Origin of the sequence: Paraburkholderia yinzeri, assembly GCF_046581065.1 — a bacterium.
Lineage (GTDB): Bacteria > Pseudomonadota > Gammaproteobacteria > Burkholderiales > Burkholderiaceae > Paraburkholderia.
The window spans coordinates 1-230,686 of the sequence record NZ_JBFOCJ010000001.1; the positions used below are offsets into that span (position 1 = coordinate 1).

The following is a 230,686-nucleotide window of genomic DNA, read 5'->3' on the forward strand; positions in this document are numbered from 1 at the left end:
TGGGTCAGAGATGGCCGGTGTCGCCGTCCCGCTTCGCCTTGCATAGATCGATGAACCGCTGCACCGGTTGCGACAAGGTCGCGCCTCGCCGTGTCGCGATGCCATAAGGGGCACCGCGTCGCTCGATCCGCAACGGCAGGATCCCAACAAGGCCGTACTCCGCAAAATATTGTGCGACCTTGAGCGGCATCAGGCCCACTGTGCCGGCCCCCGACCGTAGCAGCGAGACCGTTGCGAAGGTCGACGACGTCTCGATCGCATAGCGGGGAAACGGCAGTTGCGCGTCGTCGAAGAGCTGCTCGAGCAGCGAGCGCATCGGCAGCATTGCCTGCGGCACGATCCAGGGGTTGCCCGCGAGATCGGCGAGCTTCGCCGGTGGCTTGCGCATGAGCGGATCCCGACCTTCAACGATGAGACAGACCTCTTCGATTTCGAGCGGTACGAAATCATAGGCATCGGGATGCACGCTGACGCTCGGCCGCCCGATCACCAGATCGAGCAAACGCTGATCGAGCATCGACAGAAGCCTCGCGCTATTGTCCTCCCATATCTCGACGGAAACGTCGGGCTGCACCTCGCGCAGGCTCTTGAGGACGGGTGTGAGCCACACCGGCATCGACCCCATCACGGCGCCGACCGCCAGCGTGCCGCCACCGCCGCGCATGATCGCGGCGAGCTCGTCGCGCAGGGCGCTGATCTCCGAACGCAGCGCCCGCGCATGACGGATTACGCAGCGCCCCAGCTCGTTCGCCACGATCCCGCGCGGCGAACGCGAGAATAGTTCGGCACCGAACAACGCCTCGATTTCGCGCAACGACTTCGTCGTCGCGGGTTGCGACAGCGACACCTGTTGCGCCGCCTTGCGCAGCGAACCGTGATCGTCGAGGGCGATCAGCAGCGCGATGTGGTTCCCCCGTAGTCTTCTCAGAATCGCATCGATACTGGTTATCACCGATATAACTCCAGCGTCTCACCTGATCCGAAGGTTTCATTATCTGCGCGCCTGGGCCCACATCTACACTCGACGTGTCGTACCCGCCATGCCTACGGCGCGGTCATGACCCGAAGCGCGCGTCGATCATAGCCAAAACCGCGTGATCGTGTCCGTCGCGGCACATCGGTAGCCGGGCGCGAATGTTCGCCCGGCGTATCCAACGCGTATGACATGCGCTGACATCCCGAACATGGAGACAGGCTAATTGAAAAGAATCGGTATCGACGTCGGCGGCACGTTCACCGACGTCGTGATGGTGGATGACGAAACCGGCCGCATCTGGTCGACCAAAGTGCCGACCACCCCGCAGGACCGGGTGATCGGCACGATCGAAGGCTTCAGCCGGATCGTCCAGCTTTCCGGCACGCACGCCGCAGAGGTGGGGTTTCTCGGTCACGGCACGACGATGGCGACCAACATGGTTGTCGAGGGCACGGGCGCGAAGACGGCGCTCGTCACCACGCGCGGCTTTCGCGACATCCTGGAGCTGCGGCGCGTATCGCGCCACGATCGCGCCGACCTCTACGACCTGCTGTTCGACAATCCTCGACCGCTCGTCGAGCGCCGCTGGCGGCTCGAGATAACCGAGCGCATGCGTCATGACGGCGTGGCAGAGACTGCGCCCGAGCAGGCGGAAATCGCGCGCATCGCCGCGCAGATCCGCGACTCCGACGTTGAAGCCGTGGCGGTGTGCCTGTTGCACGCGCACGTGAACCCGCGACACGAGCGCGAAGTCGCGGACGCATTGCGCCGACTGCTGCCGGACCGCTTCATTTGCGCGTCGCACGAAGTCAACCCGGAAGCGATGGAGTACGAGCGCACCAGTTCCACCGTGATCAATGCGATGCTGGGCCCGGTGTGCGGCCGCTATATCGGCCGCCTCGTGGAGGCGCTGGCGCAACGCGGCTTTGCGGGCAAGTTCCTGTTCATGCAGTCCAACGGCGGTCTGGCCAGTCCCGCGATGGTCGCGGACCGGCCGATCGTACTGCTCGAATCCGGTCCCGCCGGCGGCGTGAGCGCGGCGATCCGCAACTGCGAGAAGAGCCAGTTGCGCAATGCGATTCTCGGCGACATGGGCGGCACGACCTTCGATGTCTCGCTGATCCGAGAATTCCGACCGGAGTTGCGCAACAAGAGCTTGCTGCACACCTATACGGTGCGTTCGCCGAGCATCGATATCGACTCGGTGGGCGCGGGCGGCGGCTCGATCGTCTGGATCGATGCGGGCGGCGGCGTGCGCATCGGGCCGGAGAGCGCGGGCGCCGACCCCGGACCCGCGTGCTATGGCCGGGGCGGTACGCGGCCGACGGTCACCGACTGCAATCTCGTGCTCGGCTATATCGACCCGGATAACTTCCTCGGCGGCGAATTCCGTCTCGATGCGAAGGCCGCATGGCGGGTCGTCGAGGAATCGATCGCGAAGCCGCTCGGCCTCTCCGTGCCCGATGCGGCCCAGGTGGTGCGTTCGGTCGCGAATGCGCTGATGGCGCAGGCGATCCGCATCATGACCGTCGAGCGCGGCTACGACCCGCGCGAGTTCTCCTATATCTGTTATGGCGGCGCGGGGCCCGTGCACGCGGTCGATCTCGCGCAGGAAATGGGCATCCGCCGCGTCGTGATTCCACCGCTGCCGGGGCTGTTCAGCGCGTTCGGCATGACGGTCGCGGATCAGCAGTACGACTACCAGAGTCCGCTCGAAACCGATCTCGCGAACATCGACGACGCGACCCTGGCGCAGGCGCTGGACGACCTGCTGGAACAGGGCAACGACGAGCTGCGGCGTCATGGTGCCGAACTGGGCAACGTCAAGGTCGTGCGTCTCGCGGACTGCCGCTACGCGGGGCAGCCCGACGTGATCACGATCGAGGTGCAGGACGCGCGCGACGGTTGCCGCGCGGCACTCGCCACGGCCTTCGAGGCGGCGCACCGCCGGCAATGGAATTTCATCAGCGAGGACAAGCCGATCATCGTCGCCAACGTGCGTCTCCAACTGATAGCGACGACCGGCTGGCGCGGCGGCGTCGCCGGCACCGACGCTCTCGATACGCCGAAATCTTCCCATACGCGCACCGTGTACATCGACGGCAGCATGCGCACGCTGCCGGTCTTCGCCCGCACCGCCATTCCGGTCGGCGCAGCGATCGAAGGGCCGGCCGTGATCGAAGAACATAGCAGTTGCGCGGTGCTAAAGGATTCGCACATCGCGCGCGTCGACTCCGACCTGAACCTCGTCATCGAACTGGCGGCCTGAGTTATGGACATCGTTACCTACGAAATCATTCGCAGCAGTCTCTTCGCGATCGCGCGGGAAATGAAGATCGCCATGATGCGCACCGCGGGCAGCCCATTGATGCATGCCAGCGGCGACTCGTCGGCCGCGATCTTCGATGCCGACATGCAGCTCATCGCACAGGGCAACGACATCCCGACCATGCTCGGCTCCGCGGTCATCTCGACGCGCGTCTCGGTCGAGGCAGTCGGCCGGGAGAACCTGCGCCCCGGCGACGTGATCGTCAGCAACGACGCTTACGTGGGCGGAGGCAATCACCAACCCGACGTGCAGTTCACCCGGCCGGTGTTCGTCGACGGCCAGATTGTCGCCTTCGTGATGACGCGCGGCCACTGGACCGACATCGGCGGGCAGTCGCCCGGCAGCTATACCGTCACCACCTGGGACGTGTTCGCGGAAGGCATCCGCATCCCGCCGGTGCTGCTCTATCGCAACGACGAGCCGGTGCGCGACATGCTCGAACTGTTGACACGCAACAGCCGCAACGCCCACGAGCTGCGGCTCGACATCCAGGCGCAGTATGCCGGCACGTATGTCGGTGACCGGCGCATTGCGGATCTCGTCGCGAAGCACGGCGCACAAGCGCTGCGCGACGTGATGAGCCAGAGCCTGGATCATTCGGAGAAGCTGATCCGCGCGGAAATCGCCCGCATTCCGGACGGCATCTACGAGGCCGAAGAGTATCTCGATCCGATCGAGGCACCGGGCTGGAAGCAGGAGCGGCCGCTGCTGAAGGTGAAGATCACCGTCGAGGGCGACCACATCACCTTCGATTACACCGGCACCGGTGCGCAGGTGCGCGGCGGCATCAACTGCCCGTTGTCCGTCACCTGCAACAGCACGTGGTTCACAGTGAAAGCGCTGACCGATCCGGGCATCCCGATCAATCAGGGCTGCTATCGGCCCGTGACAATCATCGCGCCCGAAGGCAGCGTGCTCAACTGCCGCTATCCGGCTTCGGTCGTGTCCGGCAACACCGAGACCTCGCCGCGCGTAATCGACCTGCTGCTGAAGGCACTCGCCCCCGCGGTGCCCGAGCGCATCACCGGGCAAAGCAATTGCGCGTCGTGCGCCGGTATCTTCAGTGGCCGCGACACCGATGCGCGACGTGTCGAAGCGACCGGGCAGGAGTTCGTGACGATGCACGACGTGCACGCGGGCGGGATGGGCGCGCGAGCCGACAAGGACGGCGTGAGCGGCATCCGCGTATATGTCGGCAACGCCGGCAGCCAGTCGATCGAGATGATCGAGCGGACCTCGCCGTTGCTCGTCGAGGAGTGGTCGCTCGTCACCGACAGCGGCGGCGCAGGACGGCGACGGGACGGCCTGACCTCTCGCCGCGTGTACCGCATCGAATATGACGAAGCGACCTTCACCGTATCGGGCGAACGTGGCCGCTCGGCGCCCGAAGGCCAGTTGGGCGGACTGCCGGGCTCACGCTTTCTGTGCAGCGTGCGCCGTGCTGACGGCAGCGAGCAGAGCGTCGCCGCCAAGGGCGGCCAGACCGTCGTGTATCGCGGCGACCGGGTCGTCGTGCAGCCGGCCGGCAGCGGCGGCTATGGCGATCCGCGCAAGCGCGAGCCGGAGCGGGTGGCGGCGGACGTCGTCGACGGCTACGTCAGCGAGGATGCCGCGCGACGCCTGTACGGTCACGGCGCGCACGAGGTCGCCGGGCACGAAGCGCCCGCCGATGCTGCTATCGCGCTGGCAGCCGAATGAACGGAAACGAACCGATGACGAACCCTCTACCGCTCGATGGCGTGTGCGTCGTCGAGATCGGCCACAGTCTGGCGGCACCCTATGCCGGCATGATCCTGGGATCGCTCGGCGCCGACGTGATCAAGATCGAGAGCACCGGCGGCGGCGACTATGCGCGCGACTGGGGGCCCCCCTTCATCGACGGCGCTGCTGCGCTGTTCCATGCAGTCAATCACGGCAAGTCGAGCATCGCGATGTCGTTGTCGAATCCCGAGGAGGCGGCGCTGCTGCGCGAGCTGATAGAGCGACGGGCCGACGTCGTGCTGCAGAACCTGAAGGCGGGTGGCGTCGACAAATACGGACTCGGCGCGCAACGGATGCGCGAGTTGAAGCCGTCGCTCGTCTATTGCGATCTCGGCGCATTCGGCACAAGCGGCCCGTGGCGAGAGAAGCCGGGCTACGATCCGCTCGCCCAGGCGCTGGCCGGACTGATGAGTTTCCTCGGCACCCCGGGCGAGCCTTTGAGCCGCATTCCGGTCTCGGTGAACGACATGGGTACCGGGCTGTGGGCTGCGATCGGCGTACTGGCCGCGCTGTTCAGGCGGCAGGCGACCGGCGTCGGCGAAACCGTGTCCGTGTCGCTCTACGAAACCGCGCTGAGCTGGGCCGGCATGCAGATCGCCGACTATCTCGCGTCCGGCGAGCTGCCCGGCCGCTGGGGCTCGGGGACCGCCGCGATCGTGCCGCATCAGGCGTTCGCCTGCGCGGACAGCACGATCATGGTGGCCGCGGGCAACGACCGGCTGTTCCGGCGCCTGTGCGAGGTCCTCGAATTGCGCGCGCTTGCGGACGACCCCCGCTTCGCGACCAACGGCGCGCGCGTGGCAAATCGCGTCGCGCTGATCGAACGGCTGCAGGATGCGTTCGGACAACGCGACAGCGCAAGCTGGCTCGCCGTGCTGGATCAGGCCGGCATCCCGTGCGGACCGATCCAGACCATCGATCAGGTGGTCGCGCACCCGCAAACCCAGGCGCTCGACATCCTGCGCACGACGGAAGACCACGCCGCCAGCTTCGTCGGCCTGCCGGTGTCGTTCGGCGGCGTGCGGCCGGCACGCGCCGGCCGCACGCCGAAGCTCGGCGAACACAATCATCTGCTGACGAAAGCCCCTCTGGAGACATCTTGAAGCTCGCAACCTGTCTGGATTCTGCCCCGCTCACCACACTGCAACTCGAAGAGATCGATGGACAGATTCTCGTCGTCACGCTGAATCGACCCAACGTCTCGAATGCGATCAGCACGACCACCGGCCACGAACTGATCCGTGTGTTCGGCTCGCTCGAAGCAGAGCCGTCCGCTTATCGCTGCGTGATTCTCACCGGCGCGGGCCAGCGCGCTTTCTGCGGCGGCGCCGATCTCAAGCAGCGCGAAGGCATGACCGACGAGCAGTTCGGCGAGCAGCACTACCTGTTCGAGCGAATGAATCGCGCGCTCACCTTCTGCCCGGTCCCGTTGATTTGCGCAGCCAACGGCTCGGCCGTCGCGGGTGGACTCGAATTGCTGCTGGCCTGCGATTTCGCGTATGCGTCGAAGCAGGCGGTATTCGGCTTTACCGAGGTGAAGCGCGGCATCATGCCAGGCGGCGGCGGCACCCAGCAGTTGCCCCGCACGATCGGCGTGCGCCGCGCCAAGGAATTGATTTTCCGCGGCGCCCGCTTCAGCGCCGAGGAAGCGCTCGCGTGGGGCGTCGTCAACCGGCTGTGCGAACCGGGGCGAGTGCTCGCCGATGCGATCGAGGCGGCACGCGACATCTGCAACAGCGCGCCGTTGTCGGTCAGCCAGGCGAAGAAAGCGATCGACCTCGGCATGCAGGGCGATCTGCGTACTGGGCTCTACGTGGAAATCGAAGCATATAACCGCCTGATCCCGACCGCCGACCGGCTGGAAGGAATCAGCGCGTATAACGAAAAGCGTCAACCGGTATTCAAGGGCCGTTAGCGCGGCGGTCTTCGCAATCCGCGCAGCACAGGACCGGCAGGCACGAACCTGCCGGCTTGACCACCGGCATACCCGGAGGAGACAGGCATGACACCCACGACCGGCAGTTCGCAACACGCTCACGGGGACCAGACCTACGGCAAGATTACCCGACGTCTGATCCCGTTTCTGTTCCTGTGCTATGTCTTCGCGTTTCTCGACCGGATCAACATCGGCATCGCGCAACTCGACATGAAGCACGATGTCGGCTTCAACGATCTCACCTACAGCATCGGCGCCGGCATCTTCTTCCTCGGCTACGTGCTGATGGAAGTGCCGAGCAATCTATTGCTCGCGCGCATCGGCGTGAAGCGCACGTTCTCGCGGATCATGATCCTGTGGGGCATCGTCGCCGCGGCGACCGCCTTCGTGAAGCTGCCGGCTCACCTCTACGCGGTGCGATTCCTGCTCGGACTCGCGGAAGCCGGCCTGTACCCGGGGGTGATCTTCTATCTGACGCGCTGGTACCCCGTCGAGCGGCGCGCCAAGGTCATCGCACTCTTTACGTGCGCGACCGGCATTGCGGGGCTGTTCGGCGGTCCGCTGTCCGGCGCGTTGATGACGTATGCCAATGGTTCGTTCGGACTGCACGGCTGGCAATGGATGTTCATTGCGCAGGGGCTGCCCGCGAGCGTGCTCGGCATCGTCGCGTTCTTCTATCTGGATGACGGTCCGCAGCAGGCGGCGTGGCTGAACGACAGCGAAAAGGCGGTAGTGCTGAACGATCTGCAGCGCAGTTCGAGCGTCAGCGCCACGCATGCGGAACACACCTTCGGCCGTGCACTCGTCGACTTTCGCGTGTACGTGATGGGCTTCGTCTGGTTCACGCAGATCGCGGGCGTGTTCGCAATCGGCTTCTGGCTGCCGACATTGATCAAGGAATCGGGCGTCAACAGCCCGTTGTATGTCGGGTGCTACTCGGCGATCCCGTACTTCGTGAGCTGGGTCGCACTCGTGATGCTCAACCGCAATTCCGACCGCACGATGGAGCGCCGCTGGCACTGCGCGATTGCAATGCTGTTCGGCGCCGCCGGCCTCGTGGCGGCGGGCTTTACCGGCGGCAATCTGGCGCTGTCGCTGGTAGCGTTGTCGATCGCGACAGCCGGCATTCTCGCGCCCAATCCGCTGATCTGGGCCATCTCCACCGATTACATCCGCGGCAGCGGCGCGGCCGGCGGCGTGGCGATCGTTAACTGCATCGGACTGCTCGGCGGCTTCTTCAGCCCGATGATCATCGGCTCGATCAAGACGCTGACGCACAGCATGTCCGGCGGCCTCGCCGCCATCGCCGTGCTGATGACGCTCGGCGCTGTCGCGGCGATCGTCTTCGCGCCGCAGACCTCGGCGGCCACCGACGCGCATCGTCAGGCGGACGAAAGCCAGCCCGAGGGTGGGCAGCCGGTGGCCGATGCGACGCCGTGAAGAACGCCATGCAGCGTGACGTCACGCAAACCCGCCTTTAAGGAGCAAAGGACCATGGATAACAGGGAAACGGCGCAGGTTCGGGAAGTCGGCCTGCGCGATGGGCTGCAGATGGTCGGCACGATCCTCAGCACCGCCCGCAAGCTGGATTGGTGCGCGCGCATGGTGGATGCCGGCGTGACCGAGATCGAAGTCACCTCGTTCGTGCCGCCGAAAGTCGTGCCGCAGTTCGCGGATGCGGTCGAGGTCGCGACAGGCGCGCTTGCCATCGACGGCCTGCATGCGGCCGCGCTGGTGCCGAATATGAAGGGTGCGCAACGTGCCTTCGACGTCGGTCTGCGCAAGGTGCACTACGTGCTCTCGGCGAGCAACGAACACAATCTGAAAAACGTGCGGCGCAGCACCACGGAATCGGTTGACGATTTCGCGCGGATCGTCGCGGAGCGCGATGCCAGCCCGCTGCCCGGGGTGCGCGACGTCGTGCTCGGCGCGGGTGTCGCGACCGCTTTTGGCTGCACGATCGCCGGCAAGGTGGACGAAGCCACCGTGCTCGGTCTCGTCGATACGTTGCTCGAAGCCGGTGCCGACGAGATCACGATCGCGGATACGGTCGGCTACGCGAATCCTGGACAGGTGCGTGCGCTGTTGCGCAAGGTCTGCGCGCTGGCGGGCACAGTGCCGGTGGCGTGCCACTTCCACGATACACGCGGGCTGGGTCTGGCCAACGTGATCGCCGCACTCGATGCCGGCGTGCGCCGCTTCGACGCGTCGCTCGGCGGTCTTGGCGGCTGTCCGTTTGCGCCTAATGCGACGGGCAACATCAATAGCGAAGACACCGTATTCCTGCTCGAATCCGAAGGGTTCGATACCGGCATCGACATCGGCCGGCTGCTGGCGATCCGGGAAACGATCGCCGCGTGGCTGCCGGGCGAGCCATTCACCGGCGCGATCGCACGGGCTGGTTTGCCGAAAACCTTCGTACCTTCGCAAGCCGTGACGGCATGAGGCTTCACCCAGGTTGGCCGTCATTCACCGGATGACATGAATCGACCTGCCGTCACCTCGCGCTATCGTGGCGTCTTTCCCGTCGTCACGCCATCCTTCACCTGTCGGGCACGTCAATGGTCATGGTGATGCCCGCCGCGCTGCTGGCCCGCGCGGCGACGGAAGTCGGCCATATCGTACTTCGAGAGCCCTGCCGGGGCCGCTGACGCCGCTCAAGCGGCCCGGCCAGCCAGCCGTTCGAGCAGATCGACGAGCAGGTCGGGGGCCAGCACCATCGCATCGTGTCCCGTGTCGAGCGTTTCCCAGCCCCAGCCGTCGCTGGCGCGAATCCGTTCGCGTACCAGCGCGAGCGTGTCGTACGACGGGTTCGCGCAATGCACATAGGTGCGCGGCAGACCGTTGCCCAACGCATGGCGCAACGTGAGCCGCGACTGATACGTCGCGAGCGGATGCGGCGTCAAACGGCGGCGCACCCACGCGGCGAGCGGATGGTCGTCGGGAATGCCAGTACCGGCAAGACCGTTCACCGGCATTCCAAGCCTTTGCCCGCTTCCCTCGACCGCCGCGAGGCGTTCGGCGACGACGCTGCCCGGCAACACGTCCATAGCCGATTCGCCGCTTTCGACCAGCAGGCTGTCAAGACACACCAGAGCACGAATGGATTCGCGCCGCCGGTCCGCAACGCCGGAGGCCACGAGGCCGCCGAAGCTATGCCCGACCAGCACCACGTCTTCCAGTTCTTCCGCCTCGAAAAGGCGTTCGATGTCGGAGATCGATACGTCGAGCGACGTCACCGCTTCCAGCAGGTGGCGCCGCTCGCCGAGCCCGGTGAGCGTCGGTGCGAAGGCACGGTGCCCTCGCGCAAGCAGGCGCTCCATCACGAACCGCCAGCACCAGCCGCCGTGCCAGGCGCCATGGACGAGAACGAACGTATATCCCTGCTGGTGCCCCGCCTGATCGGCAGCCGATACGGTTGATGTTGCTTGATGCATGCGAGTGCCTCCATCGGCAACCCTGATAGTGGATCCATCGTCAGCGCTTCTCGAAGACTGCGATGACGCGCCCGCTCCGGTCTCTCCGCAGCAGAATCGTTGTGCGAACCGTGACGACCAGCGCCCATCTCCCAGCGTTGCGCAGGACGACCAGACAGCCGCTCCGCCATCTCGGCGACCATTGTCTGGTCGTCGCCACTGAGCCTGGCAAGCAGCGGCCTCACATACTTCCGCTGATCGCGTGAGCATCGCGTCGATGGGTGATCGTCGAATTTCGCGTCGGTGATTTTTGTTCTGGATAACGACGCATTGGAAAAAATTCCGGTGTTTCTACGCCCACTCGACAACAACCGACAACTCCCGCAAGCGTCCTACTCTTGTCCTTCGGCCTCGGTCTTCTCCAGCATTCGCATGGCGGCCTTCTCGGCATTCGCCACATGCAGACGCGCGGCTTCCTGGGCCGCGTCGGCATTGCGCGCCTTGAGCGCCTTGTAAAGCCGGTCGATTTCGCGCAGGCTGCTGGGCAGGCGATCGCGGTGCATCAGCGAGGTCGCCCGCAGCAGATTCACGCGCGAATAGAGACTCGTCAGTATCTCCTTGATAAGCGCGTTACCGCAGTTATCGAGCAGCACGTCATACAGCGCGGCCTTTGCCTTCAGCACGCCAGCCTGGTCTTGCGCCGCGGCCTGCGCGCGCAATTCCTTCGCCGCCTCACCGAACCGGGCGATTGCCGCATCGGCTGCCAGCCGCGCAAATTCGTGCGCGGCGAAGCCTTCGAGCAATCCGCGCAACGCATACAGTTCCGCCGCTTCCTGTCGTGACATGACCGCGACGACCGGCCCTTTGTGCGGCACGCTGCGGACCAGCTTCTCCGCTTCCAGCCGGCGCAGCGCTTCACGCACCGAGGTCCGGCTCACACCGAGCGTCTCGCACAGTTCACGCTCGATCAGTCGCGCGCCGGGTGCGAAGCGCCCGCTCATGATCGCCTGCCGTAATACGTTCTCGACCTGGTGGCGCAGTGTCTCAGGCCTTACAACGGCAATCTCGATCGACATAATGTACTCCCGTCCGACAATTCAAACCGTTCGCATCATACATGGAATGTCTTCGAATTATCCAGGATTGCGCCTCTCAACAGCGCCACGCCGGTCAAAAATCCGCAGCCAGATCGACGTTCTTCGTCTCCTTCAGGAACAGCAGCGCGATGACGAACGAACCGACGATCCACGCCACCGGATACCACAGCCCGAAATAGATGTTGCCCTGTTGCGCGGACAACGCGAACGAGATTGTCGGCAGCAGGCCACCAATCCAGCCGCTCGCGAAATGATACGGAAACGACATCGACGTATAGCGGATTCGCGTGGGGAACATCTCGACGAGCGCGGGCGCGGTCGGCGTCAACGCGAGCGTCATGAGCGCGAGCAGCACGACCAGCAGCAGAAACACCATCGGCTTGTTAAAGCGTTCCGGCGAGGCCTTGCGCGGGAAGCCAGCGGAGTCGAGCGCCTGCCTCAAGCGCGCGGCAAATGCCGTCGACTTCGCCTTCGCTTCGCCCGCCGCGAGACTTGATATGTCGTAGGCCTCGACGGCATCGCCGCCGATATGCACTGTCGCCGGTTGGCCCGCCGGCGCGTCGTGGGTTTCATAGCTGACGCCCGCTTCGGTCAGCGCTTCGCGTGCGATGTCACACGAACTCGTGAAATGCCGCGAGCCGAGCGGGTTGAACATGAACGAGCAGGATTGCGCGTCGGCGCCGACCCATACGGGCACGTTCGCCTGCGCCTCGGCAAGCGCGGGATTCGCGTAGCGCGTCATCGCGTGGAAAATCGGGAACAGCGTGAGCGCGGTCAGCACGAAGCTGATCAGCAGGATCGGCTTGCGTCCGAAACGGTCGCACAGCCAGCCCGATACCAGAAAAAGCGGCGTGCAGACAAGCGTTGCCAGCGTGACGACGACGTTGGCCGCGGTCGCGTCAACCTTCAGCGTATGGGTCAGGAAAAAGGTCGGATACAGTACGGCGGTGTAGTACACGCAGGTCATGCCGCCGCAGATCGCGAAGAGCGCGACCAACAGCCGCTTCAGATTCGCCAGATCGAAGAACGTGTCCTTCAGCGGCGAGCGCGACAGCCGGTTCTCGTTCTTCAACGCCTGAAACGCCGGAGACTCTTCCATCTTCATCCGGATAAGTACCGAGACCACGAGCAGCAGGATCGAAAAGATGAACGGAACGCGCCAGCCCCAGGTGTCGAATTGCTCGCCGGTCAGCGCGCGCGTGGCAAGCACGACCGCGAACGACATCAGCAGGCCGACGGTGCCGGTCGCCGAGATCCACGAGGTATTGAATCCGCGCCGGTTCTTCGGCGAATGCTCGGCGACGTAGGTCGCGGCGCCGCCGTATTCGCCGCCCAGGGCGAGCCCCTGCAGCATGCGCAGCCCGATCAGAATCACCGGCGCGGCAATGCCGATGGACGCATAACCCGGCAACAAGCCGACGCCAACCGTGGACAAGCCCATGATCGCGATCGTCACGATGAAAGTGCGCTTGCGGCCGATCCGGTCGCCGATCCGGCCGAACACCACCGCCCCCACCGGCCGCATGATGAAACCGACCCCAAAGGTCAGCAGTGCAAATATAAATCCCGTCACCGGATTCACGCCGGCGAAGAAGCGGCTCGCAATTACCGTTGCGAGCGAACCGTACAGCGTGAAGTCGTACCACTCGAACACCGTGCCGATAGAGGCAGCCGCAATGACCCGCACCGTCGAGGTGCTCATGCCTTCCGATACCTGCGTGCCATTGCGAGCGCTTGCCACGTCCGAACCCATCATTTTCTCTGTCTCCTGCCTGTCGTGTCTGGAAAGTACCGCGCGTGCGGGCCACGCGGACATCTCGCGCCTCGCGCCGGCCCGTGCCGCTACATCGTCACGATCTGCCGGACCGCCCTGCCATCGCGCAAACGGTCCATTCCGGTGTTGATCTCGTCAAGCGGCAAACGATGCGTGACGAGCCGGTCCACCGGCAAACGGCCGCGCCGGTACAGATCGAGGTAGCGCGGCACGTCGCGCGACGGCACGCTACTGCCCATATAGCTGCCGCGAATCGATTTCTCGTCGGCGACCAGCGAGACGGGGGGAATCGAGAAAAGTGTCGATGGCGGCGGCAAACCCGCCGTCACCAGTTCGCCGCCGCGCCGTGCGATCGCGTAGCCGAGTTCCAGCGCGGCGCCCGCGCCGGCCGTCTCGATCACCACCTCGACGCCACCGCCCGTCGCATCGCGCACCGCTTCGACGACGTGCCCGGACTTCGCGTCGAATGTCTCGGTCGCGCCGAGTGCGCGCGCCAGTTCCAGCTTGTCCGGGTTCACGTCGATCGCCACGACACGCGACGCGCCGGCCGCGAGCGCACCCAGTAGCGCGGCGAGACCGACTCCGCCCAACCCGATCACCGCCACCTGCGAACCCGGTGCGATACGCGCGGCGTTCACCGCCGAGCCGACGCCGGTCAATACCGCGCAGCCGAAAAGCGCGGCTTCTTCGAGCGCGATCTCCGGGTCCACCTTCACGAGCGAATACCTCGATACGGTTGCGTACTCGGCGAACGCCGAAATGCCCGAGTGATGGTTCAGCGGCTCGCCATTGCGCGACAGCCGACGGCCGCCGCCAAGCAACGAGCCAGCCGCGCCGGCAATCGCGCCGGGCTCGCACAGCGCCGGGCGGCCGCTCGCGCAGGGATTGCAATGGCCACATGCGGCGACAAACACGGACACGACGTGATCGCCCGGCTTCAGATCGGTCACATGAGGTCCGATCTCCTCGACCACGCCGGCGGCCTCGTGGCCGATCACCATCGGCAACGGCCTGGGTCGCACGCCCTCGACCACCGACAGGTCCGAATGGCAAATACCCGCCGCGACGATGCGGATCAGCACCTCGCCCGGACCCGGCGGCGCGAGCTCGACCGTTTCAATGGAGAGCGGCCGCGTCTCGGCGTAGGGCGCCGGGAGGCCAGACCGGTCGAGCACTGCAGCGCGTATCTTCATCATATGGTCTCCTTAATTAATTGAAAGGACAGCGGGACCGGTGCGAGTCCATCGCGCTCACCGGGCCGGCTGTTCCCCGGCAAGACCTGCGGGATAAGCGTTCACGGAAGCCGCTTATCCCTGGTCCGCTGTCAGTTCCGCCTCGTATGCGCGGATCGCCTCGCTTGCAATCCGGAACGCGGCCAGCGCGAGCGGCACGCCGCAATACACGCTGGCCTGCATGAGCACCGCACGGATCTCGTCTTTCGTCACGCCGTTGCGCAGTGCGCCACGAACGTGGACCGCCAGTTCGTGGTGCTGGCTCATCGCGGTGAGCATGCCCAGATTGAGCAGACTGCGAATCTTGAACGGCAAGGTATCGTCGCCCCATATCTCGCCCCAGCAGTATTCGGTGACGAGCTTCTGCATCGGCCGGTTGAAGTCGTCCGCGTTGGCCCATGACTTCTCCACGTGCGCGGCTCCCAGGACCGTCTTGCGGTTCTCGAAACCCCTCTTGAAACATTCGTCGCGTTCCATTGCATTTTTCCTTTGTGGTTCATGACGGGCGATCAGCGGTCGGGCAAGGCGCCATGCTGCATGGTTTTCCCGACCCGTTGCCCGGCAATGAATCCGGTGAATTTTCCCGGTAATCAATGCGGCTCGTAGCCGACCAGCGCCTTCGTCTCCAGATACTCCCGCAGTCCGGCCTCGCCCCACTCGCGGCCGTTGCCCGAGCGCTTGTAGCCACCGAACGGAGCCTGAAAGTCGACCGGCGGGTAATTCAGGTGTACGCCGCCCGCGTGTATCGCACGCCCGACTTTGCGCGCGCGCGCGAGGCTGCCCGACTGCACGTACGCGGCCAGGCCGTAATCGGTATCGTTGGCAATCGCGATCGCCTCGTCTTCGGTGTCGTAGGGCATCATCGACAAAACCGGCCCGAAGATCTCCTCGCGCGCAATGGTCATCCGGGGCGTCACGTCGGCAAAGATGGTTGGTTTGACGAAGTAACCGCGCTCGATGCCCTCGGGCCTGCCAATCCCCCCCGTGACGAGCCGTGCGCCTTCGTCGATGCCGGTCTGGATCAAGGTCTGAACCCGCGTGAACTGATTGCGGTTCACCAACGGTCCTAGTTGCGTCGCGGGATCGTCGGTCGGGCCGGTGCGATAGCATTCGGCCGCCTGCTTCGCGATCCGCGCGGCATCGTCCATCAGTGCGCGCGGCACCAGCATGCGCGTCGGAATCGAACATGACTGGCCCGAATTCGTGAAACACGCGCCCACGCCGCGCTTCACCGCCTCGGTGAGATCGACATCGTCGAGCAGGATGTTGGGCGACTTGCCGCCCAGTTCCTGCGCAACACGCTTCACGTTGTCCGCGGCCATCTTCGCGACGAGAACGCCGGCCCGAGTCGAGCCGGTGAACGACACCATGTCGATGCCGGGATGCGATGCGATCGCCGCGCCGACACCCGGGCCATCGCCGTGCACGAGATTGAACACGCCCGGCGGCACGCCCGCCTCGTCCAGCACCTCGGCAAACAGCCACGCGCTGACCGGCGAGTACTCGCTCGGCTTGAGCACCATCGTGCAGCCCGCGGCCAGTGCGGGGGCGATCTTCACGACGATCTGATTGACCGGCCAGTTCCACGGCGTGATGAGTCCGCAAACGCCGATCGGCTCCAGCACGACACGCGTGCTGCCGCGCTGCGTTTCGAACTCGAAACGCTGCAGTACGTCGATCAGCGCGCGCAGGTGCGCCACTCCGCGAACCGCCTGGCCGCCGCGCGCGAACGCGATAGGCGAACCCATTTCAATGCGCATCGCCTCGGCGAATTCGTCGATGCGGCGCTCGTAGATATTCAGGACGCGCTCGAGCAACACGACGCGTTGCTCGACGCTCGTTGCGGCATAGCCGGGAAATGCACGACGCGCGGCATTCACGGCGCGCTCGACATCGTCCGCGTTGCCCATTGCGAGCTTTCCGAACGGCGTCTCGGTTGCGGGATCGACCAGTTCGAACCACGCGGGCGCCGAGGGCTCCACCCATTTTCCGTCGATGTAGAACTGCGTTCCTCGTTGCATTGCAAAACTCCTGATTGGCGGCCGCTCAGGCCTCGTCGGCGAGCAGGCGGTACATCTCGGTGTGATCGGTCGCGGGCGTGGAAAGCGCCGCTGCGTCGCTCCACAGGCCGACGCAGGTCACGCCGAGTTTCATCGGATAGCGGACTGCCTCGGAGAGCGCGCGGGCGATCTTCAGATCCTTGTTCATCAGTTGCAGCGCGAAGCCGGATGCGAACGTGCCGCTCAGCATGAACTGCCGCACCTTGTTTTCCGATGTGTTGCTGCGCCCCGTCGACGCATTCAGCACGTCGTTCATGACAGCCGGATCGATGCCGAAGCGCTCGGCGACATGAAGGGCTTCGACCGTCGCTACGAGCCCCGCCGCGGAGACGTAGTTGTTCAGCGCCTTGGCCGCATGTCCGGCGCCGGCTGCGCCGATGTGCAGCACGCTCTTGCCCATTGCGTCGAGCACGGAACGGCAGCGCTCCAGCACGGCCGCGTCGCCGCCCACGAGGATCGCGAGTGTGCCGTCGGTTGCGCGCTTCACGCCACCGGACACGGGAGCATCGAGATAGTCGAGACCGGACTCCGCGAGCGTCTTGCCGAGGCGGCGGGAGCGCTCCGGCTCCGCCGAACTCATGTCGATCACGACGCTGCCTTTTTGCAACCGCGCCGCCCAGCCCGCCACGCCGCCGTCGCCCGACAGGACCCGCTCCACGATCTCCGAATTGGGCAACATCGTGATCAGCACGTCGAGCGACGCGGCACTCCCGGGGGTCAGCCGCGCAATGTTGGGCAGCTCAGCCAGCGTGTTCACGCGCGCTTCGTCGACGTCGTCGATGAACAGCTCGAAGCCCGCGCCCACAAGACATTTCACCATCGGCGCGCCCATCATGCCGAGTCCGATAAAGCCGATTTTTTTCGGTCGTTTCATGATTCTTTCCTGCCAAGCGATAAGGAATACGTAATGTTTCCGAGTTTCAACGCAGCGCCGAATAAGTGGTCGGCGTCAGAAAAATATTCTCTATGCGTTCGACGATGGGCTTGTCCGCTTCGCTCGCGGCACGCTTCTCGATCCATTCGGGATCCGCCTGGAATGCGTTCCACCTGGCCTCGCGCTGTACAAGACTTTCCCATTTCAGCAGATACGTCAGCGAGTGATTGCTCGGTCCGATCAGCGTGGTCCAGAAGCCTATCTGCTCGATTCCGTACTTGTCGAAAAAGCCAAGCGTGGTGCTGGTGAAACGCTCGTGTAGCGCCGGTAGCCGGCCCGGCGCGCAGTGATAGATCCGCATTTCGACAATCATTGGTTTCTCGCTGGCTCACTATGAACAAGGGATAACAGCGGCGCGCACCGCAAACTACGTACGGCTTTCGCGGTCGGAAAGCAGGCTGGACGATGACCGCGCGTTGCGCCGGAACGCGTGAAAAACCGGGTCGATCGGGCGTGCATGCCGGTCTGTCTCCATCCTGATGCCGAAGGCCAGCACTCCCGTAAAGTGGGCCGGCTCGTGTCGTTTCTATTTTCGTGATTATATTCTTGTCGGACAATCGGTCAAGAATATAAATGTACTTTTTCGCGCCGGCCGGACGACGGCTTGGCCGTGCCGCGCAAAAAAAAGGCCGCCGGGCAATCCCGGCAGCCTTTTCCAGCGCTGCGGCCTCATTCCGGACAAGCCGTTACATATCGGACGGAATCGCTAACCCCGCTTCTTCGCGGTGGCGAAGATGTCGACCCGATGCGACTCGCGATACAAGAACAACGTCACGACGATGGCCAACGCCGTCCAGAACAGCGGATACCATAGCCCCGCATAGATATTTCCGCGCGCGGCTGCAATCGCGAACGAAAGCGCCGGCAGCAGCCCGCCGATCCAGCCGCTTGCAACGTGAAACGGAATCGACATCGACGTATAGCGCAATTCCGTTGGGAACATTTCCACGAGAATCGCCGCGATGGGCGCATAAGTCAGGCTCATCACGAACACGAGGTAAAGCACGAGCAGGAGCACGGGCAGGAAACGGAACTGCTGCGGGTCGGCCTTCAGCGGATAACCGGCCTTCACGAGCGCGGCGCCGATCGCCTTGTTGAATCCTTCGGCCTGCGTTTTCAACCCGACGGCGTTCAGGCCTGTGGCGTCGAAGCCCGCAACCACCGTGTCGCCGATCGTCACGGTCGTTTTCGCGCCAGGCGCCGCCGGCGCCACCGAATAGTTGGCCGACGCGCCGCCCAGCGTCTTGCGCGCGACGTCGCAAGCATTGCTGAACGTGCGCACGCCGACCGGATCGAACATGAACGCGCACTGCCGCGGGTCGGCATGAATCACAGCGGGACTCGCGGCCTGCGCCTCGGCAAGCGCGGGGTTGGCGTAGTGCGTGATGGTGCGGAACACCGGGAAAAGCGTCAGCGCGGCCAGCAGATAGCCGGCCAGCAAGACGGGCTTGCGGCCGAAGCGGTCCGACAACGCGCCGCAGCCGTAGAGCATTGGCACGGCGGCGATCATTGCGATCGCGACGATCAGGTTCGACGTGGTCGCGTCGACCCGCAATACGCGCGTCAAGAAAAACATCGGATAGATGACGACGACGTACCAGACCACCGTCATTCCTCCGCAGACGCCGAACAGCGCGATCAGCACCTGGCGCAGGTTGCGCCCGCGCAGCGCGTCGCGCACGGGCGCGCGGGAGAGCTCGCCAGCCTTGCGAGCCTTCTCGAATGCCGGCGACTCGTCCATGCGCCGGCGCAGCAGCAGCGACACGACGAGCAGCACGATCGACAGCGAGAACGGCACGCGCCAGCCCCACACGAAGAAGTTCGCGCCGGTCGCAACGCGTGTCACGATCGTCACGATCAATGCGCCAAGCAGGCCCGTCGATGCGGTCGCCTGGATCAGCGCCGTATTGCGGCCGCGATGCCGCTGCGGCGAATGCTCGGCCACGTAGGTCGCCGCGCCGCCGAACTCGCCGCCCACCGCGAAGCCCTGCAGGAGCCGCGCGAGAATCAGGATCACCGGCGCGGCGATGCCGATCGACGCGTAACCCGGCGTCAACGCCACCGCGCAGGTCGAAAGTCCCATCAGCGACACGGTGGTCATGAAGGTCTTCTTGCGTCCGATCATGTCGCCGAGCCGGCCGAACACCACGGCGCCGAGCGGCCGCACAACGAAGCCGACCGAGAACGTCATCATCGCGAAGATGAACGCCGTGCCCGAATCGATGCCGGTGAAGAAGTTCGCGGCAATCACGTCCGCGAGCGAACCGTAAAGCACGAAGTCATACCATTCGAACACGGTTCCCGCCACCGCGCCCGCCATGGCCCGCTTGTCCTTGCGCGACAGCTCGAGGCTGCCCCGCACCATACCGACATCCATCGCTGTCTCCTGTGTCGACCGCCGCTCGCGCCCTGCCGCCCGCGCCGGTCTCATGCACGACCATTGCCGCGGCGGTCTTCGCGCTGCCTGCCGCCTTACGTGCGTCTCATGATGGGCGAGTTATCAAACGAATCCTACCTGTACCTTGCCCAGCACCCCGAAGTCCACCACCATCGAGTTGCCGGCGGCGACTGCCATCGGCGCGACACAGGCCCCGGTCGTCACAATGTGGCCCGCCTGCAGGCCCTCGCCGATGCCGTTCAGTTCGTTCGCGAGCCACGTCATGGCGATGCGCGGATCGCCGAGCACGTTCGCCCCGCTGCCTTCGCCCGCCAGCGTGCCGTCGCGATACGCGCGCACGCCGTGGCCGACCAGGTCGATCGATCGCCAGTCGGCCGGCGTCGCTCCGCTCACGACGAGCCACGACGCGCAGGCGCCGTCGGCGATCAGCTGCAACGCGCCCACGCTCGCGAAGTCGCGGTAGCGCGAGTCCGGTACCTCGATCGCGAGATGCAGCGTATCCACCGCGTCCATCACTTCCTCGCTGCGATATGGCTCGGCGCGCGGCGGCAGCGCTCGCTTCATGCGAAACGCGAATTCCGCCTCGGCGACATTCATCACGTTCGATCCCATCGGAATCGCGAGGCCGTCCGCGATCACGCGCTCGGACAGAAGCCGCGCGGCAATCGGCCCGTCCACGCCGATGTGCTTCTGCCCCGCTGCGCTGGTCGCGGCGATCTTCCAGCCGGCAACCTGCCGCCCCGACAAGCGTGCCACCTCGCGCTGCACCGCGTAGGCGTCGGCACGGTTGTCGGGCCGGCACGCAGCCGGCAATGCGTCGAAGCGCGTTGCGTGGTCGAAATGTGCCCACAGCGCGCGGGCCGCTTCATTCAGATGTTGCTGGTTCACGTTGGCTCCCGTCTCGATCAGTCAATGCATACCGCCCAAATAAGCCGCCCGCACCGCCTCGTTGTCGTGCAGGCTCGCGGCCGGCCCTTCGATCGTGATCCGGCCGTTCTCGAGCACATAGCCGTAATCGCTTACCTGCAATGCCGCCGCCGCGAACTGCTCGACGACGAGCATCGTCACGCCCTGTTCGCGCAGGCGCTCAATCGTTCTGAAAACTTCCTCGACGAGCAGCGGCGCCAGTCCCATGGACGGTTCGTCGAGCAGCACGACCTCGGGATTGAGCATGATCGCGCGCGCCATCGCGAGCATCTGCTGCTCGCCGCCGGACAGGGTGCCCGCCAGTTGCGCGGCGCGCCGGCGCAATACCGGGAAGAGGTCCATCGCGCGCTCCAGGTCCTCGCCGATATCGCCCTTGCTGCGTGCGCCGATGAAGCGCGAGAACGCACCCAGCTCGAGGTTGTCGCGCACCGAAAGCGTCGGGAACACGCGCCGACCCTCCGGACTGTGTGCAAGGCCCAGTCGTGCGATACGGTGCGCGTCGAGGCCGGTAATGTCGGTGCCGTTCAACACCACGCGCCCGGCCCGGGCATGCACCATTCCGGAAATCATCCGCATCGTCGTCGTCTTGCCGGCGCCGTTCGAGCCGATCAGGCTCACAACGCTTCCCCCCGCGACGACCAGCGAAATGCCGTGCAGCACCTCGGTGGAACCATAACCAGCATAAGCGCCGTCAACGATGAGCATACGGGTCTCCTATGCCGCGCCGCCGACCAGCGGCGTGGCGGCGGATGCGCCGAGGTAGGCCTCGATCACGCGCCGGTCGTTCGAGATCTTCGTCGGCGGCCCTTCCGCGATCTTCTGGCCGAAATCGAGCACCGACACCTGATCGCAGATCGCCATCACCAGGTCCATGTGATGCTCGATCAGGACTACTGTGATACCGTGCTCGCGGATCTTCTCGATCATTTTCCGCAGCTCCGGCAGATCGTTCGGACGCAAGCCGGCGGCCGGCTCGTCTAGCAGCAGCAGCGACGGCTCAGTGCCGAGCGCGCGGGCAATCTCCAGCATCCGCTGGCGGCCGTACGGCAGATCGCGCGCGCGAGTCGGCGCGAACTCCTGCATGCCGACGAAGCCGAGCAGAGCCGCCGCGCGCGCACGCGCCGCCCGTTCCTCTCGCCGGAAGCGCGGCGTACGGAAGATCACGTCGATCAGGTTAGAACGGAACATCTGGTGCAGCCCGACCAGCACGTTGTCGAGCGCGCTCATTTCTCCGAAGAGTTGCACATTCTGGAAGGTGCGCGCCATGCCGCGCTGCGCGATGCGAGCCGGCTTGAGTCCATCGCAGCGCTCACCATTGAACTGGATGTCGCCGCTCGTCGCCGCGTAGACGCCGGTGAGCACGTTCATCATCGTGCTCTTGCCGGAACCGTTCGGGCCGATCAGCCCGTGAACCGAGCCGCGCTTGACTTGCAGCGTGACGTCGTTGAGCGCGCGCAGGCCGCCGAACTGCATCACGACCGACGCGAGGTCGAGCACGCACTCCGGCTGGGCCGCCGCCGCCGCGTCGCGCGCCGAACGCGCCAAGGTCCACGCGCCGACCGGGACGGCGACGGCGGGCGTCTGCGCATCGACCCGCTTCGCACCGCGCCAGTTGGCGGCGAAGTCCCGCACGTAGCCGGCAATGCCATCGGGCAGGTAGTAAACCACGCCGAGAATCATCAGCCCGAAGATCGTGAGGCGCTGGCTCACGATGTCGGTAAGCGTGAAAGCGAACGCGACGAACGCGGCCATCACGAGCACCGGCGCGAGCAGCGTTTTCCATGCGGCGCGGCGCGTGCGCCACGCGTGCACGACGAGCAGCGCGACCAGCACGGCGAGCACGACGGTCAACCAGCGAAACAACACGATGTCCGACAGCAGGTTCGGCAACACGACGATCGTGGTCGAGCCGATCAGCGTGCCGACCCGCGAGCGGCGCCCGCCCAGCGTGACGGCCAGCAGGAACAGCGTGGAGAGCTCCATCGAGAACGTGTTCGGCGCGATGTATTCCTCCGAGATCCCGTAGAGCGAGCCCGCCAGCCCTGCGAACGCCGCGCTGATGACGAACGCGATCACCTTGTAGCGATACACGGACACGCCCATGCAGTCCGCCGCGACGGGACTTCCGCGCAGTGCGAGAAACGCGCGGCCATAATGCGAGGAGAGGATGCGCGTGACGACCAGCATCGCCAGCGTCGTGACCGCGAGCACGACATAGTAGAAGTCGGTGGCGCTCACCAGATGCCCGGCGACTACGGGCTTGTTAATGGCGAGACCTTGCGCGCCGTTGGTGAGAAAGTCCATTTCGTTCAGCAGGATCTGGACGATGGTGCCGAATGCGAGCGTGACCATTGCGAGGTACGGTCCCGTCAGCCGCAGCGACGGCACGGCCAGCACCGCGCCGAACAGCGAGGTCACCACGAGCGCCGCAGGCACGGCGATCCACACGGACAGCCCGGCGCTCGTCATCAGGATGCCCGTCGTGTAGGCACCGATGCCGAAGAGTCCCGCATGCCCGATCGACACCTCGCCCGTATACCCCACCACGATGTCGAGCCCGAAGATCAGCACCGCATAGATGCCGATGATAACCAGCAGGTGCGTGTAGTACGGATTGCTGCTCACCAGCGGGAAGACTGCAAGGGCCGCGAAGAGCAGCCAGCCCGCGAACGTTTTCGAGCGGTTCATCGCTACACCTTCCTGATCGAGGTCCGGCCGAACAGGCCCGCCGGCTTCACGGCCAGCACGGCGAGCAGCAGCAGCAGACCGGGCACGTCCTTGTAGCCGCTCGACACGTAGTAGCCGGTGAACGTTTCGACTACGCCTAGAATGAGCCCGCCCGCGATGATCCCGAAGCCCGAGGTCAGCCCGCCGATGATCGCAACGGCGAATGCCTTCAGCCCGAGCGTCGCGCCCATGTCCGCTCCCGCCACGGTCAACGGCGCGATCAGGATGCCCGCGAACGCGGCGCTCATGCACGACAACGCATAGGAAAACGTCACGACCAACCGCGTGTTGATGCCCATCAGCGCAGCCGCGTCGGCGTCGCTGGCGGTCGCGACCACCGCCTTGCCGTAGATGGTCTTGCGGTTGAAAAGCTCAACCGCCGCCATCAGCGCGAGCGCGCCGACGATCACGAGTATTTCCATCGGCAGGATGTTCGCGCCCGCCACCGTGATGCGCGTGTCGGGCAGCGGCGATGGAAATTTCAGGTCGTCGGTTCCCCAGATGTTCTCGGCCACGTTGGTCATGATGATGCCGAGCGCGATCGTCGCCATGATCCAGCCTTCGCTTTTCGCCGCTATCGCGCGCCGCACGCTGATGCGCTCCGTGATCACGCCGACGGCCGCCCCCACGATCAGCACGAGCGGGATCATCAGCCAGTAGCTACCCACGAACTCCATGATGGTGAGGCCGGACAGCGCGCCGATCGCGAGCGCCTGCCCCTGCGCGAAATTCATGGTGCCGGAGGTGGCGAAAGTGAGCTGATAGCCGAACGCGGTGACCGAATAGATCATGCCGACCGCGCATCCGCTCACGATGATCTGCAGGATGACGTTCATGTGAGTCTTCCCGTGCCGGTTCAGCGCGCCGCCTGCGCCTGGGTCTCGTCCATCTTCACGACGCGCCCGCCCTTGATCTCGGCCATCACCGCGACCGAGCCGTCGCGAATCGCGTCGTGGTCGGTCTTCGAGAACGGATGGTCGTAGGTCATGATGAGGCCGTCGATCTTCTGGTTCAGGTTCTCGAGCGCATCGCGCACCTTCGGGCCGTCCGTCGTGCCTGCCTGCTTCATCGCCGCCGCCATCAGATACACCACGTCATAACCTTGCGCCGCCCATACCGCGCCCGGAATGTAATTCGTGTGGTACGCCTTCGCATATTTCTCGATGAACGCCTGGCGGCGCGGCGAGCCGTCGGCCACGAAGGTCTGCGGAAAACGCGTGCCCTCCGCGTTGGGGCCCGCGAGCTGGATGTAGTTCGGCATCGATAGCGTCCAGCTGCCGATCATCGGCACCTTCCAGCCGAGCTTCGCCATCTCGTTGGCGATCTGCGCGAGTTCCGGCCCCTCGCCATAGGTGAGCAACGCCTGAGCGCCGGCCGCCTTTGCCCGCAGCACCTGCGAGGTCATGTCCACGTCGCCCTGGTTCCACTTCTCGACGTCCACCGGAGTGATGCCCAGCCTGGCGAGCGCTGCCGTCATGTCCTCGCGCCCGAGCTGGCCGTAGTTCGACGAATCGGCGAATACGGCAACCTTCGTGAGGTGCTCGCGATTGATGGCCTCGTTCGCGATCATGCCGGCCTGGATGCGGTCGACCAGCGACACGCGGAACACATAGCTCTTCGGATAGGCCGGCGTCATGAACACCTTCGTGACCTGAGTGCCGCTCGGCCCCGGTGTCAGGAGCGGAATCTGCGCGTCCTGGTAGACTTTCTGGCTTGCGAGAATTACGCCGGTAGAAATGATCCCGACGCTCGCCGCCACGTGCTCCTTGTACACCAGCTCCTGGGCGATCTGCAGACCGCGGGCGTTGTTCGCCTGATCATCGCGCTCGACCATCACGAGCGGGCGGCCCAGGACGCCGCCTGACGCGTTGATCTCGTCGATCGCAAGCTTGATGCCGTTGCGCATGGAGATGCCCATCGGCGCGGAGCCGCCCGTGAACGGACCCGACACGCCCAGTTTGATGGGATCGGCGGCATGCGCGGCGATCGTTACGCAGGCCGCTGCCACGGCAATTACCCAGCGCAGATTTCTTTTACTCGACATGACTGTCTCCTTCGTTGACCGGAGTGCGCACACTGTCATGGACTCCGGTCACGTGAATGTTATTGACTGGTGCTTAAGCGCTTACTCCGTACCCGTACAAGTCGTTTATGGCGCCGCATCGTATGCGGCTTCATATGCGAACAGCAGAAAAGCTCAGTGGATGTGGTACCCGCCGTTTACGTCGAGCACGACGCCCGTTACGTACGCGGACAGATCGGAGGCAAGGAACAGGCACACGTTCGCCACGTCCTGCGCGGTGCCGAGACGGCCGAGCGGCGTGCTGGCCGCCACGCTGGCCTTGCCTTCGTCGGTGATCTTGCCGATCAGCAGATCCGTGTCGATCAGCCCCGGGGCGATCGCGTTCGCACGAATGCCGTCGGGCGCCAGTTCGCGCGCCATCGACTTCGCGAGCGCCTGCACCGCGCCCTTCGCGGCCGCATAGTGCGGGCCGCCCAGCACGCCGCCGCCGCGCTGCGCCGCAAGCGAGCCCATACAGACGATCGTGCCGCTGCGACGGCCGCGAAAATGCGGCGTCATCGCGCGGGACATGTTGAACGTGCCGCGCAGACTGACGTCGAGCACGAGGTCGTAATCGTCCATCGAGCTGTCCATCAGGCGGTTCGCCTGACTCACACCCGCGTTGTTCACGAGGATGTCGACCGCGCCGAACGTCTCGACAATGTCCTTCACGACCTGCTCGCAGCGCCCGGCATCGCGCACGTCGCACGCGTAGCCCCGATGCGCGTCGCCGATCGCCGCAGCGGCTGCGCGCGCGTCCTCCTCGCGCAGGTCGATCAGCGCGACACGCGCGCCGTGCTGCGCGAAAAGCCGCGCCGTTGCCCAGCCAATGCCCTTCCGCGATGCGCATCCCGTCACGATCGCCGTCTTGCCGTCCAGTAACATCGCTTGGTCTCCTGCCTGTGTTGGTGATGAATTCCGTGGGCGCCTAGGCGATCAACACGACCGAGCCGAGCGTGCGGCCCGCCACGATGTCGCGATGCGCCTGTGCGGCGTCGCGCAGCGGATAACTGTTGCCGACCTTGACCTTCAGCACGTTGTCGCGCACCAGGCCGAACAGCGCGGTCGCCCCCGTGCGGAAATCGCTCGCGTCCGCCGTGTATTGCGTCACCGTGGGACGCGTGATGAACAGCGATCCCTTGCTGCGCAGATGCATCAGCGAGACCGGCCCCGGATCGCCCGACGGCCAGCCGAACGAAACGATCAATCCAAAACGCCGCGCGCTGTCGAGCGAGCCCTCGAAGGTCGCGCGCCCGATGCTTTCGTAGACGACCGCGACGCCCTTGCCGCCGGTCACCTCCTTGACCTTGGCGACGAAGTCCTGCTCGGGAATCACGACCGCGTGCGCACAGCCGAACTCGCGCGCCGTATCGGCCTTCAGCAGCGTGTCGACCGTGCCGATCACCGTCGCTCCCAGATGCGTGAGCCACTGCGTGAGCATCAGTCCGACGCCGCCGGCCGCCGCGTGCACGAGCACCGTGTCGCCGCGCTCGATCGGACGCAGGCGCGTGGACAGGTACCACGCGGTCAGGCCGCGAAAGAGCGCGCCAGCCGCGAGATCGGGCGCGAGTGTCTGGTCGGGCAGCGCGATCACGCGCTCCGCCGGTACTACCCGCTCCTCGGCATAACTGCCGGGCGTGAAGTACATGTAGGCGACCCGCTGCCCCTCTTTCACGTGCTGCACGTTCGCGCCCACTTCCGTCGCCGTGCCCACCGCCGCAAAGCCGATTCCGGTGGGCAGCGCGGCCGGCATCTCCCCGGCGCGGATCTGCGTATCGATGTAATCGACACCGATCGCCTCGTGCTTCACCCGAATATCGTCCGGGCCGGCCGGCTTCACCGGCTCCTCGACCCATGTCATGACTTCCGGTCCCCCGGTTTGCTCGACAACGAGACGTCCTGTAGTTCTGCTCATCGATTCACTCCAGACGGACTACTGCTGTAGTCGGGTTGATCGTATTGGTTCATGGACCCGTGCTCACCGGTTCGCGCTCATTGCGCGGTCCAGCCGCCATCCACCAGCAGCGAGGTGCCGGTCACCATCGAGGCCGCCGGCGAGCACAGGTAGACGGCCGCCGCCGCGATGTCGCGCACATGCGCCATGTGCCCGAGCGGGATCTTCGAGACGAGAAAATCGTACTTCTCCTCGGTATCGACGATGCTGCGCACGAGCGCCGTGTCGACGAACGTCGGCGCAATGCAGTTCACGCGGATGCGCTGCGGTGCAAGCTCGATCGCCATGGCTTTCGTGAGCCCTTCCACCGCGTGCTTGGTCATGCAGTAGACGGTACGATTCGGCGAGCCGATGTGCCCCATCTGCGACGAGATGTTGAGCACCACGCCGCCGCGCGCCGCCCGCTGCGGGTCGGCGAGCATCTTGCGCACGGCCGCCTGCGCGACCACGAAACACGCCCGCACGTTCAGGTCGAGTACCGTATCGAGATGGGCATCCGGGACATCGACGAACGGTTCCGGAATATTGGTGCCCGCATTGTTGACGACGATGTCGAGCTGCGCGAGATCGTCGATCACCGCGCGAATGGCCGCGCTGTCGGTCACGTCGCACACGGCCACGCGCGCGCTGCCGCCGCGCCGCTCGATCTGCGCTGCGACGGCTTCCAGTTCGGCGCGCGTGCGCGAGACCAGCACGACCTGCGCGCCCGCGTCGGCCAGCGCGCGCGCAATGGCCGCGCCGATGCCCCGCCCCGCGCCCGTCACGAGCGCGACCTGGTTGTCGATGCGAAACGGCAACACGGGAGCAAGGTCTTCGTTGTGGTTTGGGGCGCTCGTCGGAAACATGGCGGTCTATCGGCTCGCAAATAAATGAGTGAAGAAGGGTCGATCGCGTGCTCAACGGATCACGAACGGATCGGCTGTCTCCTGGGCGGTGCTGATCCAGACGCTCTTCGTCTGCAGGTATTCGCGAATCGCGTCCATGCCGTTCTCGCGGCCGATTCCCGAACGCTTGTAGCCGCCGAACGGCGACATATAGCTCACGGCGCGATACATGTTGACCCACACGATGCCGACCTTCAGCCGCTTCGGCAGTTCGATCGCGCGGCGCAGGTCGCTCGTCCATACGCCCGCGGCGAGACCGTACAGGCTGTCGTTGGCGATCTCGACCGCCTCGTCGTCGTCGCGAAAACGGATGCAGCTGAGCACCGGGCCGAACACTTCCTCCTGCGCGATGCGCATGTCGTTGCGCACGTCGGCGAAAATGGTGGGCTCGACGAACTGGCCCGAGCCGCATTCGGGGCGGTGCGCGGGCGAACCGCCCAGCACGCAGCGCGCACCTTCCTTTTTCGCTATGTCGATATAGCTCAGGATCTTTTCGTATTGCGGCGGCGTGGTCACGGGGCCCACCTGGGTCGTCGTTTCCTGCGGATCGCCCATGCGCGCCGCGCGCGCGAACGCGACCAGCCGTTCGACGAACTCGTCGTACACGCTCTCCTGCACGAGCACGCGCGAGCCGGCCACGCAAGTCTGCCCGGTCGCGGCGAAAATGCCGGAAATCGCACCCTTCACCGCATTGTCGAGATTCGCATCGGCGAACACGATGTTCGCGGACTTGCCGCCCAGCTCGAGCGTCACGTGCTTGAAGTCGCGCGCCGCCGCCTCGTAGATCTTCTGGCCGCCGGTCTCGCTGCCGGTGAAGCCGATCTTCGCGACGCGGCGGTCCGCAACGAGCGGCGCGCCCACTTCGGCGCCATAGCCGGTCACGACGTTGAGCACGCCCGGCGGAAAACCGGCTTCCTCGAATAGCCTCGCGAGTTCGAGCGCAGACGCCGACGTGAACTCCGAAGGCTTCAGCACGAACGTATTGCCGGCGGCCAGCCCCGGCGCCAGTTTGTTGACGGCGAGCAGAAGCGGCGAATTCCACGCCGTGATCGCGACGCAGACGCCAAGCGGCTCGTGACACGTGTAGTTGAACGTATCGGCCTTGTCGATCGGCAGTACCGCGCCTTCGATCTTGTCTGCGAGACCGCCGAAATACCGGAAGTATTCCGGCAGGTACGCCATTTGTGCGCGCATCTCGTTGATGAGCTTGCCGTTGTCGCGCACCTCGACGCGTGCGAGGCGCTCCGCATCGCGCGCGATCAGGTCGGCGAGACGGTGCAGCAGCAGCCCGCGCGCACTCGCCTTCAACTTCGCCCACGCACCGCCCTCGAACGCCCGGCTGGCCGCATCGACCGCGCGCGCCGCATCGAGCTTGCCGGCGCGCGGCAACACCGCCCACGGTTTCTGCGTATAGGGGTCGATGGTTTCGAAGGTCGCGCCGTCGGCGGCGTCGACCCATTCTCCGCCGATATACATCCGGTACTGCTGCAAATCGCTCGTCATCGGGATAGCGCTCCTTCCGGATCCATGGTTCAGATCACGCCGGCTTCGGCCAGCGCGCGCAGGTCCGCGTCACCGAGTCCCAGCCAGCTTGTATAGACTTCGCTGTTGTCGGCGCCCAGCGCGCGGCCCGCGTGGCGAAACTGCGCCGGCGTCGCGGACATTCTCGGCACCGGCGCCGGCACCACCAGTTTGCCGACGCGCGGATCGTCGATATGCAGGAGATTGCCGCGTGCCTCGTATTGCGGGTCCTCGAATATTTCGCGGATCGAATAAATCTGCGCGCACGGCACACCGCCGTCGCGCGTGCTCTCGAGCACCTCCGGTAGCGTGCGGCTGCCTATCCAGCCGGCAACGAGTGCGTTCACGCGGTCGCGGTTCGCCACGCGGATGGCGCTGGTGCGAAACTGCTCGACGAGTTCCGGCTGCCCTATCACGAGCGCGAGGCGCTCGAACATCTTGTCGTTGGTGCATGCGAGCGCGACCCATTCGCCGCTCGCGGTCTGGTAGTGGCTGTGCGGCACAACGTTGACCGTGTCGGCGCCCATACGCTCGCGCACGTTGCCGTACTTCGCATAGGCCGGCGCGATTTCGTCGAGCAACCGGAACACCGACTCGTACAGGCCGATGTCGATGAATTGTCCGCGCCCGCTCACCGCGCGCGCCTGCAACGCGGTCAGCACGCCAATCGCGCCCCACATGCCCGACACGTAGTCGGCCATCGACGTGGAGCCCGGCACAACCGGCGGTCCATCGCGTTCGCCCGCAAGCCAGGAGAGTCCCGCGAACGCATGCGCGATACGCGCGAAGCCGGGCTCGTCGCGCTTCGGCCCGGTCTGCCCGTATGCGCTGATGCGCAGCATGATGAGACGCGGGTTGATTTCGCTAAGTGCGTCGAAGCCGAGGCCCCAGCGTTCGAGCGTGCCGGGGCGGAAGTTTTCGAGCACGACGTCTGACTGTGCGACGAGCTTGCGAAACACCTCCGCGCCCGCGGGCTTGCGCAAGTCGAGCGTCACCGTCTTTTTGTTGCGCGACTCGCTAAGCCATACGAGGCTGTCACCGCACTCGGTCACCGTGCCAAACTGGCGCAGCGAATCGCCGGTTTTGGGCTGCTCGATCTTGATGACCTGCGCACCGAAGTCCGCGAGTATCGTGCCGCAAAACGGCGCGGCCACGAATGTCGCGATATCGAGCACCTTGAGATCCGCGAGTGCGCCCGGCTTGAGGTCGCCCAGCACGGTCTCTGCTTCATCCGATGTTTCCAATGCCATCATCGATTCCTGTTCGTTATCCGCGTCGCGCCAAGGCGCATCCGATGAAGCGAACTTTACGATTCAGGCATGGAACCAACAAACGCATTTATCTTTTGAATTGTGCAATCTGTTGGCACAATCGGCTGCGCCCGGCGCCGCGGGGAAACCCTGAGCAACAAGCAATGGCGGGGCTTGCGCGCGGGTCCGCTGACATCTCGCCGACGCCTGCCGACCCGCCGCACCCGGCGCGGGTGACGCATGGGTACCTTGCGCGAGCGTCGTCTAAGGGAAAATCATTAGGCGCGGTCATGGCGCGGACAAACCGGCCAATCCGGCCTATTATCCGGTTCAGTCGATTACTTGCGAGCCCAGCATGGCGTCTCCAACCCGATCGCTGGCCAACATCAATCTGAAACTGCTGCAAACGTTCATCCTCATTGGCGAGCACGGCAGTTTTCGCGTCGCGGCCGAAAAATCGTTCAAGTCGCAGTCCGCGATCAGTTCGCAGATAAGGCAGCTCGAACTGCAATTGGGCGTCGATCTCTTTCACCGCACCACGCGCAGTGTGCGGCTCACCGACGAAGGTACCGAACTGCTGCAATGCGCGAGACGCGCACTGCTCGAAGTCGAGTCGGGCCTGCGGCGAATACACGAACTCGCGGACATCCGGCGCGGCCGCGTGTCGCTATCGTGCTCGCCGACCATCGCGGAAACGCGGCTCGCCAAGGTGCTCGCCGAGTTCGAGCGCGAGTATCCCGGCGTCGAGGTATTCGTGCAGGAGGTCACGTCTGAGGCCCTCTTCGACAGCATCCGCAAGCGCGAGGTCGATTTCGGCGTGGGGCCGGTGGTCAATCACCCGGAGTTCCGTTTCGAGCCGATCCTGACCGACCCGTTCTACGCCATCGTGCCCAAGCGCTTCATCACCACGAGCCGCAAGACCATCGATCTCGCGACGCTCACCAACATGCCGCTGCTCGTGCTCAACCGTGCCACCGCGCTGCGCGCGATGCTCGAGGAGGTCATGAATACACAGCATCTGTCCTATACGACGCGATACCAGTTCGCGCAGGCGCAGACGCTGATCTCGATGGCCAACGCCGAACTCGGAGCGGCGATCCTGCCCGAGATCGCCCTACCGTCACGCACCGATCCGTCAACATGGGTGCTGCGCATCGTCAATCCGCCGCTATCGCGGCAGATCGCCGTCATCACGATGCGCGGCCAGAACCTGTCGCCCGCCTCGACACGGCTCGTGCAGTTGCTCAAGCAACTGATCGGAGGCCCGGTCACCAACCGACCCGCGCTCGCACACGATTGATTGAGCGAAGAACACGCATAATCGACGCAATAATGTCAATTGTCAGCCGGATGGCAGACCTATTAAAGTGGGCCGGAAGAAACCTTGCGTCCCCACGAGCCATTCGACGATATGACGAACAAAGGCACTTCCGCCGCCAAGCATCGCCCGGGCCGATTCTTCGAGGATTTCCGTCTCGGCCAGGTCATCCGCCACGGCACGCCGCGCACCGTCACCGACGGCGACGCTTCGGTCTACATAGCACTTACGGGCAGCCGCCACGTGACCCATTCGTCGGTGATGGTCGCGCGCGAGCTGGGCTTCGAAAGCCGGCCCATCGACGATCTGCTGCTGTTCAACATGGCCTTCGGCAAGACGGTTCCCGAAGTCTCGCTCAACGCGGTCGCGAACCTCGGCTACGCGGAAGCACGCTTCCTGAGCCCGGTGTTCGCCGGCAGCACGCTGCATTGCGAAAGCGTCGTGATCGGCCTGAGGGAGAATTCGAACGGCCGCAGCGGCATTGTCTACGTGCGCTCCACGTGTTACCGGGAAGACAGCCACGCGGTATTGAGCTGGGTGCGCTGGGTGATGGTTCACAAGTCGTCGCCGGGCGCAACGACGCGCGAACAGCATGTGCCCGACCTGCAGGATCATGTTGCGCCCGGCCAGCTGGTGGTGCAGGCACGCCTGCGCTCGACCGAGGCACTCGAGGATCTGCGCGAAGCCACGGGGTCCGCCGACGTTTGGGATGACTACACAATCGGCGAACGGATCGATCATCCCGGCGGCGCGACGATCGAGGAAGCCGAGCACATGATGGCCACGCGCCTCTATCAGAACAACGCACGGCCGCACTTCGACGCGCTCGCCATGCAGCGCGCGCCGACCGGCCGGCGGCTCGTGTATGGCGGCCATGCGATGTCGGTTTGCCGTTCGCTCGCCTACGACGGGCTAGAAAACGTGCTCGGCATGCTGGCCATCAACGGCGGCACGCACGTCGCGCCCACTGTCGGCGGCGACACGCTCTATGCGTATTCGGAGGTGCTCGACAAGTGGAAATTGCCGGGCCGCGCCGATGTCGGCGCATTGCGGCTGCGTCTTGTCGGGGTGAAGAATCTCGCACCCGCCGAAGTGCGCAACGCCAGGATCCGGCACGACAACGGCGCGATGGGCTGGCATCCGGCGGTCGTGCTCGATCTCGACTATACGGTGGCGATGCCGCGGCGGTCGAACGGACGCGCACGCGCCGAATGACGACTGGATGACCGACGGCGGACCCCAGGCTATTGGACCGTCCACCCGCCATCCACCGGCATGGCCGCGCCGCGAATCTGGCCAGCCGGCTCCGAGCAGAGGAACACCACCAGCGCGCCGATCTGCTCCGCGGTCTGGAACTGACCGGTCGGGATCTTCTCGGCGATCATCAGCGCCTGGGCCTGCTGTTTCGTAATGCCGTCGCGTTCGGCCCAGTCGTCGATCTGCTTCTGGACGAGCGGCGTCAGGATCATCCCCGGGCAGATTGCATTGCATGTCACGCCGCTCTTCGCCGTCTCCAGCGCGACAACCTTTGTCAGGCCGATCACGCCATGTTTCGCCGCGGCATAGGCCGACTTCGTCACCGAGGCGACGAGCGCATGCGCAGACGCGATGTTGACGATGCGTCCCCAGTCGCGCGCGCGCATTTGCGGCAACACGGCCTTGATCGCATGAAAGTTCGACGAGAGATTGGTGGCGATGATCGCGTCCCAGCGGTCCTCCGGGAACTCGTCGATCGGACAGGTATATTGAATGCCCGCGTTGTTCACGAGGATGTCGACGGCACCGAGACGCTCCGTGCACTGCTGCACCAACGCGCGCACTTCAGCCGGTTTCGTCACGTCAGCCGCGCCATGCACGACGCGCCCGCCGGACAGTTCCGCGAGTTCCCGGCACTGCGCGTCGATCTTCAACGCATCGCCGAAACCGTGGATCATCAGGTCCGCGCCTGCCAGCGCCAGGCAGCGGGCGATACCAAGCCCGATGCCGCTCGTCGAGCCAGTCACGAGCGCAATCTTGCCGTTCAGCGTATTCATGAGGTTTCCCGTTGGACGTGGCCGCGTGGTCAGGCTGCCGTTTGCGCGCGCGCGGCTTTGCTCGCGTCCACCAGCATCTGCAGGCGCGGAACGAAGAACGGTGCCGGCTTCAGGATTCGCGACTGCTGGTCGACGATCAGCGGCATCAGCTTTTTCAGATAGTCCTGCCAGTCCGGGTCGGCAACCATCTGCTCGCGCAGCTTCACGCGCTGATTGATGTCGTCGAAGGCCCACAGATGAACGATCAGGTTCAACGTGCCGATTTCCGACGAGTAGTAACCCACCATATACGGCAAATGCCTCGCCTGAATCACCATGCCCTCCTCCTCGTACAGCTTGAGGAAATCGGGCGCCTTGCCGGGCTGGACCGTATAAATGCGTTCTTCCACGAACATGATTTGCTCTCCTTATCGATATGAAGATTCGACTGCCCAAAAACGGCGCTGCGGCGCCGTCGCTCAGTTGCGCGCGTCTTCCAGGATCATCTGCGACGCTTTTTCCGCGATCATGATAGTCGGCGCGTTGGTATTGCCCGAGGTGATGGCCGGCATCACGGAAGCGTCCACCACGCGCAGATTGCCGACGTCGTGCACGCGCAGACGCGCATCCACCACCGCCATGCCGTCGCAGCCCATCTTGCAGCTACCCACCGGGTGATACATCGGCTGCGCGTTGGCGCGCAGGTACGCAAGCAGCTCGTCGTCCGAGCCCACGCCGGGCCCGGGCACCGTCTCCTTCACAACGTGCTCCACGAAAGGCGGCGCGGCGAACATCCGGCGCATCCAGCGCACGCCGGACATCAGCACGCGGCAATCCTCGCTGTCGGTCAGATAGTTGAACAGAATTTGCGGCGAGGCGAACGGATCGGCGGCTGCGAGCGAGAGCCGACCACGCGATCTCGGCCTGCTCTGACTGCACGACGCGGTCACGGCCGGAACGTTCTCGGCCGTAATGCGGCCGTCCTTGCGCACGAGAATGCTGAAAGGCCGGAACTGCAACTGCAGATCGGGCCTCGTCAGGTCGGGCCGCGAGCGCAGATACGCGCCGACCTGCGCGGCCGCGCTGGTCAGCAGCCCGCTGCGGGTCAGCACGTAACGCAGCACGTGCGGCAGCACGCGCAGGTTCGACGAAATCTTCCGGTTGATCGAAAACTCCGGCGACACCTGCGCAAGATAATGCACATAGGTGTGATCGTGCAGGTTTTCGCCGACACCCGGCAGGTCGTGCACGACGTCGATCCCGAACGAACGCAGTTGCTGCGCCGGACCAATTCCCGACAACATCAGCAACTGCGGCGAATTGATCGCACCACCCGAAAGGATCACCTCCCGCGCAAGCGCCCGATGTTCGACGCCTGCCTGCCGATACACGACACCCGTCGCGACGCGCCCCTGCATGAGCACCTTCAGCACGTGCGCGTTGACACGCACGTCGAGATTCGGGCGACGCCTCGCGGGCGCGAGAAATGCGCTCGATGCGGACTCGCGCGCGCCCTGGCGCAGATTGAGTTGCAGATAACCGATGCCTTCGTGCGTCTCGCCGCCGAAGTCCGTATTGAGCGGCACGCCGATCCCTCGGCCTGCCTCGACGAATGCCCGCGACGCGACATGCGGCGCCTTCAGGTTCTCGACGCTCAGTTCGCCATCGGCGCCGTGATAAGCGGTGCTGCCGCCTTCGTAGCACTCGCTGCGCCGATAGAACGGCAACACGTCGTCCCACCCCCAGCCGCGATTGCCCAGGTCGCGCCAATGGTTGTAGTCGTCCGGATGTCCGCGCATGTAGACAAGACCATTAATCGAGCTCGATCCGCCGAGCGTCTTGCCGCGCGGACACGCCAGCATGCGGCCATTCAATCCCGGCTCGCTGCTCGTCGTATAGCGCCAGTTCACGCCGGGGTCGGAAATGAGGCGCGTCATGCCGGCTGGAATTCTGATCCAGAGCTTGTTGTCGGGCGGCCCCGCTTCGAGCAGCAGCACGCGGGTGCGCGCGTCCTTTGACAACCGGTTCGCCAGCACGCAGCCCGCGGAACCCGCGCCCACGATGACGTAATCGTATTGCGTCGTGTCCATCTGGTGTGTCTCGCTCCTCATGGCAGGCCGCGATGCGGGCTACCTTATGTTGTGACGCTACTTTACGGGCGCCGTGCCGGCCTGACCAGCGCAATAATGTGAGCCATTCTGCAATTTGGCCGATCAATCGGGCCGTTCGGCGCGAGGGCTCATTGTGCTGTCCATCCGCCGTCCACGCGGATGCAGGTGCCGGTCGTCATCGCCGCCGCCGGCGACGCCAGATAGATGGCCGCGCCCGCCACGTCTTCGATCTGCCCGAGGCGGCCGAGCGGAATCTTCTCCACCATCTCGCGCTGCTTCGCGGACGTATCGACGATACGGCGAATCAGCGGCGTATCGATAAAGGTCGGCGCGATGCTGTTCACGCGAATCCGCTGTGGCGCCAGTTCCACCGCCATCGCTTTCGTCAGCCCTTCCACCGCATGCTTGGTCATGCAGTAAGGACCGCGCAGCGGCGCGCCCACGTGTCCCATCTGCGAGCTCACGTTGATCACGCACGCATCCGTCGCGCGCGGACCCGCCGCGAGCATGCGCCTCACCGCGGCCTGCGCGACGACGAAATACGAACGGACATTGAGTCCCAGCATCACGTCGAGCTCCGCCTCGGACACGTCGACGAACGGACCCGGAAAATTGGTGCCCGCATTGTTGACGACGATGTCGAGCGCATCCAGACCGCCGATGATCGCGCGCATGGCGTCGCTGCACGTGACGTCGGCGGGAGCGATGTTCAGGCGCCCGGCGCCAGCCGCGCGAGCGCGCCGGGCAAGCAGTTCGAGTTTCGCGGCCGTGCGCGCAACCAGCACGAGATCCGCCCCCTCGCGGGCAAACGCAAGCGCGATCGCCGCGCCGATGCCTTCGCTCGCGCCCGTAATGAGCGCCGTCCTGCCCGCCAGCAACGCGCGTCCGTGAGCCCCCGCGCGCGGCATCTCAATGCTTGCTCCGGCCATGTCTGACACCGTCCTCTCTATCGATCCCTATCGGAGAGCCGCGTCGTCCCGGCGGCCCGATGCCTCGCCGCGCCTCGCGCGCGCAAGGATCCGCTGCGCGCGCGCGATCACTGGCGCGTCGACCATCTGTCCGTCAACCGTGAACACCCCGTCACCGTGGCGAGCGCCCTCGACAATCCGCTCGGCCCAAGCGCACTCCTCTTCTCCCGGCGTGAAGGCGCGATTGACCACCGGCACCTGCGCCGGGTGAATGCACAGCTTGCCGCCAAAACCGAGGCGGCGCGCGTGTTCGCTCGCCCGCCGCATGGCGTGAGCGTCGCGAAATTCGAGCGACGGACCATCGAGCGGCGCACCGATACCCGCCACGCGCGAGGCCAGCACGAGCCGCGAACGAAAGTACAAGAGCGCTTCCTCGTCGCCCTGCAGGTCGAGGTCGGCGGCGAAATCGACGGTGCCGAACATCAGCCGCGCGACGCCGGGCCATGCCGCGATCCGCTCGACGTTCGCCATGCCGGACGCCGACTCGATCAGCGGGAAAAATGGCCTGGGCTCGCGCAAGCGGTTCGACGCCTGCGCCAGATCGTCCGGCTCGCCGACTTTCGGCAACACGATGCCGAGCACGCCGGGCCGGTCGCATAGCGCCATGTCGTCGTCGAACCACGCGCTGCCGGGCGCATTGACTCGCACGAGCGCGCGCGCGCCGGCGTCGGTCCATGCGCGCACCGCCTCGCGCGCCTCGGCTTTCGCAGACGGCGCAACGGCATCCTCCAGGTCGACGATGACGCCATCCGCGCCGCTGCGCAGCGCCTTGCCGAAGCGTTCGGGATGGGTAGCCGGCACGAACAGGCAGGAGCGCAGATCAACGGGATTCGTCATGGCAAGCCTTCGGAGATGGAACGCTCAGACGCACACGGTGGGATCGGCCTCGGGGCCGGCCACCACGCAGGCCTCATGCAGCTGCGAACGCGCGGACGCATCGAGGCCAAGCACTCCGGCGAGCACCTCGTCGGTATGTTCGCCGAGCATCGCTGCCGGCCGCTGCGCGCCGCGCAGCCGGTCCGGCGCGCGTACCGGCGTACCGGCCGCCCAGTGCGTGCCGATGCCGGCCGTGCTCACGCGCTCGTAGAGCGGATTCGACCCGCCTACGCGGAGATCGTCCGCAAGCAGTTCGCGAACGCTGCGGTAGGGTCCCCAACACACGCGGCGAGCATCGAAAAGCGTGGCGATCTCGTCGTATGAGCGCGTCGCGAACCACGGCTCGAACACGGCAGCGATCGCGTTGCGTGCCGCGTAACGGTCCGCCTCGCGGGCGAAGTCGCCGCCGACGCGCGTCTCCAGTTCCGCGAACTCGCGCGCGAGTCCGCATGCGTCGACGAGCGCGCGCCACTGCCCGGCTGAGATGCCCGCGATCATCAGCCTCCGGCCGTCGCGCGTGACGAAATCGCGGCCGAACGCGCCATATATGTGATTGCCGATCGCTTCGCGCTGCGTGCCGAGTACTTCCACTTCCGTCATCACGCCCAGATGCGACAGCATCGAAAACGCGACGTCCGACAATGCGAGCCGCAACTGCGTGCCCGCCCCCGTCTGCCGGCGCGACATCACCGCGCACGCGATCGCCATCGCCGCCTGGTAGGCGCAGCACGCATCCCAGGCGGGAAACGGGTTGTTGACGGGCGCGTCGCCCGCGCCTGTGACGAACGGATAGCCGCTCGCGCAATTGACCGTGTAATCGACGGCCGTGGAGCCGTCGAAATTGCCTTCGATCGTGCAGGTGATCATGTCCGCGCGCCGCGCGGCGAGGAGCGCGTGATCGAGCCACGGCACGCCGATATTGGTCAGCAATATGCCGCCCTCCGGGCCGGGTGCGGTGGCGAGACGCTGGACGAGTTCGCGGCCCGCGGCGCTGCGCAGGTCGATCGCGATGGACTTCTTGCCCTTGTTCAGGCCGGTCCAGTAGAGGCTGCGCCCGGACGGCGCGACCGGCATGCGGTTGTAGTCGATGCCGCCGCCGATCATGTCGACGCGTATCACCTCCGCGCCGAACTGGGCCAACGTGAGCCCCGCGAGCGGCGCCGCGATGAACGCCGAGCTTTCGATCACGCGCACGCCGCGCAAGAAATCGTAGCTCACAATTTCTCCCCGAAAGCCGCGTGCGCTTCCATGGTCACGCAGCCTTGCGCGTCGCGGGTCCAGAGATCCGCTGCCGCGCCGTCCGCGCACGGCGCCCCGCACAGCGAGAAAGCGTGAGGGCCGGCAAGCGGGCGAACGCCGCGAAACGAAAAGCTCGCAAGGCGGCGGCCCGTCGCGCTGACGGCCAGATGCGCGAGCAACGTGGCGAGCAGCGGACCCTGCACGACGAGACCCGCGTGCCCCTCGGCATGCATCGCGTAGTCGCGATCGTAGTGAATGCGATGTGAGTTGAAGGTCAGGGCGGAATAGCGGAACAGCAGCGCCGGATCGGGCCGCATGCTCCGCTCCCACCGGGCGTCGCCCCGCGCGGGCTTGCCGGGCACGGGCACGCCGCCGCCGCTCGCAGCCGGACCGCGATAGACCAGATCCTGCTCTTCGTCGACAAGCAGTTCGGCGCCGCGGCTGTACCGGTGACGCAGCGTGACGAACAGGAGTCTGCCCGAGCGCCCGGCCGTCTCGCGTATGCCCGCGACCGACGACGCGCGTGTCAACGTATCGCCAACGCGCAAAGGCGCATGAAGCGTCAGGCGGCCGCCGGCCCACATGCGGCGCGGCAGGTCGGCCGGCGGCGGGAAGATACCGCGCGTGGAGTGACCATCCTCTCCGAGTTCGCGGGCAAGCGCTGGCGTCACGCAGTACATCCAGTGCCAAAGCGGCGGCAACGGGCCGCCTGCGCGAGGTGCGTCGTCGGCCAGCGTCGCCGCCGCCGCCGATGCGCGAAAGTGATCGACGCACTCAGTCCGGGTTTCGATGCGGTCGACCCAGTCGTGCGCAATGTCGTTTTCCATGCTTCGCGTCGGCCCGCCTGTCGATATGGTGCGGACAAGGTTAGGGAAACTCGACGGGCCTGACAAACAAAATTATTGCACCGACTATGCGAATTGATCGATCAATTCACCTGTTCCGCGGCGGATGGAAATGGCGATGTTCATGCGCTTGACCCACTGGGTCGGGCGACCCGCCGCGGACTTCGTGCGGATGCGGCCGCAGTAGGCCCCCCTCCCGGCTGTAGCCTTGCTCGCCACCTAGAAGCATGGAAGACGGACTTCCGCAGCCAATCCACCTTCCGGCCGGATTGAAAGTTCGAGCTTGCCATGATGTTGCCGCGCGATCCTCTCCGCGATCGCAAGACCCAGTCCGGTACCCGCAGCCCGGTCAGCGCTCTCCACGCGCCTGAACGGTTGCCGGATTACCGTCAGCAACTCCTCGGGGACACCCGGTCCAGCGTCCTCGACGACGAGCACGACGCATCCTCCATCGCAGTATGTTCGGACTGCCAATCCAACTTTTCCGTGAACCACCGCGTTGTGCATCAGGTTCATCAGTAGCCGTTGCATGCCGACGGCGCGATAAGGAATCTCCGGCAACGGCGCCAGATCGAGCTCAAACACGTGCCCGAGCCCCGCGTAATCAGCGGCAAGCTGTTCCACCAGGGCATTGAGATCACCCGGCACGCGCGGCTCGTCATCCCAGCCGCGGGCGAAATCGATGAACTGGGCGACGATCGTATCGATCTCGGAGACGAAGCGCTCCGCGTTCGCGAGCGGCGCATCGAACGACTCCGGTGCGGTAATCGCCATACGCAACTTCGTCAACGGCGTGCGGATATCGTGCGAAATGCCGGCCAGCATTTCCGTGCGCGTTGCCTCCACGCCGGCAAGCGCTTCCACCATCCGGTTGAAGGCCTCGGCCACTCTCGCCAGCTCCGTGGGCCCTTTCGCGGGAACGGGCTCCGGCCAGCTGCCGCGCTCGATCGTCGCGGCAGCATTCGCGAGTCGTCGCAGTGGGCCGGCCGTGTGACGCTGGATCAACCACGCGCCGAGCGCGGGCAGCATGGCGAGTGTCAGCGCGATACCCATCGCACCGAGCGACAGCGACTGCCCGATCGCCGCGGCCACGGGCAATGCGACCCAGTAGTACCGGCCGTCGATCACGAGGCGCACCCAGAAGCGATGTTGGCCGCCAGCTTCCCCATACGCCTGCGCCCCGGGAGGAAGACGCTCGCTCAACACGCGAAGAAATCGGCGGACCGTATAAGCATGTGGCAGCAATCTGTGCGTATCGACCGGGGGCGTACCCGAAACGCCGCCGTTCATCGCCGTCAGCTCCCGGCTCCGCTCAGGCTCAGGCAAGGCCACCAGCAAACGCTCCATCATGGCGGTTTGCGAGGCGACCAGCGAAGCCGCTTCGTCTATGCGCGGTTTCTGGACAAAAATGAAGATCGACAGGAACGTCGAAACCTGGCTCGTGATGACAACCAGCACGAGCAGCACGAGGTTGCGTCCGAGCAGCGAAGCGGGCAATAAGCGGGTCATCCTTCGAGCTCTGCCATCAGCATGTATCCCACACCCCAAACGGTACGAATAAAGCGAGGCTTCGAAGCATCCGCTTCGATGATCTGCCGCAGGCGCAGAACCTGCACGTCGACGCTGCGCGCATTCGCGTCGTAGTCGCGGCCATGCGAGCGTTCGATCAGATTCAGCCGGCTCACTGGCCGGTTGGGCGTCTGCGCGAGCGCGCAGAGCAGACGCAGTTCCGCCTGACCAAGTTCGACCTCCTGTCCGTCATGGGCCGTCAGCTCATGAAGCAGCAGATCAAGGTGGAAGTCGCCGAATTTCAGTCTGACCGCTTCGTCGTCGAACCGGATGCCATCCCGCGAAACGCGCCTTTTCAGCGCCAGTTCCTGACGGCGCAATATGGCGCGAATGCGCGCGAGCAACTCGCTCGGCAGGAAGGGCTTCGCCAGGTAATCGTCGGCGCCATGCTCGAGTCCGACCACGCGATCGACTGGCTCGCCGCGCGCCGTGAGCATGAGAATGGGAATGATCTGTCCTTGCGCCCGCAGGCGACGGCAAACGGAGAAGCCGTCTTCGCCCGGCATCATGATGTCGAGAATCAGCAGGTCGTACGGCTCGCGCTCGAGAAACATGTCCATCTGCTGGCTGTTCTTCGCCGTACGCACGTCAAAGCCGTGCGCCGCCAGATAGCGCTGCAACATGTTGCGGATTTCCGCTTCGTCGTCCAGTACGATGATGCGGGCAGCCCGCCTGTCGCCGGGAGCCGGAATGGTAGTCAACATGGCGATCTGCGGTCCTCCCCTATCGACGGGCAAAACCATTGTTGCGCACAGGGCACGCTTACTGGCGATGCTGCGCCGCGTAGCGCTCGATGTCGTCCAGCGTCACGTAACCCTTGTGGTCCGCGTCGATCTGGTCGAAATTCTTCGCCACTCTCGGCATGCCGGCCTGCGCTTCCGCCAGCGTCAGCTTGCCGTCGTGGTTCGTGTCGGCCGCATCGAATCGGGCCTGGAGCTTTTGCAACGCTGCGCCTTGCGCATAAGCCGTCGAAGTTGCCAAGGCAGCGATCAGAATCAGACAGGTACGTTTCATTTTTCTCTCCATGAAAAAGACAAGCTGGCTGCTTGAAACTCGTCTGGAAAACGAGTGTAAGAAAACCCGCTGCAATACAGGTTTCGAATGTGTAAAAATAAATGTCAGCCTATGTCACGCCCCAGTGCCGGCCGGTGCCGCCCGTCGTCCGGAAATGAAGCGTAAACATCGGAGGCCGGCCGACGCGGACATGGCAATCGTGTAACGGGAAAATTGACGGCACCGGGTACCGTCGGGAATTCAGCACTTGCCGTCCCTATTCCCCGGCGGCGCGCTGGCGCCGCAGCAACGCCGCCCGACTTCGCAGTTCCTCCGTCGTCTCGCCATCACCGTCCGCGCGCCAGCCTGGCGGACGAAACAAGTGTCCCAACACCGTGGCCAGGTTCCGCGCGGCAGTCAGGTCGCGAGCGAGACTTGCCCAGTGCCCGAATTCCACGACGAACGGATTCTGCGATCGCGTAGGCGTGACGAGACCGTAGCGACAGGGAAGCTCGTCGCGCTCGGCCACATACGTGCCGAACAGACGATCGAAAATAATCAGCGCACCGCCATAGTTGGCATCGAGGTACTCGACATTCGACGCATGGTGGACACGATGTGCGGATGGCGTATTGAAAACGTACTCCAGCCAGCCAAGCCGTGGAATCCAGGTGTTGTGAATCCAGAACTGGTAGAGCAGATTGATGGACAACGACGCCAGGACGACATGGGGATTCACACCCAGCCAGATGAGCGGGGTGAAGAAAAGCCCGCTTCCCGTCAGCTTGCCGGTCCAGCCGAGACGGTAAGCCGTGGACAGCGTCAACTGGTTCGGCGAATGATGGACCGCATGCGAGGCCCAGAAGAACCGGATACGATGTGCCGCGCGGTGATACCAGTAGTAAAAAAACTCCTGCCCGACGAACACCAGCAACAACGTCGGTATGCCGTGCAGCGGAACGGTGTAGATCCGGTACTGCCAGGCAAGGGCGAAAACCGGCGCAGCGAACGAGAGCGGCAGGCGGTCAATGACGCGGCGCCCCGCCATGTCGACGAGCGAAATCCCCATCTCGTACCATGCGAACAGCGCACCTCCGCGACGCGCCCGCCAGGAAAGCACGACGGCCTCGACCAACGACAGGCCGATCAATACAGACGAAACGACAAAAGCAGATCTGAGTGTGTGAGCCATGCCTGGGAAACCGGTAAGCACGGGACGACCGTTCGGGTGCCAGGCATCACTTGGAATGCCAACGCCAGGTAGTCCGAAATGGTGCCGTAGACATCGAACATTTCAATAAGGCGCGTAGTAGTAGTACACCGGACGCGTATATACGACGGGTGGCGCCACAACGACGGGCGCGGGCGGCATGACGATCGTGTCGCCCTTCGCAGTAATGCACTGGGCGTAGGCGTTGTCATACTGCCGCTGCAATGCGGCTTCCGTCTGTCCGCGCTGGTTCGCACCCGCAGCCGAACCCAGCAGGAGACCGACGCCCGCGCCTATTGCGGCACCCGCACCTGCGTTACCCGCTCCCGCGCCGATCAGGGCGCCCGCAGCCGCGCCGCCGGCGGTACCGAGCACGGGCGCCGCCGCGCCCGATTGCGCCGTTGAATGACTCGAAGCCATCGGGTTCACAAGCTGAGACGCGTACGTGCGACAACTAAAATCGTCTTGCTGGAATGCGTTGAGTGTCTTCCCCGGAGCGGGGAGCGCAGATACGGTCGGGTAGCTGGGCGGCACCACCGCGCAAGCGCAAAGGGCAAGCAGCGTGCAAACCAGGAGCACAAGGTAGCCCGGACGGAAAATATTCATGATGTGCAGAAACAGTCGTTGCGAGGAGTGAGTGCCCGCGTAGTCCTAAAACCGGTACGCGAGCCCGAGGGAACCGAAGACGCTTGCCCGCCGCTCGACGATCGGACTGGCGGCCGCGTCGCCGACCAACGTGCCGACACCGGCGGCAGCGCGCAGCGACCAGCGCGCGTCGAGGCGATGATCGAGCGCGACCTTCAGATCGACGCGCGAAAATCCCGCCGACGGTGAATACACCGGCAGATGTGCGGCACTATCGATCGACTGCTCGCTGTCGATGCCAAAGTAGGTCTGCTCGGCCGGGCCGTTCGACCAGACCGTATCGGCCGAAACCGTCACCTTGTCCTGCGGCATCTCGAGCGCAACGTAAGACACGCCCAGCGTCGCGTGATTGCCGTAGCCGGCGTGCGCCGACTGAAGGAACTTCAGGTTCACGGCCATCCGGCCCATTTCCCAGCGAACGAACGCGCCATACACGAGCGAATCGTCGATATTGCCCGTTCCGTTGAGGATCGTTGCGTAGTCCTGGTCACGACCTAGACCGACACCGATGAGCGGACCGGCGCTCAGATGTGTACCGATCGGCCAGGCCACCCCGCCGTCGAGCCCCTCGGCAAAGAACCGCATCCCCGAAGCCGTCTGGCTCGAGAGCGCAATGACGGGTAATGGCAACACACGATAAGCGGTTGCCCCCTGATAGCGCGGCAACGCCGTGATATCGAGACCTATGCTGCCGTCTGGCGAGGACTGCGCAAAGGCACAAGTCCCGTACACCCATGTGCATACGATGAGCGTAAGAGACACTACGCTTCGGTGACTACGGCCTGCGCGGCCGTTCGGCGACGTGAGATCGGGAAAAAATTCGGACATGGGCGATCAAGCGGATGGGTAGCGGGAGGGAAGGACGCTCGAAGCACGCAGCGTTGGTCAGGACCAGTGGCCAGGCACCCAGACGTTACCGACCCAATGGGCCCCTACCCAGACGCGTGGCGGAACCACCACCATAGGCGCCGGCGCGACCACGACGGGCGCTGGAGCGACGGCAACGGCCACTGGCGCAGCAGCCGGCACCATCACGGCAGACGGCGCAGCAACCACCGGAGGCACGACCGCAACGACCGCGGCCGGCGGAGGCGCTGCCACGGCGACGCCGGGCGCCGGAGCGACGACCGCAACGTGGGGGGCTCCCGTTATGACTACGCCGCCGGTGGTGACCGTGCCGCCATGCGGACCGGTCACGCTGCCCGATGTCGCCACGACTCCCGGCGCCACATGCACGGCCGTCGTCGTATGAGAGACGGTTTCGCCCGCCGGACCCGTGACGCTCGCCGTCCGCGTACAGACACCGCCCGCGCAACGGGTCGAACCCGAATGCGAGTAAGTTCCGTTCGGTCCGCTGAGGGTCCCCGAAGACGAGAACTGCCCCGGCCCGGTTCTCGTCACGCTATCCGACGTGCTGACCGTGTGGCCATTGGGACCGGTCACGCTGCCGTCGTGCGTGCAGGTTCCGCCTGCACAACTGGTCGATCCGCTGTGCGTGTAGCGACCGCCGTCAGGACCGGTCGCAGTGCCCGCATTCGTGAATTGCCCCGGGGCCGTACGCGTGACCGTGCCGTGATTCGTCGCGAGACCTCCGTACGGCCCCACGACACCGCCGCTATGCGTACAGGCGTTGCCGCCGCACGAGCCGTAACGCACGAGATGCGCATCGGCACCCTGGCAGAGTAGCGCCAGCAGTACCGACGCCGTAGCCGGAACAACGTTTCTCATGAATGCCCTCTTGCGGAAAAGACGAATCAACGCCGCCAATGTAGAAAAACGCGAGGGCAATAGCTGTTAGCAATTCATGTCAAACGATGTCGGCGAACATTAGAGCGCACCGGGAGAAGGCGAAGAAAGGTCGAAACGCGATGACATATTTTCAGAACAGATTTTCATTGGCACGCCGATTACGCTTGCATTCGTGGCCGGCACCCGTCGGTCTTTCAACCCTGCCTCACCAAGGATCTGCGATGAAACTGCGTTATCTGATCGCCTCTGCAAATGGGCTGGCATTCGCGCTGCTGGCGCAGTCCGCAATGGCCGGCGTGGCCATTGGCATCACGGTTCCAGTCGCACCCGTCGTGCCGGTCGTACCGACTTACGCCCCCGTAATCATCCCGGCTGCACCGGTCGTCGTCGCCGCGGCTCCGGTGGTGGTTCCCCCTCCTCCGGTCATCGTCGCACCGGTGCCCGTAGCCGTCCGGCCTGTTTATGCCGCTCCGTACTACCCGGCCGTCACCGTGCATACCGGGTACTGGGCGCGCGGTGTCGTCGTCGTTCACTAGTCCCCGCCCCGTGCCGCCGTGTGAGCCACAGCGGCATTCCGCCCCGTTCCTCAGCAGTGGCGTTCGAGGCGGCGGAGAGGCCCCGTCTCTCCCCGCTTCCTTTTTCCTCCGACCGCGCGTTACAGGTAAGTCCCTCTTTGCTTCCGGCCGGAAGTCTTCAGTCACGAACGGTCCCGCTGAACCAGACGTCACCCCTGGGTAGAGGATGTAACGCTGCTTGCAGCCACGGGAGCGCTGGCCGGCGGAGTGTCCGCCGGTTGGGTGCTGTTCGTTGCGTTATGCCTCGTCAATGCTCCAGACAGCGACGGTGCGCCGGGAATCAGGACACAACCGCTCACGGTGAGCGCCGGCATGGCAAAGGCGGTGAATAATCGGAGCGAGTTGAGTTTGAAAGCATCGAACGATGCGTACGACTGAGTATGTCCGCAAGTCTCCTAGCCCAAAGGTCTCCAGAGGTGCCCCCCTGGAGACTCTGCAACCGGATTGAGTGTCTCGCGCTCCCAGGCAAGACGTTTATAAAAATTCCCGATTGCGGGATTTGCCCGGGATCGGGATTTTCAACGCGTGTTTCGTATGGCTTACTTCGTGCCCACGGTCTGCGACGGCACCCACTTGCCGTCGACGACCTTGTACACCGTTACGCCACCATACTTCAGGTCTCCATACTGATCGTAGGCCAGCTCGTTAGTGGTCACGCCCTTCATGTTCGTGGCCTTCAGCGCGGCGAGATAGACGTGCGGATCGGTCGAGTTCGCTTTCTTCATCGCGTTGAACACCGCCATCGTGCCGTCGTAGGCATAAGGCGCGTACAGTTCCACCGGCTGGTTAAAGCGCTTCATGTAGTGATCCGAAAATTCCTTGCCGCTCGGCATCTGGGCAAGCGGGCTGCCCTCCGAAGCGGCCAGCGTGCCCTCGGACGCCGCGCCCGCGATCTTGATCAGGTTGTCGGACTGCACCATGTCCGGGCCGATCAGCGGCGCCTTGATGGCAAGCGAGCGCATCTGCTTGAGCATCGGCGCAGCCTGCGTATCGGCGCCGCCGTAGAACACCGCGTCGACATCCGACGCCTTGATCTTCGTAAGGATCGCGCGGAAGTCCACGGCCTTGTCGTTCGTATAGTCCTGATCGACCACGGTGGCGCCTGCCGCCTTCACGGCCTTCGTGAACTCCTCCGCCACGCCCTGCCCGTAGGCGGTGCGGTCGTCGACGATCGCGAAGCGCTTGAACTTGAGATCTTTCGCGGCGTACTCGCCAAGGACGCTGCCCAGTTGCGTGTCGGAAGTCAGCAGGCGGAAAGTGGTGGGCAGGCCGAGGCGCGTATAGGTGGGCGCCGTGGCCATGGCAATTTCGGGAATGCCCGCTCTCGCATAAATCGGCGCAGCCGGGATGCTGGTGCCCGAGTTGTAGTGTCCGATCACCGCGACCACGCCATCGTCCACGAGCTTTTGCGCAACCGTCGTGCCGGTCCGGGGGTCCGCCTGGTCATCCTGCGCATCGAGCACGAAGTGCACCGGCTTGCCGCCGATCACCGGATGGGTCGCGTTCATGTCCTCGATCGCCAGCTCCACGCCGCTCTTGAAGTCGGCGCCGTAATGCGCCTGGCCGCCGGTGAGCGGCGCGGCGAAACCGATCTTGACGTCGTCGGTCTGAGCGAAGGCCGCGGTGCTGCCCAGTGCAGCGGCAGTGCAGGCGAGCGCGGCAATGGCGGTGGCCATGGCGCTCGCGCGCAACGGCAGACGATATTCGGAATGGTTCATCGGGTCTATTTCCTCACACTTTCACGTTGTTCATGGACGCCGCCTTATCGTTCATAACACGCTCGCGGCGTGTGGCATTCCTCCGCAACAGCAAACGCCACACGAACGGCGAATAGCGTCGCGGCTCGCGACGAGCCGCCTCGTGTGTTGCAAGGTTGTGCCGACTGGATCAGCGATGAAAACAAGTATGGCTACGCGCGGCACCGGCGGCTTGGGGGCTTTTATGCGTCAGGATGACGAAATCGGCATAGTGCCGCGCGGGCGCCCTTCGGCGCCCCGGGGAAACCCTCGGATCCCGCGCGGCGGACGGATCGGCGCCGGAATGGCGACCGGGGACGTCAGGTCCCGCTCCGCCCGTTGATATCCAGCACGAGCCACCTGCCGATATAACGCGAGCCGTCCGAAGAAAGATGGTCCCGGTCGGCGTACAGGAACTCGCCTCCCTGCCGCGCATAGCAGCTCCGCGCGTCGCACAGGAGCGGCATGGGATTGAACACCTTCACGCCGGGGAATTGCTCCAGCACCGCGAGGATGCGCGCCTGGGTGCCCGCCAGCCTGCGCTCGACCTTCGCGCGCGAGACCGAGCACGACGAGCGTATCGAGATTTGCACGGGGCGACGCACGCAGGTGTCCGGATCGAAATCGAGCTCGGGCGTGTCGAGCACGAACACCACGTTCTTGCCGGCCGCGGTGAGCTTGCGCAAGGTCTGCGCGAGCCCCGCGAGGTAAACGTCCAGATTGGACTCGCCGTCCTGCCCGCCGGCATGTTGGCCGGCAGGCACGAGCCGGATATAGCTGCCCTCGTCGTAGTCGAAGCCTCCCTTGATCGACGAGATCGCGTAGCTCGACAGAATCACCGAATGGATATCGGGCGACTTCGTCACGTAATCGAGCACATCGTCGAACAGCGCCGCGCAATGTTTGACATAGCCCCCCAGGTGAATGTCGATACCGTAGAACGGCGGACAATTGCCGCTGCCGACCGCGAGGATCCCCGTGCCGGAGGCCGAGAGCGCCGACTGAAGCCCTTCGTAGTAGTGATTGGCGTGGCTGTCGCCGAGCAGCGCCACGACAGGACGGCCGTTGGACTCGGGCATCATGCAGAAGTCGGATCTGGGGAAAGTTTTCTTGCATTCACGCGTGAATGCCCAGCCCTCCTGATGCCCGCCGAAGTTCGCGTCGGGAAAGCGGTCGGGGAAGCCGTTGTCGCGCGAAATGGCATAGCTGGATAATCCGACACCCATCATCGCCACGAAGAGCCCGGTGGCGACGCGCGCCGGATAGCGCCGCGCCTGACGGCTGAATCGCGCGGGCGCTTCGACGAAGCTGAACGTCATGCAAGACAGTACGACGGCAGCCCCGATGGCGGCGACCAGCATCGGGGTTGTCGGCGCACCGCCGCTCAGGAGGCGGAGGAAGGCCAGTATCGGCCAGTGCCAGAGATAGAGCGGATAGCTGATCAGCCCGATATAAGCAAACGGTTTGAGCGAAAGCACGCGGCGATTGAGCCAGGCCGCCGGCCCGGCGGCGATGATAAGCGTGGCGCCCCCCGCCGGCAACGCTGCACGCCAGCCTGGAAACAGCGTTTTCGGATCGAACAGCACGAGGCTCGCGACGACGAGCGCGAGCCCCGCGAACGAGACGAAGTCGTGCAGCGCCTGCCTCGTGCCGCTCGCTTGCGTCGCCCGGTATTCGCCCGAAGCAGGCCCGCGCGTGCGTAGAAATTCCGTCCACGCCAGCGTGGAGCCGAACAGCAGCTCCCAGAAACGCGTGACCGGCAGATAGAACGCCGCGGTCGCGTGGGTCCCGCTCAGCCAGATGCTGCTGGCAAGCGAGAGCAGAATGGCCGCGGCGATGACGAGCGTCGCCACGCGCCGGCTCGTGAATCTCCAGAGCCCATACAGCGCGACCGGCCAGACGATGTAGTACTGCTCCTCGACGCCAAGCGACCACAGATGCAGGAGCACGCTGGACGAAGCGCCCTGCGAGAAGTAGTCCTCGGTCATATAAAAATAGATGTTCGCCACGAACGCGACACTGGCCAGCGCGTCGCGCGCGAGACGCGCGAGCTCGCCGGACGCCATCAGCGCGAGGCCCGCCGAGAGGCTGGCGACCAGCACGACGACGAGTGCCGGATAGATACGCTTGATGCGCCGCACGTAGAAGTCGACGAGGCTGAAGCGCCCCTGATCGAGCGTCTCGATGATGTGCTGGGAAATCAGGTAGCCGGAGATGGCGAAGAAAATATCCACGCCGACGAAGCCGCCCGTCAGCGCGCGAGGGCAGGCATGAAAGATGACGACCGAAACGACCGCGACCGCGCGCAATCCATCGATGTCCGGCCGATAGCCCTGTGCGGGCTTGCGTGATGTAGCGCTCACTGTGGTCTCATCCCGAATGTCCGTGTGGCTGCGGGTCTCACCAACGGCCGGTGCGCGCGAATACGACGCGCCGCAGGGCGCACTGTGCTGGTTGCCTGCCACATGGTATCGGCGCGGTGAATGCGGACTGTTGCCCACCTCACGCAAACGCACGCATCGCGCGCATCCGGCTACGGGCGGCGTGCGTCATGCCTCGGACAAGACCATTAAAGCAGGCGCTCCGACGCGCCACCGTGGTTGAGCGCACAGTCCGATGGCGCCGATCGCGCGGACAATGAGATCCAGCCTGTCGCCAGCGGCGGCGGCGCGCCGCTCTTCGCCCGCGCGCTCCGCAGCCCGCACGCCTCCCGGAGCCAGCCTTATGCCCCTTCTGTCGACCGCGCTCGAACGCGAGCGCAACAACTTCGATCTGGTCCGCCTGCTCGCCGCCGTGGCGGTCGTCTACGGCCACTCATTCGTGCTTCAGCAACCCGACGGCCGCGTCGACCTCGTCACGGCATTCCTCGGCTTCGACTATTCCGGCAGCCTGGGCGTGTTTGCGTTCTTTCTGCTAAGCGGCATGCTCGTGACCGCCAGCTTCGACCGGCAGCGTTCGGCGCCGCGTTTTCTTGTGTTGCGCATATCGCGAATCTGGCCCGCCGTTGCCGTGGGCGCCCTCTTCGTCATGTTCGTCATTGGCCCGTTCTTCACTACGCTGCCGTTGCGCCAGTACTTCACGTCGGGCACCACGTGGAGCAATCTCGACACCTTCTCCACGATCGTGCTCGGCAAGCACATTGCGGTTGCAGGTGTCTTCGAGCATGACCTCTACTCGATCTGCGCGCCCCTCTGGACGCTGCCCATCGAGGTGCGATACTACTTCGTCGTGCTCGTCACCGGCATGATGGGCTTGCTCAAGACGCGCCGCGGCATGATGCTCGCCATCCTCATCGGCATGGTGCCGTTTCTCGTGCACCCGCATCTGGACCCGCATGTCTACATCACGCTGCGCCATCTCGACAAAAAGCCCGGCGGCTATGCCTTCTTCCCGGAACCCGTATTCATGGCGGGCATGCTGCTCTATGCCTTTCGCAAAAGCGTGAATATCAACGGCTGGGCGGCTGCGACCCTGTTCGCCGCCTATCTTGCCCTGCGCGGCACGCCGCTGGCGCAGCCGGTTTTCTACCTGGCGTTTGCGTATGGCGTGCTGTGGTTCGGCACGACGCCGTTGCTGCACCGCTTCGTACCGCGCAGCGATTATTCGTTCGGGATCTATGTCTATGGATTCCCGATCCAGCAATGCGTTGCGCACCTCTGGCCGAATCTGGATCCCCTCATCTCGTTGCTGATCGCCGGACCGGTCATCTTCGCCTGCGCATTCGCCTCATGGCATTGCATCGAGCGCCCCGCGATCCGGTGGACGCGCAGACGTCTCGCGAAAACGCGCGGCGCGGCAAGACAACCCGCACCCATGGCCGAAGCGGCGACGCGCTGAGCGTTCGCGTCGGCCCGAGGCGCGAAGGGACCGGTTCCGCAGCGGCCCGCTATGTGCGCGCGCCCACAGACAAAAATGTAAGCCATTCGTATTGTTTGGGTATCGACGTTTTGTCGGGGGCCGGTGGACCGCGAGACTGGCCCCGTCAAACAATGGGAACGGCAGGGTGAATCGTAAGGGGGTGGCCATGACGCTATCGCGCATACGCGAACACGAGGGTATGGGGTTGCCCGCGCGCACGAGACCCTCTGGCACGCGACCCGCGCCATCCCGGCCGCTGGAGTCGGCAAGGCAGGCGCCCGCCGTCAGGATGACCAACCTATCGTTTTCGATCGTCATCGCCAACTACAACTACGAGCGCTTCGTCGGCGAGGCGATTGAAAGCGCGCTGACGCAGGACTGGCCGCAAGTCGAAGTGATCGTCGTGGACGACGGATCGACGGACCACTCCGCCGCGATCATCCGGTCGTTCGGCGACAAGATCATCGCCGTATTCAAGGAAAACGGCGGCCAGCGCGACGCCAATAACGTGGGATTCCAGCACAGCACGGGCGACGTGATCATTTTTCTCGACGCCGATGACATATTGCGCCCGCACGCCTTGCGAGCCATTGCCGCCGCCTGGCGACCGGGACTGAGCAAGGTCCAGGTGCAGATGCAACGCGTGGATGCCCTAAGGCGTCCCATACGAAACGTCATCCCGAAGATTCCCGCGGCGTTATCGCCGCAGACCATTCGCCGCTGGGCCTATGCGACATCGGAATATCCGTCTCCGCCAGGCTCGGGGAACGCCTGGTCCCGTCGCTTTCTCGATCAGATCTTTCCGCTGGACGAGAGCCACGATTCGTTTACCGACTCCACCTGCATCGCCATGGCACCGTACATCGGCGACGTCGAAACCATTGCCAGCCCGCTCGTGCTGTACCGGATGCATGGCGGCAACGACAGCGCCATGGGCGCAAAGGACTCGAACTTCCGCAGGGAAGTCGCGCGCGCGCTCAAACGACATGCGGCGGCATGCAAAGCGTGCGAGATGATCGGCACCTCGCCGCCACCGCAAGCCGCGCTGTTTCGGGGGCCGCACCTGCTGCAGCTCAGGATCGCTTCGTTGCGCCTGACGCCGGAGCAGCATCCGCTTGCCCGCGACAGCCGGTTACGCGCGCTTTTCGACGCCGTCGTCCTGCCCTTTCGCTCGAACTTCGAGCAGCCGACCTTCCGCATCCTCGTGTCCGGCTGGAGCATCCTCACCCTGCTCGCCCCGCGCAAGATCGCGGGCATGTTGATACGCAAGCGATTCGTTTGACGAGTTGCCGGTCGCGTTCCCGTCCGTCACCGGGAGCGTTGGGCCGCCCACAGACATGGCCGGGCCGGGCGAAAACAATGACCTCTCCCGAAATGCAACCGGGCGCGCCGCCAAAGCGCTCCCGGACCCGAGAAGCAGGAAGATAGTCATGAACGCGCTCAACCTGGTCTTCGAACGGGTGATCAGTCATCGATTCGTGTCGGGCAACGTGCGAAAGCTCTTTGCCCCGATGCCTCGTTTGCACGATCTAATGACGTACCGCGTTGCAGAGCATAACGAACTGATTTCCTTCGACGCGTTCGACACACTGATTACGCGGCCTCTGCAGCGGCCTGCCGATTTGTTCCTGCTGTGCGGATACAAGCTGAAAGCGAGCTTCGATTCGCCCGTCGAGCCGGAGGAATGGCTGAAGATCCGGCAGAGCGCAGAGAGCCGGGCGCGCAAGTCGGCTGTCGAGCACGAAGTGACGCTGCTCCAGATTTACGGGGAGATCGCGGCATCGGCAGACTTATCCGCGGCGCTCCTGGAGACGGCGCAGGAAATCGAGGTCGGCCTCGAAAAGCTCCTGTCACGGCCCATCGCAGCGATGGTCGAGGCCTTCAATGCCTGCGCCACCCAGGGACGGACGGCGATCATCTCCGATATCTATCTCTCCCGGCCCGACCTCGATGCGATGCTGCAACGCTGCGGCGTGCACGTCAAACCGGCCGATCTGTACATATCGTGCGAGAGCGGCCAAACGAAGCGGACGAGCTCGCTCTTCGCGGTAGCAAAAGGGGCAAGCAAAAGGCATTTACATGTCGGCGACAATGTCTTCTCGGATCTGTTCCAGGTCTGGTTGTCCCGCGGACGCGCCGCACCGTTTTTCAAGGCGTCGCCCACTCGCCTTGAACGAGCACTCGGCAATGACCGGATCGAACCACCCCTGCTCCGCTCCGCGCTCTCGGGAAGCGCGCGCACGGCGCGTCTGCGCGTGGGCTGCCGCGCGCCGCACGAGCAATCTCTCGCGGAGGTATCGGCTGGCTTTACGGCGCCGCTGCTCCTGACGTTCGTTGTCTGGATTCTGAAACAGGCGGAACGCAAGCAGATCGAGAGGCTGTTTTTCCTGGCGCGTGACGGCCAGATTCTCCTTTCCATGGCGAGGAAGATCGCCAGGGCTTACCACCTTCCGGTCACGCTCGACTACCTGTACGTATCCAGGCAATCGCTGCATTTGCCCGCGCTCTCCAGTGTGGCTGCCGACGATTTGACCAGCTTCGGCTTCCGGCCGGGTCAATCGCTGGCCGACGTCCTCAGGAAATTCGGCATCGACGTCGCGCACCCGGCCGTTGTCCGCTTTCTGCAGCGCCACGATATCCACTCGCCACGAGCGCCGATGAACGCGCTCGAACTGGACGCGATACTCGCCGGCATACGGTGCGACGCAGAGCTTACGCAGTTGATCGACGCGACCGCCGCGTCGGCGCGGGAATTGCTCCTCGACTATCTGCGGCAGAAAGGATTCTGCTGTGCCGGCAACGTCGGCCTGGTCGATATCGGATGGCGCGGCAATCTGCAGCGCTCGCTCGCGCAGGTGGCGCGCAGTGGCGACGCCGGATTCAACGATCGGTTGTCCGGCTTCTATTTCGGGCTTTACCATCGCCCCGCGAACTGCGGCAGCCTGGACGACTTCCTGGGTGCGTCGGTGGCCGCGCCGATCAGGCCTTACGTCCGCGGCTCGATGTTCGAAGCGCTTTGCGCCGCCGATCACGGCACGACAACCGGCTACGAGCGAACGAACGACGGCACCGTCGTGCCGAAGCTCCTCACGGCGGATAATCCGGAGGCAACGGCATGGGGCCTGAAGATTCAGCACGACGTGGTCAATGCCTATGTCGACGACGTGCTGGCCGTGCTGACCGAGGCTGGCCTGAACCTCCTGGACTGCCTCGACGGTCTCTCGCAAGGTGCCGCAACCGTGACCCGAATGGTGGTGGGTTCGCCGTCTCGCGGTGAGGCGAATGCACTGGGTTCCTTCCCGCACGCCAGCGATCAGCTACATCGCGTCTTTGAAGAAGTCGCGCCCCCGCTATCGCTCGACGCACGTGCATGGTGGTCAAAGCTGCGGGATCGGGGCGACGCCCCCCTCATTTCCTACTGGCCCGAGGCGAGTGTGGTTCGTGCGATGCCATCGCTCGGAGCGAGCATGATGCTGGGCGGCCTTGGCCTTGGAAGAAAGCTGCGCGCGCGTCGCTAACGCAGCCGCTCGAATGATCAGACGGAGTCCGGATACCGGCCCAGCCGCGCCTGCACTTCGAAAGGCGCATCGGCATGAACCTTCCCCGCGTTCGACCTCGCCGCCGCCACGCGGGCGCGCTCCGGCTCCGGCGCGCGGCGCCATGCCCGCGCGCTCAACCCGCCCGCCGCCGCCGCGAGCACGTAGAAGCACACGCCCAGATCGAAGATCGAGGCCGACACCGACGCCACGATGAGCGCCGCGTACATGCCATGCCGGGAGGCGTAACACACGGCGCGCTCGGTGAGCGGATAGTCGCGGGGAATCGGCGTCAGCGTGCTCTTCGCGAGAAAGATCGTGTAGCAAAGCGTACCGACCACGCCAAGACAGGCAAGTACCACCATCACGAAGCTCGACACCCGCACACTGCCAAGCCCCACCCCAATGCCGTAGGTGTCGAGGAAATTCGTGAACGCCTGGGCGTTGAAACTCGAACGCTCGACGCCCGAATCGCTGTCTGCCTTGCTGAGCACCGTCGCGTCGATAAAATCGCCTAGCGCTCTCGCCACCCCCGGCATGAACAGCACGATGTATAACGCCAACAGCACGCCGAGGCACGCCATGAGCGCCCACATGCGCGCCTTGCGCGCGTTGGCCGTGCGCGAGATGCGTCCGGGCCGGCTCACGAGCAGCACCATCAGATAACCTGCGAGACCCACATAGGCGCTGCCCGAGGTCGAAAGCAGCAGCAGCGCGCCGCTGGCTGCGGCAAGTGCGCCCGACGTCTTCGGCCGATAACCCACGAGCCAGAGATTGACGCAGACGGCGAAGAGCTGGAGCGTGAAATACGCGAATGCCGAGGCCTCGCTGAACGTCCCGCTGATACGCAGCAGGCCGCCGAGTTCCGAGCCGTTGAAATAGGCAAAGTCGGCTGTCTTCACGAATGCGAGCGCATCGACGCCCGCCAGATGCGAGGCGATGTCCACCGCGGCCGCGAGCACGTCGAGCGCCGTGAGCGCGAGCACCGCCTTCGCGAGCACATCATAGGCTCCGCGGCAGCGTAGAAATACGTACATGGAGCAGAACACCACGAGATCCCCCACACAGTAGACCGCCTGTGAGAGATTCCCCGAGACCGGCCCGAGCGCCTGCAGCAGCCCTGCCGAGTTGGGATCGGCATTGCGGTCGATGGTGAACACGAGCGTCGAGCCGGCCAGCGCGCGCGGCAGCACGATCGCACCGAACACGCCCCACGCGCACGTGCACAGCAACCAGAACCCCGGCTTGCCGATGGAAATCGACTCGCACAGCATCTTGCCGCCGCCGAGGTTGAAAGCGCGGATCGCGAAGAACACCATGAACAGATTGGCCGGCATGATGCCAACGCCGCCAGGCAGCACGAGCGCAACCGCGCACGCGAGCAGGCTGAGCACCACCAGTCCGTAAACCGCCCATCGATACGACGCGTTCAGCGCCAGGAGGCCAGCGAGAAACACGATGACCCCGTATGCGGAAAGTCCCACCTCAGCCTCCCGCCCTGAATGTCGGTACGCCAGTGCGTATGCAACGCTTCATGTCGCGCTCCCTTCTCATGCTCAGAGTTCGAGGATGCGCTGCGGATGAATGACGCCTTTCACGATGTCGAGGAATGCGAGCACGTTCCCCTTGAGCCGCCCGCGATAATCGAACACCGGATGGCCACGCAAGCTGTGATAGAGATTCGAGCACAGATGGCGCGAGATGAAACTGCAGGCGCGCCGCGCCCGCATGGTGCGCTTGCGGGTGAGGTAGATCGGATTGGCGATCTGGGAGTAGCCCAGCCGCACGCCCGAGGTCCGGCCGCTGCTCACGCCCAGATGCACGCCGAGACACGACGGCTCGTACACCATCGTGCCGTGCGTGCGCGCACGCGCCGTGAAGTCGTAGTCCTCCTGCCAGCCGTAGAGCGGCAGCGCTTCGTCAAAGCGGCACTGGCGTATCACGCGGCCGGCAAATGCCATGTTGCAGCCATACGCGCAGCCAATTTCGCGGCGTTCGAAACCCGACGCCCAGTGGTCTTCGGGCGCTCGCTCGCCCGAGAGGAAAGCGAGCGCATCGGCTTCCTTCAGACCGCCGACCTTCACACCGTCGGCAAGCACTTGCCCCGTCACACCGGCCACGTGGGGGTCCGCCTCGAAGAGCGCCTCGCACTCGCGCAACCACGCGCGATGCGGACGGAAATCGTCGTCGAAGAAACTGACGAACCAGCGGTCTGCGTCCGCCGCACTGCCCCGCGCATCGCCCATGTCCGCAAGCAGCGCCTCGATGCCCGCGTTGCGCTGCGTCGTGAGGCCGGGGGCCTTCGCAATCAGCAGCTTCACATCGGCCGATGCGCAGAGCGGATGCTCCAAAACCCGCGGCAAATCGCCTTCGCCGGCCCCGACGATATAGACGCCGTGAGGCCGCGCGTCCTGCCCGTGCAGGAAGTCGAGCAGCGTCGCCGTCTCGGCCGGCCGGCCCTTGGTCGCCACGATGACATATCTCTTCATGCCGTTCCCCGAATCTCTCGTATGACTGATGGGTCCTCGCCGACGTCTCACGCCGAGCGCCAGCGCCTGGTGACGACGGGCGGCTCGGCCGTGCCCCGGCACGTTTGCACCGCGCGCTCGATCATGCTCATGAATTCGCGCTGGAAACGCTCGGCGGCAAAGCGTTGTGCATTGCGCCGACACGCTTCGGGATTGAAGGGTGCATGCGCCTCGAAGCGTGCAAGCGCATCGACGATGGAGGCCACGCTCTGCTCCTCGAAGAAGAGTCCGGTGGCGTACTCGGGATCCTGCGAGTCGATCACCGTTTCTCGCGCACCGCCGCGGCCAAAGGCGATCACGGGCGTACCGCACGCCTGCGCCTCGACAACGGAAATTCCGAAGTCCTCTTCGGCGGCGAACACGAACGCGCGCGCGCGCTGCATGTAATCGACCAGCACGCTGTCCGGCTGGTAACCGAGCAGTGTGACGTTGGACGTGGCCTGTGCCCGTGCGCGCGCAAAGTCCGGTCCGTCTCCGATCACCACGAGGCGCTTCTCCGGCATGGCCGCGAACGCCTCTACGATGAGCGGAATGCGCTTGTACGGCACCATGCGCGAGGCGATCAGATAGAAATCCTCATGGTGCTGGCCGATCCCGAAACGCTCGACGTCGACGGGCGGATGGATCACCGTCGCCTCGCAGCCGTACACCTTTCGAATGCGCCGTGCAATGAACGCCGAGTTGGCGGCAAATGCATCCACGCCGTGCGCGGTCCGCAGATCCCAGATTCGCATGTAGTGCAACAGGCCGCGCGCGAGCCAGCTCTTGAAGCCGTGCTCGATGCCCGCTTCGGCGAGATACTGATGCTGCAGGTCCCACGCGTAGCGGATCGGCGAATGCACGTAGCTCACATGCACCTGGTTGGGGCCCGTGAGCACGCCCTTGGCCACGGCGTGGCTCGACGAGATCACGAGGTCGTAGGACGAAAGGTCGAACTGTTCGACCGCGAGCGGCATGAGCGGCAGATAGGAGCGATACGAGGACTTTGCACGCGGCATGTGCTGGATGAACGAGGTGCTCGCATGCTTGCCGCCCAGCGCACTGCGATGCTGCTCGGGAAAGAAGTCGACGATGCTGTAAAGGTCGGCGCTCGGGAACATCTGGATGATCTGCTCCAGGACCTTCTCCGACCCCGCATACGAGACGAGCCAGTCGTGGACGATCGCCACCTTGCCGAAGCGGCGCGGGTCGTTCGCACCGCTCGCTGCCGGATTGGTATGCACTACATGAGCCACGGCGAGATCTCCTCGATCAGTTTGACGGCGGTCGCGCGCCACGTGAGCGCGGCAGTACGCTCGCGGCCGCGCTCACGCAGCGTTTCGCGCAACGCGGCGTCGGCGGTCACGCGTTCGAGCAGCGCGGCGAGTTGCGCGGGATCGTCGGGCGAGGTGTAGAGCACCGCGTCGCCGCACGCTTCGACTACCGATGGCAGGCGTGAGGCGATCACCGGGCAGCCGAGCGCGAGGGCCTCGACAGGCGGCAGGCCGAATCCCTCGTAACGCGACGGGTAGACGAAGCACGCCGCGCGCCGGTACAGCGAGACGAGTTCCTCGTCGCTGACATAACCGAGATGCTTGACGAAATCGGGCAGTGCGTCGCCGGACGCGCCATAAACGCGTGGGTCGCCGCCGCCCACGACCACGATGTCGAACCGCGCATCGCGGATTTGCCGCGCGGCCTCGGCGACGAGCCGGAAATTCTTGTGGCGGTTCAGACTGCCGACCGCCAGCACGAACGGCCTGGCGTGCTCGCCGGCGCCGACAGGAAAGCCGGAGATCCCTGCCGCATCCGGCGTCTGCGTGGCCTCGCGCATGCGCAGCATATGCTCGCCACTTTCCTGAACCACGCCGATCTTGGCGAACGGAATGCGATACGCCTCGCACAACTCGCGCCGCGAAAATTCGGAAACGGTGATGACGCGGCGCGCGATGCGTCCGATGCTGGGCGCCATGAGGCGATACCACGCGACGAAAGAGCGGCTATAACTGTCCGGCACGCGCGCAGGCGCAGCATCGTGCAGCACGGTCACCTGACTCCGGTAGAGCAGCGGCCCCGAATTGCACAGGTTCAGTAGCAGTCCGCCTCGCACGGCCCTCGGCAATGCGAGCTGCTCCCAGCGCAAGCCGCCGCCCTGCCCGCTCGCGCGCAGCCGCACGTGCGCGAACGGGTTCGACATGCCGCCCAGCGCGGCGGGCACGACGATCTCCGCGCGCAAACCTGCCACAACGGGGTCGCGCGTCTCGATCAGTGCGTCGATGGCGCGCACCGTCTCGAAGGCGAAGCGGTCGACACCGGTCGCGCGGCGGCCGAGAAAGCGGCCGTTGATGACCAGCGAACGGGTTTGCGGAGTGTTCATCGGCGTGGTCCGGATGTGGTTTTCCCGTCGCCCCTCAGACGCGGGCCGCGGCAGAGTCGCCGCGAGAGGCGGAACGACAAGCGGGATTCGCTATGTATCGCAGTGCGAACTGATTGAGCTGACGGGAAGGAAGCAGGCACAGCAGCGTAAGACCGAGTGCGCCGAGCTTCTTGCCGGCACTCCAATACGGATTACGTACGAGCGAGGCGAAATAGCGATCCGATTCGAACATCAGCCGGCGCCAGCGCTCGGCGGTCGGCGCTTCGTAGAGCCGCACGCACAACCGGTTCTTCTCGTAGGAAAAGTCGATGAAATGTACCGGCAGATCTTCCCCGAGACGGGCACGGATCATCTGGCGCAACGTCTCCCAACGCCATGGGAACGAACGTTCCACCTCGCTCACGTCCTCGTAGTTGCCGACCAGAATACCCGCCTGACCGACCGTCGCGCTGCGCCTCTCGCCGGCCTTGCGGTGCACGCGATAGCCGCCCAGTGCGCCATCGAGCGCGCAAATCGAACCGATGAGCGCGATTCCGTAGATCGCGAAGAAGTCCGCGGTCTTGCTATGCTGCTTCGATACAGGAATGGGAAAAACCGCGCGCAGCGCGCTCACGCGATAAGCGTTGCCGGAGGCCGGCGGCGAGGGATAGAGCCAGCCGCGGCGCAGGAGCGCGCCGCAGTCGCGCGGGGGCGTCGAATTCGGCACGCGCACGCCGGTCCGCACACCATCTTCGCGGACCACGTCGAGCCGGAACTGCACCTTGACGTAGTCGCCCGTTTCGAATGCGCGCAGCACTTCAGCGATGGCGTTTGGGTACAGGATATCGTCGGAATCGAGAAACAGCACGTATTCCGTCTGCACGAGCGAGAGCCCGAGGTTGTAAACCGACGATTGTCCCTGGTTCTCCTTGAACACCGGGGCCACGCGCGCACCGAAGCTTTCGATAATCGCGCGCGAGCCGTCGGTGGATCCATCGTCGATTACCAGCACGCATACGCGGGCTTGCACGCCGACACCCGCGAGCGCGTCAACGTTCGCAAGCGCCGACTCGATCGCCTCGCGCAAAAAGCGCGCGTAGTTGTAGTTGCCGATAACGACGGTGATGTCCTTCATGAATTCAGCTCCGGGTGGCGGCGCCGTCTTGCGGGTCGCCGTAGCTCGAGTAGCCGTAGGCCGCGTATTCGCTCCCGTACTTGCCCGGCCGCGTGGTCATGTCGTTGAAGATCACGCCGCGGACCGGGACCCCGATCTGCTCGAACCGGCGCACGGACTCGCGCAGCTCCGAGACGCTCGTCACGCCGTGGCGCGCAATCAGGAACACCGTCCCCGCGAGATTGGCCACGATGCCCGAGTCGGCCACCGGCAGAATGGGCGGCGCATCGATCAGCACGACGTCATACACGCCGTCGGCCCACTGCGCGAAGCGCTGAAAGCTGCCGCTCTTGAGCAGTTCGCTCGCATTCGTCACGTAGCCGCCGTTGGCGACAAAATCGACGCTGGGCATGACCTGCCGATGCAGCGCGTCTTCATATGCGCCATCCCACTCCACGACGTCGATGATGCCGGGGCTGGCCGGCACGCCCACATGGCGGTTGAGCGAGCCGCGCCGCAGATCGGCGTCCACCAGCAGCACGCGCTTGCCCGACGCGCCGAGCAGCGCCGCGAGGTTCACCGAGACGAACGACTTGCCCACGACAGGCGTTGGCCCCGCGAGCAGCACGATATGGTTGGCGGCCTCCTCCAGGGAAAACTCGAGCGCGCTGCGAAAGCTGCGCAGACTCTCGATGGCCGCGTCGAACGCCGCGGTGCGCGCGAGGACCGTGGTCGTGCCCGGCGAGTTCGCCGGCAGGCGCCGCGTCAGTTCGTGCTGCACGCGGCTGCGCGGCACGGCGGCATAGACCGTCAGGCCCGTGCCCACTTCGATGTCGTCGACAACCGTAATGCCGCTATTGAACTTGCGCTTGAGCAGCGCGAACGCCACGCTTGCGAACAGGCCGGTGAGCAGCGCGGCCAGCACGACAAAGGCGCGCTTGGGTCGGATCGGGCTCTCGGGAGTCTCCGCACTGTCGATCAGGCGTACGTTGGAGACTTTGCCGGCCTTGAGCAGGCGCAGTTGCTCCTTGTTGTTCAACAGGTTCGTATAGATGTTGGTATCCACCTGCACCTCGCGCTGCAGCCGCAGCACGCCCTGCTCGAGCGGCGGCAGCGCGCGCGTCTGACTGGCCAGCAGAGCGAGCGACTTCTGCGCTTCGTCCAGTTGCCCGTCGACCGCGACCAGCGCAGGGTTGTCCGGAGTAAAGCGGGCCAGCAACTGCGCGCGCTGCTGGCGCAGGTCGGCAATGCGCGTTTGCGCCTGGGCCGAACTCTGCAACAGCGCGGCGGCTTCCGCACTCAGGTCCACGGCGCCGTGCTCCGAACGAAACGCATTGAACTCGCTTTCCGCTTTTTCGAGCTGAGCCTTGAGTTCGGGCAACTGCTGATCGAGGAACGCAATCTGCTTTTCGGCTTCCTCCTGGGTGTGCTGCACGTTCTGCCGCACGTACTCGTTGCCGATGGCGTTGAGAATCTCGGCCGTCTTGGCGGGATTCGCGCCTTCCAGCGCGACGCCTATCACGTCGGACTCCTTACCCTTCTCCGAGATCATCAGGCCAGCCTGCAGCATCTGGATCGCGGCCAGCTCCGAATTGCGCACGATCTGGAAGGTCACGCCGGGATGCGCATCGATCGAATTCACGAGCAGATCGATCGCGCCGCCCGGCACCTCGGCGTGCAGGGGTACGCCGAGCCGCCCCTTCAGCTCCACGCCGTCGTGACGCAGCGTATAAGCGCCGCCGTTCTGCGCGGTAATAATGAAGGGCGCGCCGTGCAGGCGGTCGGGCACGTCGAAATGCCCGACGTCGATGGCCTCGTTGCCCCACGCGTAGCCGCCCCAGCCCGACCAGTCCGAGACCGACAGATGCCGCGCGATCCACTTGCCGACGACCGGGAAGTAGCGCGGCGCAGCGTCCAGATAGAGATGAGTCACGTCCACGGCGCGCGAAACGATCATGCGCGAACGCAGCACCTCGATCTCCGCGGAAGCCGCGGTCTTCACCGCGAACATCGACGAGAGATCGGCGAGCGCGCTCTTCGTGGAGCTCTCGTTCTCCTCCACCTGAACGAGGATATCGGCCTGATAAACCGGCTGTGCGAGCAGCGCATACGCGCCGCCCACCACCGTGAAGATCGCCGTGACGATCGCGATCATCTTGCGGCTCTGGTACAGGGTGTCGAGCACGCCGCCTAAATGGCCGCCCTCGGGCGGCGCCGGCAGGCCGGGTTCGAGCAGGTAATCACGCTGGTTCATCCGTTCTCTCCATCCGTGTGCCCGCGGTCTCGCAGGACGCACGCGCAAGCCATACTGGCAATCGGGTCAAGGGCCCACGGCGCGACTCGCCGCGGCAGCCTCGGTGGCCGGCAAAATCAGACCGATAACGCGGGCCCACTTGACGAGCGGGGAGGCGTCGACGAATACGACATCGTTAGGCTTGAGATCGAACGCATCGGCCGTGGCCATCGCAGCCGCCGACGAAGCATTGAGGTGGTAGACCACCGGCTTCGCAGTGTCGCGGCCGCGCACGACATACACCTGAGACGCATCGCCCGACACCTGGCTGATGCCGCCCGCGTCGCCGAGCGCCTGGTTCAACGACATTCGGCCGTTGTTGAACTCCACTCCGCCGGGTCGTTGCACTTCGCCGACCACGAACACCTTGCTGTCCGCCTGCGCGTACACGCGCACGAGATCGCCGTCGCGCAGAATGATGCGGTCGGGGTTCACCCCCTTGCGGATCATGTCCGGCATGTCCACGACCACGGTTTCGTCGCCGCGCGTCACCGCCACGCGAGAGCGGTCCGAGAGGCTCGTGAAGCCGCCCGCGCGGTTGATCGCCTCGGGCAGCGTCATCGGCACGTCGTTGAGCGCCTGCACGCCGGGCGTCTTGACTTCGCCGTCCAGATAGACGCGCTTGCTGCGGTAGGTCTGAATGCGCACCGTCACCTGCGGTTGGCGCACGTAGCGCGCGAGCTTCTCCGCGAGCGCGTCGCGCACGCCCATTTCCGTGAGGCCGGCAACTTTCAGCGGACCAATATAGGCATACTGAATGAAGCCGTTCGTGTCGACGGTGTAACCCTCCGAAACCGAGCTGGCGCCGGAGGTATCGCTCCCGCCGCCCGAGCCCGCCGTGCCCGGCATGTTGAGCTCGGGGTGATCCCACACCACGATGCTCAGAATGTCGCCCGGTCCGACTTCGTAGGGTCTGGCTGTCGCGAACAGCTTCGTCACGCCTTCGGGTACCCCTTTGGGCTGTTCCGCCCGCTCCTTGTCGACCAGATCGCGTGTGATCTCGACCAGCGAGCCTGCGGGCGCACCGTCCGCGCCCTGCGTCGCGAGCGCGGTCGCAGCCGGGCCCGTACCGTCCGGCGTGGCGGCGCCGCCCGAATTCGCCGGCGTACCGCTATACGTCATGCCCGGCGAAAATGCGCAGCCGGCCAGCGCCGCGACCGCGACCGCCGATGCCAGTCCCCTCAGTCCCGCGGACCGTGTGCGCTCGTACGCACGCGCACAGCCGGACGGCACATCGTCCCGGCACAGGCGAGCCATTTTCCGCCACCCGCGCATACGCGCAGCGTGCGCATATTTCATCCAGGCCCTGCAAACATTGCTGATCGACATCGTCCCACCCCCAATCTTGCATGTGGCCGCCCCGTGACGTCATGTGCGCCGCGAATTCCAGCCTGTCCACCTCAGTCCGTGCTACGGTCCCACTCCCTGCCCGGCGGCGCCGGGCGTCGGGTGCCGCCTCCGGTTCGCCCTCCTCCCGAGCGCACCGCGTCGGCCTTCCCGTCCTGTCGTTGCCTTCTATCCCGAAGCCGACCCGTAGCGCCGGCTTCAGTACGCGCCCGTCCCCTTGATCACCACGAAGAAGGTCTTGAAAAGAATCCCGATATCCCGATGCAGAGACCAGTTCTGCACGTAGCTCACGTCAAGCGAGACACGCGTCGCGTAATCGGTCTCGCAGCGTCCGCTGACCTGCCAGAGCCCTGTAATGCCGGGCGTCGCCATCAGGTAATACTTGCTGCTCGCTCCGTAGCGCTCGAGCTCCTGATCGATGATGGGCCGCGGACCCACGAGGCTCATCTCGCCGCGCACGACGTTCCAGAGTTGCGGCAGTTCGTCGAGACTGGTACGTCGCAAGAAATGGCCGATGCGCGTGATACGCACGTCGTGCCTGAGCTTGAACTCGCGCTCCCATTCGACCCGCGCTTCGGGGTCGGTGTCGAGCAGTTGCTTGAGCACCTCATCCGCATTCACCACCATCGAGCGAAACTTCAGACAACGAAATTTTCTGCCGTTGCGTCCCACCCGGGTGTGGCCGTACAACGCAGGACCGCCATCGCTCTTCACGATGAGCACCAGTCCGACGAGCACCGGCAGCAGCAGCGCGATCAGCACGATGCCCACCACGACGTCGAACACGCGTTTCATCGCGTGCCTGAACGCGGTCGACCACGACGGGATTTCGGGCGCTTCCCGCACTACCTTGCCGCGGCGCAGCCACGCACCCGCCTGACGCGCCACGCCGAAGCCGGTGACGAACACGGTGTGCGAAGCGAGCAACGAGATGCCCGTGGTCAAGGTCCAGTAGATGAACCACGGCATGGAAATCAGATTGTCGCGATGCAAACCGTAGAGCAAAGCCAGGGCGCAAAGCTGCACGGCGAGCCAGGCAAAGGCCGTGCGGCTCGCTACGCTGACGACCGAACGGGTGCCCCGCGATGCGTAGGTCCCGCACGCGGGAAACACCGACAAGGCCAGGGCCGCCACGAACGCCACCAGCGTGGGATCGGGATGATGCGGCGGGCCCATGTCGGGCAGATGCAGATTGAAGTGCAGCGCGCCGAACGCGCCCAGAACGATAAGCGCAATATCGATCGCGCGGTGAATTAGCGCAGACATATCCCCACCCCGAAACATAGCGTGTATGGTCAACGTTCCCGCCCCCGCCCCACACGTTGCTGTCGTCTCCGTCGCAGCGGCCATTAGGCCGCTGCGACGAAGGGGATGCGCCTCCGCGCGAGCTAACGCTCGCAGACTGGTCTCACCACGCAGCACGATTGTTTTGCCGGACCCGCATGCCACGCAGGCCCGTTCCCGCTCTTCCATATCGACACGGTACGGGGAATGCGGCTGCGATTCCGTGCGCAATCCCACCAACGGTTTGTGATCGCCGATGCCTTGCGAGGCACGCCGTGCGAATCAACGCGGTCCGCCGCGAGCGGGCCTCATGCATTACCGCTGTGTCCGGTTGAACAAGAAGCTGGTCTCGAAGCCGATCGCGCGCAGCGGCAGGCGTCCTTCGGACATGAGCAGAACGCTGGCGAACTCGTCGGGGCGGCTAGCGAAGAGCTCGTGCTGCGAGGCGCCCGGCCCTGCTCCAGCCAGCGCCGCGTCCGAGGTCAGGCGCGCGCCGTTGGCCACAAGCCCGAGCGCGCAAAGCGCGAGCACGGGCGCGGAATACGCGAGCCACTTCACGATGCGAGACTCGCTCCAGCTCACGAGTGCGAACAGCACTGCCGGATAGAGCATGCGCTCGCCCGGATTCACCACATCCGCCATCACCGCCGGCATCGCGACGAACAGGGCGAGCAGCACGGCGACAGCCAGCGTCACATCGGCCACCTGTGCCCGCACCCCCGGCCGCGCAAGCGCACGCCAGAGCGCAAGGCAGAGCAGACAGAGGAGCCCCGCCGCCACAGCGAAATTGACTGCGCAGCCCGCGTAGTGGCCCACTGCCTCGATAGGGCTGCTCGCACCATCCGCATAGAGGAAGTCGTGATACGGCCCGAGCTTCGCGACCGTATAAAGCTTGTAGCCCGCCGCATGCAGCAGCCCTGCCTGCTGCAATGGCTCGGGCACCGTGGACGCGGGCTTGCGCGCGACATACCACGCGAACAGCCCGAGAGACACGAGGGCAGGCAGATATGGCGTGAACACGCGGCGCCTGAGGGCATCGATCGTCATCGTCAGGAGAATCGCCGCCCAGATCGCTGCGTGCGTGAAGAATGCTCCGAGCGTGAACACCAGCACCCACAGGGGCTTCGCTCGCGTCTTCGGATCCAGCAAGAGCCATGCGGAAAGCAGCAGAATGCCGATCTGATAGTTGATGTAGCCGTTCCAGAAGGGCGTATTGAAATAGACGCACACGAGGAGCACGAAGAAATAGCCGATCTGCTGCGCCGGCGACGTCTTCTCCGCAATCCGCCACGCAAGCGTGATCGCCGCGATCACGTAGAGACTCGCGACGACGCGTGCGGCCAGAAGCGGCGACACCACGAAATTCAGCAGGCAGAGGAGTGCCTGCGCCGCGCTGTTGGGCACCGGGAACGTGGCGAACACGAACTGGCTGGTCAAATGTCCCCGCAGCAGTTGCTCGGCGACGAAGCCCTGATAGACCCATTCGTTGTAGTCCTGCAGCGGCACGTAAGGCGGCGCGTTCACCGCCAGCAACAGAACGAATAGCGCGGGCAGCGCCACAAGGACTTTCGTACTGCGCACGGAGATAGCCGTATTCATCTCGATAGAGCCCGTTGCGTTTCGATCGCGCCCAGGCACGGCCTGGTGGAGCGTCGCATGAAGGGATGCGGAAACTGCGTAGTTTGGGGAGCGTTACCGGCTCGGTCTGTGGGATGCCGCACGGACCTCCGCCCGCGCGCCGCACGCATGCAACGCGCTCCGTCTGTGGTCTTGCCAACGGTCGGCGCCGCGCCGCCCTGCCAGGATTAGGGAGATTCGAAACGGCATCTCCATCCATGAGCGCATCCAAGCTGCAATCGTGGGGACGCTATCCCTATGCGCCCCAGTCGGGAGAACCGATCGCCTGGCGCGACGCTATCGGCGCGCGGCTTACCCGTGCCTGCGCGCATCCGGGCACCACCCTCGCGTTCGGCAACGGCCGCAGCTACGGCGACAGCTGCCTCGCGGACACCGGCCACGTGCTGCCGATGCGCGGCCTCGCACGCTTCATCGGCGCGGACTGGCGGAGCGGCGTCGTGCGCGCCGAGGCGGGCATGACGCTTGGCGAATTGCTCGCCGTCGCCCTGCCGCGCGGCTGGATGCTGCCGGTCACGCCCGGCACGCAGTTCGCGACGCTCGGCGGCGCCGTGGCGAACGACGTGCACGGCAAAAACCATCACGTACGCGGCACATTCGGGCGTCACGTGCGCCGCTTTTCGCTACTGCGCTCGGACCGCCCGGCCGCGGAATGCTCGCCCGGCGAGGAAGCCGCGCTCTTTCGCGCGACGATCGGCGGCCTTGGCCTCACCGGCGTACTCGAATGGGTGGAAATTCAGCTCATGCCGGTGCGTTCCAGTCATATTGCCGTCTCGCGCATGCGCTACGCCAACCTCGAGGAATTCCTCGCTCTTTCGCGCGGCCATGAAACGTCGCACGAATACGGCGTGGCGTGGGTGGACTGCCTCGCGCGCGGCAAGGCGCTTGGGCGCGGCATCTACACGAGCGGCGACCACGCGAGCGACGGCGACCTTTCGCTGCCCGCGAAGCCCACCCGCAGCGTGCCGTTCGTGCTCCCGCTCTCGCCCGTGAACCGCGCGACGGTGCAGGCGTTCAATGCGCTCTATTACCGACGCCAGAAGCGCGGCATCGAACTCGCGCGCATGGACCCCGCCAGCTTCTTCTATCCGCTCGACAACATCCGCAACTGGAATCGCATCTACGGGCGGCGCGGCTTCCAGCAGCACCAGTGCGTGATACCCGAGGCAAGTGCCCACGACGCGCTGCGCGCAATCCTTCACACGATCTCGACGAGCGGCGGCGGTTCGTTTCTCGCCGTGCTCAAACGCTGCGGCTCGCTAGCCTCGCCCGGCCTGATTTCGTTTCCCATGGCCGGTGTCTCGCTCGCGCTCGATTTCCCGCAGGACGAACGGCGCAATACGGATCTCTTCGCGCGGCTGGACGCGATCGTGGCCGAAGCGGGCGGGCGCCAGTACCCCGCGAAAGACGCACACATGAGCGGCGAGCATTTCCGCGCTGCCTACCCCGCCTGGCAAGAACTCGAGCGGCATCGCGATCCCGCGTTGATGTCGCGCTTCTGGAAAAGGACTACGCAATCGTGAAGAACATTCTGATCATTGGCGGCTCTTCCGCCATCGCCGCCGCATGCGCGCGGCGATGGGCCGCGGGCGGGGCACGCCTGTTCCTCGCGGGCCGCCACGGGCTGCGGCTCGACGCCGTCGCGCAAGACCTTCGCGTGCGTGGCGCGCGAGACGTCGAGACGCACGTGCTCGACCTGAACGACCCCGCACAGCACGCGGCCATGCTCGATGCCTGCCGCGCGACCCTCGGTTCCATCGACATCGTGCTGATCGCCCACGGCACGCTGGCCGACCAGTCGCTTTGCGAGCGCGACGTGGATGCAGCGCTGCTCGAATTTTCGACCAACGCCCTCTCGACGATCGCGCTCCTCACCCGCCTCGCCAATGTGTTCGAGACGCAGCGCGCGGGCACCATCGCGGTGATCTCGTCGGTGGCGGGCGAACGCGGGCGCGCATCGAACTACGTCTATGGCGCCGCGAAGGCCGCCGTCACGACCTTCTGCGAAGGCTTGCGTGCGCGACTGTTCAAGTCGAACGTGCGCGTTCTCACGATCAAACCCGGCTTCGTCGATACGCCGATGACGGCGGGCCTCGCCCTGCCCGGTCCGCTTCTGGCCACGCCCGAGCGCGTAGGCGCGGACATCGTGCGGGCCGTCTCGCTAGGCAAGGACACGCTCTATACGCCGTGGTTCTGGAGCGCGATCATGCTGGTGATCCGCTCGCTGCCGCGCTCCGTATTCAAGCGCGTGTCGCTGTGAGCATGGTCGCCGCGAGCCGCGCCTCGCTCGCCACGTGGTACGCAATTTTCGCGCTGCTCTCGATGGCGGCGAACCTCGGCAGCCAGAAAATCGTCTGGCGTCTCTACGAAGGGCCGTTTGCGATAGCGCTCGCGGTGTGCATCGGCACGGGCACGGGGCTCATCGTCAAATATGCGCTCGACAAGGCGTGGATCTTCCGCTACGAGCACCGCAGCGTCACGCACGGCATCCAGACCTTCTCGCGCTACGTCGCCATGGGGCTCGCGACCACGGCGATCTTCTGGGCCATGGAGTTCGGCAGCGACGCGCTCTTTCACTCGGAAACGGCGCGCCTCGCCGGCGGAGCACTCGGCCTCGTGCTCGGCTACTTCGCGAAGTACCAGCTCGACAAACGCTTCGTGTTCGCCTGAGCGGGCGGCGTGCGCTGGCGAACAGAACCGCGCGCGGCCGTTCCCTACGATCAGCCTGTGAATCCAGCATGGCGCGCAGCAGCGCCGCCGAAGAGCTCGACGAGGCATAGATATGTCAAATCCGACGATCCCGCTGTGCGTGGACCTGGACGGCACGCTCGCACAGACCGACTTCTTGTTGGAGAGCTTCTTGGTGCTGCTCAAGCAGCGACCGCTTTCGATATTCCTTTGCCTCTTCTGGCTGCTGCGCGGCAAGGCCTATCTGAAAGACCAGATTGCGCTACGCGTCACGCTCGACGTTGGCGTGCTGCCCTATAACCGGCAACTGGTCGACTATCTGCGCGAGGCGCGCTCGGCGGGCCGGCCGGTCTATCTGTGCACGGCGTCCAACCAGCGCTTCGCAAGCCAGGTGGCGGCACACTTCGGACTCTTTAGCGGCGTACTCGCAAGCAATGCGTGCATGAACCTGCGCGGCAAGAACAAGGCCGCTGCGCTCGTCGAGCAGTTCGGCGAACACGGCTTCGACTATTGCGGCGACGCGCGCGCGGACGTGCCCGTATGGCGACGCGCACGCCAGGCGATCGTGGTCGGCAACCGGCAGATCGCCAAGGCCGCACGCAAAGTCAACACCGAAATCGTCTTCTTCGAAGACCGGCGCCGCCTGATCCCGCTCGTGCTCAAGGAAATGCGCGTGCATCAGTGGGTCAAGAACGTGCTGATCTTCGTGCCGCTCCTCACCGCGCACCGCTTCGGCGACCTGCATGCGGTGCTCGCCGCCTGCCTCGCATTCGCTTCGTTCAGCCTGAGCGCGTCGTCGGTCTACCTGCTCAACGACATGCTGGATCTGGATGCCGACCGGCGCCACACGCGCAAGCGCAGCCGCCCGTTCGCCTCGGGCAACCTGCCGCTCTCGCTAGGCATCGTGCTGACGATCGCATTGCTCGGGGCAGGTCTCGCACTCGCCTCGCTGCTTCCCTGGAAGTTCGGCGCCGTACTGGTCGCCTACATGGCCGCCACCGTTGCCTATTCGTTCGTCCTCAAGCGGCTCACGCTCATCGATGTCTTTACGCTCGCCTGTCTCTACACCGTGCGCGTGATCGCGGGCGGCGCGTGCAACGATATTCCCCTGTCTTACTGGCTGATTCTCTTCAGCGTGCCGCTCTTCCTGAGTCTCGCAATGCTCAAGCGCTACATCGAGCTCGATGCGATGAACCAGCAAGGCAAGACCGAGGCGGCCGGGCGGGGCTACGTCGCGCAGGATATGTCGATCCTGCGCTCGTTCGGCACCTCGGCGGCCTATCTCGCGGTGCTGGTGTTCGCGCTCTATCTGAATTCGCCCGAGCTGCAGCTGCTGTATCGGCATCCGAAGATGCTGTGGGCCGTATTCGCCCTCACGCTCTACTGGGTAAGCCGCATCTGGATGCTGGCGTTTCGCGGACAGATGCACGACGACCCGATCGTCGCCACGTTCAAGGACCGCACGAGCTGCGCCGTGATCGGACTGTGCGGTGTCTTCATGGTGCTGGCGATCTAGGGAAAGAGGCCACTGCGCTGCCGGAACGCACAGGGTTCCGGCGCCGGGTTCTCCCCCGGCAATCTCCGCCATGAACCTCTGCACAAGCCACAAGCCGCGCGTTCAGCGCCCCTGCGCGACGCCCGCATAGCGGCCGCCGAAAAACACGAGCGGCGCGCGATCGTCGAGCGAAAATGCCAGCACCTCTCCCACGAACAGCGTGTGATCGCCGCAGGCGTGGCGGTCGCTCATCCGCAGGGCGAAGCGGGCTACCGCGCGCTCCAGCAGCATGACGCCGTCAAGGCCATCCGCTTGCGTAAATTGCGGCGCGAGCCGGCCTTGCGGTTCGCCCGCGAAATGACGGCTGTGCGGCTCCTGCTCGTCGGAGAGGACGCTCACGCCGAAGTTGCTGGCACTCATGAGGTGCTCGTGCATACGCGCGCGATGCCCGACCGACACTACGAGGAGCGGCGGCCTGAGCGAGCCCGACATGAAGGCATTTGCCGTCATCGCGTGCAGCGTGTCGCCGCTGCCCGTCGAGATCACCACGACACCCGTGGCGAAACGCCCGAGCGCGTCGCGCAGACGCCGCTCGTCGAAACGCGGCGGCGTGCTGTCCTCACAGGCCGGCCGCAACGTTTGCGCCGCCACGCCCGCTACCACGCCCGCTACCGCGTCCGCGCCTTCGCGCGCGTCCTGAAACGCGTGCGCCTCGCGCGCGGCCGCTGCGCTCGTGGCAATCCCGTATGCGTTCATGGCCCGTCTCCTCGTCGTTGGCTTGCTGCGGGCACGGCATCGCGACCGGCATGCAAACGCCCACACGACGCATGGTAGTACCGCAGCACGCTTGCCGGACCACGGCATCGGCGGCATCTGTACGCCTGCACACACACGCCTCGCGGGTTCACGCGCAATCTGCAACGTCACGGCAAGGTCCGCTTGCCAAAGCGCGTCTGAGTGCGCTGCCGCACCGACGCCGGCAGGCCGCTGTCCGTTAAATACGGTCAATACCGCGCAGCCCATAGCGCAAACGCACACCCATATCGAAGCGCCATTCACCGGAGGGGGTACTTTTCCATGAAAATCGCACTGCGACGCATTCTTTCCGAATCCGCCCGTCTCGATGTGCCGGCCGAAACGCTGGCCGACGACGCAGATCTCTACGCCGCGGGCCTGTCTTCGCTCGCGACCGTGCACCTGATGCTCGCCATCGAAGACGAGTTCGACATCGAGATTCCGGACCGCATGCTCACGCGGCGCCTCTTTTCGAGCATCGACTCGCTTGCTGCCGCGGTCACCGAACTGCAACAGGCGAAGGCGGCCGCATGAACGCCCCGCACACCGATGCGGCCGTCGAACCGGAACGGCACACCCTCGCCGGCGCGGCGGATCATGCGAACGCCCCTGCGGCGAATCCGGCGGACGGTTGGCGCGAAGCCGCGCGCCGCGCGGCCCAGATCGCCGCGCAGCATGCCGACCACGTGGACCGTGAGGCACGCTTTCCCGTAGAAGCATTTGATGCGCTCAAGTCGGAACGCCTGCTTTCGGCGATGGTTCCCGCGCGCTTCGGCGGAATTGGCCTCTCGCTGGCCGAAATCGCGGCCATCTGCGAAACGCTCGCGCACGGCTGCGCCTCGACCGCAATGATCTATGCGATGCACCAGATTCAGGTGGCGTGCATCATGGAGCACGGCGCGCACCTGCCATGGCACCAGAACGTGCTCGCGCAACTCGTCGGGCAGCAATGGCTGCTCGCGTCGGCGACGTCGGAGGAGAACATCGGCGGTAGCATGCGCACGAGCGCCTGCGCCGCCGAAGTGGCCGATGGGCGCTTTCACATCGAGAAGATGGCGCCCACCATCTCCTACGGCGCACACGCCGACGGCATTCTCGTCACTGCACGGCGCACGGCAGAATCGCCCGCCTCCGACCAGGTGCTGATCGTTTCCCTGCACGCCGATCTCGAACTCGAAAAGCGCGGCAAGTGGGACTCGATGGGGATGCGCGGCACCTGCAGCGAAGGCTTTCGCCTCGTGGCGCAGGGCGGCGCTGAGCAGATCCTCCCCACGCCCTTCGCCGAGATCGCCGACCAAACCATGCTGCCCGTCTCGCACACGCTATGGGCTGCGGTGTGGACCGGCGTCGCCGCCGACGCCGTCAACCGCGCACAAGCATTCTTCCGCGCCCAGGCGCGCGCGAAGCCCGGCTCCGTGCCGCCCGCCGGGATGCGTCTCGCGCAGGCCGTAGGACTCCTGCAGATGATGCAGGCACGCCTCGCGGTCGCGCTCGATGCCGCGCGCACGGCGAAAGAAGGCCGCCTCGCCAGCAACGACGCCGACGCCCCGCTTGCGGCGCAGCTCCACTACGCCTCGGACATGAACACGCTGAAGACGAGCATTTCCGCCACGGCGCTCGACGTCGTGCAGGAAGTGTTGATGATCTGCGGCATGGCCGGCTACAAGAACGGCACCGAATACAGCGTGGGCCGCCATTTGCGCGATCTGTACTCGGCGCCGCTCATGATCAACAACGACCGCATTGCCCAAAACACCGCAAGCCTGCTGCTCGCACAGCGGCCAGCCACCCCGGGGAGAGTCTGAGATGAACACGATGACCGAAACCGCCGCGCTGCAAGCCGCAGCCAATGCCGAGCCGCAAGCGGCGCCATCCTTGCGCGACGAGCTGATCGCGAGCGGCCTCCTCATCGACACCGGCGAAGATGGCCTCTATGGCCGCAGCCAGGTGTTCGAGGATGTGGTCGACCGCCTGAACGTGGCGATCACGCATCTGGGCGCCGATCAGCACCCCGAAGTGATGCGCTTTCCGCCCGCCATGCGCCGTGCCGACTTCGAGGACAGCGAGTACCTGAAGAACTTCCCCCAACTCGCCGGCACGATTCATTCCTTCTGCGGCAACGACGCGGGGCATATGCGCCTGCTGCGCTGTCTCGACGACGCCATGCAACGCAGCGACGACGACCGTGATCCCGAATGGATGGAACAGCAAAAGCCCACGCGTGTCGTGCTGACGCCCGCGGCCTGCTATCCGCTCTATCCGGTCGTGGCGCGGCGCGGCGCGCTGCCCGCCAACGGCAGCACCGTAGACGTGCTTTCGTACTGCTTCCGCCATGAGCCTTCGCTCGATCCCGCACGCATGCAGATGTTCCGCCAGCGCGAGTACGTGCGCCTCGGGCATCCGGATCAGGTGCAGGCATTCCGCCAGATGTGGATCGACCGCGGCTCGCTGCTGGTCTCGCTGCTCAAGCTGCCGGTAGAGGTCGATCTCGCCAACGACCCGTTCTTCGGGCGCGGCGGCAAGATCGTCGCGGACAGCCAGCGTACCCAGGCGCTCAAGTTCGAGTTGCTGATCCCGGTGGCGAACCCGGACAGCAAGACGGCATGCCTCTCGTTCAACTATCACATGGATCATTTCGGGGCGATCTGGAAAATCGCATGCGAAGACGGCTCGACCGCGCACACGGGCTGCGTCGGCTTCGGCATGGAACGCATCACGCTTGCGCTCTTCCGGCATCACGGTCTCAACACGAACGCCTGGCCCGACGAAGTGCGGGCATTGCTGTGGGGCGACACGAAGGCGCACATCGAGCACGGCCTCGCGGAGTTGAGCGCATGAACGCGCCCTCCCCGACCGCCGCCACGCTCGCAACCGAAAGCACCGTGCGGCCCGGCATGCGCAAACACGTCTCGCACGCGCTGCACCAGGGCGAGCGCGTGTGGGTGGAGACCAACTGCTACATCGACTTGTGGATCGAGTTGCTGCACGGCATGGGTTTCGATCCGCGCGCGGCGCTCGCCTTCACGGTGGCGCAGGACTTCGAAGGCGACCAGTTCACGTTTTTCAAGTTCCCGCTCGAAGACATCGAGCGCCTGTACGGCACGCAGGTAACCGAGCTCGCGATCTACGATTCGCTCGAAGACCGCGTGCTCGCACAGACACGTCGCGGCCACACGGTGCTTGTGGAGGTGGACGGCTTCTATCTGCCCAACACGCGCGCCACCTCGTACCGGCGCGAGCATCCGAAGACGACCGTGGGCATCGATTTCATCGACCCGGCGGCGAAACGCCTTGGCTACTTCCACAATACGGCCTATCACAGCCTCGACGGAGAAGACTACGACGGCGTGTTCCGCAAGCTGCCGCAGTTTGCCGGGCAGGCGGACCTGCTGTTTCCCTATGTGGAGTTTGCCAAGCAGGTGCGGGCACCGCTCGAAGGCGCGGCGCTCGCCCAGGCCTCCGCGGAGCGGCTGCGCGAACACCTCGCGCGGCGCCCGCGGCGCAATCCGGTAACGGAGTGGCGCACGGTCTTTCCGGCACAGCTCGATATGCTCCTTGAGCGCGGCGAGGGGTATTTCCACCCCTATTCGTTCAACCTGATGAGGCAGCTCGGCGCAAATTTCGAACTCCTCTCCAGGTATCTGCAGTGGCTGAACGCAAACGGCGTGGCAATTCCGGAAGCCATTTCGGCATCGGCGCAAAAGGTGGCATCCGACGCCATGGTGATGCAGTTCAGGCTGGTCCGCGCGATGGCGCGCAAGCGTCGGGACACCTGTGACGATTGCCTCGACGTGCTGGAAGCGGGCTACGCAAGCACGCTCGAACCGCTCGCCGCGCTGATGGCGTGATAGGGTGCCGCGAGATCGAGCCGCCCAGGGGGGTGACACGTGCGTGAATTGCCGACCGACATGAACGAGCGGGCCGCCGGCGCGCCGCAAGCCCCGCATGGCGCCGATGACGACAACCTCTGGCCGGTCCCGCTCAGCGCAGGCTGGCGATGCGTCTCGACGCCTGCCGGGGCATGCGCTTCGCCAGCCGGGCTGGAGGCCGCCACGCGCGCCGAAGACTGGCTCGACGCCGAAGTGCCGGGCACGATCGCCTCGGCGCTGCGCGCGGCGCGCAGGCTCGACGCCGGACAGGCTGAAACGCTCGCGTCGCACGACCACTGGTATCGCCTCGCGCTGACAGGTCACGGCGTGCGCCGCCTGCGCCTGCACGGTCTCGCTTCGATCGCGGAAGTGTGGCTGGACGAACGCCTGCTGCTCAGTTCGGATTCGATGTTCGTCGCGCACGACGTCGAGCTCGAACTGCGCGGCGCGGCCACGCTCGCGCTCTGCTTCCGTTCGCTCGAACCCGCGCTCGCCGCGAGGCGCGGGCGCCCGCGCTGGCGTCCGCGCCTCGTCACGCCCGCCTCGTTGCGCAACGTCCGCGCGACGCTGCTCGGGCACATGCCCGGTTGGTGCCCCTCCCTGCGAGCAGCCGGGCCGTGGCGGCCCATCGAACTGCTCTCGGACGCGCGCGAGGCATTGCACGACGTCGACCTGGGAACGTCGATGGAAGGCGACGACGGCATCGTGGCCCTCACCGTGCGCTTCGTGCACGACCATGACAGCACGGTCCCGGCCACGCTCCATTGCTCGGACGCGCAAACCGCGCTGGAATGGCGCGACGCGCGTACGCTATGCGGCACGCTGCGCGTGGCGCACCCCGAACGCTGGTGGCCGCATACGCACGGCGCGCCCACGCGCCATGCCGTCACGTTGCGCCTCGCGGGCCGCGCGATCGCACTCGGCGAAGTGGGCTTTCGCACCATCGAGGTGGAGCGCGGGGGCGATAGCGCGGGCTTCGCCCTGCGCATCAACGGCGTGCCGGTATTCTGCCGCGGCGCATGCTGGACCAGCGCCGACCTTGCGACGCTCACGGGCACCGCCGCGCAACTCGAACACACGTTCGCGCTCGCCCGTCACGCGGGTATGAACATGATCCGCGTGGGCGGTACGATGGTCTACGAGTCGGACGCGTTCTATCGGCTGGCCGACGCCTCGGGCATCCTCGTCTGGCAGGACTTCGCGTTTGCCAACTTCGATTACCCCACCGACCCGGCCTTCGGCGCCGCCGTCGAGACCGAAGCGCGGCAATTTCTTGCACGCACGCGCCGCTACGCCGCGCTCGCCGTGCTGTGCGGCGGCAGCGAGGCCGACCAGCAAGGTGCGATGTTCGGCTTGCCGCCCGAGATGCGCGAACAAGCGCTCTTCACGCAACTTTTGCCGGCCATCGTCACGCGCGAGCGTCCCGACGTATCCTACGTGAGCAATTCGCCTTCGGGAGGCACCTGGCCGTTCTCGACGCGCACGGGCGTCACGCACTACTATGGCGTGAGCGCGTATCAGCGCCCGCTCGACGACGTGCGCCGCTCCGCGGTTCGCTTCGCTTCGGAGTGCCTCGCATTCGCGAATGTACCCGATGACGCCACGCTGCACGACGCGCTCGGCACGATCCACACGCACGACCCGCGCTGGAAGGCGGCGGTGCCGCGCGATCCCGGTGCCGGCTGGGATTTCGACGACGTGCGCGATCACTACGTGCGAACGCTCTTCGGCGTCGAGCCCTCGCAGGTGCGCTACGAAGATCCGCAGCGCTATCTGGATCTCGCGCGCGCGGTCGTGGCTGAACTCATGACCGACGTGTTCGCAGAATGGCGCCGGGCCGGCTCGTCGTGTGGCGGCGGGCTCGTCTGGCAGTTGCAGGACCTGCGCGCGGGTGCCGGCTGGGGCGTCATCGACGCATGCGGCAGGCCCAAGAGCGCGTGGCATGGGCTCGCGCAGGCGCTTCAGCCGGTGCAGATCGTCATCACCGATGAGGGCTTGAACGGCCTCGACATGCACCTGATCAACGAGCGCGACAAGGCGCTGGTGTTGCAGCTCGAACTCGTTTGTCTGCACCATGGCGCGGTGACGGTCGCGCAGGCTTCGCGCGCGGTCGAGCTCGCACCGCGCAGCACGCAACGCGTGTGTGCGGCGGACCTGCTAGGTCGCTTTTTCGATTTTACGCATGCGTATCGCTTCGGGCCGCGCGCGCACGACGTAACGATTGCGACGCTGCGCGATCCGGCGAGCGGCGCGGTCGTCTCCGAGGCATTCCACCTTCCCGACCGGCGCGCACTCGAACGGCACGAGAGCGGTATCGTCGCCACGCCGCGGCGCTCTGAGCGGGGTTGGCAACTCGTGATCGAGGCGCGCCGCTTCGCGCGCAGCGTCCATGTCGCCGACGCGCATTACCGCGCGCAGCGCGACTGGTTCCATCTGCCGCCGAACCGGCCGGTCGCGGTCGATCTGATACCGCTCGACGCCAGCGCAAGCGGCACCACACCCGACGGCGAGGTCCGCGCGATCAATGCGATTGCGCCGGTGTTCTATCGCTGCACAGGCGCATCGTCCGCATAGCCGGTCAGCGGACAATCGCGCCTCGCGCCGCAACGCAGGCCGACGCCACGGTGCTGCCGCTCAACTGCGCGCAGGCGAACCGATGCAAGCCCCGGTACCCGGAAGCGCCCCCGCAACGGAGCCTGCGGCAGGTTCAGCGGCGAAGGCGTGCCCCTCGGCACTCGCGCATTCGCTCACCTGCCCTGAGCACACCCATGCCTCAAAATCGGCCAGTACGGCGTCACGCGCCTCGCGCGTAAAAAGCGCGTGGTCGAGGCCAGGCAGCGTCCCGACATGCACGTTCGTCAGGGGACGCAGCGCGGCGAACGAAGCGCCCAGATGAATACGCGCCTCTTCAAGGCCAAGATCGAACTCACCGTAGACGAGCCGCAGTTGCACGTGCTTCGCGTCGATGCCACGCAGGAGCGCTCGCGCCGCGTTGGCTGCCACGGGCCACCCCGTCTTGCGCTCGATCGCATGCGTGAGCACGGACTGCGCATGGCGCAGGCTGCGCTTCGCCAGCAAGACCGCAATACGCAGCGGATTATTCTTGCTCTGGCCGCGCAGCACACGCTTCCACCGCTCGAGGCTCAACGCAACGCTCAGATAGGTCTTCGACGAAACGGTGCTCTGCTCGCCCTGCGCGCGTGCGGCGGTGTCCCACGTAAACTTTTGCAGATTCACGCCGTATGCCGCAACCACGTTCGGATGCAGCGCGCACAGATACAGACTCACGAACGCACCGCCACACACGCCGAAGGCAGCCACGCGCGCATGACCGCGCCGCACGAGCCAATCGGCGCCGGTCGCGGCGTCATCGCGCCTCTCCATCGAATAGAGCATGTCGAGTGTCACTTCGGGCGCTGCCGGCAAGGCGTCGCCCAGTCCGCCGACGTCCATGCGCAGCGACGCCACACCGCGCTCGGCGAGCCGCCGCGCGAGCAGCACGGCGAATCGCCCGTCTCCGATACGATGCGCCGACCCTGTGTTGAGGAGCAGCACGGCTGGCGCGCCGGCCCGTGGTACATCGGGCTCGCAATAGATGCCGAAGCAGTGGCCAAAGCGTACCGGCTGTTCGGTTGCGCGATGACGCTCGAGGCGCAGCGCGGGCCGACCTTCGACCGGCGCCGGGCAAGCGCGCGGGCCGAACGCCACCGCCCCTTCCGTAGCGGCCGAGGCTTGCGCAACCAGCCACGCGCTCACACGCGCAAATGCCTCGACGGGTTCCTCGCTGTAGAGCGTCTCGCGCAGAAAACGGTCGGACTCCTCAAAGCCGCCGAGCTCGACCTGCGCCCCATGACTCGTGTAATGCGCGGCAAGCGATGCGGCGAGAGTCGCGCCGCTTGAATCGAGCAGCAGCACCCGCGGCGCGGGCGCCTGTGTGTCGCGCATCAGATCGACGGCGGAAAGCGCGGCGATATCCTCGCCGTGCAGGCCAAAGCCGAAGGCTTCCACATAGTCCGGCGTCTCGCCGGCAGACGCCGCGCCGGGGTCCGCCGACGTGCTCATCCAGCTCCGCCGGTGCGCGTGCAGTTCGCGGATATGGCGCCGTCCCGTGACGGTTGGCGCAAGCAGCACAAGCGCGTCCACACCGGGCGCATTCACCGTTCCAAGGCGCTGCGCCGTGAGTGCGGCAAGCGTGGCGCCAAGGCGCAGGCCCACTAGCGCCACATGCGTCACGCCGGTCCACATCCGCAGATGCCGTACGGCGGACTCCACGCTCGCGAGCCATGCCTGAACGCGGCCCGGGTCGTCTTCCATGCCGGTGGCGTCGCCCGTGCCCGGGTAGTCGAACCGCAACACGGGCAACCCGGCCGCCGCGATCCGCTCGGCCAGCTTGCGCCATCCGCGGTACGTGCACAGCGCGTCGTAGCCGAACGGATTGCACAACACGACACCCATGCTGCCGCCTGCCGGATGCAACCAGCCAAACGCGCCGTCGAACACGACAGGATCCATGGAATGCCTCCTTATTCAAGGGTCTGCTCTCTCCGTGTAAGGCAAATATAAAATTCAGCGGCCCCGCGGCTCCGTGCGCCTACGCACAAACGCGCGCGCCTGCCTCGGCCAGAATGGGTGGGACGTGCACCGGACCCTTCCATGACCGCCAAGCCCAGTCTGAAACGCAGCGCCACGCTGAACTTTGCCGGCAGCATCCTGCCGATGTTCGTCGCGCTCGTCACGACACCCATCTATCTCGAACATATCGGCGCGGCACGCTACGGCGTGCTTGCCATCGTCTGGATGGTGCAGGGGTATTTCGGCTTTCTCGATCTGGGGCTGTCCTCGGCTACGTCCAACCGCATCGCGCAACTCGCGGATGCACCCCACCACGAGCGCGAAGCGGTACTGTGGACGGCGGCAATCCTGAATGCCTTGCTGGGGCTCGTGGGCGGTCTCGTGCTCTATGCACTCATGCACACGCTGCTCGCTTACTTCGACATAGGCGGGGGGTTGCGCGCCGAACTGGTGCCGGCACTGCCCTGGGTGGCCTGTCTTGTGCCGCTTTCGAATCTGATCTTCGTGTTCAACGGCGCGCTCACCGGGCGCGAGCGCTTCGGCACGGTCAACGCGGTGCAGCTCCCGGTCACGCTGGGGTATCAGCTCATTCCGCTAGGCGCGGCGCTCGTCTTCGGACCGAGCCTGCGCTATCTCGTGTACGGTACGCTCGTGGCCGGCGTCGCCTCGCTGACGCTCCATGTGTTCGCGGCCTGGCAGGTCTTTCCACTGAAACTTGCCAGCGGCCCGCGTCGCGAACTGGTTCCCAAACTCTTTTCCTATGGCGCGTGGATCAGCGTCACGAGCCTCGCCCAGCCGCTGCTGGAAACCGCCGACCGGCTCATGATCGGCCACGCGCTCGGGCCGCAGGCCGTTACCTATTATCAGGTGCCGTTCAATCTCGGCGCGCGCATGCGGCTCTTTCCGGCAGTCATCGCGCGCACGCTGTTTCCACGACTCTCTGCGCTCGACGCCGCGAACGCCGCAGCGCTCTCCTCAAGCGCGATCCGCGGCCTTGCCGCCATGCTCACGCCCATGACGGTTTTCGGCATGTTCCTCATGCATCCGTTTCTCGCGCTGTGGGTCGGGAAGTCGTTTGCCGCTCAGGCAATGTCGGTCGGCGAGACGATCCTCGTCGGCATCTGGATCAACGCGCTCGCCCTGATCGCGACCTGTCACCTGCAGGCAACCGGCCGGCCCGACGTCGTCGCACGTTTTCAGGTCTACGAAGTGTTGCCATTCTTCGCCATGCTGTGGTGGGCCCTGCACACCTTCGGGGTGTTCGGAGCGGCGCTCGCATGGAGCGCGCGCGCCGTGCTCGACGCCGTGCTGCTCTTTCGCGCGGCAAGGTTCGACTGGACCCCGGTGCGGATGCTGACCCCTCCCGCGCTGCTCGTCCTCGCCGCCTATGGGGCGACGCTCGTCTTCGCCCCGCTCAGTTGGCCGCACATCACGCTCTGGATTGGCCTGACCGGTGTCGCGCTGGTCTGGACCGCGCGCACGGAGCCCACCGTCTGCGCCCGCGCGCTCGACCGCATCGCATCGCTGCGCTACGCGGTGCTACGGTGGGCACATGGCCAGAAGCCCGCTGCGGAGCCAGCCGATGAGGCGGGCTGATTCCTGCACGGGCCTCTCCGGCAGCGCCGCAAATGCGGTTGCGCTGGCACTCGCGCTGCTGCTCTCGTGCACGGCATGGCCCGCAGCGACGCCCACGCCCGCGGAGCCGCGCGTCCCTACGATAAGCGCCGCCGCATTCCTCGATTCGCTCGCCGTGAACACCCACATCAACTACCGGGACGGTGCCTACGCGAACGTGCGCAACGTGGCCGACGACCTCGCGTGGCTGGGCGTGCATCACATCCGCGAAGGCACGCCCGACGGCTCGGCGCCGTTCGAGAGCTATGTGTATCTCGCGCAGCATGGCGTGCGCTTCGACTATGTCATCCGGCCCAACGTGGCCGAATCGCTGCAGCAACTGGATGCGTTCAACGCGGCCGCGCCGGGCAGCGTTGCCGCCGTGGAAGGCTTCAACGAAATCGACAACTTCCCGGTCCAATACGACGGACTCAAGGGCGATGCAGCCGGGCTCGGCGCGCAGCGGACGATCTACCGTCACGTCAAGGGCGACCCCGCGCTCGCGGGCGTCGCGGTCTACGACCTCACCGGCTACGACATCAAGCCGGTCGCCACCCGCGCAGAGGCCGCCGATCATGCGAATGCCCACATGTATCCTCAGAACGGCGAGCAGCCAGGCTACAACGCCAATGGCGACCACTGGTTGGCATGGGCCACCGACGGCCGGAAAAAATTCGGACTCCCCATTGTTATCACCGAGTTCGGCTATTTCTCGATACCTCAGGCAGGCTGGTACATGCTGGGAGTGGACGAGCCGACCCAGGCCAAAGGCGTGCTCAACGGCTACTTCGATGCCGCCGCGGCGGGCGTGGTACGCACCTACGTCTATGAGCTGCTCGACGAAAAACCCGATCCGCAAAGCAAGAACGGCGAGATGCACTTCGGTCTTTTTCGCAACGACAATAGTCCGAAGCCGGTTGCGACGGCGATTCACAACCTCACTTCGATCCTGAGCGCGCCGCTCGCGCGCGCGCGCGACTCGTCGACTCGCGGCATGCCCGCCGTAACGCTCGCGGGACTACCGGTATCGGGCAACAGCCTGCTGTTGCAGAAGGCGGACGGCCGCGTCGTGCTGGCGCTGTGGAACGAAGTGCCGATCTGGAACCGCGCCACCGGCACGCCCGTCTCCCATCCTCCTGCGAGGGTGGAAGTCGACTTCGGCGAAACAGCGAGCGAGATTGCGCTCTACGATCCGACCGTGTCAAGCGAGCCGCTCGCGCGCCGTAGCAATACGCGCCGGTTCGTCGTCGACGTGCCCGACCATCCCGTGCTGATCGAAGTGACGTCCGCCGCAGCGGAGCACAGCTGAACGCTCGCAAAGACCCGACTCAGAATCCGGCCGTGCCCACGGCGATTTCTCCTTGCGCAAGCACCGCCTCCCCACCCACCGCCCGGGCAATCGCCGCATCCGCCTCGGCAATCGCCATCCCCTGCGCCGCATACCAGGCGTCGTCATAGTAGGTGGTCCGATACCGCTCCCCGCTATCGCACAGCAGGCTCACGATCGCTCCCTGCTCGCCCTGCGCCTTCATCCGCTCCGCAAGCAGCAGCACACCCACGAAGTTGGTGCCTGTCGACCCGCCCACGCGCCGGCCCAGCCACGCGGCCAGATAGCGCATCGCCGCGAACGAAAGCGGATCTGGCACCTTCACCATCGCGTCGATGCACGTGGGAATGAACGAGCGCTCCACGCGCGGCCGGCCGATCCCCTCGATGCGCGAGCCGACGTCGAGCGTGAGGCTGTCGTCGGGCTGCCCCGCCAGCACGCTTTTGAAGTAATCGAAGAACACCGAATTCTCGGGGTCGGCGCACAGCACGCGCGTCGGGTGCCGCCGGTAGGCCACATAGCGCCCGAGCGTCGCGATCGTGCCGCCGGTGCCGCCGCTCGACACGAGCCACGCCGGCACCGGATGCTCTTCGGCGGCCATCTGCTTGAAGATCGACTCGGCGATGTTGTTGTTCGCGCGCCAGTCGGTCGCGCGCTCGGCGTAGGTAAACTGGTCCATGAAATGACCACCCAGTTCGCGCGCGATGCGATGCGATTCGGCGTAAATCTCCGACGCTTTCGCGACGAGGTGACAGCGCCCGCCGTAGAACTCGATCTCCGCGATCTTCATGCGCGAGGTGCTGGCCGGAATCACCGCGACGAACGGCAGACCCAGAAGCCGCGCAAAATAGGCCTCGGAAATCGCCGTCGATCCGCTCGACGCCTCGACCACCGTGCTCTTTTCGTCGAGCCAGCCGTTGCACAGCGCGTAGAGAAAAAGCGAGCGCGCAAGCCGGTGCTTGAGGCTGCCGGTCGGGTGGCTCGATTCGTCCTTGAAGTAGAAGCGCAGGTCCGGATAGCCGGGCAGGTCGAGCGGAATCAGATGCGTGTCGGCGGAGCGGTTGAAATCGGCTTCGATCTTGCGGATCGCTTCGCGGACCCAGGCGGAATGGGGCATGGCGGACCTCGGCTCGGCAACGTGACAGGGGACCGGAACGACGCAGGCACACCGGCTACGCGGCGTGACGCGCAGCCATCATGGCACAAGGCCGCGCAACGCTACGCCAGACTGCCGCAAAGCCTGCCCCGCCGGCTTTGTATAATCCCGCATCCACACCTCTCGTGCCGCTTTCATGCTTAGTTTTGCGCTCGGTTTCCTCGTCTCCTTGCTGGTCACGCTGCTGATCGTGCGCTATGCGCACCTGCACGAGCGGTTCTCCGTGGACTCCGATCTCGCGGGCGTGCAGAAATTCCACGCGAGGCCGGTGCCGCGCATTGGCGGCACCGGGATCCTGGCCGGCCTCGTCGTTGCGGCCGCGCAGCTCCATCACGCCTGGCCGGCCGTCTCGGGCGGCATCCTCGGCATCGTCGCGTGCGGCATCCCGGCGTTCGCCTCCGGCCTCGTCGAGGACCTCACGAAGCGCGTCTCGCCGCTCGCGCGGCTCCTTTGCACGATGGCGGCGGCAGCGCTCGCCTACTTCATCCTCGGCATCGCCGTCACGCGCATCAGCGTGCCGCCGCTCGATTTCCTGCTTTCGTATGCGGCGATTTCGTGCGCCATCACGGTGCTGGCCGTCGCGGCGCTCGCCAACGCGATCAACATCATCGACGGTTTCAACGGCCTCGCCTCGATGGTCGCGTTCATGATGTTCGCCTCGCTCGCCTACGTCGCCTTCCAGGTGCACGATGCGGTGGTGCTCTCGGCGTCGCTCATCATGATGGGCGCCGTGATGGGCTTCTTTATCTGGAATTTCCCCGCCGGGCTGATCTTTCTCGGCGACGGCGGCGCGTACTTCATCGGCTTCATGCTCGCCGAGCTGGCGATCCTGCTCGTGATGCGCAATCGCGACGTTTCGGCGTGGTATCCGGTGCTGCTTTTCATGTACCCGATCTTCGAGACCTGCTTCTCGATCTACCGGAAGAAGTTCGTGCGCGGCATGTCGCCGGGCATTCCCGACGGCGTGCACCTGCACATGCTCGTCTACAAGCGGCTCATGCGCTGGGCCGTGGGCGCCCGCACGGCGCACGAGCTCACGCGCCGCAACTCGCTCACCTCGCCCTACCTCTGGCTGCTGTGCCTGATCGCCGTGATTCCCGCCACGCTGTTCTGGCGCCACACGCTGCATCTGTTCTGCTTCGTGGTGGTCTTTGCGCTGACCTACGTGTGGCTCTACGTGAGCATCGTGCGCTTCCGCTCGCCGAAGTGGCTCGTGGTACGCAAATCCCACCGGCGCACCTGAGCCCCCGGGGACAGGCCCCGCACCCGGCACGCGGCTCGCCGCACGCGTACAATCCTTTCAGCAACTGGCGCCCGTAGCAAACCGCGCACCCGCCTGTCACGCGCGGCGCGCAATGCGACCCGCGGCGCACCGCACCGTCTCTGGGGATTTCACCAAAAGGAGAGCCGACATGAGCCGTTACCTTGCCGTTGCCCTTGCACTTTTCGCCGTCACGCTCGCCGCGTGCAACACCATCGCCGGCGCTGGCGAAGACATCTCCAAGGGCGGTCAGGCCATCACGAACGAGGCGGACAAGGCCAAGTAGTCCAACCTCGCTGCATCACCCTGCGGCAAGGTCCGACAGCCCGCCGTTCGCCGCGCCGGCCCTGGCGCCCGCCGGCGCATCCGGCGGCGCCCGGCGCCTTCAGCCGCACCGCATCCTCTCCGAATCCACGCGCGCGCGCACCACGTACATCTCGCCACCCGCCCTCGCGGCGATCGCGCTACCCTAGGCATTCGCGCCGCACAGCTTCGCTTACCGCTCCGGCAAGGCCTGCGCCACGTCGCGACGCGTCGCCGGGGCCCTGAGCCTGACCCGGGAGGGAAACATGTCGAAAACGATCTGGATTGTCGTCGCCAACCGCGTGACCGCGCGCATTTTCGCGGCCGAAAGCCCGCTTGGCGCCATCGACGAGGTCGAGACGCTGCTGCATCCGGAAGGACGCGTGCCGGAGCAAAGCCTCGTGAGCGACAAACCCGGCCGCACCTACGACCGCGCCGGTCCCGGCCGCCACGCCACCAACCCCGACACCACCCAGCACGAGCATGAAGCCACGCTGTTCGCCGCACAGATCGCCACGGCGCTCGCGAAGGCGCGGACCGAGGACCGCTACGGCACGCTGATCATCACGGCGCCTCCGGCGTTTCTAGGCGCGCTGCGCAAGGCTCTCGACACGCAGACACAAAACGTCGTCACGCAGGAACTCGACAAGGACCTGGCGCACCTGGATGCGCGGGCGCTGCGCGCGTATCTGCCCGAACGGCTGGTGCGCGTGCCGACGTAGGCGCACGCGCCGCTTGCCCCGCCGCCAGCGCACGAGGCAGGTGACGCCCGCGGCGGCGGCCCGGCGCGCTCGCCGCGGCACCTCAGAGCGCGTCGAGCGGAATCTTCAGATAGCGCACGCCGTTGTCCTCCGGCTCGGGCATGCGGCCCGCGCGGATGTTCACCTGGATCGAAGGCAGGATCAGGTTCGGCATCGCCAGCGTGCGGTCGCGCGCGGTGCGCATGGCGACGAAGGCGTCTTCGCTCACGCCGTCGTGCAGGTGGATGTTCTCGCGCCGCTGCTCGGCTACGGTGGTGTGAAAGCGCGGCCCGCGCGAGCCGGGCGGGTAGTCGTGGCACATGAAGAGGCGCGTTTCGCCGGGCAGGTCGAGCAGCCGGCGCGCCGAATGGTAGAGCGTATGCGCGTCGCCACCGGGGAAATCGCAGCGCGCGGAGCCGACGTCGGGCATGAACATCGTGTCGCCGACGAACACGGCGTCGCCGATCCGGTACGCGAGATCGGCGGGCGTGTGGCCCGGCACGTGCAGCGCACGCGCCGCGAGCGGCCCGACCTCGAAGATCTCCCCGTCCTTGAAGAGATGATCGAATTCGCTGCCGTCGCCGTTCACTGCCGCGCCGAGATTGAATACCTTGCCGAACACGCCCTGCACCGTGCGGATGTGCTCGCCAATGGCGATGCGCCCGCCCAGTTGCGACTTCAGATACGGCGCGGAGGAAAGGTGGTCCGCGTGCGCGTGGGTTTCGAGCAGCCATTGCACCGTGAGCCCGTACTCGCGCACGAACGCGATCACGCGGTCGGCCGACTCGGTGGAAGTGCGGCCCGACTTCGGGTCGTAGTCGAGCACCGGGTCGACGATCGCGCACGCCGAGCCGCGCCCCGTATGGACGACATAGGTCACGGTGGCGGTGACGGGATCGAAGAACGGCTCGACGAGCGCGGACGAAACGTTGGCGGAGAGAGGGGTATGGGCGGACATGCTGGGCTCCAGGCGATGCGCCTGATTGTCTATTGAAACACATATTATTAATGCATATAATGTTTGTCAATAAATTGACTGATGGCAACCCCGCCCACTGGTGCGACAAATGAACTCGCCGCTCACTCCCGAAGCCCTCGCCGCCCTGCGCGAATCCGCCGAAAAATGCTGCGCGCTGCTCAAGGCGCTCGCGCATGAAGACCGCCTGCTGCTGCTGTGCCAGCTCACCGAAGGCGAGCGCAACGTCGGCGAGCTGGAGGCGCTGGTCGGCGTGCATCAGCCGAGTCTTTCGCAGCACCTCGGCGTGTTGCGCGAAGAGGGGCTCGTGGCCACGCGCCGCGAGGGCAAGTACATCTACTACAGCCTCGCGAGCCACGAAGTCATCCAGGTCATGCAGACGCTCTCGAGCCTCTACTGCGGCCGTCTCAAGGCGAGGCCGGCGTGAGCCCCGCCATCGATTTCGCACACTTCACGCCGCTTGCCTCGCTCGCGGGCGGCCTCCTGATCGGCGCGGCCGCCGCGCTCTTCGTGCTCGGCAACGGGCGCGTCGCCGGGATCAGCGGCGTCGTGGGCGGGCTCTTCGGCACCTCGCGCGGCGAGCGCGCCTGGCGTCTCGCCTTTCTGGCGGGCCTCTTCGCCGCGCCCTGGCTGTGGCGCATCGCCGCACCCCTCCCTGCTCCCGTCATCGCCGCCTCGCCTGTCACGCTCGTCTGCGCCGGTCTGCTCGTGGGCATCGGCACGCGCTACGCCTCGGGCTGCACGAGCGGTCACGGCGTCTGCGGCATCGCGCGCGGCTCACTACGGTCTTTCGTCGCCACCGGCGCCTTCATGGCGACCGGTTTCGCCACGGTCTACGTGGCGCGGCACCTTGCCGGAGCCTGAATATGCGGATCGTCAACGCGTTTGTCTGCGGCCTCGTGTTCGGCATCGGCCTGATTCTCTCGGGCATGGCCAACCCCGCCAAGGTGCTGGGCTTCCTCGACCTGGCCGGCCGCTGGGATCCCTCGCTCGCGTTTGTCATGGCCGGCGCCGTCGCACTGGCCGCCGTCGGCTTTCGCCTCTCCCGCTCGCGCGGCACGAGCGTCCTGGGCGCACCGATGCAGTTGCCCACAGCCCGCCGCGTCGATGCCCGGCTCGTGGCCGGCAGCCTCGTGTTCGGCGTGGGCTGGGGACTCGCGGGCTTCTGCCCCGGTCCCGCGCTCGTGAGCGCGGGCAGCGGTCAGCCGCGCGCCTGGCTCTTCGTCGCCGCCATGCTCGCCGGCATGACGCTCTACACCGCCCTCGAACGCCGCCGCAACCGGCCCGGCCATCCTTGATCAGGAGTCTTCCCCCATGCAAATTGTCCCGCTCGACGAACGCTTCGCCAGCGCCGACCAGATCTCGCCCGACGACCTCCCCGCTCTCGCGGCGGCCGGCTATCGCTCGATCGTCTGCAACCGTCCCGATGGCGAAGGCGGCGCAACCCAGCCCGCCTCGCAGGACATCCGGGCCGCCGCCGCGCAGCTCGGCCTGCAGTTCGCCTATCTGCCCGTGAAACCCGGCCAGATCACGACCGACGACGCCCGACGTTTCGCGCAGCTGCTCGACGACATGCCCGGCCCGGTGCTGGCCTATTGCCGCAGCGGCAACCGCGCAACGAGCCTTTATCAGCTCGCGCGCTCGCCGGCGCTTGCGCAGGCCGAGCCTGCCCCGGCGGTGGTGCCCGCCTGCGAATGGAACGAGGCGAACGGATCGGACGGTGTGACCTGGGACGTCGTCGTGATCGGCGGCGGTCTCGCGGGCATCACCGTGACGTCGAGCCTGCTGCGCCGCCAGCGCAACCTGAAAATCGCAATCGTCGAGCCGAGCGACGAGCACTTCTATCAGCCGGCCTGGACCCTGGTGGGCGGCGGCGCCTTCGACGCGGAGAAAACGCGCCGGGCGACGGCGAGCGTGATCCCCGCCGGCGTGAAGTGGATCCGCGCGGCCGCCACGCGCGTCGAGCCGCACAACAACCTCGTCCGCCTGAACAACGGCGAAACCATCGCGTATCGCGATCTGATCGTCGCGCCCGGCCTGCGGCTCGCGTGGGAGCGCATCGAGGGCCTCGAAGCGACGCTCGGCAAGAACGGCGTCACCTCGAACTACCGCTACGACCTCGCGCCCTACACGTGGCAGCTCGTGCAGCAGATGCAGGCCGGCACCGCGCTCTTCACGCAACCCGCCATGCCGATCAAATGCGCGGGGGCGCCGCAAAAAGCGATGTACCTGTCGTGCGATCACTGGCACAAGCGTGGCGTGCTCCCGAAGATCAAGGTCGAGTTCGATCTCGCGGGCGCCGTGCTGTTCGGCGTCGCGACCTTCGTGCCGCCGCTCATGGAATATGTGAAGCGCTACAACGCGGACCTCGCCTTCTCTTCGAATCTCGTCGCCGTCGACGGGCCGTCGCGCACCGCCACGTTCGAAATAAAGGACGCCGAAGGCCAGGTCACGCGCGAGCAGAAGCGCTTCGACATGCTTCACGTCGTGCCGCCGCAGGTGGCGCCCGACTTCATCCGCGACAGCCAGCTTGCCGACACCGCCGGCTGGTGCGAAGTCGACCACGCGACGCTGCAGCATCCGCGCTACCCGAACGTGTTCTCGCTCGGCGACGTCTGCTCCGCGCCCAATGCGAAAACCGGTGCGGCCGCGCGCAAGCAGGCCGTGATCGTCGCGGAAAATCTGCTCGCCGCGCGCGCCGGCAAGCCGCTCGTGTACCGCTACGACGGTTACGGCTCGTGCCCGCTCACGGTCGAGCGCGGCAAGGTCGTGCTCGCCGAGTTCGGCTATGGCGGCAAGCTGCTGCCCACCTTCCCGCTCGACCCGACACGGCCGCGCCGCCTCATGTGGTTCCTCAAGGCAACGGTGCTGCCGAGCTTCTACTGGTGGGGCATGCTCAAGGGCCGCGAGTGGTTCACGCGCGCTTCGCAGAGCTGATCGAACGCCCGGGAGCCACACCATGCCCACCGCCATGCTCGTCAGCGCCGCGCTCGGTTCCATCGTCGGGATCATCCTCGCGTTGACCGGCGCGGGCGGCGCGATCCTCGCCGTGCCGCTGCTCGTGTTCGGACTCGGGCTCGAAGTGGCGCAGGCCGCGCCGATCGGGCTGCTCGCGGTCGGCCTCTCGGCGGGGCTTGGCGCGCTGCTCGCGCTGCGCGAGGGGCAGGTGCGCTACAAGGCCGCCGCGCTGATGGCCGCCTGCGGCGCGCTGATCTCGCCCCTCGGCTTGTGGGTCGCGCACCGCGTGCCCGACGCGCCGCTCACGCTCGTGTTCGCGGGCGTGCTGGCGATGGTCGCCGTGCGCATGTTCCGCCAGAAGAGCGGCGCGACCCACGGCGGCCCCGAACTCGCACCCTCGAACCTGCCGTGCCGCCTGAACGCCGAACGCGGCAAGCTCGACTGGACCGCGCCGTGCGCGCGCTCGCTCGCGCTCTCGGGCGTGCTGTCCGGTTTTCTTTCAGGACTCCTCGGCGTGGGCGGCGGCTTCGTCATCGTGCCCGCGCTCAGGCGTGCCTCCGATATTCCCATGCGGGGCATCGTCGCCACCTCGCTTGCGGTGATCGCGCTCGTTTCTTCGGCGGGCGTAGCCGCCTCGGCGGCGTCGGGACACATGCTCTGGCCCGAGGCGTTGCCGTTCGCGGCCGGCGCGCTCGCGGGCATGCTGGGCGGGCGCAGCATCGCGCATCACGTGAGCGGCGCACGCTTGCAGCAGTCGTTCGCGGCGTTTGCGGGCTGCGTGGCGATCGGCATGGCCGTGAAGGCCGTGCTCGCCATGCACATCATGGGCGGGTTTTAAAGCGCAGCATCGGCCCTCGTAGTTAAGCTCTCGAAGCTCAGCCCTCGACGTTCAGCCCTCGAAGTCGAGCCCCCCGAGCAGCACCTCCGGCTCGCCCTGGGTGCGCGAGGCGAAATCAACGGGACGTGCCGTTTCCCACGACGCCATCTTGCGCACCATCGCCGCCAGATAGTGCTCGAAACGCGCCTCGCCGCCTGGCTCCATCAGCCGCTCGATCTCGTCGACGTCCCACGTGAGCGACACGTTGAGCGGATAGACATACGGATGCCGGTATTCGCTCGCCGCGCCAATGAGGCGCACGCGCGTGGGATGCCCGTGCCCCTCGCGAGGCACGACTTCCACATGCACGGCCGGGCCGAACTGGCTTGCCAGTTGCGCCGCGATGCGCGGCGCGAACGCTTCCTCGAAGCGATGGGCGGCCTCGATACTCATGCGTGTCTCACTCCTTTATCGTTCCACGAACCGTCGGGTTCGCGCCGGCGTGCATCGACCCAGGCGGCGCGCGATCGGGAACCATCCTACCGCGTGCGGCGAACGCGGACCAGCACGCTACGCCCGGCGCGCCTCGCGGACGGACACCGTATTGCGCAGCCCCTCGAACGAGTAGAGCGCGAGCGCCATCCAGATCGCACCGTAGCCCATGGCGCGTACCGCGCCAAACGACTCGTGATACACGAACACGCCCGTCAGCAGTTGCAGCGTGGGCGTGACGTACTGAACGAGGCCTAGCGTCGAGAGCGGAATGCGCCGCGCGGCGGCACCGAACAGCAGCAAGGGAATCGCCGTCACGGGCCCGGAGCAGGCGAGCAGCAACTGGAGCGGCAGCGGCGCGTGGCCGAAGTGGCTCGCGCCGACGAGGCTCAGCATCGCGAGATAGACGATCGCCACGGGAAAGAGCAGCAGCGTCTCCAGCGCGAGTCCTTCCAGCGCGCCGAGTTGCGCGGTCTTGCGCAAGAGGCCATAGCCGCCGAAGGTAAACGCAAGTGCGAGGCTGATCCACGGCGGCGCGCCGTTCTGCCAGGTCAGCCACACGACGCCCGCCGCGGCCACGCCCACGGCGCACCATTGCAGCGGCCGCAGCCGCTCGCCGAGAAACGCATAGCCGAACAGCACGTTGATGAGCGGATTGATGAAGTAGCCGAGGCTCGCTTCGACGATATGCCCGGCGTTCACGGCCCAGATGTAGATGCCCCAGTTCGCCGAGAGCAGCACGGCGCTGGCCGCGAAGCGGCCGACGAGGCGCCGGTTGCGCAGCACGGGACCGAGCCAGCGCCAGTGGTGCCGCACGAGAAGCACGGCGAGCACGAAGACGAGCGACCAGGCCATGCGGTGCGCGAGCATTTCGAGGGCCGGGATCTGGTGCAGCGTCTTGAAGTAGACGGGGAAGAGACCCCACATCACGAAGGCGAGAAAGGCGTAGAGGATGCCGGGATTCATGGTTGTCTGTGAAGTAGCGCGTGCGGGGCAATACCTGACAAAATTGGGGCCGCCCTGCGCCGGATCGCCGGTTTTGCGACAATAGCGGATTTTCGCCGCCAGGCTTTGCCGCTGTCCAGCCTGACGCGCCGCTTACGGCGCGCCCGGACAGTCAGCCATCCGTCATGGCGGCCACGTACCCTGAACCGGCCCCCGAACCTGTCCCGACCGCGATGCATCTACCTCATATCGATCTGCTGTATTCGCTGTCCGGCCTGGGCGTCGGGTTCCTCGTCGGCCTGACCGGCGTGGGCGGCGGTTCGCTGATGACGCCTATCCTCGTGCTGCTGTTCAAGGTCCACCCGGCAACGGCCGTGGGCACGGACCTGCTGTACGCCGCCGCAACCAAGTCGGCGGGCACGCTGGTCCATGGGCTCAAGGGTTCGGTGGACTGGCGCGTGACGCTGCGCCTCGCGGCCGGCAGCGTGCCCGCGGCCACGGTCACGCTGATCCTGTTGCATCGCTATGGAATGGACACGCCGCGCGCCGGCCATCTGATCCAGGCCGTGCTGGGCGCCGCGCTCCTGATCACGGCCGTCGCCCTGATCTTCCGGCCGCAGCTTGCCGCCTTCGCCGCGCGTCACCGCCGCGGGCCGGGCGAGGCCGGTACGCTGGCGCTCACGATGCTCACGGGAGCGGTGCTGGGCGTGCTGGTGTCGCTCACCTCGGTGGGAGCGGGCGCGATCGGTGTGACCGTGCTGCTCCTGCTCTATCCGGCGTTGCCGACCGTGCGCATCGTCGGCTCCGACGTCGCGCACGCCGTGCCGCTCACCTTGCTGGCCGGCGCGGGGCACTGGCTGCTCGGCTCGATCAACTGGCCGATGCTGCTTTCGCTGCTGTGCGGGTCGCTGCCCGGCATCGCGATCGGCAGCCTGCTGTCGTCGCGCGCGCCCGAGCGCCTTCTGCGCATCCTGCTGGCCGCGACCCTCACGCTCGTGGGCGTGCGGCTCGTGCTGGCCTAGGGCCTCCGCCCGGCGCGGCCGGGCAGGCGGCCGCGCCGCTCAGGCGTGCGGCGCGAACTGGAAGAAGCGGCCGTTCAGATCGGCCTCGAACTGGCGCAGCCATTGCCCGCGCGCGTCGATGCGATAGGCCTGGGCCCAGGCGCCGCGCCGCACGATCACGAGTTCGCCGTGAGCCGGGTCGTCCGGATCGGCCGCACCGCTGATATCGAAATGGATCGGCGCGAAGCCGTGACGCGCGCACGCGAGCTCGAAGGCGGCGCGATCGACGAGCGGGAGATCGGTGTAAGTGTGGATAGTCATGGCAGTGTCCTGCGATGAGGCCGCACACGGCCCCGGGTTCCTGCACCTACGGTATACGCTGTTTTTGACGATGCCTGTGTGTCAGGCCACACTCCACGTGCGCCGGCCGCCCCCCGCCTGAAAGCGCCGCATCGTCGAATCTCATGTACCATCGGCGGGCAGATCCGGCGCCTGACGTGCCGTCGGCGTCGCTTCGACATCCGATAGACGCCCCCGAGGCGCAGGCTGACGACCTCCCCCAATTACCCCACGGAACCCGAGGCCCGCACTCCCCCGATGAAGTCTCCCACCGGCCGCAAATCTGCCCCTCGTCTCGTCGCGCGTTTCGTGGCGATTTCATGGCGCGACCTGGCAGTCTCGTTCGGGCCGATCCTGCTCGTGAGCGCCGCCGCCATCTGGCTCGCGGTGCGGCTCATCCAGCCCGCGCCGCCCAGCACGCTCACGATGAGCACCGGCCCCAAGGGCAGCACGTTCTGGAACGCGGCGCAGAAGTACAAGGCGATCCTCGCGCGCAACGGCATCACGCTGAACGTGCTCGAGTCGGAAGGCTCGGTGCAGAACCTCCAGCGCCTCGCCGACCCCAAGTCCGGCGTCGACGTGGCATTCGTGCAGGACGGCCTCGCAAGCAAGGTGCCCGACGGGCTCGTTTCGCTCGGCAGCGTCGCCTATGTGCCGCTCGCCGTGTTCTACCACGGGCCCGTGGCCACGCGCCTCTCGCAGTTCGAAGGCGAGCGGCTCGCCATCGGCGCGCAGGGCAGCGGCGCGCGCGAGCTGGCGCTGGCCCTGCTGAAGGCGAACGGCATCGAGCCGGGCGGCACGACGCAACTGCTGCCGCTGTCGGGCGACGACGCGGCGCGCGCGCTCGTGGCGGGCAAGGTGGATGCCGTGTTCCTCTCGGGCGACTCGGCGCAGCCGCCGGTCATGGGACGCCTGTTGCGCATGCCCGGCGTGCGGTTCTTCGACTTCACCCAGGCCGACGCGTACGCGCGCCGCTTCCCCTACCTCACGGCGGTCACGATCCCGATGGGCGCCTTCGATTTTGGCCACAACCTGCCGCCGAAGCCGATGTACATGGTCGCGCCGACCGCCGAGCTGGTCGCGCGCGACTCGTTGCACCCGGCGCTCTCGGACCTGCTGATCGAGGCGGCGAAGACGGTGCATGGGCGCGCGACGCTCATGCAGAACGCCGGCGAATTCCCCGCGCCGCGCGCCCAGGACTTCCCGATCAGCGACGACGCCGCGCGCTACTACAAGTCGGGCAAGAGCTTCCTCTACCGCGTGCTGCCGTTCTGGCTCGCGAGCCTCGCCGACCGGCTGATCGTGCTGCTCGTGCCGATCATCGTCGTGCTGATCCCGGGGCTGCGCCTCGTGCCGTCGCTGTATGCGTGGCGGGTGAAATCGCGGATCTACCGCTGGTACGGCGCGCTGATCGCGCTCGAACGCGCCTCGATGGCGGACACCTCGCCCGCCGAGCGCCGCGCGCTCGTGCGCCAGCTCGACACGATCGAGGAGTCGGTCAACGGCATGAAGATGCCGCTCGCCTATGCGGAACAGTTCTACGTGCTGCGCGAACACATTGGCTTCGTGCGCGCGCGCCTCTCGCATATCGCGGCGCGCCCGCCCGCGGAGCACGCGGCCGACGGCGACAACGGCGACGCCGACGACAGCGGCAACGACAGCGACGACATGGCGGAGCCCGGCACGGCCGATGAGACGGCGCAAGAGGGACAGGACACGGCGCGACCCGACCCAGCGCGCCCGGAATGACACCGATAGCGCGCGTGGCCGCGGGCACGCAAGATCGTGGTGCAGCGCGCAACATCGCAATCCATAACGAAACCGAAACGACGGACCGCGCTTCGGGCGGTCCGCATGAAGCGCATAGCGGAGGAACAGCATGATCAGCGGCATCGATCTCAGCGGCATCGACGTCAACCAGCCCACGTGGTTCTACGACTTCGTCTCGCCGTTCTCGTACCTGCTGCTGGAGCAGCAACAAAAGTGGCCGACCTTCGACTTCGTGCCGTGCCCCGTGCTGCTGACCGACCTGTACCGTCACTGGGGCCAGGCGGGGGGCCTCGCGATCCCGGCCAAACGCATCTACACGTACCGCCACGCGCTCTTTCGCGCGGACCAGCTCGGCATTCCCTTCAAAATGCCGCCCGCGCACCCGTTCGACTCGGTCAAACCGATGCTGCTGGCCATCGCCGCGGGCGGCGAGTTCGCCTGCGTGCGCGAGATCTTCCGCTTCATCTGGCGCGAGGGCCGCGACCCGTCGAGCGAAGAAGGTTTCGAACAGCTTTGCGAGCGCGTGGGCATCCCGCACGGCGAAGCGCTGATCGAGCAGGAAAACGTGCGCGCCCAGTTGCGCCGCAACACGAGCGACGCAATCGCGCTGGGCGTGTTCGGCGTGCCGACGTTCTGGATGAACAAGCAGTTGTTCTGGGGCGAGGACGCGCTGCCGATGGTGCTCTACTGCGCCCGTTCGCCGAACTGGCTCGATTCGCGCGAGGTGAAGCGCATCAGCACGCTACCTTCCGGGCTCGCGAAAGCCACTGCGGAATAAGGGGCCGTTGAGGGTTGCCGAAGGTCCAGGGGGCCGCGCGCCCGGCCGGCGAAGCGTCCTGATGCCGGCCATACCGCGCAGGCTATGGCGCCGGCGGGCGCGCCGGCCTATGGTTATGGCTGAGCCGGTACGCGCGCGCAGACGAGTGCCCGGCTCCCTGCGCGCGTCCCGCGCGCCTCATCGACACCCCTTTACATGGACGACATCGCCCTTACCCTCGACATCTGGCTCGTGCGCGTGCTGCGCACGCTGCTGATCGAGCGCAGCGTCACGCAAACGGCGCTGCGGCTGAACCAGACCCAGCCCGCGATCAGCACGGCGCTGCGGCGCCTGCGCGAGATCCTGGGCGATCCGATCCTGGTGCGCGGCAAGGCCGGCATGGTGCCCACCGAATACGGCGAGTCGCTGCTGCAGCACGCGCAGCGCGTGCTGCGCGACGTCGATTTCGTCTCCACGCCGCATGGCGACTTCGATCCGGCGCGCTCGAAGCGCACTTTCCGGCTCGCGGCGCCCGACTACCTGAACGACTTCTTCATGCCGACGCTGATCGCGCACTTCCGCGAGGCGGCGCCCACGGCGCGGCTGGAGATCCTCTCGCTTTCGCCGACGCTCGACCATCATGCGGCGCTCGACGCGGGCGAGCTCGACATCGTGATCGGCAACTGGCCGAAGCCCGACGCGCGTTTTCATCGCAGCGACCTGTTCGCCGACAAGGTGGTCTGCATGATGCGCGCCGATCACCCGCTCACGCGCGCGCCGCTCACGCGCGAGGCCTATCTGGGCGCCGCGCATCTCGCGCCGACGCCCTATACGGGTTCGAATGCGAACGCCATCGACATCGGTTTCGCGAAAGCGCGCGCCGAACGGCGCATCGTCACGCGGCTGCCCTACTTCGGACTCGTGCCGCAGGTGCTGCTGCAGTCGGACCTCGTGTTCACGACCACGCGGCGTTTTGCGCTGCATTACGCGAGCCTGCTGCCGATCGCCGTGGTCGAGCCGCCGCTCGCGTTTCCGCGCATCCGCTGCTATCAGATGTGGCATCCGCACCCGGACCGGCCGAGCGACGTGGACTGGCTGCGGGGGCTCGTGGATGAGGTGTCGCGCAAACTCACCGCGCGCAGCCGGCCGGAAGCGAAGCGCGCACCGCGCGCCGCGGCGCCGCTTACCTCGACACAACCATCTTCAGGCCTGGCGAGCCATCCAGAACAAACGAACCGTCGTCCTGCTTGACGACCGCGCGGCACCAATCCGTAACGCCTTTGCGCCATTGGATATGGGCGCAGAACTTGCCGTCGCCGGATATTTTCCAGGTGCCTGTCCCGTTGCCGTTATAGGCGTGCTTGCTGGTCGGGTCGCCCGATAGCCAGTGCGCGTCGACCGAGCCATCCGCGGCGTTTGTCCACGTGCTCTTGCTGTTGTCCGGATTGGTGATCTCGACCTTCGCGCCAGGCAGCAGTTGCTGCAATTCGTCCTGCGAAAGCGGCTGTCCCCCGTCGGCCATGGCAATGCCCGACACGAACGACGCCGCGACTACCGCCGAAATTGCGAGAATGATTTTCATGGGAGGCCTCACGCGCACAGGAATGGCGAGGCACCGGGCGTTCGTTTGCAGCACGGCTGCTGCCGCCCATTCGCACCCCGTTGCGAGCATTAAAGGCCTCGGGGCGCGCGGGATGCAATAGTGCAAATGCATCCCCCTGACGTGCGCGGCGGCGGTGCGGCCACCGCGCGCCACCTTATGTACGACGAATTATTGCGCGAGAACGCCAACCCGCTCCAGTGTCCCATTCGGCACGCGCAACTGCATCAATTGAGCCGCCACCGCCACCGCGATCGACGAAGGCGCCTTGTCGACGATGCCCGTCACACCGATCGGGCACACCATTTCCTCAAGCCGCTCGGCCGGCACGCCGCGATCGAGCAGGCGCCGCTCGAACTTCACGCGCTTGGTCTTCGAGCCGATCAACCCGAACCACGCGAAATCGCGCCGCCGCATGATGCGCTCGGTCAGCTCGAAGTCGAGCGCGTGGTTGTGCGTCATCACGATGAACCAGGCGCCCGGCGGCGCTTCGTCCACGATCGCGGCGGGCGTGTCGGTCGCTTCGATCTGCACGTTGGCCGGCACTTCGTCCGGGAACAGCTCGTCGCGCTCGTCCACCCACTGCACGACGCACGGCAGCATGCCGAGCAGATGCACGAGCGCATGGCCCACGTGCCCGGCGCCAAACAGCACGACGTGCATCGGCCCGTACTGCGGCACCGGCGTGCTGCGGCGGCCGATGAGCACCCGGCCCGTCGTATCGACGCTTACGCAATGATTCGGATGACGATTCATCTCGGCATGCTCCCTCGAAATGCCTGGCTCAGCCTGTCAGCCACGCATGGCGGTACGTACCGCGCGCACGGCCTTGAGGATTTCCTCTGCCGTGGCGGGCGCATTCATCGGCGGATTGAAGCGGTAGTCGCCCACGCTCGCCACCGCGTCGCGGATCGCGAAGAACACCGAGAACGGCAGCAGGAGCGGCGGCTCGCCCACGGCCTTCGAGCGATGGATGCTGTCCTCCGCATTGCGGTTCTTGTAGAGGCGCACGTCGAAGTGCAGCGGCGTGTCGTTGACGGTCGGGATCTTGTAGGTGGACGGCGCATGCGTCATCAGCTTGCCGTCCGGCTTCCACCAGAGTTCCTCGGTGGTGAGCCAGCCCATGCCCTGAATGAAGCCGCCTTCCACCTGGCCCACGTCGAGCGCCGGATTCAGCGAGGCCCCCACGTCGTGCAGCGCGTCGGCGCGCAGCACGCGCATTTCGCCCGTCAGCGTGTCAATCACCACTTCCGAAACGGCTGCGCCGTACGAGTAGTAGTAGAACGGCCGGCCTTGCAGTTTGGCCTGATCCCAGTACAGCTTCGGCGTGGCATAGAAGCCGTCCGACCAGAGCTGCACGCGCGCGAGGTACGCCTTCGAAACCAGCGTTTCGAACGACACGATCTCGCCGCCGACGATCACGTGATCGTTCGCGAAACGCACATCGCCGGCGCTGACCCCATCCTGCCCGTAGAGCTTCGCCGCGAGCGCCGCCAGCCGCTCGCGCAGCTGGCGCGCGGCATCCTGCGCGGCCTTGCCGTTGAGGTCCGAGCCCGTCGAGGCAGCCGTCGCCGAGGTGTTGGCGACCTTGCTCGTATCGGTGGCCGTCACGCGCACGCGCGCGAAGTCGATGCCGAGCTCGTGCGCCACCACTTGCGCGACCTTCGTGTTGAGGCCTTGGCCCATTTCGGTGCCGCCGTGGTTCACGAGCACCGAACCGTCCGTATAGATGTGGACGAGCGCGCCGGCCTGGTTGAAGTGCGTCACGTTGAAGGCGATGCCGAACTTCACGGGTGTAATCGCGATGCCCTTCTTGAGCACCTCGTTGTTCGCGTTGAACTCGCGGATTTCCGCACGGCGTGCGCGGTAGTCGCTCGTCGTCACGAGCTCGTCGAGCAGTTCGGCAATGACGTTGTCCTCGATCTCCTGGCCGTACGGCGTGACGTTGTTCTGCGTCTTGCCATAGAGATTGCGCAGGCGCACGTCGAGCGGGTCGAGGCGGAGCGCGCGCGCGACGTCGTCCATGATGTACTCGATCGCGAACGCGCCCTGCGGGCCGCCGAAGCCGCGAAACGCGGTATTCGACTGCGTGTTGGTCTTGCCGCAGAAGCCGGCGATGGAAACGTCGGGCAGCCAGTAAGCGTTATCGAAATGGCAGACGGCGCGCGTCATCACGGGACCCGAGAGGTCGGCGGAAAAGCCGCAGCGCGAGGTCATGTCCACCGAGACGCCTTCGATCACGCCTGCGTCGTCATAGCCCACTTCATAGGTGTAGTGGAAATCGTGGCGCTTGCCGGTGACCATCATGTCGTCGTCGCGGTCCGGGCGCAGCTTCACGGGGCACAGCAGCTTCCACGCTGCGAGCGCCGCGCAGCAGGCGAAGAGGCCCGACTGCGATTCCTTGCCGCCGAAGCCGCCGCCCATGCGGCGGCACTCCACGAGCACGTTGTGCGAATGCACGCCCAGCACGTGAGCGACGAGGTGCTGCATTTCGCTCGGGTGCTGCGTCGAACACCACACATGCATGCCGTCGTCGTCCTTCGGCACCGCGTAGCTGATCTGGCCTTCGAGGTAGAACTGCTCCTGGCCGCCCAGCAGCATCTCGCCTTCGTGGCGATGCGCGGCGCGTGCGGCGCGCGTGGAGGCGTCGCCGCGCGCGAGCTTCATCGGCGGCAGCACGAACTGGTTCGCGGCGCGCGCCTGCTGCGCCGTGAGCACCGCGGGCAGTTCTTCATAGACCACCTCGCCGCGGCGCGCGGCCTGGCGCGCGATATCGTGCGACGTGGCCACGACGATGAACATCGGCTGGCCGACGTACTGCACCACGCCATCGGCCAGCACTGGATCGTCGTGGATGATCGGGCCGCAGTCGTTCACGCCCGGAATGTCCCCGGCGGTCAGCACCGCGACGACGCCCGGCGTCGCGCGCACCTTGTCGAGATTCATCGAGACGATGCGCGCGTGAGCCTTCTGCGAAAGCCCGAGCGCCGCGTGCAGCGTGCCGGCCACGACCGGAATGTCGTCGGTGTAGGTCGCGCGCCCGCTCACGTGCAGATGCGCCGACTCGTGCGGACGCGACACGTGGACCTGGGTGAAATTCTCTAGGGCCTGCGCATCCTTCAGGAACGGTTCGGCTTGCTGATTCATTATGTTCTCCTTCTCGTTTCCTGAAGTCTCAGACTGACGCTGCGGCCTCGGCGGCGCCGGCGGGCAACACGGCGCGCACGTTCACGGCCTGCTGCGCGAGCGGGTTGTTCGGGCGCGTCTCCAGCCAGAAGCGATACAGCGTGTTCTTCGCCGCCTCGATGCGGTATTCGTCGGTGGCGCGCATATCCGAGAGCGGCGCGTAGTCCTTGCCGAGCGCGATCATCGCCGCCTGCGCCGTGGCCTCGTGCCAGTGCGCGTCGGCGAGCACGCCTTCCGCGTGCGTTGCGCGCCTGGGCGTGGCGGCCATGCCGCCGAATGCGATGCGCGGCTCGCGGATCGTTTCGCCGTCCGCGATGAACGCGTAGGCCGCGCACACGGCCGAGATGTCGGAATCGAAGCGCTTCGAGACCTTGTAGGTGCGGAACTTCAGGTTCTTGCGTATGCCGGTGCGCGTCGGCACCTTCAGCGCGAGCACGAATTCGTCCTCGGCCATGTCCTTCTTCTGGTACGCGAGGTAGAGGTCTTCGAGCGGCAGTTCGCGCGACGCTTCCGCGCCGCGCAGCACCACGTGCGCGCCAAGGGCGATCAGGCCCGGCATCGAGTCGCCGATCGGCGAGCCGTTCGCGACGTTGCCGCCGATCGTGCCGGCGTTGCGGATGGGCAGCGAAGCGAAGCGCTGCCACATCTCGGTGAGTTCGGGATAGTGCTTCGCGAGCTCGGCATAGGCGCGCTCCACGCTCACGCCCGCGCCGATCTCGATCCAGTCGTTGCCCACCTCGATCCGGCGCATGGCCTCCACCTGCCCCACGTAGACGATATCGCCCAGATCGCGCATCTGCTTCGTGACCCACAGGCCGATGTCGGTGCTGCCCGCGAGAATGCGCGTGTTCGGGCGCGCGGCCTTGATGGCGGCGAGCGCTTCGACCGTGCGCGGCGCGTCGTACTGCTGGCCCTTGTGCTCGTAATGGAAGGTGTCCTTGCGTTCGAGCGTCGAGAGCGTACGGGCGAGCGCCTCGACGTCGACGGGCCGCTTCGGCGCGCCGGCCTCGAACATGCGCTCGGCGGCGTCGAGGATCGGGCGATAGCCGGTGCAGCGGCACAGGTTGCCGGTGAGCGCGTTGGCGATCTCGTCGCGCGAAGGCACGCTGCAGGCGCCCTTGCCCGCGCAGCCGCCGGCCGCCGGGGCGGTGCCCGCGTGCTCGTGCCCATGCTTCTCGTAGAGCGCCCACATCGACATCACGAAACCCGGCGTGCAGAAGCCGCACTGCGAACCGTGGCAGTCGACCATGGCCTGCTGCACCGGATGCAGCGCGCCATCCGGCTGGCGCAGGTCTTCCACCGTGAACAGGGCCTTGCCGTCGAGCGTCGGCAGGAACTGGATGCAGGCATTGACGGCCTTGAAGCTCACGCCGCCCGCCTCGTTGCGCTCGCCGACCACGACCGTACAGGCGCCGCAGTCGCCTTCCGCGCACCCTTCCTTGGTGCCGGTGCAGTGCGCGTCCTCGCGCAGGTACTGGAGAACGGTGCGGGTGACGCCTGCGTCGCTGACTTCGCGAATCGCGTTGCGGTGGTAGAAGCGGATCGGCTGACTCATGATTTCTGGCTCGTCTGATTGTGCGGCCCGGCTGGGGAGGCGAGGCACGCTTCTGTGGACGGTTCGAACGCTATCACCACCAATATTTGCAACCCATAGGCAGAGGTACATGGGGGATATATCGTTGAATCGATAAATCGAGGGATCCCGGTGCCGGACTGCTTATGTGGAGATGGCCAAGTTGCGACATTTCTCTTCAAATTATCTCAATATCGCCACTCTGGAGCGGATGGCACGACCCTGCCGCCACGCCTCACGCATCTCCTGATGGCCAAAATCTCTTTTCTGCAACTGCAGAAGAACCGGTTCCATGGGAGAATCACGCCTTTCCAGCGTCTTCCATCCGCATTTTCCCCATGTCCGCTGACACGGCGCCTGAGCGCAGTTCGTTTGCGACGACCTTGCAGATCATTCCGGTCGTCTTTTTCACGTTCCTCTGCTATCTGACCATCGGCATTCCGCTCGCCGTCCTGCCGGGGTACGTCCATAACGACCTGGGTTTCAGCACGGTCCTGGCAGGGGGCGCGATCAGCGTACAGTACTTCGCCACGCTCGCCTCGCGCGCGCTCGCGGGCCGCTCGGCGGACACGCTCGGCCCCAAGCGCACGGTCGGCATCGGCCTGATCTGCTGCGGCGCGAGCGGCGTGCTGCTCCTGCTCGCCGCGCTCGTCGCGCATTGGCCCGAACTCTCGCTCACGCTCATCGTGGCAAGCCGCCTGCTGCTCGGTTGCGGCGAAAGTCTTTGCGGCACCGGCGCGATCCTCTGGGGCATCGGCCGCGTGGGCACCGCCAACAACGCGCGCGTGATCTCCTGGAACGGTATCGCCACCTACGGCGCGCTCGCCATCGGCGCGCCGCTGGGCGTGGAACTCACGCATTACCTCGGTTTCTGGACGCTCGGCGCGATGGTCATCGCGCTCGCCGCGCTCGGCCACTGGCTCGCGCGCCCCGTCGCCCCCGTGCCGCTCGTCCACGGCGAGCGCATGTCCTATCGCAGCGTGTTCCTGCGCGTGCTCCCGCACGGCCTCGCGCTCGCGCTCGGCTCGGCCGGCTTCGGCTCGATCGCCACGTTCATCACGCTTTTCTATGCCGCGCGCCACTGGCCCGATGCCGCGCTCACGCTGACCGTGTTCGGCCTCATGTTCATCGGCTCGCGCCTCCTGTTCGCCAACACGATCCGGCGCTTCGGCGGCTTTCGCGTCGCCATCGCGTCGTTCTCGTGCGAATGCGTAGGCCTCGTCCTGCTGTGGCTCGCGCCCGTGCCGCATGTCGCGCTAGCGGGTGCCGCGCTCACGGGCTTCGGTTTCGCGCTCGTGTTCCCGGCGCTCGGCGTGGAGGCCGTGGGCCTCGTGCCGGCCGCGAGCCGCGGCGCAGCCCTCTCCGCGTACTCGCTGTTCGTCGATCTCTCGCTCGGCATCACCGGGCCGCTCGCGGGCTATGTCGCGAATCTGTTCGGGTATGGATCGGTCTTCCTCTTTGCTGCGATCGCCGTAGCCGCGGCGATTGCGCTTTCGGTGTCGCTGCACCGCCGCAGCGTGCGAGCCGCCCAGGTTCAGCTCCAGACCTGATTTCAAGGCCTGAATGAAGCGGATACGCAGCGCAGCAAACCCCCCATCCTTTCTATTTATTTTCAATTTCTTTCGGATATTTTTCGCTTACCTTCATTGCCAGCGAGTGGAGTTCGCATTACGAACCTTCTCGTTTTCCTCAGGCATTGGGGTGAGCTATGACAATCCAAACGAAAGTCTCCATTTGTCTGCCAACGTGTAACCGGCCGGATCTGTTGCGAGCGTGCATCGACTCGTGTCTCATGCAAACGCATGCGAACGTCGAGATCGTGATTGGAGACGACTCTCGCGACGACAGCACGGCAAAGCTGATCGCGTCGCACTACGCTGGCGAGCCGTGCATCCGCTACCGGCGCAACGTGCCGGCGCTCGGCCAGGCGCGCAATGTGGCGAGCCTCTTCGAGCGCGCGAGCGGCGACAAGATCCTGCTGATCCACGACGACGATTTCCTGCTGCCGAACTGCGTCGAGCGGCTCCTCGCGCAATGGGAACGCCATCCCGATCTGGACGTGGCATTCGGCAAGCAGTACGAAACGGATCCTCGCGGATGCATCGACTATGCCGCGAGCCGCCGGCTCAATGTCGCCTGCCACCGCACGGCCGCGGCGGCCGGGTTGCAGGTGCCGCCCGGCCGGGCGGGTATCCTGCAGATGTTCCCGAACAACGGCTGGCTCGCGAATGCGGCGCTCGTCAAGCGCATAGGCTATCCAAACCAGTACGGAACATGTTGCGACTTCGTGTTCGGCACGCAGCTCTGCCTCGCCGCGCAGCAGGTGTGCTACGTGGACGAGTACGTCTCGTGCTATCGCAAGAGCGACGTTTCGATCTCCCAGGCGACACGCCGCACGCCGCATGCGTCGTCGCTGGCCGCCTGGCGCTTCCTCACGGCGCTCCCGCTGCCGCTCGAACTCGAAGCCGCACGGCGGCTGTCTCTGCGCCGGCTCGTGCCGATCGTCGTCTCGCTGCACGCGTGCAATCGCGAGTTCTCGGCGGGGCTGCATCTCGCCTTCGGCAACCTGCACGCCTACCGCTATGGCTTCAGCCCGAGGCTCTACTACCACCTGCTGAAGATCTGGAGAGCCGCGCGCCGGGCGCGCCGTGTTCCGCTCGCGCTGCCGGGCGGCCTTGGCGAACCCCGGTCCGACACGCCGGACGCCCAAAAGGACGCAGCCCGACAAGCGTGAGCCAGTCGGGCTGCGCGGTCGAACCGATCGTCGGCGGCACGGGCACGCGCGGTCCGCGCGCGCGCCGCCGCGGCTGCGCCCTTACTTCTTCACCGTCTTCACGGCAGCCGGATCGAGCTTCTTTCCGGTCGCCTCGTTGTACTTCTGCACCCATTCCTCGGTGAGCTTGCGCACCGCGCGGCCAATCTTGCGGTAGTCCGACTCGTTGAGGTTCGCCAGCGACACGCGGCCCGACGGATGCGGCGTGCCGAAGCCCATGCCCGGCAGCAGCACGACGCGCGCGTCGCTGGCAAGGCGGAACAGCAGCTCGTTCGGCTTGACCTGCTTGAGCAGCCAGTCCACGAAATCGCGGCCGAACAGCTTCTCGCCCATGTACTCCATGTCGAGGATCGTGTAGTAGTCCACCTGGTTCGGGTCGGTCTCGTCGTAGGTGATGCCCATTTCCTCGAAGAGCGCACGCTTGCGGCTGCGGATCAGGCGCTTGAGCGCGTTCTTGTACGCGTCCGGCGTATCCATCAGCGAGAACAGCGAGAAGAGGACCATTTGCACCTGCTGCGGCGTCGAGAGGCCCGCCGTGTGGTTCAGCGCCACCGTGCGGCTGTCCGCGACGAGGCGGTCGATGAACTTGAGGCTGTCCGGGTCGGTCGTGATCGACTCATAGCGCTTGTGCAGGATCTTCTTCTCCTCCTTCGGCAGTTTCGCGATCAGGTGGTCGAGCACGTTGTCGCGGTGCGTCGCGACCGTGCCCAGACGCCAGCCCGTCGCGCCGAAGTATTTCGAGTAGGAGTACACGAGAATCGTGTTCTTCGGCGCGAGCGCGAAGAGCGAGACGAAGTTGTCGGCGAAAGTCCCGTACACGTCGTCGGTCAGGAGGATGAGGTCCGGGCGTTCCTTGACGATCTCGGCGATGTATTCGAGGCTTTCGTCGTTGATCCGCACCGACGGCGGATTGCTCGGGTTCACGAGGAAGAACGCCTTGACCTTCGGGTCGCGCAACTTGTCGAGCTCCTTCTTCGAATACTGCCACTCGTTCTCGACCTTGGCTTCCACGTGCACGACGTTGAGCTCGTAGTCGTTGAGCTCGGGAATCTCGATGTACGGCGTGAAGATCGGCATGCCGAGCGCAATGGTGTCGCCCGCCTTGATGAGGAAGTTCTCCTTCATCGTATTGAAGATGTACGTCATCGCCGCCGTGCCGCCTTCCACCGCGTAGATGTCGAACTCGCCGACGAACGGATGCTTGCCGATCATTTCGCGGCGCAGGTACTGGCCGACGATGATTTCGGACAGCTTGAGCATGCGGTCCGGCACCGGGTAGTTGCACGCCAGAATGCCTTCGCACATCTCATAGAGGAAGTCGCCGGCCGAGAGGCCGAGCTGATCGCGCACATACGAAACGGCGCCGCCGATGAAGTCGATGCCGGCCTGGCCCTTGTTCTCGCGCAGGAACTGGTCGAAACGCTCGACGATGCCGGCACGCTGCGGGAAGCCGCCCACGCCCTCCGGCATGTATGAGAACGAGCGCTCCGACTCGCGCATCGCGAAGAGGCCCAATTGCCAGAAACCGTGACGCGGAATCGTGGCGAGGAAGTTCGGATTGCCGCGGCCGGCGTTGAGCATCGAAAAATTGGCCGGACGCTCGGCCGCGCCGCCGCCCGCTGCCTTGATCAGCTCGTCCTTCAGTTCGAATGGACTCAGCGCGTCGAGAGCCGATTTTTCCTTCGATTCTTTACCCTTTGCCATGGTGCTTTCTCCAGTGGAAGATGGTGCGCGTGCGGCCGCACGCGTGTGCAGGCCGTATCCGGCACGAAAGCCAGTAACAGGTTGAACCGGCGGGCGGGCGCAGCGGCGCCGCCCACACGGATGGCCTCCGCGTTTCCTTCGTGTTATGCGAGACCGACCACGAGCGGCCCGAGCAGCGTGAGCAGCACGTTGGCGATCGCATAGGTGATGGCGAACGGCACGGTCGGCACCGCGCTCTCGGCCTTGTCGAGAATGCCGCCGAACGCCGGGTTCGCACTGCGTGCGCCGGACAGCGCGCCCGCGAGAATCGCCGCGTTGTTGTACTTCAGCACGTAGCGGCCGAAGAGCATCGTGAGGATCAGCGGAACCATCGTCACGACCACGCCGAGCAGGAAGATCGTGATGCCGCTCTGCTTGATCGTCACCACGGCCTGCAGGCCGGAGTTCAGGCCCACCACCGCCACGAACGCCGCGAGGCCGAAGTCCTTGAGCAGTTGCGAAGCGGCCGGCGGCATCACGCCATACATCGGGTGCTTGCCGCGCATCCAGCCGAACAGCAGACCCGACAGCAGGCAGCCGCCGCCCGAGCCGAGCGTGAGCGGAATCCCGGCCACGTTCACGACGATCAGGCCGATCAGCAGACCGAGCACAAGGCCGACGCCCATGTAGATGAAGTCGGTCTTGTTGCTGTACGCCAGCTCGTAGCCGGCCTCCTGCACCGCGCGCTTCGTGTCGGTCGCGGTGCCGTAGACCGTGATCACGTCGCCGTGTTCGAGCTTCGTTTGCGGCAGGACCGGCACGGGCTGGCCCACGCGCTCGATCTTCTCGATGTACACGCCGTGGCGCATATCGCGGTCCACGTTCTTGCGCACCTCGGCAATCGTCGTGTGGTTCATGCCCTTCTTCGTGAACACGAGCTGGCGCGTCTGCATGACGAGGCTCATGCCGCCGGAATCCGGCACTTCCGGCCCGATCAGCGCGCCCACCTCGACCATCTGCTCGCGGCGCCCCACCACGAGCACGACGTCGTCGCGGCTCAGCACGAAATCGGGGGTGGCGTCGATCGCCTTGCCCGCGCGGCGCACCTTCTCGACCGCGACCAGATCCTTCTCGGCCGTTTCGAGCTGCTTGACCGTCTTGCCCGCGGCCGTTTCCACGCGGAACACGCGGCCGAACAGCTCGGGCAGCGCGGTGACCTGGCCCGGCCCCGTCGAGCCGCCGCCGCCGGACATCTCCTTCTCGGCTTCGATCGAAGCCTCCCGGAGTCCCTGGCCCATGAACTTCGGCAGGATGTTCACGCAGACGATGATCGCGCCCAGCGAGCCGAACACGTAGGTCACGGCATAGCCGATGGCGACGTCGGCCTGCATGGCCTTCACCTGATCGGGCGACAGACCGAGACGCGCGATCGCGTCGCCCGCCGTACCGATGATCGCCGACTGCGTCATCCCGCCAGCGGCAAGACCCGCCGCGAGGCCCTTGTTGAGATGAAAGAGCTTCGCGCAGACGATCACCGTGAAGAGTCCCGCGAGCGCCATGAACACGGCCATGGCGATTTCGCGCAGCGTCTTGCGGTTGAGCGAGTTGAAGAAGCCCGGCCCGGAGTCGTAGCCCACGGCGTAGATGAACACGGCGAACATCACCGCCTTCACGCCGTTGTCCACCGTCACGCCCACCTGACTGATGACGACGGCCGCCAGCAGCGAACCGCCCACGCCGCCCAGCTGGAATTTGCCGAAGTTGATCTGGCCGACCCAATAGCCGACGGCCAGCGAGAGGAACAACGCGATTTCCGGAGACTTATGAAAGATGTCGTGTAGCCATTCCATCATGCCCTCGCATTTGAAGTGACTGCCTGCTGTTGTTGAAGTGAGCCGCCGAAGTGAGCCGGTTTGGAGGCCGGATCCGGTGCCTGAGTTGCCCACGAATCGGCCGCGAGCGGCCTCTCAACCGAACTTCGCCGCCAACCCGACCACGACGGGGCCCATCAGCGGCAACAGAATGTTCGACAACGCATACGTGATCGTGTAGCCGATCACTGGAGTCGAGTTCCCCGCTACGCCAACGAGCGCACTGATCGCCGGCGTGCTGCACTGCTGACCCGCAATTGCGCCGAGCAGCATCGGCACTTCGAGCTTGAGAAACATGCGCCCGATCCAGAGCGACAGCAGACCGGGAATCGCCACCAGCAGGATGCCCGCGAGCGGCAGCGCAACGCCGTACTCGCGCACGAGCCGGATGGCGTCGGGTCCGGCCGAGAGCCCCACTGCCGCAATGAAGGTGGCGAGGCCGAAATCCTTGAGCACCTGGGCCGCGGCCGACGGCAGCGACCCCACCACCGGGAAGTGCGAACGCAACCATCCGAAGAAGAGCCCCGAGAGCAGGCAACCGCCGCCGGTGCCGAGCACGAGCGTCACGCCGCCGATCGTTGCGCCAAGGCGGCCGATGGCCATGCCCATCAGCACGCCGAGGCCAAGGTATACGAAGTCGGTTTTTTGCGTCCGCTGGATGACGTAGCCAAGACGCTTCGCACCACGCGCGACGTCCGTGGGCGCGCCCACGAGCGTGAGCACGTCGCCGCGCTGGACCACGGTGCCGGGAAACGCGGGCACCGTGGTGTCCGCGCGCGTGAGCGCGGCCACGTAGATGCCGCGCCCCGCTTCGGGGGCTGCGCGCTCGCGCATCTGCGCGAGCGAAAGACCGTTGACGTCGCGGCGCGTGACCAGCACGTCGGTACGCTGGGCGAGCAGATGCGTGAAGCGCTCGCCCGAGACCTCCTCGCCGAACGCCTGCGAAGCCTCGACGATCGCTTCGCGCCGCCCCGCGACGAACACCGTGTCACCTGCCTGCAGGACGAACTGCGCATCGACTTCGAGTTGCTTGCCTGCGCGCAGCACGCGCTCGATCGTCACGTTGTTGCCGTAGCGCGCCTCGATCGCCGACACGACACCGCCAGCCGCCGGTCCGGCGAGAAAGGCGCGGCCGACGAGCGGCGGCAAGGCGAGCCGCTGCCCTTCGTCGAGCACGCCGTCGCCGCCCAGCTTGCGAAAAAGCCGCGCCGCCTCGTCGCGCAAGTTGATGCGCAAGAGAAGCGGTGCGATCTGGCTCGTGAACAGGACGATGGTGATCAGGCCGAACAGGTAGCTCACGCTATAGGCCGTCGCGATGTTCGACTGAAGCATCGTCACCTGGGCGCTCGACATGCCAAGCTTCGAGACGGCCTCGGACGCCGTGCCGATCACCGCCGACTCGGTCGCCGCGCCGGCGAGCAGGCCCGCCGCGGTTCCCGGGTCGAGCTTCATCGTAACGACTGCAATCATCACGAGCGTCATCACCGAAACGATCTCGACGATCGAGAGGAGCCCGTAGCGCCAGCCGCGCAACGCGTTGGCGAAGAACTGCGGGCCGCCTGTGAAGCCGAGCGCGAAGATGAAGAGTGCGAAGGCGACGTTCTTGAGGTCGGGGTCGAGGCGCGCGCCCGTTTGCCCCAGCACGAGCGCGACGATCAGCGTGCCGCATACGCCGCCCAGCGAGATCGGCCCGAATTTGATGGACCCAATCAGATAACCCAGCGCCAGACTGAGGAAAAGCGCAATCTCGGGTTGCGATTTCAGCAATTCGACGATCATGAGTGTCCGCTAAGCCGAATTACGTTCCGGCGTTAAAAAAGCGCATAAAAAAACGTGCCCTTTGTCACACAAAGTCACGCACGTCCTGTTTGCACCGCAGCAGATCCGTACCGGCATCCGTAATCAGACAATCGCCGCAATTATTGGCCGCTTATGTTACGGCTGTGAATACCTTATAAACGATTTCAGACAATACACATGATCGTCAGCAGGCTATGTCAAAAAGGCTCTTGCAATCTGACAGACATTGCCATCCGATCTGACAGACGCCACCCTCGATAGGCAGGCAACAGCCGGTAAGCGGCGATCCATAACGCAAAGCGCGATTCAATTACGCATAGGATCATCATGCATTCGTCATTCAATTCCCATGCCAGACAGATATTGAATACTTTACGCACGCGCAATACTGCTTCCTTTTGAGATAAATATTGTAATTTTCATAAAGTGTCAATATGATTTTCGTTCAAGTACGGCCAATGCAAGGCTGCCGCGCCCCAGTCCTTATCGACGCTGTCAGAGATCGCTTTACCCGGTCCATGCATCCAGCATACGAGGCGAATATCCATGAACCAGATACACGCCATGCGCGTTTTCGTCAGGGTTGCTGAAACACAAAGTTTCCGTCGCGCCGCACAGCAACTCGACGTTTCCAACGCACTCGTCACCCGGTCGGTCGCGATGCTGGAGGCGCATCTGCATACCCGTCTCATCAACCGCACCACGCGCAACCTTGCGCTCACCGAAGCGGGGCTGCGCTATCTGGAAGGCTGCCGCAGCCTGCTCGAAGAACTCGATCACCTCGAACACAGCGTCGCCCATACCGAACGCGAACCGGGCGGCACCCTGCGCGTGGTCGCGGCGGGCGCGCTCTCGCTCGCCACGCTCACGCCGCTCATCGACGGCTACCGGCGCCTCTACCCAAGCGTCAACGTGCGGCTCACGCTGGCCGAGCGGCGCATCGATCTGATCGAAGATGGTTTCGACTGCGGCATCGTCGCTGCCGCGACGGCCCGCAGCAGCGATCTCGTCGAGCGTTCGCTCGGCACGACGACCTTCGTGCCCTGTGCGGCGCCCGCGTGGCTCGCGGAGCACGGCGAACCGCGCACGCCCGCGCAGCTTGCGCGGCATGCCGCGGTCACGCTGCCGCCCGAGGAACGCAGCGCGACGTGGCAGTTCGCCCGGCCCGGCGAGCACGCCGAGCCGGTGACGCTGCAGCCGGCCTATGCGGTCAACAACATGCTGATGGTGCGGCTTGCGGCGCTCGCGGGCATGGGCGTGGCGATCGTGCCGGCTTCGCTCGTCGCCGACGACCTCACGGCAGGGACGCTGCGGCGTCTATTGCCCGACTATGAAATCGACGACCCCGAAGCGCAGATGTCGATCGTCTATCCGAGCCGCCAGTATCTGCCCGCGAGGACGCGCCGCTTCGTCGACTATGCCGTGGAGCACTTCGAGAATCCGCACGCGGCCACGAGCGCAGCCGTGCGACCGCTCAATGCCGCGAAAAGCGGCGCGGCGCTGCTGGCCGTGCCGGAACTCTGAGCGCCGCGCCCGCGCCGGGGCGGCCGCTCGACGCTTCGTCAGGGCGCGGGCACCCCTGCGTCACTCGCCGTAGGCGTTCTGCACCGCCGCGCCGTTGCCGGCGTCGCTGGCGCCACACAGCTCGCGCAACAGCGACGCCTCGCGCTCGTGCACCTCGACGGGCAGCCACAGGGCGCCGGCCCAGGCGAGATAACGCGCCCGGTGCTGGCCGTTGCGAAACCCCACCACGCCTTCGCGCGCTATCCCGAGCCAGCCCGCCACTCCCGGCGCGCGGCGCGTCGAGATCGTGACATAGGGCATCTGCGGTACGCGTTCGCTGCCCGGGTTGAGAAAGTCGCGGATGCCGCGCACCTTGCCGGCATGCCAATCGTCCACCGGACGCAGAACGTAGTCGGTGTCGTCGCGGTCGGCGCAGAGGAGCAGCTTGTGAAGGTCGACGATCACCACTTCATGGCGCGTGCCGTCGGTCGTGAACACGCGCGTGAGGCGCACGTGGTCGTAGGCGGGATGCCCGGACAGCGGCACGATCCAGAGCGGCGCTATGGCGGAAGCAGACGAGGGAGAGCTTGAGTCAGGCGTAGACATGAACGACGGCAGCATGCGAGAGAACAGCGATTCTTTTGACTAAAAGCGGTCTAAGCTACGAGTCGTTCGTGACGTTCTCGTGACCTATGCGCGGGGCATGCACGCAGCGGAGACAACCATGCAAATCGAAACCTTCGGCGAGCACGTGCGCATCGAGGCCAGCGACTTCGTGGCGACCATCGTGCTCGAACGTCCCGCGTGCCGCAACGCCATCGACCGCCCCACGGCGAATGCGTTAGCCGACGCCTTCGTTCGTTTCGAAACGAATCCGCGCTGGCACGCGGCCGTGCTGTTCGGCGCGGGCGGGACCTTCTGCGCGGGTGCCGATCTCACGGCGCTCGCCGACGAAAGCCGCCGCAACGAACTCCATGCCGACGGCGGCGGCCCGGGACCGCTCGGCCCGACGCGCATGCAACTCGCCAAACCCACGGTCGCCGCTATTACAGGATACGCCGTTGCCGGCGGCCTGGAACTGGCATTGTTGTGCGATCTTCGCGTCATGGAGGAGGACGCGGTGCTGGGCGTGTTCTGCCGCCGCGTGGGCGTGCCGCTGATCGACGGCGGGACGGTGCGGCTGCCGCGCCTGATCGGCCTCTCCCGCGCGCTCGACCTGATCCTCACGGGCCGTGCCGTCGAGGCGCACGAAGCACTGGCATTCGGCCTCGCGAACCGCGTGGTTCCCCATGGCGAAGCGCGGGCGGCGGCGGAAGCGCTCGCCGCGCAGATCGCGGCATTCCCCCAGGCCGCGCTACTCGCCGACCGCTGGTCCGCCGTCGAGAACAGTGCGCTCGACAGCCTGGCCGAAGCACTGCGCCGCGAAGGCGCGGGCGGCTATCGCGCGGTGCTCGACGAGGGGTTCGCGGGCGCAACACGCTTTGCGGCAGGTGCGGGGCGTCACGGCGATCCGCTCCCGGGCTGACCGGCCCTGGCGCCAGCCTGCTGCGCCACGCGGGAAACGCCGGACCGGCAAGGTGTTGGGCGTATGGCACAACGAAAAGCGGGCCGCATGCGAACTTTCAGGATTAAGAGACGGTTTCATAAAGGCTGTTGAGTTCGCTGAAGAGTGTTCCAGCAGATCAGGCAACAACCGAGTTTGAGGAACGCGTCGTGAATGTCCGCACGGCGTTCGAAGCGAATACGCAAACGGCGGAAGTTATGCAACCAGGCATGGGTACGTTCGACGACCCAACGAACTTTTCCAAGGCCGCTACCGTGCGGGTGACCGCGCCGTGCGATGCGGGTGGGGATGTTGCGCACGTGCAGGAGGCGCCGGTACTTGTCATGATCGTAACCACGATCGGCGTAGACACGGCCAGGACGACTCAGCGGCCTGCCGCGCACCCCGCTAATCGGCACGATGGCCTCGATCAACGGGATCAGCTGGGTAACGTCGTGACGATTGGCGCCGGTCAGGATTGCCGCGATCGGCGTGCCGTTAGCGTCGGTGGCGATGTGGTGTTTGGAACCAGGTCGTGCTCGATCGGTGGGGTTCGGGCCAGTTTTTCGCCCGCCCCAACCGCGCGAATCGACGATGAGTCGACGACGACGCGGGAGAAGTCGATCTTCCCGGCCGCTCGCAGTTTCGCCAGCAGCAGTGCGTGCAGTCGATCCCACACGCCGGCTTGCTGCCAATCGCGCAGCCTGCGCCAGCAACTGACGCCGGAGCCGCATCCCATCTCCGCTGGCAGATCTCGCCAGCGGATGCCGGTCTTCAGCACAAACAAGATGCCGGTCAGCGCAGCCCGATCCGGTACCGGCTTGCGACCCGGATACTTGAAGCGGCGTGGCTTCGCTGGTGGTAGCAGTGGCTCGATCAGTGCCCACAGTTCGTCGTCGATGATTGGTTTGCCCATCTCCTCGATCCTGTTGTCACAACAATCGAGGTTAACAGGTTGCGTTACGGGTTAACAGCCCCTACGAACTCTTTTTGAAACCGTTTCTAAGTACAATTCCGTGTTGACTTAATTGCAGCTTCCCGGGCGCGGCGCGTCCCGGCCGCCGCGCCACCACGATTCACCCTCCCATGCCCCTGCCCCTGCCCCTTCTTGCTCTCGCCGTTGCCGCATTTGGAATCGGTACCACGGAATTCGTCATCATGGGGCTGCTGCCCGACGTGGCGCGCGACCTCGCCGTCTCGATCCCGGCGGCGGGCATGCTGGTCTCGGCCTACGCGCTCGGCGTCACCATCGGCGCGCCGATCGTCGCCATCGCCATCGCCAACGTGCCGCGCAAAGCGGCGCTCATGCGGCTCATCGGCGTCTTCATCGTCGGCAACCTGCTTTGCGCGCTCGCGCCGAACTACACGATCCTGATGGCCGCGCGCATCGTCACCGCGTTCTGCCACGGCGCTTTCTTCGGCATCGGATCGGTGGTGGCCGCCGGCCTCGTCGCGCCCAACCGCCGCGCCCAGGCCATCGCACTCATGTTCACCGGCCTCACGCTCGCGAACGTGCTCGGCGTGCCGCTCGGCACGGCGCTCGGCCAGATCGCGGGCTGGCGCGCCACCTTCTGGGCCGTCACGGGGATCGGCGTGCTCGCCGCCCTCGCGTTGTGGATCTGCCTGCCCGCGAAGATCGAAATGCAGAAGGCAAGCCTCGTGCACGAGTTCACGGTGCTGAAGAATCCGCAGGTGCTGATGGTGCTCGGCATCAGCGTGCTCGCGTCCACCAGTCTTTTCGCCGTGTTCACCTACATCACCCCGATCCTCGAGGACGTGACCGGCTTCAGCCCGCACGAAGTGACCTTCGTGCTGCTGGTGTTCGGCCTCGGCCTCACCGTGGGCAGCACGCTGGGCGGCAAGCTCGCCGACTGGAAGCTGATGCGCTCGCTGCTCGTCTTCCTCGGCTCGATCGGCATCGTGCTCGCCGTGTTCGCGGCCACCATGCACGATGCGCTCGCGGCCACGGCAACCCTCTTCGTCTGGGGCATCCTCGCGTTCGCGATCGTGCCACCGCTGCAGATCCTGATCGTCAATCGCGCCAGCGAGGCGCCCAATCTGGCGTCCACGCTCAACCAGGGCGCCTTCAACCTCGGCAACGCAAGCGGCGCGTGGCTCGGCGGCGTGGCGATCAGCGCGGGCGCTCCGCTCACGTCGCTGCCGTGGCTCGGCATGGCGATGGCCTTCACCGCGCTCGCGCTCACGCTGATCTCGGCGCAGCTCGACCGCCGCGCGCGCCGCCGCGTGGCCGTGGCGGGGCCGGGCTCCTGCGCCTGAGGGTCCACGGCACGCGACTCGCGCGCCTTGCCCCGGCACCTCCGCCGCAGCGCACCATCCGCCGCCGCGCGAACGCGCTGCCGTAGTAGCATCTCGCCCGATGAAAACCGTCCTCACCCGCGATTTCCTCGCGCTGATCCTGAGCGTCGCCGTGGTCGGCATCGGATACGGCGCCACGCTGCCGCTCACGACCCTCGCGCTCGCGGAGGCCGGCCACGGCAGCGCGGTCATCGGCCTCCTGACCGCCGCGCAGGCGTTCGGCGGACTCGCCGTGGCGCCGCTCGCCGCCTGGGTTTCGCGGCGCCTTTCCAAACGCCAGGTGATCGTCGGCGCCGTGCTCATCGTCGCCTTCGCTACTGCGTCGATGCAGGCCGCCATGGGCCTCTGGGCGTGGGCGCTGCTGCGCATGGTTTGCGGCGCGGCGCTCATGCTGCTCTTCACGATCGGCGAAGCCTGGGTCAACGAACTCGCCGACGACGCGAGCCGCGGCCGCGTCGTCGCGCTCTACGCGACCACGTTCACGCTGTTCCAGATGACCGGGCCCGTGCTCGTGAGCCAGATTGCCGGCTACACGGCATGGCGCTTTGCGATCTGCGGCGCGATCTTCCTCGTCGCGCTGCCGATGCTCGCTGCGATGCGCTCGCAGGACGAGTCTGCCGCCGCGCACGAGCTGCACGGCAGCTGGCGCGACGTGCTGCCGCAAATGCCCGCCCTCGTGCTCGCCACCGGCTTTTTCGCGCTGTTCGACACGCTCGCGCTCTCGCTGCTGCCGCTCTTCGCCATCGGACATGGTGTGGGCAAAGAGATGGCGCTGCTGTTCGCGTCCGTCGCCCTCTTCGGCGACACGACCATGCAGATTCCCGTCGGCTGGCTCGCCGACAAGCTCGGCCGCGAACGCGTGCACGTGCTCGCGGGCGTCGTCGTCGCGGTGCTGTTGCCGCTGCTGCCCTTCGCCGTGAGCACGCCGTGGCTCTGCTGGCCGCTGCTGTTCGTGCTCGGCGCGGCGGCGGGTGCGATTTACACGCTGGCGATCGTCGCCTGCGGCGAGCGCTTCGAAGGCGTCGCGCTCGTCTCGGCGAGCGCGATCGTAAGCGCCTCGTGGAGCGCCGCGAGCTTCGCGGGCCCCATTGTCACCGGCGTGCTGATGGAGCACGCCGGATCCGATGCGATGCTCTGGGTGCTGTTCGCCGCCGTACTCGTCTTTCTAGGCGCGCTGCGCTGGGAGCGGACACGCGCTCTCGTGCAGGCCTGAAGCGCGCCTTTGGCTATCAGGACTCCAGCGCGGGCAGGATCTTGCCGGCGCAGGTGCCGAAGCCCACGCGATAGCCGTCGCCCTGGCACCAGCCCGCGAGCGTGAGCTCGTCGCCGTCCTCGATGAAGCCGCGCGTGCCGCCCTTCTCGAGTTCGAGCGGATTCTTCGCGTTCCACGTGAGTTCGAGCAGGCTGCCGAACGAGTCGGGCGTCGGCCCCGAGATCGTGCCCGAACCCATCAGGTCGCCCACGCGCGTGTTGCAGCCGGCCACCGTGTGATGCGCGAGCTGCTGCGCCATCGACCAGTACATGTAGCGGAAATTCGTGCGCGCGATGGTGCTCGCCTCGCCAGCGCCTTCCGGGCGCAGCCGTACTTCGAGCGCGATATCGAACGCATGATCGCCCGCGTGGCGCAGATATTCGAGCGGCTGCGGCTCCTGCTGCGGCTGCGCCACGCGGAACGGCTCCAGCGCGTCGAGCGTCACCACCCACGGCGAGATCGTGGTCGCGAAGCCTTTCGCGTTGAACGGCCCGAGCGGCACGTATTCCCACTGCTGGATATCGCGCGCGCTCCAATCGTTGAGCAGCACCATGCCGAAGATGTGATCCTCGGCGTCCGGGCAGGCGATCGGCTCGCCCAGCGCGTTGCCGCGGCCGACGATGAAGCCGGTTTCGAGTTCGATGTCGAGCTTGCGGCACGCGCCGAACACGGGGCGCTCCTGATCGGGCAGCTTGAGCTGGCCGCGCGGGCGACGCACCGGCGTACCGCTCACCACCACCGACGAGGCGCGCCCGTTATAGCCGATCGGCATTTCCGTCCAGTTCGGCAACAGCGCATTCTTCGGATCGCGAAACATGCTGCCCACGTTCGTCGCGTGTTCCTTCGACGAATAGAAGTCCGTGTAGCCGGGAATCTCCACGGGCAGATGCAGCGCGGCGTCGGCCTGGCGCACGAAGGCGCGCGCCTTGAGCGCCGCGTCGTCGCGCAGCGTCGCGCTTTCGCGCGCCAGCAGTGCGGAGAGCTGCACGCGTACGCTGCGCCATGCCTCGCGGCCCAGCGCGATGAACCCGTTCAGCGCGCCGCGCGCGAACACGTCCTGCGGAGCGCCTGCGGGCAGCCGCAGCAAGCCCGCATCGTGCAGCACCGCGAGGTCAGCGATCAGGTCGCCGATCGCGACGCCCACACGCGGTGCCGCGTTCTTCGCGTCGCTGAACACGCCGAACGGCAGGTTCTGGATCGGGAAGTCACAGTGCGGATCGTTGGCGCTGTCGATCCAGCTCTTGCGCGCGGGGTCGAGCGTCGCCTGAAGCTCGTTCGTCAGATGGCTGCTCATTGCTTCTCCGGATTGAAATGTTTCGCGAGGCCTTGCCAGCACTCGTAGTAGTTGGCCTGCAACTGCGCCGATTCGAGCGCGTGGCGCGTCGGACGAATCAGCGTGCGGGTTTCGAACATGAACGCCATCGTGTCGCCGACCTTGTGCGGCTTCGAGGTATCGGCGTTCGAGGCCTTTTCGAAGGTCTCGGCATCCGGGCCGTGGCCCGACATGCAGTTGTGCAGGCTCGCGCCGCCCGGCACGAAACCTTCGGCCTTGGCGTCGTACACGCCGTGCACGAGGCCCATGAACTCGCTCGCGATGTTGCGGTGGTACCAGGGCGGACGGAACGTGTTCTCCGCTGCAAGCCAGCGCGGCGGGAAGATCACGAAGTCGATGGAGTCGACGCCCGGCGTATCGGTAGGCGATTGCAGCACGAGGAAGATCGACGGATCCGGGTGGTCGTAGCTGATCGAGCCGATCGTGTTGTAGCGGCGCAGGTCGTATTTGTAGGGCGCGTAGTTGCCGTGCCATGCCACGACGTCGAGCGGCGAATGGCCAATGTCCGCGCGCCACAGCTCGCCGTTCAGCTTCGTGACGAGTTCGAAGCGGCCTTCGCGATCCTCGTAGGCCGCATGCGGCGTGAGGAAGTCGCGCGGGTTCGCGAGGCCGTTCGAGCCGATCACGCCGAGGTCGGGCAAGCGCAGCAGCGCGCCGAAGTTTTCGCAGATGTAGCCGCGCGCTTCGCCGTCGGGCAGATCGACCGTAAAGCGCACGCCGCGCGGAATCACGACGATCTCGAACGGCTCGACGTCGAGCTTGCCCATCTCGGTCGAAATCGCGAGGCGGCCGTGCTGCGGGACGATCAGCAACTCGCCGTCCGAGTTGTAGAAAAAGCGGTCCGTCATCGGACGGTTCGCGGCGTACAGATGGATCGCGCAGCCGCTCATCGAGGCTGCCGAGCCGTTGCCCGCCATCGTCACCCAGCCGTCGACGAAGTCGGTGGGCTCGGTCGGCATCGGCAGCGGGTCCCAGCGCAGCTGGTTCGGCGGCGTGGGCGGCACGGCGCCGAAGTCTGCGCAAAGGCGCGGCGCGCCATGCAGCGCGCGCGCGGCGAGCGGCGTGAACGGCTGATGCACGGCGCCGGGGCGGATGCGATAGAGCCACGAACGGCGGTTGTGCGAGCGCGGCGCAGTAAAGGCCGTGCCCGAAATCTGCTCGGCGTAGAGGCCGTAGGCCACGCGCTGCGGCGAATTCCGACCCTCGGGCAGCGCGCCGGGCAGCGCTTCGGTCGCGAATTCGTTGGCGAAGCCGCTCATGTAGCCGCGTTGGGCCTGGTCGGCCCCGGCGGGGTGTCGCAAGGGTGCGTTCATGCTGATGTCTCCACGTGCTCCGGGCCGGCGGCGAGCCGCCCGGCTCGATCCGGGTCAAATCGAAAAGGATGCGACGGTGCGTCGCGCGATTTACGAATAGTAAAACGGATTATGAATAGTGAAATATGGTGTAAACCCTGGTCACGGACGGGCCGTATGGAATTGGGAGCGGAATTCGAGCCGTCCGGCGGCGCGGCATCGATAACGTTATAAGCAAGAAGTCGAATCGCCAGGCCCGGCGACTGCTACCATCCAGTCATGCGGCCCCGGCGCACGCGCGACGCGCGGCGCCTTACCCGGGGCCAGCGCCGCCAACCACATCGACATGAGAGCTCTCACCGTTCCCGAGCTTGTCGCCCGCGCCGCCGATCACCCATTTCTCGGCGAGCATCTTGCGATGGGCACGGGTCCCCACCATGGCCAAGCCGTCGCGAGGCGACGCGGCATGGAACTGTTGTCGGCCTACGAGCCGATCTACGACATCAGCGTGCATAGCGGCGTGCAATCGCTCGTGGCCGACCTGGGCAGCGCATCCCGCTTTGGCGACGAACTGGGCTTTCAGGCCGTGACGCTGCGCGAGCAGGACGGCCAGGCCGCGCCGTGCGATCCGTTCGTCGATTCGCTCGACGACCCCGAACTGGTCGCGCTCGATCGCATGGTCCGGGCGCTGCACACCATCAATTTTCTCGGCTCGCAGCAGCATGGGCTGCTGTTCCTGCGCGTGCACGAACGGCTGTTGAAAAGCGTGAAGTACGACCACGGAAGGCATTTTTCGAACGTGCTGCTGTCGTTCGGACTGAATCCCGGACGCGTCGTGATCGAGCTGCCGGCGGCGGCGGTGGCGCACCGGACCTTCGTCGGCTATCTGACGAAGAGCTATCAGCGTCACGGATTCAAGGTGGCGGGCAATCTGCCGAACGCCGGACAGATCCTTTCGGTGTCCGATATGGCGCGGCTCGATTTCGTGAAGATGGATGCGACTTCGGCGCTGCGCGATTCGATGGTCAAGCCGCTCGTGAGCTATGCCGCGCGGCTACGCATGCCGCTCATATTCAATCGCGTCGCGGACGCTGCCCAGTTCGAGCAGCTGCAGCAGTACGACGTGCGATTCGTGCAAGGCCCCGTATTCGCGGGCCAGGACAAGGTCGTCTGACGTAAGATGACCTGACGCGGTCGTCACCGGCACGCCCGACGGCCATGTTGCGTCCAGGCAGGTTTAGAGAGGCTTAGAGGCTCACGGGCTCTTGTTCGAGCAGGACGCCGAAACGCGCCTCGACGTCGCGCCGGATGGCCTGCGCGAGTTCAAGGATATCGGCACCCGTCGCGCCGCCGCGATTCACGAGCACCAGCGCCTGGCGGTCGTGCACGGCCGCCGTGCGCAGCGCACGGCCTTTCCAGCCGCACCGGTCGATGAGCCAGCCCGCCGCCAGCTTTACGCGTCCATCGGCCTGGCGATAGGAGACGATCTGCGGCTCGCGCTCGAGCAACACGTCGAACTGCGCAGCGTCGATCACCGGATTCTTGAAGAAGCTGCCCGCGTTGCCGAGCAACTGCGGATCGGGCAGCTTCGCACGCCGCACGGCCACAACCGCGTCGAACACCGCGCGCGCATCGGGCGCTTCCGCCCGGCCACTCTCGGCCAGCGCCCGAGCGAGATCGGTGTAAGCGGCGTTCGGCCGCCATTGCTTCGGCAAGCGGAACGTCACCGCCGTGATCACGTAGCGGTCCCGCCCTTCGCGTTTGAAAAAGCTGTCGCGATAGCCGAACGCGCATTGCGCCGCGTCGAACTCGACCACCGCGCCTGACGCCATCTCGATCATGCGCACCGACACGCACCGCTCGGCCATTTCGAGCCCGTATGCGCCGATGTTCTGGATCGGCGCCGCGCCCACCGTGCCGGGAATGAGCGCGAGGTTTTCGAGCCCGGGCATGCCCGCTTCGAGCGTCCAGGCCACAAAATCGTGCCAGTTCTCGCCGGCCGCCGCCTCGACATACCAGGCCTCTTCGTCCTCGCGCACGACGCGGCGCCCGCGCAGCGCCACGAGCAGCACGAGGCCGTCGAAATCGCGCGTAAGCACGATATTGCTGCCGCCGCCCAGCACGAGCGTGGCGAGCCCGGCCGCACGCGGGTCGCGCGCGGCTTCAGTCAGGGCAGCTTCGGTGTCGATGCGACAGGCAAGGCGCGCGCGTACGTCGAAGCCGAACGTGTTGTGCGCACGCAGCGGATAGCCGGCGGCAAACCACGCGGGGGGCGAATCGACGGCGGTCGAATGAAGAGCGGACATCGGGGCCAACGGAAAAAAACAAGGTGAAACCAGCGCAACGGGCAAGACCCTCGCAAACGGCACGCGCCGTGCGCAAAGCGCCTGCGCGCGGTCTGCCGGCCGCTACGTCCACCCTGCACGGCATGGCTGTGCGGCCTTGGGCAAACGCGCGAGGCGCCGGTAGAATGGCGTCGGTCCGTGATTATAGCGAGTGCGCGGCCCGCCGCCGGATTCGGCGGCCGTGGCCCGTGGATGCGCCGCTCGCACTACTGGGAGAATGCAATGCCATCGTTTGACGTCGTCAGCGAAGCCAATATGATCGAAGTCAAGAACGCCATCGAGCAATCCAACAAGGAGATCTCGACGCGCTTCGACTTCAAGGGTTCGGACGCGCGCGTCGAGCAAAAGGAGCGCGAGCTGACCGCGTTCGCCGACGACGATTTCAAGCTCGACCAGGTGAAGGATGTGTTGCTCTCGAAGATGGCCAAGCGCAACGTGGACGTGCGCTTTCTCGACTACGGCAAGATCGAGAAGATCGGCGGCGACAAGGTCAAGCAGGTCATCACCGTGAAGAAAGGCGTTTCGGGCGACCTCGCGAAGAAGATCGTCAGGCTCGTGAAGGACAGCAAGATCAAGGTGCAAGCCAGCATCCAGGGCGACGCCGTGCGCGTGACGGGCGCCAAGCGCGACGACCTGCAAAGCGTGATCGCCATGCTGCGCAAGGACGTCACCGACACGCCGCTCGACTTCAACAACTTCCGCGACTGAGCTGCACCCGCGCGGTGTGCCCGCCCGGGTGCGCCGCCCTCGTTCTTCGCCCGCCGCATTCCCCCCGATTGAGCCTGCGGCACCCTCATGCCGCCGACCTCGCCGCTGGTTCGACCGCTTCGCTGGAAGAATCGCGCTCCTTGCGAGGACGGCCGCCCTTGCGCCCGTTGGCGCGGGCGGCTGCGGCCTTCGCGGGCGAGGTGACAGAGCCCATGGCGCGCGCCAGTTCGCGCATCCAGGCACGCGAGCCAAACACGCCTTGCAGCAAGCCCGGCGCCCACAGCGAAAGATCCAGTCGCGGAAAATAAACCGATTGCCCGCCACCCCAGATTTCGACTTCGGAAAGCTGCGCGGCAGTGGGCGGCGAACTGAGTGTCTGCAGTTCCTCAATGAGCACGACGGGCACCGCAAGGTAGACGCCGTTGGCGAAACCGATCTCGAGCCGCGCATGCGTGCCGTTGTAACCCGCCGATACGACAACGGGACTCTGCGCGCCGGCTTCGCGCGCTGCTTCGATCTGCTCGTTGCTAATGTTGACCATGGATCCTCCACCAAGCCCTGCATAGCGGAAAAATTTCCAGCTCGAGCACGCGCACAAGGCGTACGACCTGCTGCGCCGCAAGCACATAGAGCTCGCGCACTTCGAGCGGACCGTCAGGGCAATTCAGGTTGAACACACACGACCCTTGCGGGCTTTCGACGTGGACATGAGCGGGGCGATGGTCGTTCGGATAGATCACCACGCGATAACCGGGCACGCGAAGGACAGTGGGCATAATTCGCATCGTAACCTAACGTTGGGTTTATGGGTTAGCTGTGTGCCTGCTTTCTCCCTGAGCGTTCACAACGTTTGCTTTGGCGCAAGAAGGGAGGTCACGCGTTATCAGCGTAATGGCGGCACGCCCCGATGAAACCTCGTCCGGACGGCCAATGCGCTTCCGAACCCGCCCCGGCATCGGGCCGCTGCCACCCCCAAAAAAGAAGGGCGGCGCCGTAGCGCCGCCCTCTCGCGAACCCTTCTGCCCGCCTCTCCCCGTCAGTCCAGCCTGAACTGCCCCACCGCCACCGCGAGGTTCGTCGCCTGACCGCGCAGCGCCGCGGCGGCCGCCGTCGATTCCTCGACGAGCGCCGCGTTCTGCTGGACCATTTCGTCGAGCTGGCTCACGGCGCGATTCACTTCCTGAATGCCGCGCGTCTGTTCGCTCGCCGCATTCGTGACTTCGGAAATGATGGTCGTGACGTTCCCCACGTTCTGCACGATTTCGTCCATCGTTTCGCCCGCGCGGCGCACCTGCTGCGAGCCCGACGTGACGCTCGCCACCGTCGACTCGATCAGGTCTTTGATCTCGCGCGCCGCCTGCGCGCTGCGCTGCGCGAGGCTGCGCACCTCGCCCGCCACCACCGCGAAGCCGCGGCCCTGCTCGCCCGCGCGCGCGGCCTCCACGGCTGCGTTCAGCGCAAGGATGTTGGTCTGGAATGCGATACCGTCGATCACGCCGATGATGTCCGCAATCTTCACCGAGGCCTCTTCGATCGACCCCATCGTGCGCACCACGTCGTTGATGACGGCGCCGCCGCGCGAGGCCACCTGCGAGGCCGAGGCCGCCGTCACGTCGGCCTGCTGCGCCGCGTTGGCCGACTGCGCGACCGTCGCCGTGATCTGCTCCATCGAAGCCGCCGTCTGCTGCAGGCTCGCCGCCGCCGATTCGGTGCGGCCCGACAGGTCAACGTTGCCGGCGGCGATCTCGTCGCTCGCGGTGCGCACCGATTCGCTGGTATCGCGGATATGGCGCATCACGTCGCGCAGCTTGTCCATGAAGGCATTGAACGAGCGCGCGATCTGCGCGACCTCGTCGGTGCCCTCGGCCGGCAGGCGCTGCGTGAGGTCGCCCTCACCCGCGCTGATGGCGTCCATGGCGTCGCGCACCTTCGAAAGGCGCTGGAACGACACGGCCGTTGCCGCCGCCATGATCAGGGCGGCCGCTACCGCGATCACCACGAGTGCGATCAGCGAGGCGGTCAGCAGCGAGCGCATGCCCGCCGTCGCATCCGCACGATCGAGCGCGACGATCACATGCCAGTCCGTGCCCGCGATCGGCTCGGCGCGCATCAGCTTGATGCTGCTGCCCACGTCCACGGACATCGGGTCCGTGGAGGCGAACAGGACGGCGAGACGGTCGCCGGCCAGGTCGGGCGCCAGTTCCGAAACGGGCTTGAGCGTGAGCTTCGCGTCGGGATGCGCGACGATCTGGCCGCTGCTGTCCACCAGCATGCCGAAGCTCGCGGGCGTCGGCTGGATCGAGCGGACGTTGGCGATCACGCTGTCCATCGAGACATCGCCTGAAACCACGGCTTTCACTACGCCGTCACGGATTACGGGCGTCGCGAACGCCACGACCAGCTTGCCGCTGCCGGCATCCACGTAAGGTGGCGTCACCACGCCCTTGCCCGCCGCGACGGCCTGTTTGTACCAGGGGCGGCCGGTGGGATCGTAGTCGGGCGGGATGCCGGTGGGATCGGAGAATTTTGCGGTCTTGTCCGCGTAGCCGACGTAGACGTTGGTGAATCCGCCCGCCGTCGCGACCTGCTTGAGCGCCGGAACCGGATCCGCCGGATCGATCACCACGTCCTGCAGCGAGTTGATCATCTGCGCGTGCGAGGCGATCCAGTCGTTGATGCCCGCAGCGTGGCTGTCTTCGACAGCCGTGAGCGTGCTGTTCACCGACTCGGTGTTGTGCGAGTTAGCAACGAAATAATCGAGCGCCGTATTGGCGCCAAGCGCCACGACGACGATGACGACAGCGAGCGCGACGATGCGCGCGCGAATGGTGGAGAACATGAAGGGCGTCGGGTGCGGGGAATGAAACGGTTGGCCGGCAAACACTATTTGGGACTTCACCGGCGTTTACGGCGACCGCGACGCGGGACTTGAGCCCCATTAATTGGGGCTTGATCATAATCGAGGGGACTCGATCGTGCTGGGTGGTATTACTGGCCGGCTTCGGCGGCCGGTTTCTTCTTGTCGCCGATGCGGCTTTCCTTGCCCGCCATCAGCTTCGAGATGTTCGAGCGGTGGCGCCAGAACAGCAGCACGCTCATCGCGAGAACGGCGAGCGCGATGACGTGCGGGCCGAACAGAAAGACGTAAAAGATCGGTGCGAACACGGCGGCGGCGAGCGCCGCGAGCGACGAGTAGCGGAAGAAGAACGCGACGATGAGCCAGGTGAGCAGCGTGGCGAGGCCCAGCACCGGATGGATCGCGAGCAGGACGCCCGCGGCCGTCGCCACGCCCTTGCCGCCCTGGAAGCGGAAGAACACGGGATACAGATGGCCGAGGAACACGGCGATCGCGGCAAGCGCAATGGCGTCGTCGCCGAGCCCGAAGTGCGGGCCGAAATGCGCGGCGAGCCACACGGCCAGCCAGCCCTTGAACGCGTCGCCGATCAGCGTGAGGATCGCGGCCTTCTTGTTGCCGCTGCGCAGAACATTGGTCGCGCCGGGATTGCCGGAACCGTAGGAGCGCGGATCGGCGAGCCCCATCGCGGCGCTCACGATCACGGCGAACGATACCGAGCCGATCAGATAGGCAAGAACGGCGACGATCAGGTTGTACATGCGCGAAACCCGGTAATTGGTGAAGGAGGCGCGCGGCGCGGCCGTCGAGGCCGGGCGGGGGCGCGCGAAGGCGCCCATTCTACCGAAGCGCGGGCGCCGGGTGAGCGCGAATCAGGGAACGTACGGAGGCGCGGCCCGCGCCGGATGGGGCGCATCCCGCGCATACGGGAAGCGGCCGCCGTCACTCCACGCTGGCGCACTGCACCGGCTTCGCGTCCAGCAGCGAGACGAGCACCGCCGGCGCGAGACTCACCAGGTAGCCGCGGCGGCCGCCGTTGAGCCAGATTTCGTCGAGTTCGAGCACCGTCGATTCCACGTAGACGGGCATGGTCTTCTTCGTGCCGAACGGCGACGTGCCGCCCACGAGATAGCCCGAATGCCGGTTCGCGACCTCGGGCTTGCAGGGCTCGACGCGCTTCGCGCCGATCTGGCGCGCGAGGTTCTTCGTGGAGACCTTGCGGTCCCCGTGCATCAGCACGATCAGCGGCTTCGCGCGCTCATCCTCCATCACGAGCGTCTTCACGACGCGATGTTCGTCCACGCCGAGCTGACGCGCGGATTCCTCCGTGCCGCCATGCTCGACATATTCGTAGGGATGCTCGCCGAACGCGATGCCCGCGCGGCGCAGCATCTGCGTGGCGGGCGTTTCGGAGACGTGTTTCGATTTGCTCATCGGCGCATTGTAATGGGCAAACGCAGGGCAAACGCGGGACAAAGGCGGCACCGGGCCGCGCCGCTCGCGCCTACCCTCGCGGATGATGCTTCGCGTGCAGCAGCCTGAGGCGCTCGCGTGCGACGTGGGTATAGATCTGCGTCGTGGAGATGTCGCTGTGGCCGAGCAGCAGCTGCACTACGCGCAGGTCGGCGCCGTGATTGAGCAGGTGCGTCGCGAACGCGTGCCGCAGCGTGTGCGGCGACAGCGGCGCGTGCACGTCGGCCGCGGCCGCATGGCGCTTGATGATGTGCCAGAACTGCTGGCGCGTCATGCCCTCGGCGCGGGCCGTGACGAACAGCGCGTCGGTCGTGCGCGGGCCAAGCAGCGCGGGCCGCGACTCGCGCAGATACCGCTCGATCCAGGCGTGCGCCTCCTCGCCGAACGGAATCAGCCGCTCCTTCGCGCCCTTGCCCAGCACGCGCACGACCCCTTCGTTCAGCCCCACCTCCACGGTCTTGAGCGTCACGAGCTCGGTCACGCGCAGGCCGCTCGCATACATCAGTTCGAGCATCGTGCGATCGCGCAGGCCGAGCGACGTGCTCACGTCCGGTGCGCCGAGGAGCGCCTCCACCTGTGCTTCGGTAAGCGTCGTGGGAAAACGCGGTGGCTGCTTCGCCGAACGCACCCGCACGGTGGGATCGGTCACCACGCGCCGCTCGCGCAGCGCCCAGCCGTAGTAGCGGCGAAACACCGAAAGACGCCGGTTCGCCGAGGTCGACTTGTCCGCCTTGCGGCTCGCGCTGTAGGCAAAGAGATCGCCCTCGTGCGTCGTGTCGAGCGTCCCCGAGCGCGCGCTCGCGAGCCACGCCGAAAAGAGCTTCAGATCGCGCCGGTAAGCATCGAGCGTGTTGCGCGACAGGCCGTGTTCGAGCCACATCGCGTCGCAGAAGGTGTCGATGGCGAGCAGGCTCTGCGCCAGCGCCGACGCGGCTTCGGGGGGCAAGCTTTCGGCGTCGTCGAAGGCAGGCGCCGCTGCGCTGTCGCCGTCGTTGGCCTCGTGCGCGGCGAGCGCATCGTCGGCTGCGGTCGTGGCGGGCGCCACGGGCGCCACGGGCTTCACGGGCGTTACGGCGTTCGTCATCGGAAGGCGACACCCTCGTGGGCGAGCAGCCAGCGCTTCACGTCACGGAAAAAGCCCTCGCCGCCGTGGTGCGCAAAGCCCCCGATTCCGCTTGCCGAAACCACGCGATGGCACGGAATCACGAGCGGAAAGGGATTCGAGCCGCACGCCTGGCCGACCGCGCGCGCCGAGTCGCTGCCAATGCGCTTCGCGAGCTCGCCGTAGGTCAGCACACCGCCCGCGACAATCGCGCTGATGCCGTGCCAGACGCGCTGCTGGAACGGCGTGCCGCGCGCGGCGAGCGGCAGGTCGAAACCCACCGACGCGTCGTCGAAATAACGCGCGATCTGCTCTGCCGCGCGCGCCGCGAGCACGCAGTCCGGCTCGACGCTGGCCGTCGTTCGATTCAGATAGACGATCTCGCGCACGGCTTCGCCGCCGGTGCGAATGCCGACCTTGCCGAACGGCGCGTCGATCACTGCATTGAACATGATTGCCTCCGTCTGCGCGGCAAGCGCATTCGCCGCCGCGCTTACCCTCTCGCTTTCTGCCAGATTCTGCACTTTACGCCGCTTCGAGCGCCCAGCGCACGTGTTCGCGAACCAGCTCCGAGTCGTCGTCCCCGCGCGCATGCAGCGCCGCGACGATCGCCTCGCGAGCGCCCTCCTCCAGCGCGGGACGCGCGCGCAGCGCATTGCCCATCGCCACCGCGATGTTGCGCGACCACCGCTCGTAGCCGATACGGCGAATCGCGCTGCCCTGCATGCGCGCGTCGAAATCTTTCGCGCTCCAGTCGAACAGCTCGACGAGCGTCGCGCGATCGAGCCCATGGCGCACGTCGAAATCGGCGACGGGCGCCGCCTGCGCGAACTTGTTCCAGGGGCACACGAGCTGGCAGTCGTCGCACCCATACACGCGATTGCCGATCAGCTCGCGCATGTCGAGCGGAATGCTGCCCTTCAGCTCGATCGTCAGATACGAGATGCAGCGCCGCGCGTCCACGCGATACGGCCCGGTGATCGCGCCGGTCGGGCACGCACCGATGCAGCGCGTGCAGCTGCCGCAGTGCGCGCCGGCCGTTTCAGGCACGGCCGGCGCTCGCGCGGCGGGGGAATCGGCCACGATGGACCCCGCGGTTTCGGCATCCGTCGGCAACGGCAGATCGACGTAGATCTCGCCGAGGAAGAAGAGCGATCCGGCGTCGCGCTGCAGCAGCAGCGTATGCTTGCCGCGCCAGCCGATGCCGGCCTTCTGCGCAAGCTCCACTTCGAGCACCGGCGCCGAATCGGTGAACACGCGATGGCCGAACGCGCCGATCTCGGCTTCGATGCGGTCCGCGAGTTGCTGCAAGCGCGCACGCAACACCTTGTGATAGTCGCGACCGCGCGCGTAGATCGACACGACCGCCGCCTGCGGATCGGCGAGACGCGCGTGCTCGCGCTCGCGCCATCCGCCCTGCGCGTACTCGCGCGGCGCCTCCTGCAAGCGTGCGGGCTGCCCGTCGCGCGCCGCATCTTGCGAAGCACTTTCGGCCGTCTTTCCCGGCCCATTCAACGCCGCCGGCGCCAGCGTCGCGGCCGGCAAATAGGCCATGCGCACGGAAATCACGCGTCGCGTACCGGCCACAAGCTCTGCGGGCCGCGCACGTTTCATATCATGTTTGGCCATATAATCCATCTCGCCGTGGCAGCCGGCTTCGAGCCATGCGGCGAGGCCCGCTTCGGCATGCGAGAGGTCGGTATCGCTGATGCCGATCGCACCGAACCCCAGTTCGCGTCCCCATGTCCGGATGCGCGCCGCGAGGGCGGCAAGCGCCGCCGCATCGAGCGACGGCCCCGACGGCGCGCGAGGCGCTGCCGGCTCGCACGACGCGGCGGCAGGCATCGCGACGGGCGCGCAGCCCTCCGCGTCCGTCGTGGCGTACGCGAGGCTTGAAGAGGAAGGCGAGGGACTGCGGTTCATCACGTTATTTTACGAGAATGCCCCTGAAGCCCGACATGCCCGGCCCCGATCACGCGCTGCATGCGCCGCAAACGCCGGCCCCGGTCCTGCTCGAACGGCGCTTCGACCTGCCGGACGAAGCGGCCACCGACGCGTTCGGCACGCGCCTCGCCCTCGCGCTCGAAGCGCAGCGTGCCGGGGCAGCCGCGCGCTTCGACGGCCTGCAGGTCCAGCTGCTGGGCGACCTCGGCGCGGGCAAGACCTCGCTCGTGCGCGCCACGCTGCGCGCGCTGGGTCACACGGGCCGCGTGCGCAGCCCCACCTATACGCTCGTCGAACCGTACACGGTCGCGACGCCGAACGGGGAACTCCCGCTCTATCACTTCGATCTGTACCGTTTCAGCGATCCGGCTGAATGGGCCGACGCCGGCTTTCGCGAATATTTCGCAGCCGGCGCGGTGTGTCTCGTCGAGTGGCCGCAACGCGCGCAAGGCCTGCTCGGCGTGCCGGACCTCGTATTTTCGCTGGAACCCGGAGAACAAGGCGAAGGCCGCGTGCTGACCGCCTACGCATACAGCGCATCAGGAAAGGCATGTCTAGAAAGATGTTAATCAAACCGTTCCGCTCGATCGAATCCGCGGCCACCGCCACGCACAACTGGCGGCGCCGGCAGATCCTGAAGGCGGGCGCGTCCACGCTCGTGCTCGGCCTCTCCGTGGCCGCGCCGCGGCTTGCGTGGGCGACCTCGGTGCTCGGCGTGCGCGTGTGGCCCGCGCGCGACTACACGCGCGTCACGATCGAATCGGACCAGCCGCTCGCCACCTCGCAGCAAATGCTGCAGAGCCCGGACCGGCTCGTCGTCGATATCAGCGGTCTCGACCTCGACGACGCCCTGAAGAACCTCGTCTCCAAGATCACGCCGAACGATCCGCAGATCCAGGCGGTGCGCGTGGGACAATACCAGCCGCACGTCGTGCGCATGGTGTTCGACCTGAAGGGCTCGGTGAAGCCGCAGGTGTTCACGCTGGAGCCGGTGGGCTCCTACAAATACCGGCTGGTGTTCGATCTCTACCCGGCCATCGCGCCCGATCCGATGATGGATCTGCTCGCGCAGACCGACAAAAAGCAGGAGCAGCTCGACGCGCGCGAGGCGATGCGGCACGACGTTCCGCCCTCGACGCTCGCGGGGCCTGCCGCGCCACCCGCTCCGCCGCCGGGCGCCCAGTCCGGCGACAACAGCGACGCGTTCTTCCAGCACTATGCGCAGAACGACGCGGCCGATGCGGGGAATGCGCCATCCGCGCACCCTGCCGCGCCGCGCCCGGCGCCACCGGTGCCGCCTGCCGTCATCGTGCAGCGCACGCCCAAACCCGCGCCGGACACCGCCGCGCTCGCGCAGAACGACGACAGCGACAGCAGCAACGGCGACGACTATGGTTTCGTCACGCCGAAGTCGGGCAAGGGCGGCACGATACGCCTCCTCACGGTCGCCGTCGACCCGGGCCACGGCGGCGAGGACCCGGGCGCCATCGGCAGCGCAGGCACGTACGAAAAGCACATCGCGCTCGACATCGCGAAGAAGCTGCGCGCCAAGATCGACGCCCAGCCCAATATGCGCGCGATGATGACGCGCGACGCCGACTTCTTCGTGCCGCTGAACGTGCGCGTGCAAAAGGCCCGGCGCGTGGGCGCGGACCTCTTCGTCTCGGTCCATGCCGATGCCTTCACGACGCCGCTCGCGCGCGGTTCGTCGGTGTTCGCGCTCTCGGAACATGGGGCGTCGAGCGCCGCGGCGCGCTGGATGGCGAACAAGGAGAACGCGTCGGACCAGATCGGCGGGATCAACGTGCAGACCGCCGACGCCGCAGTGAATCGCGCGCTCTTCGACATGTCCACCACGGCGCAGATTCGCGACTCGATGCGTTACGGCGGCTTCGTTCTCGACGAGATCGGCGACATCAACAAGCTGCACAAGGGCTCGGTCGAGCAGGCGGGTTTCGCGGTGCTCAAGGCGCCCGACATCCCGTCGATCCTTGTAGAGACCGCGTTCATCAGCAACCCGGAAGAAGAGGTCAAGCTCAACGACGACGCCTACCGCGACAAGATGGCGGACGCCATTCTCAAGGGCATCAAGCGCTACTTCGCGGCGAATCCGCCGCTCGCGAAGAATCGCATGACCTGAAGCGCGTCAATCCTCTCCCCCCGCCGCGACGCCGCGCAGCCCATGGGCGCGCGGCGTTTTCTTTTACGGGCGCAAGCGCCGCCGGCTGGCGTGCGGCTAACGCGCCGTGGCGAGCCGCTGCCGCACCCAGCCCCCGAACACGTTGACGACGAGCCCGCCCATGACAAGCGCAGCGCCGCCGATCTGCGCAACGGTCAAACGCTCGCCGAGCAGCACCGACGCCGAGGCGAGCCCGACGATCGGCACGAGCAGCGAGAACGGCGCCACCTGGCTTGCGGGATACTTCGAGAGCAGGCGGCTCCAGAGGCTGTAGCCGAGCAGCGTCGCGATGAACGAGAGATAAACGATCGCGAGCACCGACGACATTCCGATCCCTTCGAGCGCGCCCACGATGCGCTGCGGACCTTCGAAGCAGTACGACAGCACGAGGAACGGCAGCGGCGGAATCAGGCTCGCCCAGACGACGAGCCCGACCAGATCGATCCTGCCCACCTTCTTCGTGACGATGTTGCCGAGCGCCCACATCACGGCCGCGCAAAGCGTGAGCCCGAAGCCGGCGAGCGTCATCGCCTGCGCGCCCCCGCCCGCGCCCGACTGCAGCCCGATCAGCGCGAGGCCGCCCGCCGCGATCAGCAAGCCGATCACATTCTGCGCATGGAAGCGTTCGCTCAGAAAGAACGCCGCGAAGGCGAGCGTGAAGAACGCCTGCGCCTGCAGCACGACCGAGGCGAGCCCGGCCGGCATGCCCACGTACATGGCGGAGAACAGGAATGCGAACTGCCCGAACGAGATCGTCGAGCCGTAGGCCAGGAGCCACTTCCAGGGCAGGTTCGGCCGCTTCACGAACAGCACCGCCGGAAACGCCGCCAGCAGGAAACGCAACGCGCCCAGCAGCATCGGCGGCACGCCGTGCAGACCCACCTTGATCACCACGAAATTCACGCCCCACGCCAGCACCACCACCAGCGCGAACAGCAGATCCTTCGGCGACATCGCCTCCTCCGCTTCATTTCTGTCGAACTGGCGAGTGTACCGCGCCGTCATCCCCGTCACGCAGCATGGCGCGACAGCGGGCGTTAGAATGAGCGCCTGCCCGCGAGCGAAGCCGCGGCGCCTCGCATCGAGCCGCCCATCCTGCTCTAACGTGTCCACACCGATCCATCAAGGAAGCGCCATGTCCTCATCGATCAAAGCGGTCCTCAAGCCCCATACGCGCGACATCGGCAATCTGCTCGTGCGGCGCGTGCTGCCCGCGCTCGCCGCGCGTCTCGTCGGCCCCTTCATCTTCTTCGACCATATGGGCCCGGCCACGCTCGAACCGGGCGCGGGCGTCGACGTGCGCCCGCACCCGCACATCGGCCTCGCCACCGTCACCTACCTGTTCGACGGGGCGCTCATGCACCGCGACAGCATCGGCTCCAGCCAGAAGATCGTTCCCGGCGACGTCAACTGGATGACCGCGGGCCGCGGCATCGTCCACTCGGAGCGCACGCCCGACGAAGATCGCGCGAGAAGCATGACCATGCACGGCATCCAGACCTGGGTGGCGCTGCCGCTCGATCACGAGGACACCGAGCCGTCGTTCTTCCATCACGCCGCCGATACGCTGCCGGAGATCGAGCGCAACGGCGTCGCGCTGCGCGTAATCGCGGGCACGGCGTTCGGCGCGACCTCGCCCGTCGGGACCTTCTCGGGCACGCTCTACGTGGCGGGCGACTTCGCGCCGGGCGGCGCGATCGCGCTCGACGCGGAGCACGAGGAACGCGGCGTGTATCTCGTCGAAGGCGATCTGTCGATCGACGGCACGCCGCTCGAACCCGCCACGATGGCCGTGCTCGTGCCGGGCGAAACCGTCACGCTCGCGAGCACCGGCGGGGCGCGCGTGATGCTGCTGGGCGGCGAGAAGCTCGAAGGCGAGCGCTTCATCGAATGGAACTTCGTGGCCAGCTCGCGCGAGAAAATCGAGGCCGCCAAAGCCGCGTGGACGCGCCAGGAAATGGGGCATGTCCCCGGCGAAACCGAATGGATTCCGTTGCCGGAAAAGAAGCCGCATTGAGCCGGCGCTGGATGGACGACGAGCCGCGGCGATTGAATCCGCCGCGTATCGTCCCCATCTGGGCGCATGACTGACCGAACTCAACTGAGCGAACCGAACGAGGACGCAATGGATACCACCCTGGCCACTTTTGAAAAGGACGTGATCGAAGCATCGGCGCTCGCGCCCGTGCTGATCGACTTCTGGGCGCCGTGGTGCGGCCCGTGCAAAACGCTCGGCCCGATGCTCGAAAAGCTCGAAGCCGAATACGGCGGCAAGTGGAAGCTCGCGAAGGTCAACGTCGACGAAAACCAGGAGCTCGCCGCGCACTTCCAGGTGCGCAGCATTCCTCATGTCGTCGCGTTCGCGGACGGCCGGCCTGTCGACCAGTTCATCGGCGTGCTGCCCGAAGGCCAGCTGCGCCAGTTCATCGACGGCCTGATCCCCGACCCCGCGGCCACCGAGCGCCAGGCCGCCCAGGAAGCGCTGGCCGAAGGCCGCCGCGAGGAGGCCTACGATGCGCTCCAGGCCGCGCTGGCCTACGACCCGGGCTTCGACGACGCGCGCATGGACCTGATCGAGCTGCTGCTCGCCGATAACCGCGCCGACGAGGCCCACAAGGAAGCCGAGCTGCTCTCGCCGAAAACGACGCAGGGCATCGATCCGCGCTACAACGCGATCAAGACGCGTCTCGACGCGCTCGACGCCGCCGCCGACCTGCCGCCCACCGATGCGCTCGAAGCGCAGGTGGCTGCCCATCCTGAGGATCTGGAGGCGCGCTTCGATCTCGCCAACGCACTGATCGCGCGGCGCAAGTACCCGGGCGCGCTGGAGCAGTTGCTCGAGATCGTCCGGCGCGACCGCACCTTCCGCGACGACATCGGCCGCAAGACCATGCTCTCGGTGTTCGATCTCGCGGCGCACCAGCCGCAGCTCGTGAGCGAGTGGCGGCGCAAGCTGAGCGCCATGCTCAACTGAGCGGCACAGCGACCGCAGCATAGAAGCGAAAAAACGCACGGCGCCTGCCAGGGCCGTGCGTTTTCTTTTGCGGGTTCGTGGATTTGCGGATTCCGCAAGCGGCGCCGGAGCGGCTTAGCGCGCGACTGCCCCATGCGCAATCGCGCGCAGCACGTGCGCGGCCGCCGCGAAACCGAAGCTCGCCGTCACGCAGACGCTCGACCCGAAGCCCGCGCAATTGAGGCCGACCGGAGCGTGATGGCCCGGCGACGTGGTGACGTGCTCGGCCTCGGGGTCCACGTCGCCCACCGCGGCTTCGGGATAGATGAGCGGTTCGTCCGAGTACACGGCGCTCACCTTGAACTTCGCCTTCGGTCCGCGCGGAAAGCCGTGGTGCTTGCGCAACTGGCCGCGCACCTTGGAGAGCAGCGGGTCCTGGATCGTCAGCGCGAGGTCGTCGATGCGAATGCGCGTGGGGTCGAGCTGCCCGCCCGCGCCGCCCACCGTGATGAGCGGCTGCCGGTGCTCCACGCACCACGCGATCAGCGCCGTCTTCGTGCGCACGCTGTCGATGGCGTCGATCACGTAGTCGAAGCCGCCGCCAAGCAGCGCATCGAAATTCGACGGCTCCACGAAATCCTCCACAAGCCGCACGTCGCAGGCCGGGTCGATCAGCCGGATGCGCTCCGCCATGGCCTCGACCTTCGGCTTGCCATAGTTGCCGTCGAGCGCGTGGATCTGGCGGTTGGTGTTGCTTTCCGCCACGTTGTCGAGATCGATCAGCGTGAGCCTGCCGATCGCGTTGCGCGCGAGCGCCTCCGCCACCCACGACCCCACGCCGCCAATGCCGATCACCGCGACATGCGCACGCTCGAACGCCGCGAGCACCGGTGCGCCGTAAAGCCGCGCCACGCCGCCAAAGCGGCGGGCCCTGTCGGCTTCATCGGTCACGGGGGGCGCGGTAAGATCGGTTTGCGGCGAAATCGGGGTACTGGACATGGCGACGGAGCTTCAGAAAGGCGCGAAAGCGAACCGGACGAGCTGGTCGCCGATCCACGCGAGACCCGTATTTTGCCTGATCGGACGAGATCGTTCCGTGGCCGCCGGCGGTCCGCACCTCAGGAAAAACGCCGGGTTGAGCGCGCACGGCGATTTTCGTCCTTCGCTATACTTGTCCGTATTGAAGTGTCCGCATAAAACATGACAACCCTCGCCGACCTCCGCAAGAACTACTCGCTCGGCTCGCTTGATGCCGCCGACGTCGACCGCGATCCCATCCGCCAGTTCCAGACCTGGTTCTCCCAGGCGCTCGACGCGAAGCTGCCCGAACCCAACGCCATGACGGTCGCCACCGTCGACGCCACGGGCCGTCCGGCGGCGCGCATCCTGCTCATCAAGGGCGTCGACGAGCGCGGCTTCGTATTCTTCACGAACTACGAGAGCCGCAAGGGCCGCGAGCTCGCGGCAAATCCGCATGCGAGCCTGCTCTTTCACTGGATCGAACTGGAGCGCCAGGTGCGCATCGAGGGCAAGGTCGAGAAGACCAGCGCCGAGGAAAGCGACGGCTACTTCCATTCGCGCCCGCTCGGCTCGCGCATCGGCGCCTGGGCTTCCGAGCAGAGCACCGTGATCGGCAACCGCGCGGAACTCGAAGCGCGCGAGCGCGAGATCAGCGCGAAGTACGGCGAGAACCCGCCGCGCCCGCCGCACTGGGGCGGCTACCGCCTCGTGCCGGACGCGATCGAGTTCTGGCAGGGCCGTCCGTCGCGCCTGCACGACCGCATCCGCTATACGCGTGACGGCGCCGGCTGGCAGATCGAGCGTCTCGCGCCGTAGGCCACCGCCAGCGCCGCCCGGCCATGCGCGTCCGGCCCGCCCGCAGTCCGCCGCGGTTGAGGTTTGCCGGCAGTTCACTCGCAGTTCGTTTGAGTCATTCGTTTTGCACTTTTGTCTTGAGGCTTCATCGTTATCAGACCGCCACAAACCCGCATGGGACCGGAGTAAAGCGCTAAAGCGCCAACTCCGGATCGACACGGAGAAAAACGCATGTTCTGGGAGAAAAAACTCGCACAGTGGGTAGACGAGGTGCGCAACCAGGCCAACCTGCCGGCGCGCCTCGTGCTCTGGAGCGGCCAGCAGTACGACTTCGGCCACTTCGCCGCGCCGCAGGTCACGCTGAAGGTGAACAGCGCGTCCGCGCTGCCGCTACTGCTCGAACCGAGCCTCGACAATCTCGGCGAAGCCTACGTGAAGGGCAAGATCGACATCGAGGGCAAGCTCGCCGACATCATCAACATCGGCTACTCGCTTGCCCGCAGCACGGTCACGAGCGCCAGCAAGCTCGCGCGCGTGCGGCGCTACTTCACGCACTCGAAAACCACCGACAAGAAAGCGATCCAGTATCACTACGACGTCTCGAACGAGTTCTACCGGCTCTGGCTCGACGAGAACATGGTCTATTCCTGCGCCTACTTCGAGAACGGCGACGAAGACCTCGCCACCGCGCAGCTAAAGAAGATCGACCACATCCTCACCAAGATCCAGTTGCAGCCGGGGCAGCGCCTGCTCGACATCGGCTGCGGGTGGGGCGCGCTCGTGCTGCGCGCGGCGCAGAAGTTCGGCGCGCGCTGCGTGGGCGTCACGCTCTCGCAGAACCAGTTCGACCTCGCCACGGCGCGCGTGAAAGCCGCCGGGCTCGAAGACCGCATCGAAATCCGCCTGCAGGACTATCGCGAGATCGACGGCCAGTTCGACCGCATCACGAGCGTCGGCATGTTCGAGCACGTCGGGCGCAAGAATCTGCCGGGCTATTTCCGCAAGGTGCACGACCTGCTCGTGGACGACGGCGTCGCCATGAACCACGGCATCACCTCCTCGGACGCCGACTCGGGCGAGACGGCACTGGGCGGCGGCGAGTTCATCGACCGTTATGTGTTCCCGGACGGCGAGCTGCCGCACATCGGCCTCGCGCTCGAAGCGGCGCAGCGCGGCGGGCTGGAGGCGGTTGACGTGGAGAGCCTGCGCCGTCACTATGCGCACACGCTCGACATCTGGTCGGAGAACTTCGAGGCGCACGCGGAAGAGGCGAAAAAGCTCGTCGACGACGAGAAATTCCGCATCTGGCGCGTGTATCTCGCGGGCTGCGCTTACGCGTTCGAGCACGACGACGTCTCGATCTTCCAGATCGTCTGCCGCAAGGCCGGCCGCAGCGCAACCACGCTGCCGTGGTCGCGCCGCTACCTGTACGAAAAGCCGCTGTGATGGGAATCGCGGCGCGGCGCCGGTAACGGCGCCGCGACCGTTGCGCGCGCGGCCTGCCTGACCGAAACCGTACGACCGCACACGCATGAACGACCGCAATGCCCCGGATGCCGGGGATTCCACCGACGCACGCAACGAGCCCCACGCAGCCGGCGCGCAAGCCGATACACGGGCGGACACGCAGGCCGACCTGTTCGGCTTCGTCGCACCGGAGCCACAAGCGTTGCCCGCTGCGACCAGAGCGCCGCGGGCGAGAAGCGCCAGCGCCCCGGTCGACGCCGCCGCCGAATCCGCACCCGCGACAGGCGAGCTGGCCGGCTTCGAAGCCCCTCCTACGACCGAGGCGGCTCCGGCGGGCCCTGCGCCCGCTCCGAAGCGCCGCGCGCGCGGCGTGCTGCCGATGGTGGCCGACGAAGCCACGCTCGACCTCGGCGCCCGCCTGCCGCCGCAGGTGCGGCTCGGCACGTCGTCATGGTCGTTTCCGGGCTGGCGCGGCATTGTCTACGGCGACGACTACAGCAACGCCAGGCTCGCGCGCGACGGCCTTTCGGCCTACGGGGCCCATCCGCTGCTGCGATCGGTGAGCATCGACCGCTCCTTCTATGCGCCGCTCTCCATCGCCGATTACCTGCGCTACGCGCAGCAGGTGCCCGACCACTTCCGCTTCATCGTGAAGGCCCCCGCCTCGATCACCGACGCCAGCGTGCGCGGCGATCGCGGCGAGCCGATTGCGGCCAACCCCTGCTTCCTGAACGCGCAGTTGGCGGCAAGCGATTTCGTCGAACCCTGCCTCGCGGGCCTCGGCCCGAAGGCCGGCGCGCTGGTGTTCCAGTTTCCGCCACTGCCCGATCCACTGCTCGCCGACCCGGCGGCACTCGTCGAGCGGCTGTACGCGTTCCTGATGGCGCTGCCGCCGCTGCCGGCCACGCCCGACGGCCCTTGCTACGCCGTCGAGATCCGCGACGCAATCCTGCTCACGCCGCGCTTCGTGCGCATGCTGCGCGCGGCGGGTGTGCGTTACTGCGTGGGACTGCACGCGCGCATGCCCGACCCGCTGCGCCAGGCCACGGCGCTCGCGCTGATGGACGGCGAAACGCCCGCTGGACCGTTGATCGTGCGCTGGAGCCTGCATAGCGGTTTTCGCTACGAACAGGCGAAGGCGCGCTACGAACCGTTCGACAAGCTCGTCGACGAAGACCCGCACACCCGCGAGGCGCTCGCCGAACTGGCCGCGCGCTACGCGCTGGCCGGCCAGCCCGTGCTGATCACGACGAACAACAAGGCGGAGGGATCCGCGCCGCTCTCGTGCGCGAAGCTCGCGCGGGCGATCGCGGACGCATTCCTGCGGTTGAAGGGCGAGACGGCGCCGGAAGAGGGCGTCGAAGAAGGAGAGTCCGGAGAAGCTTGAGCGGCAACGGCGCGCGCGGCCTATGCGGACTGCGTGCGCGCTAAAAGATCACTGCGAAATCACCGCGAGGTCACTCTGCCTTGAGCCGGTGCGCGAACTTCTGCCGGAACTTCGCCACCTTCGGCGCGACGACGAACGCGCAATAGCCCTGATTCGGATGCTGCGCGAAGTAGTTCTGATGGTAAGCCTCGGCGGGATAGTAGTTGCCGTCGAGCGGTAGCACCTGGGTGACGATCTGGCCGTCGTAGACACCTTCGGCCGCCAGTTCCCGGATGGCTTGCAGCGCCGTTTCGCGTTGCGCCTCGGAGTGCGTGAAGATCACCGACCGGTACTGCGTGCCGACGTCGTTGCCCTGGCGGTTGAGCTGGGTCGGGTCGTGAATCGCGAAGAAGATGTCCAGAACCTCGCGATAGCCGATCTTCGCCGGGTCGAACGTCACGTTGACGACCTCGGCGTGCCCCGTGTCGCCGTCGCAAACCTGCTCGTAGCTCGGGTTCGCGACCTGGCCACCCGCATAGCCCGACTCGACCGACACCACACCATCCACACGCAGATACACCGCTTCGAGACACCAGAAACATCCGCCGCCCAAGGTGGCGACTTCGACTGTCTGACTCATGCTGCTCACTCCTTGAACTGGACCCGCAGCCCGCAACTTGTGGCCGCCAGCAACCTTGAAAGCAATAAGTGCAACCCGGACTGCCTCCCGGCGCATCCGTTAAAATTGTGACAATACGCCGGTTTTCCAGATGACACCGATCCCGACACTCACTTTCCTCGCGCCTCGCCGGCTCTTGCCGGGCGGGGCCTCCTGCCGATGACGCGCCGCGCCACCCCACCCAATTTCGACGACGCCGCCTTCCGCCAAGCCCTCGGCCAGTTCGCGACCGGCGTCACCGTCATCACGACGCGCGCGCCGGATGGCCAGCTGATCGGCATTACCGCCAGCTCGTTCAATTCCGTGTCGCTGAATCCGCCGCTCGTGCTGTGGAGCCTGGCTACGCGTTCGGCCTCGATGCCCGTGTTCCGCACGAACAGTCATTACGTCGTGAACGTGCTCGCGGCGTCGCAGCTCGACCTGTGCAAACGCTTCGCCACGGTGAAAGGCGACCGCTTCGAAGGCGTCTCGCACGCGGCCGGGAACACGGGCATGCCCGTGCTGGACGGTGCGATCGCCTGGTTCGAGTGCCACAACCGCAGCCGCTACGACGAAGGGGACCACGTCATCTTCGTCGGCGAAGTGGAACGCTGCGGCGTGCGCGAGGATGTGACCGGCGCGGCGCCGCTCGTCTTCCATGCCGGCGCCTTCCATCAGCTGCAATCGCTCTGAGGCTCCGAGGCACTGAGCAGCGCCGCCGTCAGGCCACGACGCTTCTGGCTTCCTTCTGCTGGATCAGATCGACGGGAACGCCCGCCTCGATCTTGAGCGTCGTGAGCACGATGTTCGAGCGGATGTCCATCACGCCCGGCGCCTTGTAGAGCTTGTTGAGCACGAAGTCCGAGTAGTGCTTGAGGTTGTGCGCGAGCACGCGCAGCAGATAATGCGTCTCGCCCGTCACGACGTACGCACCCACCACCTCCGGCCAGTCGCGCAGCGCCGCCACAAAACGCTCGTGCCAGCTTTCCTGGTCATTGCGCATCGACACCTGCACGAAGGCCTCCATCTCGAACCCCAGCAGTTCGCGATTCAGGCACGCGCGATAGCGATCCACCACCCCCTGCTCTTCCAGCAGCCGCAGCCGGCGCAGACACGCCGAAGGCGAGAGCGAAATGCGCTCCGCCAGATCGAGATTACTGATCCGCCCCTCGTTTTGCAGCACGGCGAGAATACGGCAATCGGTGGCGTCCAACGAGATTGCATTCATATTTGGTCTCCATTCCCGTCCTGTCGTAAATTATGTGCCAGGAACCCCGGTCCGCGGCGTTTTTTTCGCAAGCACATTTCACTCTAGCTTGCCTATCATTCGAAGCACAAGCAGCGAATGCGGATCAAAAACATGAACGACCTCTGGGACATCTCTCCCCCCATCCATCCCGGGACGCCCGTCTGGCCAGGCGACACGCCGGTTAGCGTCGAGCGCGTCTGGCGCATGGAGGCCGGCTCGCCCGTGAACGTGGCGCGCCTGACGCTCTCGCCGCACACGGGCGCGCACACCGACGCCCCGCTCCACTACGACGAGCACGGCGCGCCGATCGGCGCGGTGCCGCTCGACGCCTATCTCGGTACGTGCCGCGTGATTCACTGCATCGGCGCGGCGCCGCTCGTGCGGCCGGCGCACGTGGAGCATGCAATCGACGGGGTGCCGCAACGCGTCCTGCTGCGCACCTATGAACAGGCCCCCGTGGAGCGTTGGGACAGCACGTTCTGTGCCGTCGCGCCGGAAACGATCGATCTGTTCGCCGCACGTGGCGTGCGCCTGATCGGCATCGACACGCCCTCGCTCGACCCGCAGGAGTCGAAAACGATGGACGCGCATCACCGCATTCGCGCGCACCGCATGGCGATCCTCGAAGGCATCGTGCTCGACGCCGTCGCGCCCGGCGACTACGAACTGATCGCGCTGCCGCTCAAGTTCGCGACGCTCGACGCAAGCCCCGTGCGGGCCGTGCTGCGCGCGCTGCCGCGCACGGCCTGAGCGCCTGACCCGCGACCCGACCTCGCACGACACCGATTCAACCCGGATACCGAAGCCCCCACTCCCATGACCTCCATGAACCACCGTAACGACGCCCAGGCAGCCGACCGCGCCGACCCGCTCGCGGCGCTGCGCGACCAGTTCGCGCTCGCCCGCGACACCATTTACCTCGACGGCAACTCGCTCGGCGTGCCGCCGCGCGCCGCCGCTGCGCGCGCGCAGGCCGTGATCGGCGGCGAATGGGGCGACGGCCTGATCCGCAGCTGGAACACCGCGGGCTGGTTCGCGCTGCCGCGCCGCCTCGGCAACAAGCTCGCCCCGCTGATCGGCGCGGCCGAGGACGAGGTAGTCGTCACCGACACGATCTCGGTGAACCTGTTCAAGGCGCTTTCGGCCGCGCTGCGCTTGCAGAACGAACGCGATCCGAAGCGCCGCGTGATCGTCTCCGAGCGCTCGAACTTCCCCACCGACCTCTACATCGCACAGGGTCTGATCGAGCAGCTCGACCGCGGCTACGAGCTGCGTCTCGTGGACGACCCGGCCGAACTCCCCGCCGCCCTCACCGACGACGTGGCCATTGCGATGATCACGCACGTGAACTACCGCACGGGCTACATGCACGACATGCGAGCGCTCACGGAACTGATCCACGCGCGCGGCGCGCTCGCGCTGTGGGACCTCGCGCACTCGGCCGGCGCCGTGCCCGTGGACCTGAACGGCGTGAACGCCGACTACGCGGTGGGCTGCACGTACAAGTACCTCAACGGCGGCCCCGGCTCGCCCGCCTTCATCTGGGTGCCGAAGCATCATCAAAATGCGTTCTCGCAGCCGCTCTCGGGCTGGTGGGGCCACAAGAAGCCGTTCGAGATGAGCCCCGACTACCGCCCGGACGACGGCATCGGCCGCTTCCTGTGCGGCACGCAGCCGATCGTTTCGATGGCGCTCGTCGAAAACGGACTCGACGTGTTCCTGCAGACCGACATGCAGGCCATCCGCCGCAAGTCGCTCGCGCTCACCGACCTCTTCATCGAGCTCGTCGAAACGCGCTGCGCGGGCCTCGATCTCACGCTCGTCACGCCGCGCGAGCATGCGCAACGCGGCTCGCATGTGAGCTTCGAGCATCCGCATGGCTACGAGGTGATGCAGGCGCTGATCGCGCGCGGCGTGATCGGCGACTACCGCGAACCGCGCGTGCTGCGCTTCGGCTTCACGCCGCTCTACGTGCGTTACGTCGATGTGTGGGACGCCGTCGAGACGCTGCGCGACGTCCTCGCCGGCGAGCACTGGCGTGCGCCCGAATTTGCCGCACGCGGCGCGGTGACCTGAGGAGACGGAAATGACCGATCACATGCAGGTTCCCGGCATGCCCGAGACGGGCGTCACCCCCAGCGCGCCGCGCGGCGGCTGTCCTTTCGGCGGCACGGCGGCCGCTTCACAGTCCGCTTCACAGCCTGCGTCTCAGCCCGCTTCGGCGCCGGCTCCCGGTGGGGCGGCAGAATCCGGCGAAGGCTGGCACGACGCCCAGCTCGACTTCTCGAAGTCGATGAGCTACGGCGACTACCTGGCGCTCGACGCCGTGCTCAACGCGCAGCATCCGCTCTCGCCGGACCACAACGAGATGCTGTTCATCGTGCAGCATCAGACGAGCGAACTCTGGATGAAGCTCGCGCTCTACGAGCTGCGCGCGGCGCTCGCGAACGTGCATCGCGATGCACTGCCGCCCGCGTTCAAGCAGCTCGCGCGCGTGTCGCGGATCCTGGAGCAGCTCGTGCAGGCGTGGAGCGTTCTCTCGACGCTCACGCCCTCCGAGTACACGGCCATGCGTCCCTACCTCGGCAGTTCGTCGGGATTCCAGTCGTACCAGTATCGGCAGATCGAGTTCCTGCTCGGCAACAAGAACGTGCAGATGCTCAAGCCGCACGAGCACCGGCCCGAAATTCTCGCGCAAGTGAAGGCGACGCTCGAAGCGCCGTCGTTCTACGACGAAGTGATTCGCCTGCTCGCCCGGCGCGGGTTCGCGATCGCGCCCGAGCGGCTCGCACGCGACTGGACGCTGCAGACGGAACATGACGCCACCGTCGAAGCCGCCTGGCTCGAGGTCTATCGCAATCCTTCGCAGTACTGGGATCTGTACGAGATGGCCGAGGAGCTCGTGGATCTCGAAGACGCCTTCCGCCAGTGGCGCTTCCGGCACGTCACGACAGTCGAGCGCATCATCGGATTCAAGCAGGGCACCGGCGGAACCAACGGGGCGCCTTACCTGCGCAAGATGCTCGACGTCGTGCTGTTCCCCGAGCTCTGGCACGTGCGGACGGTGCTGTAACGCGATCTACGCACAAAGACAGCGCAAAGGAAAACGGCCAGCATCGCGCTGGCCGTATTTTTGTGGCGTTCCGCGAACGCCGTGGCGGCTCGCGCGAACGCAAGCCGCACGCGACCGGTCAGATCACGACCGTCTGCGCTTCCCCTGCCTTGCTCTCGCGCACGATGCCGATCTTCCAGACCTGCTCGCCCGCTGCCGACAGCAGCCCGACGGCCTGGTCGGCCTGGTCGGCCGACACGATCACGGCCATGCCGATGCCGCAGTTGAACACGCGGTGCATTTCCGAATCGGCCACGCCGCCATGCTTCTGCAGCCACGTGAACAACGGCGGCAGCGGCCAGGCGCGATGGTCGAGCTCGGCCGTGAGGCCCTCGCGCAGCACGCGCGGAATGTTCTCGACGAGGCCGCCGCCCGTGATGTGCGCCATACCCTTCACCTTGACCTGCTCCATCAGCGCGAGCAGCGGCTTCACGTAGATGCGCGTAGGTGCCATGAGCGCGTCGGCCAGCGTGCGGCCGTCGAAGTCGGCATTCAGGTCCGGCTGCGCGCGCTCGATGATCTTGCGCACGAGCGAGAAGCCGTTCGAGTGGATGCCGCTCGACGCGAGGCCCAGCACCACGTCGCCCGAGGCAATCGTGCTGCCGTCGATGATCCTGCTCTTCTCGACCGCGCCCACCGCGAAACCGGCGAGGTCGTATTCGCCGTCCGGGTACATGCCCGGCATTTCCGCCGTCTCGCCGCCGATCAGCGCGCAGCCCGACAGCTCGCAGCCGTAGGCGATGCCCTTCACGACCGTCGCCGCCGTATCGACGTCGAGCTTGCCGCACGCGAAGTAGTCGAGGAAGAAGAGCGGCTCGGCGCCCTGCACGAGGATGTCGTTCACGCTCATGGCGACGAGATCCTGGCCCACCGTGTCGTGCTTGTTCAGATGAAAGGCAAGGCGCAGCTTGGTGCCCACGCCGTCGGTGCCCGAAACGAGCACCGGCTCCTTATACTTCTTCGACACTTCGAAGAGCGCACCGAATCCGCCGATCCCGCCCAGCACGCCTTCGCGCAGCGTCTTCTTCGCAAAGGGCTTGATGCGGTCGATGAGCGCGTCGCCTGCGTCGATGTCCACGCCGGCGTCGCGGTACGAGAGGCCCTGGGCGCCTGCGCCCTGGTCGGATTTCGGTTGATTCATGGGGAAGTGCCAGAAGGTCGGTAAAATGCGATTTTAACCGATTGACGGCGCCCCACCGCCGTGGCCAGGTCGAGAAATCTGCCAACCAAGGTGACAACTGCGGTGGCAACCGCGGTGCCCAATACGGCACCCGGCACGGACCGCGGGCCGCCCAACGACCGGAAACCCTCGTTTGTCGCCGAGTTTTGTCACCGCGTTTTGTCGTCGGATACACCGACTTTCACGCTGTCTCCGCGCGCGGTCCCGGGTGGGAACGCGCCTGGGCTCCCGAGCCGGGCAAGGCCGCGCCAGTGAACTGAATTACGCCTGAAACCACCGTGCAGCGACAGTTAACGCTCGATCTCGGCACCCCGCCGCCTTCGACCTTCGACAACTTCCACACCGCCGCCAACGCGGAGCTGGTCGCGCGCCTGCGCGGGCTCGATGCCGCGCTCGCCGGCGGCCCGGTCGCGGATCGCACGTTCTATATCTGGGGCGAGCCCGGCAACGGGCGCAGCCATCTGCTGCACGCGCTCGTGCACGAAGCGCCGCCCGGCCACGCGCGCTATCTCGGGCCGCAAAGCGCGCTCGCGGCGTTCGGCTTCGACCCGCGCGTCGCGATCTACGCCGTGGACGACTGCGATGCGCTCTCGGGCGCCCAGCAGATCGCGCTCTTCAACCTCTTCAACGAGGTGCGCGCGCATCCCACCAGCGCGCTCGTGGCGACCGGCAACACGGCGCCGATGGGGCTCGCGGTGCGCGAGGACCTGCGCACGCGGCTCGGCTGGGGGCTCGTGTTCCACCTCGCGCCACTCTCCGACGAGGGCAAATCCGCCGTGCTCAAGCGCGCGGCGCGCGAGCGCGGCATTGCGCTCGCCGACGACGTGCCCGCCTACCTGCTCACGCACTTTCGCCGCGACATGCCGAGCCTGATGGCACTGCTCGACGCCCTCGACCGCTTCTCGCTCGAACAGAAGCGTGCGGTGACGCTGCCGCTCCTGCGCACGATGCTGGCCGCGGGCGTGCCGTCGCAGGAGGATGCGGCGGCGACGGCGGAGCTTGCGGGCGAACCCGTCGGCGGCGCGAGCGATGCCGGCGACGCATTCGACTTCGGCGACGGCGGCGAGCCCGGTGCGCCTGATCTGCCGGATCCGGCGCCGCCGGTCTCCGCCGACGACGCCGGCGAGCCGGCGCACGATGCGCCGTCTGCCGAAAACCCGGAGCAAGCCGCGGCCCCGTACGAACCGCCGCGCCCGCCCGCGGCGCACGCGCGCGCGCCGCAACCGGTTCCCTTCGTGACGCCCACCGACAACGTCGACGGCGAGTTGGGCGCTCCGTTTCGCGACGTCGTCGACCGAGAACTGGGCGGCGCCTTGACCGGCGAGGTCGAGGCCGACGTCAGCGGCGAGCTGAACGGCGAACTCAGCGGCGACCTCGAAGCCGCCGCGCCCGGTAGCGTGCCGGACGCCGGCGCCGCCGGTGCGCAGGCCCCCGGTATGACGCCCGATGGTGCGGCCGCCTCCTCCGACGCCGCCGCCACGAACACAGCGCCGCCACGCCCCGAGGCCGGGGACACCGCGCCCCCCGAAACCGCGAGCAGCCCCGCTCCGGCTCCTGAACCGCACCACCCGCCCTCCGAAGCCGGCACCGGCAACGGGTTGACCCGCTTCAAGTAAAATGAGCGCCCATGGCTAATCTTGCACTTTTCGATCTCGATCACACGCTGATCCCCACCGACAGCGACCACGAATGGGGCCGCTTCATGGTGAAACTCGGCATTGTCGACGCCGAGAGCTTCGCGAAGCAGAACGACCGCTTCTTCGCCGACTACAAGGCCGGCGTGCTGGACATCCACGCCTATCTCGTCGCCATGCTCACGCCGCTCGCGAAGTACCCGCGCGCGCAGCTCAAGGCATGGCACGACCAGTACATGCACGAAGTCATCCGGCCGGCGATCGTGCCGGCGGCCATGGAGCTCGTGCGCAAGCACCGGGACGCGGGCGACCTCTGCTGCATGGTCACGGCGACCAACGAGTTCATCACGGGCCCGATCGCCGAGGTGTTCGGCGTGGACAAGCTGATTGCCTGCGAGGTCGAAACAGTGGACGGCCACCCCGACTCCGCCTACACGGGCCGCCCGACGGGCACGCCCAGCTACCGCGAGGGCAAGATCGTGCGCACCGAAGCCTGGCTCGCCTCGCTCGGCAAAACCTGGTCGGACTTCGAGCACAGCTACTTCTACAGCGACTCGCACAACGACATTCCGTTGCTCGAAAAGGTCACCGACCCGATCGCGACGAACCCCGACGCCACCCTGCGCGCGCACGCGCAAACGGCTGGCTGGCCCATTCTCGATTTGTTCCAGGCCTCGTGATCAAGAAATTCATCCGCAAGCTGTTCGGCCAGGACAGCGCCCCCGAAACCGCCGCCGAAACGCCGGGCGTCGATACACCGGGCGCCGTGGCCGAAAATGCCGCCCCCGCCCGCGCTTCCACCCGAACGGCCCGCAAGCCGGCCGCCGGCACCGACGACAAGACGATTCGCGGGCCAAAGTCCCGCAGCGCGAAAGGCGCCGGCAAGGGCAGTTCCGGCCAGAGCGCCGATCCGGCCACGCCGGTCATCCTCTCGGCCGACATCCACGGCATCGATCCCTCGCTCATCTCGAAGAACGCGGTGCGCGTGACCGACGGTCTGCAGCAGGCGGGCTTCCGGGCGTTCATCGTGGGCGGCGCCGTGCGCGACCTGCTGCTGGGCATCGCGCCGAAGGACTTCGACGTCGCCACCGACGCCACGCCCGACCAGGTGCAGAAGCTGTTCCGCCGCGCGCGCATCATCGGCCGGCGCTTCCAGATCGTGCACGTGCAGTTCGGCCAGGAAATCATCGAAGTCTCGACGTTCCGCGCGCTGGTGGACGCCCCGCCGGCCGCCGAGCCCGCGCCGGACGGATTGGGCGCTCCGGGCGGCAGTCCGGGTAACAGGCGCCTGCGCCGCGACGAACTCGACCGCAAGACCCACGCGGTGGACGCGAGCGGCCGCGTGCTGCGCGACAACGTCTGGGGCGAGCAGCACGAAGACGCCACGCGCCGCGACTTCACGATCAACGCGATGTACTACGACCCGGCCACGCAGACCGTGCTCGACTATCACAACGGGATGGCCGACATGCGCGCGCGCCTGTTGCGGATGATCGGCGACCCGGCCACGCGGTTCCGCGAAGATCCGGTGCGCATGATGCGCGTGGTGCGCTTCGCCGCGAAGCTCGACTTCGAGATCGAGGAGCGGACGCGCGAGCCGATCAAGGAACTCGCCGACCTCATCAACAACGTCCCGGCCGCGCGTCTCTTCGACGAGATGCTCAAGCTGCTGCTCTCGGGCCACGCGCTCGAATGCCTCAAGTGGCTGCGCAAGGAAGGCCTGCATCACGGACTGTTGCCGCTCCTCGACGTGATTCTGGAAGAGCCGCAGGGCGAGCGCTTCATCTCGCTCGCGCTCTCGAGCACCGACGCGCGCGTGCGCGCCGGCAAGCCGGTTTCGCCGGGCTTCCTGTTCGCGACGCTCTTGTGGCACGACGTCCAGCAGCGCTGGCAGCAGTACACGGCCGCGGGCGAGTACCCGGTGCCGGCCATCCACCGCGCGATGGACGACGTGATCGACGTCCAGACGGAGAAGCTCGCGATCCATCGCCGCTACTCGTCGGACATGCGCGAGATCTGGGGGCTGCAGCAGCGCCTCGAAAAGCGCGGCCGCAGCGCGATCAAGCTGCTGGAACACCCGCGTTTCAGAGCGGGGTATGATTTCCTCCTGTTGCGCTGCGAGTCGGGCGAGCTCGACGAGGAAATCGGGCAATGGTGGACCGATTTCATCGACGGCGATTTCGCCGCGCGCGAAGCGCTCCTCTCCCAGGGCGGCAAGGAACGTGCGCCGCGCAAGCGCCGCCGCCGTGGCGGAGCGAAGAACCGCAAGACGGCCGAGGGCGCAGCAGGCGGTGAAGAAAGTGGCGAAGGCGCGGAAGCGCCGGCGCGCGCGGACCACGACGGTCCCTTCGAGGACTGACTGCGGGAGCGCCGCATGCCGCCGGACCATGGTGCAATGGACGAACCGGAAACGACAGTCGCAGGAAGTGAAGCCATGACGGTTGCCTGGCTGGGAATTGGCGCGAATCTGGGGGATGCGCGCCAGACCCTCAAAGACGCGGTGGTGTGTCTTGCACAGCAGCACACCCTCGCCGTGCTCGCGAAGTCGAATCTTTACCGCACCGCGCCCGTCGACGCGGGCGGCGACGACTATTTCAACTGCGTCGTGAAGCTCGAAACGCGCCTTGGCGTGCGCGAACTGCTGGCCCTGTGCCAGCGCATCGAACACCACTTCGGCCGCGAGCGCCCGTTTCGCAACGCGCCGCGCACGCTCGACATCGACATCCTGCTTTACGGCGACGCCGTAATCGACGAACCCGACCTGACCGTGCCGCACCCGCGCATGACGGGCCGTGCGTTCGTGCTCGTGCCGGCCGTCGAGATCGACCCGAACCTCGCGATTCCCGGCCACGGCCCCGCGAGCGCATGGCTCCCGGCCGTCGCCGACCAGCGCATCGAGAAAGTCAAACCACCGTGCCAGTGCATGGGCGCCGCACCGGCCGCCGCCCCCGCCGACATCGTGGCGGATACGTCGCCGAACGCCCCCGCGCCGGGCCGCACCTGCCCATGATGAACACGCCGCCACTCGCCCCGGTCACACGCGCGGCCCGCCCAGCGCTCGCGCACATCGCCATCGAAGGACCGATCGGCGCGGGCAAGACGGCGCTGGCCACGCGCCTCGCCGACCGCTGGTCGATGCAGACGCTCTTCGAATCGAACGCGAGCAACCCGTTTCTCGAGCGCTTCTACCGCGACCCGTCGCGGCACGGACTCGCCGCGCAACTGCATTTCGCGCTGCAGCGCGAGCGGCTCGCGCGCGACGTCGCAGCCCTGCGCGCCGCGGGCAAACCCTTCGTGACGAACTTCGTCGCGGGGCGCGACGACCTGTTCGCACGCCTCACGCTCGCCGAAGACGAGTTGCCGCTCTACCGCGCGCTCGCCGCGCGGCTCGTCGCGAACGCGCCGCCGCCGGACCTCGTGGTCTATCTGCAGGCGAGCCCCGAAGTGCTCTACGCGCGCATCCAGAAGCGAGCGAACCCCGCCGAGCTGCCGATCTCGGACGCCTTCCTGCGGGCCCTCTGCGACAGCTACAACGAATTTTTCTATCATTACGACCATGCGCCGGTGCTGACCGTCGGCGCCGAACACCTGAACCCGCTCGACTCCGATGCGGACCTTGCGCTTGTCGCCGAGAGGATCGAGACGATGCGCGGGCGCAAGGAGTCCTTCGTCAAGGGCATGCCGCGCTGACGTCGACGCAAGGTCGACTCTGCCAGGTCGACGCCAAAGCAGCGGCCCCTTCCCGTTTTCCTTTCCAGACGGATTCCCTCATGACTTACCTGCAGGAAACGAGCCGCAGCGCCGTGACCGTGCCCAAACTCCAGGCCATGCGCGACGCCGGCGAAAAGATCGCCATGCTCACGTGCTACGACGCGAGCTTCTCGTCGCTATGCGACCGCGCGGGCGTCGACGTGCTGCTGATCGGCGACTCGCTCGGCAACGTGCTGCAAGGCCAGACGACGACGCTGCCCGTCTCGCTGGACGAAATCGCCTATCACACGGCTTGCGTCGCGCGCGCGCAGCCGTCCGCGCTGATCGTCGCCGACCTGCCGTTCGGCACCTTCGGCACGCCCGAAGACGCGTTCGCCAGCTCGGTCAAGCTGATGCGCGCAGGCGCGCAGATGGTGAAGATCGAAGGCGGCGAATGGCTTGCACCCACGGTGAAGATGCTGGTCGAACGCGCCGTGCCCGTGTGCGCCCATATCGGCCTCACGCCGCAGTCGGTGCATGCCTTTGGCGGTTTCAAGGTGCAGGGCAAGACCGAGAGCGGCGCGGCGCAGATGGTGCGCGACGCGCAGGCGCTGGAGGCGGCGGGCGCGCAGCTCGTGGTGATCGAGGCCGTGCCTTCGGCGCTCGGCGCGACGGTCACGAAGCAGTTGCGCATTCCGACGATCGGCATCGGCGCCGGCGTGGACTGCTCGGGCCAGGTGCTCGTGCTGCACGACATGCTCGGCATCTTCCCCGGCAAGCGGCCGAAATTCGTGAAAGATTTCATGCAGGGCCAGCCGAGCATCGAAGCCGCCGTTGGCGCGTATGTGAAAGCGGTGAAAGACGGCTCGTTCCCGGGGCCCGAGCACGCGTTTCAGTAACAGCAGGCGACCCTGAAGACGAAGGGCGCGGGCCATGCGGCGCCGCGCCCTTCTTTCATGGTGACGCCTGCATCGGCGTCAGATCAGCCGCGCGGGAAGCGCGCCACGCAGCGCGTTCGTCAGCAGCAGCGCTTCGGCCCGCAGCACGTCTTCGCGGATCAATACGCGCTCTTTCGCACCGAACGTTTCGTCGTCGAGCAAAACGCCGCGCATCACGCCCGGCAATACGCCCGCGGAAAGCGGCGGCGTCCACCACGTTCCGTCCCGCTTCACGAACACGTTCGAGCGCCCGCCTTCGGTCAGCTCGCCACGCTCGTTGAAGAACAGCATGTCGAAGCCTCCCTGCGCCTCGGCCTCGCGCCACGCACGGTCGAACCCGGCGCGGCGCGTGGTCTTGCGCAGCAGAAACGCATCGGCGGAAGCCACCGGCGCGAAGCCGCGGTCGGGCGCGAGCATCACGCCCACGGGCCCTTCCGGCAGCGGCGCAAGCGGCGCGCCGGTCAGCTGCACCGCGCCGTCCTTGCCAAGGGCGGCGCGCAGGCGGTGCGCGACGCCATCGGGGAACGCGGCGCAGGTCTCGGCCAAGCGCGCGCGCAAGTCGTCGGTATCGCACGCGAAGCCTAGCCACGCAGCGCCCGCCGCCAGCCGGGCGAGATGACGCTCCAGATGGCGCACGCCCTCCGCACGCGTCGCGTACATCGTTTCGAACAGTTCGAGGCCGGGGTCGGCGCCGGTCAGGAAGCGGGCTTTCAAACGTGTCTCCTCGTATTCGTCGGCGGCGACGCTGTCGAGCACGATGCCCGCGCCCACGCCCATCTCGCCGCGCCGCAGCCCGGCCGGCACCGCGGGCGCATCGAGCGTCAAGGTGCGGATCACGACCGAAAGGCAGAAGTCGCCGCAGGCGTCGTCGCCCTTCGCTGCGTCAAGCCAGCCGATCGTCCCGGTATAGAGGCCGCGTGGACCATGCTCGATCGCGTCGATCAGCTCCATCGTACGGTGCTTGGGCGCGCCCGTGATCGAGCCGCAGGGAAAGAGCGCGCGCATGATCCCAGCAAACGACGTGCGCTCGCGCACCTTCGCCTCGACCGTCGAAGTCATCTGCCAGACCGACGCGTAAGACTCCACGCTGAAGAGCGCGGGCACGCGCACCGAACCGGTCTGCGCGACACGCGAGAGATCGTTGCGCAGCAGATCGACGATCATCACGTTTTCGGCGCGATTCTTGGGGTCGTTGGCGAGAAACTGCGCAGCGGCCAGGTCATCGACCGGATCCGGCGAGCGCGCCGCCGTGCCCTTCATGGGGCGCGCGCGCAGCGTATCGCCCCGTTTCTCGACGAACAATTCGGGCGAGCAGGACAACACCCAGCGGTCGCCCGGCAACGCGATCAATGCGCCGAACGGAACGCGCTGCCGCTCGCGCAGGCGCCGATAGAGCGCGACCGGCGGCCCGAATGCCTCGAATTGCAGCCGGTACGTGTAGTTGATCTGATAGGAATCGCCCGCACGCAGCGCCGCGTGCACGGCCTCGATGCCGCGTTCGAACTGGTCGCGGTCGACGCCGGGCACGACGCCCGCGATGCCGGCTGGCGCCGGGGTCTCGGCACCTTCGCGCGCCGCCAGCCAGGCACCGGCTTCGTCGCGCGAAAACCGCTCGCAACGCTCGAACAATAAAAAACGCAGCGCGGCCTGGCCGTGCTGCGTTCCCAAAGTATCGTCAGAGGCGCCGCTCGCCTGCTTCGCGAACTGCAGATCGCGCCCGAAATCGTAATCGCCGAGCACGACAGCATGCAGCCCCGCGCGCAGGTCGCCTTCCACCGTGCGGCATACCGCGTCGAGATCCTGCGCCCGGCTGCACACGCGCTCGCGCGCGAACCCCGTATAGAGGCGACTCGTGCGGCGCGCGGGCGTCGAATCGCCATCGTCGAGCAGCGCGAACACCGCGCCGCCGTCATTCACTGCCATAAACGCTACCTGCTGCAAGGCCGGCGGCGCGTACGTTACTTACCCGCCACCGGCGTATCACCCGCTCAGTCGAAGAAGCTCTTCACGCGGTCGAACCAGCTCTTGCTCTGCGGGCTGTGGCGCGAACCACCCTCCACGAGCGACTTCTCGAACTGCTGGAGCAGATCGCGCTGCTGGTCGGTGAGCTTGACCGGCGTTTCGACCTGCACGTGCACGTACAGATCGCCGGCGATGCTCGAACGCAGCCCCTTGATGCCCTTGCCGCGCAGGCGGAACGTCTTGCCCGACTGCGTGCCCTCGGGCACCGGGAAGGTCGCGCGGCCCGCGAGCGTCGGCACTTCGATCTCGCCGCCCAGCGCCGCCGTGGTGAACGGAATCGGCATCTGGCAGTGCAGGTCGTCGCCGTCGCGCTCGAACACCGGGTGCGACTTGATATGGATCTCGACGTAGAGATCGCCCGCCGGTCCGCCGTTGATACCCGGCTCGCCATTGCCGGCCGAGCGGATGCGCATGCCGTCGTCGATGCCCGCCGGGATCTTCACTTCGAGCGTCTTGGTTTCCTTCACCTTGCCCGCGCCGTGGCAGTTCGTGCAGGGCTCGGGAATGTACGACCCCGTGCCGTGGCACTTCGGGCAGGTCTGCTGAATGCTGAAGAAGCCCTGCGACATGCGCACCGAACCCGAGCCGTGGCAGGTCGGGCAGCTTTCCGCTTTGGTGCCGGGCTTCGCGCCCGAGCCGTGGCAGACCTCGCAACTGCTCCAGCCCGGCACGCGAATCTGCGTCTCGTAGCCGTGCGCGGCCTGCTCCAGCGTGATTTCCATGCTGTAGCGCAGATCCGCGCCGCGATACACCTGCGGGCCGCTGCGCGCGCCGCCGCGGGCGCCTGCCGTCTGGCCGAAGATGTCGCCGAAAATATCGCCGAATGCGTCCGCGAAACCGCCGAAGCCCTGCGCACCCGCGCCGCCCATGTTCGGATCGACGCCCGCGTGCCCGTACTGGTCGTAGGCCGCACGCTTTTGCGAGTCCGACAGCATTTCATAGGCTTCCTTCACCTCTTTGAAATGCTCTTCCGCATCCTTGTTGTCCGGATTGCGGTCGGGGTGGTACTTCATCGCCAGCTTGCGATACGCCTTCTTGATTTCGTCGTCGCTCGCGTTCTTCGCGACGCCCAGAACCTCGTAGTAATCCCGTTTCGCCATATCGGTTCAACGCCGGTCCCGCACGCGCTCGTGCGGCCGGCTCCTCATGAATGCTGGATCTCGTGACCCGTTTGCCGTCCCGTTCACCACCGGAAACGCCGTTGCACCCTGCTGCGACGCGTCCAGCGGCCCCTGTCGGGAACGGCCTCCATAAAACAAATGTGCCCGGAGAGCCAAAAAGGCTCGCCAGGCGTTAAGCAATGCTGCCCGCATCGTAACCGATGCGGCCATCCTGCGCCGAACATTCCCGCCGCGGCGCGGACCTCGTGCGAGGCCCCGGTTCGCCGCCGCGACCCGCCCGGCGCGGGTACGGACCGAACAACTTAGTCCTTCTTGACTTCCTTGAACTCGGCGTCGACCACGTCGTCGGCGCTGTTCTGCGCACTGGCCTGCTCCGCGCCTGCGCCCGCGGCGCCTGCTGCCGCGCCTGCCTGCTGCGCCTGCATGTCGGCGTACATCTTTTCGCCGAGTTTCTGCGAAGCGGTGGACAGCGCCTCGACCTTCGCCTCGATCGTCGCCTTGTCGGCCGACGAGCTCTTCAGCGTTTCTTCGAGGTCCTTCAGCGCGGCTTCGATCGCTTCCTTCTCGCTGGCTTCGATCTTGTCGCCGTATTCGGCCACGGCCTTCTTCGTGCTGTGAACGAGGGCATCGCCCTGGTTGCGCGCATCGGCCAGCTCACGCAGACGGTGATCTTCTTCCGCGTTCGCTTCGGCGTCCTTCACCATCTTCTCGATTTCGGCTTCCGAAAGACCCGAGTTCGCCTTGATGGTGATCTTGTTTTCCTTGCCGGTGGCCTTGTCCTTCGCGCCCACGTGCAGGATGCCGTTCGCGTCGATGTCGAAGGTCACTTCGATCTGCGGCACGCCGCGCGGTGCGGGCGGAATGCCTTCCAGGTTGAACTCGCCCAGCAGCTTGTTGCCCGCTGCCATTTCGCGCTCGCCCTGGAACACCTTGATCGTCACGGCCGACTGGCTGTCGTCCGCCGTCGAGTACACCTGAGCGTGCTTCGTCGGGATCGTGGTGTTCTTGTTGATCATCTTCGTCATCACGCCGCCGAGCGTCTCGATACCGAGCGAGAGCGGGGTGACGTCGAGCAGCAGCACGTCCTTGCGGTCGCCCGACAGAACCTGGCCTTGAATCGCGGCGCCAACGGCCACGGCTTCGTCCGGGTTCACGTCGCGGCGCGGGTCCTTGCCGAAGAACTCCTTCACCTTCTCCTGCACCTTCGGCATACGCGTCTGGCCGCCGACGAGAATCACGTCGTCGATGTCGCTGACCTTCACGCCCGCGTCCTTGATGGCCACGCGGCACGGCTCGATGGTGCGCTCGATCAGGTCTTCCACGAGCGCTTCCAGCTTGGCGCGCGTGATCTTCAGGTTCAAGTGCTTCGGACCCGAGGCGTCCGCCGTGATGTACGGCAGGTTGATTTCGGTCTGCTGGCCCGACGACAGTTCGATCTTGGCCTTTTCAGCGGCTTCCTTCAGGCGTTGCAGCGCGAGCACGTCCTTCGAAAGGTCGACGCCCTGCTCCTTCTTGAACTCGCCAATGATGTAGTCGATGATGCGTTGGTCGAAGTCTTCGCCGCCGAGGAACGTGTCGCCGTTCGTCGAGAGCACTTCGAACTGCATTTCGCCGTCAACGTCCGCGATTTCGATGATCGAGATGTCGAACGTGCCGCCGCCCAGGTCGAACACGGCGATCTTGCGGTCGCCCTTTTCGGCCTTGTCGAGGCCGAAAGCCAGTGCGGCTGCCGTCGGTTCGTTGATGATGCGCTTGACTTCCAGACCGGCGATGCGGCCGGCGTCCTTGGTGGCCTGACGCTGGCTGTCGTTGAAGTACGCGGGAACCGTGATCACGGCTTCGGTGACCGGCTCGCCGAGGTAGTCTTCAGCGGTCTTCTTCATCTTGCGCAGCACTTCGGCCGAAACCTGCGACGGCGCGAGCTTCGTGCCGTGGGCTTCGACCCACGCGTCGCCGTTGTCGTGCTTGACGATCTTGTAGGGCATCAGGCCGATGTCCTTCTGCACTTCCTTTTCTTCGAAGCGGCGGCCGATCAGGCGCTTGACGGCGTACAGCGTGTTCTTCGGGTTGGTGACCGACTGGCGCTTGGCCGGCGCGCCGACCAGCACTTCGTTGTCGTCCATGTAGGCGATGATCGACGGCGTCGTACGGGCGCCTTCCGAGTTTTCGATCACCTTGACCTGGTTGCCTTCCATCAGCGCCACGCACGAGTTCGTGGTGCCGAGGTCGATGCCGATGATTTTGCCCATTTAGCTAATCTCCAATAATTGGTCGCTGTGCGAACGGCGCCTGCGCTTTGCGCTGCCCGTTCGCTTTAATCCGGAACTGCTGCCCAAATAAGTGCCACTGAGGCGTTTTCAAGACCCTGGGCGCTATCCGGTTATTAATTTTTTTCAATCGCCACGCCGCAACCGGGACGGTTCGGCGTGAACACTTTCATCTCGCTTACTTCGGCTGGGAGACCGTGACGAGCGCCGGACGCAGCACGCGGTCGGCAATCACGTAGCCCTTCTGCAGCACGGCGACGACAGTGTTCGCCTCCTGCTCCGACGGCACCATCGAAATGGCCTGGTGGCGATGCGGGTCGAACTTCTCGCCCACCGGGTTGATAGCCAGCACCTTGCCTTTTTCGAGGGCGCCGGCGAGTTGCCGCAGCGTCAGTTCGACGCCCTCGCGCACCTTCGCGAGGTCGTCCGAGCTATGCGTGACGGCCGCTTCGAGGCTGTCCACGACCGGCAGCAGGTGCTCGGCGAAACTCTCGATGGCAAACTTGTGTGCCTTCTGGACATCTTCCTGGCCGCGACGGCGCACGTTCTCGGTTTCCGCCTTCGCGCGGACGAACGCATCCTGCAACTCGGCGATCTTCGCCTGCGCTTCGGCCAGCGCAGCGTCCACGCCGCCCTGCGCCGACTCTGCAGCAGCCGCTTCGGGCTGCGCCGGCGCGCCGGTTTGCGACGCCTCGTCCGCGGGCGTGGGATTCTGGCTCGTCGGGTTCTCTTGCGTGTTTTCCATGTCGCTGAACGTGGTTGGATAATCAAAAAAGGAGCAAAGCCCCGGGCACCCTGCCCGGTAGTTCGCACCATGTTGCTCCGGCACGACACCCGCTTTGCATGTTGCGACTGCACTTGGGTGCCGGATTGCCGATTTCAAGGGTTTTTTGCGGCTTTTTTACAATTTTTCAGACTTGGGAAACTGGCCGTTACAACCATTACTGCGGCGCCGCAAAAATGAAATTGAGTGCGCCGCTCGCCTGACCTACACTCAGGAACAGGTACTGCTCGGACCACGTTTACCCTGACCCTGCAAGTGCGTCTGAGACCCGTACCCAACACCGAGCTGGCCGTTTTCGCCGTGCATTTCTCCCGGGGGAGTACCGTGAAACTGACCTTTGCAATATCGGTGGTCGCGCTGGTACTCATTGCCGGAACCACCACCATCTGCATGTCGGGCGCCGTAACCGACAACACGACCGAATATGGCGGCGTTCATGCCGCCATGGAAGCGCTGTTCAACCCTCACGCCCAAGTTTGTCGATAGTGCGTCGGTCGCGCTTCGTCGGCCGTCCGTGCAGCACCGCCGCGGGCTCGCGAAAGAGCCGCCTGCGCTCCTGCTCCGCTGTGCGCCGCTCGCGCCCTGCCTGCGTTTCCGCGTAGAGGGTTTGCGCGACGCTAGCCGGGCCGCGCACGTCGCACAAACCCAGCACCTCGACCTCCCAGAGCACATGGTCGATCTCGATTTCGACGAGTTCGCCCACGCGCGCCTCTTTCGACGCCTTCACCACCGCGCCGCCGATGCGCACGTGCCCCTTGCCGACGGCGTCCGCCGCGAGCGAGCGGGTCTTGAAGAACCGGGCGGCCCATAGCCACTTGTCGATGCGCAGGCGCGCGGACGGGTCGGTCGAGATCTTGTAGTTCATACGATGAAGATGAAGAGCGTCCGAGCCGGATTCAGGCGAGCGCGCCGGCCGGGGACGCGGCCCGCACCGGCCAGCCCTGCAGGTTCTGGGCGACGATTTCGCCGAGAGCGGCGATCCACGCCGGCGACGAGTTCAGACAGGGAATGCGGTGAAACGCCTTGCCGCCCCCATGCAAAAATTCGTCGCGCACTTCCATGCCGATTTCCTCGATCGTTTCGAGGCAGTCTGCCGTAAAACCGGGACAGAACACGTCGGCGCGCCGCACGCCGCCCTGCCCGAGTTCGCGCAGCGTCGGCGCCGTGTAGGGCTGCAGCCACTGCGCCCGGCCAAAGCGCGACTGGAACGTGACGCGGCATTCCACCGGCGTCAGTTCGAGCGCGTGCATGAGGAGCGATGCCGTCTGCTGGCATTGGTCGTGATACGGATCGCCAAGGTCGAGCGTGCGGCTAGGCACACCGTGAAAGCTCAGCACGAGGCGGTCGCCCGCGGCGAAGTCGGGCCGGCCGTGCGCCTGCCAGTACTGCTGGACCTGCGCCGCGAGCGCCGCGATGTAGGCCGGATGGTCGTGATACGCGCGCACCGTGCGGATTTCCGGCTGGTTGCGCATGCGGCCGAGCGCGGCGAACGCGGCGTCGAATGCCGTAGCCGTGGTCGAGGCGGAGTACTGCGGATACATCGGCACGAGCAGAATGCGCTCTGCGCCCGACAGCTTGAGCTGCCGGAGCACCGAGAGCATGTCGGGCGTGCCGTAGCGCATGGCGTAATCGACGATGACCGCATAGTCGTTCGCATGCAGCAGGTGGCGCAGGCCGTCGGTCTGCTTTTGCGTGTGCACGCGCAGCGGCGAGCCTTCGGGCGTCCAGACCGCCGCATACTTCTTCGCCGACGAGCGTCCGCGCAGCGGCAGGATCAGCGTGCGCAGGATGACCTGCCAGACGGGCGCAGGAATCTCGACCACGCGCGGGTCGGAAAGAAACTGCGCCAGATAGCGACGCACCGCGCGCGGCGTGGGCGCGTCGGGCGTGCCCAGATTGATCAGCAGCACGGCGACGCGATGCGCGCCGGCGGACTGCAGCGGCCGCTCCAGATCGAAACGCATAGGCGAAGACTTGCGCCGCGCCTCAAGTCCATCGAGCGCAGCAACGGTTGCACAAGGGAACCATTATAGCGGCCGGGTCGTGCGCGCCCAGCCGGCCATTCGGCCAATGGCGCGCCGCGCGCGTTTGCTCCATGATGAAAACGTGAGCGGCTCAGTTCTGGCTGAGCGTGAGCGAAAGGAGGCGCGCGGTAATGTCGACGATGGGAATCACGCGGTTGTACGCCATGCGCGTCGGGCCGATCACGCCGAGCGTGCCCACGATCTTGCCGTTGACCTCGTACGGCGCGGTCACGACGCTCATTTCCTCGATCGGCACCAGATTCGACTCGCCGCCAATGAAGATCTGCACGCCCTGTGCGTGGCTCGATACGTCGAGCAGTTGCAGGAGGCTCGTCTTCTGGTCGAACACGTCGAAGAGCTTGCGCAGCCGCGCCATGTCCGACGAAAGGTCGGCCACTTCGAGCAAATTGCGCTCGCCCGAAATGAGCACGGTTTCACCGACGTCGGACTCGTCGGTGCTCGCCGTCACGGCGGCGTGCATCAGCGTGGTCATGTCGCCGCGCAGCGCGTCGATTTCGTCGCGCAGCCGCTGGCGCACCTCGTCGAACGAGAGGCCTGCGAAATGCGCGTTGATGTAATTGGAGGCTTCGATGAGCTCGGAGGGCGAGAAATCGCGCTGCGTCGCCATGATGCGATTCTGCACGTCGCCTTCGGGCGTCACGATGATGAGCAGGATTCGCCTGGCGGAAAGGCGCATGAACTCGATCTGCTTGAACACGTGGCTGCGGCGCGGCGTCAGCACCACCCCCGCGAACTGCGTGAGATTGGACAGCACGCTGGCGGCCGCGGCCACCACTTTCTGCGTCTCGCCGGGGCGCAGGGTGGTCTTGACCGCCTGCGTGACCGCTTCTTCGTCGGCGGCGGACTCGACGGTAAGCATCGTGTCCACGAAGAGGCGATAGCCGCGCGGGGTGGGCACGCGTCCCGCCGAGGTGTGCGGGCTGGATACGAGTCCCAGCTCCTCCAGATCCGACATGACGTTGCGGATCGTCGCCGGGCTCAGTTCCAGACCGGAATAGCGCGACAGCGTGCGCGAGCCGACCGGCTGGCCTTCGGCGATGTAGCGCTCGATCAGCGTCTTGAGGAGGGTTTGTGCGCGGGGATCTAGCATGACTGAAAATTCTAGCCTAATGGCCGCCGGGCCGCGAGTGCGCTCCGCTCGCGCGAAACGGAGCTCCGAGGCTTTTGCGGCATCCGCGCGCGGCGCGCGGCGTTGTCATCACCGCGTCACCGATTCTATCGGGAAATGCGCAAAGCACCGCCGTCCGGCCTTCCCGGGGACCGCCAGGTTCTTTTCACGATCTGACTATGGTGTAATGCCGGCATGCGAATCCAGAAGATCCAGAGCCAGTTCAAGACCGTCGCGCTAGTCGGCCGGAGCAACACGCAAGGTATCGGCGAGCCGCTGATGTCGCTCGCGCAGACCATCTCGAAGCTGGGCTTCGACGTGGTGTTCGAGGCTCAGACGGCCCACGAGATCGGCGCCGCCGGCTACCCCGCGCTCCAGGCCGCCGAGATCGGCGCGCGCGCGGACGTCGCGGTCGTGCTCGGCGGCGACGGCACGATGCTCGGCATCGGACGCCAGCTCGCACCCTACCGCACGCCGCTGATCGGCATCAACCACGGGCGGCTCGGGTTCATCACCGACATCCCGTTCTCGGACATGCAGGAGATCGTGCCGCAACTGCTCGCCGGCTCGTTCGAGCGCGAGGAGCGCACGCTGCTGGAATCGCGCATCACCCGCGACGGCGACCCGATCTATCACGCGCTCGCCTTCAACGACGTGGTCGTGAACCGCAGCGGCTTCTCCGGCATGGCCGAGCTGCGCGTGCACGTGGACGGCCGCTTCATGTACAACCAGCGCTCCGACGGGCTGATCGTCGCAACGCCCACGGGCTCGACCGCCTACGCGCTCTCCTCGCAGGGGCCGATCCTGCATCCGCAACTGCAGGGCCTCGTGCTCGTGCCGATCGCGCCGCACGCGCTCTCGAACCGCCCGATCGTGCTGCCCGACGATTGCAAGGTCAGCATTCAGATCGTGGCGGGCCGCGACGTCAACGTGAACTTCGACATGCAGTCGTTCACCTCGCTCGAACTCGGCGACGTGATCGAAGTGCGCCGCTCGCGCCATACCGTGCCCTTCCTGCATCCGGTCGGCTACAGCTATTACGCGACGCTGCGCAAGAAGCTGCACTGGAACGAGCATCCGTCGATCCCTCAGGACGATCCCGAAGGCTGACCGCGCCGCGCGCCCGCTCATCTTTCCGACCGCACGCCAACCGCAGGCAGCCAAACTCCATGCTCCGCCATCTCTCGATTCGCGACTTCGTGATCGTCGCGGCGCTCGACCTCGAATTCGACAACGGCTTTTCCGTTTTCTCCGGCGAGACCGGTGCGGGCAAGTCGATCCTGATCGACGCGCTCGCGCTGACGCTCGGCGCCCGCGCCGACGCAGGCGTCGTGCGCACCGGCGAGACCCGTGCCGACATCACCGCCGAATTCGATGTCCCGCCGCACGTCGCCTCATGGCTCGACGACCAGGCGCTCGCGAGCCCCGACGGCGAAAACACCGTGATGCTGCGCCGCGTGGTGGATGGCGGCGGCCGCTCGCGCGCGTTCATCAACGGCACGCCGGCCACGCTCACGCAGCTGCGCGAGGTTGGCGAGATGCTCGTGGACATCCACGGCCAGCACGCGCATCAGCTACTGATGCGTCCCGACGCCCAGCGCGAGCTCTTCGACACGCATGCGGGCCTGACCGAGCTCGCCGCCGCCGTCACCCGCGCGTGGCGCACGGTGCGCGACGCCCGCCAGGCCGTGGAAACCGCCCAGTCGCGCGACCGCGAACTGCAGCTCGAACGCGAGCGCCTCGCGTGGCAGCTCGCGGAGCTCGACAAGCTCGCGCCGCAGCCGGGCGAGTGGGAAGAGATCAACACGGAACACCGGCGCCTCACGCATTCGGCGAACCTGATCGACGGCGTGCAGGGCGCGCTTACCGCACTCTCCGAATCCGACGAGGCGATGCTTTCGCATCTGAACAGCATCGTCTCGAAGCTGCGCGACCTGGCGGAAATCGACCCGGCGCTAGGCGACGCGCTCGCCGCGCTCGAACCGGCGGCGATCCAGCTTCAGGAAGCGGCGTACTCGCTGTCGCACTACGCGCAGCGGCTCGAACTCGATCCCGACCGGCTCGCCCAGGTGGAAAAGCGTCTCGACGCGCTGCATTCGACGGCCCGCAAGTTCCGCCTGCAGCCCGGGACGATGCCCGAAGAACACGCGGCGCGGCGCGCGCAACTCGCCACGCTCGACGCCGCCGCGGACCTCGACAGCCTGCGCGCCGCCGCCGACCGCGCCTACGAGGCGTATCTCGCCGAAGCGAAGCAGCTTTCCAAGGCCCGCGCAAAAGCGGCGAAGGCGCTTGGGGTGGCGGTCACGCAGGGGATGCAGGAGCTTTCGATGGCGGGCGGCAGCTTCGAAGTCGCGCTCGTGCCGCTTGCGGAAGGTGGCGCGCACGGGCTGGAGCAGATCGAATTCCGCGTCGCGGGTCATGCGGGCGTGCCGTTGCGGCCGCTCGCGAAGATCGCTTCGGGCGGCGAGCTCGCGCGCATCAGCCTCGCGCTCGCCGTGATCGCGAGCGCCGCGAGCCCAACACCCACGCTGATCTTCGACGAAGTCGACACCGGCATAGGCGGCGGCGTGGCGGAAGTGGTGGGCCGGCTGCTGCATCAGCTCGGCGGCGAGCGCCAGGTGCTGTGCGTCACGCACCTGCCGCAGGTGGCGGCACGCGGCGATCATCACTTCCAGGTTTCGAAGGCGAGCGACGGCAACGGCGGCACGCTTTCGGCCGTCACCCCGCTGGACAAGCCCGGCCGCATCGAGGAAGTGGCCCGCATGCTGGGCGGGCTCGAAATCACGGCCACCACCCGCAGGCATGCGAAGGAGATGCTGGCGGCGTGAGCATGCCGCGACGCTAAACGGGTAGCCAGCACCACCTCGCCGCCAGCCTCACCCCCGCTCAAACACCCGCCGCCACAGCGCCAGCACCGCTTCGCGCTGCGCCGCCACCCGCTCGGGCGCCACGCGCGCCGTCTCCATCCCGTCCAGCCGCAACTGGTGCTGCAGCTTGCGATAGAGCCGGTACGCCGAGCCGATCGTATCGGCCTCCTCCTCGCTCATGAGGCCGAAGCGCGACACCTCGCGCAGGAGCGCGATGTTCCCTGTGTTGCGGATCAGTTCGGGGTCCTCGGCCGCATGCAGCAGCACCCAGTACTGCACGAGAAACTCGATATCGACCATGCCGCCGCGGTCGTGCTTGAGGTCGAAGAGTTCGGTCCGGTTGGGATGGCCGTCCTCCACGCGCTGGCGCATCTCGACGATCTCCTTCGCGAGCGGCGCAGCATCGCGCGGCGTAGTGAGCACCTGCACGCGGATCGCCTCGAAGGCGTTGCCGATCGCCGCATCGCCCGCCGAAAAGCGCGCGCGCGTGAGCGCCTGGTGCTCCCAGACCCACGCCGTGTTCGCCGCGTCGCCCTCGCGCAGCTGGTAGCGGCGGAACGAGTCGAGATCGGTGACTAGCAGCCCCGACTCGCCGTTCGGCCGCAGGCGCAGATCGACGTCGAACAGCGTGCCCGCGCCCGTGGCCGTCGTGAGCCACGTGATGAGGCGCCGCGCGAACGTCGCGTAGATCTCGGCGGCGCTTTCGTCCTCGTCGTCGTACAGAAAGATCAGGTCCAGGTCCGAGGCGTAGCCGAGTTCCTTGCCGCCCAGCTTGCCGTAGGCAATCGCCGCGAAGCGCGGCACCTCGCGGTGGCGCTTCGCGAATTGCTTCCAGACCGTTTCGATGGTCACGTCGAGCACGGCGTCCGCGAGCTCGGAGAGCCGGTCGCTCACATGTTCGACCGAGAGGCGGCCCGCCAGGTCGTTGAGCAGAATGCGGAACACTTCGGCCTGATGCGCGTGGCGCAGCAGGTCCATCTGCTGCTCCATATCGGCCGCGGCCGCCAGGCGCGCGCGCAACAGGCGCGAGAACTCGGGCCAGTCGAACGGCGTGGCGATGGCCTCGTCGTCGAGCAGTTCGTCGAGCAGTTGCGGATGGCGGATCAAATAGCCCGCCGCCCAGCGCGACGTGCCCAGCACCTTCAGCACGCGATCGAGCGCGTCCGGATACTCGCAGAGCAGCGCGAGATAGGCGCCGCGCCGGATCACCGCTTCGAGCAGGTCGAACATGCGCGCGAGCGTGTCGCCGCGGTGCGCGCGCGTCTCCAGCGTGCGCGCGGCCTCCAGCGCGCGCTGCGCCACGCTGTCGAAGCGCTGGCGGCTCTTTTCGGGCAACCCCGTATAGCGCGAGGACTGCCACAGCCCGCGCAGGCGCGCGAGCAGCGGCCCCGGGTCGTCGATGCCCAGGTCGTGCAGGCGCGCGAGCAGTTCGTCGTCGGCGCCCTCCTCCGCCAGCGCGGTGCTCCACACCCACGCAGCCGCGCCGTCTTCGCGCGCCGCACAACCGCCGTCGCCGTTGACCTTGTCGGCGAAGATCTGGTCGAACTGGCGCTCCACCTTGTCGCGGTGCGCGTCGAGCGTCTTCATCAGCGCGGCATAGTCGGCGAAACCCATCGCGCCCGCCAGCGCCACGCGCTCGGCCGGATCGACCGGCATCGCGTGGGTCTGCGCGTCGTCGCGATACTGCAGGCAATGCTCGAGTTCGCGCAGGAATTGATAGGCGCGCGTCAGGTCCGTGCAGACCTCCGGCGCGATCAGCCCGCGCGCCGCCGCATAGCCGAGCACCGAGAGCGTCGGCCGCACGCGAAAGCCCGCGTCCTGGCCGCCGCGAATCAACTGGAACACCTGCGCGCTGAATTCGATCTCGCGGATGCCGCCGCGCCCGAGCTTGATGTCGTCGGCCTTGTCGGGGCGCATGTGGGCGCGGCGCTGCGCTTCCTGGCGGATCTGCACGTGCAGCGAGCGGATCGCGGCGATCACGCCGAAGTCGAGATAGCGCCGGTAGACGAACGGCTTCACGAGCGCGTCGAGCTGCGAGGCAAGCCGCCGCGCGCTCTCGCTATCGGACTCCGAAACGAGCCGCCCCTTGATCCACGCATAGCGCTCCCATTCGCGGCCCTGCACGTAGAAATATTCTTCGAGCATGCCGAGGCTGCCCACGAGCGGCCCCGAGTCGCCGTTCGGGCGCAGCCGCATGTCCACGCGGAAGACGAAACCGTCGGCGGTCACGTCGCTCAAGGCGCCGATCAGCCGCTTGCCCACGCGCGTGAAGAAGTCCTGCGTCGCGATGGGCGAGCGCTGGCCGCCCGCGGTCTCGCCGTCGTCCTCGTAGACGAAGATCAGATCGATGTCCGATGAAACGTTGAGCTCGCGCCCCCCGAGCTTGCCCATGCCCACCACGCCGAGCGTGAGGCGTTCGCCGCTCGGGCCGCGCGGCTCGCCGAAGAGTGCTTCGAGGTCGGCCGTGACCACCGCCAGCGCGCGCTGGATCGCGACTTCGGCGAGATCGGTCATCGTGCCGGTGACTTCGGCCACGTCGGCCACGCGCGCAAGATCGCGCTCCATGACCGCGCAGATCACCTCCACGCGCAGCTGGCGCAACGCCTTCTTCAACTGATCGTCGGTAAGCGCCGCACCGCCCGCCTGGGCACAGAGCGCCTCCAGCCGGGCGGCGATACGCTCGCGCGTGACCGGTCCGGCGGCGAGCGCCTCGACCTGCGCCGGGAGGTCCGGGCGGGCCGCGTAAGCGCGCGCGGCATAACGAGAGTAGCGGGAACTGAGGAGGGGAATGTCGTCGATCATGAAGGCCTGGCTCGCTGGGGTGCAGCACCGGCGGCATGCATTTTGCGGGCCATCGAGGCTTCTCCGGATGGCCGATGCCGCGCCCCCATGTGATACATTTCGTGGTCAGAACGCAACGCTACCATACCCCACCCGCAGCAGCATGTCCGAGCGAAACGATCCCGCCGGCCCGCATCAAACCGGACATGCCAGCCGGGCGACCCCGGATGCGCCCGAGCACCACCACCCGGTGCTGCGCCACACGTTGCGCGTGCTCGCGGCCTTCGCGCTCGTCCTCTACTTCATCGTCGCCGCGCTCACCTTCGGGCTGCGCTACATCGTGCTGCCCTATGTCAACGACGTCCGGCCGCGCATCGAAGCCCTCGTCTCCAGCAAGATCCACGCGGAATTCCGCATCGGCAAGCTCACGCCGCACTGGCTAGGCTTCCAGCCCGGCATCGACGTCACCGATCTCACGATCCGCGACCGCCACGGCGCGATCGCGCTGAACGTGCCGCGTGCCACGGTGACCGTCTCCTGGCGCTCGCTCGTTTCCTTCGAGCTGCTGCTTTCGAGCGTCGAGGTCGAGCGCCCCGACGTCTCGATCGCCCGCGAAGACGACGGCACGCTCACCGTGGCCGGCGTGCCGGTGCCCACAGCCCATACGGGCAACGCCACGTTCACGACCTGGCTCATGCGCCAAGAGGCCATCGTGCTGCGCGGCGGCACGCTGCGCTGGCACGACGCCACGCGCAACGTGCCCGATCTCGCGCTGCACGATATCCGCCTTGCGATCCTCAACGACGGCTACGACCATCGCGTCGCGCTGCAGGCGCCAAGCGAGGGCACCGTATTGGACGGCCCGCTCGACTTCCGCGCGCACTTCCGCCACTCGCGCTTCTCCCAAGGGGGCAAACCCGTCGACTGGACCGGCAACGCCTATCTCTCCACCGGCCCCGTCGATCTGCCCACGCTCGCCCGCTACGTCAAGATCCCGATCGCCACTTATGCAGGCCGCATCGACAACACCATCTGGGCGCACTTCGCCGCGGGCCACCTGCTCTCGGCGAACGGTGTGGTCGACGGCACCGCCGTTTCGCTGCAGGTACGTCCCACCCAGCCGCGCCTCGACCTGCCCGTCGCGCACTTCCAGTGGCGCGTGGGCGTGCAGCCCGGCGACTACACGGTGCAGTTGCGCGACTTTCGCGCCGAGCTCGGCCAGCCGCCGCTCGACGACGGCACGCCGCTCGTGCGCACGCTCGATCTCACGATGCTCGACGCGCGCCTGAGACAGCAGTCGCTGCAGCACGGCCAGCTCTTCAGCGTGGCGGGCGACCGCATCGACCTCGGCATCCTCGGCGAGTTCATGCGCGCGCTGCCGCTGCCGGGCCGCGTGGAAAACGCCCTGATCCGTTTCAATCCGCAGGGGCTCGTCGCGAACTACGACCTCGCACTGGAGCGCGCCGCGCCGGAGTCGGGCGAGGCCGCCACCGAGCAACGCGGGACGAGCGCCGAGCCGATCATCCACTACCGGCTCAAGGCCGACCTGCAGGGCATCAGCGTGGACGCGCAGGAGCCGGGGCCGGGTCTCACGCCGCGCGGCCACCCGCGCGCGGGCCTGCCCGGCTTCGAGAACCTCTGGGGCCGCATCGACTCCGACGAGACGCACGGCACCATCCGCTTCGACACCACCAAGGCCGCCGTCACGCTGCCGGGCGTGTTCGACAACCCGCGCCTCACGTTCGACCGGCTTTACGGCGCGGGCAAGTGGACCGTGGCGCCGAAGCGCGAACCGGGCGACACGCACAAGGCCTTCGAGGTGGACGTCTCGGAACTGGGTGTCGCGAACGAGGATGCGCGCGCGAAGATGACCGCGCACTACACGAACCCCGGCCACGGACGCGGCGCGCTCGACCTGAAAGCGGACTTCGAGACGGCCCAGGTCAAGGCCATCCCGCGCTACCTGCCGACGAGCCTCTCCGAAAAGGTGCGCACCTACCTCGGCCACGGCCTGCAGGCCGGCGTCTCGAAGGGCGCCACGCTGGAGATCCACGGCGACCTCACGCTGTTCCCCTACTCGCGCGCGCCCGATGCCGGCCAGTTCCGCATCGTCGCGCCGTTCGCGGGCGGCCGCTTCGACCCGTCGCCGTTCCCGCCGAAGAAGCTCAGGAACGGCGCGCCCAACGTGTGGCCCGCGTTCGACGGCATCGACGGCGTGTTCACGCTTGCCGAGAACAAGCTGCGCTTCGACGTGGCGCGCGGCCACTATCGCGGCTTCGTCCTGCACGACGTGAGCGGCCGCATCGACGACCTCGGCACGAAGGGATCCGATCTTTTCATCAGCGGCGCCGGTCGCGGCCCGCTTGCCGATCTGCTCGACTACGCGGACAACAGCTCGATCGGCTACGTGTCGAAACACGCCACCGCGAAGGTGCGCGCGCAAGGACCGGCAACGCTTGCGCTCAAGCTCACGATCCCGCGCGTGCCCAAGCCCAAGGTCAAGCTGGCGGGCACGATAGGCTTTGAAAACGACCAGCTCACGGCCGACAACGTGCCGCCGGTTTCGAATCTCACGGGCAAGGTCCGCTTCAGCAACCACAGCGCGCAGGTCGAAGCGCTGAACGCGCGTTTCCTCGGCGGCGCCCTGCATGCCAACGGCGGGCTGAGCGAAGACGGCCGCTATGCGCTCGACGTATCGGGCAACGTCGCCGTCGATGCGGCGCGCGGCCTGAACCTGCGCGGCACGGCGGCCGCCGTGCTGGGCCGCCTGAGCGGGCAGGCGCCGTATGCGCTCAGCGTGAGCGGCACGAAGGGCCATCTGCCCGACGTGAAGGCCTCGTCGGACCTGACCGATCTTGCGCTCGATCTGCCCGCGCCATTCGGCAAGACCGCCGGAACGCCGATGCCGCTGCGCTTCGAACTGCAGCCGGGCGCGGGCGACGGCAGCGACGCCGGCAATCCCGCCGCGTTCCAGCATGCGGATGTGACGCTCGGGCCGTTCGCCGCGAAGTATGTGCTGCGGCGCGTGCCTGGCCACGTGCCCGACGTGGTGCGCGGCGCGATCTCGATGAACCGGCCCGTCGATCTGCCGACGGACGGCGTGACCGCCAACGTCGACATGCCCGCCTTCGATGCCGACGCGTGGCGCGGCGTCGTGCAGCAGATTCGCGGCACGGCGGCCGCGAGTGCGGCTGCCGCGACTCCGGCGAGCAGCACGCAGACGGTTGCGGCGAATGCCCCCGGTAGCGCGGCCAGTGGCGCTTCGGCCGCCGCCAGCGGCGCCAGCCCGGCGCAGGTCGCCTCTCCGCCAGCCACCGCCCCAGCGCAGACCGCCGCCTCTCCGGCCGCCCCCCCCCCGGCACAAGCCGCCTCGTCGCCGGCCGCCGCCCCGCCCATGCCCGGCGGCGCCTTCGCCCAGTTCCTGCCGTCGCGCTTCGCGGTACACGTCGGCACGCTCACGCTGCTCAAGCGCCACTGGGAGAACGTCGTGGTCGGCGCGACGCGCACCGGCCGTGACTGGCAGGCCAACCTCGCCTCGAACCAGGTTTCCGGGCATCTCTCCTGGAAGCCCGGCGCCGTCCCTGGCTCGCCGGGCACGCTCGAGGCGCGTCTCGCGCGCCTCGTCGTGCCCGCCGCGACCGAAAACGACCTGCTCGGCCAGGCCATTTCGCAGCCCGCCCAGAACATGCCCTCCATCGACCTGGTCGTGAACCAGTTGATCGTGCGAGGCCGCGATTTCGGCCGGCTGCAGGTCAACGCGCGCAATATCGACGAGAACGGCGTGCCGGTCTGGCAGCTCGACACGCTCGATCTCAACAACCCCGACGCGCATCTCGCCGCGACGGGCAACTGGCGCTCGATCGGCGACGTCGGCCCCGACCTCGAATCGGCGACGCCGCGCCGCACCGCGCTCGAATTCCGCCTCGACATCAAGGATGCCGGCGCCCTGCTCGCACGCGCGGGCAAGCCGCGCACGCTCAAGGCCGGCGAAGGCACGTTGTCCGGCAAGCTGGACTGGCGCGGCGGCCCGACGAAGATCGATTACCCGTCGCTCGAAGGCAGTGTTGCCGTCGATCTGCGCCACGGCCAGATCCTCAAGGTCGATCCGGGCGTGGCCAGACTGCTCGGCGTGCTGAGCCTGCAAAGCCTCGCGCGCTACGCGAGCACGGACTTCCGCGACGTGATCGGCGAGGGCCTGCCCTTCACGAGCGTCACGGGCACGGGCGTGATCGAAAACGGCGTCGGCCGCACGAACGATTTCAAGCTCATCACCGCACCGGCCCGCGCCCAGATGAGCGGCAGCGTCGACCTCGCCCACGAGACCCAGGACCTGCGCGTACACGTGGAGCCGACCGTCAGCCTGGGCGCCGGCGTGATCGCCGCGGCGGTCATCAATCCGCTCATCGGCCTTGGCGCGCTCGTCGCCGACTTCGCGCTCTCGCACACCGTCGAGTCGGCGTTCGCGATCGACTACGCAATCACGGGCTCCTGGGCCAAACCGCACGTCGAGCGGCTGCACGGCGATCAGGGTAAGATGAACGCGCAGTCGCCGGCCACGGCGCATTGAACATGCGCTCCTGCGCCGTGCGCGCCGTACCGGCCAGCCGCCCTGTTTGTCGCACCAGGTCACGCCGGGCGCCGCACCGGGCGGCGACCTTCATGAGCCACTTCGCGAGCCAATTCACACGCCGCCGATGAGCGATTCCCCCCCTACCCCGTTCCGCGTCGCCGCGCTGCAGATGATCAGCACGCCCGAGCGCGAACGCAATCTGGCCGACGCCGGGCGCCTGATCGCCGAAGCGGCCGCGGCCGGCGCGCGCCTCGTGTTACTGCCCGAATATTTCTGCTTCATGGGCCACAAGGACAGCGACAAGCTCGCGGTCCGCGAGCCCTACGGCGATGGGCCAATCCAGCGGTTTCTCGCCGAGGCCGCGCTGAAAAACAAGGTGTGGATCATCGGCGGCACGCTGCCCTTGCTCGTGCCCGACCCGGCGCCGGAGGAAAACCGCGTGCTGAACACGACGCTCGTGTTCGACACGCGCGGCGAGGAAGTCGCGCGCTACGACAAGATTCACCTGTTCAACTTCGAGAAAGACGCGGAGTCGTTCGACGAGGCCCGCACGATCCGGCCCGGCGCCGAGGTGCGCACCTTCGAGGCCCCGTTTGGCCGCGTCGGCCTGTCGGTCTGCTACGATCTGCGCTTTCCCGAGCTGTACCGCCGCATGGGCGACTGCGCGCTGATGGTCGTGCCGTCCGCCTTCACGTACACCACGGGACGCGCGCACTGGCAAACGCTGCTGCGCGCCCGCGCCATCGAAAACCAGTGCTACGTGCTGGCCGCCGCGCAAGGCGGGCAGCACGAGAACGGCCGCCGCACCTGGGGCCACAGCATGCTGATCGACCCATGGGGCGAAGTGCTGGACGTGCTCGACGAGGGTCCCGGCATCGTGGCCGGCGACATCGACCTCGAGCGCATCGCCGCCGTGCGTGCGAGTTTGCCCGCATGGCGGCATCGCGTCCTCGACTGCAACTGAGCGCAACCGGGCAGCGCAACGGCTTGATAAAACCGCTCGCCGCCCGAATTTACCGAAACAGATCCTCCCTATTGCACGCATGAACATCATCGAACCCGGCATCCGCAATCTGGCGACCGCGAAGGACGTGCTCCTCACGCCCTACGGCCTCGACGAGGCAGTGCTCACGCGCACGCTCGGCGAGATCTTCACCCACCGCGTCGATTACGCCGACCTCTACTTCCAGGCCACGCGCAGCGAAGCCTGGAGCCTCGAAGAAGGCATCGTCAAATCGGGCAGCTTCAGCATCGACCAGGGTGTCGGCGTGCGCGCCGTCTCCGGCGAGCGCACGGCGTTCGCGTACTCGGACGATCTCTCGCCCGAAGCGATCCGCCAGGCGGCCCTCGCCACGCGCTCGATCGCGAAGGCAGGCGGCGGCAAGCAGAAGATCAAGGTGGCCGGCGCTTTCAAGGGCATCGCAGGCCGCGACCTGTACCTGCCGTCCGATCCGCTGGGCTCGCTCGACGCCACCGAAAAGGTCAAGCTGCTCGAGCGCATCGAGCAGATGGCCAAGGGCCGCGACCCGCGCATTACCCAGGTGATGGCGGCGCTCGCCGGTGAATACGACGTCGTGCTCGTGGCGCGCAGCGACGGCGCCCTCGCGGCGGATATCCGCCCGCTCGTGCGCGTTTCCGTCACGGTGATCGCCGAGCAGAACGGCCGCCGCGAAATCGGCAACGGCGGCGGCGGCGGACGCTACGACTACGGCTACTTCACCGACGACATCCTCTCCAAGTACGTCGACGACGCCGTGCATAGCGCGCTCGTCAATCTGGAGGCGCGCCCGGCTCCGGCCGGCGCGATGACCGTGGTGCTCGGGCCGGGCTGGCCCGGCGTGCTGCTGCACGAAGCGATCGGCCATGGGCTGGAAGGCGACTTCAACCGCAAGGGTTCGTCGGCGTTCGCGGGGCGCATTGGCGAGCAGGTGGCCGCGAAGGGTGTCACGGTCGTGGACGACGGTACGCTGCCCAATCGCCGCGGGTCGCTCAACATCGACGACGAAGGCAACGCCACGCAGTGCACGACGCTGATCGAGGACGGCATTCTCAAGGGCTACATTCAGGACTCGCTCAACGCGCGCCTCATGAAGATGCCGGTAACCGGCAATGCGCGCCGCGAGTCCTATGCCGCCCTGCCGATGCCGCGCATGACCAACACCTACATGCTGAACGGCGACAAGGATCCGCGGGAGATCATCGCTTCGGTGAAGAACGGTCTCTACGCCGTCAACTTCGGCGGCGGCCAGGTCGACATCACGAACGGCAAGTTCGTGTTCTCGGCCTCCGAGGCCTACATGATCGAGAACGGCAAGATCACGTATCCGGTCAAGGGCGCCACGCTGATCGGCAGCGGCCCAGAGTCGCTCAAGTACGTGAACATGATCGGCAACGACATGAGGCTCGACTCCGGAGTGGGCGTATGCGGGAAAGAGGGGCAGAGCGTGCCGGTGGGCGTCGGCCAGCCTACGCTGCGCATCGACCGGATGACGGTGGGCGGCACGGTCTGATTTCACGCGCGCCGATGCGGAAATCCCGCACCGGCGCGCAGGATTTCTGCGCTTGATCGAGATATTGCGCGGATGTTGCGCATTTTTGCAGCGCAGCGCTTGCCAGCGCGAGCTTGCCCGGGTTATAAAGGCAATCACCCTTTTCGACGAACTTCACGTTCCAGAACGCATTTCACTGTCGCTTTCGCCATGACCGCCACGAAGTTTTACTTTTACTTCTTTTGGTATCTCAGACCGCTGGCGGATCGAGAGGGTTGACAGTACGCGCAGAACCCCGAATACACGAGAAACCGCCAGCAAGCCTGGCGGTTTTTTTTCGTCCTTTCGCCCCACACCCACGAGCCGCAATTTTCATCTAACCGCTTTTTGAGGCACCGTCCGCGCCGCCACCGTTGATCGACGCCGACACGCTACACACAGGATCAGGAGAAAACGACCATGCCCCCGCACAACACCGACGATGTCCGCATCCGGGAACTGAAAGAACTCACGCCGCCCGCACACCTGATCCGCGAATTCCCGTGCTCCGAGGCCGCCTCGACCCTGATCTACGAAACGCGCCAGTCGCTGCACCGCATCCTGCACGGCATGGACGACCGCCTGATCGTGATCATCGGCCCGTGCTCGATCCACGACACCAAGGCAGCCGTCGAGTACGCGCAGAAGCTCCAGCCGATGCGCCAACGCTTCGCCGGCGAACTCGAAATCGTGATGCGCGTGTACTTCGAAAAACCGCGCACGACAGTGGGCTGGAAGGGCCTCATCAACGACCCGTACCTCGACAACAGCTTCATGATCAACGACGGTCTGCGCACCGCGCGAGAACTGCTCGTCGCTATCAACGAACTGGGCCTGCCCGCGGGCAGCGAATACCTCGACATGATCAGCCCGCAGTACATCGCCGACCTGATCTCGTGGGGTGCGATCGGCGCGCGCACGACCGAGTCGCAGGTGCACCGCGAGCTGGCCTCGGGCCTCTCGTGCCCGGTGGGCTTCAAGAACGGCACGGACGGCAACGTCAAGATCGCCGTCGACGCGATCAAGGCCGCATCGCAGCCGCACCATTTCCTCTCGGTGACGAAGGGCGGCCATTCGGCCATCGTCTCGACGGCCGGCAATGAGGACTGCCACGTGATCCTGCGCGGCGGCAAGGTGCCGAACTACGACGCGGACAGCGTGAATGCAGCGTGCGCCGACATCGGCAAAGCAGGCCTCGCCGCGCGCCTCATGATCGACGCGAGCCATGCGAACAGCTCGAAGAAGCACGAGAACCAGATTCCCGTGTGCGCCGATATCGGCCGCCAGATCGCCGCGGGCGACGAGCGCATCATCGGCGTGATGGTCGAGTCGCATCTCGTGGCGGGCCGCCAGGACCTCAAGGAAGGTTGCGCGCTCACCTACGGGCAGAGCATCACCGATGCCTGTATCGGTTGGGACGAAAGCGTGGGCGTGCTCGAAGGGCTGGCGGAAAGCGTCAAGCAGCGGCGCGTCGCGCGCGGCAGCGGTAACTGAGCGACAACTGGGCCGCATCGTTCGCGAATGCGGCAACCCCGGCGTCGCGCCGGGGTCTTGCTCCAGCTCGCCCGGCCATTGCGGCCGGGCGTTTCTACGTGGCGCTCAGTCGAGCATGCCCGAACCGAAGATCTCCGTGCGGATACGCTGCGGATCGACACCGCGTGCGACGAGCGCCTCGCGCTGCGCGCGCATGAATCCCACGGGGCCGCACAGGTAGTAGTCGGCGTCAGTTGGCAGCGCGGCGTCTTCGATGCGTCCAAGGTCCATGCGTCCCGCGTAGTCGTAATCGACGCCCGCACGATCGCTCGCCCCGACCTCCTCATAGAACACGGCGCTGCGCACGTTCGCGTGATCGCGGGCGACATCGCGCAGCCAGTCGCGAAACGCATGCACGCGTCCATTGCGGCACGCATGCACGAACGTCACGGGACGCGCGCTGCCCTCGGCCACGAGGGTTGCGAGCATCGACGCCATCGGCGTGATGCCGACGCCGCCGCTCATGAGCACGACAGGCGCTGCCGCCTTGCGGTCGAGCGTGAATTCGCCCATCGGCGCGCTCACGTGGACGATCGCGCCTTCCTCGACACCGTCGTGCATCAGGTTCGACACGTGGCCCGGGTCCACCTGCTCGCGGCCCGCCTCGCGCTTGACCGAGATGCGCAGCCAGCGGCCATGGGGAGCGTCCGAGAGGCTGTACTGGCGCGGCTGATCGACGCCAAGGCGATCGACGAAGCGCGTCACGCTCACGTACTGGCCCGGTTCGAAACCGCCGGCGGAAGCGCCATCGGCGGGCGCGAGATAGAACGACGTGATCTCGTCGCTCTCGATCTGCTTGCGAACCACCTTGAACGGCCGGAAGCCGCTCCAGGATGCGCCTTCGTACAGCGTCGCCTCCGCGCCGATCATGATCTGCGCGAGCTGGCCATAGGCTGCGGTCCATGCGTCGAGCGTCGGCTGATCGACAGCATCGCCGAGCACGTCGACCACGGCGCCGAGCAGATGGCGCCCCACGATCGGATAGTGCTCCGGGCGAATGTTCAGGCTCGCATGCTTGTGGGCGATGTGCGTGACTGCGCCGCCGAGCGCGCCCAGATTGTCGATATTCGCCGCGTACGCATACACCGCGCGGGCCAGCGTTTCGGGCTGGCTGCCGCTTTGCTGGTGCGTCTGGTTGAAGAGATTCTTCAGTTCGGGATGCGCATGGAACATCCGCTTGTAGAAGTGCTTCGTGATGGTGGCGCCATGTTCGGCAAAGACGGGGGCCGTGGCCTTGACGAGGGCCATCTGGTCGGCGGTAAGCACAGTCATTCGGGTTCTCCGGCTTAAAGATGCATCTACAATACATGTTTAAGTTCGAGTATACCCTGGTCATTTTGCCGCATGGGAATTCGCCGGCCATCCGGCTACTGGCGGCGACTTCCGACCGCGCGCGGCGACGCCCCTCAATCCGCCGAACTACCCCGGTCGGGACGCCAGTAAACGTCGTCGCCGCCATGCGCGCGATTGAGTACGCGCGCCAGCACGAAAAGCAGGTCAGACAACCGGTTCACATAGCGGCGCGGTGTCTGGGCCAGCGTTTCGCCCGCCGGTAACGAGGTTCCGAGGGCGACCACGGTCCGTTCCGCGCGCCTGCAAACGGTGCGGCACACATGCGCGAGCGCCGCCGCGCGCGAGCCGCCGGGCAGGATGAACTCCTTGAGCGGCGGCAGCGCGGCGTTGTAGTGAGTGAGCCAGCCGTCGAGCCGTGCCAGATGCGCATCCGTCACGACCGTGTGTCCCGGCATGCAGAGCTCGCCGCCCAGGTCGAAGAGGTCATGCTGGATCTCCGTGAGCGCGGCGCGCACATCGTCGGGCAGCGTCTCGCAAAGCAGCACGCCGATTTGCGAGTTCAGTTCGTCGACGTCGCCGATGGCCGCAATCCGCAAGTCGTCCTTGCGTACGCGGCTGCCGTCGCCTAGCCCTGTCGTGCCGTCGTCGCCAGTGCGCGTGACGATTTTGCTGAGCCGATTGCCCATGATGTGTTCTCCGAAAGCGAGTCCGCGCGCACCGCACGCGCCTTGCCGGCATTATAGATTTGACGCGGCGCAGCAAACCCGGCATGCCGGCAGGGGCACCATCGTTCAGCGTAAAATGAACCGCAGAAGCAACGTACAGGCAAGACATGCCTCGATGAAGGAGACGCCATTGAATCACCCCGCGCCGCCGGCCACCGCACGCCGCCCGTTCCCCGCCGATCTCCTCGACCAGTTGCGCAGTGCGTTCGGCGACCGTGTTTCCACGTCCGAAGCCGTGCGCGCCCATCATGGCCGCGACGAGTCGCGCTTCGACCCGCAATTGCCTGACGCCGTCGTGTTCGCGCAAAGCACCGGGGAAGTCCAGGCCATCGTGAAGCTGTGCGCGCAATACGGCGTGCCGATCATTCCGTACGGCAATGGATCGTCGCTCGAAGGCCATCTGCTGGCCGTGCAGGGCGGCGTTTCGATCGACCTCTCGCAGATGAACCGCGTGCTGTCGATCAACGCGGAAGACCTCACCGTCACCGTCGAACCCGGCATCTCGCGCAAGGCGCTGAACGAGGCGCTGCGCGACACGGGCCTCTTCTTCCCGATCGATCCGGGCGCGGACGCGAGCATCGGCGGCATGTCGGCAACGCGCGCCTCCGGCACCAACGCCGTGCGCTACGGCACGATGCGCGAGAACGTGCTCGGGCTTACCGCCGTGCTGGCCGACGGACGCGTCATCAAGACCGGTACGCGCGCACGCAAGTCGTCGGCGGGCTACGACCTCACGCGCCTCTTCGTGGGGTCCGAAGGTACGCTCGGCGTCATTACCGGAATCACCTTGCGCCTCTATCCCCAGCCGGAAGCGGTATCGGCCGCGGTCTGCGCGTTTCCTTCGATGGTCGAGGCCGTGCGCACCGTGATCGAGACGATCCAGGTAGGTGTGCCGATCGCGCGCGTGGAGTTCATCGATTCGCTCGCCGTGCGCGCCATCAACCGCCATTCGAACCTCACGCTGCGCGAGGCGCCCACGCTCTTCTTCGAATTCCATGGCACGCCCGCGAGCGTCGAGGAACAGGCGCAGCTCGTGCAGGAACTCGCCGCGCAGAACGGCGGCGAAGGCTTCGAATGGGCAACGCGCCCCGAAGACCGCAGCCGTCTGTGGAACGCGCGTCACAGCGCGTACTTCGCCATGCTGCAACTGCGGCCTGGCTGCCGCGCGGTGACGACCGACGTCTGCGTGCCCATTTCGCGGCTTGCCGAGTGCGTGGTGGAAACGGAAACCGACCTGAAGGCGTCGCCGCTGCCCTGCCCGATCGTCGGCCACGTGGGCGACGGCAACTTCCACGTCGCGATGCTGATCGACGCGGACAATCCCGAGGAAATCGAAGAAGCGGAGCGCCTGAACCGCCGCATCGTCGAGCGCGCGCTCGCGATGGACGGCACCTGTACGGGCGAACACGGCGTGGGACTGCACAAAATGGGCTTCCTCGTGGACGAGCACGGCGCCGATACCGTCGACACGATGCGCGCGATCAAGCACGCGCTCGATCCGCACAACCTGATGAATCCGGGCAAAATCTTTTCGTGGGCGGCCTGAGCGCCCCGCGAACGCCACGCAGCGACAAGGCTTGCCCCTGAGAGGCGCCCCACGGCGCCAACGGAACAGCGCGAACCAACGGGAGGACACATGAATGCACCGGCCGAGGTGTCGCCGGAAGTGCTCGCGCAACGCCAGCGAGAAGTCGTGCAGGCCTTGATGGCGGTGCTGCCCGCGCATTGCCTGCTGCATCGGGAAGAAGACACCGTCGCCTATGAGTGCGACGGGCTTGCCGCCTACCGTCGCCTGCCGCTCGCGGTCGCGCTGCCGGAAACCGAGTCGCAGGTGCAGCGCATCGTGCAGATCTGCCGCCGCCTCGACGTGCCCATCGTGCCGCGCGGCGCGGGGACGGGCCTTTCCGGCGGCGCCATGCCGATCCGGCACGGCATCGTGCTTTCGCTTGCGCGGTTTCGCCGGATACTCGAAGTCGACCCCTACGCGCGCACGGCGACCGTTCAGCCCGGCGTGCGCAATCTCGCGGTCTCCGAAGCCGCCGCACCTTACGGCCTCTACTACGCCCCCGACCCCTCCTCGCAGATCGCCTGCACGATCGGCGGCAACGTTTCCGAGAACTCGGGCGGCGTGCATTGCCTCAAGTACGGCCTCACCGTGCATAACGTCCTGCGCGTGCGCGCGGTCACGATGGACGGCGAGATCGTCGAATTCGGCTCGCTCGCGCCCGATGCGCCGGGTCTGGACCTGCTCGCCGTCATGATCGGCAGCGAGGGCATGTTCGCGATCGTGACCGAGGTCACCGTCAAGCTGATCCCGCGGCCGCAGACCGCACAGGTCATCATGGCGAGCTTCGACGACGTCGTGAAGGGCGGCGACGCCGTAGCCGGCATCGTCGCGGCGGGCATCATTCCGGCCGGCCTCGAAATGATGGACAAGCCGGCCACGCGAGCCGTGGAAGAGTTCGTGAAAGCGGGCTACGACATCGACGCCGCCGCGATCCTGCTGTGCGAATCCGACGGCACACCCGAGGAAGTGGCCGACGAAATCGCACGCACCGTACTCGTGCTGCGCGAGCATGGCGCCACACGCATCCAGATCTCGCGCAGCGAGGAAGAGCGGCTTCGCTTCTGGTCCGGGCGCAAGAACGCGTTTCCGGCAGCGGGCCGTATCTCTCCCGACTACTACTGCATGGACGGCACCGTGCCGCGCCGCAGCATTGGCCCGCTGCTGGCGCGCATCCACGACATGGAAGCGCAGTACCGCTTGCGCTGCATTAACGTGTTCCACGCCGGAGACGGCAACATGCACCCGCTCATTCTCTTCAACGGCAACGACCTCGACGAGTGGCACCGCGCCGAGGCCTTCGGCGCCGACATTCTCGAAACCTGCGTCGAGTTGGGCGGCACCGTGACCGGAGAACACGGCGTAGGCATCGAGAAGATCAACTCGATGTGCGTGCAGTTCTCGCCGCAGGAGCGCGACGCGTTCCACGCGGTCAAGCGCGCGTTCGATCCGTCCGGCCTGCTCAACCCCGACAAGGGCATCCCCACCCGGGCCCGCTGTGCGGAGTACGGCAGGATGCACGTGCGCGGGAACCTGTTGCCGCATCCCGAGCTGCCGCGCTTCTAGGCCCGCTTCGAGGTCCACGCACGATGCGGGTCCGCTCCGGGTTGCCAGCACGGGACCGGCCGGTACAATCGAACGAACGACAACGACAATCACGCCATGGAAGAGGACGACATCGTCGCCGTCTGGTCGGACCGCGTACGCGCGGCGAGTGCCGATGGCCGCCCACTGCGCATACGCGGCGGCGGCACGAAGGACTGGTACGGACAGACACTCGAGGGAGCCATTCTCGATACCCGTGTGCACCGGGGCATCGTCGCCTATGACCCGGCCGAGCTCGTGATCACGGCGCGCGCCGGTACGCCGCTCACGGAAATCGAAGCGGCCCTCGCGGCGCACGACCAGATGCTGCCTTTCGAGCCGCCCCACTTCGGTACCCAGGCCACGCTCGGCGGGTGCATCGCGGCGGGCATCGCCGGACCGCGTCGGGCGTTCGCGGGCGCGGCGCGCGACTTCGTGCTGGGCGCGGTCATCATGAACGGGCATGGCGAAGTGCTGCACTTCGGCGGCCAGGTCGTGAAGAACGTGGCTGGCTATGACGTCTCGCGCCTGCTCGCGGGTTCGCTCGGCACGCTCGGGCTGATCCTCGAACTCTCGATCAAGGTCCTGCCGGCGCCGCAGTCCGAAACAACGCTCAAGTTCGACATGAACGGCACCGACGCCGTGCGCAAGCTCAACGAATGGGGCGGCCGTCCGCTCCCCATGACGGCGAGCGCGTGGCGCAACGGCACGCTCGCCGTGCGGCTCGCGGGCGCGGAAGCCGCCGTGAAAGCCGCGCGCGCGGCACTGGGCGGCGAAGTGGTCGACGCGGTGGAGGCCGAACGCTTCTGGGCCGGCCTGCGCGAGCAGACCGATCCGTTCTTCGCGGCCATCGCACCGGATGCCGCGCTCTGGCGCCTCGCCCTGCCCTCGATCGCCGAACCGCTGCAATTGCCCGGCGTGCAGTTGATGGAATGGGGCGGCTCCCAGCGCTGGTGGATCACCGAAACCGACGCGCAAACCGTGCGCATCACGGCCAAGCAGGCGGGCGGCCACGCAACAATGTTCCGCACGGGCCACGCGTACGACCGCAGCGCTGGCGTGTTCACGCCGTTGCCGGCGCCGCTCATGAAGATCCACCGCGGCCTGAAGGCCGCGTTCGACCCGGCCCGCATCTTCAATCGCGGCCGCCTGTACTCCGATTTTTGATATCACCGGCACGCGGCAATGCAGACGAATCTCGCGGATTTCATCCGGAACACGGCGGACGGCGACGAGGCCGACGCGATCCTGCGCAAATGCGTGCACTGCGGCTTCTGCACGGCGACCTGCCCAACCTACCAGTTGCTCGGCGACGAACTGGACGGCCCGCGCGGGCGCATCTATCTGATCAAGCAGATGGTGGAAGGCGCGGCCGTGACGAAGAGCACGCTCACGCATCTGGATCGCTGCCTTACCTGCCGCAGTTGCGAAACGACCTGCCCCTCGGGCGTACAGTACGGACGGCTCGTCGAGATCGGCCGCAAGCATGCCGAAGAGACGGTGCCGCGGCCGCTGCGCCAACGGATCGTGCGGCGCCTCCTCGCCAGCTTTCTGCCGCGGCGCGCGCTGTTTTCGCCGGCCATGCGCATTGGCCAGCAGATCCGCCCGCTTCTGCCGCGCCGCCTGCGCGACAAGGTGCCGGTACGCCAGCGCGTGCTCGCCTGGCCGACCGCGAAGCATGCGCGCAAGATGCTGATGCTCGCGGGCTGCGTGCAGCCTTCGATGATGCCGAACATCAACGTGGCCACGGCGCGCGTGCTCGACGCGCTCGGCATCGAAACCGTGGTCGCGCCGCAGGCCGGCTGCTGTGGCGCGATCCGTTTGCACATGGGCTACGTGGAAGAGGCGCTCGACGACGTGCGCGCCAACGTGGACGCCTGGTGGCCCTACGTCGAAGCGGGTGTGGAAGCGATCGTGATGAACGCCTCGGGATGCGGCGCGACGGTGAAAGAGTACGCGCACCTGCTGCGCAACGATCCCGCCTACGCCGACAAGGCGCGGCGCATCGCCGAGCTGACGCGCGACCTCTCTGAGATCCTGCCCGAGTTCGAAGAGGAACTCGTGGCAGCCGCGCGCCGGCGCGGCATCCAGACCGTGGCGTGGCATCCGCCCTGCACGCTCCAGCACGGCCAGCAACTGCGCGGCGGCGTGGAAAAGGTGCTGGGCGCGCTGGGCCTCGACGTGCGCGTGCCTGCGGACAGCCATCTGTGCTGCGGCTCGGCCGGCACGTATTCGATCACGCAGCCGCGCCTTTCCTACGCGCTGCGCAACCAGAAGGTCGACCGCCTGAAGGCGCTCGAACCGCAACTCATCGTCTCGGCGAACATCGGCTGCATTGCGCACCTGCAGAGCGGCACGACGATTCCGGTCACACACTGGATCGAGCTGGTGGAGCATATGCTGGCGGCGAACTGAGCGCAGGGAATCGAACACGGTCCGAGCGTAGCGCGTCGCGCAGCACGCAAAAAGCCGGCCGTTCGGCCTATATTTCGCGTCTGGCCCAGTCCGTATAATTGCCCACATTCATTGCCTGGTTCGCTCTGGTTCGTTTCAACGGCCGCCGCGCCAACAAGGTGGCCGCCCCAATCCGATGACCGATCTCACTCACAACCTCGAAGCCGTCCGCCAGCGTATCGCCGCCGCCGCCCGCAACGCCGGGCGCGAGCCGGATTCGGTCGAGCTGCTCGCAGTCTCGAAGACATTCCCCGCGGAAGACGTGCGAGCCGCGCATACGGCCGGCCAGCGTGCATTCGGCGAAAACTACGTGCAGGAAGCGGTGGACAAGATCGCGGCGCTGGCCGACCTGCGCGCCGGGCTCGAATGGCATTTCATCGGGCCTCTGCAATCGAACAAAACGCGCCTTGTGGCGGAACGCTTCGACTGGGTGCATTCGGTGGATCGCCTGAAGATCGCGCAGCGCCTCTCGGAGCAGCGGCCCGCTGGCATGGCGCCGCTCAACGTCTGCCTGCAGGTGAACGTGAGCAGCGAAGCCACCAAGAGCGGCGTCGCGCCACAAGAGGCAGCGCAGGTCGCTCACGCGATCGCCGCGCTGCCCAATCTGCGGCTGCGGGGCTTGATGTCGATCCCGGAACCCGAACCCACGCTTGAAGCGCAGCGCGCGCCGCACCGGCAACTACGCGAACTGTTCGATGCGCTGCGCGCCGACGGGCTTGCGCTGGACACCTTGTCGATGGGCATGTCGGCCGACCTGGAAGCCGCCGTGCTCGAAGGCGCGACCATCGTGCGGATCGGTACCGCGGTCTTCGGCGCGCGCGATTACTCTCACTGATCACTTTCCATCATCATGAAAATTGCCTTTATCGGCGGCGGCAACATGGCTGCCGCACTCATCGGCGGTCTGATCCGCAAGGGCGTGCCCGCCGCCAATCTGTACGCGATCGATCCGAACGAAGACGTCCGCAAGCGCAATACCGCGCAATTCGGCGTGCTCACCGGCGCGGCAGCCGACGCGACGCTCGCGCAGTACGACGCCGTGCTGCTCGCGGTCAAGCCGCAGATCGCCAAGACCGTGGCCGAGGGGCTCGCGCCGCATCTCGCGCCGCATCAGGTGGCGATCACCATCATGGCCGGGATCCGTATCGAAGACCTCTCGCGCTGGCTGGGCGGCCATGCGCGCATCGTCCGCACGATGCCCAACACGCCGGCGCTGATCGGCATGGGCGCAACCGGTCTCGTCGCGAGCGGCGGCGTCGACGCGGCAGGCCGCCAGCTCGCCTCCGACGTGCTCGGCGCGGTAGGGCAAACGGTGTGGTTCGACGACGAGTCGAAGATCGACGCGGTCACGGGCATCTCCGGCAGCGGCCCGGCCTACGTGTTCTATTTCATCGAGGCGCTGGAAGAGGCCGCGCGGCAGCTCGGCATGGACGAAAAGCAGGGGCGCGCGCTCGCCATCGCCACGTTCACCGGCGCGGCGCAGCTCGCGCTGCAATCGGAGGAACCGCCTTCGGTGCTGCGCGAGCGCGTGACCTCGAAGGGCGGCACGACGGCCGCCGCGCTGGCCTCGTTCGATGCGTCGGGGATCAAGGACGCGATCGTGCGCGGCGCGCTGGCCGCCGACGCACGTGCGAAGGAAATGGGCGAAGAATTCGGCAAGCAGTAAACAGGCCGACCCGGGCCGGCCGCGCGCCTCAAGTTCCCGCGAATGCGTAGTGCGCGGCAATCCCCGCGAACAGCACGCCGCCCAGCCAGTTGTTATGGCGAAACGCGGCGAAGCACGGCATCCGTTCGCGGCCCTTGATGAGGGTGTAGTGATAGACGGCGCAGCCCGCCGCCGCGGCCCAGCCGATCCAGTAGAGCAGCCCGAAGCCGAGCGCGATGCCGATCCAGACGTAGATGCCGAGCGTCACGGCGTAACAGAGCATGATGGCGAGCACGTCGAAGCGGCCGAACGTCAGGGCGGAGGTGCGAATGCCGATCTTGATGTCGTCGTCGCGGTCGACCATCGCGTACTCGGTGTCGTAGGCCACCGACCAGAACACGTTCGCCAGCAGCATGATCCAGCCGAGAGTCGGTACGTGATCCTGCACGGCGGCGAAAGCCATCGGAATACCGAAGCCGAACGCGATGCCCAGGTAGGCCTGGGGAATGGCGAAAAACCGCTTCGTGAACGGATACGACGCGGCCACGAACAGCGCCACGACCGAAAGCTGCTTTGTCAGCGTATTGAGCGGCAGGATGAGCAGGAACGAGACGAACGCGAGCCCGACTGCGATCACCACCGCTTCCCATGCGTGTATGCGGCCCGAAGTGATCGGCCGCTCCGCGGTGCGCTTCACGTAGCGGTCGAAATCGCGGTCCGCGTAGTCGTTCATCGCGCAGCCCGCCGAGCGCATCAGCACGGTGCCCACCGCGAAGATCAGGATCAGCGGAAGCGGCGGACGACCGTTCGAGGCAATCCAGAGCGCGTTGAGCGTGGGCCACAGCAGCAGCAGGCTGCCGATCGGCTTGTCCATGCGGACAAGCCGCAGATAGAGCGGGAGTCGGGCGAACATGATCGTGGCGGGAAAAACGATGCCGCTATTGTAGGTCAGCGCGGCCGCCCGCCGTCGCCTCGCGCACGAACCCGCGCCCGCGCGAATGCTGCCTGAGCCCTTAAGCCAGCATCGAGCGCAGCATCCACGCCGTCTTTTCGTGTGTCTGCATGCGCTGCGTGAGCAGGTCGGCGGTCGGCTCGTCGTGGGCCGCCTCGGTCGCCGGGAAAATGGCGCGCGCAGTACGCACCACGGCTTCCTGGCCTTCCACGAGCTGGCGGATCATCTCTTCGGCCGTCGGCACGCCGTCCGCTTCCGGGATCGACGAGAGCTTCGCGAACTCCTTGTAGCTACCCGGCGCGGCCACGCCCAGCGCGCGAATGCGCTCGGCGATCGCATCGACCGCGGTGGCCAGTTCGGTGTACTGCGTCTCGAACATCAGGTGGAGCGTGTTGAACATCGGCCCCGTGACGTTCCAGTGGAAATTGTGGGTCTTCAGGTAGAGCGTGTAAGTGTCCGCGAGCAGGCGCGACAGGCCTTCCGCGATCTTCTTGCGATCCTTGTCGCTGATACCGATATTCACGTGCTGCACGATTGCTTTCCTGGCCATGACGACTCCTTGTTGGTAGTGTGACGAACCTTGGGAACCCTTCCGGTCGCGCCTGCCCGGCGGCGACCCGCGTAGGGTCGAACGGACGTCGGTTTATCGTTGAATACAGCCAGATAGAGACACCCATCTGGCCCTCTCTGTCGGACAAGGGAACCGCAGCGCGCGTTCCCGCCAGATCAGCCGCCGTGCAGGCGTACGATCGCCTCCACGATCAGCACGGCCACACCGCCCGCAAAAATCGCGAGGCCGGCGCCCCGGCGCAGCATGAAGGTCGCGCGCTCCAACATCTCGCGGGCATCGTCCGCGCGGCCAAAACCGGCCGCGTGGAGCGTCATTGTCATCACTCGGGTCATGATCGTTTCTCCTGTTTTATGCAAGGCTGTCGCTGCGGGAAAGTTCGGCTGTCGTGCAAAGGTGGACGGCGGCTCAAGCCGTCACGCGCTCAATGCACGGTCGACGAGCAACGAGAACGCGACGGTGCGCAGGCCGGTAAAGACAGGGGACGCAGGGGTCGGCTGCGCGGCGGGAACTGAAACGCTGGGGACGTTGCTTTGCATGACTTCCTCCTGGTGGACACGATTGGGTATCGGTGAAGAGGAGTTTAGCAACGGCTATCTATTAACTTAATTTGATTTATTTTATAAATCAGATAGCCGCAGACTTTCGGGGCCAATTCCCGTTTGAGTGGTCCGGGCGCCAGCCACGCAGATCACGCGTCAGGCAACCTCGGCAGGCGCCTCAATCTTCTTCACGCCGGGCAGCTCGCATGCGTGAATGGCATCGACAATCGCCTCGATGGCCGGCATCCGCGTAAAGCTCTTGCGCCAGGCCAGCACCACACGCCGGTCCGGCACCGGCTCGTCGAACGGCACGTACGAGAGCAGCCCCGAATCGACGCCGCCCGCGTGCGGCCTCACTTCCGACACCGACATGCGCGGCAGCACGGTAATGCCGACACCGCTCGCCACCATGTGCCGGATCGTTTCCAGCGAGGAGCCTTCGAAGGTCTTCTGGATGCCGTCCGCGTTCTGCGAGAAGCGCATCAGCTCCGGGCACACGCCCAGCACGTGATCGCGGAAGCAGTGGCCGCTGCCCAGCAGCAGCATGGTTTCCTGCTTGAGGTCGTCCGGGTCGATCTTCTCGCGCTGTTCCCACGCGTGGCCGGAAGGCAGCGCGACGACGAACGGCTCGTCGTAGAGCGCTCGCAAGGTGAGGCCCGTCTCGGGGAACGGCAGCGCCATGATCGCCACGTCGATCTCGCCCTGCTTGAGCAGTTCGATCAGCTTGAGCGTGTAATTTTCCTGCAGCATCAGCGGCATCTGCGGGACGCGCTTGATCATCTGCTTGACGAGCGTGGGCAGCAGGTACGGCCCGATCGTGTAGATCACGCCCAGCCGCAGCGGACCGACGAGCGGATCCTTGCCCTGCTTGGCGATTTCCTTGATGGCCAGCGTCTGTTCGAGCACGCGCTGCGCCTGGGTGACGATTTGCTCGCCGATGGGCGTCACGCTCACTTCGCTCGTGCCGCGTTCGAAAATCTGTACGTTCAGTTCGTCTTCGAGCTTCTTGATCGCCACCGACAAGGTCGGCTGGCTGACGAAACAGGCTTCGGCGGCCCGTCCGAAGTGGCGCTCGCGAGCAACCGCGACAATGTATTTCAGTTCAGTGAGCGTCATTTCTTTGGGGACCAATCAGAAAAGGTGAATCAATAGCTTGTACTTATACACCTATGGCGGCGATTCGCCAATATTCAACGCCCATAGTCGGGCGGGAACAGCGAATTAGTCGGACGATTTGGAAGGCAGCAAGTTCCCGCGCGACCGTGGACCCGCGTCACGCCTTCAGATATTGCTCGCGCGCACCGAGCCAGCGGTTCAGGTGCTGCGTCACGACGAGCGGCCAGCCGTGCAACAGACGCTCTGCCGCGCCGCGCGCGGGCTCGATCAGCCAGCCGTCGGTTTCGAGATTCGCGAAGCGCAGCATCGCGGCGCCCGACTGGCGCGCGCCGAGGAATTCGCCGGGGCCGCGAATTTCGAGGTCGCGGCGCGCAATTTCGAAGCCGTCGGTGGTCTCGCGCATGGTCTGCAAGCGCGCCCGGCCGGTAAGCGAGAGCGGCCCGCTGTAGAGCAGCACGCAGACCGACGCCGCCGTGCCCCGCCCCACGCGTCCGCGCAGTTGATGCAGTTGTGCGAGGCCGAAGCGTTCGGCGTGCTCGATCACCATCAGCGAGGCGTTGGGCACGTCCACGCCCACTTCGATCACCGTCGTCGCGACCAGCAGCTGAACCTCGTTGCGCGAGAAGGCGTCCATCACCGCGGCCTTGTCCGTGGACGAAAGCCGGCCGTGCACGAGCCCCACGCTGAGCTCGGGCAGCGCCGCGACGAGCGTTTCGTACGTCTCGACGGCCGTCTGCAGCTGCAGCGTTTCGCTTTCCTCGATCAGCGGGCACACCCAGTACACCTGGCGCCCCGTGAGCGCGGCGGCGCGCACGCGCGCAATCACCTCTTCGCGACGCGCGTCGGAGACGAGCTTCGTGAGAATCGGCGTGCGCCCCGGCGGCAGTTCGTCGATCGTGGAGACGTCGAGGTCCGCGTAGTAGGTCATTGCGAGCGTGCGCGGAATCGGCGTCGCGGACATCATCAGCTGGTGCGGCTGGAACTCGCGCGCGCCGTCCTCGGCGGACTTCGCGTTCTGCGCCTTCGCGCGCAGTGCGAGCCGCTGCTCGACGCCGAAGCGATGCTGCTCGTCCACGATCACGAGGCCAAGCCGCGCGAACTCCACGGTGTCCTGAATGATTGCGTGCGTGCCGATCACGAGCTTCGCCGTGCCGAGCGCCGCGGCTTCGAGCGCCGCGCGCTTTTCTTTCGCCTTCAGGCTGCCTGCGAGCCACGCCACCTGGATGCCGAGCGGTTCGAGCCAGCCACGCAGCTTGCGTGCATGCTGCTCGGCGAGGATTTCGGTCGGCGCCATGAGCGCGGCCTGGTAGCCCGCATCGATAGCCTGCGCGGCCGCGAGCGCCGCCACCACGGTCTTGCCGCTGCCCACGTCGCCCTGCAACAGGCGCTGCATCGGATGCGGCTGCTCGAGATCGCGCGCGATCTCCGCCACCACGCGTTCCTGCGCGTTGGTGAGCTGAAACGGCAGCGAGGCGCGCAAGCGCGCCACCAGCGGGGCGGCGCCGGCGTCCGCAGCATCCGTGCCGTCCGCCCTGAAACACGGCATGGCCGGCGCGGCACGCGTGCGGCGCTCTTCGTGCGCGCGTTTGAGCGAAAGCTGTTGCGCGAGCAGCTCTTCGAACTTGATGCGGGTCCACGCGGGATGCGTGCCGTCGATGAGCTCGGCTTCGTCGGCGTCGACGGGAGGATGGTGCAGCGTCTTCACCGCCTCCATCAGCAGCGGCAACCCGAGCGGCTCCATGAATTCGCGCGCGACGGCTTCGGGCAGCAGTTCGGGCAACGAAGCACGCGAAAGCGCGTTGTCGATGGCCTTGCGCAGATACGCCTGGCTCACGCCGGCCGTGGACGGATAGACCGGCGTGAGGGCCTGCGGCAACGGCGTGTCGCCATCGACGACGCGCACGGCCGGATGCACGATCTCCATGCCGAAGAAGCCGCCGCGCACGTCGCCGCGCACGCGCAGGCGCTTGCCCACCGCCATTTGCGTGACCTGCGAGCCGTAGAAGTTCAGGAAGCGCAGGATCAGTTCGTCTCCGTGGTCGCCGCGCAGCTTAACGAGTAGCTGGCGGCGCGGGCGGTAGGCGATTTCGTTGTCGAAGACCACGCCTTCGGTCTGCGCAATGCCGCCCGGCAGCAGTTCGCCGATCGGCGTGAGCGTGGTCTCGTCCTCGTAGCGCATCGGCAGATGCAGCACGAGGTCGATGTCGCGCGTGAGGCCGAGCTTCGCGAGGCGGTCGGCGGTTTTCGTGACGGCGGGCTTGCCCGTCTTCTTGCCCTTGGGCGCACCTGCCGCGTCATCGCTCGCGTCCGCGGAAGACGGCTCGCCCGCTGGCCTTTCCTTCGCGCCTTTCGCTCCGCCCTTCGTCCCCCCGGCGCGGCCCGCCCGCTTGCGCGCCGCACCGCCGTCTCCTGCTTCGGGCACGTCGGCGCGCTCGCGCGAATCGCCCGGAGTTTCGGTTTCGGACATCAAACGACTGACGGATGGGGGCATAAGCAGCTTCGCAAGTACAATAACGGCTTTCCGGCGTGGCGCGGCATGCCTCGAAACCCGGCATGGCCGCAAGACCTGCAGGCGGAGCGCCCAGCGCTTGCCGTTCCGGCCGGGGCGGTCCCGCAATCATAGCGGTTGTCGATCCGGAGTTAGCGCCTCAACGCTGACTCCGGTCCCATGCAACCGGGTTGCGCAAGCGCGCCACCGGGCATTCCGGCCCGGGATCGGCCGCCAGCCGGCGCTCGGGGCCGAAGGCAAACGCCTCGGGCATCGAGCGCGCCGTCCGGGGCCGCCGCCCGCCCAACGCCAGACTTCCGTTGCATATCTGTTTCATCAGGCCGCATGTTCAAGCTTTCCGATTTCGATTTCGACCTCCCCGCCGAGCTGATCGCGCAGACGGCGCTGCCCGAACGCAGCGCGAGCCGTCTGCTGGAGGTCGACAACCGCGCGCCGCTACCACCGTCACCAGGTCGGCCCCCGCGCCTCACCGACCGGCACTTCGCCGAGCTGCCCGAATGCATCGCGCCGGGCGACCTGCTCGTATTCAACGATACCAAGGTGCTCAAGGCGCGCTTCTTCGGCCAGAAGGCCAGCGGCGGCAAGATCGAAGTGCTCGTCGAGCGCCTGACCGGCGCGCGCACGGCGCTCGCGCAGATCCGCGCGAGCAAAAGCCCCGGCCCCGGCACAACGCTGCGTCTGGCCGACGCTTTCGACGTGACGGTGGGCGAGCGCGTCGAACCGTTCTACACGCTGCACTTCCCCGACGACTGCCTCACGCTGATCGAAGCGCACGGCCGCCTGCCGCTGCCGCCCTACATCACGCACGACGCCGACTCGACCGACGAAACGCGCTACCAGACCGTGTTCGCGCAGAATCCGGGAGCGGTCGCGGCGCCCACGGCCGGTCTGCATTTCGACGAGGCGTTGCTGGCGAGACTCGACGCAATGGGCGTCGAACGCGCAACCCTCACGCTGCACGTCGGCGCGGGCACATTCCAGCCGGTGCGGGTGGAGAACATCGCCGAGCACCAGATGCATAGCGAGTGGTACCAGTTGCCGCTGTCGCTCGTGGACAAGATCGCGGCCACGCGCGCGCGCGGCGGCCGCGTGATTGCCGTGGGCACGACCTCGATGCGCGCGCTCGAAGCTGCCGCGCGCGACGCGGCGCACGAAGGCCGCGCGCTGGCTGCGACCTCGGCGGAAACCGATATCTTCATCACGCCGGGCTACCGGTTTCGCGTGGTGGACCGGCTCGTGACGAATTTCCACCTGCCGAAATCGACGCTGCTGATGCTCGTTTCCGCGTTCGCGGGCGTCGAGACGATCCGCGCGGCGTACCGTCACGCGATCGAGGAGCGCTACCGCTTCTTCAGCTACGGCGACGCCATGCTGCTGACCCGAACAGACGACGCGCTCAACAAGTAACACGCACCTTTCCCATGCAGTCGCGCGAGACAACGAGCGCGCGGCGGCGTTTCACCATCTGCGCCGGACTTGCGATCCGGAGTTGGCGCTTTAGCGCATACTCCGGTCCCATGCAAAGCATTTTCCGGTGGCACAGGAGTCAACGCATGACCGACGGTCATCAAACGAACGCGCGCGCCGAACACGGCGCGTACCTGGGCGAACGCCCCCAAAATGGCCTCAAATTCGAACTGCTCGGCACCGACGGCCTCGCGCGCCGCGGCCGCGTCACGCTGAACCACGGCGTCGTGGAAACGCCGATCTTCATGCCCGTGGGCACCTACGGAACCGTCAAGGCCACGCAGCCGCGCGAGCTCGAAGAGATGCACGCGCAGATCATCCTCGGCAACACCTTCCACCTCTGGCTGCGCCCGGGCCTGGAGACGATCGAGGCACACGGCGGCCTGCACCGCTTCATGGGCTGGAACCGGCCCATCCTCACCGATTCGGGCGGCTTCCAGGTGTTCTCGCTCGGCGACCTTCGCAAGATCTCGGAAGACGGCGTGCGCTTCGCCTCGCCCGTGAACGGCGACAAGCTGTTTCTCTCGCCCGAAGTGTCGATGCAGATCCAGAAGGTGCTGAATTCGGACATCGTCATGCAGTTCGACGAATGCACGCCCTATGCGACGAACGGCGTGCCGACCACGCACCAGGAAGCCGCCGACTCCATGCGCATGTCGATGCGCTGGGCCAGGCGCTCGATCGACGAATTCAACCGTCTTGGCAATCCGAACGCGCTGTTCGGCATCGTCCAGGGCGGCATGTTCGAGGACCTGCGCGACGAATCGCTCGCGGGCCTCTCGCAGATGCCGTTCCACGGCTACGCGATCGGCGGTCTTTCGGTGGGCGAGCCGAAGGAAGACATGATGCGCGTGCTCGAACACATCGCGCCGAAGCTGCCCGTCGACAAGCCGCACTACCTGATGGGCGTGGGCACGCCGGAGGACCTGGTGGCGGGCGTGGCCTCGGGCGTGGACATGTTCGACTGCGTGATGCCCACGCGCAACGCGCGCAACGGCTGGATCTTCACGCGCTTTGGCGACGTCAAGATCCGCAATGCCGTGCACCGCAATTCGCTGCGCCCGCTCGACGAGCAGTGCGGCTGCTACACCTGCCGCAACTTCACGCGCGGCTACCTGCACCACCTGCATCGCGTTGGCGAGATTCTCGGCGCGCAGCTCAACACGATCCACAATCTGCACTACTACCTCGAACTGATGGGCGAGATTCGCAAGGCGATCGAGACGAAGTCTTTTGCCGCGTTCCGCCAGCGCTTCCACGAGAACCGCGCGCGCGGGGTGGACTGACCGCGCGGCGCCCGCCCGAGCGGGCCGCGCAAGACGCGCCGTTTGGAAGTTGTCTGATGGCGGCGGCCGTCGGCGCAGGTTAAGCTCGGCCAGACTTTACAATCCACTTTCCGAAACGGCGGCCCGGAGCGTCGAATGGGGCCACAACGGGGCCACACCGGGGACCGCAACGGCCCCGAAGAACCATTCGAAATCCAGCGCGAAATGCCCGGGAAATGCGTGCAAGTTCCTTTCAAGTCTCATTAACAGCTTGATCGGAAAGCACATTTCGCGTCGCCGTCACGACTTGCGCCGGTGGTAGAATAACCGGCTCGATTTTTGATCGTACCGATCGTATAAACGGAGAGACCAACGTGTCGTTTATTTCCAATGCCTTCGCACAAGGCTCCGCAGCAGGTGGCGCGGAATCCAGCCTGATGAGCTTCCTGCCGCTGATCCTGATGTTCGCCGTGCTGTACTTCATCATGATCCGCCCGCAGATGAAGCGCCAGAAGGAACACCGCAACATGCTCGCGGCCATGGCCAAGGGCGACGAAGTCATCATCAGCGGCGGCATCGTCGGCAAGGTGACGAAGGTCGGCGAAGCGTATGTCGGCGTCGAAGTGTCGGACGGCACCGAAGTCACCGTGCAGAAGTCGTCGGTGTCGACGATCCTGCCGAAGGGCACGATCAAGTCGCTGTAAGCCCTCGCACGCGAACATGACCGGCCGCCGCACTCTGTCAGGCGGCCCCACGCGTCCGGCACCGCGCCGCAGAAGCGGCCCCGCCGGACGCGCCCGCATCGCGAAGGCCCTTCCCCTCCCCCGTTGGGTCAACCAATGAACCGTTATCCCCTCTGGAAATATGTCGTGATGGTCGTGGCGCTTGCCATCGGCCTCGTGTACACATTGCCCAATTTCTTCGGCGAAGCGCCCGCGGTCCAGGTGTCGAGCGGCAAGGCCACGGTCAAGCTCGACAGCGACACGCTCGCGCAGATCGAAGCCGCGCTCGCCGCGAACAACATCAAGGCCGACGACGTCACGTTCGACAACTCGACGATGAACGCGAACATCCGCGTGCGCGTCGCAAACGGAGACACGCAGCTGCGCCTGAAAGACGCGCTCACGAAGGCGCTCAATCCCGACCCGACCGATCCGCTTTACGTCGTCGCCCTGAACCTGCAGAGCGCCTCGCCGCACTGGCTGACGGCGCTGCACGCGCTGCCGATGTACCTCGGCCTCGATCTGCGCGGCGGCGTGCACTTCCTGCTCCAGGTCGACATGAACGGCGCGCTGAACAAGAAGCTCGACTCCGACGCTTCCGACGCCCGCACGCTCCTGCGCGACAAGTACATTCGCGACGGCGGCGTGAACCGCGTCGACCAGTCGGTCGTGATCGACTTCGCCGATCCGTCGGTGGCCGCCGACGCGCAGAAGGCACTCGCCACCGGCGTGAGCGAACTCCAGTGGGCCACGCAAAACGCGCCGGAAGGCGGCGTGCAGCTCGTGGGCACGTTCTCGCCGGCCATGAAGAAGGCGGTTCAGGACGCGGCCCTCAAGCAGAATATCCAGACGCTGCACAACCGCGTGAACGAACTCGGCGTGTCCGAGCCCGTGATCCAGCAGCAAGGCGACGACCGCATCGTGGTCGAACTGCCGGGCGTGCAGGACACCGCGAAGGCGAAGGACATCATCGGCCGCACGGCCACGCTCGAAGCGCGCCTCGCCGACCCGCTCGGCCTGCATCCGGACCCGGGTGCGCCGGTGCCGCCGGGCGACGAGCTGTTCACGCAGGGCAACCAGGCGCCCGTGTGGCTCAAGAAGCAGGTGATCTTCACCGGCGACCGCATCATCGACGCGTCGGCCGGCTTCGACGAGCATAACCGCCCGTCGGTCAACCTCCGCCTCGACTCGGCGGGCGGCCGCGCCGTGGCCAGCGTCTCGCGCGACAACATCGGCAAGCCGATGGCGATGGTGCTGTTCGAGAAGGGCAAGGGCGAGGTGCTGACGGTCGCGACGATCCAGTCGGAACTGGGCGACCGCTTCCAGATCACCGGTCAGCCCACGCCGCAGGCCGCCGCCGACCTCGCGCTGCTGCTGCGCGCAGGCTCGCTCGCCGCGCCGATGGACATCATCGAGGAACGCTCGGTCGGCCCGAGCCTGGGCGCCGAGAACATCCAGAAGGGCTTCGACTCGGTGCTCTACGGCTTCGCCGCGATCGCCGTGTTCATGATCGCCTACTACATGCTGTTCGGCCTGATTTCCATGATCGGCCTTTCGGTGAACCTGCTGCTGCTGATCGCCGTGCTCTCGATGCTGCAGGCCACGCTCACGCTGCCCGGCATCGCGGCTATCGCGCTCGCGCTCGGTATGGCGATCGACGCCAACGTGCTGATCAACGAGCGCGTGCGCGAGGAACTGCGCAACGGCGCGCCGCCGCAGCTTGCGATCCAGAACGGCTACGCGCACGCCTGGGCCACCATTCTCGACTCGAACGTGACCACGCTCATCGCCGGTCTCGCGCTGCTCGCGTTCGGTTCGGGCCCGGTCCGCGGCTTCGCGATGGTGCACTGTATCGGCATCCTCACCTCGATGTTCTCGGCCGTGTTCTTCTCGCGCGGCCTCGTGAACCTCTGGTACGGCGGCAAGAAGAAGCTCAAGTCGCTGGCCGTGGGCCAGGTGTGGCGTCCAGCGCCGGAAATGGCGGGCGCCCCGGCGCTCAGCCAGGGCGACATGGGCACCGACACGGGCCGCGCCATCACGGCGGCCAGCGGCACGGCGAGGCCGCGTGAAATGGAAAAAAGCGCGGCGAAGGCCAGCAAGGGCGCCGCGCGCGCCAAGCCGGTCGTGCGCCGCAGAAACGGATCGAGCGGACCGGGCAACCCCGGTTCGTCCCGCTGATACGGAGGACAGGAATCATGGAATTTTTCCGCATCCGCAAAGACATCCCGTTCATGAAGCGCGCGTTGATTTTCAACGCGATCTCGTTCATCACCTTCATCGCGGCCGTGTTCTTCCTCGTGCACCGCGGTCTGCATCTGTCGATCGAGTTCACGGGCGGCACGGTCATCGAAGTGCGGTATCCGCAGGCGCTCGACCTCCAGCCGGTGCGCGACTCGCTCGGGAAGATCGGCTACGGCGACGCCCAGGTGCAGAACTTCGGCACCTCGCGCGACGTGCTGATCCGCCTGCCGCTCAAGCAGGGGCTCTCCTCGGCCCAGCAGAGCGACCAGGTGATGGCCACGCTCAAGGCCGACAGCCCGCAAGTCCAGCTGCAGCGCGTCGAGTTCGTGGGCCCGCAGGTGGGCAAGGAACTCGCCACCGACGGGCTGCTTGCGCTCGCCTGCGTGGTGGTGGGCATCGTCATCTACCTGTCGTTCCGCTTCGAGTGGAAGTACGCCGTGGCCGGCGTGATCGCGAACCTGCATGACGTCGTGATCATTCTCGGCTTCTTCGCGTTCTTCCAGTGGGAGTTCTCGCTTTCCGTGCTCGCGGCGGTGCTCGCGGTGCTCGGCTATTCGGTGAACGAATCGGTCGTGATCTTCGACCGGATTCGCGAGACCTTCCGGCGCGAGCGCAAGATGACCGTGGTGGAGGTGATCAACCACGCCATCACGAGCACGATGTCGCGAACCATCATCACCCACGGCTGTACGGAAATGATGGTGCTGTCGATGTTCTTCCTCGGTGGTCCGACGCTGCACTACTTCGCGCTCGCGCTGACAGTGGGCATCCTGTTCGGCATCTACTCGTCGGTGTTCGTCGCGGCGGCGCTCGCCATGTGGCTCGGCGTGAAGCGCGAAGACCTCTTGAAGGACAAGAAGGAAAAGTACGATCCGAACGATCCGAACGCCGGGGCGCAGGTCTGAACCTGTTCCCCGCTTCCCGCGAAGGTTCGCAAGCGCAGCATGTGAAAAGCCGGTTCTCACGCGAACCGGCTTTTTTTTCGCCCCAGCCCCGGCGTCGCCTTCCGATGAGGACAGCGCCCGTTACTGCTTGATGCCCTCGGCCTGGATGTGCAGCTTCGTCGCCATCTTGAATCCGTATTGCTTGCCGAAGTCCACGCCATAATCGTCGCGGTTGAATTCGGCCTCGGCTTCCACGCCGCACACCTCGCGCTTGAGCATGGGATGCTGCATGCACTTGAACGACTCGATCTCGAGCTTGAGCGGCCGGGTCACGCCGTGCAGCGTGAACGTGCCGATCACCTCTTTCGGCGTGTCGCCGTCGAAAACGATCTGCGTGCCCTTGTAGGTCGCCGTGGGGTATTTCGCGGCATCGAGGAATTCCGGCCCGGCGACGTGCTTGTCCAGCTCCGGATTGCCGGTCTGCACCGAGGCCGGATCGATCGTGACGTCCACGGTACCGGTCTTCGCGGCGCGGTCCAGCGTGACCGTGCCCGTGGTCTTCGTGAACTTGCCGCGCCAGACCGAGAGTCCGCCGAAATGGTCGGCCTCGAAGCTCGGGTAGGTGTGGTTCGGATCGAGCTGATAGGTGTCGGCGGCCATGGCCGGGGCGGCCAGCGACACCGCGCATACGGCAACAGCCCCTACGGTCACGCGTAGCATCGTATTCACAAATGTCTCCTTGACGGCTGGGTAAAGATCAAGCGCTCCGCCGCGCCACCAGGAGCCTGGTCAGCGAGCGGCGCAAACTGGATGCAAGAAGGTCACAAGATACCGCAGCGCCGGCCCGCGTTTGGTAACATGGCGCACAGCCGTCGTGTTTCCCCGGTCGCACGCGGCAGCGTTGCCCGTCCCCGTTCACGTCGTTTTGCGTCATCTGCCCGTATGGCCCAGGACTCACTGATCGCGTGTCACGAATGCGACGCGCTCTACCGCAAGCCCCAACTGCTCGGCCGGCAAACCGCCCGCTGCTCGCGCTGTGGCGCGCTCCTCTACAACAGCGGGGCGGCGCAGCTCGACCGCATCTGCGCGATGACGCTCGCCGCGCTCATCACGTTCGTCATCGCCCAATCGTTTCCTATCATCGAGCTCGATGCGAACGGCATTGTGTCGGAATCGAGCCTGTTCGGCGCACTGATCGTCCTGTGGGGCGAGGACATGCAGATCATCGCGGTCATGGTGTTCTGCGCCACGATCCTTTTTCCGCTCACCGAACTCGTCGCCCTGCTCTACGTGCTGCTGCCTATCCGGCGCGGTTTCATTCCACCGGGGTTCAACCGGGTCCTGCGCGCGATCGAGTTCGTGCGCCCCTGGGGCATGCTCGAAGTATTCATGCTCGGAGTCCTGATTACGATCGTGAAGATGGTGAGTCTCGCGCGCGTGATTCCCGAAACGGCGCTTTTCGCGTTCGGTGCGCTGACGCTCATGTTCACCGTCGTCGTGACCTTCGACGCCCGAACGCTCTGGGACATCGCCGACGCGCTGCGCGAGCGGAGCCGGCACGCCGGCACACGGACCGGCAGGGGGCAGAAGGCGCGCGCGCCGGCGCCCGGCGACGGTGTGGGCCATGCGGCCGCGCCGCCCGGCCCAGGCCAGCTCGCCGATCCCGACATCCACGATCCGTCCGCGCCCAAGCCGCGCGCCAATCCGAAGCCTTCGGGCTCGTCTCCACACTAAGGGGTCCGCAATGAAATATGTGACCGCTACGGAGGCCGGCTTAGTCTCTTGCCACTCCTGCGGGCACGTGCAGCCGCACGTGCGTTCGGCCGCGCACCCGCGCTGCGCGCGCTGCAACGCACGGCTGCACGAGCGCCATCCGGACAGTCTCTCGCGCACCTGGGCGCTGCTCATCGCCGCGGCGGTGCTCTACATCCCGGCCAACCTGCTGCCGGTCATGCACACGGCCTCCCTCGTCGGCGACGAGGACGACACGATCATGAGCGGCATCGTGTACTTCTGGACCTCGGGCTCGTGGCCGCTCGCGGTGATCGTGTTCATCGCCAGCATACTCGTGCCGATGCTGAAGCTCTTCGTCCTCGCCCTGCTCGCCTTCACGGCAGGGCGCCGTTCGACCTGGCGCCCCGTCGAGCGCTCGAAGCTCTACCGGATCGTCGAGTTCATCGGCCGCTGGTCGATGCTGGACATCTTCGTGGTCACGCTGACGGTTGCGCTGGTACGCTTCCAGTCGCTGGCCGTGATCACGGCGCGCCCCGGTGCGATCGCATTCGGCTCGGTCGTGATCCTGACCATGCTGGCGTCGATGCAGTTCGACCCGCGTCTGATCTGGGACCCCGTGGACGACGATAAACAGAAGCCAACGCAATACTCTCAGGATCGCCCCCATGAATAACCCGAAAGGACCGAACCCGCCTTCCGCGGGCGGCCCGCTCCCGCCCGAGCTGCCCGAGCCCGAGATCGTCAAGCCGAAGCGCTGGCTGCCCTCGCTCGTCTGGATCGTGCCGCTCGTCGCCGCGCTGATCGGCGTCGCGCTCGTGGTGAAATCCGTGGCCACGCGCGGTCCCACCATTACGGTCAGCTTCGCGAGCGCCGAAGGCCTCGAGCCCGGCAAGACCAAGGTGAAGTACAAGGACGTCGACATCGGTTCCGTGCGCGCCGTCAAGCTCGCGCCGAACCTCTCGCACGTGCTGGCCACCATCGAGCTGACCAAGGACGCCGAAGCGTTCGCCGTGAAAGACAGCCGCTTCTGGGTGGTGCGCCCGCGCATTGGCGCAAGCGGCGTGTCGGGACTCTCCACGCTGCTTTCGGGCTCCTATATCGGCGCCGACGCGGGGCGCTCGAAGGAGACGGCCAGCGACTTCGTCGGGCTCGAAGCGCCGCCTGCCGTCACGATCGACGAGAAAGGCCACCGCTACACGCTGCACAGCGACACGCTCGGCTCGCTCGACATCGGTACGCCCATCTTCTTCCGGCGCATCCAGGTGGGCCAGGTGACGGGCTACTCGCTCGATCAGGACGGCACGGGCGTCACCGTGCAGGTGTTCGTCAGCGCGCCGTACGACCAGTACGTCGGCACCAACACGCGCTGGTGGCACGCGAGCGGCGTGAACGTGCAGCTCGATTCCAGCGGCATCAAGGTGGACACGCAGTCGCTCGCGACCATCGTGGTGGGCGGGCTGGCGTTCCAGGCGCCGCCGGGTAAGGCGATGGGCCCGCAAGCCCCCGAAAACGCCACCTTCACCCTCGCCGACAACGAATCCGATGCCATGCGCGAGCCCGACGGCACGCCGGTACGCGTCGTCATGTACTTCAACCAGTCGCTGCGCGGCCTTTCGGTGGGCGCGGCAGTGGACTTCCGCGGCATCGTGCTGGGCCAGGTCACCGATATCGGCATCGAATACGACCCGAAGGAGCACAATTTCGCGATGCCGGTCACGATCGACCTGTATCCGATGCGCCTCTCGCGTCGCATACATGGCGATAGCCCGGCGCCGCATACGCCCGAGGGCCGCGAGCTGCTCACGCGTCTCGTGCAGCGCGGACTGCGCGGCCAGTTGCGCACGGGCAATCTGCTCACGGGTCAGCTTTACGTGGCGCTCGACATCTTCCCGAAGGCCCCGCCCGCCACGGCGAATGTCGACCGCGACCCGATCGAGCTGCCCACCATCCCGAACTCGCTCGAAGAACTGCAGCTGCAGGTGGCCGACATTGCGAAGAAGCTCGACAAGATTCCGTTCGACCAGATCGGCACGAATCTGAACGACTCGCTCAAGAGCGCGAACCAGCTCTTTGCCCAGGTCAACAACGAGATCCTGCCGCAGATGCGCGGCACGCTCGACGAAGCCCAGAAGACCTTCGCCGCCGCCCAGTCGACCCTGCAGCAGGATTCGCCGCTGCAATCGGACGTGCATGAGGCGATGCAGCAGTTGACACGCACGCTGCAGTCGCTCAACGCGCTGTCCGATTATCTGGAACGCCACCCCGAATCGCTCTTGCGCGGCAAATCAGGAGATAACCCATGACGGTCGACCGGCTTCTCAAGCGCGCCGCCGCGGCTGGCGACCCCGCCGGCCAACCCGCCGGCCACCCCGCGCGCGCCGTGCCTGGCGCTCGCCGGGCCGCACTGGCGCTCGCCGCTACGGCAGCCATGCTGGCCGGCTGCGCGTCGCCTCCCAGCCAGTTCTACACGCTGAGCCCGACCGGCGATGCCGCGCGCACCACGCCAGCCGCCAATCCGGCCTGGCTGATCGAGCTCCCGCCGATCGACGTGCCGCCGCAAGTGGCCAAGGCACAGCTCGTCGTGCAGACGAGCGACAGTCAGGTCAAGGTGCTCGAAGAACGGCGCTGGTCGTCGATGCCCGGCGACGAGATCCGCCGTGCGCTGTCAGGCGACCTCACGCAGCAGCTCGGCACCATCGACGTGTACGGCTCGCCGTACCCCGCCGGCGCGCCCGTGTACCGCGTGAGCGTGAGGGTACAGCGCTTCGAGTCGTGGCCCGACTCGCATGCGCTCATCGACGCCGTCTGGAGCGTGCGCTCGCTCGCCACGCAAACGGTCATGACCTGCCGCAGCGTGTTCGACGAACCGGTTGGTACCGGCTACGACGCGCTCGTTGCCGGGCACCGGCGCGCGGTCGAGGCGCTTTCGACGGCGATTTCGAGCGGCGTGCGGGCGGTCGCGGCCGCGCCGCGGCCTGTCGCGTCAGCGGGCGGCGGCAAAAAGTCCGACTATCGTCCCACGCCGGCGACCGGCATTCCGTGCCCGTCCGCAGCAACGGACGCCGGCGCCGGCTGACCCTCTGCGCCAGGCCCCGCGCGGCGCCGCCCTGCGCCCGCCGTGCGGGGCCGGCGCACCAGTTCATCCTCCATGTTCCGCACGTTCAAGACCCTCTGGAAAAAATGGCGCGCCTCGCGCAGCGCCGGCCATCAACTCGACGCGCTGCTCGCGGTCGCCGACGCCGACGCCGACGCCCCCTACGCGGAGCGCAGCGACTGGCTGATCGAGCTCGCGCACTGGATCCACCGCGGCGGCAAGCTCGACGCCATGGCGAGCGCCGCGGACGCCGCCGACGCCGCGCCCGGCACGCCGCACCGCGCTCCGCCGGAGCACGCGCGCGTGCGCTACCTGCTGCACGTGCTCGACCGCAATCCGGCGTGGAAAGCGAACGTCGGCGCGATGGTGCGCGAGCTGCTGCGCGAGACCGACAGCATTTCGCTCCTGTGCGACGCCGGCATGCCGGTACATTCGGGTCTGGTCGGTTCGCTCCTGGAGCGCATCCAGGCGCAGCTGATTCCACCCGCGCCGAATCGCCGCGACCTCGCGGCGCTCGTCGCGCTGATGTTTCCGGCCGCGCACGATCCCGAATGGATCGCCACGCTGCCGCTCGATCTGCTGAGCCGCCTGCAGACGCTGATCGCCGAGCCGCAAGAGCAGGCTGCGGAAGAATCGCTCGCCGCCGCCGGCGAGACCCGTATCGCAGCGCCTGCGGACGGCGCGCCGGACTCGACTGCCAGCGCAGGATCAGACCTGCGCCCGAGCGATTTTTCCGTGGGTCTGCTAACGGCGCTCCATAACCTCACCTGTCAGATCAGCTCGACCGGACTTTCACCGACAGTGCGCAGCCGCCTGTCGGACGACGACGCCCGCGTAGCCGTCGAACGTCTGCCGTTCTTCCGCCTTACGCGCGCGATGCTCGCCGTCGAGAACGCGCGCGACGCGGGCGAGCCCGGCCGGCTGCTGCAGGAAGTGACGTGGCTGCGCGTTCTGCTGGATGGCTGCCGCGAGGCCACCGACGACGTCTTCGCCCACCTCTACCGCAACGGCGTGCGCGTCGATACGGTGTTCCAGGTCGAGCGCATGCGCATGCGGGTGCAGCGCGCGGAGCGGCTGCTCGATGCGTGGATGGCTTCCGACGATCTGCGCGTGCAGGCACGCCTCATCGCGGACCTCGTGAAGGCGAACCAGGCAAGCCAGAGCGTGGCGCACCTGCTGCGCAGCAACTTCGCGCTGCTCTCGCGCAAGGTAGTCGAGCTCTCCGCCGACACCGGCGAGCACTACATCGCCCGCGACCGTGCCGAATACCTGACGATGCTACGCATGGCCGCCGGCGGCGGGCTCGTGACGGCGGTGACGGTGTACGTGAAGTTCGGCATCACGGGCGCGCATCTGCCTTCGATGATCGAGGGCGTGTTCGCGGGGCTCAACTACGCGGTGAGCTTCCTCGTCATGCACTTCTGCCACTTCTCGCTCGCCACCAAGCAGCCCGCCATGACGGCCCCGACGCTCGCCCGCGAACTCGACGGCGCCGACGAGCCGGCCGGGCGGACGCGCTTCGTCTCGTCGGTGGTGGCGCTGATCCGCACCCAGGCGGCGGCCGTGCTCGGCAACGTGCTGCTCGTGTTCCCCGCCTGCCTCGCGATCCAGCTCGTGTGCGGGTGGCTGTTCCACGCCAACCTGATCTCCCCGGCAAAGGCGCACGCGACGCTCCAGTCGTTCTCGCTCGTCGGCCCGACACCGTTTTACGCGGCGCTGACCGGCGTGCTGCTGTGGGCGTCGAGCGTGTTCTCCGGCTGGGCCGACAACTGGTTCGTCCTGCATCGCGTGGAAGACGCGCTCGCCTGGAACCGGCGCCTGCGCATGACGCTCGGCACCACGGGTGCCGCGCGTTTCGCGCATTTTTGCCGCGTCAACGTGGCGGGCGTGTGGGGCAATGTCGTCCTCGGGCTCATGCTCGGGATTGTGCCGGCGGTCGTCTCGGCGATGGCGTTCCATTTCGAGGTGCGGCACGTGACGCTTTCGGCGGGGTCGATCGGCGTCGCGATGGGCGTGCTCGGCACCGCCACGCTCAAGTCCGGCGAGCTCTGGTGGGCCGTCGCGGGCGTGGCCAGCATGGCGGTGCTGAACGTGACAGTCAGCTTCGCATTTGCGCTGCAGATGGCGCTGCGTTCGCGCGACCTCGGACGCAAGGACGTGCGCCCGATCATGCGCGCGATCTGGCGGCGTATCACGCGACATCCGGCCGATCTGGTGTGGCCGATGCGCGCGTCGCAGAACACGGACGAAGCCGGGGGGCATTCAAGCAGGTAGTGAAGCGGCCACCGGGACGGGCCACCCTCGCAACCCGCGTACAATAGCGCCTTCCCCGCAGCGTCCCTTCCCCTCATGTCTTTCGAATTCTTTGCTCCCTGCCCGCGCGGCCTCGAAGCCGCGCTCGCCGCCGAACTGGCCGAAACCGCCACGCGGCGCCTGCCGCCCGGCGCGCTCACGGTGGGCGCCGAGGTGCCCGGCGGCGTGCATTTCCGCGGCAACTGGGCCGGCGGCATGGCCGCGAACCTGCACTCGCGCATCGCAAGCCGCGTGCTCCTGAAGATCGACCAGGGCCCGTACCGCAGCGAGCAGGATATCTACACGCTCGCCGCCGGACAGCGCTGGGAGCAGTGGTTCACGGCGAACGACACGCTGCGCGTCGACATCACGGCGATCAAGTCGCCGCTGCGCAGCCTCGAATTCGCGACGCTGCGCGTGAAGGACGCGATTTGCGACCGCATGCGCGCGAAGGCCGGCGCGCGTCCGAGCATCGACACCGCGTATCCCGACGTGCGCGTCTTCGCGTTCCTCACGGCCGGCGAGTGCACGCTCTATCTGGACACCTCGGGCGAGCCGCTCTTCAAGCGCGGCTGGCGCCTCGACAAGGGTGCGGCGCCGCTGCGCGAGAATCTCGCCGCCGGCATCCTGCGCCTGACCGGCTGGACGCCCGGCACGCCGCTCTATGACCCGATGTGCGGCAGCGGCACCTTCCTCGCCGAAGCGGCGCAGGTGGCGCTCGACATCGCGCCCGGACTCGAACGCAGCTTCGGCTTCGAGCGTCTCAAGCAGTTCGATTCGGCCGCCTGGCGCCACCTGAAGAGCGAGGCGAACACCGCACGCAACACGGCGCAAAGCCGCCCGCGCGAGCTGGAAATTTACGGCAGCGACATTTCGGACGTGATGCTGGAGAAAGCGCGCGCCAACTTCGCGCGCGCCGGGCTCGGCAGCGTGCCGCTCAAGCAGATCGACGCGCGCAACATGACGCCGCCCGCCGACGCGCCCGGCATTCTCGTGGCGAACCCGCCATACGGCGAGCGGATCGAAGTGCGCGGCCGCAACGCGCGGGGCGAGGCGCGGCCGACCGCGCGCTCGATGCGCGACGACCGGGACGACGACGGTGGCGAAGGTTTCCGCCGTGCCGAGACCGATGCGCCCGACAGCGAGTTCTTCCAGGCGCTGGGCGACGCGCTCAAGCAGCGCTTCACGGGCTGGCGCGCCTTCGTGCTGACTTCGGACCGCAAGCTGCCGGGGCAACTGCGACTGCGCGAATCCGCGAAGACGCCACTCTTCAACGGCGCGCTCGAATGCCGGCTGTTCCGCTTCGACCTGATCGCGGGCAGCGTGCGCCAGCGGCCCGCGAACGGCGGTGCGCAGACGAACGACAACGCCTGAGCGAACGGTAGCGCCCGCGTGCTATGAACGGGCCCCACGGGGTGCCCGGCGCAGCATGCGGAAAATTTTCGCACTCCAGAAATAACCCCTGCCTCCCGGATCGTCGCCGATCGCTGCTGACAGTACGTTGTCAGCAGCAGCCAGGCACACTTCCCTTACGCCATCCGGCGATTCCGCACTGCCCACCGTCAGTAGTCCGCATCCGAGGAGCGCATCATGTCGACCGAAGCATCCCGTGTCATCTCGTGGTTTGAAATTCCCGCGCACGATCTGGAGCGCGCCGCCCGCTTCTATGAAACGGCGCTCGATACGTCGCTGCAGCGCGAAGTGTTCGGCGGCGTGCCGGTGGCGCTGTTCGCGCACAACGAGGCCGAAACCGGCGGCTGCATCGTCTTCAATCCGCAGGACTTGAAGCCGGATTCGAAAGGCGTGCTCGTGTACCTGAACGCACAGCCTTCCGTGACGGCCGTGCTCGACCGCGTCGAGAAGGCCGGCGGCAAGAAGCAGGGCCCGGCGCTCGAGTTGCCGAACAACTATGGGTACATCGGCTTCTTCCTCGATACCGAAGGCAACCGCGTAGGGCTGCACGCGGCAAAGCTCGCCTGAGGCACGAGTCACGCGGGAGGCGCAGCCGGCTTGCGAACGAACGGCCTCGCTCCCGCCCGCCTTTGCGGGCATTGCCCACGGCCGCCGGCCCTCACGCGAGCAGCGCTATCATCGCGGCAGCGGCCGCTCCCAGCCAGACGGCCGCCCTCTCGCCGATACTTCGTTGCCCCCCAACGCGCTTTTGCCTATGTCACGTCGCGCAGACCGCCTCTTTCGCATTGCCGAGCTGTTGCGCGGCCGGCGCCTCACCACGGCACAGCAGCTTGCCGAATGGCTGGAGGTGTCGCCGCGCACGGTCTATCGGGATGTGCGCGACCTGCAACTGTCTGGCGTGCCGATCGAGGGTGAGGCGGGTATCGGCTACCGGCTCGCGCGCAGTGCGAGCCTGCCCCCGCTCTCCTTCACCGCCGACGAGCTCACGGCGCTCGCGGTGGGCGCCCGTATGGCCGAATCGTGGGGCGGTGCCGCGCTCGCGGGCGGGGCGCGCAGTTCGCTCGCCAAGATCGCGGCCGCCATGCCCGCGGACAAGCGGGTGGTTCTGGAGCGCCTCGCCGTGTTCGTGCCGTCGTTTCACGTCGACCGGGCGTTCTCCGAGAAAGTGGACGCGCTGCATCGCGCCGTCGATACGCGGCTCGTCGTGCGCTTCGCCTACTGCGACCGGCTCGGCGCCCATACGGAGCGGCGCGTGTGGCCGCTCGGGCTCGTCTATTGGGGCGCGCGCTGGACGGTGGGTGCGTGGTGTGAACTGCGCGAAGACTTCCGCAACTTCGACATCGCGCGCATGGACAAGGTCGAGGTGCTCGAATCGTTCCCCGATGTCAGCGGCCGCCGGCTCGCCGACTATATGCGCCGTGTGAAGGCGCCCTCACGCTAGTCGCGGCACACGGCGGCTCGCTCATCGATACGCCTCGCTCAGCGCAAAAAAAGCGCGCATCGCTGCGCGCCTTGCATGGCTTGTCCAGATGGACACGCGGCCGTCACTCCACCGCTTTCACCATATCCTCGATCACCTTCTTCGCGTCGCCGAACACCATCATCGTCTTGTCCATGTAGAAGAGTTCGTTGTCGAGCCCCGCGTACCCCGCCGCCATCGACCGCTTGTTCACGATGACTGTGCGCGCCTTGTACGCCTCGATGATCGGCATGCCCGCAATCGGCGACTTCGGATCGTTCTTCGCCGCCGGATTCACCACGTCGTTCGCGCCCAGCACCAGCACCACGTCGGTCTGGCCGAACTCGTTGTTGATGTCCTCCATCTCGAACACCATGTCGTAGGGCACCTCGGCTTCCGCCAGCAACACGTTCATGTGGCCCGGCATGCGGCCCGCCACCGGGTGGATCGCGTAACGCACGTCCACGCCTTTTTCGACGAGCTTGTCCGTGAGTTCCTTGAGCGCATGCTGCGCGCGCGCCACCGCGAGGCCATAGCCCGGCACGATCACGACGCTCTCCGCATTGCCGAGCATGAACGACGCATCCTCGGCCGAGCCCGACTTCACCGGGCGCTGCTCCTGCGCGCCGCCCGCCGCCGCCCCGCCCGCTTCGGCGCCGAAACCGCCCAGCAGCACGTTGAAGAACGAGCGGTTCATCGCGTGGCACATGATGTACGAGAGAATCGCCCCCGACGAGCCCACGAGCGACCCGGCAATGATCAGCATCGCGTTGTTCAGCGAGAAGCCGATGCCGGCCGCGGCCCACCCCGAGTACGAGTTCAGCATCGAGACCACGACGGGCATGTCCGCGCCGCCGATCGGAATGATGATGAGCACCCCGAGCGCGAACGCGATCAACGTCATGATGATGAACGGCAGCCACGATTGCGTCAGGAAGAACAGGATCCCGAAGCCGATCATGCCCAGCGCGAGCATCAGGTTGATGAGATGCTGGCCCGCGTAGACCACCGGCGCGCCCTGGAACAGGCGGAACTTGTACTTCCCCGAGAGTTTGCCGAATGCGATCACCGACCCGCTGAACGTAATCGCGCCCACGAACGTGCCGATGAAGAGCTCGATGCGGTTGCCGTACGGCAGGAAGCCCGCATAAGGCGCATCCTCGGCCACGAGCCCGAACGCGGCCGGTTCGGAGACCACCGCATAGGCGATGCACACGGCCGCGAGACCGATCAGCGAGTGCATGGCCGCGACGAGCTCTGGCATCTTCGTCATCTCGACGCGCGCGGCGACATAGGCGCCCACCCCGCCGCCGACCACGAGCGCGGCAAAGAGCAGCGCGAGACCCAGGCTCAGATTCGAGCCGAATTGCGCGGACTCCTTCACGATCATCGCGATCGTGGTGAGAATCGCGATGGCCATGCCGGTCATGCCGAACACATTGCCGGCGCGCGCGCTCTTCGGGTTCGAGAGCCCCTTGAGCGCCTGGATGAAGCAGACCGACGCCACCAGATAAAGCAGCGTAACGACGTTCATGCTCACGAAGTTCAGCCCCATCATGCGCCCTCCTTGCTGCCGGAGGCCGGGAGCTTCTTCGGCTCTTTTTTGCGGAACATCTCGAGCATGCGCCTTGTCACGAGGAAGCCCCCGAACACGTTGACGGACGCAAGCAGCACGGCAAACGTGCCGAAGAACTTGCCCGCGCCGCCCACGGTCAGGCCCGTGGCCAGCATCGCGCCGACGATCACGATCGCCGAAATCGCATTGGTCACGGCCATGAGCGGCGTATGCAGCGCGGGCGTGACGTTCCAGACCACGTGATAGCCCACGTACACGGCCAGCACGAAGATGATCAGGTTGATGACGGTATGATTGATGACTTCCATTGATTCGTTCTCCTTCTCGTCATGCCTTCTTCGTCACGGCCCCGTCGCGGGCCAGCAGCGTGGCCGCGACGATGTCGTCCGCGAGGTCGATGTTGAGCGTGCCTTCCTTCGTGAGAATCAGCTTCAGGAAGTCGAGCAGGTTGCGCGCGTAGAGCGACGAAGCGTCGGCGGCGACCATCGAAGCGAGGTTCGTGTAGCCGCAGATCTGCACGCCGTGCTGCGCGACCACCTGGTCGGCGACGGTGAGCGGGCAGTTGCCGCCGCGCCGCCCGCTCGCCGGATCGGCCACCGGGCCGCGCCCTGCCGCGAGATCGATCACCACCGAGCCCGGTTTCATCGCCTGCACGGTTTCGGCGGGCAAGAGCGTGGGCGCATCGCGGCCCGGGATCAGCGCGGTGGAGATCACGATGTCGGCCTGCTTCGCGCGTTCGTGGACCAGCGCCGACTGGCGCGCGAGCCACGACGGCGGCATGGGCCGCGCATAGCCGCCCACCCCCTGCGCCGCTTCGCGCTCCTCATCGGTTTCGTAGGGCACGTCGAGAAACTTCGCGCCCAGCGACTCGATCTGCTCCTTGACCGCGGGCCGCACGTCCGAGGCCTCGATCACGGCCCCCAGGCGCCGCGCCGTGGCAATCGCCTGCAGGCCCGCCACGCCCGCGCCGAGAATCAGCACGCGCGCGGCCTTCACGGTGCCGGCGGCGGTCATGAGCATGGGCATGAAACGCGGATAGAGGTTCGACGCCACCAGCACCGCCTTGTAGCCGGCGATGTTGGCTTGCGACGACAGCACGTCGAGACTCTGCGCGCGCGTGGTACGTGGCGCAGCTTCGAGCGCGAACGCAGTCAGTCCCGCCTCGGCAAGCTTTTGTGCGTTTTCCGCATTAAAGGGATCGAGCATGCCGACGAGCACGGCGCCGCGTTTCATGAACGGCAGCTCGCTGACGGTGGGTGATTGAACCTTGAGCACGAGGTCGGCGCCGAACGCGGCGGCGGCATCGGCGATCTGCGCGCCAACCCCGCTGTAGGCTTCGTCGGGAAAGCTTGCGCCGGCGCCCGCTCCGCTCTGCACGGTGACGGTGTGGCCCTGGGCGACGTACTTCTTGATTGTCTCCGGCGTCGCGGCCACGCGGCTTTCGTTTGCCCGCGTCTCTGCGGGTACTCCGATATGCATCGTTGAATCCTCCTCGACCTTCCAGCTATGTAAAGATTCGGGGGGCCGACGAGGTGCGCCGGCAAGTATTCTTTTTTCATGCAACGGCATAAGGACGCACCACTTTAACCGAAAGCCGGGGGCGGATCGATCCCAGAAAACCGGGGGTTGTGCGCCATCGCGAGCTGTGGCGAGCCCCCGCGGATAAACCGACCGGACGGTAATCCCGCCTGCCCGGCCACGCCCGCCGCCAGCAGCGCGAGGCGTGTCCCGGTAAAATGGCGGACCATGAACGAGGACACCTGGGCCCCGCACGTCACCGTGGCGGCCATCATCGAGCGTGACGGGCGCTTCCTGCTCGTCGAGGAGCGCACGCCGGCCGGCCTGCGCCTGAACCAGCCCGCAGGACATCTGGAGGCGGGCGAAACGCTCGCCGAAGCCGTGATGCGCGAAACGCTGGAAGAAAGCGCGTATGCGTTCACGCCCGAAGCGCTGGTCGGCGTCTACATGACGCATTTCGGCAAGCCGGGCGAAAGCGGCGCGACCTATCTGCGCTTCACGTATTGCGGCACGGTCGGCGTTGCGCCCGAAGACCGCGCGCTCGATCCCGATATCGTCCGCACGGTATGGATGAGCGCCGAGGAACTGCGCGCCGTGCCCGAGCGTCACCGCACGCCGCTCGTGATGCAGTGTGTCGACGATTACCTCGCGGGCGTGCGCGTACCGGTCGATTTCGTGCACGTGCATGCGGTGGGCCCCAAAACGGGACCCAAAACGGGACCCAAAGCAGACCCCAAGCCCGGTCCTCAAGGTTGAAGGCAGCAAGAGAGATGAGCAAACGCAAGATCGTGGTAGGCATGTCGGGCGGCGTCGATTCGTCGGTCACCGCATGGCTGCTCAAGGAGCAGGGGTTCGACGTCGTCGGTCTCTTCATGAAGAACTGGGAAGACGACGACGACGGCGAGTACTGCTCGACGCGCCAGGACTGGATCGACGTGGTGTCGGTGGCGGACCTGATCGGCATCGACGTCGAAGCCGTGAACTTCGCCGCCGAGTACAAGGATCGCGTGTTCGCCGAATTCCTGCGCGAATACTCGGCCGGCCGCACGCCGAACCCCGACGTGCTCTGCAACGCCGAGATCAAGTTCAAGGCGTTCCTTGACCACGCCATGTCGCTCGGCGCGGAAACGATCGCCACGGGCCACTATGCGCGCGTGCGCCAGAACGAAAGCAATGGGCGTTTCGAACTGCTGAAGGCCTTCGACCACACGAAAGATCAGTCGTACTTCCTGCATCGCCTGAACCAGGCCCAGCTCTCGAAGACGATGTTCCCGCTCGGCGAGATCCCGAAGACGAAGGTGCGTGAGATCGCCGAACAGATCGGACTGCCGAACGCGAAAAAGAAGGACTCCACCGGCATCTGTTTCATCGGCGAACGGCCGTTCCGCGACTTCCTGAACCGTTACCTACCCACGCAGCCGGGCCCGATGATGACGCCCGACGGCAAGGTGGCGGGCGAGCATATCGGCCTCGCGTTCTACACGTTCGGGCAGCGCAAAGGCATAGGCCTTGGCGGCAGCAAGGACGGCAGCGGCGATCCGTGGTTCGTGGCGGGCAAGGACATGGCGTCGAACACGCTGTACGTCGTGCAGGGCCACGATCATCCGTGGCTGCTCGCGCACGATCTGCGCGCCGGCAACGTGAGCTGGGTGGCGGGAGAACCGCCGGCCCCAGGCCATGCGTGCGGCGCGAAAACGCGCTACCGCCAGGCCGACGCGCGCTGCACCTTCGGTGGAGCCGGCGAAGGCCTGTTCTCGCTGCACTTCCCCGACGCGCAGTGGGCCGTGACGCCCGGCCAGTCGGCCGTGCTTTACGATGGCGACGTGTGCCTGGGCGGCGGGATCATTGAAGCGGTCGAGACGCTCGAGCCCCACGTCCCGGCCGTACCGCCGCCCGCGCCGGTGCGGGCGAAGCGAACCCGGCGCGCCCAGTCGCATACGCAAGGCACACCGGGCAAGCAACCCGCGCCGCTCGACGCCGCGGCAAGCAAGGCGTAAGCCTCTTCCCGGCACCGCACATTTTCCTGCCGGCTTCACGGCCAGTTTCACAAACTTGCGGCATCATTTGCGCCATCCGCGCCGACAGACGGCGCGGGAGCGGCGCATCGCCCGTCCACGCGGGCAAGACGCGCGCATCAGGTCAAGACACTGGAGCCCCTCATGTTTTCCCGACGTTATCTCGCGATGTGGATCGCCGTGCTCGTGGCGGTAGTCTGCGTCGCCGCTGCGGCGCTGCATCATCTGTCCTGGCTGTGCGCCATCGTACCCGTGCTGTTCGTCCTGCTCGGCCTCTACGACCTGACGCAAGAGCGCCACGCCATCCTGCGCAACTATCCGATCTGGGGCCATCTGCGCTTCTTCTTCGAGTTCGTGCGGCCCGAGATCCGCCAGTACTTCGTGGAAGACGACACCGACGAAAAGCCGTTCTCGCTCGCGCAACGCAGCCTCGTGTACCAGCGCGCCAAGAACGCCGTCGACAGCCGCCCCTACGGCACCGAACTCGACGTGAAGGCCGTTGGCCACGAGTGGATCAGCCACTCGCTCGCGCCGACGAAGATCCCGAACTGCGACTTCCGCGTGCTCGTGGGCGCGAGCCGCGCGCAGCCCTACTCGATATCGATCTTCAACGTCTCGGCGATGAGCTTCGGCTCGCTCTCCGCGAACGCGATCCGCGCGCTGAACCTCGGCGCGAAGAAAGGCGGCTTCGCGCACGACACGGGCGAAGGCTCGCTTTCGAAGTATCACCGCGAGAACGGCGGCGACATCATCTGGGAAATCGCCTCGGGCTACTTCGGCTGCCGCAACGACGACGGCACCTTCAGCGCCGAAAAATTCCAGCGCCTCGCGGGCGAACCGCAGGTGAAGATGATCGAGGTGAAGCTCTCGCAGGGCGCGAAGCCCGGTCACGGCGGCATGCTGCTGGCCGCGAAGGTCACGCCCGAGATCGCCGAAACGCGCGGCATTCCGATCGGCCAGGACTGCATCTCGCCGGCCCGCCATTCGGAGTTCTCGACGCCGCGCGGCCTGCTCGAATTCGTCGAGCGCCTGCGCACGCTCTCGGGCGGCAAGCCCACGGGCTTCAAGCTGTGCATCGGGCATCCGTGGGAATTCTTCGGCATCGCCAAGGCGATGCTCGAAACGGGCATCCTGCCGGACTTCATCGTGGTGGACGGCGCCGAGGGCGGCACGGGCGCGGCGCCCCTCGAATTCACCGACCATATCGGCACGCCGCTGCAGGAAGGGCTGCTGCTCGTGCACAACACGCTCGTCGGCATTGGCCTGCGCGACAAGATCAGGATCGGCGCGAGCGGCAAGATCATCACGGCGTTCGATATCGCGAAGACGCTCGCGATCGGCGCGGACTGGGTCAACTCGGCGCGCGGCTTCATGTTCGCGGTGGGCTGCATCCAGGCGCAGAAGTGCCACTCGGACCGCTGCCCGACCGGCGTGGCGACCCAGGACCCGGTGCGCCAGAAGGCGTTGAACGTGCCCGACAAGGGCGAGCGCGTGTTCAACTTCCACCACAACACGCTGCACGCGCTGCAGGAAATCCTTCAGGCGGCCGGTCTCGAGGGTCCGCAGGACCTGCGCGCGCACCATATCGTGCGACGCATTTCCTCATACGAGGTCAAGCTGATGTCGGACCTGCTCAAGTACCTGAAGCCGGGCGATCTGCTCGAAGGCCGCTACCGTTATCAGTTGTACGAGAAGTGGTGGCCGGTCGCGCAAAGCGACTCGTTCGCGCCGGAGGCGGAAAAGATCGTCTGACCGGCTCGCACGCGCGATGCTCGATGGGCGGCGGCAGACTGGCGCGCCGCAGCACATCGCACGGCGTCGCAGCGAAAGACAGTGCAGAACGGCGGCCCGGTGCCGCCGTTTTTGTTCCGGGCGTCAGCCCTGCGGAAAGGTATCCACGAACGACGGCCGCTGCGAGAGCTTCTCGAAATGGCGCGCGAGGTTCGGATGCGGATCGCGCCAGTTCAGATCGGGCGAGCGGAAGTCGAGATAGCCGAGCGCACAGCCCACCGCAATATCGGCCAGCGTGTAGCGGTTGCCCGCGCACCAGGTGTTGCCCGCAAGGCCCTTGGCCAGCGCGTTCAGGCCCGCGTCGACCTTGCGCCGCTGACGCTCGATCCAGGCTTCGCTGCGCTGCTCGGGCGTGCGCAGCGTGCCTTCGAGGCGGATCGCCACGAGGGCGTCGAGAACGCCGTCGGCAAGCGCCTCCCAGCAGCGCACCTCCACGCGTTCGCGCCCCGACGGCGGAATCAGCTTGCCCACCGGCGACAACGTATCGACGTATTCGCAGATCACGCGCGAGTCGAACACCGCCTCGCCGTCGTCCATCACGAGACACGGCACCTTGCCGAGCGGGGTGTAGTCGTGGATCGCGGTTTCCTCGCCCCACACGTTTTCGAGCACCAGCTTGTAGTCGATTTTCTTCTCGGCGAGCACGATCCGCGCCTTGCGGACATACGGGCTGCCAAGCGAACCGATAAGTTTCATCGCACCTGCCTTTTCTGGAATCCGGCCGAAGTATACGTTGGATTGACGCTGTTCTGACGGCGTCCCCGGCGACCGACCGGTTTTACGCGATAACGGTTGTGGGACGGATGCAACATCGGCCCTCGTTGCGCAGCGAGCGCGCATCGCCGGCACGGACGCCCAAGCGGCATTGCCTGGGGGAGCGCTACAATCGCACGATGGACACGACCCTCACGCATGCTTCGGCGACCCCGGCGGCCAGCCCGCTCCCCGACCCCTCTGCCGCCGACGCGCCGCGCGGCCCCGACGGCGGCGCCGCGCTCTACCGGGCGCGCCGCGAACGCGTGCTCGCCGCAATGCGCGCGCGCGGCGGCGGCATTGCGATCGTGCCCACGGCGCCCGAAGCGCTGCGCAACCGCGACGCCGACTACCCGTATCGCCACGACAGCTACTTTTATTACCTGACCGGCTTCACGGAGCCGGAAGCGCTGCTCGTGCTCGACGCAAGTGCGAACGACAACCAGCCTTCGTCCATCCTGTTCTGTCGCGCAAAGAATGCCGAGCGCGAGACGTGGGAAGGCTTCCGCTTCGGTCCGGAAGCGGCGCGCGAGGCCTTTGGCCTGGACGCCGCGTTCGCCTGCGACGAACTCGATACCCGCATACCGCAGCTCATCGCCAACCGGCCGGCGCTGCATTACGCGCTGGCCGCCTCGGAGCGCTTCGACGCGCAGGTGCGAGGCTGGACCGACACCGTGCGCGCGCTGGGACGCAGCGGCATCACGGCGCCGGCCGCGGCGTACGACTTGCTGCCGCTGCTCGACGATATGCGCGTGATCAAGGACGCCCACGAACTCGACACGATGCGCCGGGCGGCGAAAATCTCGGCGCTCGCGCATCGTCGCGCGATGGCCGCGTGCCGCCCCGGCATACGCGAGTACGAACTCGAAGCCGAGCTGCTCTATACGTTCCGCAAGCACGGCGCGCAAGGGCCGGCCTACGGCTCGATCGTCGCGGCCGGCGCCAACGCGTGCGTGCTGCACTACCCGGCCGGCAACGCGGTGGCGCGCGAAGGCGACCTGATCCTGATCGATGCGGCGTGCGAACTGAACGGCTATGCCTCCGACATCACGCGCACGTTCCCGGCCAGCGGCCGCTACACGAGCGCGCAGCGCGAACTGTACGACATCGTGCTCGCGGCGCAGCAGGCGGCCATCGACGCAACGCGCCCGGGCGTGCACTTCGAGGCGCCGCACGATGCGGCCGTGCGCGTGCTGGCGCAAGGGCTTCTCGACACCGGCATCGTGGACCGCCAGAAGTTCGCAAGCGTGGACGACGTGATCGCCGGGCGCGCCTATGCGCGCTTCTACATGCACCGCACGGGCCACTGGCTCGGCATGGACGTGCACGATGCGGGCGATTACCGCGAGCGCGGCCCGCAGAACGGCGCGCACATGGCGCCGGCCGGCGACGCCGCGCCGCCGTGGCGTACGCTGCACCCCGGCATGACGCTCACGGTCGAACCGGGCCTGTACGTGCGCGCGGCCGAAGACGTGCCCGAGCGCTACTGGGACATCGGCATCCGCATCGAGGACGACGCGATCGTGACCGGGACGGGCTGCGAACTGATCACGCGCGACGTGCCGGTCGAGGCCGCCGAAATCGAGGCGTTGATGCAACAAGCGCAGGAAGCGCGCGGGCACGCCTGACCTCCCGGCGCCCGACGAGCAAGAACGAACCCGAAGAATCACCATGAACGCAGCTTCCGAGACCTTCGCGGCCACGCCGGCGGACACCGCCGTCCCGCCGTTCGACTATGACGTGACCATCGTCGGCGCCGGGCCTGTAGGCATGGCGCTCGCCGGCTGGCTCGCGCGGCGCAGCGCAACCGCCGCGCTGTCGATCGCGCTGATCGACGCGCGCGAGCCCGAGGACAGCAGCGGCGACCCGCGCGCCATCGCCGTCTCGCAGGGCAGCCGCACGCTGCTCGAAGCGCTCGCCTGGCCGCACGACGCCACCGCCATCGAACGCATTCACGTCTCGCAGCGCGGCCACTTCGGCCGCACGCTGATCGACCGCCGCGACTACCACTTGCCCGCACTCGGCTATGTCGCGCGCTACGGCTCGATCGTGCAGTCGCTCGCACAAGGCGTGCGCCGCACCCCCGTGCATTGGCTGCATCGGACTCACGCGCTCGATCCCGTCGTCGAGCACGACGGCGTGACGCTGCCTGTCGTCAGCGCGGGCGCCGAGCGCCGGCTGCGCACGCGCATCCTCGTGAATGCAGAGGGAGGACTCTACCGTCCGCCTTCGGACCGGGCCGCGCACGGCGATCCCGACGCCGGCGCGAACGCCGCGAAGGAAGCCGCCGCACGCGCCAACGGCGAAACGAAGCACACGCGCGACTACGGCCAGACAGCGCTGGTCGGCGTGGTGACGGTGTCGGCACCGCAGCCGCACGTCGCCTGGGAACGCTTCACGAACGAAGGCCCGATTGCACTCCTGCCGATGGGCGGCGTGCGCGGGGCGGACTACGCGCTCGTCTGGTGCTGCTCGCCCGACGAAGGCACGCGGCGCGCGCAGCTTTCCGACGCCGACTTCCTCGCGGAACTCGACGTCGCCTTCGGCTCGCGCATGGGCCGCTTCACGCAGATCCACGGACGCGCGGCGTTCCCGCTCGGCCTTTCGGCGCTCGATGCGCTCGTGATCGGCCACGGCCGCATCGCGGCGGTGGGCAACGCCGCGCAGACGCTGCATCCGGTGGCGGGCCAGGGGCTCAACCTGGGCCTGCGCGACGCGCATGCGCTCGCCGACTCGCTCGCCCAGCACGGCGCGACGCCGCTCGCGCTCGGCGACTTCGCGGGCCGCCGGGCCTTCGACCGGCGCATGACGATAGGTGCGACGGACACGCTCGCCCGGCTCTTCACCGTAGACGTCGCGCCGCTCGCCACGCTGCGCGGGCTCGCGCTCACGGCGCTCGAATTCGTGCCGCCCGTCAAGAAGGCGCTCGCCCGGCAGATGATGTTCGGGCAGCGGACCTGAAACGCGCCTGCGCAGTCCGTGTTCACGCACAAACGCCTCGCGTTACAGGGTCGAATCGCTTTTCAATAAATTCGCGGCGATGTCGTTATAAGAGCGGTGCAACGGCGCTTCGCGGCAAGGTTTCAGCACCGCGCAGCGCGACCGCGCATCTCGCTTACGCTAAAATACGCGTTTCCCCTTTTTCCAGCCATCGCTGCGCCGGCGTTTCCGAGATTTTCGGGACGCATCGCGGCGGCGGTGTTTTCCGGGCGTCATGCTTACCATCGGCCGTCACATCCTGCGCAACAACCTGTTCGTCGCCCCCATGGCGGGCGTCACGGACCGGCCGTTCCGCCAGCTGTGCAAACGGCTCGGCGCGGGCTATGCGGTTTCGGAAATGGTGGCGTCGAACGCCCAGCTCTGGAAGAGCGAAAAGACCCAGCGCCGCGCGAATCACGCGGGCGAGGTCGAACCGATCGCCGTGCAGATCGCCGGCGCCGATCCGGCGATGATGGCCGAAGCCGCGCGCTACAACGTCGCGAACGGCGCCCAGATCATCGACATCAACATGGGCTGCCCGGCCAAGAAGGTGTGCAATGTGGCGGCGGGTTCTGCGCTGCTGCAGAACGAGCCGCTCGTCGCGCGCATCGTCAAGGCCGTGGTGGATGCCGTGGGCACGGGGCCCGACGCGGTGCCCGTCACGCTCAAGATCCGCACGGGCTGGGACCGCCAGAATCGCAACGCTCTGACGGTCGCGCGCATCGCAGAGGACTGCGGCATATCGATGCTGACCGTGCACGGCCGCACGCGCGCGGATCTCTATCACGGCGAAGCGGAGTACGAAACGATTGCCGCGGTGAAAGCCGCCGCGCGCATTCCGGTGGTCGCCAACGGCGACATCGCCACGCCGCAGAAGGCACGCGACGTGCTCGCCTGCACCGGTGCCGACGCCATCATGATCGGCCGCGCGGCGCAGGGCCGGCCGTGGCTCTTTCGGGAGATCGAACATTTCATCGCTACCGGCGAGCTGCTGCCGCCGCCGCGCGTCGATGAAATCCAGTCGATCATGAACGAGCACCTCGAAGACCACTACGCGTTTTATGGCGAATTTACGGGTGTGCGTACTGCGCGCAAGCATATCGGCTGGTACACTCGCGGCCTTTGCGGCGCCAATACGTTCCGGCACCGCATGAATACGCTGGACACCACACGCGAACAGCTCCTCGCCGTCAACCAGTTCTTCGACGAACAAAAAGCGCGCTCGGAACGCCTCCTCTACGAGGACGAAGGCAACCAGAGCGGCCAGGACGGCGCAGGCGAAACAACCGATCGACTGGCAGCATGAGCAAGCACAACATCGAACAATGCGTCCGCGAGAGTCTGGGCATCTACTTCCAGGATCTCGACGGCTCCAACCCGCACGACGTTTATGAAATGGTGATTTCGATCGTCGAAAAACCGATGCTCGAGGTGGTACTCGAGCAGGCCGGCGGCAACCAGTCGCTGGCCGCCGAGTATCTCGGCATCAACCGCAACACGCTGCGCAAGAAGCTTCAGCAGCACGGCCTGCTGTAGGGCCGGCTTTCAAGCCTCTGGCGCGGCCTCCTCGATCTCTTCGGCTCCCTTCCCCATCATGATCCAGCAAGCGCTCATCTCCGTTTCCGACAAGTCGGGCATCGTCGACTTCGCGAAATCGCTCTCCTCGCTCGGCGTCAAGCTCCTCTCGACCGGCGGCACCGCGAAACTGCTCGCGGACGCGGGCCTTCCCGTCACCGAAGTGGCCGACTACACCGGCTTTCCGGAAATGCTCGATGGGCGCGTGAAAACGCTGCATCCGAAGGTGCACGGCGGCATTCTCGCGCGCCGCGACCTGCCCGAGCACATGGCCGCGCTCGAGAAGCACGACATCCCCACCATCGACCTGCTGGTGGTGAACCTGTACCCGTTCGTGCAGACCGTCGCGAAGGACGAGTGCACGCTGGAAGACGCGATCGAGAACATCGACATCGGCGGCCCGACCATGCTGCGCTCGGCGGCGAAGAACCATCGCGACGTGACCGTGATCGTCGACCCGGCCGACTACGCGACCGTGCTCGAAGAAATGCGCGCGAACGGCAACAGCGTGAGCTACGGCACGAACTTCCGCCTCGCGACCAAGGTGTTTGCGCATACGGCGCAGTACGACGGTGCGATCACAAACTACCTCACGAGCCTCACCGGCGAGCTCGAACACAAGTCGCGCAACACCTACCCGGCCGTGCTGAACCTCGCCTTCGACAAGGTACAGGACCTGCGCTACGGCGAGAACCCGCATCAAACCGCCGCGTTCTACCGCGACCTGGCTACGCCCGCCGGCGCGCTGGCGAACTACACGCAACTGCAGGGCAAGGAACTCTCGTACAACAACATCGCCGACTCGGACGCGGCGTGGGAATGCGTGAAGACCTTCGACGCGCCCGCCTGCGTGATCATCAAGCACGCGAATCCGTGCGGCGTGGCCGTGGGCAAGGACGCGCACGAGGCCTACTCGAAGGCGTTCCAGACCGACCCGACCTCGGCGTTCGGCGGCATCATCGCGTTCAACCGCGAAGTGGACGAAGCCGCGGCGCAGGCCGTGTCGAAGCAGTTCGTCGAAGTGTTGATCGCGCCGTCGTTCTCGGCGGCCGCGAAGGGCGTGTTCTCCGCCAAGCAGAACGTGCGTCTGCTAGAGATCGCTCTGGGCGAAGGCCATAACGCCTTCGATCTGAAGCGCGTGGGCGGCGGCCTGCTCGTGCAATCGCTCGATTCGAAGAACGTGCAGCCGCACGAACTGCGCGTGGTGACGAAGCGCCACCCCACTCCGAAGGAAATGGACGACCTGCTGTTCGCCTGGCGCGTCGCGAAGTTCGTGAAGTCCAACGCCATTGTGTTCTGCGCGAACGGCATGACGATGGGCGTGGGCGCGGGCCAGATGAGCCGCGTGGACTCGGCGCGCATCGCCAGCATCAAGGCCGAAAACGCGGGCCTCAAGCTCGCCGGCACGGCCGTGGCGTCGGACGCGTTCTTCCCGTTCCGCGACGGCCTCGACGTGGTGGTGAACGCGGGCGCGACCTGCGTGATCCAGCCGGGCGGCTCGATGCGCGACGACGAAGTGATCGCCGCCGCCGACGAGCACAACATCGCCATGGTGGTGACGGGCATCCGCCACTTCCGTCACTAAACGCTCGCGCACCGCGCGCCGCCTTCCGGTGGCGTGCAGGATGCTCGCCAAGGCCCGCCGGAGTGCATCCCGCGGGCCTTTTTGCTTGCCTCGCCCGCTCGCGGGCGGCGGCCCGTTCGTTGTAACATCGCAGGCATATCTGCTTTTCCGGCCTTTCATGAGAATCATCGGCATCGACCCAGGCTTGCGCGTGACCGGCTTCGGCGTGATCGAACGGCATGGCCATCAGCTCACGTACGTCGCGAGCGGCGTGATCCGCACCGGCGACGCCGACCTGCCCACGCGCCTCGGCACGATCTACGAAGGGGTCTCCACGCTGATCCGCCAGCACGCGCCCGACCAGGCCGCAATCGAAAAGGTGTTCGTCAACGTCAATCCGCAATCGACGCTGCTGCTCGGGCAGGCGCGCGGCGCGGCTATCTGCGGGCTCGTCTCGGGCGGGGTGCCGGTGGCCGAATACACGGCGCTGCAACTGAAGCAGGCGGTGGTGGGCTATGGCCGCGCCACCAAGGAGCAGATGCAGCAGATGGTGGTGCGCCTCTTGAGCCTCACGGGCATGCCCGGCACCGATGCCGCCGACGCGCTCGGCATGGCCATCTGTCACGCCCACGGCGGCGACACCCTCGCGGCGCTCGGCGGGCTCGCGCCCACGCTCGCGAAAAAGGGCATGCGGGTGCGGCGCGGGCGGCTGATCGGGTAATGCCCCTGGCCTTACGGCCAACGTCCGCCCTCGTCCGCTTTAGCCGCGCCGGCGGGCCCCGCGCTCCGCTACACTCACGCTTTACCTCCTCACTGAATCCGCCATGATCGGTCGCATCGCCGGCGTCCTGCTGGAAAAGAATCCGCCGCACCTGCTCGTCGACTGCAACGGTGTCGGTTACGAAATCGACGTGCCCATGAGCACGTTCTACAACCTGCCTGGCACCGGCGAGAAAGTCGTGCTGCTCACGCAGACGATCGTGCGCGAGGACGCCCATCTGCTCTACGGCTTCGGCACGCAGCAGGAGCGCGCAACGTTCCGCGAACTGCTCAAGATCAGCGGCATCGGCGCGCGCATGGCGCTCGCCGTGCTGTCGGGCATGAGCGTGCACGAGCTGTCCCAGGCTGTCACGCTGCAGGACGCCGCGCGTCTTACTCGCGTACCGGGCATCGGCAAGAAAACCGCCGAGCGCTTGCTGCTCGAACTCAAGGGCAAGCTTGGCGCCGATCTGGGCGCGATGGCCGCGGCCGCCTCGCCGTCCGACCACGCCAACGACATCCTCAACGCGCTGCTCGCGCTCGGCTATTCCGAGAAGGAAGCGCTCGCCGCCATCAAGAACGTGCCGGCCGGCACCGGCGTCTCCGAGGGCATCAAACTCTCGCTGAAGGTGCTGTCGAAGGCCTGACGCAGGCGCGTTCGAAGGCAAGCTCTGGCGGTTAGTTGCACTTGCAGCGTGCGGGCTGAAGCCGCCCCGCTCGCGCAAGCCTTGCGCGGTACAATCGCTGCATGATCGAAACCGACAAACTCGCCGCTAACCGCGCCAGCGCGGAACGCGTGATCGCCGCCACGCCGGCCTCGCCCAACGAGGAGGTGTTCGAGCGCGCGCTGCGTCCGCGCCAGCTCGACGAATACGTGGGCCAGGAGAAGGTGCGCGGCCAGCTCGAGATTTTCATCGAAGCCGCGAAGCGCCGCTCGGAGCCGCTCGATCACGTGCTGTTGTTCGGGCCACCGGGCCTCGGCAAGACCACGCTCGCGCACATCATCGCGCGCGAAATGGGGGTCAATCTGCGGCAGACCTCGGGACCGGTGCTGGAGCGTGCGGGCGATCTTGCGGCGCTGCTCACGAACCTCGAACCCAACGACGTGCTGTTCATCGACGAGATTCACCGGCTTTCGCCCGTCGTCGAGGAAATCCTGTATCCGGCGCTAGAGGATTACCAGATCGACATCATGATCGGCGAAGGTCCGGCCGCGCGCAGCGTGAAGCTCGATCTGCAGCCGTTCACGCTCGTGGGCGCAACCACGCGCGCAGGCATGCTCACGAACCCGCTGCGCGACCGCTTCGGCATTGTCTCGCGGCTCGAGTTCTACAACGCACAGGAACTCTCGCGCATCGTGCAGCGCTCGGCCTCGCTGCTCGGCGCGCACATTCATCCCGACGGCGCGCTCGAAATCGCGCGGCGCTCGCGCGGCACGCCGCGTATCGCCAACCGCTTGCTGCGACGCGTGCGCGACTACGCCGAAGTGAAGGCCGACGGCGCGATCACCGCCCCCGTCGCCGACGCCGCGCTCAAGATGCTCGACGTCGATCCCGTGGGCTTCGACCTCATGGACCGCAAGCTGCTCGAAGCGATCCTGCACAAGTTCGACGGCGGTCCGGTCGGTGTCGACAACCTCGCCGCCGCGATCGGCGAGGAACGCGACACGATCGAAGACGTGCTGGAGCCGTACCTGATCCAGCAGGGCTACCTGCAGCGCACGCCGCGCGGCCGCGTGGCGACGATGCTGACCTACCGGCATTTCGGGCTTGCCGCGCCGGACTCGGCGGCTTCAGGCGGCCTCTGGGACCCAAACGCGTCCTGATATCCCGATAAGCGCCGGGCCGCTACGCGAGCACACACGATGTCCGAGCAACACGCAGGCCGCCGCCACGACGCCCCCGAGCCAACCGGGCTCGCCGCGCTACTCAAGCAACGCGTGCGCATGGCGCTGGCCGACAGCGTCACGCATCTGACCACGGGCAGCGGCCCGAAGCTCGATTACTCTTCGCCGCCCGGCGACCCCGGTCTCTTCGGCCCCGAAGCCGTTTGCTGGACCGTGCATGCCGACTTCGCCTCGATGATGGCGGGCGGCATCAGCGCGCTGCTGCTGCAGGCGCTGCACCCCCTGGCGCTGGCGGGCGTATGGGATCACTCGACGTTTCGCAGCGATATCCTCGGGCGCCTGCGCCGCACGGCGACCTTCATCGCGGGCACGACCTACGGCAGCCGCGCCGACGCGCTCGCGCTGATCGAGCGGGTGAAAACGATTCACGAGGGCGTGACCGGCACTGCGCCCGACGGGCGCCCTTATCGCGCGAGCGATCCGGCGCTGCTCACGTGGGTCCATGTCGCGGAGGTTTCGAGCTTTCTCGCGGCACATCTGCGTTATGTGAACCCCTCGCTGCCCGGCGCCGCCCAGGACCAGTACTACGCGGAGACCTCGACCATCGCGCGGCTCCTGGGCGCGACCGACGTGCCGGCTTCGCGCGCCGAGGTCGAGGCTTACCTGCAGTCCATGCAAGCGGAACTCGTTGCGAGCGAACGCACGCGCGAGGTCGTGCGCGTGCTGATGAACGTGCCCGCTCCGCGCCCAGCCATGCGCCCCGCAGGTGCGCTGATGCGTCACGCCGGCATCGACCTGCTGCCGCCGTTCGCGCTGCGGCTGCTCGGCTTCGACAGCTTCGCGCGCGTGCGCCGCGCGATCGTGCAGCCGGGCATGCGCACGGTCGCGCCCGTGCTGCGCTGGGCGCTCGTCAACGGTGTATCGAAACGCGCGCGGCGGCGCGCGGCGGCGCAGCCGCGCTGACACAGCGGATACGCAACCGGCAAAAAAAACGGCCAGCCCGCGAATGCCGGCTGGCCGCTGCTTCGTGCACGCCCCCAACGGTGAGGAGCGCGCAGCGCGCATTACGTCTTACATCTTCACCACGTCGAGCAGCGTCTTCTTGCCCGCCTTGTAGTCGTACAGCGAGATCACGCCGTGCTTGAGGTCGCCCTTCGAATCGAAGGTCGTCTCGCCGATCACGCCCTTGTAGTCGGTGGTCGGGATTTCGGCCAGGATCTTCGCCGGATCGGTCGAGTTCGCACGCTTCATCGCGTCGACGACGATATACACGGCGTCATACGTGAACGGCGCATCGAATTCGATCGGATGGCCAAAGCGCTTCTCGTACTTCGCCGCGAATGCCGCGCCGCCGTTCATGCGCTCCACCGCCATGCCGGCCTGCGAGCACACGATGTTGTCGGCGGCCGGACCCGCGAGCTGCGCGAGGCTTTCCGTGCAGACTCCGTCGCCTGCGAGAATCTTCGCGCGCAGGCCGAGCTGCTTCGCCTGCTTCGCGAACGGTCCGCCGGTGGCGTCCATGCCGCCGTACATGATCGCGTCGGGATTCTCGCCCTTGATCTTCGTGAGAATCGCGCGGAAATCGACGGCCTTGTCATTGGTAGCGTCGTGCGACAACACCTTCAGGCCGAGCGACTTCGCGGTCTTCTCGAACTCGTTCGCGAGACCCTGACCGTAAGCCGTCGAATCGTCGACGACCGCGACGCTCTTCACGTTCAGCGTCTTCGCCGCGTAGTTCGCGAGCGCCGGGCCCTGCTGGGCGTCGGTCGCGACAACGCGATAGGTCGTCTTGAAACCCTGCTGCGTGTAAGCGGGGTTCGTGGAAGACGGCGAGATCTGCACGATGCCCGCGTCGCTGTAGATCTTCGACGCCGGGATCGACGCGCCCGAGTTCAGATGGCCGATCACGGCCACGACCTTGTCGTCCACCAGCTTCTGCGCGACCTGGGTTGCCTGGCGCGGGTCGGCCGCGTCGTCCTGGCCGTCGAGCTGCAGCGTGATCTTCTGGCCGCCGATCACGAGGCCCTTCGCGTTGATTTCCTCGATGGCGAGGCGCGCGCCGTTCTCGTTGTCCTTGCCGAGGTGAGCCGAGCCACCCGTGAGCGGACCGACGTGGCCGATCTTGACGATTTCGTCGGCCGAGGCGTTGGCGGACATCGCTGCGAACGCAACGACTGCAGCGCTGACCGCCAGCATGTGAAGCTTGAACGTCATTCGAATCTCCTGCTTGTTTTCCGGGAATTACCTTTCGTCTACGGCCTTGGCCCACGCAGGCGCGACACGCGCGCGTCCTCTTCAACGCGCGGCCGGTCTCGAGCGCCGCGGAAATACCGCGCGCCGCCCCAATGGCCGGCGCGGCGCAAAGGTCAGAGGAATGGTAACAGCCAGCCCGCTATCCGGGATAGCAATGAGAAAGGGAGCGTAAGAAGCAAGTAAGAGGGGTTGACGGCGCGGCGAAAATCGGTCCCGCGCGCCGTCATCGGCAATGCGTGTCAGCGGCCGGGTTCGGCCGTGCGCTTGAAACCGTCGTCGGCGCTCACACCGCCCAGATGCGTGACGTCGCCCCACTCCACGACACGGGCCTGCGTGACGTAGCCGTCGCTCTCGAAATCGACGAGGTTCATGCTCGTATTGAGGAGCGGCCAGTTGCGCGGCTCATCGAGCGCGAGGCCCTTGGCGAAGCGGTAAACGCAGTCGAGCACGCCGCCGTGCGTGACCACGGCGATACGGCCGTCGGGATGCATCGTGATCAGCGGCTCCAGCGCATGCAGTACGCGGTGATAGAACGCGCGCTGCGATTCCCCCTCGGGCGGCGTAAAGCCGGGATCGCGTGTTTGCCAATGGGCATATTCGTCCGGAAAACGCTCGGCGATCTCGTCGCTGTCATGTCCCTGGAACGCACCGTAATGGCGCTCGCGCAGGCCCGGCGCAAGCTGCACCGGCACATGCAGGGCCTCGGCCGCCGGTCGCGCCGTCTGTTGCGCGCGCAACAGGTCGCTGGACCAGATCGCATCGAGACGCGAACCTGCCTGCGCCGCCGCGGCGAGACGGCGCCCGAGTTGTTGCGCCTGCTCCATGCCACTTTCGGCCAGCGGAATGTCGATATGGCCCTGGATGCGCTTGATGCGGTTCCAGGCGGTTTCGCCGTGGCGGATGAAGAGGATTTGCGTAGTCATGGGGCGGCGCGAAGTCTCACGAGAAATCAGTTGCGCACCTGCAGCCAGAACGTGACCGGCCCGTCATTGACGAGCGACACCTGCATGTCTGCGCCAAACTCGCCGGTCTCGACGAGAGGGTGCTTCGCGCGCGCCGCCGTGACGAAGTAATCGAAGAGCCGGCGGCCCTCGTCGGGCGGCGCAGCGGGCGTGAAACTCGGGCGCAGGCCACTGTTGGTGTCGGCGGCCAGCGTGAACTGCGAAACGAGCAGGAGGCCGCCCGCCGCGCCGCTGCCATCGATATTCTGCACGGGCAGGTTCATCTTTCCCGCCGCGTCGCTGAACACGCGATAGCCCAGCAGTTTCGCGAGCAGCTTGTCCGCGTTGGCGTCGGTATCGCCGCGCTCGGCGCAAACGAGCGCGAGCAGCCCCTGGCCAATCGCGCCGGTCACCCGATCGTCCACGCGCACTTCGGCGCGACGCACGCGCTGAATCAGGGCGATCATCGTGCGCGCTCCCTTTGCGGCGGGAGCTGCGAAAAGCAGCAGCGCGCACTGCCGACCCAACGAGCGTGCGACGCCATCACGCCGTGAGCGTCACACGCGCGAAGCGGCGCTTGCCGACCTGCACGACAAAGTCGCCGGCCTCGATTTTCAGGCCCTTGTCGGACACGGTCGCGCCGTCGATCTTCACGCCACCCTGCTCGATGTTGCGCAGCGCCTCGC

General features: G+C 66.4%; 199 protein-coding genes and 1 pseudogene (1 of these 200 cut by a window edge). 98 read left to right on the forward strand and 102 right to left on the reverse strand.

The window, feature by feature from the left end:
* Positions 1–4 precede the first annotated feature (4 nt).
* Complete coding sequence (locus WJ542_RS00005) at positions 5–952, reverse strand: LysR family transcriptional regulator (protein WP_411186708.1); 948 nt, start codon at positions 950–952, stop codon at positions 5–7.
* A 247-nt stretch (positions 953–1,199) separates the two neighbouring features.
* Between WJ542_RS00005 and WJ542_RS00010 the strand changes: the two genes are divergently transcribed.
* From WJ542_RS00010 to WJ542_RS00035, 6 genes are all read left to right on the forward strand, one after another.
* A complete protein-coding gene (locus WJ542_RS00010) occupies positions 1,200–3,245 on the forward strand; it encodes a hydantoinase/oxoprolinase family protein (protein ID WP_411186710.1) in 2,046 nt (681 codons plus the stop codon).
* Between the two features lie 3 nt (positions 3,246–3,248).
* Complete coding sequence (locus WJ542_RS00015) at positions 3,249–5,003, forward strand: hydantoinase B/oxoprolinase family protein (RefSeq protein WP_411186712.1); 1,755 nt, start codon at positions 3,249–3,251, stop codon at positions 5,001–5,003.
* A 14-nt stretch (positions 5,004–5,017) separates the two neighbouring features.
* Complete coding sequence (locus tag WJ542_RS00020; RefSeq protein ID WP_411186714.1) at positions 5,018–6,169, forward strand: CaiB/BaiF CoA transferase family protein; 1,152 nt, start codon at positions 5,018–5,020, stop codon at positions 6,167–6,169.
* Positions 6,166–6,981: an enoyl-CoA hydratase-related protein gene (locus tag WJ542_RS00025; protein WP_411186716.1), complete on the forward strand. Its 816-nt coding sequence runs from the start codon at positions 6,166–6,168 to the stop codon at positions 6,979–6,981. Before WJ542_RS00020 ends, WJ542_RS00025 begins: the two co-directional genes overlap by 4 nt.
* 87 nt (positions 6,982–7,068) lie before the next feature.
* Entirely contained in the window at positions 7,069–8,442 is a 1,374-nt protein-coding gene (locus tag WJ542_RS00030; protein ID WP_411186718.1) for an MFS transporter, read from the forward strand.
* A 54-nt stretch (positions 8,443–8,496) separates the two neighbouring features.
* On the forward strand, positions 8,497–9,447 hold the full coding sequence (locus tag WJ542_RS00035) for a hydroxymethylglutaryl-CoA lyase (RefSeq protein WP_411186720.1): 951 nt from the start codon (positions 8,497–8,499) through the stop codon (positions 9,445–9,447).
* Between the two features lie 212 nt (positions 9,448–9,659).
* Here the strand turns inward: WJ542_RS00035 and WJ542_RS00040 are convergent, their stop codons facing one another.
* The 19 genes from WJ542_RS00040 to WJ542_RS00130 all read right to left on the reverse strand — a co-directional run bounded on the left by WJ542_RS00040 (position 9,660) and on the right by WJ542_RS00130 (position 31,232).
* Positions 9,660–10,439: an alpha/beta fold hydrolase gene (locus WJ542_RS00040; RefSeq protein ID WP_411186722.1), complete on the reverse strand. Its 780-nt coding sequence runs from the start codon at positions 10,437–10,439 to the stop codon at positions 9,660–9,662.
* Between the two features lie 371 nt (positions 10,440–10,810).
* The gene (locus WJ542_RS00045) at positions 10,811–11,494 is read right to left on the reverse strand and encodes a GntR family transcriptional regulator (protein WP_411186724.1); all 684 of its coding nucleotides are present in this window, start codon (positions 11,492–11,494) and stop codon (positions 10,811–10,813) included.
* A 94-nt stretch (positions 11,495–11,588) separates the two neighbouring features.
* Positions 11,589–13,268: an MFS transporter gene (locus WJ542_RS00050; protein ID WP_411190428.1), complete on the reverse strand. Its 1,680-nt coding sequence runs from the start codon at positions 13,266–13,268 to the stop codon at positions 11,589–11,591.
* Positions 13,269–13,357: 89 nt separating this feature from the next.
* A complete protein-coding gene (locus tag WJ542_RS00055; protein WP_411190429.1) occupies positions 13,358–14,482 on the reverse strand; it encodes a zinc-dependent alcohol dehydrogenase family protein in 1,125 nt (374 codons plus the stop codon).
* 114 nt (positions 14,483–14,596) lie between these two features.
* Positions 14,597–14,998: a carboxymuconolactone decarboxylase family protein gene (locus WJ542_RS00060; protein ID WP_411186726.1), complete on the reverse strand. Its 402-nt coding sequence runs from the start codon at positions 14,996–14,998 to the stop codon at positions 14,597–14,599.
* A gap of 113 nt (positions 14,999–15,111) precedes the next feature.
* Positions 15,112–16,542 carry an aldehyde dehydrogenase family protein gene (locus tag WJ542_RS00065; RefSeq protein WP_411186728.1) on the reverse strand — a complete coding sequence of 477 codons (1,431 nt, stop codon included), beginning with the start codon at positions 16,540–16,542 and terminating at the stop codon, positions 15,112–15,114.
* Between the two features lie 25 nt (positions 16,543–16,567).
* Entirely contained in the window at positions 16,568–17,455 is an 888-nt protein-coding gene (locus tag WJ542_RS00070) for an NAD(P)-dependent oxidoreductase (protein ID WP_411186730.1), read from the reverse strand.
* A gap of 46 nt (positions 17,456–17,501) precedes the next feature.
* A complete protein-coding gene (locus WJ542_RS00075; protein WP_411186732.1) occupies positions 17,502–17,828 on the reverse strand; it encodes an NIPSNAP family protein in 327 nt (108 codons plus the stop codon).
* Between the two features lie 393 nt (positions 17,829–18,221).
* Positions 18,222–19,892, reverse strand: a complete 1,671-nt coding sequence (locus tag WJ542_RS00080) for an MFS transporter (RefSeq protein WP_411186734.1) — start codon at positions 19,890–19,892, stop codon at positions 18,222–18,224.
* A 123-nt stretch (positions 19,893–20,015) separates the two neighbouring features.
* Positions 20,016–20,801 (reverse strand): 2-keto-4-pentenoate hydratase, encoded by a 786-nt coding sequence (locus WJ542_RS00085; RefSeq protein WP_411186736.1) that lies wholly within the window; start codon positions 20,799–20,801, stop codon positions 20,016–20,018.
* A gap of 21 nt (positions 20,802–20,822) precedes the next feature.
* Complete coding sequence (locus WJ542_RS00090) at positions 20,823–21,545, reverse strand: ABC transporter ATP-binding protein (protein WP_411186738.1); 723 nt, start codon at positions 21,543–21,545, stop codon at positions 20,823–20,825.
* A gap of 9 nt (positions 21,546–21,554) precedes the next feature.
* Positions 21,555–23,528 carry a branched-chain amino acid ABC transporter ATP-binding protein/permease gene (locus WJ542_RS00095; RefSeq protein ID WP_411186740.1) on the reverse strand — a complete coding sequence of 658 codons (1,974 nt, stop codon included), beginning with the start codon at positions 23,526–23,528 and terminating at the stop codon, positions 21,555–21,557.
* 2 nt (positions 23,529–23,530) lie between these two features.
* Positions 23,531–24,403 carry a branched-chain amino acid ABC transporter permease gene (locus WJ542_RS00100; RefSeq protein ID WP_411186742.1) on the reverse strand — a complete coding sequence of 291 codons (873 nt, stop codon included), beginning with the start codon at positions 24,401–24,403 and terminating at the stop codon, positions 23,531–23,533.
* Between the two features lie 20 nt (positions 24,404–24,423).
* Complete coding sequence (locus tag WJ542_RS00105) at positions 24,424–25,611, reverse strand: ABC transporter substrate-binding protein (RefSeq protein WP_411186744.1); 1,188 nt, start codon at positions 25,609–25,611, stop codon at positions 24,424–24,426.
* A gap of 153 nt (positions 25,612–25,764) precedes the next feature.
* Positions 25,765–26,514 carry an SDR family NAD(P)-dependent oxidoreductase gene (locus tag WJ542_RS00110; protein ID WP_411186746.1) on the reverse strand — a complete coding sequence of 250 codons (750 nt, stop codon included), beginning with the start codon at positions 26,512–26,514 and terminating at the stop codon, positions 25,765–25,767.
* Between the two features lie 43 nt (positions 26,515–26,557).
* The gene (locus WJ542_RS00115; protein WP_411186748.1) at positions 26,558–27,544 is read right to left on the reverse strand and encodes a quinone oxidoreductase family protein; all 987 of its coding nucleotides are present in this window, start codon (positions 27,542–27,544) and stop codon (positions 26,558–26,560) included.
* A gap of 77 nt (positions 27,545–27,621) precedes the next feature.
* Positions 27,622–28,428, reverse strand: coding sequence for an SDR family NAD(P)-dependent oxidoreductase (locus WJ542_RS00120; protein WP_411186750.1), 807 nt, complete (start codon positions 28,426–28,428; stop codon positions 27,622–27,624).
* Between the two features lie 51 nt (positions 28,429–28,479).
* On the reverse strand, positions 28,480–29,970 hold the full coding sequence (locus tag WJ542_RS00125; protein WP_411186752.1) for an aldehyde dehydrogenase: 1,491 nt from the start codon (positions 29,968–29,970) through the stop codon (positions 28,480–28,482).
* Positions 29,971–29,999: 29 nt separating this feature from the next.
* Positions 30,000–31,232: a CaiB/BaiF CoA transferase family protein gene (locus WJ542_RS00130; protein WP_411190430.1), complete on the reverse strand. Its 1,233-nt coding sequence runs from the start codon at positions 31,230–31,232 to the stop codon at positions 30,000–30,002.
* A 361-nt stretch (positions 31,233–31,593) separates the two neighbouring features.
* Between WJ542_RS00130 and WJ542_RS00135 the strand changes: the two genes are divergently transcribed.
* Together WJ542_RS00135 and WJ542_RS00140 are read left to right on the forward strand one after the other, a co-directional pair.
* Complete coding sequence (locus WJ542_RS00135; protein WP_411186754.1) at positions 31,594–32,538, forward strand: LysR family transcriptional regulator; 945 nt, start codon at positions 31,594–31,596, stop codon at positions 32,536–32,538.
* A gap of 111 nt (positions 32,539–32,649) precedes the next feature.
* Entirely contained in the window at positions 32,650–33,771 is a 1,122-nt protein-coding gene (locus WJ542_RS00140) for a MaoC family dehydratase (protein ID WP_411186756.1), read from the forward strand.
* A 29-nt stretch (positions 33,772–33,800) separates the two neighbouring features.
* On the opposite strand, the gene WJ542_RS00145 is transcribed toward WJ542_RS00140, so the two are convergent.
* From WJ542_RS00145 to WJ542_RS00210, 14 genes are all read right to left on the reverse strand, one after another.
* Positions 33,801–34,589 (reverse strand): 3-hydroxybutyrate dehydrogenase, encoded by a 789-nt coding sequence (locus WJ542_RS00145; RefSeq protein WP_411186758.1) that lies wholly within the window; start codon positions 34,587–34,589, stop codon positions 33,801–33,803.
* A 29-nt stretch (positions 34,590–34,618) separates the two neighbouring features.
* Positions 34,619–34,984: an NIPSNAP family protein gene (locus WJ542_RS00150; RefSeq protein ID WP_411186760.1), complete on the reverse strand. Its 366-nt coding sequence runs from the start codon at positions 34,982–34,984 to the stop codon at positions 34,619–34,621.
* Positions 34,985–35,047: 63 nt separating this feature from the next.
* Complete coding sequence (locus tag WJ542_RS00155; protein ID WP_411186762.1) at positions 35,048–36,658, reverse strand: GMC family oxidoreductase; 1,611 nt, start codon at positions 36,656–36,658, stop codon at positions 35,048–35,050.
* A gap of 149 nt (positions 36,659–36,807) precedes the next feature.
* Complete coding sequence (locus tag WJ542_RS00160) at positions 36,808–37,608, reverse strand: SDR family NAD(P)-dependent oxidoreductase (RefSeq protein WP_411186764.1); 801 nt, start codon at positions 37,606–37,608, stop codon at positions 36,808–36,810.
* Between the two features lie 27 nt (positions 37,609–37,635).
* Positions 37,636–38,484 (reverse strand): HpcH/HpaI aldolase/citrate lyase family protein, encoded by an 849-nt coding sequence (locus WJ542_RS00165; protein WP_411186766.1) that lies wholly within the window; start codon positions 38,482–38,484, stop codon positions 37,636–37,638.
* A 24-nt stretch (positions 38,485–38,508) separates the two neighbouring features.
* On the reverse strand, positions 38,509–39,741 hold the full coding sequence (locus tag WJ542_RS00170; protein WP_411186767.1) for a CoA transferase: 1,233 nt from the start codon (positions 39,739–39,741) through the stop codon (positions 38,509–38,511).
* A complete protein-coding gene (locus tag WJ542_RS00175) occupies positions 39,738–40,589 on the reverse strand; it encodes an HTD2 family dehydratase (RefSeq protein WP_411186769.1) in 852 nt (283 codons plus the stop codon). Before WJ542_RS00175 ends, WJ542_RS00170 begins: the two co-directional genes overlap by 4 nt.
* Before the next feature lie 237 nt (positions 40,590–40,826).
* A complete protein-coding gene (locus WJ542_RS00180) occupies positions 40,827–42,104 on the reverse strand; it encodes an ATP-binding protein (protein ID WP_411186771.1) in 1,278 nt (425 codons plus the stop codon).
* Between the two features lie 8 nt (positions 42,105–42,112).
* Positions 42,113–42,880, reverse strand: a complete 768-nt coding sequence (locus tag WJ542_RS00185) for a response regulator (RefSeq protein ID WP_411186773.1) — start codon at positions 42,878–42,880, stop codon at positions 42,113–42,115.
* Between the two features lie 58 nt (positions 42,881–42,938).
* A complete protein-coding gene (locus WJ542_RS00190) occupies positions 42,939–43,190 on the reverse strand; it encodes an EF-hand domain-containing protein (RefSeq protein WP_411186775.1) in 252 nt (83 codons plus the stop codon).
* 256 nt (positions 43,191–43,446) lie between these two features.
* Positions 43,447–44,361 carry a sterol desaturase family protein gene (locus WJ542_RS00195; RefSeq protein WP_411186777.1) on the reverse strand — a complete coding sequence of 305 codons (915 nt, stop codon included), beginning with the start codon at positions 44,359–44,361 and terminating at the stop codon, positions 43,447–43,449.
* A gap of 102 nt (positions 44,362–44,463) precedes the next feature.
* Complete coding sequence (locus WJ542_RS00200) at positions 44,464–44,799, reverse strand: glycine zipper domain-containing protein (protein WP_411186779.1); 336 nt, start codon at positions 44,797–44,799, stop codon at positions 44,464–44,466.
* A 231-nt stretch (positions 44,800–45,030) separates the two neighbouring features.
* Positions 45,031–45,852 carry a MipA/OmpV family protein gene (locus WJ542_RS00205; RefSeq protein WP_411186781.1) on the reverse strand — a complete coding sequence of 274 codons (822 nt, stop codon included), beginning with the start codon at positions 45,850–45,852 and terminating at the stop codon, positions 45,031–45,033.
* A gap of 57 nt (positions 45,853–45,909) precedes the next feature.
* Positions 45,910–46,752: a heme utilization protein gene (locus WJ542_RS00210; protein ID WP_411186783.1), complete on the reverse strand. Its 843-nt coding sequence runs from the start codon at positions 46,750–46,752 to the stop codon at positions 45,910–45,912.
* A 242-nt stretch (positions 46,753–46,994) separates the two neighbouring features.
* Here WJ542_RS00210 and WJ542_RS00215 point away from each other — a divergent pair, with 242 nt between their 5' ends.
* Positions 46,995–47,309, forward strand: coding sequence for a hypothetical protein (locus tag WJ542_RS00215; protein WP_411186785.1), 315 nt, complete (start codon positions 46,995–46,997; stop codon positions 47,307–47,309).
* 578 nt (positions 47,310–47,887) lie between these two features.
* Here WJ542_RS00215 and WJ542_RS00220 read toward each other — a convergent pair.
* Together WJ542_RS00220 and WJ542_RS00225 are read right to left on the reverse strand one after the other, a co-directional pair.
* Entirely contained in the window at positions 47,888–49,024 is a 1,137-nt protein-coding gene (locus WJ542_RS00220; protein WP_411190431.1) for a branched-chain amino acid ABC transporter substrate-binding protein, read from the reverse strand.
* A 380-nt stretch (positions 49,025–49,404) separates the two neighbouring features.
* Complete coding sequence (locus WJ542_RS00225; protein WP_411186787.1) at positions 49,405–51,447, reverse strand: acyltransferase family protein; 2,043 nt, start codon at positions 51,445–51,447, stop codon at positions 49,405–49,407.
* Between the two features lie 361 nt (positions 51,448–51,808).
* Here WJ542_RS00225 and WJ542_RS00230 point away from each other — a divergent pair, with 361 nt between their 5' ends.
* The 3 genes from WJ542_RS00230 to WJ542_RS00240 all read left to right on the forward strand — a co-directional run bounded on the left by WJ542_RS00230 (position 51,809) and on the right by WJ542_RS00240 (position 56,460).
* Positions 51,809–52,921 carry an acyltransferase family protein gene (locus WJ542_RS00230; RefSeq protein WP_411186789.1) on the forward strand — a complete coding sequence of 371 codons (1,113 nt, stop codon included), beginning with the start codon at positions 51,809–51,811 and terminating at the stop codon, positions 52,919–52,921.
* Positions 52,922–53,231: 310 nt separating this feature from the next.
* On the forward strand, positions 53,232–54,224 hold the full coding sequence (locus tag WJ542_RS00235) for a glycosyltransferase family 2 protein (RefSeq protein ID WP_411186791.1): 993 nt from the start codon (positions 53,232–53,234) through the stop codon (positions 54,222–54,224).
* Between the two features lie 148 nt (positions 54,225–54,372).
* A complete protein-coding gene (locus WJ542_RS00240) occupies positions 54,373–56,460 on the forward strand; it encodes a haloacid dehalogenase (protein ID WP_411186793.1) in 2,088 nt (695 codons plus the stop codon).
* Positions 56,461–56,477: 17 nt separating this feature from the next.
* On the opposite strand, the gene WJ542_RS00245 is transcribed toward WJ542_RS00240, so the two are convergent.
* The 9 genes from WJ542_RS00245 to WJ542_RS00285 all read right to left on the reverse strand — a co-directional run bounded on the left by WJ542_RS00245 (position 56,478) and on the right by WJ542_RS00285 (position 68,978).
* On the reverse strand, positions 56,478–57,962 hold the full coding sequence (locus WJ542_RS00245; protein WP_411186795.1) for a hypothetical protein: 1,485 nt from the start codon (positions 57,960–57,962) through the stop codon (positions 56,478–56,480).
* A gap of 72 nt (positions 57,963–58,034) precedes the next feature.
* A complete protein-coding gene (locus WJ542_RS00250; RefSeq protein WP_411186797.1) occupies positions 58,035–58,967 on the reverse strand; it encodes a glycosyltransferase family 2 protein in 933 nt (310 codons plus the stop codon).
* Positions 58,968–59,014: 47 nt separating this feature from the next.
* Positions 59,015–60,241, reverse strand: coding sequence for a glycosyltransferase family 4 protein (locus WJ542_RS00255; protein ID WP_411186799.1), 1,227 nt, complete (start codon positions 60,239–60,241; stop codon positions 59,015–59,017).
* A complete protein-coding gene (locus WJ542_RS00260) occupies positions 60,229–61,362 on the reverse strand; it encodes a glycosyltransferase family 4 protein (RefSeq protein ID WP_411186801.1) in 1,134 nt (377 codons plus the stop codon). The genes WJ542_RS00255 and WJ542_RS00260 overlap by 13 nt, the downstream gene beginning before the upstream one ends.
* A 34-nt stretch (positions 61,363–61,396) precedes the next feature.
* Complete coding sequence (locus WJ542_RS00265; protein ID WP_411186803.1) at positions 61,397–62,476, reverse strand: glycosyltransferase family 2 protein; 1,080 nt, start codon at positions 62,474–62,476, stop codon at positions 61,397–61,399.
* Between the two features lie 4 nt (positions 62,477–62,480).
* Positions 62,481–64,709, reverse strand: coding sequence for a GNVR domain-containing protein (locus tag WJ542_RS00270; protein WP_411186805.1), 2,229 nt, complete (start codon positions 64,707–64,709; stop codon positions 62,481–62,483).
* Between the two features lie 66 nt (positions 64,710–64,775).
* Positions 64,776–66,077 (reverse strand): polysaccharide biosynthesis/export family protein, encoded by a 1,302-nt coding sequence (locus tag WJ542_RS00275; protein WP_411186807.1) that lies wholly within the window; start codon positions 66,075–66,077, stop codon positions 64,776–64,778.
* 216 nt (positions 66,078–66,293) lie between these two features.
* Complete coding sequence (locus WJ542_RS00280) at positions 66,294–67,361, reverse strand: sugar transferase (RefSeq protein ID WP_411186809.1); 1,068 nt, start codon at positions 67,359–67,361, stop codon at positions 66,294–66,296.
* 333 nt (positions 67,362–67,694) lie between these two features.
* The gene (locus tag WJ542_RS00285) at positions 67,695–68,978 is read right to left on the reverse strand and encodes a hypothetical protein (protein ID WP_411186811.1); all 1,284 of its coding nucleotides are present in this window, start codon (positions 68,976–68,978) and stop codon (positions 67,695–67,697) included.
* A 236-nt stretch (positions 68,979–69,214) separates the two neighbouring features.
* Between WJ542_RS00285 and WJ542_RS00290 the strand changes: the two genes are divergently transcribed.
* From WJ542_RS00290 to WJ542_RS00305, 4 genes are all read left to right on the forward strand, one after another.
* Positions 69,215–70,537, forward strand: a complete 1,323-nt coding sequence (locus WJ542_RS00290; RefSeq protein ID WP_411186813.1) for an FAD-binding protein — start codon at positions 69,215–69,217, stop codon at positions 70,535–70,537.
* A complete protein-coding gene (locus WJ542_RS00295) occupies positions 70,534–71,274 on the forward strand; it encodes an SDR family oxidoreductase (protein WP_411186815.1) in 741 nt (246 codons plus the stop codon). The genes WJ542_RS00290 and WJ542_RS00295 overlap by 4 nt, the downstream gene beginning before the upstream one ends.
* Positions 71,275–71,276: 2 nt before the next feature.
* Positions 71,277–71,684 carry a GtrA family protein gene (locus WJ542_RS00300; RefSeq protein WP_411190432.1) on the forward strand — a complete coding sequence of 136 codons (408 nt, stop codon included), beginning with the start codon at positions 71,277–71,279 and terminating at the stop codon, positions 71,682–71,684.
* Between the two features lie 112 nt (positions 71,685–71,796).
* A complete protein-coding gene (locus WJ542_RS00305; protein ID WP_411186817.1) occupies positions 71,797–73,218 on the forward strand; it encodes a UbiA family prenyltransferase in 1,422 nt (473 codons plus the stop codon).
* A gap of 102 nt (positions 73,219–73,320) precedes the next feature.
* Here WJ542_RS00305 and WJ542_RS00310 read toward each other — a convergent pair whose 3' ends face one another.
* Positions 73,321–73,848 (reverse strand): flavin reductase family protein, encoded by a 528-nt coding sequence (locus WJ542_RS00310; RefSeq protein WP_411190433.1) that lies wholly within the window; start codon positions 73,846–73,848, stop codon positions 73,321–73,323.
* 426 nt (positions 73,849–74,274) lie between these two features.
* Here WJ542_RS00310 and WJ542_RS00315 point away from each other — a divergent pair, with 426 nt between their 5' ends.
* From WJ542_RS00315 to WJ542_RS00335, 5 genes are read left to right on the forward strand one after another with little or no spacing between them, the layout of a single operon-like run.
* Complete coding sequence (locus WJ542_RS00315) at positions 74,275–74,526, forward strand: acyl carrier protein (RefSeq protein ID WP_411186819.1); 252 nt, start codon at positions 74,275–74,277, stop codon at positions 74,524–74,526.
* Entirely contained in the window at positions 74,523–75,797 is a 1,275-nt protein-coding gene (locus WJ542_RS00320; RefSeq protein WP_411186821.1) for an acyl-CoA dehydrogenase family protein, read from the forward strand. Before WJ542_RS00315 ends, WJ542_RS00320 begins: the two co-directional genes overlap by 4 nt.
* A 1-nt stretch (position 75,798) precedes the next feature.
* On the forward strand, positions 75,799–76,830 hold the full coding sequence (locus tag WJ542_RS00325; protein ID WP_411186823.1) for an amino acid--[acyl-carrier-protein] ligase: 1,032 nt from the start codon (positions 75,799–75,801) through the stop codon (positions 76,828–76,830).
* Positions 76,827–77,840 carry a DUF1839 family protein gene (locus WJ542_RS00330; RefSeq protein WP_411186825.1) on the forward strand — a complete coding sequence of 338 codons (1,014 nt, stop codon included), beginning with the start codon at positions 76,827–76,829 and terminating at the stop codon, positions 77,838–77,840. Before WJ542_RS00325 ends, WJ542_RS00330 begins: the two co-directional genes overlap by 4 nt.
* 60 nt (positions 77,841–77,900) lie before the next feature.
* Complete coding sequence (locus tag WJ542_RS00335) at positions 77,901–80,435, forward strand: glycosyl hydrolase 2 galactose-binding domain-containing protein (RefSeq protein ID WP_411186827.1); 2,535 nt, start codon at positions 77,901–77,903, stop codon at positions 80,433–80,435.
* A gap of 60 nt (positions 80,436–80,495) precedes the next feature.
* Here the strand turns inward: WJ542_RS00335 and WJ542_RS00340 are convergent, their stop codons facing one another.
* Positions 80,496–82,373 carry an alpha/beta hydrolase family protein gene (locus WJ542_RS00340; protein ID WP_411186829.1) on the reverse strand — a complete coding sequence of 626 codons (1,878 nt, stop codon included), beginning with the start codon at positions 82,371–82,373 and terminating at the stop codon, positions 80,496–80,498.
* A gap of 141 nt (positions 82,374–82,514) precedes the next feature.
* Here WJ542_RS00340 and WJ542_RS00345 point away from each other — a divergent pair, with 141 nt between their 5' ends.
* Both WJ542_RS00345 and WJ542_RS00350 read left to right on the forward strand, forming a co-directional pair.
* On the forward strand, positions 82,515–84,029 hold the full coding sequence (locus WJ542_RS00345; RefSeq protein WP_411186831.1) for a flippase: 1,515 nt from the start codon (positions 82,515–82,517) through the stop codon (positions 84,027–84,029).
* Positions 84,016–85,356 (forward strand): glycoside hydrolase 5 family protein, encoded by a 1,341-nt coding sequence (locus WJ542_RS00350; RefSeq protein ID WP_411186833.1) that lies wholly within the window; start codon positions 84,016–84,018, stop codon positions 85,354–85,356. The genes WJ542_RS00345 and WJ542_RS00350 overlap by 14 nt, the downstream gene beginning before the upstream one ends.
* Before the next feature lie 19 nt (positions 85,357–85,375).
* Here the strand turns inward: WJ542_RS00350 and WJ542_RS00355 are convergent, their stop codons facing one another.
* Positions 85,376–86,491, reverse strand: coding sequence for a PLP-dependent cysteine synthase family protein (locus tag WJ542_RS00355; protein WP_411186835.1), 1,116 nt, complete (start codon positions 86,489–86,491; stop codon positions 85,376–85,378).
* Positions 86,492–86,666: 175 nt separating this feature from the next.
* On the opposite strand from WJ542_RS00355, the gene WJ542_RS00360 reads away from it, so the two are divergent.
* The 3 genes from WJ542_RS00360 (at position 86,667) to WJ542_RS00370 (ending at position 88,816) form a co-directional block, all read left to right on the forward strand.
* Entirely contained in the window at positions 86,667–87,773 is a 1,107-nt protein-coding gene (locus tag WJ542_RS00360) for an MraY family glycosyltransferase (RefSeq protein ID WP_411186837.1), read from the forward strand.
* Positions 87,774–87,942: 169 nt separating this feature from the next.
* Positions 87,943–88,077 (forward strand): entericidin A/B family lipoprotein, encoded by a 135-nt coding sequence (locus WJ542_RS00365; protein ID WP_027795716.1) that lies wholly within the window; start codon positions 87,943–87,945, stop codon positions 88,075–88,077.
* Between the two features lie 283 nt (positions 88,078–88,360).
* The gene (locus WJ542_RS00370; protein WP_411186839.1) at positions 88,361–88,816 is read left to right on the forward strand and encodes a host attachment protein; all 456 of its coding nucleotides are present in this window, start codon (positions 88,361–88,363) and stop codon (positions 88,814–88,816) included.
* Positions 88,817–88,898: 82 nt separating this feature from the next.
* Here WJ542_RS00370 and WJ542_RS00375 read toward each other — a convergent pair whose 3' ends face one another.
* Entirely contained in the window at positions 88,899–89,792 is an 894-nt protein-coding gene (locus tag WJ542_RS00375) for an MBL fold metallo-hydrolase (RefSeq protein ID WP_411186841.1), read from the reverse strand.
* 109 nt (positions 89,793–89,901) lie between these two features.
* Between WJ542_RS00375 and WJ542_RS00380 the strand changes: the two genes are divergently transcribed.
* From WJ542_RS00380 to WJ542_RS00400, 5 genes are read left to right on the forward strand one after another with little or no spacing between them, the layout of a single operon-like run.
* A complete protein-coding gene (locus tag WJ542_RS00380; RefSeq protein WP_411186843.1) occupies positions 89,902–90,237 on the forward strand; it encodes a metalloregulator ArsR/SmtB family transcription factor in 336 nt (111 codons plus the stop codon).
* Complete coding sequence (locus tag WJ542_RS00385; protein WP_411186845.1) at positions 90,234–90,674, forward strand: YeeE/YedE family protein; 441 nt, start codon at positions 90,234–90,236, stop codon at positions 90,672–90,674. The genes WJ542_RS00380 and WJ542_RS00385 overlap by 4 nt, the downstream gene beginning before the upstream one ends.
* Before the next feature lie 2 nt (positions 90,675–90,676).
* Positions 90,677–91,108, forward strand: coding sequence for a DUF6691 family protein (locus WJ542_RS00390; RefSeq protein ID WP_411186847.1), 432 nt, complete (start codon positions 90,677–90,679; stop codon positions 91,106–91,108).
* A 16-nt stretch (positions 91,109–91,124) separates the two neighbouring features.
* Positions 91,125–92,747, forward strand: a complete 1,623-nt coding sequence (locus WJ542_RS00395; RefSeq protein WP_411186849.1) for a bifunctional protein tyrosine phosphatase family protein/NAD(P)/FAD-dependent oxidoreductase — start codon at positions 91,125–91,127, stop codon at positions 92,745–92,747.
* Between the two features lie 22 nt (positions 92,748–92,769).
* Entirely contained in the window at positions 92,770–93,606 is an 837-nt protein-coding gene (locus WJ542_RS00400; protein WP_411186851.1) for a sulfite exporter TauE/SafE family protein, read from the forward strand.
* Positions 93,607–93,657: 51 nt separating this feature from the next.
* On the opposite strand, the gene WJ542_RS00405 is transcribed toward WJ542_RS00400, so the two are convergent.
* Positions 93,658–94,038, reverse strand: coding sequence for a DUF5594 family protein (locus tag WJ542_RS00405; RefSeq protein ID WP_411186853.1), 381 nt, complete (start codon positions 94,036–94,038; stop codon positions 93,658–93,660).
* Between the two features lie 117 nt (positions 94,039–94,155).
* The gene (rarD, locus tag WJ542_RS00410; RefSeq protein ID WP_411186855.1) at positions 94,156–95,043 is read right to left on the reverse strand and encodes an EamA family transporter RarD; all 888 of its coding nucleotides are present in this window, start codon (positions 95,041–95,043) and stop codon (positions 94,156–94,158) included.
* A gap of 212 nt (positions 95,044–95,255) precedes the next feature.
* On the opposite strand from rarD, the gene WJ542_RS00415 reads away from it, so the two are divergent.
* Positions 95,256–96,044, forward strand: coding sequence for a sulfite exporter TauE/SafE family protein (locus WJ542_RS00415; protein WP_411186857.1), 789 nt, complete (start codon positions 95,256–95,258; stop codon positions 96,042–96,044).
* Positions 96,045–96,083: 39 nt separating this feature from the next.
* Here the strand turns inward: WJ542_RS00415 and WJ542_RS00420 are convergent, their stop codons facing one another.
* A complete protein-coding gene (locus WJ542_RS00420) occupies positions 96,084–96,344 on the reverse strand; it encodes a hypothetical protein (RefSeq protein ID WP_411186859.1) in 261 nt (86 codons plus the stop codon).
* 276 nt (positions 96,345–96,620) lie between these two features.
* Here WJ542_RS00420 and WJ542_RS00425 point away from each other — a divergent pair, with 276 nt between their 5' ends.
* From WJ542_RS00425 to WJ542_RS00435, 3 genes are all read left to right on the forward strand, one after another.
* Positions 96,621–98,111 (forward strand): TAXI family TRAP transporter solute-binding subunit, encoded by a 1,491-nt coding sequence (locus tag WJ542_RS00425; RefSeq protein WP_411186861.1) that lies wholly within the window; start codon positions 96,621–96,623, stop codon positions 98,109–98,111.
* 130 nt (positions 98,112–98,241) lie between these two features.
* Entirely contained in the window at positions 98,242–98,910 is a 669-nt protein-coding gene (locus WJ542_RS00430; RefSeq protein ID WP_027795728.1) for a 2-hydroxychromene-2-carboxylate isomerase, read from the forward strand.
* Between the two features lie 195 nt (positions 98,911–99,105).
* Positions 99,106–100,140 carry a LysR family transcriptional regulator gene (locus WJ542_RS00435; RefSeq protein ID WP_411186863.1) on the forward strand — a complete coding sequence of 345 codons (1,035 nt, stop codon included), beginning with the start codon at positions 99,106–99,108 and terminating at the stop codon, positions 100,138–100,140.
* Here the strand turns inward: WJ542_RS00435 and WJ542_RS00440 are convergent.
* From WJ542_RS00440 to xdhA, 4 genes are all read right to left on the reverse strand, one after another.
* Positions 100,073–100,471, reverse strand: coding sequence for a hypothetical protein (locus WJ542_RS00440; protein ID WP_411186865.1), 399 nt, complete (start codon positions 100,469–100,471; stop codon positions 100,073–100,075). The genes WJ542_RS00435 and WJ542_RS00440 overlap by 68 nt on opposite strands.
* A 189-nt stretch (positions 100,472–100,660) precedes the next feature.
* Positions 100,661–101,245: a xanthine dehydrogenase accessory protein XdhC gene (gene xdhC, locus WJ542_RS00445; protein ID WP_411186867.1), complete on the reverse strand. Its 585-nt coding sequence runs from the start codon at positions 101,243–101,245 to the stop codon at positions 100,661–100,663.
* 36 nt (positions 101,246–101,281) lie between these two features.
* Positions 101,282–103,636: a xanthine dehydrogenase molybdopterin binding subunit gene (xdhB, locus tag WJ542_RS00450; RefSeq protein WP_411186869.1), complete on the reverse strand. Its 2,355-nt coding sequence runs from the start codon at positions 103,634–103,636 to the stop codon at positions 101,282–101,284.
* A gap of 28 nt (positions 103,637–103,664) precedes the next feature.
* Complete coding sequence (xdhA, locus tag WJ542_RS00455; RefSeq protein ID WP_411186871.1) at positions 103,665–105,230, reverse strand: xanthine dehydrogenase small subunit; 1,566 nt, start codon at positions 105,228–105,230, stop codon at positions 103,665–103,667.
* A 356-nt stretch (positions 105,231–105,586) separates the two neighbouring features.
* Here xdhA and WJ542_RS00460 point away from each other — a divergent pair, with 356 nt between their 5' ends.
* Both WJ542_RS00460 and WJ542_RS00465 read left to right on the forward strand, forming a co-directional pair.
* Positions 105,587–106,798 carry an MFS transporter gene (locus WJ542_RS00460; protein WP_411186873.1) on the forward strand — a complete coding sequence of 404 codons (1,212 nt, stop codon included), beginning with the start codon at positions 105,587–105,589 and terminating at the stop codon, positions 106,796–106,798.
* Between the two features lie 158 nt (positions 106,799–106,956).
* Positions 106,957–107,982, forward strand: a complete 1,026-nt coding sequence (locus tag WJ542_RS00465) for a glycosyltransferase family 2 protein (protein WP_411186875.1) — start codon at positions 106,957–106,959, stop codon at positions 107,980–107,982.
* Between the two features lie 81 nt (positions 107,983–108,063).
* On the opposite strand, the gene WJ542_RS00470 is transcribed toward WJ542_RS00465, so the two are convergent.
* The 3 genes from WJ542_RS00470 to aspT (WJ542_RS00480) all read right to left on the reverse strand — a co-directional run bounded on the left by WJ542_RS00470 (position 108,064) and on the right by aspT (WJ542_RS00480) (position 113,354).
* A complete protein-coding gene (locus WJ542_RS00470) occupies positions 108,064–109,725 on the reverse strand; it encodes a bifunctional aspartate transaminase/aspartate 4-decarboxylase (protein WP_411186877.1) in 1,662 nt (553 codons plus the stop codon).
* Between the two features lie 143 nt (positions 109,726–109,868).
* On the reverse strand, positions 109,869–111,554 hold the full coding sequence (aspT, locus tag WJ542_RS00475; RefSeq protein WP_411190434.1) for an aspartate-alanine antiporter: 1,686 nt from the start codon (positions 111,552–111,554) through the stop codon (positions 109,869–109,871).
* A gap of 117 nt (positions 111,555–111,671) precedes the next feature.
* Entirely contained in the window at positions 111,672–113,354 is a 1,683-nt protein-coding gene (gene aspT, locus WJ542_RS00480; RefSeq protein WP_411186879.1) for an aspartate-alanine antiporter, read from the reverse strand.
* A 567-nt stretch (positions 113,355–113,921) separates the two neighbouring features.
* On the opposite strand from aspT (WJ542_RS00480), the gene WJ542_RS00485 reads away from it, so the two are divergent.
* Complete coding sequence (locus WJ542_RS00485) at positions 113,922–114,899, forward strand: LysR family transcriptional regulator (RefSeq protein WP_411186881.1); 978 nt, start codon at positions 113,922–113,924, stop codon at positions 114,897–114,899.
* 60 nt (positions 114,900–114,959) lie between these two features.
* Here the strand turns inward: WJ542_RS00485 and WJ542_RS00490 are convergent, their stop codons facing one another.
* The gene (locus tag WJ542_RS00490) at positions 114,960–115,484 is read right to left on the reverse strand and encodes a plasmid fertility inhibition factor family protein (protein ID WP_411186883.1); all 525 of its coding nucleotides are present in this window, start codon (positions 115,482–115,484) and stop codon (positions 114,960–114,962) included.
* Between the two features lie 118 nt (positions 115,485–115,602).
* Between WJ542_RS00490 and WJ542_RS00495 the strand changes: the two genes are divergently transcribed.
* The gene (locus WJ542_RS00495) at positions 115,603–116,403 is read left to right on the forward strand and encodes a crotonase/enoyl-CoA hydratase family protein (protein ID WP_411186885.1); all 801 of its coding nucleotides are present in this window, start codon (positions 115,603–115,605) and stop codon (positions 116,401–116,403) included.
* Between the two features lie 116 nt (positions 116,404–116,519).
* Here the strand turns inward: WJ542_RS00495 and WJ542_RS00500 are convergent.
* Positions 116,520–117,337 (reverse strand): IS5 family transposase gene (locus WJ542_RS00500; RefSeq protein ID WP_411186887.1). Its coding sequence is split into 2 segments (ribosomal slippage): positions 116,520–116,989 and positions 116,989–117,337, totalling 819 coding nucleotides; the frame shifts between segments, so codons are not numbered across the junction.
* Between the two features lie 176 nt (positions 117,338–117,513).
* Here WJ542_RS00500 and WJ542_RS00505 point away from each other — a divergent pair.
* A complete protein-coding gene (locus tag WJ542_RS00505; protein ID WP_411190435.1) occupies positions 117,514–118,698 on the forward strand; it encodes an MFS transporter in 1,185 nt (394 codons plus the stop codon).
* A 100-nt stretch (positions 118,699–118,798) separates the two neighbouring features.
* On the forward strand, positions 118,799–119,950 hold the full coding sequence (locus WJ542_RS00510) for an MFS transporter (protein ID WP_411186889.1): 1,152 nt from the start codon (positions 118,799–118,801) through the stop codon (positions 119,948–119,950).
* A 16-nt stretch (positions 119,951–119,966) separates the two neighbouring features.
* Here the strand turns inward: WJ542_RS00510 and fahA are convergent, their stop codons facing one another.
* Both fahA and hmgA read right to left on the reverse strand, forming a co-directional pair.
* Positions 119,967–121,283, reverse strand: a complete 1,317-nt coding sequence (gene fahA / locus WJ542_RS00515; protein ID WP_411186891.1) for a fumarylacetoacetase — start codon at positions 121,281–121,283, stop codon at positions 119,967–119,969.
* On the reverse strand, positions 121,280–122,635 hold the full coding sequence (gene hmgA / locus WJ542_RS00520) for a homogentisate 1,2-dioxygenase (RefSeq protein WP_411186893.1): 1,356 nt from the start codon (positions 122,633–122,635) through the stop codon (positions 121,280–121,282). Before hmgA ends, fahA begins: the two co-directional genes overlap by 4 nt.
* 325 nt (positions 122,636–122,960) lie before the next feature.
* Between hmgA and WJ542_RS00525 the strand changes: the two genes are divergently transcribed.
* Positions 122,961–123,788 carry a YuxH family protein gene (locus WJ542_RS00525; RefSeq protein WP_411186895.1) on the forward strand — a complete coding sequence of 276 codons (828 nt, stop codon included), beginning with the start codon at positions 122,961–122,963 and terminating at the stop codon, positions 123,786–123,788.
* Positions 123,789–123,861: 73 nt separating this feature from the next.
* Here WJ542_RS00525 and murB read toward each other — a convergent pair whose 3' ends face one another.
* Positions 123,862–124,920, reverse strand: coding sequence for a UDP-N-acetylmuramate dehydrogenase (gene murB, locus WJ542_RS00530; RefSeq protein ID WP_411186897.1), 1,059 nt, complete (start codon positions 124,918–124,920; stop codon positions 123,862–123,864).
* Positions 124,921–125,181: 261 nt separating this feature from the next.
* On the opposite strand from murB, the gene WJ542_RS00535 reads away from it, so the two are divergent.
* Positions 125,182–125,667: a YajQ family cyclic di-GMP-binding protein gene (locus WJ542_RS00535; RefSeq protein WP_411186899.1), complete on the forward strand. Its 486-nt coding sequence runs from the start codon at positions 125,182–125,184 to the stop codon at positions 125,665–125,667.
* Positions 125,668–125,752: 85 nt separating this feature from the next.
* Here the strand turns inward: WJ542_RS00535 and WJ542_RS00540 are convergent, their stop codons facing one another.
* From WJ542_RS00540 to queG, 8 genes are all read right to left on the reverse strand, one after another.
* On the reverse strand, positions 125,753–126,208 hold the full coding sequence (locus WJ542_RS00540; protein ID WP_411186901.1) for a DUF2442 domain-containing protein: 456 nt from the start codon (positions 126,206–126,208) through the stop codon (positions 125,753–125,755).
* Positions 126,195–126,443, reverse strand: a complete 249-nt coding sequence (locus WJ542_RS00545; RefSeq protein ID WP_411186903.1) for a DUF4160 domain-containing protein — start codon at positions 126,441–126,443, stop codon at positions 126,195–126,197. The genes WJ542_RS00540 and WJ542_RS00545 overlap by 14 nt, the downstream gene beginning before the upstream one ends.
* Before the next feature lie 260 nt (positions 126,444–126,703).
* On the reverse strand, positions 126,704–128,506 hold the full coding sequence (locus WJ542_RS00550; protein WP_411186905.1) for a methyl-accepting chemotaxis protein: 1,803 nt from the start codon (positions 128,504–128,506) through the stop codon (positions 126,704–126,706).
* Between the two features lie 149 nt (positions 128,507–128,655).
* Complete coding sequence (gene plsY, locus WJ542_RS00555; protein WP_411186907.1) at positions 128,656–129,282, reverse strand: glycerol-3-phosphate 1-O-acyltransferase PlsY; 627 nt, start codon at positions 129,280–129,282, stop codon at positions 128,656–128,658.
* A 181-nt stretch (positions 129,283–129,463) separates the two neighbouring features.
* Complete coding sequence (gene ybaK / locus WJ542_RS00560; protein ID WP_411186909.1) at positions 129,464–129,955, reverse strand: Cys-tRNA(Pro) deacylase; 492 nt, start codon at positions 129,953–129,955, stop codon at positions 129,464–129,466.
* A 70-nt stretch (positions 129,956–130,025) separates the two neighbouring features.
* Positions 130,026–131,078 (reverse strand): site-specific tyrosine recombinase XerD, encoded by a 1,053-nt coding sequence (xerD, locus tag WJ542_RS00565; RefSeq protein WP_411186911.1) that lies wholly within the window; start codon positions 131,076–131,078, stop codon positions 130,026–130,028.
* Entirely contained in the window at positions 131,075–131,548 is a 474-nt protein-coding gene (locus tag WJ542_RS00570; RefSeq protein WP_411186913.1) for a methylated-DNA--[protein]-cysteine S-methyltransferase, read from the reverse strand. Before WJ542_RS00570 ends, xerD begins: the two co-directional genes overlap by 4 nt.
* 73 nt (positions 131,549–131,621) lie before the next feature.
* Positions 131,622–132,941, reverse strand: coding sequence for a tRNA epoxyqueuosine(34) reductase QueG (gene queG / locus WJ542_RS00575; RefSeq protein ID WP_411190436.1), 1,320 nt, complete (start codon positions 132,939–132,941; stop codon positions 131,622–131,624).
* A gap of 95 nt (positions 132,942–133,036) precedes the next feature.
* On the opposite strand from queG, the gene tsaE reads away from it, so the two are divergent.
* Positions 133,037–133,609: a tRNA (adenosine(37)-N6)-threonylcarbamoyltransferase complex ATPase subunit type 1 TsaE gene (gene tsaE, locus WJ542_RS00580; protein WP_411186915.1), complete on the forward strand. Its 573-nt coding sequence runs from the start codon at positions 133,037–133,039 to the stop codon at positions 133,607–133,609.
* The gene (locus WJ542_RS00585; protein WP_411186916.1) at positions 133,591–135,180 is read left to right on the forward strand and encodes an N-acetylmuramoyl-L-alanine amidase; all 1,590 of its coding nucleotides are present in this window, start codon (positions 133,591–133,593) and stop codon (positions 135,178–135,180) included. The genes tsaE and WJ542_RS00585 overlap by 19 nt, the downstream gene beginning before the upstream one ends.
* Positions 135,181–135,276: 96 nt before the next feature.
* Here WJ542_RS00585 and WJ542_RS00590 read toward each other — a convergent pair whose 3' ends face one another.
* On the reverse strand, positions 135,277–136,173 hold the full coding sequence (locus WJ542_RS00590) for an EamA family transporter (RefSeq protein ID WP_411186918.1): 897 nt from the start codon (positions 136,171–136,173) through the stop codon (positions 135,277–135,279).
* Between the two features lie 181 nt (positions 136,174–136,354).
* Between WJ542_RS00590 and WJ542_RS00595 the strand changes: the two genes are divergently transcribed.
* Together WJ542_RS00595 and trxA are read left to right on the forward strand one after the other, a co-directional pair.
* On the forward strand, positions 136,355–137,236 hold the full coding sequence (locus tag WJ542_RS00595) for a pirin family protein (protein ID WP_411186920.1): 882 nt from the start codon (positions 136,355–136,357) through the stop codon (positions 137,234–137,236).
* Positions 137,237–137,344: 108 nt separating this feature from the next.
* A complete protein-coding gene (trxA, locus tag WJ542_RS00600; protein ID WP_411186922.1) occupies positions 137,345–138,193 on the forward strand; it encodes a thioredoxin in 849 nt (282 codons plus the stop codon).
* Between the two features lie 114 nt (positions 138,194–138,307).
* Here trxA and WJ542_RS00605 read toward each other — a convergent pair whose 3' ends face one another.
* On the reverse strand, positions 138,308–139,171 hold the full coding sequence (locus WJ542_RS00605; protein WP_411186924.1) for a tRNA threonylcarbamoyladenosine dehydratase: 864 nt from the start codon (positions 139,169–139,171) through the stop codon (positions 138,308–138,310).
* Positions 139,172–139,372: 201 nt separating this feature from the next.
* Here WJ542_RS00605 and pdxH point away from each other — a divergent pair, with 201 nt between their 5' ends.
* The 3 genes from pdxH (at position 139,373) to WJ542_RS00620 (ending at position 142,841) form a co-directional block, all read left to right on the forward strand.
* Entirely contained in the window at positions 139,373–140,008 is a 636-nt protein-coding gene (gene pdxH, locus WJ542_RS00610) for a pyridoxamine 5'-phosphate oxidase (RefSeq protein ID WP_411186926.1), read from the forward strand.
* A 210-nt stretch (positions 140,009–140,218) separates the two neighbouring features.
* On the forward strand, positions 140,219–141,433 hold the full coding sequence (locus WJ542_RS00615; RefSeq protein ID WP_411186928.1) for a class I SAM-dependent methyltransferase: 1,215 nt from the start codon (positions 140,219–140,221) through the stop codon (positions 141,431–141,433).
* Positions 141,434–141,518: 85 nt separating this feature from the next.
* Positions 141,519–142,841 carry a DUF72 domain-containing protein gene (locus WJ542_RS00620; protein WP_411186930.1) on the forward strand — a complete coding sequence of 441 codons (1,323 nt, stop codon included), beginning with the start codon at positions 141,519–141,521 and terminating at the stop codon, positions 142,839–142,841.
* Positions 142,842–142,911: 70 nt separating this feature from the next.
* Here WJ542_RS00620 and msrA read toward each other — a convergent pair whose 3' ends face one another.
* Positions 142,912–143,460: a peptide-methionine (S)-S-oxide reductase MsrA gene (gene msrA / locus WJ542_RS00625; protein WP_411186932.1), complete on the reverse strand. Its 549-nt coding sequence runs from the start codon at positions 143,458–143,460 to the stop codon at positions 142,912–142,914.
* A 198-nt stretch (positions 143,461–143,658) separates the two neighbouring features.
* Between msrA and WJ542_RS00630 the strand changes: the two genes are divergently transcribed.
* Complete coding sequence (locus tag WJ542_RS00630; RefSeq protein ID WP_411186934.1) at positions 143,659–144,171, forward strand: flavin reductase family protein; 513 nt, start codon at positions 143,659–143,661, stop codon at positions 144,169–144,171.
* Between the two features lie 28 nt (positions 144,172–144,199).
* Here WJ542_RS00630 and WJ542_RS00635 read toward each other — a convergent pair whose 3' ends face one another.
* The gene (locus tag WJ542_RS00635) at positions 144,200–144,706 is read right to left on the reverse strand and encodes an Lrp/AsnC family transcriptional regulator (protein ID WP_411186936.1); all 507 of its coding nucleotides are present in this window, start codon (positions 144,704–144,706) and stop codon (positions 144,200–144,202) included.
* Between the two features lie 132 nt (positions 144,707–144,838).
* Between WJ542_RS00635 and kynB the strand changes: the two genes are divergently transcribed.
* The 3 genes from kynB (at position 144,839) to kynA (ending at position 147,800) form a co-directional block, all read left to right on the forward strand.
* Complete coding sequence (gene kynB, locus WJ542_RS00640; protein WP_411186938.1) at positions 144,839–145,477, forward strand: arylformamidase; 639 nt, start codon at positions 144,839–144,841, stop codon at positions 145,475–145,477.
* Between the two features lie 75 nt (positions 145,478–145,552).
* Positions 145,553–146,803, forward strand: a complete 1,251-nt coding sequence (gene kynU, locus WJ542_RS00645) for a kynureninase (protein ID WP_411190437.1) — start codon at positions 145,553–145,555, stop codon at positions 146,801–146,803.
* Positions 146,804–146,813: 10 nt separating this feature from the next.
* Complete coding sequence (gene kynA / locus WJ542_RS00650) at positions 146,814–147,800, forward strand: tryptophan 2,3-dioxygenase (RefSeq protein ID WP_411186940.1); 987 nt, start codon at positions 146,814–146,816, stop codon at positions 147,798–147,800.
* A gap of 118 nt (positions 147,801–147,918) precedes the next feature.
* On the opposite strand, the gene purM is transcribed toward kynA, so the two are convergent.
* Complete coding sequence (purM, locus tag WJ542_RS00655; protein WP_411186942.1) at positions 147,919–148,980, reverse strand: phosphoribosylformylglycinamidine cyclo-ligase; 1,062 nt, start codon at positions 148,978–148,980, stop codon at positions 147,919–147,921.
* Between the two features lie 317 nt (positions 148,981–149,297).
* Between purM and hda the strand changes: the two are divergent.
* The 6 genes and pseudogenes from hda to panB all read left to right on the forward strand — a co-directional run.
* Positions 149,298–150,005 (forward strand): annotated as a pseudogene (gene hda, locus WJ542_RS00660) (DnaA regulatory inactivator Hda); the annotation flags it as partial.
* Positions 150,006–150,646: 641 nt separating this feature from the next.
* Positions 150,647–151,333, forward strand: coding sequence for a histidinol-phosphatase (locus WJ542_RS00665; RefSeq protein WP_411186944.1), 687 nt, complete (start codon positions 150,647–150,649; stop codon positions 151,331–151,333).
* The gene (gene pcnB, locus WJ542_RS00670) at positions 151,330–153,012 is read left to right on the forward strand and encodes a polynucleotide adenylyltransferase PcnB (RefSeq protein ID WP_411186946.1); all 1,683 of its coding nucleotides are present in this window, start codon (positions 151,330–151,332) and stop codon (positions 153,010–153,012) included. Before WJ542_RS00665 ends, pcnB begins: the two co-directional genes overlap by 4 nt.
* Positions 153,013–153,087: 75 nt before the next feature.
* Positions 153,088–153,663, forward strand: a complete 576-nt coding sequence (gene folK / locus WJ542_RS00675) for a 2-amino-4-hydroxy-6-hydroxymethyldihydropteridine diphosphokinase (protein ID WP_411190438.1) — start codon at positions 153,088–153,090, stop codon at positions 153,661–153,663.
* Entirely contained in the window at positions 153,663–154,343 is a 681-nt protein-coding gene (locus WJ542_RS00680; protein ID WP_411190439.1) for a deoxynucleoside kinase, read from the forward strand. The genes folK and WJ542_RS00680 overlap by 1 nt, the downstream gene beginning before the upstream one ends.
* Before the next feature lie 80 nt (positions 154,344–154,423).
* Complete coding sequence (panB, locus tag WJ542_RS00685; RefSeq protein WP_411186948.1) at positions 154,424–155,242, forward strand: 3-methyl-2-oxobutanoate hydroxymethyltransferase; 819 nt, start codon at positions 154,424–154,426, stop codon at positions 155,240–155,242.
* Between the two features lie 78 nt (positions 155,243–155,320).
* On the opposite strand, the gene pabB is transcribed toward panB, so the two are convergent.
* The 4 genes from pabB to grpE all read right to left on the reverse strand — a co-directional run bounded on the left by pabB (position 155,321) and on the right by grpE (position 161,436).
* The gene (gene pabB / locus WJ542_RS00690) at positions 155,321–157,204 is read right to left on the reverse strand and encodes an aminodeoxychorismate synthase component I (protein ID WP_411186950.1); all 1,884 of its coding nucleotides are present in this window, start codon (positions 157,202–157,204) and stop codon (positions 155,321–155,323) included.
* Between the two features lie 65 nt (positions 157,205–157,269).
* Positions 157,270–158,403 carry a molecular chaperone DnaJ gene (dnaJ, locus tag WJ542_RS00695; RefSeq protein WP_411186952.1) on the reverse strand — a complete coding sequence of 378 codons (1,134 nt, stop codon included), beginning with the start codon at positions 158,401–158,403 and terminating at the stop codon, positions 157,270–157,272.
* Between the two features lie 323 nt (positions 158,404–158,726).
* Positions 158,727–160,673, reverse strand: a complete 1,947-nt coding sequence (gene dnaK / locus WJ542_RS00700; RefSeq protein WP_411186954.1) for a molecular chaperone DnaK — start codon at positions 160,671–160,673, stop codon at positions 158,727–158,729.
* Between the two features lie 196 nt (positions 160,674–160,869).
* Positions 160,870–161,436 (reverse strand): nucleotide exchange factor GrpE, encoded by a 567-nt coding sequence (gene grpE, locus WJ542_RS00705; RefSeq protein ID WP_411186956.1) that lies wholly within the window; start codon positions 161,434–161,436, stop codon positions 160,870–160,872.
* A gap of 363 nt (positions 161,437–161,799) precedes the next feature.
* Between grpE and WJ542_RS00710 the strand changes: the two genes are divergently transcribed.
* On the forward strand, positions 161,800–161,961 hold the full coding sequence (locus tag WJ542_RS00710) for a hypothetical protein (RefSeq protein ID WP_169740126.1): 162 nt from the start codon (positions 161,800–161,802) through the stop codon (positions 161,959–161,961).
* Here the strand turns inward: WJ542_RS00710 and WJ542_RS00715 are convergent.
* The 3 genes from WJ542_RS00715 to hrcA form a co-directional block, all read right to left on the reverse strand.
* Entirely contained in the window at positions 161,933–162,340 is a 408-nt protein-coding gene (locus WJ542_RS00715; RefSeq protein ID WP_411186958.1) for an RNA-binding S4 domain-containing protein, read from the reverse strand. The genes WJ542_RS00710 and WJ542_RS00715 overlap by 29 nt on opposite strands.
* Positions 162,341–162,371: 31 nt before the next feature.
* Positions 162,372–163,439: a ferrochelatase gene (gene hemH / locus WJ542_RS00720; RefSeq protein WP_411186960.1), complete on the reverse strand. Its 1,068-nt coding sequence runs from the start codon at positions 163,437–163,439 to the stop codon at positions 162,372–162,374.
* 151 nt (positions 163,440–163,590) lie between these two features.
* Entirely contained in the window at positions 163,591–164,610 is a 1,020-nt protein-coding gene (gene hrcA, locus WJ542_RS00725; protein WP_411186962.1) for a heat-inducible transcriptional repressor HrcA, read from the reverse strand.
* A gap of 213 nt (positions 164,611–164,823) precedes the next feature.
* Here hrcA and WJ542_RS00730 point away from each other — a divergent pair, with 213 nt between their 5' ends.
* Together WJ542_RS00730 and recN are read left to right on the forward strand one after the other, a co-directional pair.
* Positions 164,824–165,738, forward strand: a complete 915-nt coding sequence (locus WJ542_RS00730; RefSeq protein ID WP_411186964.1) for an NAD kinase — start codon at positions 164,824–164,826, stop codon at positions 165,736–165,738.
* Between the two features lie 59 nt (positions 165,739–165,797).
* Entirely contained in the window at positions 165,798–167,456 is a 1,659-nt protein-coding gene (gene recN, locus WJ542_RS00735) for a DNA repair protein RecN (RefSeq protein ID WP_411186966.1), read from the forward strand.
* Positions 167,457–167,504: 48 nt separating this feature from the next.
* Here the strand turns inward: recN and glnE are convergent, their stop codons facing one another.
* Positions 167,505–170,297 carry a bifunctional [glutamate--ammonia ligase]-adenylyl-L-tyrosine phosphorylase/[glutamate--ammonia-ligase] adenylyltransferase gene (gene glnE, locus WJ542_RS00740; RefSeq protein ID WP_411186968.1) on the reverse strand — a complete coding sequence of 931 codons (2,793 nt, stop codon included), beginning with the start codon at positions 170,295–170,297 and terminating at the stop codon, positions 167,505–167,507.
* 142 nt (positions 170,298–170,439) lie between these two features.
* Here glnE and WJ542_RS00745 point away from each other — a divergent pair, with 142 nt between their 5' ends.
* From WJ542_RS00745 to aroG, 4 genes are all read left to right on the forward strand, one after another.
* Positions 170,440–174,843 (forward strand): YhdP family phospholipid transporter, encoded by a 4,404-nt coding sequence (locus tag WJ542_RS00745; RefSeq protein ID WP_411186970.1) that lies wholly within the window; start codon positions 170,440–170,442, stop codon positions 174,841–174,843.
* A 127-nt stretch (positions 174,844–174,970) separates the two neighbouring features.
* Positions 174,971–175,810: a carbon-nitrogen hydrolase family protein gene (locus WJ542_RS00750; RefSeq protein WP_411186972.1), complete on the forward strand. Its 840-nt coding sequence runs from the start codon at positions 174,971–174,973 to the stop codon at positions 175,808–175,810.
* A gap of 79 nt (positions 175,811–175,889) precedes the next feature.
* The gene (tldD, locus tag WJ542_RS00755; protein ID WP_411186974.1) at positions 175,890–177,356 is read left to right on the forward strand and encodes a metalloprotease TldD; all 1,467 of its coding nucleotides are present in this window, start codon (positions 175,890–175,892) and stop codon (positions 177,354–177,356) included.
* Between the two features lie 438 nt (positions 177,357–177,794).
* Positions 177,795–178,868, forward strand: a complete 1,074-nt coding sequence (gene aroG / locus WJ542_RS00760; protein WP_411186976.1) for a 3-deoxy-7-phosphoheptulonate synthase AroG — start codon at positions 177,795–177,797, stop codon at positions 178,866–178,868.
* Between the two features lie 105 nt (positions 178,869–178,973).
* On the opposite strand, the gene hmpA is transcribed toward aroG, so the two are convergent.
* On the reverse strand, positions 178,974–180,212 hold the full coding sequence (gene hmpA / locus WJ542_RS00765) for an NO-inducible flavohemoprotein (RefSeq protein ID WP_411190440.1): 1,239 nt from the start codon (positions 180,210–180,212) through the stop codon (positions 178,974–178,976).
* A gap of 101 nt (positions 180,213–180,313) precedes the next feature.
* Positions 180,314–180,886: a cob(I)yrinic acid a,c-diamide adenosyltransferase gene (locus WJ542_RS00770; protein WP_411186978.1), complete on the reverse strand. Its 573-nt coding sequence runs from the start codon at positions 180,884–180,886 to the stop codon at positions 180,314–180,316.
* A 169-nt stretch (positions 180,887–181,055) separates the two neighbouring features.
* On the opposite strand from WJ542_RS00770, the gene WJ542_RS00775 reads away from it, so the two are divergent.
* From WJ542_RS00775 to proC, 6 genes are all read left to right on the forward strand, one after another.
* Positions 181,056–182,471 carry an FAD-binding oxidoreductase gene (locus WJ542_RS00775; protein WP_411186980.1) on the forward strand — a complete coding sequence of 472 codons (1,416 nt, stop codon included), beginning with the start codon at positions 181,056–181,058 and terminating at the stop codon, positions 182,469–182,471.
* Between the two features lie 90 nt (positions 182,472–182,561).
* Positions 182,562–184,055, forward strand: a complete 1,494-nt coding sequence (locus WJ542_RS00780) for an FAD-linked oxidase C-terminal domain-containing protein (RefSeq protein WP_411186982.1) — start codon at positions 182,562–182,564, stop codon at positions 184,053–184,055.
* Positions 184,056–184,151: 96 nt separating this feature from the next.
* Positions 184,152–185,240: a glycolate oxidase subunit GlcE gene (gene glcE, locus WJ542_RS00785; protein WP_411186984.1), complete on the forward strand. Its 1,089-nt coding sequence runs from the start codon at positions 184,152–184,154 to the stop codon at positions 185,238–185,240.
* An 18-nt stretch (positions 185,241–185,258) separates the two neighbouring features.
* Entirely contained in the window at positions 185,259–186,488 is a 1,230-nt protein-coding gene (gene glcF / locus WJ542_RS00790) for a glycolate oxidase subunit GlcF (RefSeq protein WP_411186986.1), read from the forward strand.
* 175 nt (positions 186,489–186,663) lie between these two features.
* The gene (locus WJ542_RS00795) at positions 186,664–187,362 is read left to right on the forward strand and encodes a YggS family pyridoxal phosphate-dependent enzyme (RefSeq protein ID WP_411186988.1); all 699 of its coding nucleotides are present in this window, start codon (positions 186,664–186,666) and stop codon (positions 187,360–187,362) included.
* Between the two features lie 15 nt (positions 187,363–187,377).
* A complete protein-coding gene (gene proC / locus WJ542_RS00800) occupies positions 187,378–188,193 on the forward strand; it encodes a pyrroline-5-carboxylate reductase (protein ID WP_411186990.1) in 816 nt (271 codons plus the stop codon).
* 28 nt (positions 188,194–188,221) lie between these two features.
* On the opposite strand, the gene ubiA is transcribed toward proC, so the two are convergent.
* From ubiA to recG, 6 genes are all read right to left on the reverse strand, one after another.
* Complete coding sequence (gene ubiA, locus WJ542_RS00805) at positions 188,222–189,085, reverse strand: 4-hydroxybenzoate octaprenyltransferase (RefSeq protein WP_411186992.1); 864 nt, start codon at positions 189,083–189,085, stop codon at positions 188,222–188,224.
* A gap of 100 nt (positions 189,086–189,185) precedes the next feature.
* Positions 189,186–189,674, reverse strand: coding sequence for a Dps family protein (locus WJ542_RS00810; protein WP_411186994.1), 489 nt, complete (start codon positions 189,672–189,674; stop codon positions 189,186–189,188).
* A gap of 176 nt (positions 189,675–189,850) precedes the next feature.
* The gene (locus tag WJ542_RS00815; protein ID WP_411186996.1) at positions 189,851–190,027 is read right to left on the reverse strand and encodes a hypothetical protein; all 177 of its coding nucleotides are present in this window, start codon (positions 190,025–190,027) and stop codon (positions 189,851–189,853) included.
* 81 nt (positions 190,028–190,108) lie between these two features.
* Positions 190,109–190,231: a hypothetical protein gene (locus WJ542_RS00820; protein WP_411186998.1), complete on the reverse strand. Its 123-nt coding sequence runs from the start codon at positions 190,229–190,231 to the stop codon at positions 190,109–190,111.
* Between the two features lie 159 nt (positions 190,232–190,390).
* Entirely contained in the window at positions 190,391–191,350 is a 960-nt protein-coding gene (locus WJ542_RS00825; RefSeq protein WP_411187000.1) for a hydrogen peroxide-inducible genes activator, read from the reverse strand.
* A gap of 157 nt (positions 191,351–191,507) precedes the next feature.
* Complete coding sequence (gene recG, locus WJ542_RS00830) at positions 191,508–193,841, reverse strand: ATP-dependent DNA helicase RecG (RefSeq protein ID WP_411187002.1); 2,334 nt, start codon at positions 193,839–193,841, stop codon at positions 191,508–191,510.
* A gap of 342 nt (positions 193,842–194,183) precedes the next feature.
* Here recG and queA point away from each other — a divergent pair, with 342 nt between their 5' ends.
* The 5 genes from queA to secF all read left to right on the forward strand — a co-directional run bounded on the left by queA (position 194,184) and on the right by secF (position 200,459).
* Positions 194,184–195,266, forward strand: a complete 1,083-nt coding sequence (gene queA, locus WJ542_RS00835) for a tRNA preQ1(34) S-adenosylmethionine ribosyltransferase-isomerase QueA (RefSeq protein ID WP_411187004.1) — start codon at positions 194,184–194,186, stop codon at positions 195,264–195,266.
* A 146-nt stretch (positions 195,267–195,412) separates the two neighbouring features.
* The gene (tgt, locus tag WJ542_RS00840) at positions 195,413–196,612 is read left to right on the forward strand and encodes a tRNA guanosine(34) transglycosylase Tgt (RefSeq protein WP_411187006.1); all 1,200 of its coding nucleotides are present in this window, start codon (positions 195,413–195,415) and stop codon (positions 196,610–196,612) included.
* A gap of 353 nt (positions 196,613–196,965) precedes the next feature.
* Positions 196,966–197,295 carry a preprotein translocase subunit YajC gene (yajC, locus tag WJ542_RS00845; protein ID WP_027795805.1) on the forward strand — a complete coding sequence of 110 codons (330 nt, stop codon included), beginning with the start codon at positions 196,966–196,968 and terminating at the stop codon, positions 197,293–197,295.
* A gap of 135 nt (positions 197,296–197,430) precedes the next feature.
* Entirely contained in the window at positions 197,431–199,491 is a 2,061-nt protein-coding gene (gene secD / locus WJ542_RS00850; RefSeq protein WP_411187008.1) for a protein translocase subunit SecD, read from the forward strand.
* 17 nt (positions 199,492–199,508) lie between these two features.
* The gene (gene secF / locus WJ542_RS00855; RefSeq protein WP_411187010.1) at positions 199,509–200,459 is read left to right on the forward strand and encodes a protein translocase subunit SecF; all 951 of its coding nucleotides are present in this window, start codon (positions 199,509–199,511) and stop codon (positions 200,457–200,459) included.
* A gap of 120 nt (positions 200,460–200,579) precedes the next feature.
* Here secF and WJ542_RS00860 read toward each other — a convergent pair whose 3' ends face one another.
* A complete protein-coding gene (locus tag WJ542_RS00860) occupies positions 200,580–201,158 on the reverse strand; it encodes a YceI family protein (protein WP_411190441.1) in 579 nt (192 codons plus the stop codon).
* A 222-nt stretch (positions 201,159–201,380) separates the two neighbouring features.
* Here WJ542_RS00860 and WJ542_RS00865 point away from each other — a divergent pair, with 222 nt between their 5' ends.
* The 8 genes from WJ542_RS00865 to WJ542_RS00900 all read left to right on the forward strand — a co-directional run bounded on the left by WJ542_RS00865 (position 201,381) and on the right by WJ542_RS00900 (position 210,412).
* A complete protein-coding gene (locus WJ542_RS00865) occupies positions 201,381–202,172 on the forward strand; it encodes a paraquat-inducible protein A (RefSeq protein ID WP_411187011.1) in 792 nt (263 codons plus the stop codon).
* 10 nt (positions 202,173–202,182) lie between these two features.
* Complete coding sequence (locus tag WJ542_RS00870; protein ID WP_411187012.1) at positions 202,183–202,845, forward strand: paraquat-inducible protein A; 663 nt, start codon at positions 202,183–202,185, stop codon at positions 202,843–202,845.
* Positions 202,838–204,475 carry a PqiB family protein gene (locus tag WJ542_RS00875; protein ID WP_411187014.1) on the forward strand — a complete coding sequence of 546 codons (1,638 nt, stop codon included), beginning with the start codon at positions 202,838–202,840 and terminating at the stop codon, positions 204,473–204,475. The genes WJ542_RS00870 and WJ542_RS00875 overlap by 8 nt, the downstream gene beginning before the upstream one ends.
* Positions 204,476–204,600: 125 nt before the next feature.
* Entirely contained in the window at positions 204,601–205,248 is a 648-nt protein-coding gene (locus WJ542_RS00880) for a PqiC family protein (RefSeq protein ID WP_411190442.1), read from the forward strand.
* Between the two features lie 72 nt (positions 205,249–205,320).
* Positions 205,321–207,540, forward strand: coding sequence for a site-specific recombinase (locus tag WJ542_RS00885; protein WP_411187016.1), 2,220 nt, complete (start codon positions 205,321–205,323; stop codon positions 207,538–207,540).
* A 75-nt stretch (positions 207,541–207,615) separates the two neighbouring features.
* Complete coding sequence (locus WJ542_RS00890) at positions 207,616–208,932, forward strand: THUMP domain-containing class I SAM-dependent RNA methyltransferase (protein ID WP_411187017.1); 1,317 nt, start codon at positions 207,616–207,618, stop codon at positions 208,930–208,932.
* Between the two features lie 216 nt (positions 208,933–209,148).
* Positions 209,149–209,538: a VOC family protein gene (locus WJ542_RS00895; protein ID WP_411187018.1), complete on the forward strand. Its 390-nt coding sequence runs from the start codon at positions 209,149–209,151 to the stop codon at positions 209,536–209,538.
* Between the two features lie 187 nt (positions 209,539–209,725).
* Positions 209,726–210,412, forward strand: a complete 687-nt coding sequence (locus WJ542_RS00900) for a helix-turn-helix transcriptional regulator (RefSeq protein ID WP_411187019.1) — start codon at positions 209,726–209,728, stop codon at positions 210,410–210,412.
* Positions 210,413–210,515: 103 nt separating this feature from the next.
* Here WJ542_RS00900 and WJ542_RS00905 read toward each other — a convergent pair whose 3' ends face one another.
* The 3 genes from WJ542_RS00905 to WJ542_RS00915 are packed head-to-tail and all read right to left on the reverse strand — an operon-like array spanning position 210,516 to position 213,485.
* Complete coding sequence (locus tag WJ542_RS00905; protein ID WP_411190443.1) at positions 210,516–211,970, reverse strand: NAD(P)(+) transhydrogenase (Re/Si-specific) subunit beta; 1,455 nt, start codon at positions 211,968–211,970, stop codon at positions 210,516–210,518.
* Between the two features lie 14 nt (positions 211,971–211,984).
* Complete coding sequence (locus WJ542_RS00910; protein ID WP_411187020.1) at positions 211,985–212,314, reverse strand: NAD(P) transhydrogenase subunit alpha part 2; 330 nt, start codon at positions 212,312–212,314, stop codon at positions 211,985–211,987.
* A gap of 19 nt (positions 212,315–212,333) precedes the next feature.
* Positions 212,334–213,485: a Re/Si-specific NAD(P)(+) transhydrogenase subunit alpha gene (locus WJ542_RS00915; RefSeq protein WP_411187022.1), complete on the reverse strand. Its 1,152-nt coding sequence runs from the start codon at positions 213,483–213,485 to the stop codon at positions 212,334–212,336.
* Positions 213,486–213,752: 267 nt separating this feature from the next.
* Here WJ542_RS00915 and WJ542_RS00920 point away from each other — a divergent pair, with 267 nt between their 5' ends.
* The 3 genes from WJ542_RS00920 (at position 213,753) to WJ542_RS00930 (ending at position 217,291) form a co-directional block, all read left to right on the forward strand.
* Positions 213,753–214,280: an NUDIX hydrolase gene (locus WJ542_RS00920; RefSeq protein WP_411187024.1), complete on the forward strand. Its 528-nt coding sequence runs from the start codon at positions 213,753–213,755 to the stop codon at positions 214,278–214,280.
* Positions 214,281–214,294: 14 nt separating this feature from the next.
* The gene (mnmA, locus tag WJ542_RS00925; protein WP_411187026.1) at positions 214,295–215,521 is read left to right on the forward strand and encodes a tRNA 2-thiouridine(34) synthase MnmA; all 1,227 of its coding nucleotides are present in this window, start codon (positions 214,295–214,297) and stop codon (positions 215,519–215,521) included.
* Positions 215,522–215,683: 162 nt separating this feature from the next.
* Positions 215,684–217,291 (forward strand): FMN-binding glutamate synthase family protein, encoded by a 1,608-nt coding sequence (locus tag WJ542_RS00930; RefSeq protein ID WP_411187028.1) that lies wholly within the window; start codon positions 215,684–215,686, stop codon positions 217,289–217,291.
* A gap of 123 nt (positions 217,292–217,414) precedes the next feature.
* Here the strand turns inward: WJ542_RS00930 and WJ542_RS00935 are convergent, their stop codons facing one another.
* Positions 217,415–218,026: a glutathione S-transferase C-terminal domain-containing protein gene (locus WJ542_RS00935; RefSeq protein WP_411187029.1), complete on the reverse strand. Its 612-nt coding sequence runs from the start codon at positions 218,024–218,026 to the stop codon at positions 217,415–217,417.
* Positions 218,027–218,223: 197 nt separating this feature from the next.
* On the opposite strand from WJ542_RS00935, the gene WJ542_RS00940 reads away from it, so the two are divergent.
* The 9 genes from WJ542_RS00940 (at position 218,224) to WJ542_RS00980 (ending at position 227,769) form a co-directional block, all read left to right on the forward strand.
* A complete protein-coding gene (locus WJ542_RS00940; RefSeq protein WP_411187031.1) occupies positions 218,224–219,711 on the forward strand; it encodes an aminopeptidase P N-terminal domain-containing protein in 1,488 nt (495 codons plus the stop codon).
* Between the two features lie 43 nt (positions 219,712–219,754).
* Positions 219,755–221,044, forward strand: a complete 1,290-nt coding sequence (locus tag WJ542_RS00945) for a UbiH/UbiF/VisC/COQ6 family ubiquinone biosynthesis hydroxylase (RefSeq protein ID WP_411187033.1) — start codon at positions 219,755–219,757, stop codon at positions 221,042–221,044.
* 253 nt (positions 221,045–221,297) lie between these two features.
* On the forward strand, positions 221,298–222,368 hold the full coding sequence (gene dusB / locus WJ542_RS00950) for a tRNA dihydrouridine synthase DusB (protein ID WP_411187034.1): 1,071 nt from the start codon (positions 221,298–221,300) through the stop codon (positions 222,366–222,368).
* Positions 222,365–222,598 (forward strand): Fis family transcriptional regulator, encoded by a 234-nt coding sequence (locus WJ542_RS00955; protein ID WP_027795824.1) that lies wholly within the window; start codon positions 222,365–222,367, stop codon positions 222,596–222,598. The genes dusB and WJ542_RS00955 overlap by 4 nt, the downstream gene beginning before the upstream one ends.
* Positions 222,599–222,656: 58 nt before the next feature.
* Positions 222,657–224,222, forward strand: a complete 1,566-nt coding sequence (gene purH, locus WJ542_RS00960; RefSeq protein ID WP_411187036.1) for a bifunctional phosphoribosylaminoimidazolecarboxamide formyltransferase/IMP cyclohydrolase — start codon at positions 222,657–222,659, stop codon at positions 224,220–224,222.
* 157 nt (positions 224,223–224,379) lie between these two features.
* Positions 224,380–224,922, forward strand: coding sequence for a crossover junction endodeoxyribonuclease RuvC (gene ruvC, locus WJ542_RS00965; protein WP_411187038.1), 543 nt, complete (start codon positions 224,380–224,382; stop codon positions 224,920–224,922).
* A gap of 103 nt (positions 224,923–225,025) precedes the next feature.
* A complete protein-coding gene (gene ruvA, locus WJ542_RS00970) occupies positions 225,026–225,607 on the forward strand; it encodes a Holliday junction branch migration protein RuvA (protein WP_027795827.1) in 582 nt (193 codons plus the stop codon).
* Positions 225,608–225,708: 101 nt separating this feature from the next.
* Entirely contained in the window at positions 225,709–226,785 is a 1,077-nt protein-coding gene (ruvB, locus tag WJ542_RS00975) for a Holliday junction branch migration DNA helicase RuvB (protein WP_411187040.1), read from the forward strand.
* A gap of 39 nt (positions 226,786–226,824) precedes the next feature.
* Positions 226,825–227,769 (forward strand): oxygenase MpaB family protein, encoded by a 945-nt coding sequence (locus WJ542_RS00980; RefSeq protein WP_411187042.1) that lies wholly within the window; start codon positions 226,825–226,827, stop codon positions 227,767–227,769.
* A 108-nt stretch (positions 227,770–227,877) separates the two neighbouring features.
* On the opposite strand, the gene WJ542_RS00985 is transcribed toward WJ542_RS00980, so the two are convergent.
* The 4 genes from WJ542_RS00985 to tyrS form a co-directional block, all read right to left on the reverse strand.
* Complete coding sequence (locus WJ542_RS00985) at positions 227,878–229,020, reverse strand: branched-chain amino acid ABC transporter substrate-binding protein (protein ID WP_411187043.1); 1,143 nt, start codon at positions 229,018–229,020, stop codon at positions 227,878–227,880.
* A gap of 278 nt (positions 229,021–229,298) precedes the next feature.
* Entirely contained in the window at positions 229,299–229,982 is a 684-nt protein-coding gene (locus WJ542_RS00990) for a histidine phosphatase family protein (protein WP_411187045.1), read from the reverse strand.
* Positions 229,983–230,008: 26 nt separating this feature from the next.
* Entirely contained in the window at positions 230,009–230,467 is a 459-nt protein-coding gene (gene dtd, locus WJ542_RS00995; RefSeq protein WP_411187047.1) for a D-aminoacyl-tRNA deacylase, read from the reverse strand.
* Between the two features lie 76 nt (positions 230,468–230,543).
* On the reverse strand, positions 230,544–230,686 hold the final stretch of the coding sequence (tyrS, locus tag WJ542_RS01000; protein WP_411187048.1) for a tyrosine--tRNA ligase. 1,111 nt of this gene lie beyond the right edge of the window; only the last 143 of its 1,254 coding nucleotides appear in the window; the start codon falls outside the window, past its right edge; the stop codon is at positions 230,544–230,546.

Excerpts from the sequence above, each read along its gene's own strand:
- plsY (WP_411186907.1), bottom strand. The coding sequence starts at position 129,282 with ATGTACAACCTGATCGTCGCCGTTCTTGCCTATCTGATCGGCTCGGTA.
- WJ542_RS00390 (WP_411186847.1), top strand. The coding sequence starts at position 90,677 with ATGCGGATCGTCAACGCGTTTGTCTGCGGCCTCGTGTTCGGCATCGGC.
- WJ542_RS00770 (WP_411186978.1), bottom strand. The coding sequence starts at position 180,886 with ATGGGCAATCGGCTCAGCAAAATCGTCACGCGCACTGGCGACGACGGC.
- WJ542_RS00535 (WP_411186899.1), top strand. The coding sequence starts at position 125,182 with ATGCCATCGTTTGACGTCGTCAGCGAAGCCAATATGATCGAAGTCAAG.
- WJ542_RS00375 (WP_411186841.1), bottom strand. The coding sequence starts at position 89,792 with ATGTCCGCCCATACCCCTCTCTCCGCCAACGTTTCGTCCGCGCTCGTC.
- WJ542_RS00935 (WP_411187029.1), bottom strand. The coding sequence starts at position 218,026 with ATGAAACTTATCGGTTCGCTTGGCAGCCCGTATGTCCGCAAGGCGCGG.
- glcF (WP_411186986.1), top strand. The coding sequence starts at position 185,259 with ATGCAGACGAATCTCGCGGATTTCATCCGGAACACGGCGGACGGCGAC.
- WJ542_RS00615 (WP_411186928.1), top strand. The coding sequence starts at position 140,219 with ATGTTCTGGGAGAAAAAACTCGCACAGTGGGTAGACGAGGTGCGCAAC.
- trxA (WP_411186922.1), top strand. The coding sequence starts at position 137,345 with ATGGATACCACCCTGGCCACTTTTGAAAAGGACGTGATCGAAGCATCG.
- aroG (WP_411186976.1), top strand. The coding sequence starts at position 177,795 with ATGCCCCCGCACAACACCGACGATGTCCGCATCCGGGAACTGAAAGAA.
- fahA (WP_411186891.1), bottom strand. The coding sequence starts at position 121,283 with ATGAGCAGCCATCTGACGAACGAGCTTCAGGCGACGCTCGACCCCGCG.
- hrcA (WP_411186962.1), bottom strand. The coding sequence starts at position 164,610 with ATGCTAGATCCCCGCGCACAAACCCTCCTCAAGACGCTGATCGAGCGC.
- queA (WP_411187004.1), top strand. The coding sequence starts at position 194,184 with ATGTTCAAGCTTTCCGATTTCGATTTCGACCTCCCCGCCGAGCTGATC.
- WJ542_RS00915 (WP_411187022.1), bottom strand. The coding sequence starts at position 213,485 with ATGCATATCGGAGTACCCGCAGAGACGCGGGCAAACGAAAGCCGCGTG.
- ruvB (WP_411187040.1), top strand. The coding sequence starts at position 225,709 with ATGATCGAAACCGACAAACTCGCCGCTAACCGCGCCAGCGCGGAACGC.
- WJ542_RS00150 (WP_411186760.1), bottom strand. The coding sequence starts at position 34,984 with ATGTTCGTGGAAGAACGCATTTATACGGTCCAGCCCGGCAAGGCGCCC.
- WJ542_RS00290 (WP_411186813.1), top strand. The coding sequence starts at position 69,215 with ATGAGCGCATCCAAGCTGCAATCGTGGGGACGCTATCCCTATGCGCCC.
- WJ542_RS00120 (WP_411186750.1), bottom strand. The coding sequence starts at position 28,428 with ATGTTTCCGACGAGCGCCCCAAACCACAACGAAGACCTTGCTCCCGTG.
- ubiA (WP_411186992.1), bottom strand. The coding sequence starts at position 189,085 with ATGTTCGCCCGACTCCCGCTCTATCTGCGGCTTGTCCGCATGGACAAG.
- WJ542_RS00545 (WP_411186903.1), bottom strand. The coding sequence starts at position 126,443 with ATGCCCACTGTCCTTCGCGTGCCCGGTTATCGCGTGGTGATCTATCCG.
- WJ542_RS00825 (WP_411187000.1), bottom strand. The coding sequence starts at position 191,350 with ATGACGCTCACTGAACTGAAATACATTGTCGCGGTTGCTCGCGAGCGC.
- WJ542_RS00435 (WP_411186863.1), top strand. The coding sequence starts at position 99,106 with ATGGACGACATCGCCCTTACCCTCGACATCTGGCTCGTGCGCGTGCTG.
- WJ542_RS00110 (WP_411186746.1), bottom strand. The coding sequence starts at position 26,514 with ATGTTACTGGACGGCAAGACGGCGATCGTGACGGGATGCGCATCGCGG.
- WJ542_RS00330 (WP_411186825.1), top strand. The coding sequence starts at position 76,827 with ATGAACGCGCCCTCCCCGACCGCCGCCACGCTCGCAACCGAAAGCACC.
- WJ542_RS00890 (WP_411187017.1), top strand. The coding sequence starts at position 207,616 with ATGTCTTTCGAATTCTTTGCTCCCTGCCCGCGCGGCCTCGAAGCCGCG.
- ruvC (WP_411187038.1), top strand. The coding sequence starts at position 224,380 with ATGAGAATCATCGGCATCGACCCAGGCTTGCGCGTGACCGGCTTCGGC.
- WJ542_RS00910 (WP_411187020.1), bottom strand. The coding sequence starts at position 212,314 with ATGGAAGTCATCAATCATACCGTCATCAACCTGATCATCTTCGTGCTG.
- WJ542_RS00990 (WP_411187045.1), bottom strand. The coding sequence starts at position 229,982 with ATGACTACGCAAATCCTCTTCATCCGCCACGGCGAAACCGCCTGGAAC.
- WJ542_RS00985 (WP_411187043.1), bottom strand. The coding sequence starts at position 229,020 with ATGACGTTCAAGCTTCACATGCTGGCGGTCAGCGCTGCAGTCGTTGCG.
- dusB (WP_411187034.1), top strand. The coding sequence starts at position 221,298 with ATGCTTACCATCGGCCGTCACATCCTGCGCAACAACCTGTTCGTCGCC.
- WJ542_RS00270 (WP_411186805.1), bottom strand. The coding sequence starts at position 64,709 with ATGAACCAGCGTGATTACCTGCTCGAACCCGGCCTGCCGGCGCCGCCC.
- WJ542_RS00235 (WP_411186791.1), top strand. The coding sequence starts at position 53,232 with ATGACCAACCTATCGTTTTCGATCGTCATCGCCAACTACAACTACGAG.
- WJ542_RS00305 (WP_411186817.1), top strand. The coding sequence starts at position 71,797 with ATGTCAAATCCGACGATCCCGCTGTGCGTGGACCTGGACGGCACGCTC.
- WJ542_RS00860 (WP_411190441.1), bottom strand. The coding sequence starts at position 201,158 with ATGCTACGCGTGACCGTAGGGGCTGTTGCCGTATGCGCGGTGTCGCTG.
- WJ542_RS00070 (WP_411186730.1), bottom strand. The coding sequence starts at position 17,455 with ATGAAACGACCGAAAAAAATCGGCTTTATCGGACTCGGCATGATGGGC.
- xdhC (WP_411186867.1), bottom strand. The coding sequence starts at position 101,245 with ATGAATCGTCATCCGAATCATTGCGTAAGCGTCGATACGACGGGCCGG.
- WJ542_RS00080 (WP_411186734.1), bottom strand. The coding sequence starts at position 19,892 with ATGGATGTCGGTATGGTGCGGGGCAGCCTCGAGCTGTCGCGCAAGGAC.
- ybaK (WP_411186909.1), bottom strand. The coding sequence starts at position 129,955 with ATGAGCAAATCGAAACACGTCTCCGAAACGCCCGCCACGCAGATGCTG.
- WJ542_RS00585 (WP_411186916.1), top strand. The coding sequence starts at position 133,591 with ATGTCTAGAAAGATGTTAATCAAACCGTTCCGCTCGATCGAATCCGCG.
- msrA (WP_411186932.1), bottom strand. The coding sequence starts at position 143,460 with ATGAGTCAGACAGTCGAAGTCGCCACCTTGGGCGGCGGATGTTTCTGG.
- WJ542_RS00795 (WP_411186988.1), top strand. The coding sequence starts at position 186,664 with ATGACCGATCTCACTCACAACCTCGAAGCCGTCCGCCAGCGTATCGCC.
- kynA (WP_411186940.1), top strand. The coding sequence starts at position 146,814 with ATGACCGATCACATGCAGGTTCCCGGCATGCCCGAGACGGGCGTCACC.
- hemH (WP_411186960.1), bottom strand. The coding sequence starts at position 163,439 with ATGCGTTTCGATCTGGAGCGGCCGCTGCAGTCCGCCGGCGCGCATCGC.
- WJ542_RS00160 (WP_411186764.1), bottom strand. The coding sequence starts at position 37,608 with ATGGCCGGAGCAAGCATTGAGATGCCGCGCGCGGGGGCTCACGGACGC.
- tsaE (WP_411186915.1), top strand. The coding sequence starts at position 133,037 with ATGCCCCTGAAGCCCGACATGCCCGGCCCCGATCACGCGCTGCATGCG.
- WJ542_RS00875 (WP_411187014.1), top strand. The coding sequence starts at position 202,838 with ATGAATAACCCGAAAGGACCGAACCCGCCTTCCGCGGGCGGCCCGCTC.
- panB (WP_411186948.1), top strand. The coding sequence starts at position 154,424 with ATGACTTACCTGCAGGAAACGAGCCGCAGCGCCGTGACCGTGCCCAAA.
- WJ542_RS00465 (WP_411186875.1), top strand. The coding sequence starts at position 106,957 with ATGACAATCCAAACGAAAGTCTCCATTTGTCTGCCAACGTGTAACCGG.
- WJ542_RS00730 (WP_411186964.1), top strand. The coding sequence starts at position 164,824 with ATGCGAATCCAGAAGATCCAGAGCCAGTTCAAGACCGTCGCGCTAGTC.
- purH (WP_411187036.1), top strand. The coding sequence starts at position 222,657 with ATGATCCAGCAAGCGCTCATCTCCGTTTCCGACAAGTCGGGCATCGTC.
- WJ542_RS00100 (WP_411186742.1), bottom strand. The coding sequence starts at position 24,403 with ATGAACGTCATCCTGCAGATCATCGTGAGCGGATGCGCGGTCGGCATG.
- WJ542_RS00865 (WP_411187011.1), top strand. The coding sequence starts at position 201,381 with ATGGCCCAGGACTCACTGATCGCGTGTCACGAATGCGACGCGCTCTAC.
- WJ542_RS00215 (WP_411186785.1), top strand. The coding sequence starts at position 46,995 with ATGAAACTGCGTTATCTGATCGCCTCTGCAAATGGGCTGGCATTCGCG.
- glnE (WP_411186968.1), bottom strand. The coding sequence starts at position 170,297 with ATGATCGACGACATTCCCCTCCTCAGTTCCCGCTACTCTCGTTATGCC.
- WJ542_RS00205 (WP_411186781.1), bottom strand. The coding sequence starts at position 45,852 with ATGTCCGAATTTTTTCCCGATCTCACGTCGCCGAACGGCCGCGCAGGC.
- WJ542_RS00955 (WP_027795824.1), top strand. The coding sequence starts at position 222,365 with ATGAGCAAGCACAACATCGAACAATGCGTCCGCGAGAGTCTGGGCATC.
- WJ542_RS00210 (WP_411186783.1), bottom strand. The coding sequence starts at position 46,752 with ATGAGAAACGTTGTTCCGGCTACGGCGTCGGTACTGCTGGCGCTACTC.
- WJ542_RS00250 (WP_411186797.1), bottom strand. The coding sequence starts at position 58,967 with ATGAAGAGATATGTCATCGTGGCGACCAAGGGCCGGCCGGCCGAGACG.
- WJ542_RS00550 (WP_411186905.1), bottom strand. The coding sequence starts at position 128,506 with ATGTTCTCCACCATTCGCGCGCGCATCGTCGCGCTCGCTGTCGTCATC.
- WJ542_RS00595 (WP_411186920.1), top strand. The coding sequence starts at position 136,355 with ATGTCCTCATCGATCAAAGCGGTCCTCAAGCCCCATACGCGCGACATC.
- tgt (WP_411187006.1), top strand. The coding sequence starts at position 195,413 with ATGACCGACGGTCATCAAACGAACGCGCGCGCCGAACACGGCGCGTAC.
- WJ542_RS00895 (WP_411187018.1), top strand. The coding sequence starts at position 209,149 with ATGTCGACCGAAGCATCCCGTGTCATCTCGTGGTTTGAAATTCCCGCG.
- WJ542_RS00280 (WP_411186809.1), bottom strand. The coding sequence starts at position 67,361 with ATGTCTGCGCTAATTCACCGCGCGATCGATATTGCGCTTATCGTTCTG.
- recN (WP_411186966.1), top strand. The coding sequence starts at position 165,798 with ATGCTCCGCCATCTCTCGATTCGCGACTTCGTGATCGTCGCGGCGCTC.
- murB (WP_411186897.1), bottom strand. The coding sequence starts at position 124,920 with ATGTCCGCTCTTCATTCGACCGCCGTCGATTCGCCCCCCGCGTGGTTT.
- WJ542_RS00040 (WP_411186722.1), bottom strand. The coding sequence starts at position 10,439 with ATGCATCAAGCAACATCAACCGTATCGGCTGCCGATCAGGCGGGGCAC.
- WJ542_RS00605 (WP_411186924.1), bottom strand. The coding sequence starts at position 139,171 with ATGTCCAGTACCCCGATTTCGCCGCAAACCGATCTTACCGCGCCCCCC.
- WJ542_RS00260 (WP_411186801.1), bottom strand. The coding sequence starts at position 61,362 with ATGAACACTCCGCAAACCCGTTCGCTGGTCATCAACGGCCGCTTTCTC.
- WJ542_RS00745 (WP_411186970.1), top strand. The coding sequence starts at position 170,440 with ATGTCCGAGCGAAACGATCCCGCCGGCCCGCATCAAACCGGACATGCC.
- WJ542_RS00105 (WP_411186744.1), bottom strand. The coding sequence starts at position 25,611 with ATGTCGAGTAAAAGAAATCTGCGCTGGGTAATTGCCGTGGCAGCGGCC.
- WJ542_RS00015 (WP_411186712.1), top strand. The coding sequence starts at position 3,249 with ATGGACATCGTTACCTACGAAATCATTCGCAGCAGTCTCTTCGCGATC.
- WJ542_RS00345 (WP_411186831.1), top strand. The coding sequence starts at position 82,515 with ATGACCGCCAAGCCCAGTCTGAAACGCAGCGCCACGCTGAACTTTGCC.
- WJ542_RS00055 (WP_411190429.1), bottom strand. The coding sequence starts at position 14,482 with ATGAAGATACGCGCTGCAGTGCTCGACCGGTCTGGCCTCCCGGCGCCC.
- pabB (WP_411186950.1), bottom strand. The coding sequence starts at position 157,204 with ATGGCAGTGAATGACGGCGGCGCGGTGTTCGCGCTGCTCGACGATGGC.
- dnaK (WP_411186954.1), bottom strand. The coding sequence starts at position 160,673 with ATGGGCAAAATCATCGGCATCGACCTCGGCACCACGAACTCGTGCGTG.
- WJ542_RS00335 (WP_411186827.1), top strand. The coding sequence starts at position 77,901 with ATGAACGAGCGGGCCGCCGGCGCGCCGCAAGCCCCGCATGGCGCCGAT.
- WJ542_RS00930 (WP_411187028.1), top strand. The coding sequence starts at position 215,684 with ATGTTTTCCCGACGTTATCTCGCGATGTGGATCGCCGTGCTCGTGGCG.
- WJ542_RS00815 (WP_411186996.1), bottom strand. The coding sequence starts at position 190,027 with ATGACCCGAGTGATGACAATGACGCTCCACGCGGCCGGTTTTGGCCGC.
- WJ542_RS00980 (WP_411187042.1), top strand. The coding sequence starts at position 226,825 with ATGTCCGAGCAACACGCAGGCCGCCGCCACGACGCCCCCGAGCCAACC.
- WJ542_RS00400 (WP_411186851.1), top strand. The coding sequence starts at position 92,770 with ATGCCCACCGCCATGCTCGTCAGCGCCGCGCTCGGTTCCATCGTCGGG.
- WJ542_RS00460 (WP_411186873.1), top strand. The coding sequence starts at position 105,587 with ATGTCCGCTGACACGGCGCCTGAGCGCAGTTCGTTTGCGACGACCTTG.
- WJ542_RS00415 (WP_411186857.1), top strand. The coding sequence starts at position 95,256 with ATGCATCTACCTCATATCGATCTGCTGTATTCGCTGTCCGGCCTGGGC.
- ruvA (WP_027795827.1), top strand. The coding sequence starts at position 225,026 with ATGATCGGTCGCATCGCCGGCGTCCTGCTGGAAAAGAATCCGCCGCAC.
- WJ542_RS00030 (WP_411186718.1), top strand. The coding sequence starts at position 7,069 with ATGACACCCACGACCGGCAGTTCGCAACACGCTCACGGGGACCAGACC.
- proC (WP_411186990.1), top strand. The coding sequence starts at position 187,378 with ATGAAAATTGCCTTTATCGGCGGCGGCAACATGGCTGCCGCACTCATC.
- WJ542_RS00140 (WP_411186756.1), top strand. The coding sequence starts at position 32,650 with ATGACGAACAAAGGCACTTCCGCCGCCAAGCATCGCCCGGGCCGATTC.
- WJ542_RS00155 (WP_411186762.1), bottom strand. The coding sequence starts at position 36,658 with ATGGACACGACGCAATACGATTACGTCATCGTGGGCGCGGGTTCCGCG.
- WJ542_RS00360 (WP_411186837.1), top strand. The coding sequence starts at position 86,667 with ATGCTTAGTTTTGCGCTCGGTTTCCTCGTCTCCTTGCTGGTCACGCTG.
- WJ542_RS00125 (WP_411186752.1), bottom strand. The coding sequence starts at position 29,970 with ATGACGAGCGATTTGCAGCAGTACCGGATGTATATCGGCGGAGAATGG.
- WJ542_RS00275 (WP_411186807.1), bottom strand. The coding sequence starts at position 66,077 with ATGTCGATCAGCAATGTTTGCAGGGCCTGGATGAAATATGCGCACGCT.
- WJ542_RS00315 (WP_411186819.1), top strand. The coding sequence starts at position 74,275 with ATGAAAATCGCACTGCGACGCATTCTTTCCGAATCCGCCCGTCTCGAT.
- WJ542_RS00265 (WP_411186803.1), bottom strand. The coding sequence starts at position 62,476 with ATGAAGGACATCACCGTCGTTATCGGCAACTACAACTACGCGCGCTTT.
- WJ542_RS00870 (WP_411187012.1), top strand. The coding sequence starts at position 202,183 with ATGAAATATGTGACCGCTACGGAGGCCGGCTTAGTCTCTTGCCACTCC.
- WJ542_RS00185 (WP_411186773.1), bottom strand. The coding sequence starts at position 42,880 with ATGTTGACTACCATTCCGGCTCCCGGCGACAGGCGGGCTGCCCGCATC.
- WJ542_RS00630 (WP_411186934.1), top strand. The coding sequence starts at position 143,659 with ATGACGCGCCGCGCCACCCCACCCAATTTCGACGACGCCGCCTTCCGC.
- WJ542_RS00075 (WP_411186732.1), bottom strand. The coding sequence starts at position 17,828 with ATGATTGTCGAAATGCGGATCTATCACTGCGCGCCGGGCCGGCTACCG.
- WJ542_RS00165 (WP_411186766.1), bottom strand. The coding sequence starts at position 38,484 with ATGACGAATCCCGTTGATCTGCGCTCCTGCCTGTTCGTGCCGGCTACC.
- folK (WP_411190438.1), top strand. The coding sequence starts at position 153,088 with ATGACGGTTGCCTGGCTGGGAATTGGCGCGAATCTGGGGGATGCGCGC.
- WJ542_RS00060 (WP_411186726.1), bottom strand. The coding sequence starts at position 14,998 with ATGGAACGCGACGAATGTTTCAAGAGGGGTTTCGAGAACCGCAAGACG.
- glcE (WP_411186984.1), top strand. The coding sequence starts at position 184,152 with ATGGAAGAGGACGACATCGTCGCCGTCTGGTCGGACCGCGTACGCGCG.
- queG (WP_411190436.1), bottom strand. The coding sequence starts at position 132,941 with ATGCCTGCCGCCGCGTCGTGCGAGCCGGCAGCGCCTCGCGCGCCGTCG.
- dnaJ (WP_411186952.1), bottom strand. The coding sequence starts at position 158,403 with ATGGCGAAACGGGATTACTACGAGGTTCTGGGCGTCGCGAAGAACGCG.
- WJ542_RS00115 (WP_411186748.1), bottom strand. The coding sequence starts at position 27,544 with ATGAGCAGAACTACAGGACGTCTCGTTGTCGAGCAAACCGGGGGACCG.
- WJ542_RS00820 (WP_411186998.1), bottom strand. The coding sequence starts at position 190,231 with ATGCAAAGCAACGTCCCCAGCGTTTCAGTTCCCGCCGCGCAGCCGACC.
- WJ542_RS00680 (WP_411190439.1), top strand. The coding sequence starts at position 153,663 with ATGAACACGCCGCCACTCGCCCCGGTCACACGCGCGGCCCGCCCAGCG.
- WJ542_RS00495 (WP_411186885.1), top strand. The coding sequence starts at position 115,603 with ATGCAAATCGAAACCTTCGGCGAGCACGTGCGCATCGAGGCCAGCGAC.
- WJ542_RS00195 (WP_411186777.1), bottom strand. The coding sequence starts at position 44,361 with ATGGCTCACACACTCAGATCTGCTTTTGTCGTTTCGTCTGTATTGATC.
- xerD (WP_411186911.1), bottom strand. The coding sequence starts at position 131,078 with ATGACGAACGCCGTAACGCCCGTGAAGCCCGTGGCGCCCGTGGCGCCC.
- purM (WP_411186942.1), bottom strand. The coding sequence starts at position 148,980 with ATGAATCAACCGAAATCCGACCAGGGCGCAGGCGCCCAGGGCCTCTCG.
- WJ542_RS00090 (WP_411186738.1), bottom strand. The coding sequence starts at position 21,545 with ATGCTCATCGTTGACGGCGCTTATGCTGGTTATGGTTCCACCGAGGTG.
- aspT (WP_411186879.1), bottom strand. The coding sequence starts at position 113,354 with ATGATCGTCGAATTGCTGAAATCGCAACCCGAGATTGCGCTTTTCCTC.
- WJ542_RS00510 (WP_411186889.1), top strand. The coding sequence starts at position 118,799 with ATGAAAACCGTCCTCACCCGCGATTTCCTCGCGCTGATCCTGAGCGTC.
- WJ542_RS00380 (WP_411186843.1), top strand. The coding sequence starts at position 89,902 with ATGAACTCGCCGCTCACTCCCGAAGCCCTCGCCGCCCTGCGCGAATCC.
- WJ542_RS00900 (WP_411187019.1), top strand. The coding sequence starts at position 209,726 with ATGTCACGTCGCGCAGACCGCCTCTTTCGCATTGCCGAGCTGTTGCGC.
- WJ542_RS00175 (WP_411186769.1), bottom strand. The coding sequence starts at position 40,589 with ATGGAAAACGACATTGCGCACGACTGGGTCGACCGCATCGAAACCCGG.
- secF (WP_411187010.1), top strand. The coding sequence starts at position 199,509 with ATGGAATTTTTCCGCATCCGCAAAGACATCCCGTTCATGAAGCGCGCG.
- WJ542_RS00470 (WP_411186877.1), bottom strand. The coding sequence starts at position 109,725 with ATGGCAAAGGGTAAAGAATCGAAGGAAAAATCGGCTCTCGACGCGCTG.
- WJ542_RS00220 (WP_411190431.1), bottom strand. The coding sequence starts at position 49,024 with ATGGCCACCGCCATTGCCGCGCTCGCCTGCACTGCCGCTGCACTGGGC.
- WJ542_RS00020 (WP_411186714.1), top strand. The coding sequence starts at position 5,018 with ATGACGAACCCTCTACCGCTCGATGGCGTGTGCGTCGTCGAGATCGGC.
- grpE (WP_411186956.1), bottom strand. The coding sequence starts at position 161,436 with ATGGAAAACACGCAAGAGAACCCGACGAGCCAGAATCCCACGCCCGCG.
- secD (WP_411187008.1), top strand. The coding sequence starts at position 197,431 with ATGAACCGTTATCCCCTCTGGAAATATGTCGTGATGGTCGTGGCGCTT.
- WJ542_RS00810 (WP_411186994.1), bottom strand. The coding sequence starts at position 189,674 with ATGGCCAGGAAAGCAATCGTGCAGCACGTGAATATCGGTATCAGCGAC.
- WJ542_RS00590 (WP_411186918.1), bottom strand. The coding sequence starts at position 136,173 with ATGTCGCCGAAGGATCTGCTGTTCGCGCTGGTGGTGGTGCTGGCGTGG.
- WJ542_RS00050 (WP_411190428.1), bottom strand. The coding sequence starts at position 13,268 with ATGGGTTCGGACGTGGCAAGCGCTCGCAATGGCACGCAGGTATCGGAA.
- WJ542_RS00525 (WP_411186895.1), top strand. The coding sequence starts at position 122,961 with ATGAGAGCTCTCACCGTTCCCGAGCTTGTCGCCCGCGCCGCCGATCAC.
- WJ542_RS00540 (WP_411186901.1), bottom strand. The coding sequence starts at position 126,208 with ATGGTCAACATTAGCAACGAGCAGATCGAAGCAGCGCGCGAAGCCGGC.
- WJ542_RS00145 (WP_411186758.1), bottom strand. The coding sequence starts at position 34,589 with ATGAATACGCTGAACGGCAAGATTGCGCTCGTGACTGGCTCGACGAGC.
- WJ542_RS00420 (WP_411186859.1), bottom strand. The coding sequence starts at position 96,344 with ATGACTATCCACACTTACACCGATCTCCCGCTCGTCGATCGCGCCGCC.
- WJ542_RS00325 (WP_411186823.1), top strand. The coding sequence starts at position 75,799 with ATGAACACGATGACCGAAACCGCCGCGCTGCAAGCCGCAGCCAATGCC.
- pdxH (WP_411186926.1), top strand. The coding sequence starts at position 139,373 with ATGACAACCCTCGCCGACCTCCGCAAGAACTACTCGCTCGGCTCGCTT.
- WJ542_RS00405 (WP_411186853.1), bottom strand. The coding sequence starts at position 94,038 with ATGAGTATCGAGGCCGCCCATCGCTTCGAGGAAGCGTTCGCGCCGCGC.
- WJ542_RS00920 (WP_411187024.1), top strand. The coding sequence starts at position 213,753 with ATGAACGAGGACACCTGGGCCCCGCACGTCACCGTGGCGGCCATCATC.
- aspT (WP_411190434.1), bottom strand. The coding sequence starts at position 111,554 with ATGGAATGGCTACACGACATCTTTCATAAGTCTCCGGAAATCGCGTTG.
- WJ542_RS00440 (WP_411186865.1), bottom strand. The coding sequence starts at position 100,471 with ATGAAAATCATTCTCGCAATTTCGGCGGTAGTCGCGGCGTCGTTCGTG.
- WJ542_RS00885 (WP_411187016.1), top strand. The coding sequence starts at position 205,321 with ATGTTCCGCACGTTCAAGACCCTCTGGAAAAAATGGCGCGCCTCGCGC.
- WJ542_RS00940 (WP_411187031.1), top strand. The coding sequence starts at position 218,224 with ATGGACACGACCCTCACGCATGCTTCGGCGACCCCGGCGGCCAGCCCG.
- WJ542_RS00395 (WP_411186849.1), top strand. The coding sequence starts at position 91,125 with ATGCAAATTGTCCCGCTCGACGAACGCTTCGCCAGCGCCGACCAGATC.
- WJ542_RS00095 (WP_411186740.1), bottom strand. The coding sequence starts at position 23,528 with ATGAACCGCTCGAAAACGTTCGCGGGCTGGCTGCTCTTCGCGGCCCTT.
- hmgA (WP_411186893.1), bottom strand. The coding sequence starts at position 122,635 with ATGAACGCACCCTTGCGACACCCCGCCGGGGCCGACCAGGCCCAACGC.
- WJ542_RS00200 (WP_411186779.1), bottom strand. The coding sequence starts at position 44,799 with ATGGCTTCGAGTCATTCAACGGCGCAATCGGGCGCGGCGGCGCCCGTG.
- kynU (WP_411190437.1), top strand. The coding sequence starts at position 145,553 with ATGAACCACCGTAACGACGCCCAGGCAGCCGACCGCGCCGACCCGCTC.
- WJ542_RS00190 (WP_411186775.1), bottom strand. The coding sequence starts at position 43,190 with ATGAAACGTACCTGTCTGATTCTGATCGCTGCCTTGGCAACTTCGACG.
- WJ542_RS00635 (WP_411186936.1), bottom strand. The coding sequence starts at position 144,706 with ATGAATGCAATCTCGTTGGACGCCACCGATTGCCGTATTCTCGCCGTG.
- WJ542_RS00570 (WP_411186913.1), bottom strand. The coding sequence starts at position 131,548 with ATGTTCAATGCAGTGATCGACGCGCCGTTCGGCAAGGTCGGCATTCGC.
- WJ542_RS00135 (WP_411186754.1), top strand. The coding sequence starts at position 31,594 with ATGGCGTCTCCAACCCGATCGCTGGCCAACATCAATCTGAAACTGCTG.
- WJ542_RS00230 (WP_411186789.1), top strand. The coding sequence starts at position 51,809 with ATGCCCCTTCTGTCGACCGCGCTCGAACGCGAGCGCAACAACTTCGAT.
- WJ542_RS00485 (WP_411186881.1), top strand. The coding sequence starts at position 113,922 with ATGAACCAGATACACGCCATGCGCGTTTTCGTCAGGGTTGCTGAAACA.
- WJ542_RS00620 (WP_411186930.1), top strand. The coding sequence starts at position 141,519 with ATGAACGACCGCAATGCCCCGGATGCCGGGGATTCCACCGACGCACGC.
- WJ542_RS00425 (WP_411186861.1), top strand. The coding sequence starts at position 96,621 with ATGAAGTCTCCCACCGGCCGCAAATCTGCCCCTCGTCTCGTCGCGCGT.
- WJ542_RS00780 (WP_411186982.1), top strand. The coding sequence starts at position 182,562 with ATGAATGCACCGGCCGAGGTGTCGCCGGAAGTGCTCGCGCAACGCCAG.
- WJ542_RS00430 (WP_027795728.1), top strand. The coding sequence starts at position 98,242 with ATGATCAGCGGCATCGATCTCAGCGGCATCGACGTCAACCAGCCCACG.
- recG (WP_411187002.1), bottom strand. The coding sequence starts at position 193,841 with ATGCCCCCATCCGTCAGTCGTTTGATGTCCGAAACCGAAACTCCGGGC.
- xdhB (WP_411186869.1), bottom strand. The coding sequence starts at position 103,636 with ATGAATCAGCAAGCCGAACCGTTCCTGAAGGATGCGCAGGCCCTAGAG.
- WJ542_RS00715 (WP_411186958.1), bottom strand. The coding sequence starts at position 162,340 with ATGAACTACAAGATCTCGACCGACCCGTCCGCGCGCCTGCGCATCGAC.
- WJ542_RS00880 (WP_411190442.1), top strand. The coding sequence starts at position 204,601 with ATGCTGGCCGGCTGCGCGTCGCCTCCCAGCCAGTTCTACACGCTGAGC.
- kynB (WP_411186938.1), top strand. The coding sequence starts at position 144,839 with ATGAACGACCTCTGGGACATCTCTCCCCCCATCCATCCCGGGACGCCC.
- WJ542_RS00065 (WP_411186728.1), bottom strand. The coding sequence starts at position 16,542 with ATGCAACGAGGAACGCAGTTCTACATCGACGGAAAATGGGTGGAGCCC.
- WJ542_RS00750 (WP_411186972.1), top strand. The coding sequence starts at position 174,971 with ATGAGCGATTCCCCCCCTACCCCGTTCCGCGTCGCCGCGCTGCAGATG.
- WJ542_RS00945 (WP_411187033.1), top strand. The coding sequence starts at position 219,755 with ATGAACGCAGCTTCCGAGACCTTCGCGGCCACGCCGGCGGACACCGCC.
- mnmA (WP_411187026.1), top strand. The coding sequence starts at position 214,295 with ATGAGCAAACGCAAGATCGTGGTAGGCATGTCGGGCGGCGTCGATTCG.
- WJ542_RS00365 (WP_027795716.1), top strand. The coding sequence starts at position 87,943 with ATGAGCCGTTACCTTGCCGTTGCCCTTGCACTTTTCGCCGTCACGCTC.
- WJ542_RS00285 (WP_411186811.1), bottom strand. The coding sequence starts at position 68,978 with ATGAATACGGCTATCTCCGTGCGCAGTACGAAAGTCCTTGTGGCGCTG.
- rarD (WP_411186855.1), bottom strand. The coding sequence starts at position 95,043 with ATGAATCCCGGCATCCTCTACGCCTTTCTCGCCTTCGTGATGTGGGGT.
- WJ542_RS00490 (WP_411186883.1), bottom strand. The coding sequence starts at position 115,484 with ATGTCTACGCCTGACTCAAGCTCTCCCTCGTCTGCTTCCGCCATAGCG.
- xdhA (WP_411186871.1), bottom strand. The coding sequence starts at position 105,230 with ATGAGTCAGCCGATCCGCTTCTACCACCGCAACGCGATTCGCGAAGTC.
- WJ542_RS00665 (WP_411186944.1), top strand. The coding sequence starts at position 150,647 with ATGGCTAATCTTGCACTTTTCGATCTCGATCACACGCTGATCCCCACC.
- WJ542_RS00355 (WP_411186835.1), bottom strand. The coding sequence starts at position 86,491 with ATGCCCCATTCCGCCTGGGTCCGCGAAGCGATCCGCAAGATCGAAGCC.
- dtd (WP_411187047.1), bottom strand. The coding sequence starts at position 230,467 with ATGATCGCCCTGATTCAGCGCGTGCGTCGCGCCGAAGTGCGCGTGGAC.
- WJ542_RS00300 (WP_411190432.1), top strand. The coding sequence starts at position 71,277 with ATGGTCGCCGCGAGCCGCGCCTCGCTCGCCACGTGGTACGCAATTTTC.
- WJ542_RS00320 (WP_411186821.1), top strand. The coding sequence starts at position 74,523 with ATGAACGCCCCGCACACCGATGCGGCCGTCGAACCGGAACGGCACACC.
- WJ542_RS00240 (WP_411186793.1), top strand. The coding sequence starts at position 54,373 with ATGAACGCGCTCAACCTGGTCTTCGAACGGGTGATCAGTCATCGATTC.
- WJ542_RS00340 (WP_411186829.1), bottom strand. The coding sequence starts at position 82,373 with ATGGATCCTGTCGTGTTCGACGGCGCGTTTGGCTGGTTGCATCCGGCA.
- tldD (WP_411186974.1), top strand. The coding sequence starts at position 175,890 with ATGAACATCATCGAACCCGGCATCCGCAATCTGGCGACCGCGAAGGAC.
- WJ542_RS00045 (WP_411186724.1), bottom strand. The coding sequence starts at position 11,494 with ATGTCGATCGAGATTGCCGTTGTAAGGCCTGAGACACTGCGCCACCAG.
- WJ542_RS00035 (WP_411186720.1), top strand. The coding sequence starts at position 8,497 with ATGGATAACAGGGAAACGGCGCAGGTTCGGGAAGTCGGCCTGCGCGAT.
- WJ542_RS00350 (WP_411186833.1), top strand. The coding sequence starts at position 84,016 with ATGAGGCGGGCTGATTCCTGCACGGGCCTCTCCGGCAGCGCCGCAAAT.
- WJ542_RS00370 (WP_411186839.1), top strand. The coding sequence starts at position 88,361 with ATGTCGAAAACGATCTGGATTGTCGTCGCCAACCGCGTGACCGCGCGC.